A 230,686-nucleotide genomic window follows, 5' to 3' on the forward strand; every position below is an offset into this window, starting at 1 on the left:
GCAATGCTGGCATTGGGTGCACGGTCAAGTGCGCCTTCGCACATGGCGCGTGCAACCGGTTCGGAAACTGCGCCATATTGTTCAAGTAACGCTGTTTTTACGCCAATCAGTTCATGTTTGGCTTCGTTGGAATAGGTCACGAACCCGCAATCGACAACGGACGAGCTGCCATCCACCCCGGTCAGCGCCCCGGTAATCAAACCACCGGTACAGGATTCGGCCGTGGCAATCATTTCGCCATTTGCAGTGCATTTCGCAATCAGCGCGCTTGCCGCTGCAAGAATGTCCTCATCGATTTGCATAACTCATCCACCCGTCAGGTAAACCACGCCCGCCAGCACGATCATGGCAAAGATACCGGCCAGAACATCGTCAAGCATGATGCCGAAACCGCCACCGACCCGACGGTCGACCCAGCGGATCGGCCAGGGCTTGGCCACATCGAATGCACGGAACGCCACAAAGGCCACGAGAAGCCACACAATGTCCATCCAGTCGGCTGCCAATGGCACGACAAGCAGGCACATCCACTGACCAACGACTTCGTCAATTACAATTTCACCGGCATCATGAATGCCAAGCAAGTGACTGTATTGATGGGCAACCCAGATACCGATCGCAAAAATAATGATGCTGGCGATAATCAGCGCCTCATTGCCGCCGTAAATCCAGATCATCCAACCAAAGGGTAGGGCGGCAAACGATCCGGCTGTTCCCGGTGCCTTGGGGCTTTTGCCGCTATAGAACCAGGTTGCCAAACATGTGATCAGAAAACGGGAAAAAGCCATGGATCAGATACGTATGAGCTGTGAAAGATGGCCATAGGTAACACACCAAACAGCCCGCACGGTGAAATTTTTACCCTTAAGGGTGTGTTAACACACTTGCCTGCGTGCAAAGTTACAGGTAGCGTAAAGAAAAAGATTAATAAGTCGCAGGCGGGGTCAAAGAAACTCTACGCAACCGGGATACCCGGGCGTGAATACGGGCAACTAGGGGTTAGACACTGAATATGTCGGCGTTTCAAGGCATGCGTCGCTTGGTGGATAAATGGTTTCCTGACCGGCAAATTCTTGTTCGGTCCAATGATTCTGTTTACCAGCTTCGTCTTGGAAAATATGGACAGCTTGCGCTGGCTTCGTTCGGAGCCGCGGCCATTATCTGGTCGGTGGGTGTAACTGGTTATAGTTGGTACCTTGATCAGCGTCTTGCAACGCGTGAGGAACAGCTTTTCCGCAGCGAGCTTTCCTATAATCGTCTGATTGCGCGTGTGACCGAAAGTCAAAGACGTTTCGGCGAAATCACCGCACAGATGGAAGATACCCATCGCAATTTGCTGTCGATGGCTGAAAAGAACCTGCAGCTTCAGGCGCGGGTACAGGATTACACTTCCAAACTCGCCAGCAGCGAGAAGGAAAAGGTCCGGATTTCGGCCCTTCGCACATCGATGGATAACCAGATGAATGCGCTTCAGGGGCAGATTGACGGGATCACCAACCGTAACCTTGCGCTGCGCGATGAACTCGAAACCGTTGAAACCGTCATGTCGCGTGTGATGCGTGAACGTGATCAGGCCCTGCAACGGTCCAAAAAACTTCAAAGTGAACTCAGCGATGCGCGCCAACGCATTGCCGATTTGCACACGGTCCAGCAACAGGCCATGCAGCGTGTCGCCGAAACGGCCGACAACACGATCCTTGAGCTGGAAAACGTTCTGGAAATGACCGGTTTGCAGCCGGAAACCTTTATTCTTCCGCCGATGAAACCCCAGGAGCCGGGGGTCGGTGGTCCGTTCGTGGCGTTCGAACCTGAACATCCCAAGGACGAGGAATTTGTAAATGTGGCGATGGCGCTCAGTGATCGTATGGATCAACTCGCCAATCTGCATGACAGACTGAAAAAGACGCCAATTGGGGAACCTGCCGCGTCTTACTATCTTTCGAGCTCGTTCGGTAAACGAAAAGACCCGATCAATGGTCGCTGGGCTTTTCATTCCGGTGTTGATCTTGCCGGGCCGATCAGAACACCAATTCTGGCAACTGCACCGGGTAAGGTGGTGCATGCAGGATGGAGTGGAAAATACGGGAAGATGGTCGAACTCGATCACGGGAACGGCATTAGAACCCGTTATGGACACTTATTTAAGGTCCTCGTCAAGAAGGGCGACGAAGTGCGTTACCAGGATCAAATAGCGTTAATGGGAAGTACCGGACGAAGCACGGGCAGCCATGTACACTACGAGGTTTTGGTCCATGACAAGCCGGTCAATCCCCTAAAGTTTATTGAGGCGGGACGTTATGTTTTCAAAAACGAGCAAGACGACACAAACAACTAAAAGCGGCAACCCGGTTGCAGAAAAAAAGGGTGGCCTTTCCATTATCAATGCGGATCTCCGGGTTACCGGTGATCTGATCTCGGAATCGGATGTTCAGGTCGACGGTTCTGTGAATGGTGACATTCGCACCCGTACCCTTACCATCGGTCAGCATGGCGAAGTACGCGGCGAAATTGTCGCTGACAAGATCCGGATTTGCGGGGCCGTTATCGGCCAGGTCCGTGCACGCGATGTTTCGCTGTCTGAAACCGCACGTATGATTGGTGATATTCTTCACGAAAGCCTTTCAATCGAACCGGGCGCCCATATCGAAGGGCATTGCCGTCGTATTGAAGGTGTGTCTGAAGAAGGCGGTCTTACCGTCATTCAGGCCGGCCAGGTCGTTGCGGCCAACGTGAAAAAAGAACACAAATAATCATCAAAAAGATGGTGCTGATGGTGCCGCGATGACGGGTCCGGTTATCGCAAAGCCACACAGATACACAAAAAGGCAGGTCTGATTGGACCTGCCTTTTTCAATTGTGTTTGCAAAACTTGCCCGGTTACCGGGCCGCATCACATGATCTATGCCTTTTCCGGGCTGGACAGCAGCGGCAACAATTCATCAAGGCCACCCAAAACCACGTCGGCCTCGTGCGACAGCCGTTCTTTGGGTTGTTTGCTTCTGTTGATCCACGCTGTGCGGAAACCGAAATGACCGGCCCCGGCAATATCCCAGCCATTTGACGACTGGAACGAAATTTCGGCCGGTTCCAGTTCAAGCTTGTCTGCGGCCAGCTGGTATACATCGGGATGGGGTTTATAGGTCTTCAGGTCGTCAACGCAGATGATCTGGTCAAACAGCGACAGAATTCCTGACGATTTGGCAGCTGAAATCAGCATATGTTTTGCGCCGTTTGACAGAATGGCAAGCTTGTGTCCCTGCGCCTTAAGGGTGTTGAGCGTTTCGACCACCTCGGGGAAGGTATCAAGCGACAGGTATGTTTCCATCAGTTTGGCGCGCAGAACCGGATCTTTCTTGCCGGTTTGGTCCATCGCGTAATCAAGCGCATCGCCTGTCACGGTCCAGAAATCGGCAAAATCCCCCATCAGGGATCGAAGCCAGGTATATTCAAGTTGTTTCTGACGCCATAAAGCGGAAAGGCGGTCTGCCTCGTCACCGACGGCATCGCGCAGTTTCGCAACCGCCGAACCGACATCAAACAACGTTCCATATGCATCGAAAACAAATGCGCGGCAGGAAGACAGTACATTCTCGGACATATTGCTGACCTTTTCTGACAAGCAGTATTGATCAAATATGGGCAATCAGGCAAAAAGCGCAAATGAAGTCCCGGGCAGGTCAATCCCGCCCGGGTGTCTCATTCTGACCCATTGCAATCTCATCGCGGGCAAAACGCCGACGATAGACATAGGTTCCCTCCATTACGCGCTGTACGTAATTGCGGGTTTCGCTATAGGGAATCATTTCGATCCAGTCGACCAGATCAACTTCCGGATCACGGGGATCACCATATTCGTTGATCCATTGGCGGACACGGGTCGGACCGGCATTGTAGCTGGCAATTGTAAGGGCCTCTGCGCCATCCCAACGATCAAGAAGCCTGCTGAGATAGGCGCGTCCCAATGTGATGTTGAAGGACGGGTCATCGGTCAACCGGTCGGTTTCATAATCAAGGTCAAGCGACTTTGCCATGCGTTTGGCCGTGGCCGGCATCAGTTGCATCAAACCACGCGCACCGGCGGATGACACGGCCTGAGGGTTGAACAGGCTTTCCTGACGCATGATGGCATGAACCAGTGCCGGGTCCGGCGCATGGCCAAGCGGCACCTGTTCATGGATCGGGTAGGCGGCATCAAGATAACCGCTGCCGGTGCGAATGCTGCGCTTGGCGGCAATGATGCCAAGGTCGGCACGGCCATATTCGCGGGCAAGGTCAGTCGCCATCGCAAGGTATTCCGGCTCGTCATGTTCATAGACCAGCGCCATGATGAATGGCCGGATAATGTTGCCAAGACCGATGGCGCCAAGTTTGCGCACGACCTGAACAAGTTCCTGGTTTTCAAATGCGGCGCGCTGTTCCGCCGTCGGCACCGGCTGTTCAACCGAATAGGACGGTTTCAGGCCAAGCGCATCAATGGCAAGCTGCCCATAGAATGTGTGCGCATGCTGGGCGGCGAGTTCATACCATTCCTTGGCCCGTTTTTCATCGCCAAGGGCCGCATTGGCGCGACCGGCCCAATAAGCCCCGCGCGACAGGCTGATCGGGTACTGGACAACGTCATACAGATTTTGGAAGTGGGTCAGTGCAATGTCGGCATCGCCCAGAAATTCCAGCGCGATCCAGCCCGCATACCATTCGGCTTCCGCAATATCGCCCGGATCGGTTTGCCCGTGATTGGCAACCAGACGATAGGCGTCGGTGATATGACCCTTTTGCAAGGCACGCCGCGCCAGAATGGCCTTTTCAAGCCACCAGTATTGCGGGCGGATCGAGATATAAGCAAGGTCGTTTGCCTGCGACAAAAGCAGATCGCGGGCTTCCTGATCGCGGTCCTTGACCCGGCGCCAGCGCACGCGTTCATAAATCAGACCCGGATCATTCTGATATTTCTTCGGGACCCGATTGATGGCCGCATCGACACCGCCGGTCATCGCGCGCAGGGCTGCGCGGGCTTCTGCCAGCAGGCGATAGTCATTGCTGACATATTTCATCGTGCGTGACGCGGTAGTCAGGCGACCTTCCCACAACAGACGGTCAAGACGCTGCTGGTGGGTTTCCTGATCGATATATTTGCCATATCGGTCCAGAAATCTTTTTTCCTGCCCGCGACCGAAATTCTCGTTGATCCAGCTGGTCCGGACAAGGGCAATGGCCGCCGATTCCTGACCAGCGCCCAAAAGCGCCTTGATCTGGCGGGTTGCACCATCGGCCGTAACCGGGGCAGACCGTTTGAACCATGCCAGAATTTCATCATCGGGCACGGCGTCATTCATTGCCTCTTCGGCACGCTGACGCAACAGAGCCTGACTTGGCCAGGTCGGGTGGGTATCGATGAAATTGGTAATTTCTTCAAAGCTGCGGCCGGAATTCGGCGACGTCAGCAACATCCATTCGGCTGCCTTTTGCAGCAACGGATCGTCGAAATTGGGCAGAAGCTTTTCAAAGCTTTCGGTACGACCATCTTCGACGGCATCAAGGAATGCGTTCAAACGTGCGCGACTGACAGCCGAATAGGTCGGCGAGGGCGGCTGCATCAGAAGAATGCTATCTTCGTTTGCTGCGGCCTGTGCCAGATGACCTGTTGGCATCAATATCGAAAAGCCCAGTGCCAATGCGCAGACTGAAACTCTGCGGAAAGACGCTTGCGCCATGTAATTGTCCCCTTTGCCTGACGGCAGCGAATGCACTCTAGACCGGCGCATTATGACAGTGAAATCCGGAAAAGCCAAACAGTCCTGAAGGGAAATTGCAACCCCGATTACAGTTCCTTTCGATTAATGTATACAGTGCTTGCGGGATTGGCGAACAGCCGCTATTTTCGCGACCGCTTTCAATATATCCAATGTTTGGAGATCTCCATGTTTAAGGGTTCAATCACAGCTTTGATCACACCGTTCACGCAAGATGGTGCGATTGATGAAAAGGCGTTCCAGTCTTTTGTGGATTGGCAGCTTAAACAGGGCACGACAGGTGTGGTGCCTGTCGGAACCACTGGTGAATCCCCGACGCTGAGCCATGCTGAACATCATCGTGTTGTTGAACTGGCACTCGAAGTTGCCAAGGGCCGTGGCCCGGTAATTGCCGGAACCGGTTCCAACTCGACCGCAGAAGCCGTTTCGCTGACGCGCCATGCGCAGAATGCCGGTGCGGATGCAGCACTTGTTGTTACGCCTTATTATAACAAGCCGACCCAAAAGGGCCTGTATGCGCATTACAAGGCCGTTCATGATGCAACCGATATCCCGATTGTCATCTATAACATTCCGGGTCGCTCGATTGTTGATATGAGCGTCGCGACCATGGCCGAACTGGCAAAACTGCCGCGTATCGTTGGTGTCAAGGATGCGACCAGCGATCTGGAACGTCCGGCACTGACCCGTTTGGCGGCCGGTGCTGATTTCTGCCAGCTGTCGGGCGAAGACGGGACCATCGTTCCGTTCCTGGCACAGGGTGGGCATGGCTGCATTTCGGTAACGTCGAACATTGCGCCGAAACTGTGTGCAGAACTGCATGCGGCCTGGGCAGCCGGGAACATTGCCAAGGTTCAGGAGTTGAACTACCGTCTGATGCCGGTTCACAAGGCAATGTTCTGCGAAGCAAGCCCGGGACCGGTCAAGTACGCGGCTGAGTTGCTTGGCCTTTGTGGCAGCCACATGCGCCTGCCGATGGTCGAGATCGCCGATGAATCCAAACGCAAGGTCGAAGCCGCGCTTAAGGGTGCCGGACTGCTCGGCCACTAAGCGATAATTAGCGTCTTATGGCACCGAAGAAAGAAACAGATAACAATAAGGTCGTTGCGCAAAACCGACGCGCGCGCTTTGATTATTTCCTGACGGAAACATTCGAAGCCGGGATCGTTTTGCGCGGGACCGAGGTCAAATCGCTCCGCGATGGCAAGGGCAATATTCAGGAATCCTATGCCGAAGCCAAGAATGACGAAGTCTGGCTGATCAACGCATATATTCCCGAATATCAAAGCAAGATGCCGTTCGGTCACGAAGAACGCCGTCCGCGCAAATTGCTGTTGCACAAACGCGAAATCGCCAAAATGCATGATGCCTTGAACAAAAAGGGTTTTACCCTTGTTCCGGTCAAATTGTATTTCAATGAACGCGGGATCGCGAAGCTGGAACTCGCCATTGCCGAGGGCAAGAAAAAGGCCGACAAACGCGAGGCGGTCAAGGAACGTGACTGGCAACGTGACAAGGCGCGTATTATGCGCGACTTCGGCTAATTGCCGAACAAGGCCCGGTTTATCGCGGGGAAGTGAATTGCCTTTTCTGGCCGGTTTTATGATTAAATGGCGTTGTCATGGTGAACATGTCAGCGCCATTTTTCGTATCAGCTTGTGACAAGGGAGAAAGCGGTGACGCAAAGTTTTTCTGGAAAAATCAAAGACAAGCTGATCGAGGCCAAGCGCAAATGGGCCAAAGATGGTCGTTTACTGACCGGGACATCCGATGCCGCACGCGCAAACCGCCTGCCGCCCGGGCAGCGGCTGGTAAAGGATTGGCCGGTGCTTGATCTGGGCATCACGCCCCATGTCAGTGCAGATGACTTCAGGCTTGATATTACCGGACTGGTTGAAAATCCTCTGTCGCTGAGTTTTGTGGATCTTCTTGATCTACCAAATGTCCGGGCACGCAATGACATTCATTGTGTGACCAGCTGGTCGCGATATGACAATGACTGGCAGGGCGTGTTAGCGCTAACATTGGCGGAAATGGTCAAGCCGCATCCCGATGCCAAACATGTATTGTTTACCGCACATGACGGTTACACCACCAATGTGAGGATTGATCAGTTTCTTGATGAAGACGTCCTGATTGCCCATCACTGGAACGACGAACCGTTAAGCGAAGAACATGGTGGTCCGGTCCGAGTTGTCATTCCCAAGCTGTATTTCTGGAAAAGCACCAAATGGGTGCGCGAAATCCGGTTTGTCAAAGAAGATGCACCGGGATTCTGGGAAGAACGCGGATATCACAATAATGCCGATCCCTGGACCGAGGAACGATATGGCTAGGTGTTTTCCTCAAATTGAAAAGGGTCGGCATTTCACTGTATTATTCGTGCTTGCAGTGATTACGGTCATTTTTTCCTGGAGAGGAACCATGGCATCGGAAGATGCAAAAACGGCGTATGACTTTTCATTCCCGTCCATCATTGGCGGGGAACTTCATCTTGCCGATTATCAGGGCAAGGCCATCCTGTTGGTGAATACGGCATCGATGTGCGGGTTCACCCCGCAATATACCGGCCTGCAAAAATTGTGGGATGATTACCGCGATAACGGGCTGGTCGTGATCGGTGTGCCGTCAGGCGATTTCGGCGGTCAGGAATATGCTGATGATGCCGCCATTCAGGAATTCTGCGAAGTCAATTTTGATGTCGATTTCCCGATGACATCAAAAACCACAGTGTCCGGGGCCGATGCACATCCGTTTTACAAATGGGCGATCGATGTATTGGGCGCGGATAAGGCGCCAAACTGGAACTTTCACAAATATCTGATCGGGCGAAACGGGCAGTTGGTGGCCAGTTTTGATACACGCGTGAAACCGGGCGATGATGTGATTGTTGACGCCATCAAAGCACAGCTGTCAGGGCACTAGGGCCTGATGCCAAATTTTCGGGCGGCTGTTAGCGCCGCCCGTCCATCACATCAAGAAACGCCAGCCCATACTGATCTAGTTTCTTCACCCCAACCCCGTTAATGGACGCCATGTCTTCGAGTGTGCGGGGTTTGAAACGCACCATTTCCCAAAGTGTCCGGTCGCTGAAAATGACATAGGGCGGGACATTCTGGCTGGTGGCCAATTCGCGGCGCATGGTACGCAACCGTTCCCAAAGATCGCGGTCTTCCTCGTTTTCAAATTCGGTATCGAAATCGCGCAGGCGCCGCGTCATGGCGCGTTTGCTTTCGCCCGGGTCCTTGCGCATTTCGACAACTTTTTCACCGCGCAGGACCGGTCGCGATTCCTCGGTCAGGTAAACACCGCCATGCCCTTCGACATCGACCTGCAAATATCCCATGGCAAGAAGCTGACGGAAAACCGATCGCCATTGCGGTTGTGGGATATCCTTGCCAATTGCATAAACCGAAAGTTGATCATGGCCGTTCTGGCGGATTTTTTCGGTTTTGCGGCCCATCAGAACTTCGATCACATGGGCCGGGCCAAACCGTTGACCTGTCCGATAGACCGCCGAAAGCGCCTTGCGAGACGCATCGGTGGCATCCCAGGTATCGACCGGCTCAAGACAGGTGTCGCAATTGCCACAGGGCTGATGTTGATCTTCGCCAAAATAGGACAGAATGACCTGGCGGCGGCATTTGGTGGTTTCTGCAAGTCCGACCAGCGCATCAAGCTTGCGCGATTCAATGCGTTTCTGGGCTTCTGGCGCGTCGGAACTTGCCACCATGCTGCGGATCGAAACGATGTCTGATAGGTCGTAATTCATCCAGGCATTGGCCGGAAGTCCGTCACGGCCCGCACGCCCGGTTTCTTGATAATAGGCTTCCATGCTTTTGGGCAGGTTCAAATGCGCAACAAAGCGGACATTGGGTTTGTCGATGCCCATGCCAAAGGCCACAGTCGCACAAATGATCATGCCATCTTCACGCAGGAAGCGATCCTGATGGAGTTGGCGTGTTTCCTGTGTCAGGCCCGCATGATAGGGCAAGGCAGGGCGACCATTATCGGTCAGCCATTGCGCGACATCTTCGGTCTTGCGGCGTGACAGGCAATAGACAATCCCGGCATCTTCGGCATGTTCACGATTGAGGAACGACAGCAGGCGCTGCTTGGCGTTGCCCTTGGTTTCAATGCGATAGGTGATATTGGGGCGGTCAAAGCCGGTAATGAAGCATTTGGCATCGGTCAGATGCAGGTTTTCGGCAATGTCCTTGCGGGTCGGTGTATCGGCAGTCGCGGTAAGGGCGATGCGCGGCACATGGGCAAAGCGCGTCGGCAAAAGATCAAGCCGACGGTATTCCGGGCGGAAATCATGGCCCCATTGCGAAACGCAGTGTGCTTCGTCAATCGCAAACAAGGATATGCTGATACGATCAAGCAGATTAAGGAACCGGTCGGTCGCAAAACGTTCCGGTGCGACATAAAGAAGATCAATATCGCCATCAACGGCCCGTGCCTCGATCTCGCGGGCGGCTTCGGGGGCCAGTGTCGAATTGATAAAGGCCGCCTTGACGCCAAGCTGATTAAGGGCGTCGACCTGATCTTTCATAAGTGCGATCAGTGGTGACACCACAACAGCAGTACCCGAGCGGCACAGGGCAGGGACCTGATAGCATAATGATTTGCCGCCACCGGTGGGCATCAGTACCAGCGCATCATTGCCAGCAATCACATGGTCAATGATTTCAGCCTGTTGGCCTCGAAAACTGTCATATCCGAACACCTCGCGCAGGACGTCTATCGGCAGACGTTGTACGGGTCGGTCGAGCAGGTCGTTCATGGGCGATGTATCAGGCAAGTTAACCGTCCAGATGTGCGCGGATGTCGGCAAAGACGTTTTCAAACATCTCTGGCGTCAGGCGATAAGTCTGGGTGTTGTAGCGCGAACAGTGATAGCTATCAAACAATGTGATGCCATTTTCCATTTTATGCGATGCGCCATGGCCAAATTTAAGCGATGAAAGCTTAAGGCCAAATGTCCTGAGCATCGCCTGATGGGCAACCTGACCCAGGCACAAAATGGCCGAAAGGTTTTCCATCGCATCAAATTCGCTGATCAGAAAAGGCCGACAGGCATTGGCTTCCGGTCCGGTCGGTTTGTTTTCCGGCGGGACGCATTTCACCGCATTGGTGATGCGACAATCAAGCAATTCAAGCCCGTCGTCAGGTCGCTTGTCATAGGTACCCCTGGCAAAGCCGAACTTTTTAAGCGTGTCATACAAAAGGTCCCCGGCATAGTCGCCGGTAAACGGACGCCCGGTGGCATTGGCGCCCTTAAGGCCGGGTGCTAGTCCGACAATCAGCAATCGCGCATTCAGGGGGCCGAACGGGCGGACCGGGCCATTATAGAAATGCGGAAACTTTTCCTGATTGGCGCGCCGGAATTCGACCAGTCGCGGACAAAGCTGACAATCAATGTCGGGTTGCTGATAGGTGGTCATGGCAAGTCTGACATGCTTGCCGGTTACGGTTGGGACCGTAACCGGTCGTGATCACGTTGGGCGTATTCCGGGTGTATTTCCGGGCGAATTCGGGTTTTCTTACTCGAAATCGAAATCGTCAAGTTCCGGGTGATCGGGGTGATCGTCGATATCGGGATGATCGTCATCGCGGCGTTGCTGAACCTTGCGCGCGATCGTTCCTTCGAGTTCGGTCAGCTCGATAAAGTTGTCGGCCTGGCGGCGCAGCTCGTCTGCGACCATCGGCGGATTGGATTTGACCGTCGATACGACCGTTACGCGAACGCCTTTGCGCTGTACGGCATCAACCAGACGCCGGAAATCACCATCGCCCGAGAAAATGACAACATGATCAAGATGTTGTGCCATTTCCATGACGTCAATTGCCAGCTCGATATCCATGTTGCCCTTGATCTTGCGGCGACCGGCAGCATCGGTGAACTCCTTGGTCGGTTTGGTGACCATGGTGTAGCCGTTATAATCAAGCCAGTCGACAAGCGGACGGATCGGGGAATATTCCTGATCTTCGATAAGGGCGGTATAATAGAAGGCCCGGATCAGTTGACCTTTTTGGGCAAAAAGATCGAGTAAGCGTTTGTAATCAATATCAAAACCAAGAGACCGCGCCGCGGCATAAAGGTTCGAGCCGTCAATGAACAGCCCGATGCGTTCCTGCGGGTAAAAAATCATCCTGAAATTCCTCAAACATCAAATTTAATTATGCAGTTCCAAAAATACGGAACTCTCAATATCTACCGTGGGCAGAGGGACAAAGAAAGGCGAAAATATCGTAGACAGAGTATGATGGCTCCCTTAGATATGCCGTCTTTCGCGCAGCTGGCGAACAAGCCGTTGCTCGTTGAACCAACAAATATCCACCGAACTGAAAGTCTGCCTTGTGAGCACGCTGTCACCATCGACCACCAGCACACCGTCGGATGACGCCATTCTGATTGCGTTTGGTGCCAATCTGCCTACGGAAGAATATGGTGCGCCTGCACAAACATTGAAAGCCGCGTTGCAGCGTTTAATGCAGAATGGTGATATTTTGATCGATGCGGTGTCGTCCTTTTACGAGACGGCACCCGTTCCGATCTCTGATCAGCCCTGGTATGTGAACGGGGTGGCAAGAATTTCGACAAAGCTTTCTGCCCATGATCTGCTGGCGCGTCTTCATGAAGTCGAAGCCGAATTCGGTCGGGTGCGCCGCGAACGCAATGCGGCGCGTGTGATTGATCTTGATCTAATTGCCTATGGCCGCGAGCAGGTTCGTGAGGAGGGCGGCATTCAGGTTCCCCATCCCCGGATGGCTGAGCGCGCCTTTGTTCTGTTGCCTTTGCGCGACGTCGCGGGTGACTGGGTACATCCGGTCATCGGGCGAACGGTAGAAGATCTGATTTCGGAACTGCCCGAAGATCAGCAGATCAGAAAGCAGGCGGACTGACGAAAAAAGCGCGCGAAAACCTGCGCCAATAAGCGGTTTCGCTGTTGCAACACAGAAGATCCGGCGTTATATAGGTCGGTCTGGACACCCCAAAAGTATTTCTGGAGACATTTATGGCGCGCGTTACCGTCGAAGATTGCGTTGACAAGATTCCGAACCGCTTTGAGCTTGTTATGCTTGCAGCTCAGCGTGCACGCAACATCTCGGCCGGTGCAGAACTGACCATTGATCGTGATAACGACAAGAACCCGGTTGTTGCGCTGCGTGAAATCGCCGAAGAAAAAGTCGATTTCGACGATCTGCGCAACGGCATGGTGCAGGGTCTGCAGCGGCATGTTGAAACTGACGAGCCGGAAGAAGCCGAAGACGATTTCGGTCCGAAACTGGTCGCAGAAGCTGTCGAAGACGCATCGGCTGGTGTTGTGCTTCCGTCAGAAGATGAATAAGGCCAGATTGATATTGATCTGAGCCCGTTTGAAAAGAAAAGCCACGGTATTCATCTTCCGTGGCTTTTTTTTGTCTAAATCGTACTATCTTATGTAAGGGCTCGGTCATGAGCCCTGCTTGGACTATACGGAGATGCCCCTGAATGATGCGCCAATACGAACTTGTTGAACGGGTGAAAGCCTATGATCCGGACGCGTGTGAAACAACGCTGAACCGGGCATATGTTTATGCAACCCAAAAACACGGTTCGCAGAAGCGTGCGTCCGGCGACCCGTATTTTTCCCACCCGATCGAAGTCGCGGGCATTCTGACCAATTACAAGCTCGACTGTGACACGATCATCACAGCATTGCTGCACGACACCATCGAAGATACCGATGCCACCCCCGAAGAAATCACCAAGCTTTTCGGGACCAACATCATGAAGCTGGTCGATGGTGTGACCAAGCTGACCCAGATCGAGCTGAAATCGGCAGATTCCAAACAGGCAGAGAACTTCCGCAAGTTGCTGCTTGCGATGTCGGAAGATATCCGTGTTCTTCTTGTGAAGCTGGCGGACCGTCTGCATAACATGCGGACCCTGCATTATATCTCGAAGCCGGAAAAACGCGTGCGTATTGCGGCTGAAACGCTTGAGATTTATGCACCGCTTGCCGAACGTATCGGTATGCATGACATCAAGGAAGAGCTCGAAGATCTTGCCTTCCAGCATATCAACCCCGAGGCCCGTGATTCCATTCTGGCGCGTTTGGAATTCCTGCGCGAAAAGGATGACAATGTTGTCAGCCGCATTGTCTCGGAGCTCAAGGAAGTCATTTCGCGGCAGGGATTGAAGGTCGATATTTACGGGCGTGAAAAACGTCCATATTCGATCTGGCAAAAAATGCAGCGCAAGAACATTACGTTTGGCGAGCTGTCCGACATCATGGCATTCCGTGTTCTGGTTGATGACATGCCCGAATGTTACGAAGTTCTTGGCTATATGCATGCCAATTACAAGGTGGTGCCGGGTCGGTTCAAGGATTACATATCGACACCAAAGCCCAACGGGTATCGTTCGATCCACACCACGGTTCTCGGACCGGAAAACCATCGGATCGAGGTGCAAATTCGTACCCGCCAGATGCACGAGGTCAACGAAAACGGTGTGGCCGCGCACTGGGCCTATAAACAGGAAGCCCCGACAGGACAGCAAAAAGAAGGTGTTCAGTATCGCTGGCTGCGCGATCTTCTGGATATTCTTGAACATGCGTCGGAACCCGAAGAATTCCTTGAACATACCAAGCTTGCGATGTTCCAGGATCAGGTCTTCTGTTTCAGTCCGAAGGGCGACGTGATCGCCCTGCCGGCACGCGCGACCCCGGTTGATTTCGCTTATATGATCCATACCCATATCGGGGACACCTGTGTGGGGGCCAAGGTCAATGGCGCGATGGTGCCGTTGCGCACCGTGCTCAATAACGGTGACCAGGTCGAAATCGTCACTTCAAAGGCGCAAACGCCGAATCCGACCTGGGAACGGTTTGTTGTTACCGGGAAAGCACGGGCGCGTATTCGCCGCTTCATCCGTCAGCAGCAGGAAGACCAGTACAAGGATCTTGGCAAGGCGATCCTGCAAAAGGCATTCCGTCAGGAAGGGTATGATTATTCCGACAAGGCGATTGAAGGCGTTCTCAAGATTTTCAAGCAGCCATCTGTCGATGCGCTTCTGACGCTGGTTGGTGCGGGCCACCATACCGGGCGCGAAGTTGTTCATGCGGTCTTCCCGGGCTCCAAGGACAAGGAAACCGCACGCAAGGTTGTCCCGCTTGAAAAGGTCCGGGCGCGCAAACATGACCACGCCATTCCGATCAAGGGCCTTATTCCCGGGATGGCTGTGCATTATGCCGGCTGCTGTCATCCGTTGCCTGGGGACCGCATTGTCGGGATTGTTACAACCGGCAAGGGTGTAACAATCCATACGATTGATTGCGATACGCTTGAAACATTTACCGAGCAGCCGGAACGCTGGCTTGATGTTGGTTGGGACAATGATGGTGAACCCGAACATTTCATCGGACGTCTGGGCTTGACGGTCGGGCACGAGCAGGGGGCGCTCAGCTCGATTACCAGTGTGATTGCCAAGAACCATGGCAACATTACCAATCTTCGCTTTACCAATCGCACGACGGACTTCTTCGAAATGCTGATTGATATCGACGTTGTCGATGTCAAACACCTGACCAACATCATCGCAGCCCTGCGGGCGACACCGGTGGTAAATGCTGTTGAGCGCGCGCGCGGATAATGGCGGGCTGTGAACCCAATCATCTTTTAGGTGAGAAACGCGTAAAAACCTTGCCAAGCGCGCAGTCAGCACTTACCCATATGCCTCGACTTTTTATTGCGTTACCTGATTTGTTCCAGAACTGACCCGCATGTTTCGGCGCCGCATTAAACCATCATCTTTGCAACGAGTACGTAACGTAGTCTGGCCGCGTGGCGGGTGGCGTCGTTCTTCACAGTATTTTGCACATCGTGTCGCACGTTTGCCCGGAACGCCTTACAGCATTGCGTCGGGCTTTGCGATTGGTGCGGCTGTGTCCTTTACGCCGTTTATCGGGTTCCATTTTGTTGTTTCAGCCCTGATCAGCCTGTTGACGCGCAGCAATGTGGTTGCGTCCCTTCTGGGGACGGTAGTCGGGAACCCCTGGACATTTCCGTTTATCTGGTTGTGGTTGTATACCTGCGGCAACTGGATGCTCGGTGTTGATGAATCGAGTGTCGCTGTTCATTTCGACATGGCCGTTCTGTGGGACTTTGTGGTTCTGGGACTTAGCTATGTCGGGGGCGGGCTGATCTTCGGGCATTGGGATCCTGCGGATCACCAGACGCTTGGCCAGCTTTGGAGCAGCATCGTTGATATCATCTGGCCGATGCTGGTGGGATGTGTGCCGACTTCAATCGTGGTCTGGGCGCTGTTCTATTTCCCGGTGCGTCGGGCGGTTATCATTTACCGGCACAACCGGATCTTGCGCCGGATGAAAAAATCGGAGCGGCACGGGATTGGTCCCATGCTTGAAAGTGCCAAGGAAAAAATTGGCAGTGCTGCAAAGAATGCCACCAAAAAGCAGGATGAAACCCCATGAGTTCGAAACTTCGGCTCGGCGTTAATATCGATCATGTTGCGACCATTCGAAATGCGCGTGGTGGCAATAGTCCTGATCCCGTGCGGGCCGCCGCCCTTGCAAAGGCTGCTGGTGCCGATGGCATTACCGCGCATTTGCGCGAAGACCGTCGCCATATCCGTGACGAGGATATGAAGCGACTGCGCAATGAAATTGACCTGCCCCTTAATTTCGAGATGGCAGCAACTGACGAAATGTTGGCGATTGCGCTGGCGACCAAGCCGCATGCTGTGTGTCTTGTGCCGGAAAAGCGTGAAGAACGGACCACAGAAGGCGGTCTGGATGTTGTCGGCGGCCACAATCACCTTAAACGGTTTGTGTCGGAACTGGGCGATGCAGGTATCCGTGTGTCGCTGTTTATCGAAGCTTCCAAAGATCAGCTTGATGCTGCCAAAAGTCTTGGCGCGCCGGTTGTCGAAATCCATACCGGCGCCTATTGCGATGCTGAAAATGACGCAGACCGTGCTCATGAACTTGAACGTATCCGCAATGCCGTGACATACGGGGCAGGGATCGGGCTTGAAATTCATGCCGGGCATGGGCTTAACTTCGAAACGGTCGAACCGATTGCTGCAATGCCCGAAATTGCCGAACTGAATATCGGGCATTTCCTGATTGGCGAAGCAGTGTTTGTCGGGCTTGAAGCGGCGATTGCCGAAATGCGTCGTTTGATGGATGCCGCACGCGGTCAGACGGGTAATGTGAAATGATCATTGGGATCGGCACGGATTTGTGTGATATCCGTCGAATTGAAACCGCGCTGGAACGCCATGGGGAGCGTTTCATGAAGCGTGTTTTCACCGACGTTGAAATTGCCCGCGCAATTCGAAAGCCGCATCGGACCGCATCATCGTTTGCGATGGCGTTTGCTGCAAAGGAAGCCTGTTCAAAGGCACTTGGTACCGGGTTTCGCCGGGGTGTTTATCACAACACGATGGGTGTGGTACATCAACCAAGCGGCAAGCCGGACATGGTCCTTGTTGATGGGGCGCTGGCGCGATTGAACGAATTAACCCCGGACGGGAAAACTGCTTCGGTGTATGTGACCTTGACGGACGAATATCCCCTGGCGAATGCCGTTGTGGTAATTTCGGCCGACTGACAGATAAATTGATTGGTTAAAAACGGAATGGAAAAGCTTGTGCAGAAAAAGAAAACGGGTGGCCTTTTTGACACCTTGAAGACCGTTTTCTGGGCCATTGTCATTGCACTTTTGGTTCGGACATTTGCCTTCGAACCGTTCAATATTCCGTCTGGTTCTATGATCCCGACCCTGCTGGTGGGGGACTATCTGTTTGTGTCGAAATTCTCCTACGGGTATTCGAAACACAGCATGCCGTTCAGCCTGCCGGTCATTCCGGGCCGTGTGTTTGAAACCGAACCGGAACGTGGTGATGTGGTGGTTTTCAAACTGCCGTCCGACACCACCCAGGATTATATCAAACGCGTGATCGGCTTGCCCGGTGATACCGTTCAGGTCACTGACGGGCGCCTGTATATCAACAACAAGCTTGTTGAACGCGAACGGATCGAAGATTACATCCTGACCGATGGTACGGGTCGTTCCGCGGCGGTTCCGCAATATCTTGAAACACTTCCGAATGGCAAGGTGCATCGTATTCTGGAACTGTTTGGTGATCAGGGTCCAAGTGACAATACCGAAGCCTTTACCGTGCCCGAAGGCCATTACTTCATGATGGGTGACAACCGCGATAATTCGGCAGACAGCCGTGCCTTCCCGTCGCGCTTCCGTTTTGTGCCGATCGAAAATCTGGTCGGCCGTGCCGAATTCCTGTTCTATTCCAAGGACAGCTCGCAGCCGGTCTATGATCTGGGCAGCATCCGGTTTGATCGCCTGTTCCAGGGGGTTAACTGATGAGCGACGGCATACCGGTGATCGCCGAGATTGATCACGGTTTTTCCAATCCGGACCTGCTGCGTGTGGCGCTGACTCATCGCAGTGCGGCAAAGGGCAAGGATGCGCTAAGCGGTGGGAACGAGCGCCTTGAATTCCTGGGCGACCGGGTTTTGGGGCTTGTTGTGGCCGAAATGCTTTACACCCGGTTCGGACGTGAGCGCGAAGGTGCGATGGCCAAGCGTTTCGTTGCGCTGGTGCGTCGTGAAACTCTTGCGCGTGTGGCCAACCAGATCAATCTGGGTGACCATATCCAGATGGCAAAGGGTGAACGCGCTGCCGGGGCGGACGCCAATCCGGCAATTTTATCTGATTGCATGGAAGCCGTGATTGCCGCACTCTATCTTGATGGTGGACTTGAACCGGCGCGCCGCTTTATTGAAAAGCTCTGGACGCCGCTGCTTGATGAAGACAACAAGCCGCCGCAAGATGCGAAAACGCAATTGCAGGAATGGCTTCAGGGGCGGGGCAAGCCGCTTCCGAAATATGAAATGGTCGGACGTGAAGGTCCGGCACATGCACCGATCTTTACGATCGAACTGACCACCAGTGATGGCGATCGTGTCAGTGCAGAAGGAAAATCGAAACGTGAGGCGGAACAACTCGCCGCCCGCATGATGTTGGACAAACTAAGCGATGAATGAGGTTCCCACACCGGTGGCCGAAGACAGATTACCTTATCAGCAGCGTTGCGGCTTTGTTGCGCTTGTTGGCGCGCCAAATGCTGGCAAGTCGACGCTTCTGAACCAGCTTGTCGGCACCAAAGTGTCGATCGTCTCGCCCAAGGTCCAGACGACGCGTACGCGCGTGCGCGGCATCGTCATGACCGAAGATGCGCAGATTGTTTTCATTGATACCCCGGGTATTTTCGCACCCAAACGCCGTCTGGACCGCGCGATGGTCAAGGCCGCCTGGAATGGTGCGGATGATGCGGACCTGGTGGTTCTTGTCATTGATGCCGGTACCGGCATTACCGACGAGGACCTTGCCATCATCAATCAGCTCAAGGATCAGAACCGCAAGGCTATTCTGGCCCTGAACAAGGTCGACAAGGTCGCAGACAAGGAAAAGCTCCTGCGTCTGTCGCAGGATCTGTTTGCCCACGATGTCTTTACCGATGTCTTTATGATTTCGGCCAAAAAAGGTGCCGGCACGCAGGATCTTGTGAACTTCCTGGCTGCAAAAATGCCGGACGGTCCCTGGATGTTCCCCGAAGATGACGTTTCGGACATGCCGTTGCGTCTTCTGGCGGCCGAAATCACCCGCGAAAAGCTTTATTATCAGCTTCAGCAGGAACTGCCGTATTCCGCAACGGTCGAAACCGAGTTGTGGGAAGAACGCAAGGACGGATCGGTCAAGCTTGAACAGACGATCTTTGTCGAGCGCGAAGGCCAGAAGGCCATCATTCTTGGCAAGGGCGGAAAACGGATCAAGGCGCTTGGCAGCGAAGCCCGCAAGGAGCTCGAAGCCATTTTCGAACGCCGGGTGCATCTGTTCCTGTTCGTCAAGGTTCGTGAAAACTGGGGTGATGATCCCAACCGCTTTGCCATGTGGGGCCTTGATCCCAACGCATAACCGTGCGCGTTGCGCAGACAGATTATCAATTGCCGGGTAGATAATGGAAATCGGATCATTCTGGGGTGTCGTGATGATTGTTGTTGGCGCTGCTGCCGCAATGATTGTTGCCCGTGTGGCCAGACGCCCGTTCCGTAACCGCCGCGATTATAACGCTGTGCAACGCGAAAAATCCTTTTTGCATCGCCCGCTTAATCTGATTGCACTTCTGGTTGCGCTTGGCATCTTTGTGCTTGGCCTGTTCTGGAAAATGACGGGCGGAGGACCAAACTGATGACGCCAAATTCAATCGATCCGATCGATCAGGCCATAGACGAGGTCGAAAACCGTTCATGGCTGCGGAAAGTGGTGTTCGGTATTGCGATCTTTGCACTTTTTTCCTGTCTGTTGGGCATGTTCTTTCTGGTGACCCGTCTGATCGTGCCCAGCGGTTATTTCTAAGAGACCGCGATGGATTGGCGTGATGATGGCATCGTTCTTTCGACACGCAAACTGGGCGAAAGTTCGGTCCGGTTATCCGTCCTGACACGGGATTATGGTCGCCATGCCGGCATGGTCCGTGGCGCCATGAGCAAATCAATGCGCGGCACCCTGGAGCCGGGCAATGAAATCAGGGTAGGGTGGTCGGCCCGCCTTGCCGAACATCTCGGGCAGTTTCGCTGTGAACTGACCGGCGCACATGCCGCGGATCTGTTATTGCAGCCCGGCCCGCTGATGGCGATGAGTTCTGCCTGTGCGATGCTGGATGCAACATTGCCCGAACGCGAAGCCCATCCCGATCTTTATCATGGCACGGTGGCCCTGATGGCTGCCCTTAAGCTTGACCAGTGGTTGCCGGCCTATATCCGCTGGGAAGTCGGGCTTTTGGAAGAACTTGGCTATGGCCTTGATCTTCAAAGATGTGCCGCGACCGATCTTGCCAGTGACCTTGCCTATGTTTCCCCGAAAAGCGGCCGAGCAGTTAGCGAGGCCGCCGGGCAGGCCTATCGCGATCGTCTTTTGCCGTTGCCGGCGTTTCTTGCCCTTGGGCGGGCGTCGGGACCACGCGCGGATGCCGATATGCTTGAACAGTTGCGTGACGGGTTGAAGTTGACCGGTTTTTTCATTCACCGCGATATTTTCGAAGCCAAGGGCATAAAACCGGTGGCCGCGCGCGACCGGCTGGTCAGCCATGTCTGGCGGCTGTCAGGGGATGATGAAAAATAAATTGGTCAATTTGGTTCGCATCTGTTGACCAAGCCTATGCCCGGCGTAGTATGTTGCCAATATCGCAAGACATTCGGGGTTAGAATGCCCTTGCACCTGTCCATTCTGCCAAGCAACAAGAAAAATCGTTCATGAGCACCAAGACTTCCGAACCGGCCGGCGCCGGTCAAATCAGGGAAACCCGACTTGCTGATGCGCTAAGCGAACGGTATCTCGCATATGCGATGTCGACAATCATGTCGCGTTCCCTGCCTGATGTACGTGATGGCCTTAAGCCCGTGCATCGTCGTCTTCTTTATGCCATGCGCCAGCTCAAGCTGAACCCGGAACAGGGGTTCAAGAAATGTGCGCGTGTGGTTGGTGACGTGATTGGTAAATATCACCCGCATGGTGACCAGTCGGTCTATGACGCACTTGTCCGTCTGGCCCAGGATTTTGCGGTACGCTATCCGCTGGTCGATGGTCAGGGCAACTTCGGCAACATTGACGGCGATAACGCCGCGGCAATGCGTTACACCGAAGCCCGCATGACCGCCGTTGCCGCCGCCCTGATGGACGGTCTGGACGAGGATGCAGTCGATTTCCGCCCGACCTATGACGGGGAGGAGCAGGAACCCGTTGTCATGCCGGCAGCCTTCCCGAACCTTCTGGCAAACGGGGCCGCGGGTATTGCGGTTGGTATGGCGACCAATATTCCGCCGCACAATGTCGGTGAAATCTGTGCCGGCCTGATCAAGCTGATCGACAAGCCTGAAACATCGATTGCCGAACTGGTGCGTTGTGTGCCGGGGCCGGACTTCCCGACAGGCGGGGTTCTGGTCGAGCCGCATGAAAATATTCTCGAAGCCTATGCCACCGGGCGCGGATCGTTCCGACTGCGCGCGAAATGGGAAGTCGAAAAACTCAGCCACGGTCTGTATCAGATCGTCGTGACCGAGGTTCCCTATCAGGTGCAGAAGGCCAAGCTGGTTGAACGTATCGCCGATTTGATGGTGGCCAAAAAGCTGCCATTGCTTAATGACGTGCGCGATGAGTCAACCGATGTCATCCGTCTGGTTCTTGAACCGCGTACCCGTGCGGTCGAGCCGGAACATCTGATGGAAATGCTGTTCAAGAATACCGAACTGGAAATCCGGTTTGGCTTGAACATGAACGTTCTGGATGCCGACAATACGCCGCGGGTGATGAACCTGCGCGAAGTGTTGCGTGCGTTCCTTGCCCATCGTCAGGATGTGCTGATCCGTCGTTCAAACCATCGTCTGGCAAAGATCAATCATCGTCTTGAAGTTTTGGAAGGCTATCTTGTTGCCTATCTGAACCTTGACGAAGTGATCCGCATCATCCGGTTCGAGGATGAACCGAAAAACGCGCTGATGGCGGCATTCAACCTGACGGAAGTTCAGGCTGATGCGATCCTGAACATGCGTCTGCGGTCGTTGCGCAAGCTCGAAGAGATGGAAATCAAGAACGAGCACGCCAAGCTGACCGAAGAAAAGCAGGGTCTTGAAGCACTTCTTGCCAGCGAAACGCTGCGCTGGGAGAAAATCCGCGATGAAATCGAAGTCATGCGCGAGAATTTCGGCAAGAAAACCGCGCTTGGCAAACGTCGCACCGAAATTGGTGATGCTCCAGAAGAAATCGAAGTGCCGCTTGAAGCACTGATCGAACGTGAACCGATTACGGTGATCTGTTCGAAAATGGGCTGGATCCGCGCCCTCAAAGGGCACACTGCCGATATCAGTGATCTGAAATTCAAGGATGGTGACGAACATCGCTTTGCCATCAAGGCCTTTACGACAGACAAGCTTCTGATCCTGTCGACGGCGGGGCGTTGCTACACCATGTCTTGCGACAAGCTTCCGGGCGGTCGTGGTCATGGCGAACCGATCCGTCTTTCCATCGATCTGCCCCAGGAACATGACATTGTTTCGATGGTGGTTCACAAGGAAGGCCGCAATCTTCTGGTGGCAAGTTCTGCTGGACGCGGCTTCCAGGTCGCGGAAAAAGACGTTGTTGCCCAGACCAAGAACGGCAAGCAGGTCCTGAACCTTGGAACCGGGGAAGTGGCCAAAATCTTCATCCCGGTTGAAAAGGACCATGTTGCGGTTCTTGGTGATAACCGCAAATTGCTGATCTATCCGGTTGATGAAGTGCCGGAAATGACCCGTGGCCGCGGCGTCATCTTGCAGAAATACCGTCAGGGCGGTCTTTCAGACCTGATCCTGTTTAATCTGGAAGATGGTCTGAGCTGGGCAATGGGCGGCAGCGAAGGGCGGACCCGAACCGTCACCGAACTTGCCGAATGGACCGGCAAACGCGCCGGTGCCGGGCGACTGCCGCCAAATGGTTTCCCGCGTTCGAACAAGTTCGAATGACGAAAACAGACCTGAATTAATGCATCAAAAGCCGGATGGAATATCACCATCCGGCTCTTTTTATGCCTGAAACCGGCCCGCGAAGATGCAAACAACATCATATGCTGAGAATTTGGCGAGAAATGGCGGAATTGCGTGCCAAAAGATATGGCGTTTTGGGTGGTTAAAATGTAACTTCGCAACCTGATTAACAGGAAGCCCGCAATATTCCTGTGTGATTCAATAAGGGCTTGGGAGTGAAAAGTGAGATTTCTGGGAAATTTCGTCCACGCGATAGACGGTCTGAATGACTGGATCGGTCGCGGGATAGCCTGGCTGGTAATCCCGATGGTCGTGATCACGTTTCTGGTTGCGACATTGCGTTACGGCTTTGCGGTTGGCTGGGTATCGATGCAGGAAAGCTATATGTGGCTTTACGGCATCATGTTCATGGTAGGGGCGGGATACACGCTTTTGCACGGTGGCCATGTTCGGGTGGACGTTTTCTATCGTCCGGCTTCGGCACGATACAAGGCATGGGTTGATCTTTTCGGATCCCTGTTCCTGATGACCCCGGTACTGGTCATGATCCTGATGTACAGCTATCCGTATGTCGCGACGAGCTGGCACCGTCTTGAAGGATCTCACGAGACGGGCGGTCTTCCGGGGCTGTTCCTGTATAAATCGGTGATTTTGGTGTTTTGTGTGCTGATGCTGCTTCAGGGGCTTTCGCTTGCTGCGCGCAGTATTCTGGTACTTGCCGGTCACAAAGAATTTGAAATCAAAGAAGAAGAACACGAGGGCGTTTGATGACGGGTGAAATTCTTAGCCTGGTGATGTTCGCCGTGGCCTGCGGCGTGCTTCTTCTTGGTTTTCCGGTTGCTTTCTCGCTTGCGGGCACCGGTCTTGCTTTTGCCCTTATCGGCAATGCGATGGGTACATTCGACATGCCGCTTCTGGGGTCGTTGCCGTCGCGCTATTTCGGTGTGATGACCAACGAACTCTATGTGGCAATTCCGCTGTTCGTGTTCATGGGGGTTATGCTTGAACGCGCGCGGATCGCCGAAAAGCTTCTGACCACCATGGGTATGCTGTTTGGCACCATGCGCGGCGGTCTTGGCATTTCGGTGGTGATTGTCGGCATGTTGCTGGCAGCATCGACCGGTATTGTCGGTGCGACTGTTGTGACGATGGGCCTGCTCAGCCTGCCTGCGATGCAGAAGGCCGGTTATGATCCGAAACTGTCGACCGGTGTGATCTGTGCGTCCGGTACGCTTGGTCAGATCATTCCGCCGTCAATCGTTCTGGTTCTTCTGGGCGATATCCTTCAGGGCGCTTATGCCGAAGCACAGCGTGCGATTGGCAACTGGGCACCGGAACCGATTTCGGTGATGGACCTGTTTGCAGGTGCCTTCATTCCGGGATTGTTGCTGGTTGCGCTTTATATCACCTGGATCATTATCAAGTCGCTGATTGATCCCAAGGCGGCCCCGGCACTGGTCGAAGGCAAACGTCCGGAAGGCCTGTGGGGGGAAGTTCTTCGTGCCTTGCTGCCTCCGGGACTTCTGATTGTTGCTGTTCTTGGCTCGATCCTGACCGGTATTGCAACGCCGACTGAATCCGCTGCATTCGGCTCGATCGGTGCGATTGTCCTGGCGGCATTCTACAAGCGCCTCGATATGGCGGTTCTGCGCCATGTTGTGCGCCAGACCGTCCAGGTCAGCGCGATGGTGTTTGTCATTCTGCTTGGCGCGTCGGTGTTCTCGCTGGTGTTCCGCGGTCTTGGCGGGGATCATCTGGTTGAAGAATTGCTGCATAACCTTCCGGGTGGCGTTTTCAGTGCCATGCTGGTGGTCATGCTGCTGATGTTCTTCATGGGCTTCTTCCTCGACTTTATCGAGATCGTGTTTGTCGTGATCCCGATTGTCGGCCCGATCCTGCTTAAGATGGATATCGATCCGGTCTGGCTGGGTGTGATGATCGCCATCAACCTTCAGACCAGCTTCCTGACACCGCCATTCGGCTTTGCGCTGTTCTATCTGCGCGGTGTGGCACCGGCAGCGATCAAGACGCTTGATATCTATCGGGGTATCATTCCGTTCGTGATGATCCAGATGCTGGGCCTTTGCCTTGTCGCGGCGTTCCCGTGGCTGGCAACCTGGCTGCCAAGTGTTCTGTTCTGATCAGACATCAGATGACCATTTCAAAAAAGGCACCCGAACGGGTGCCTTTTTTTATTGCGCAATCCGAGGATCGAGGAGGGGGCTCGTCTGGGAATTCCAGCCGTCTTCTCATGTGCAAGAGGCAAAGAAAAAGGGCCGGCAAATTGCCGGCCCTTGATCGTTTCCAGAAATGGAAGATTTAGTATTTGAACGGCAGGACACGTGCCTGGGCAAATGCCGATTCCGAGAATTTCGACCATGCGATCGACTGGGTACGGAAGGCGATCAGGCTTTCGAAGACTTCCTGCGACAGCGGGTTCGAAGAAACCAGGTCACGCAGAACCTCACCCGAAAGTTTGCCAAGGCCGGTCAGAATGTCGTCAGAGAACGGACGAACATCGACATTGTGCTTGTTGCGCAGGGTATCGAGTGCCTGAACGTTACGGGCGGTGAATTCGGACAGAACCATCTGGTTAACAGCGCGGTTTGCCTGCTCGACAATGGCCTTCAGATCATCCGGAAGCGCATTCCATGCATCCAGGTTGATGAAGTTGTCAAGAACGGTCGCCGGCTCGTGCCAGCCCGGGTAGTAGTAATACTTCGCCGATTTATAAAGACCGAATGCCAGGTCGTTATACGGGCCAACCCACTCGGTCGCGTCAATCGCACCGGACTGAAGTGCCGGCGGGATTTCACCACCCGGAAGGTTCACAACGTTTGCGCCAGCCGCTTTGACAACTTCGCCACCAAGGCCCGGAATACGCATTTTCAGACCCTGATAGTCTGCAATGGTGTTCATTTCCTTGTTGAACCAGCCACCCATCTGCGTGCCGGTGTTCCCCGACGGGAAGAACTTACAGTTCAGTTCGGCATAGACCTTGTCAGCAAGTTCCTGACCGCCACCCCACTGGAACCACGCATTCTGTTCCTGAGCGTTCAGACCGAACGGCATTGCTGCGATATACTGGGTCGCGTCAACTTTGCCTTTCCAGTAGTAAGGCGCACCGTGGCCCATTTCGACGGTGCCGTTGCCAACAGCGTCAATGGCTTCGAATGCCGGGACGATTTCGCCCGCACCGAAAACGGTAACTTTCAGGCGACCATCAGATGCCTTGGTGATGTATTCAGCAAGAAGGTTCGCACCGGTACCAAGACCCGGGAAGTTTTTCGGCCAGGTGGTGACCATACGCCATTCACGGACGTCCTGGGCAAGTGCCGGTTTGGCAAAAGTGGATGCGGCAGCAGTCGCACCTGCTACGGCAGCGCCAGAAAGAAATTGGCGACGTTTCATTAGTTACAGCCTCCCAAAGATGCAAGCTCATGATTTATATGTATCAAAGCCGGTTAACCGGCTTTGTAAGGAGCTTATATGCGTCTTTGGATGCAGGCAACCGGGGATCGAGCTGATTTCTAGGACTTTAGTCTAATGTAGAATGATACGAAAGAAGGGTAGCCCATCCTATGCACAGGTATCGGGTCCGGTGTCGCTCATCGAGATCCATTGCCCGTCCCGGAACCCTTCAAGCGGCTGAAAGCGCATCTTGTAAGACATCTTGCGACAGTCACCGATCCAGTAACCCAGATAGATATGGGGCAAATCAAGAAGTTGTGCTTCTTCGATCAGGTCAAGGATGATGTAGGTCCCAAGGCCGCGCTTGTGTTCTGCCGGGTCAAAAAAGCTGTAAACCGCAGATAATCCGTCGGCAAGATTATCCACCAGTGCAACGGCAATCAAACTGTTGTCGGCGCGACGATATTCATAGATCGACGTATCAATCGTGCTGTCTTCAATCATGGCGCGATAGTCGCGCGCATCCATCCGGGCCATATCGCCATTGCCATGGCGGGCATCCTGATAGGTGCTGAACAGCTGGTATTGTTCCTGTGTGGCTGTTGGCGGCAGGATGGAACGCGTAAGGTCACTATTCTTGTTCTGGATACGGCGGGATGACCGACTATGTTCAAAGTCCGGGCATCTTACCCGCACGGGAACACAGGCATTACAATCGCTGCACGCCGGAAGATAGGCAATGGAATGGCTGCGGCGGAAACCGGCGCGCGACAGCAGATCGTGAATATTGTTGGCCTCGGGGCCACGCAATTCGGTCACCAGCTTACGTTCAAATCGTCCGGGCAAATAGGGACACGGCATCGGGGCCGTCATGAAGTAATGCTGCGTAAGGCGGCGCTGGTTGACTGTCATCTGGTATTCTCAATCCCGATCACACGCGATCATCTATATTATGAGATTAAGTGCTGTTTGTGACAGTTTAAAGGTCATGCAGCCAAAAGGGCATTCAAATCTGTGACATCGCCATATGTTTATGGTTGTGACGGCACGCCGAATGTCGGACGACGCGGGGCAGCACCATTGGCCGGTGTCTCTGATTGCTGGACCGGGGATGCACCGTTGGCAGGGGCGCCTGTGCCATTGCCATTCTGTCCATCTGATCCCAGTTCTGCGCGTTCACCTGTACCACGTAAAAGCGTGATGCTGATGCGACGGTTTCTTTCATTTTTGGGATCATCAGGTACCAGTGGATCGGTATCCGAAAGACCAGCGACCTTGGCAAAGCGGGCGGTTTCCAGACCCAGGTCCTGAAGGGCGCGGCGCGTGGCCAGTGCACGGTCTGTCGACAGTTCCCAGTTTGAATAACCGTCAAGGCGGTTGAACGGTACCGCGTCGGTATGGCCTTCGATCGAGATATCCTGGGGCATTTTTTCAATGACCTCGGTAACCTTTTCGAGAAGAAGCCGCGTATGTTCAGCCATATCGGCACTGCCGCTCGGGAACATGGCAGTTCCGTCTTCATCAAGGATCTGGATCCGAAGACCTTCGTCGGTTTCCTCGATCCGGATGTTCTTCTCAAGACCCTGAAGTTCCGGGCTTTCATCAATGGCCTTAAGGAGTTCTTCCTTGGCCTCGTTGAATTCCTGTTCTTCCATCTGGGCAACACGGATGGCTTCGCGTTCGTCGGGGGACTGCTGAGGCGGGATGTCCATGCTGACAGTTGGCATGCCGAATTCGGAGCGCAATGCGCCTTCTTCTGCAAGGCTGGTCCCGCCGAGCAAACCGCCCGAACCCGAATCATTCTGTGATATGGTTTCAGGTGTGAAATACATCGACACACCCTGAAGCTGTTCTTCGGTCGCGCTTGAAAGCAGCCACAGCAACAGGAAGAATGCCATCATTGCCGTCACAAAGTCGGCATAGGCAACTTTCCAGGCACCGCCATGGTGCCCGTGCCCACCTTTTTTGATCTTTTTTATAACGATATCGGGCATGTGCTGCGTTGTCCTCTAAACCAAAGCTCCCGGCTCAAGATCAAGCTGTGGGCGCATCTTGCAGCGCTTCGTCAAGTTCCTTGAAGCTGGGTCGAAGGTTATGGGGAAGGGTCTTGCGCGCGAATTCCACCGAAACCTGTGGGGCGTAACCCTGCATGTGACCGATCAGTGCTGCTTTGATACAGCCATAATATTTGCCGTCAGAATCAACCGTGTTCTTGATGATCGATGCGGTCGGGCCAACAAAGCCGTATGCACCAAGAATACCAAGGAACGTACCGACAAGGGCGGCTGCGATCAGGCCGCCGAGAATTTCAGGCGGTTCGGTCACCGAGCTCATGGTGACAATCACGCCAAGAACCGCGGCAACAATACCAAGTGCCGGAAGGCCATCGCCCGCGGTCTGAACGGCTGATGCAACGGCATGTTCTTCTTCGTGATGGGTATCGAGTTCCTGATCCATCACCGCTTCGAGTTCATAGGCGTTGGTGGTTCCCAAAGTCAGCAGGCGCAGATAATCACACATGAATTCCATCGCGTGATGATCTTTCATCAGATTCGGGAAGTTGGAAAACAGGCTGGAACTTTCCGGGTTCTCGACATGGCTTTCAAGCGCCAGATCACCCTTGGATTTGGCCAGACGGAAAATGGCATAAAGGCATATCAGGAGTTCCAGATATGCAGCCTTTTTCTTGGGGCCCTTCATGGCGCGCAGGGTATAGGTGAATGATTTTTTGACGATGCCAAGCGGGTTGGCGGTCAAATATGCACCGAATGCTGCGCCGAAGATGATCAAGACTTCAAGCGGTTGTACGAGAATGCCAAAGTCGCCATGCGGCAGATAGCCACCCAGGACAGAGCCGATTACGACGATATAGCCAATGATCAAGAACATTCTTTTTTCTTCTCCGCTAGCCCAAGCCAGATACCTGAACGATCAACCCCGAGTTCATTGAAACATCTGTCATCTGCGGCACTGCAAAACATGTTTCTGATATCTGTATGCTCTTATTAAGTTTTAATCTTATTAACATCGCGTTTAAATTAGCTGCGAGTTAGGTTTGACAGCGGGATGATTAGACGCCATTTTCCCCAAGCTCCATTCAGCGTGCGTCAACCATCCATATTTGTATACGAGAGCTGCCTTCAATATGTCTTTCTCTGCGCGCGATTTTCGCGATTGCCTTGGTCAATTCACAACCGGTGTTGCTGTGGTAACCACCCGCGCTGCAGACGGTGCAAAAGCCGGCATTACCATCAACAGCTTTGCTTCGGTCTCACTGGATCCGGCACTGGTTCTGTTTTCGGTTGATCACCGTGCGGCAACGCATGCGCTGTTTACCGGGGACGCAAAGAGGTTTTGCATCAATATCCTGAGCCAAAGCCAACAGCAGGTCTCCGAGCTGTTTTCCGCGCCGGGGCAGGATGGCTGGGATCGCGTGGCCTATGAAGATGACAGTCTCGGCATGCCGCGCCTGACAGGAAGTGTTGCGGCACTGACCTGCGAACGTCATGCCCTGCATGAAGGCGGCGATCACAGCATCATCGTCGGTCATGTCCGCGAACTGGTGATGGGCGAAACCGGTGCGCCGTTACTTTATTATGGCGGTCGGTATCGCAGCCTGGGTGACTGATCTGCTGGCGATCATGTGATCGGGTTTACACAGAAAAAGGGCCGCGGTGACATACCGGCGGCCCTTTGTCGTTTGGCAGTCGATCAGGTCAGGCCTGATCAATCGAGTGATGTGTTGCCAAGCAGGCGCCCGCCAAATCCCGCCTTGATCAGGCGTTCGATAACCTGCTGGGCATGGACGGTATCGCGGACTTCCAAAACCATATCGACGTCGGTCTGTTTTGCCGGCACGTCATAGAAATGACGCTGGTGATAGACTTCGATGATGTTGGCTTCTTCTTCGCCGATCAGCGAACTGATGGTTGCCAGCGCACCCGGCACATCGGGAATTTCAATACGAACGCGGACAAGACGTCCCTGACGGGCCATGCCGCGCATCAGCACCTGGGCAAGAAGGCGGGTATCGATATTGCCGCCGCTGACAATCAGGCAAACTTTCTTGCCCTTGAATTTCTCGGGATGGTCAAGCAGGGCCGCAAGCGGCGCCGCACCGGCACCTTCGACCACGCTTTTTTCGATCTCGATCAGCATCTGGATAGACCGTTCGATACTGCTTTCATCAACCAGTACGACGTCGTCGAGCTTTTCCTTGCAGATTTCCAGCGTCAGGCCACCGGGCTGTTTGACCGCAATGCCTTCGGCAATGGTGACACCGCCGCCGGTATATTCTTCGCCGCGAATGCCCTCATACATGCTGGGATAAAGCTTGGTCTCGACACCGATAATCTCGATATCGGGGCGGCGTGATTTGACTGCCGTTGCCACCCCTGATGCCAGTCCGCCACCGCCAATTGGCACGACGATGGTGTCGATATCGACATTTTCGTTCAGGATTTCGAGCCCGACCGTACCTTGGCCGGCAATGATATGGGCATCGTCAAACGGGTGGACAAAGGTCAGGCCGCGCTCTTTCTGAATGCGTCCGGCAGCCTCAAGGCTTTCGGCGAACACATTCCCGGTCAGGACAACTTCCGCCCCGTGGGATCGCGTATGATGGACCTTGGTAAAGGGCGTGTTTTTGGGCATGACGATGGTAGCCGGAATGCCAAGCCGCTTGGCGTTATAGGCAACGCCCTGGGCATGGTTTCCGGCCGAAACGGCGATAACGCCGTTTTCGCGTTCTTCGGGCGTCAGGCTGGCAAGTTTGACATAGGCGCCACGTTCCTTGAACGAGGCGGTATATTGCTGGTTTTCAAGTTTAAGATAAACTTCTGCCTGGCAAATGCTTGAAAGCGTAAGTGATTTTACCAGTGGTGTTTTGGCGACAATACCATCAAGCAAGCCGGATGCGCGTACAATATCGTGATAGGAAACAGTCATAATTTCCATGCTCCTGCGGCCACCATCGGTGTGATGTGGTGGCAATAATATCATGTGGTGGGTGAAAAACGGTAGTTAACCGGACCTGTCATCCGCAGATGACAGGGATCACATTCGCAGGTCGGAAATCCCCATAATCATGGCCATCGCACCGGCACGAAGCGTCGGACGGGAATGCGATGAAAGGATGTCAGTATATGCAGACATAGCCATGTTCTTTCTGGGTTAAAGATGTGTTTTCAAGCGGCAGCTTTGCGGATAAGTCGCCCAAGGTCAAGTGCCGCAATAGAAAAACCGGGTTGCGTGTACCGCAACCCGGCCAAGTGGAACGCCTAGTTTGGGGATCGGGCGTTATTCCATATTCAGAATGACGGTTTTCTTGTAGGTGAAATGTTCAAGCATGCTTTCAAGCGATGCTTCCTTGCCAAGTCCCGACAACTTGATGCCGCCATAGGACAGGTTCGGCTGAACAACAAGGTTCTGGTTGACCTGAACAAAGCCCGCTTCAAGGCGCTTGGTGGCGACAAGGGCGGTTTTCAGATCCGTGGTCCAGACCGTTGCCGCAAGGCCAAAGTCGCTGTCATTTGCCAGTTCAAGGGCTTCTTCAAAGGTCTTGAATTTGAAGACACAGGCAACCGGGCCAAAGATTTCTTCGCGGGCGATCCGGGCATTCGGGTCAACATTGGTGAAAATTACCGGACGGACAAAAAGGCCGTCGGAAAGTTCGGCGTCCGTGGGAAGGGCGCTGAGCTCGTGCTTGGTTGCACCCTCTTTTTCCCCGATATCGATATAGCCGCATACCTTGTCGAACTGTTTGCGGTTGATGATGGTGCCGATATCGGTTTCTTCATCAAGCGGGTTGCCCATTTTCAGGGTATTAACTTTGTCAATCAGTCGCTTGACGAACTCATCATGAAGTTTTTCATGAACCAGCATGCGTGACGATGCGGTGCAGCTCTGACCCTGACGGGTGAAGCGCATGCCGCCGATTGCACCGGCAACCGCCTTGTCGAGGTCGGCGTCATCCATCACGATCATCGGCGACTTGCCACCAAGTTCAAGGGTGACCGGGATCAGCTTTTCGGCGGCGGCCTTGTAAACCGTGCGACCGGTTTCAACCGATCCGGTGAACGAAACCTTTTTGACATCCTTGTGTTCCACAAGCGGGCCACCGCAAGACGGGCCAAAGCCCGACAGGATGTTCAAAACGCCAGCCGGAAGAATTTCCTGCATGATCTGGCAGACGCGCAGCACGGTAAGCGGCGTGTCTTCGGCGGATTTCACGACAACCGTGTTGCCGGCAACCAGAGCCGGGGCAACCTTGATCGCCATCAGAAGCAGCGGGACGTTCCAGGGAATGATGGCGCCGACCACACCAACGGCTTCGCGGGTGGTCAGGGTCATCATGTTGGGGTTAAAGGGAACGGTTTCACCTTTCAGTTCCGAGGCAAGCCCGCCAAAGAAGACGAACATGTCGGCCAGAACCGATGCTTCGACACGGCTTTCAGTGCGCAGCGCCTTGCCCGATTCAAGGGCGACCAGTCGTCCGAGTTCCTCTGTATGGGCCATCAGGACGCGACCGCATTCGGCAACCAGCTTGCCACGTTCACGGGCAGGGCGTTCTGCCCAGTCTTTCTGCGCCTTCTTGGCAATATCAACTGCAATTGCCACATCGTCAGCATCGCCGTCGGCTGCCTGACCGATAACCTTGCCGGTGGCCGGGTTGATGACGTCAAAGGTCTTGCCGTTTTTGGGGGCAACAAGTTTGCCATCAATCAGGTGGTGGCCGGAGAGTTCCGTCGCCAAAGACATCGGATCAAGGTTCGGTTCGAAAGGCATTTCAGGCTCCCTGTGGGTTGTGTGTGGTTGCGCTTTTTTGCGTGGGGCACACGATATTGGTTATTCGGTATTGGTTTACCAAATTATCGACAGGATGCCGCAATATCAAGATCAATTCGTGTTTACAGGCATGACAGTTTCGCAAAGGGCTGATAACCTTGTCGTGCAAAAAAGGCCAGCCCGGCGGCGGTACGTGTCTGGGCGCCAGCATTTCGCAAACGATGGAGTATTTATGCCACGTCATTTCGATACGACGTTCGATGTTGTTAAGGAACTCAAGCCTTCCTATCCGGTTTATTGTCTCAGACCCAATATTCTTCGAGAAACAGCGCAGCGCTTTGTCGAAATGTTCCCGGGCGACGTCCTTTATGCCGTGAAATGTAATCCGCATCCCGAAGTGATGCGCTATCTCCATGAAGGGGGTGTTCGACATTTCGACACGGCATCGCCAGAAGAAATTTCGCTGGTGCGTCGCCAGTTTCCGGGCATGAAGGCCTATTTCATGCATCCGGTCAAAAGCCGCGATGCCATCCGGAATGCGCACCGTGTGTATGGCATTGATCACTATGTCATCGACACGATCGAAGAACTCGAAAAAATCCGCGAAGAAACCGAAGGCGACAAGAACCTTGTCATTCATGTGCGCCTGGCAACGCCCCCGGCCGGGGCGACCTATAACCTGTCGGCGAAGTTTGGCGCGCGTCCGATGGTCGCAGCAGAGCTTCTTAAGAAGGTTGATGAATACGGATATGAAGCCGGTCTTTGTTTCCATGTCGGGTCGCAATGCACCACGCCGAACGGCTATCGGATCGCGGTTGAACTGATCCGTCAGGTTGTCGATTTCTCCGGTGTTCAGGTCAAACACATCGACGTCGGTGGCGGTTTCCCGGGCCAGTATATGAACCAGCGCGGTGCCAGCCTTGAAGAATTCATGGACGAGATCAAGGATTGCATTCGCTGGCTTGATATGCCCGAAACGACCTTTATGTGCGAACCGGGTCGGGCACTTGTTTCAAGTGGCATTTCCCTGATTACCCAGGTTCACCTGCGCAAGGAAGATACCCTGTTTATCAATGACGGTGTTTATGGAAGCCTGTCGGAAACCGTGACTGGTCAGCTGCGCTATCCGGTGCGGCCCATGCGGATCAATGGTGAATTCATCGAAGATGAAACGCTTGATTTCACCATTTATGGCCCGACCTGCGATAATATGGATGTGTTGCCAGCGGCTGTTTCCCTGCCGGCGGACATCCGTGAAGGGGACTGGATCGAATTTGGCCATATCGGGGCCTATAGCAATGCACTTGCGACCCATTTCAACGGGTTCTTCCCGGAAATGCAGGTCACCGTTGGCGAAGCATTCCCGTTCGTGGATGGCGAATTCCCCTATGTGGCCTGATCGCGCACCGAGTTGCGACGTTTGATTGATTACCGTGCGGGTAAGCAGTTTTTTCTGCTTACCCGTTTTTTTGTCGTGTCGCGCTTGGAAAATATCATTATCGGTAAAAAGGTACTTGTTTACCAATAATGATTGATTGCACTATGTTGCCCGCATTCGGAACCGACAGGTGGCCTGTCGGCCAAAAGACCAATCTTCGGGGAAGCAATACAGTGACCAACAGCCTTTTCATGCGTATCCGTGACCGGTTTCCAAAAGACCTTTCGTCGGTTCTGATCGAAACACCGACCGGCAAGACATACAGCTATGCCGACGCGGATACGGCATCGGCGCGGATTGCCGGTTTGTTGACGTCACTTGGTGCTCGCAAAGGGGATCGGGTGGCTGTTCAGGTTGATAAATCCCCCGAGGCACTTTTTCTGTATCTGGGGTGCATCCGGGCTGGCTTGGTTTACTTGCCGCTAAACACCGCCTACCAGGCCGGGGAACTTTCATATTTCATGGGCAATGCATCACCGGTGGTGTTTGTTTGTCAGCCCCATCGATTGGAAGAAGTCACAGCAATCGCCAAGGAGCAGGGCGTGACCCATGTTCTGACACTTGGCACCAAGGGTGATGGCAGTCTTATGGATGGTGCCGCCGGACAATCCGGGCAGTTCACGCCTGTGGCCTGTGCCGATGATGATCTTGCCGCGATCCTTTATACGTCGGGCACCACAGGAAAACCCAAAGGCGCAATGATGACCCAGATGAACCTGTGGTCCAATGCGGCAACGCTTGAAAAGCTGTGGGGCTTTAACGGGGATGATACCCTTTTGCATGCCTTGCCGATTTTCCACACCCACGGGCTTTTCATCGCCTGTCACTGTGTGATGTTGTCGGGCTCAAAGATGTTCTTCCTGCCGAAATTTGACCGTGACGAGGTCATGGCGCTTTTGCCGCGCAGTACGGTGATGATGGGTGTTCCAACATTCTATGTGCGATTGCTGGCAGAAGATGACTTTGATGCGGATGTTACCGCTAACATGCGTTTGTTTATATCGGGATCAGCCCCGTTGTTGCCAGAAACTTTCACTGCGTTCAAGCAACGCACCGGCAAGGCTTTGCTGGAACGTTATGGCATGACGGAAATGGGGATGGCGACGTCGAACCCGCTGGACGGGGAGCGTATTGTTCATACTGTTGGCCCGGCACTGCCCGATGTTGAAGTCCGTGTCTGTGATGGGGACGGTAACGTTCTGGGAACCGACGAGATCGGCGTTCTTGAAGCGCGCGGACCGAATGTTTTTGCCGGTTACTGGCAGATGCCGGAAAAAACCGCAGAAGAGTTTCGCAAGGACGGCTTTTTCATTACCGGCGATATCGCCAAGATCGACGCCAAGGGCTATGTCCATATTGTCGGACGGGCCAAGGATCTTGTGATTTCTGGCGGCTTTAACGTGTATCCGAAAGAAATCGAAACCCTGATCGATAAAATGGAAGGGGTTGTTGAAAGTGCCGTGATCGGTGTTCAGCATCCCGACTTTGGCGAGGCGGTTGTCGCCATAATCGTTCCGACCCACAAGGACGCCCTGTCAGAGGATGGGGTAATCGGCGCCATCAAATCGCAGCTTGCGAACTTCAAGGTGCCCAAGCGGGTGTTCTTTGTCGAAGAGCTGCCACGCAATGCGATGGGCAAAGTCCAGAAGAATGTCCTGCGCGATGACTATAAGGGCCTGTTTGCCAACTAGTTGCCAACTAGGCCGTTGCACAGCCACGATGTTGAGGCCGCATGAGTGCGGACGTGGCTGGATACTGGCGATCCTGAAATGCGGACAAAGAAAAACCCCGGCAGATGATCTGCCGGGGTTTTTCTCAAGGACGCTACGGTCGTGGCTTAGCGACCGAAAGCAACACGGTGTGCTACATCGTCGATCATGTCGCGGTTCAGACCGATGTCAGCCAGTTCGCGCGTATCAAGTTTACGCAGCGCAACCTGGGTCTGGTACTGAACGCGAAGAGCGCGAAGGAAAGCGAAGATTTTAGTTACGATCATTTCATCACCTATTTCAAACCGGCCGTTTAACACGGCGTCTATTCAGATAACCGGCATGTTCTCACCGAAGGTATTCCGTGAAGGAATAGTTAACTGGTTTGACGTGTCGGTTTGTTTACAATGTATCGAATGATCATCTGCTTGATGGCGCATTTACCAGTCGATACGTCCTATTCATTTGGTGAAGGCAATCTACGTCTGATTGTTGTCTTAATCCAATGCGTTTTTTGCATGGCAGCGGCTTGGAAAGCGCAGAAAGTCACCAAATTGCAATGAATTGGCGATAATACGGTTACATGAGGCTTCTTTTGCAACTTTAATTGCTATGCTAATGGTGCATGGCTAATGAAATTGCGTGACGCGTATCGGTTGATTTTGGCAGTTGCGCGCATTTAACAGGAATTGGGATGTATTTGGGGTCGCAATCAGCCGGAAAAGACCGTAACTTGCGCGACCAAATGCACGAACAGGAGAACTGACCATGAGCATCAATCGGCCGCGTTTGAATTTTACGCAGGCAATCGACGCATATTTGCAATATGCGCCGCGATTGCCGCAAGTGCAGGCTGATGCTGTTCCGGCAAAAACCGACTATGTCGAAAATCTTCTGGCGATTGCCGATCAGTTTGAACTGATTGTGTTTGACGCGTTTGGCGTTCTCAATAGCGGCCCGACGGCCATTCCCGGTGCTGTAAAAACCATCGCCACGCTTCAGGAAGCGGGCAAGAAGATTGCCGTTGTCACCAACGATGCGTCCAGTTCGGCAGAGGCCATCCTTGCCCGCCATCGCAAGCGCGGGTTTGATTTTGACAACAGCAACCTGATCAGCAGCCAGCAATTCATTGCACCACTGATGCATGAACATGCCGACATTACCCATTGGGGCGCAATGGCCCCGGCGGACTGGCCGTTTCATGTCTTGCCTGACACTGTCGAGCCGCTTGGCGCGGACCGCGCACTCTATGACCGCGTTGATGGTTTTCTGTTGATTGATTCGGAAAACTGGTCAGATCAGCAGCAGGAAATGCTGGAACAAAGCCTTGCGGCCAATCCGCGGCCAATTTTGGTCGGTAATCCGGATATCTGTGCGCCAATGGGGGACTTCCTGTCCGTGGAATCGGGCTATTTTGCCCATCTGGCGGCGGATGCATGCGGGGTGATTCCCCAATGTGTCGGCAAACCGTATCATCACGTGTTTGAAGAAGTTCTGCGCCGCCACCCGGATGTCAGCCGTGATCGCGTCCTGATGGTTGGCGATACGGTGCATACGGATGTCCTGGGCGGTCTTGCATCGGGGATCAAGACGCTTCTGGTGCATCAGGGGGGATTCCTTGATGGTCAGGATATCGAAAGTGTCTTTGCCAAATCCGGTCTGCGGCCGCATTTCTGCGCGCGTGCAATCGGTCATGGTATCGCCGATCCGGTCAGCGAAGCGGCCTGTTGTGCCTGATCTTCTGGCTTTATGATCCCGGGAAATGCAAAAGGGCCTCGGTTGAGGCCCTTTTTTGTGTTCTGGATCGGGGTTGCGTGCCGTGGTTTATCCTTCAAGCGCCTCGGCGACTTCAATGGCGCTATAGGTCAAAACCCCGGATGCGCCCGCACGTTTGAAGCATGAAAGCGTTTCAATCGCGCAGCCGATATAATCCAGCCAGCCATTCTGGCCCGCAGCCCGCAACATCGCATATTCCCCCGATACCTGATAGGCAAAGACCGGTACGCCAAATTCCTGACGCACGCGATAGAGAACATCGAGATACGGAAGACCCGGTTTGACGATGACCGAGTCTGCACCTTCTTCGAGGTCATAGGCAACTTCACGCATCGCTTCGTCGCTATTGGCAGGGTCAAGCTGATAGGTTTTCTTATCTGCCTTGCCCAACGCGCTTGCGGAACCGATGGCGTCACGGAACGGTCCATAGAAAGAGGACGCGTATTTCGCGGAATAGGCCATGATCTGAACGTTCTTGAGACTTTCGCCTTCAAGGGTTTTGCGGATCGCACCAATGCGGCCATCCATCATGTCGGATGGCGCGACAACGTCACAACCTGCCTGGGCCTGGACAAGAGCCTGACGGACCAATGCTTCGGTGGTTTCGTCGTTCAAAATCTGACCATCGACGACGATCCCGTCCTGACCATCGGAATTGAACGGATCAAGGGCAACATCGGTGATGATGCCGATATTGGGGCAGGCATCCTTGATCGCCTTGGTCGCACGGCAGACGACATTGTCGGGGTTATAGGCTTCGCGCGCGTCCTTGGTTTTAAGGTTCGCTTCGATATAGGGGAACAGTGCCAGGGCAGGGATACCGAGTTTTTCTGCATGTTTGGCGGTTTCGACCAATACATCGACAGACTGGCGTTCAACGCCGGGCATGGATGGGATCGGGGTTCGCTGGTTGGTGCCATCAATCACAAAGACCGGCAAAATCAGATCATGTGCGGTCAAGCGGCTTTCCGCGACCATGCGACGGGACCAATCGGACATGCGGTTACGACGCTGCCGGGTGCTGGGAAATGTGCCATAGGCGAATTTGTTGGCCATGATCTGTACTCTGTTCTGTGAGGCGGGGCGAACCTTGGATCCTGCCCGAGGAGTGGACAGGCCAATTTATGGGACAGATTTCATGCGCAATCAACCATTGCTGGCGAATTGCAGCCGTGCACGCATGGTCAGAAGGTAAACCGGGATAATCAGGGCAAGGAAGCTGGCGGTGATGGCAAATGCTGTGACAAGGCCGGCCACCTGGCCGATTGCGCCAATAATCGGCGGTCCTGCCATGATTGCCGAATAACCGGTGGCCGCGATGATCGACACCACCGCACCGCCACCTTTGCCCGTGGCCTTTGATGCTGCCGACAGCAAAAGCGGAAGAATAACCGCAAGCCCGGTGCCGGCAATGCCGCACCCGATCCAGGCCACGATATAATGCGGTGACAGGGCGATGATAAAGGTGCCAAGGGATGCCAGAACAGAACTTGTCAAAAGAACCGGTGCACGGCCGAATTTCATCACCAACGCATCACCCGACAGCCGGGTTGCAGCCATTGCGCAGGAATAAATGGCAAAGCCGACAGCGGCCATGGTCGCACCCGATGACAGTTCGCTATTCATAAAGACTGTCGCCCAATCGGTAATGACGCCTTCGCCGAATTGCCCGATAAAGGCACAAACACCGAACGGAAGCAGCATCAGGAACATCGGGCGGTCCTTTTGCGCGCCGGATGTTCCCGCATTGCCGGTAGCAGCATGGTCTGCCGTTTCCTGATTGTCCTGCAAGATGGCGATTGCATCCCGGTCGGGCAAAAGTTTGGTTTGGGCAATGATATGGGCGATCAGAAAGACCGAAAGAATGACGGGCAGGTGGTAGCTGTTGTCAAAGGGCAGGGCGAACCATGCCGCGGCAATCCCGGCACCGGCAAAGCCGCCAAGGCTCCAACAGCCATGAAGTCCTGACATGATGCTGCGTCCTTTGACCCGTTCGACATTCAGGCCATTGGCATTCATTGCCACATCAAGAAACGCACCGGAAAATCCAAGGGCAAACATCGCAACAGAGATGCTGACATAGGATTGCATGAAAACTGGAATGCCAACCGCGATGAAATAGGCCAGCCCGGAATAGCGCACGACCAGCTCGCTTCCGATGCGATCGGAAAGGCGGCCGGCGATCGGCATCACGGCAAGCACCCCAATGGCAGCAGCCAGCAGAATACCACCCAGTTCGTCATGACCAAGGCCAAGCCGTTCCTGCACCAGGGGGATATGCGGCACCCAGCTTGAAAAGGCAGCGCCATGCAAAAAGAAGATGGTGCGTACCCGGTTATGGGGCTGGGAATAATTTTGCATCTTTGGTGGCTCCGGTCACTGGGCGTTTGGGCAATCAGGCCTGAACAACGTTCATTCCGCGCTTGGCATAGTTTTTGAGATATCCGGCCGAAAGTTTGCGACCTGTTACAAGGTGGGATATCGCATCAATATCACACACCCGGAATGGCAGGCTGGTTTCAAGTTTGTCGGCGGTGGTGACAGCGATGATTTCGGCTGATTGGCTGATCATTGCGGCCTTTGATGTGCGTTCATCGGGGTGGCTGGTGGACAGTCCCGACTCAGGATGCAGGGCACAGGTCCCGAGCAATGCCAGATCTGCATTATATTTGCGGATTTCATCAATTGTGGTCGGTCCACAGACGACCATGTCATTTTTCAGAAGCGTACCGCCCAGCATGATAACCCGGGCGTTCGGGTGGGCGGCCAGCTCGACGGCAATCATCGGGTTGACGGTAATAACCGTACCACGAAAGGACGGTTTGAGGTGCCGTGCCACTTCGCAAATGGTGGTGCCGCTGTCAAAAAAGACCACGGCGTCATCCGGGATCAAATCGCGGGCTGTTTTCTGGGCAATGGCCGTGCGTTCAGGCTGAAGATCGCGTGCGCGTTCTTCATAGGTTTCGCTCGGCTTGTTGGGAAGCACCGCGCCACCATGGATGCGGCGCAGCTGTCCTTCGTCTTCAAGCTGGCGCAAATCGCGGCGGATGGTATCAAGGGATGCATGAAACAGGGCGGCCAGGTCATGAATATGAACTGTTCCCATGTTTCGCAGCAGTTTCAGGATTTCATCCTGACGGGTGATGACGCTCGACATTGCGGTGCCTGTTTTGCATGTTGTGCATGTTTTGCCGATTTCATCTAGGCCTGTTTGCGAATTTGGTCAATGAAAAACCGGTCGAACGTTGGTTCGACCGGTTGCAGATGACGTCGCAAAGTTTTGCAAGATCAGGCTTTATCAAGGGCCTGTGTCAGATCGGCCAGAATATCGTCAATATGTTCAATGCCGATGGACAGCCGGACATAACCGTCAGTCACGCCCGATGACAGACGATCCTGTTCCGACAGCTGGCTGTGAGTCGTCGTAGCCGGATGGATGGCAAGTGATCGCGTATCGCCGATATTGGCGACGTGATAGAACAGCTCAAGCGCGTTGATGAATTTCTCACCGGCGTCTTTGCCACCCGCCAGTTCAAAGCCCATCAGTGACCCGTACCCACCTTTGAGATAGCTGTCTGCACGACGGCGGCTTTCACCGTCCTGTTTGCTGGGATGGATGACCTCGGTGACTTTGGGGTGTGATGCCAGGAAGTCGGCAACCTTGTTGGCATTCTCGCAATGACGTTCCATGCGCAGCGGCAGTGTTTCCATGCCCTGGATGGTCTGGAATGAATTGAACGGGGATGCAGCGGCACCGATGTCACGCAACAGCGTGCAGCGCAATTTGATCGCATAGGCAACCGGGCCAATCGGTTTGACAGCCTGCGTCCAGACCGCACCGTGATAGCTGGGATCAGGTTCGTTCAAAAGCGGGAAGCGTTTGGAATGTTTTTCCCAGTCAAATTTGCCGGAATCGACCACAACACCACCAACCGACGTGCCGTGACCAGCAATGAATTTGGTGGTCGAATACATCACGATGCTTGCACCATGTTCGATCGGTTTGCAGATGACCGGGGCGGCCGTGTTGTCGACAATCAGCGGAATGCCAAGCGCGTCACCGATGGTGGCAACTTCGCGGATCGGGAAGACCTGCAATTTCGGGTTCGGCAGGGTTTCTGCATAAAAGGCACGGGTCTTGTCATCAGCGAGTTTGCGGAAGCTTTCCGGGTCAGCCGGATCTGCAAAGCGCACTTCGATGCCCATTTGCTTGAATGTATTGGCAAACAGGTTCCAGGTCCCGCCATACAAATCTGTCGAGCTGACAATATTGTCGCCGGCCTGTGCGATATTCAGCACGGCAAAAGTCGATGCCGCCTGACCCGAACCAAGTGCAACCGCAGCAGCGCCGCCTTCAAGGGCGGCAATGCGCTGTTCAAGCACATCATTGGTCGGGTTCATCAGGCGCGTATAGATATTGCCAAGTTCCTTAAGCGCGAAAAGGTCGGCGGCATGCTGGGTGTCGCGGAACTGATAACTGGTGGTCTGATACAGCGGAACCGCAACAGACCCGGTGGTTGGGTCGGCGCGATAGCCTGCATGAAGAACAATGGTTTCCGGTTTCGTGGACGACATGATGTGTTTCCCTGATTTATTGTTGTTCCTGACGCGGAGAAGGTAAGCCGACAGCACCATCATCAGCAAGAAACATTTGGTGAAAACGACTACGTGAATGCACGTAAACGGTGTGATTTTTTAATATTGTGATAATTCGGTACTGTTATACCGAATGAATTGACAAGAGGGTGTTTTCACGTTTACGTAAAGGGAAAACAGATAAACTTCAGAGGCGGCGATCCAATGGAATTCAACCTGTCTGACGATCAGCAGGCATTTGCCCAGGCTGCGCGTGATTTTGCCCAGAACGAAATGGCACCTCATGCGGGTGAATGGGACGCAAAGCACATTTTCCCCGAAGAAACCCTGCGCAAGGCGGCAGAGCTTGGCTTTGCCGCGATCTATACGCGTGAAGAGTTCGGCGGAACTGGGCTTGGCCGTCTGGATGCGGCTGTCATCTTTGAAGAACTTGCGGCGGCATGCCCGTCTACTGCGGCTTATATCTCGATCCATAATATGGCGTGCTGGATGATCGATAGTTTCGGATCGGACGCGCAGCGCAAAACATATCTGCCCAAACTTGTGTCGATGGAACATTTCGCAAGTTACTGCCTGACGGAGCCGGGCGCGGGGTCAGATGCCGGATCGCTTCGGACCCGCGCGGTGCGTGATGGCGATCATTATGTCCTTAATGGTGAAAAGGCGTTCATTTCCGGCGGATCACGCAGCGATATATATGTTGTGATGGCGCGTAGCGGCGATGACGGCCCGAATGGCATTTCGACATTTATCATTCCCAAGGACACTGACGGGCTTTCATTTGGCAAGCTTGAAGAAAAAATGGGCTGGAACAGTCAGCCGACATCCGCCGTTATCTTCAGCAATTGCAAGGTGCCGGTCGAAAACCGTCTGGGCGAAGAGGGCGAAGGTTTCAAATTTGCCATGAAGGGGCTGGATGGCGGGCGGTTGAATATTGCGGCCTGTTCGATTGGCGGCGCCCGTGCTGCAATGGAACATGCCCGCGATCACATGAAAGTCCGCAAGCAGTTTGGCAAGAGCCTTGATCAGTTTCAGGCGTTGCAATTCAAGTTCGCCGATATGGTAACCGAGCTCGAAGCAGCGCGCCTTATGCTGCATAAGGGGGCGTGGAAGCTTGATCACAAGACCGATGATGCAACGCAGTTCTGTGCCATGGCAAAACGTTTTGCCACCGATATCGGGTTCGAGGTCTGTAACCAGGCGCTGCAATTGCATGGCGGGTATGGCTATATTCGCGAATATCCGATCGAACGGCTGTTGCGCGACCTTCGTGTTCACCAGATCCTTGAAGGAACCAACGAAATCATGCGGCTGATCATTTCCCGCGCCGCTTTGAAAGACTAGGCCATGAATAACACGTCTGATACCCAAACCACTGTTGCCGACGCGTCCGTGCTTTTTTCCCAACAAGGTGCAATCGGGCAGATCGTTCTTAATCGCCCGCGCGCGCTTAATGCGCTTGATCTTGTGATGGTCGATATGATGATGGGGCAACTCAAATCATGGGAAACCGATCCGTCGATCAAGGCTGTTGTGATTGAAGGTGCCGGTGAAAAGGCCTTTTGTGCCGGCGGCGATATTCGCGGTCTTTATGATGCGCGCAAGACTGATGACGAAGATCTGCTTGATGCCTTTTACCGGCGCGAATATCACCTTAATCATTACATCGCCAGTTATCCCAAACCCTATGTCGCCTTGATGGACGGTATCACGATGGGCGGCGGGGTCGGTGTTTCGATACACGGCATGTTCAGGGTGGCGACAGAGCGGACCCTGTTTGCAATGCCTGAAACCGGAATCGGGTTTTTCCCCGATGTCGGGGGGGGCTATTTCCTGCCACGATGCCCGGGGCAGATCGGCATGTATCTCGGCCTGACCGGTGCGCGGATAAAGGCCGCGGACTGTCTTTATACTGGTCTTGCAACTCACGGCGTTGCAACCGACAAGCTTGACAGTCTTAAAGCCGATCTTGCGGCGGCGTCCTATGAGGGTGATGCAAAGGCGGTGGTTGCAGATATTCTCAAGCGCTATGAAACGGCTTTTGGTGATGCGCCGCTTACGACCATTCGCGATGATATTGATCGGACGTTTGCCGGTGACAGCGTTGTTGCAATCTTCGAGGCGCTTGAACGTGAAGAAACCGCGTTTGGCAAGGAGACCCTAGATATTCTGGCGGCAAAGTCACCGACGGCACTGTGCGTCAGCTTTGACCAGATCCGTCAGGGGCGTGAGATGACGCTGGCTTCGGTTCTGAATATGGAATACCGCATGTCACAACGAATGGTGCGCAAGCCCGACCTGTTTGAAGGAGTGCGGGCCGTGATCGTTGATAAGGATCATGCCCCGAAATGGCAGCATGGCGATATAGGTCAGGTCGATCCGCGTGAAATTGCCGAGTATTTCGAGCCGCTTCCGGCGGAAAAGGAACTTAATCTTTAAAATGATCCGGGCCATTCTATGGTCCTGAAAAATCAAAACAAAAGTCCCGAGCGGGATGTCAGAGGAGACTTCAAATGGCGACTATCGGTTTTATCGGTCTTGGCAATATGGGCGGCCCGATGGCGGCAAACCTTGTCAAGGCAGGGCACGACGTCAAAGTATTCGATCTGTCTGCAGATGCGGTGGCCAAGGCAGTTGATGGCGGTGCGGGCAAGGCCGCAACCGTGGCCGAAGCAGCAAGCAATGTTGAATTTGTTGTAACCGTTCTTCCGGCCGGTAAGCATGTTCTTTCGGTATATGACGGCCCGGACGGTGTGATTGCCAATGCCAAGGCCGGTACTGTTCTGATTGACAGTTCCACGATCGAGGTCGATGCCGCGCGCAAGGCATCTGAGCTTGCCCGTGCGGCGGGCCTTGGCGCGGTGGATGCACCGATTTCCGGCGGAACCGCAGGGGCCGCAGCCGGGACCCTGACCTTCATGGTTGGTGGTTCGGATGCGGATTTTGCCCGCGCAAAGCCGATCCTCGAAGGAATGGGCAGCAACATTATCCATGCAGGTGACAGTGGTGCCGGGCAGGCGGCAAAGATCTGCAACAACATGGTACTGGGTGTCAGCATGATTGCTGTTTCCGAGGCCTTCATGCTGGCCAAGCGTCTTGGCCTTGATGCCCAGAAGCTTTTTGATATCTCGTCAAAGGCATCTGGGCAGTGCTGGTCGCTGACCAGCTATTGTCCGGTTCCGGGGCCGGTGCCGACATCCCCGGCAAACCGCGATTATCAAGCGGGATTTGCAGTTGATATGATGCTTAAGGACCTGAAATTGGCCCAGCAGGCCTCGGCGGCATCGGGGGCGACCACGCCGATGGGGGCGCTGGCTGAAAGCCTTTATGCGCTTTATTCCAATAGCGGCCATGGGGGCATGGATTTCTCGGCCATTGTAAAAATGCTGGACGGGGAAAAGTGATCTCGTTCTCAGATGCTATGTCAAAGCGGGTCCGGATTTCCGGGCCCGTTTTTGTTATCTATTGCGTTGTCCGAGAATGGGCGCACAATAGGGGGCGGTTACATTCCCAAGGATCATCAGCATTACAATGACCACGCGACACAATACGTCAAACGAGATTTACTTTGAACTTCGTCAGGTGGGAACCTATCTGCGTTGTACGGCGATTGATGGCAAAACCGGGGTGGAGGTAACCGTTGCGGGACCTGTGAGTCGGAATCCTGAACAGTTGAAAAGGGTCGCCGCACAAAAACTTGAATACGTCCTGAAAAAGGGATAATGTATACAATATAAAGAGCGGGTGGCTTATCGGATCAGTGTTTTATTCCAATATCAATTCCTGATTTGGTGATTTTCACTAAAATCTCAAAGCCGCTTGCAGCCTTTGAACACATGTGTCTAAGGTTCACGCTCTAATCGCGCTTTCGGAAGTAAGAACCACAAACAGAATGGTCGGCTCCGAAGGCTAAAACCGGGTCATACCCGATAACAATAAGACGGAGGCTTCGCGGGTTTGCAAGGGGGCAATGGGGAGACTATGTCTCATCCAATCAATACATATATATGTGGCTTGATGCCTTCTGCCGAGCTGGCGAGGACCTTGTTTGTCTGTGCCAAATCTAAGGTTGTGCAATGGATTGGGCTTATTTCCTACAACAATTGATCAACGGTCTGACGCTGGGAGCCATTTATGGTTTGATCGCCATCGGTTACACGATGGTCTACGGCATCATCGGCATGATCAACTTTGCGCACGGCGAGATTTATATGCTCGGTGCGTTTCATTCCCTGATTACCTTCCTGATCTGTCAGGCGGCAGGGATCAGCGGCATTCTTCCGCTCACACTTCTTTTGATGCTGTTCGTTTCAATGGTTCTGACCTCGATTTACGGTTGGGGCGTGGAACGTGTGGCATATCGGCCCTTGCGCGGATCCTTCCGATTGGCAGCCCTGATTTCTGCCATCGGTATGTCGATCTTCCTGCAGAACTTTGTTCAGATTTCGCAGGGCGCGCGCGTTAAGCCGATGCAGCCGCTTGTTGAGGGCGGCATTACCCTTATGGAAAGCGCGAATTTCGACGTCCAGCTCAGCTACATGCAGATCGTGATCATCGTTCTGACCTTCGTGCTGATGGTTGTCTTCTCGCTGCTGATCGCGAAAACCTCGCTTGGCCGTGCACAGCGCGCTTGTGAACAGGACCGCACCATGGCGGGCCTTCTGGGCGTGAATGTGGACCGCACGATTTCGACCACCTTTGTCATGGGGGCCGCACTGGCATCTGTCGCCGGGATGATGGTGACCCTGTATTACGGTGTGATCGACTTCTATATCGGCTTCCTGGCCGGTGTGAAGGCCTTCACCGCCGCCGTTCTTGGCGGTATCGGGTCGCTGCCCGGCGCCATGCTTGGTGGGTTGCTGATTGGTCTGATCGAAGCATTCTGGTCGGGGTATCTCACGATTGAATACAAGGACGTTGCAACGTTCGGTATTCTGGTTCTTGTGCTGATCTTCCGCCCGTGGGGTCTGCTTGGCAAGCCGGAGGTTGAGAAAGTCTGATGTCATCTGCATTTGCATCAACTCGTACCAACGGCTCGGAAGTTGTTAAGGAACTCGCGTTCTTTGCAGTTGTCGCGCTGCTGATGTCGGTCATGATCCTTGGTGTTGAAACGGTTGACCGTCCGACCGGTCTGGAACTGGCCGTTCGCTGGGATCTTGTTCTGATTGCCATCGGATCAACCGTGGTCGGGCGTTTTGCCCTTATCATGCGCCGCGAAGGCATGTCCCGAATTGTCCAGGCATTGCTGATTACGGTGACTGCGGTTGCCGTATTCGAAATGTTTGTCCGTTTCCGTGACATGGATGATCGCTGGGCATCGCCGGTGGTTCTGGACATGGCATTTGGCAGTGTGCTTAGCACCGTTGTCGCCATTGCCTTTGTCGCCATCGTTTTTGCCATCGCCTATTTCTCGATGAAGGAAAAAGGCGCGGTCGAAGTCGATGAAAGCGCAAAGCTGTCGTCCAAGATCCAGCTGGTTTATCGCTCAAACACCAAAAAGATCGGTTTGGTGGGGATTATCTTCTTCATCATCTTCCCGTTCCTGTTCGGGGAAAACCGTTCCGCGATCGACCTTGCGACCCTCGTGATGATTTACATCATGCTGGGGTGGGGGCTTAATATCGTGGTTGGCTTGGCTGGTCTTCTTGATCTTGGTTATGTGGCATTTTATGCAGTGGGGGCCTATTCCTATGCATTGCTGTCACAGAACTTCGATCTGAGCTTCTGGCTCTGCCTGCCGCTTGCCGGGATCTTTGCTGCCAGCTTTGGCATCATTCTCGGCTTCCCGGTTCTGCGTTTGCGTGGTGACTATCTGGCCATCGTGACGCTGGGCTTTGGTGAAATCATCCGTGTTGTTCTGATCAACTGGTATGATCTGACCGGCGGCCCGGATGGCATTTCATCAATCGAACGTCCGAGCTTCTTTGGCCTTGCCGATTTCTCCCGCCGTGTACCTGAGGGCTCCGTTGCCTTTAGCGACCTGTTCGGGATGGACTATTCGTCCATGCATCGCCTGATCTTCCTGTACTACCTGATCCTTGCACTGGCACTTGTGACCAACTTTGTCACCATGCGCCTGCGCAAACTGCCGATCGGTCGTGCGTGGGAAGCGCTGCGTGAAGACGAAATCGCGTGCCGTTCGCTTGGCATCAACCCGACCAACACCAAACTTTCGGCTTTTGCGATTGGTGCAATGTTCGGTGGATTTGCCGGGGCCTTCTTTGCCACCCGTCAGGGCTTTATCAGCCCGGAAAGCTTCACCTTCCTTGAATCTGCCGTGATTCTTGCGATCGTGGTTCTGGGCGGCATGGGCAGTCAGATCGGTGTGGTTCTGGCCGCCATCGTGATGATCGGTTTCCCGGAAATGTTCCGTGAACTTGCCGAATACCGCATGCTGATCTTTGGTGCCGGTATTGTTGCCATCATGTTGTGGCGTCCGCGCGGTCTGTTGTCCTTCCGTGACCCGACCATTCTGCTCAATATGAGCCAGAAAGAAAAAGTTGCCGGAGAGTTGAAATGACCGACAACAAACTGCTCGAAGTCGAACACCTGACCATGCGCTTTGGCGGTCTGGTCGCGATTGATGATCTGTCTTTCACGGCTAATAAAAGTGAAATCACAGCAATCATCGGCCCGAACGGTGCAGGCAAAACCACGGTGTTTAACTGCCTGACCGGGTTCTATGTCCCGACCGAGGGGCGTTTGACCCTGCATGCCAATGATGGCCCCCGTTTGCTGGAGCGGACCGAAGGGTTCCGTATTCCGCGCAATAACGGTGTTGCACGTACATTCCAGAACATTCGCCTGTTTACCGGGATGACGGTTCTGGAAAACCTGATCGTTGCGCAGCATAACCGACTGATGGAAGCATCTGCATTTTCCATTGCCGGGCTGTTCAACCTTGGCCGCTATGCAAAGGCGGAAAAGGAAGCGATCGAAAAGGCGAAGTTCTGGCTGAACAAGGTTGGTCTGTATGATCAGGCCGACTGGAATGCCGGTAACCTGCCATATGGTTCACAGCGTCGTCTGGAAATCGCACGTGCAATGTGTACTGATCCGTCACTTCTTTGCCTGGATGAGCCGGCAGCGGGCCTTAACCCGCGTGAGTCGGCGGAACTGAACATCCTGTTGCAAAGCATCCGTGATGATCAGGGCGTTGGTTGCCTTCTGATCGAACATGACATGAGCGTCGTGATGCAGATTTCCGACCATGTGATCGTTCTTGATTACGGACGAAAGATTGCCGATGGCAATCCCGATGCCGTCAAGAATGATCCGGCCGTTATCCGCGCCTATCTTGGCGAAGAAGAGGATGACGAGCTTCCGCCGGAAGTTGCCGCCGACCTTAATGTTGATCCGAATGCGCACTGAGGGAGTTCATCGATATGTCCATGCTTAAAATCGAAGGTGTTCATACCTTCTATGGCAATATCGAAGCCCTCAAGGGCATTGATATGGAAGTCAACGAAGGTGAAATCGTTACCCTTATCGGCGCCAATGGTGCCGGTAAGACCACGTTGCTGATGACTTGCTGCGGGTCGCCGCAGGCAAGCAAAGGCCGGATTTTGTTCGAAGGTCAGGATATCAGTCGCATGCCGATGCATGAGATCTGCAATCTTGGCATTCAGCAATCGCCGGAAGGTCGTCGCATCTTCCCGCGTATGTCGGTTTATGAAAACCTTCAGATGGGGGCAATTACCCAGGACCCGAAACATTTCGATTCGGATCTTGAAATGGTGTTTGATCTGTTCCCGCGCCTGAAGGAACGCATCAGCCAGCGTGCAGGGACCATGTCCGGTGGCGAGCAGCAGATGCTTGCGATCGGCCGTGCCCTTATGGGGCGTCCGCGTCTTTTGCTGCTGGATGAGCCGTCACTTGGTCTGGCACCGCTTGTGGTGAAGCAGATTTTCGAGACCGTTGAAAAGATTAACCGCGAAAACAAGGTAACTGTCTTCCTTGTCGAGCAGAACGCATTCCATGCTCTCAAGCTCGCTCATCGCGGTTATGTGATGGTCAATGGCAATATTACGCTCTCGGGGACGGGTGCGGAACTTCTGGCAAATCCGGAAGTTCGTGCAGCCTATCTCGAAGGCGGCCACTAAGGAGGTCTGATATGGAATCCATTACGGGGACCAGCATTGGTGTCACCATTGGCATGACCATCATTCTGATGGGCTTCTGTGCCTTTATGACCGGACAGGCCATCGCCAATACCTGGCGGCCGTCATACCAGCTTTTGCCGTATGCGCTGTTGCTCGGTCTTGTTGATCGTTTCATGGTCTATGCGCTGTTCGAAGGCGAACTTCTTTCGCTTTCAGGCTATATTTTTGACACGGTAATCTTGTTTGCAATCATGCTGGGGGCCTTCCGGCTGACCCAGGTGAACAAGATGCTGTCGCAATATCCGTGGCTTTATGAACGCGTTGGTCCGTTTGCATATCGTGCCCGCGAAGGGGCGGATGTGCGCTGATTTTTGTGGTGGCGTTTTGCGCCACCACACCATTGCTAAATAATTGGCAATACACCAGTTTGTACTATTGCACACCAATTCAGGGGTGTTAAAGTACTAGGGAGCTGAAACCGGTAATCGGCGAAGAATATGAGCCGGTTTCGGGTCCGAAAAGATGGTTCTGTCATGGTGATGGAACCAACCTTTGGAACAGGGAGACTTCTCTAATGTCGAAAACCAAGCTCGGCCTTCTTGCCACTGCTTCCGCGCTTGTTCTTTCAATGGGTGCTGCCAAGGCTGACATCGTGATCGCGACCGTTGGTCCGATGACCGGTCCTTATGCGGCGTTCGGCGAACAGATGACCAAGGGCGCAGAGAAAGCGGTTGCTGACCTCAACGCTGCTGGCGGTGTGAATGGCGAAAAAGTCGTTCTCGAGATCGGCGATGACGCTTGCGATCCGAAACAGGCAGTTGCAGTTGCCAACCAGCTCGTCAGCAAAAACGTTGCTCTCGTTGCTGGTCACTTCTGCTCGGGTTCCTCGATCCCGGCATCGGAAGTGTATTTCGAAGAAGGCATCGTTCAGATTTCCCCGGCTTCGACCAACCCGCAGCTGACCGAGCGTGACATGGACAATGTGTTCCGTGTTTGCGGTCGTGATGACCAGCAGGGTGAAGTCGCAGGTAAATACCTGGCGGAAAACTATGGCGACAAGAAAATCGCCATCGTTCACGACAAACAGGCTTATTCCAAAGGTCTGGCTGACGAGACCAAGAAAAACCTGAATGCTGCCGGCGTTACCGAAGCCATGTACGAAGCAATCACCCCGGCTGAGAAAGATTACTCGGCACTGGTGACCAAGCTGAAATCAGAAGGCATCGACGTTCTGTATTATGGTGGTTACCACACCGAGCTTGGCCTGATCGTTCGTCAGATGCGCGCTCAGGGTATGGATACCCTTGCCATTTCGGGTGATGCTCTGAACTCGCTCGAATACTGGTCGATCACTGGCGACGCTGGTAAAGGCACGCTGTTCACCGCTGGTCCGGCTCTTGAAAAAGATCCGCGCAACGCTGAACTCGTCAAATACTTCGAAGGTCAGGGTTACAAGCCGGAAGGTTACACCCTTTACACCTATGGTGCGATCCAGGCTTGGGCACAGGCAGTTGCCAAAGCCGGCACCACTGATTCCGAAGCTGTTATCGAAGCTCTGCACAGCGGTGCAACCTTCGACACCGTTCTTGGTTCGATCTCGTTCGACGCCAAGGGTGATGTTGCGGCTCCGGGTTACGTATTCTACGAGTGGGACAACGGTTCCTACGACTACGCAAACTAATCAAATCATCCGATTTGGAAAAAGCCCGGCACATGCCGGGCTTTTTTTATGACCGGACATAAGAAAACGCCGTTCCTTTTCGGGAACGGCGTTTTCTTGTCAGCAAGACTGCCGGTATTTCTGGGCAGTCTGAAAGGTTACTTCGCCTTGCGACCAAGGCCGATCTTTTTGGCAAACTGCGAACGCTGTTTGGCGTAGTTCGGTGCGACCATCGGGTAGTCGGCCGGCAGGCCCCATTTCGCACGGTATTCTTCCGGCGTCAGGTTGTAGGTCGTGCGCAGGTGGCGTTTGAGCATCTTGAGCTTTTTGCCGTCTTCAAGGCAGATGATGTAGTCATCGCCAATCGATTTACGCACAGGAACAGCGGGTTTGAGCGGTTCTTGTTCAGGTTCTTTTTCAACTTCACGAATGTCGTCAAGCGAAGAAAAGACAGTAGAAATCAGTTCAGGAATCTGCGCAGCAGCAAGTGCATTGTTGCTGACATATGCAGAAACAATATCAACGGTCATCTGCAAGAGTTCGTCGCGGTCAAGCACGCTGTTCTCAGTTTCGGCCATGATTGAAGTAACCCTTCATTTGAAAATTCACATTAAAACTAATGCACTATTCCAAACAGATAGTCAAACAACAGAAAATAACAAGGGTCATTTATCTGATGTTATCATCAGACAAGTATATAGGGGTGCGTATAAGGTTATCGTAATTAGTACTTTTACGCGCATAGTTATGCAGTGAGGGCAGATATTTTGACCAATTGGTTAATATTGTCTTCGTGATTAAATCTCTAATTATTTGCCGGGACAGTAAAGGGACGCTACTTTGTGGTGTTTCTGGATTTTGCTTAATACTATTGCGTGTCAAATCCCGGGGCCGGGCAGGTGACAATATATATGCGTCCATCAATGCGCATATCTGGGTTTCGCAAAACTTGCCATTCTGGCCGAGCTCTGCGTTGGCAGGGGCACCGCTATATGCTACAAGGCGCTCAATTTTACTCTTTGACTTTTGAATAAAGGCGCGCAGATGACCGTCAAAACCCTTGCCATTGCGTCCGACCATGGCGGCGTTGAACTGAAATCAGCCATCATCGAACTTCTGAAAGACCGTGGTGTCGAGGTTTCCGATCTTGGTACCAATGGTTCTGCATCGGTGGATTATCCGGACTTTGCACAGGCCGTTGCCAAATCGATCATCGACGGTTCAGCCGAGGCCGGCATTCTGGTTTGCGGTTCGGGTATTGGCATGAGCATCGCGGCCAACCGGTTCCCGCAGGTCCGTGCCGCCCTTGTTCATGACCGTCTTTCGGCCGAGCTTTGCCGCCAGCATAATAACGCAAATGTTCTGTGCCTTGGCGCACGCCTGCTTGGCGAAGCGACGGCACTTGATTGTGTTGATGCATTCATTTCGACCGAATTCGAAGGCGGTCGTCATGAAGGCCGTATTGCAAAGATGTCCTGAGCAAACATATTTCACCGCCATCTGGCATTAACCAGACCGGGCAGGGTGCGTTTGATTGTTGCCCGTCCTGTGACCTTGCCCTGTAACCTTGCATCGAAAGAGGCCCCAGCATGTCGTTCAAAGGCTTTTTCTCTACCAGCTTGTCCGACGCCGATCCGGCATTGTTCAAATCCGTCACCGACGAACTTGCCCGTCAGCAGAACCAGATCGAAATGATCGCTTCGGAAAACATCGTTTCCAAAGCCGTTATCGAAGCACAGGGTACTGTCCTGACCAACAAATACGCCGAAGGTTACCCGTCGCGTCGTTATTATGGCGGTTGCGAATATGTTGACGTTGCCGAGGCCCTGGCGATCGAACGCGCCAAGGAAATCTTTGGCTGTGAGTATGTCAACGTTCAGCCGCATTCCGGTGCACAGGCAAACGGTGCGGTCATGCTGGCACTTTGCAAGCCGGGCGATACCATTCTGGGCATGTCGCTGGATGCCGGTGGTCACCTGACGCATGGTGCACGTCCGGCACTGTCGGGCAAATGGTTCAATGCGATCCAGTATGGCGTGCGTGAAGACGACCTGACCCTTGATTACGATCAGGTTGAAGCATTGGCCGTTGAACACAAGCCGACCCTGATCATTGCAGGTGGTTCTGCCATTCCGCGCCAGATCGATTTCAAGCGGTTCCGCGAAATCGCTGATAAGGTTGGCGCGCTTCTGATGGTTGATATGGCGCACTTTGCCGGTCTGGTTGCCGGTGGCGTTCATCCGAGCCCGCTTCCCTATGCTGACGTGGTGACCACCACCACGCATAAAACCCTTCGTGGTCCGCGTGGCGGCATGATCCTGTCGAACAATCTCGACATTGGTAAAAAGATCAATTCTGCGGTCTTCCCGGGCTTGCAGGGTGGTCCGCTGATGCATGTGATTGCAGCCAAGGCGGTTGCCTTTGGCGAAGCACTGCGTCCGGAATTCAAGGCATACGCCCAGCAGGTCGTCGACAATGCCAAGGCACTGGCCGAAGTACTGGTCAAGCGCGGCTTTGACATCGTGACCGGTGGCACCGATACGCATCTGATGCTGGTTGACCTGCGTCCCAAGGGTCTTAAGGGCAACACCGCAGAAGTCGCACTTGAGCGTGCGGGCATCACCTGCAACAAGAACGGCATTCCGTTCGATACCGAAAAGCCGACCGTTACTTCGGGTATTCGTCTTGGTACGCCGGCTGGTACGACCCGTGGCTTTGGTGTTGAAGAATTCAAACAGATCGGCGAGCTGATCGGTGATGTTCTTGATGCCATGGTTGACAACCCGGAAGGCAATTCCGAGGTCGAAGCCGCTGTTCGTGCGAAGGTCGAAGACCTTTGCAAACGCTTCCCGATCTATTCCTGATCGCAAGAGCCGAGTATAGATAATGCGTTGCCCGTTTTGCGGACATACTGATACCCAGGTCAAGGATTCCCGCCCGACAGAAGAGCATCATGCCATTCGTCGTCGTCGGTTCTGCCCGGCTTGCGGATCGCGCTTCACAACGTTTGAACGTGTGCAGTTGCGTGAATTGATGGTGGTCAAAACGGACGGGCAACGCGAATTGTTCGACCGCGACAAACTGGCGCGGTCGATCTTTCTTGCCTGCCGCAAGCGTCCGATTGAAGACGAGCGCGTCGAGAAGGCCTTGAATGGCATTCAACGACGCCTTGAAAGCAGCGGAGAAAGCGACATTTCAACCGATACCATTGGTGAAATGGTGATGGAGGCGTTGAATGCCCTCGATCAGGTTGCCTATGTACGCTACGCTTCGGTCTACAAGAATTTCCGCGAAGCACGCGACTTCGAACAATTCGTGGAAAAGATGAATGACGGGGAAGAAGAGGCGGACGCAGAGTAATGGCACCCCCCGCGTTTAGCGAAGACGACCGGCATTTCATGCGGGTCGCATTGAGCCTGTCAAAACGCGGTTTGGGAAATGTCTGGCCGAACCCGTCCGTCGGTTGCGTCCTTGTTTCAGCAGACGGCCTGATTGTCGGCCGTGGCCATACCAAGCCCGGTGGTCGACCCCATGCAGAACGCGTTGCCCTGGATATGGCCGGTGATCTGGCCCGCGGGGCGACGGCCTATGTCACGCTTGAACCCTGTAGCCATTTCGGAAAATCTCCCCCCTGTGCGGCCGGCCTGATTGAAGCCGGTGTTACCCGTGTCGTCAGTGCACTGACCGATCCGGATGATCGTGTATCGGGGCGGGGGCATGCGATGCTCCGTGACGCGGGTATTTCCGTGGATGTTGGTCTGTTTTGCGACCAAGCCAGAAAAATCAATGAAGGTTTCCTGTCGCGGGTGGAGCGCAAAAGGCCATTTGTGACCTTGAAGCTTGCCGCCACCATGGATGCACGATCGTCCACCCGGTCCGGTGAAAGTCAATGGATCACCGGCGACGCGGCACGCGAACACGGACACCTGTTACGGGCCAATCACGATGCCATTCTGGTTGGGGCGAAAACTGTTCTTGCAGATGACCCGACGCTGACCTGTCGATTGCCGGGACGCGCCCACCAATCACCGGTGCGGGTTATTCTGGACTGCCGGGGCGAGGTCCCCGAAACCGCGAAACTGATCCGGACGGCATCCGAGGTTGCCACCTGGGTCGTGACATCCGGCGCAAAATTTGCCGAACTATTGGAAAAGTTTGAAAAAACTTCGGTAAAAGTGATCGAAGCCGGATGCGACGGCGATCATTTGGACCTACATGATGCCATGCAAAAGCTTGGCGATGCCGGACTGACCCGGGTGCTTGTCGAAAGTGGCGGGGCCTTGGCCGCAGGGCTGATCACTGCGCAATGCGTTGATCGTATCGTGCATTTTGTTGCACCAGCCCTGTTGGGGGATGATGGCAAGGCAATGATCGCCGAACTTGGTGTTGAACGGCTTGTTGATATGCCGCGCTTTACCCGTACATCTGTTTGTGTTCTGGGTGAAGATATCGCGGTAACTTACGATTATAAAACGGGATAATTGCATGTTTACTGGCATCATTACCGATATCGCGACGGTGCGCGCAATCAAGAAAACCGGTGATACCCGGTTTGAATTCACGACATCTTTTGATACGTCGAAGATTGTGCTTGGGGCGTCGATCGCATGTAATGGTGCGTGCATGACCGTGATTGAGACCGGTGATGACTGGTTCGCGATCGAGGCATCGGCCGAAAGCCTTGACCGCACCACGTTGGGGGACCTGACGGTCGGAGCAAAGGTGAACCTTGAACAAGCGACCCGTGTCGGTGATGAACTTGGCGGTCATATCGTCTCGGGGCATGTGGACGGTGTCGCAACCCTGACCAAACGCATTCCGGAAGGCGATTCTTTGCGTCTGACCTTTGAGGTGCCCGAAGAATTTTCAAAATATATCGCGTCCAAGGGCTCTGTGACCCTTGAAGGTGTTTCTTTGACCGTCAATGAGGTTGACGGAAACACATTTGGTATCAATCTGATACCACATACGCAAACGCATACGACCCTGGGTTCGAAACAGCCGGGTGACCGGATCAATTTCGAAATCGATATGCTTGCACGCTATGTCGCGCGCATGCTGGGTAAGGATTGATCATACATGTCGCATCAATATCTTTCGCCAATTGAAGAAGTCATTGAAGAAGCCCGCAATGGCCGGATGTTCATTCTGGTCGATGACGAAGATCGTGAAAATGAAGGCGATCTTGTCATTCCGGCACAGATGGCAACACCCGATGCCATCAATTTCATGGCAACCCACGGGCGCGGTCTGATTTGTCTGACCTTGGAATCTGAACGGTGTGACGAGCTTGGCCTGACCATGATGAGTGCCCATAACGGCACCCGCCATGAAACAGCATTTACGGTCTCGATCGAAGCAAAGACCGGGGTTACCACCGGCATTTCGGCACCCGATCGTGCGCGGACGGTTGCAGTTGCCATCGATCCGAATGCCGGGCGCCATGATATCGTGACGCCGGGGCATGTATTTCCGCTGCGTGCGCGTCCGGGAGGTGTTCTGGTTCGCGCCGGCCATACCGAGGCATCGGTTGATATCGCGCGTCTTGCCGGGCTGAACCCGTCAGGCGTGATTTGCGAAATCATGAGCGAAAATGGCGAAATGGCGCGTTTGCCGGAACTGGTGGAATTCGCCAAGAAGCATGGTCTTAAAATCGCGCAGATTGCCGATCTGATCCGCTATCGCCGCAAACATGAAAAAGTTGTTCAGCGCAAGGCGACCACCAAAATACAAAGTGTGAATGGCGGCGAATTTGACATGCATCTTTATGTCAACAATGTCACCTATGCGGAACATATCGCGCTGGTAAAGGGCGACATCAGCGATCCGGCCCCCGTTTTGACCCGTGTGCATGCGCTAAATGTTCTTGAAGATGTTCTTGGCGATACCCAGACCGGGCATCATGGGCAACTGGCCGCTGCCATGCGCCAGATTGGCGAGGAGGGGCGCGGTGTTGTTGTTCTGATCCGTGAACCGCGGCCAAACACCTTGTCATCATCGATTGCCAAACTGATCGAGCTTAATGGCGGTGATGGCGAATCCCTGCGTCAGGAACTTGCCGAGGCAACCGGTGATGCGGATTTGCGTGATTATGGTGTTGGTGCGCAAATCTTGCATGATCTGGGCATTCGCGACATGATTCTGCTTTCAAATACCAAACGCCACATTGTAGGACTTGACGGCTTCGGCCTAAATCTGGTTGATCAGCGTCCGCTTGTCGTCTCGGAGGAATAAAACCATGACCAATGCCCCCCACATTCTGATTGTGGATGCGCCATATTACACGCATATCGTTGAAGACCTTGTCAAAGGGGCTGCTGCGACTCTGGAAGCCGGTGGTGCTACGTGGGACCGTATTTCGGTGTCTGGTGCGTTCGAGGTGCCGATTGCGATCCGCTATGCCGTCCAGTCGATGGAAGAATTGGCAACCGGGCCGCGCTATGACGGGTATCTTGCACTTGGTTGCGTTATCCGCGGCGAGACGACACACTATGATCACATCTGCGAAGAAGCCAACCGTGCACTGATGCAGCTTTGCCTTGATTACAATCTTGCGATTGGCAACGGTATTCTGACCGTTGAAAATGAGGCACAGGCGCTGGCACGGGCCAAGGCGGACGAAAAGAACAAGGGCGGTGAAGCTGCCAATGCTGTTCTGCGCCAGATCGAAGTTCAAAACCATTTTGGAATACATCACAAGTAATGACCGATAAACCAAAGGCATCAGCCGCCCAGCGGCGCAGCGCAGCGCGTTTCGCCGCAATTCAGGCGCTTTATCAGGCCGAATTGTCCCAACTTTCGGCCATCGACATCGTGCGCGAATATTCCGACTTCCGCCTTGATGGTGACGGTGGACGCGACCTTGATGTCAGCAATGAAGACCTGATCGATCCGGATCGTGGTTTCTTTGCCGATCTCGTGCAGGGTGTGGCTGCGCGGATGATCGATATTGACGCGCTGATTGACGGTGCGCTTGAAAAAGGCTGGACCACCAAGCGCCTTGAAACCGTCCTGCGCAGCATTCTGCGTGCGGGCACCTATGAGCTGATGGCGCGTGAAGACGTTCCGATGCGGGTGGTGATCACCGAATATGTCGATGCGGCACATTCGTTCTTTGACGAAAACGAACCCAAGCTCGTGAATGCTGTGCTTGACCGTATTGGCAAGAACCTGCGTCCTGGTGAAGCCGGGCAGAATTGATATGGCGGCGCGATCTGGCGAATTTGATCTGATCGCGCGGCACTTTGCGCCTATTGCGCAACGGGACCCGGCCGCATTGTCGCTTTTGGACGATGCGGCCGTTTTTTCGCCGCCGGCCGGGCACGAAGTCGTTGTGACGACCGACGCGCTGGTGGCCGATGTGCATTTCCGAACCATCGACACCCCGGAAACGATCGCGCAAAAGGTATTGCGTGTGAACCTGTCTGACCTTGCCGCGATGGGGGCGCGACCCGGCGGGGTTGTTTTGACCGCCGGGTATAATCGCGACCTTTCCGAAGACTGGATTTCGCGGTTTGCCAAAAGTTTCGGCCAGGATTGTGCGTCTTATGACGTGTCGTTGCTTGGCGGTGATACCGTTGGCACACCCGGCCCGACATTTTTCAGTTTAACCGCATTTGGCTATGTTCCAGCGGGCAGGGCGCTTCGCCGCGATCAGGCGCGCCCGGGCGATGTTATTGCCGTATCCGGAACCCTTGGCGATGCTGCACTGGGATTGTCGGTCTTAAGCGGTGATTTGACGGGCTTTGCCCCACCTATGGAAGATTTCCTTAAGGACCGTTACTGGGTGCCTCGGCCGCGGCTGGATGTGGCAAAGGCCTGTCTGGGGCTTGAAACCCGTATTGCCGCCATGGACCTGTCTGACGGGCTTGCCGGTGATTGCCGCAAGATTTGCGGCCCGTCAAAGGTCGGCATGGTCTTTGAGATGAAAGATATTCCGCTTTCGGATGCGGCACGCGCTGTCCTGGCATCCGATCCGTCACGCTGGAACCAGGTTCTCGGGGGCGGTGATGACTATGAATTGCTGATTACCGGGGCGGCAAATGACATCGCGGCCCTGGGGGATCAGGTCACGGTTATCGGGTCGGTGACCAATCAGGTCGGCGAGGTTCTTGTGCGGGGACTGGATGGCAAAATGGCCGAACTCGCACCAGGCGGGTTCGACCATTTCAAATAAGGTGGCAACGATCAAACGTTGCTGATCAGCTGTTACTTGTTTTCGCTGAACCGGCCAAGGTTGCCAAACAGCTGCTGAAGGATCGTTATTTCACGACCGGCAGTCGGGGTTACCCGGTCGGTCGGGATGACAGGCTTGCCGTCTTCAAGGTCATACTGGCTCAGGATTTCGACACGGTTGGCGGCGTCAAAGCTGATCAGGATCACTTTCTGTTCGACGGTTTCCGGCTCGAAAAAGGCGACTGTTTCGGTGGTTCTGGAAATATAAAGCCAGACATTTTCGTCAAAGGCGGCAATCGTGGACGGAGAGCCAAGAATATCGGTGACATCACCCTTGGTCGATTCTCCCACCGAGATCTGTTCAAGCAGTTCTGGGTCCGGTGCGTTGCCGCGTGTGGCGATCCGCGGGCTGCATGCCGAGACATAGACAACAGCCAATCCTGCCAGCATGATCAGGGGAAAGCGGGTAATTTTGTTATGCATGAAGCTCACCAGAGCGACCCTCTTGTTGAAACCTAACCGGAATTGCCTTGAGTTTCTGCGCTAGGCGCATGATATTGCCGGGCAATGATCGGGGCAGAGATGACCCGAAAAAGATTTACGGCATTCTGCGTGCCATGACAGGAATGTCAACGAAGGAGTGTTACTGTTGTTTGGATGGCTTAAGAAAAAAGACCGCAAGCAAACTGCTGCCTTTGAACTTTACACCGCAATGGTAACCCAGGCACGCCAGCCGGACTTTTATGCAAAGCTGGGCGTTCCCGACACGATGGAGGGACGGTTTGACCTGATTCTGGTCCATGCATTTGTTCTGTTTCGTCGTTTGAAATCCGACGAAGGGGACAAGGATCTGGCACAGAACATCTTTGATGTGATGTTTGCCGATCTTGATCAGAACATGCGCGAGATGGGCATTGGCGATGTCGGAATCCTCAAAAGGATCCGCAAGATGTCAGAATCCTATCATGGTCGGATCGTTGCCTATGAGGAAGGCGTTCAATCTGGCGCGGCTGAACTCGCCGCCGCATTGAACCGCAACCTTTATGCGGACACCGAGGTGTCCGATGAACAGCTTATGGCGATGGTCGGCTATGTGCATGATGCACTGGCGTCCCTTGCCAAACAGCCTATTTTAGATTTGCAGCGCGGTGTTGTGCATTTTCCCGATGCGCCCAAACTTGCCGTGACTGCCCCGTAATAGAAAGAAAGACCTGATGCCTGATACCTTCGCACCCGAATTTTCGCGTATCGTCAAAACGGACGAACAGGTAAGCGCGAAAGAAAAGCTGGCGATCGAAGCCAATGAAAAGGAACGCGCCGCACTGGCCAAGCGTTTCGAGCTTGTGTCCATTGACAGCCTGAAAGCGGAATTGACGATCAGTACCGCGTCGAATGGCGAAGTCACGGTGCGCGGACCGATGACTGCCGAAATCGTACAGAATTGTGTTGCGACGCTCGAACCGGTTCCTGAACTGGTCGAAGACACCATTGAAGTTCTGTTTTCACCGCATGTATCCGAAGACGATTTGCCGTCTGATCCGGATGATCTGGAAGACCTGTCAGAAGAAGAACTGATGGCGTTGCTTGATCAGCCGGAACCGTTGGTCGATGGCAAAATCGATTTGGGCGAGGTCGTGGCACAGTTTCTGGCCGTTGCCATGAACCCGTATCCGCGCAAGGAAGGTGCGGAACTGCCAGCAGCGGTCAAAACCGAAGAAGAAGCTGACGAAGAAAAACGTCCGAACCCGTTTGCACAGCTTGCCGGTCTTAAAGACAAGCTTGAAAAGAAAAATTGACGGCTGCAAACGGCCAAAAGCCTGAGAATTAGGGTGCTTGAATATGCCGGTATTTACCGGCATTTCACTTTTGGCCGGCACTATGGCGGTGCGCAAAGAGGGGATGGTCTGTATAACTGGCTCGGCTTTACCTTGTATCTGGTCGAGAATTCCGGTAATTACGGGCGTTCCGGCCACCAGTTGACCGTGCTTAGCCATATGGCTGACCTGCCGGATATCCGGTTCAGAAATTTTAGAACAACCATAAGAGAATACGTTGCCTGAACAGGTTTGCATATCACTTGACGCGATGGGAGGAGACCACGCGCCAGAGATGGTCATAGCGGGTGCTGAAATTGCACTTAAACGGCTGCCCCATCTCAAGTTTCTGATGTTTGGTGATGAAGCACGGCTCAAGCCGATGCTTGCGAAATATCCTGCATTGGAAGCCGTAAGCGAGGTTCGCCACGCATCGCAGGAAGTCTCGATGGAAGACAAGCCTTCTGTCGCCCTGCGCCAGCGCCGTGATTCCAGTATGCGTCTTGCCATCAACGCCGTGAAAGAAGGGGACGCGCAAGGTGTCGTGTCTGCCGGAAACACCGGTGCCCTGATGGCCATGGCCAAGTTTGTGCTGAAAACCGTCCGCGGCATCGACCGCCCGGCAATCGCGACATACATGCCGACCCAGCGAGGCGAGACCGTCATGCTGGATCTGGGTGCCAATATTGAATGCGACGAAAACAACCTCGTGCAATTTGCACTGATGGGCGAAGTGTTTACCCGCATTCTGTTCGGCCTTGAAAAACCGTCGGTCGGTTTGCTCAATGTCGGGATCGAAGAACTTAAGGGTAACGAGTCTGTCAAAAAGGCAGCCGCGATCCTGCGTGACATTGATCTGCCAATCCGTTTCGAAGGCTTTGTCGAAGGCGATGACCTTGCCAAGGGCACGGTTGATGTGATTGTCACCGATGGCTTTACCGGTAACGTGGCGCTTAAAACCGCCGAAGGTACCGCCCGTCTTCTGGTGCATTTCCTGCGTGAAACATTCAAAAGCTCTTTCTTTGCGAAGGTCGGCTATTTGTTGGCCCGCCGCTCGTTGCAGCGTTTCCGCGACCGAATGGATCCGCGACGTTATAACGGCGCGATGCTGCTTGGGCTTAACGGTATTGCTGTGAAAAGTCATGGCGGCACCGATGCGCTCGGCTTTTCCAATGCCATTGGCGTTTGTCATGATCTTATCGTCAACAAGCTCAATGACAGCATCAAAGATGAACTTGCAGCTTTTGAACAGGCGATGACCGGACTGGAAAACGTCGAGCAGGAAGTCGCAGTTCCGGCTGGTCAAGCCGACTGATAAACTCACCAAAACATCAAGATAACTGGCGGTCCCCAAATCATGACAGTTCGTTCTCGCATTATTGGTTGCGGCTCATACCTTCCTGCAAATGTTGTAACCAATGATGATCTGGCAAAGCGCGTCGATACGTCTGATGAATGGATTGTGGCGCGTACCGGCATCCGTCAGCGTCACATTGCAGCCGACGGCGAAACCACCAGCGATCTTGCCTATGAAGCAGCCATCAAGGCGATGGATCATGCCGGTGTAACCGCCGAAGACATCGACCTGATCATTGTCGCGACAGCGACCCCGGACAACACATTTCCGGCAACCGCAACCAAGGTTCAGAACCGGCTTGGCGTTACGGGCTTTGCCTTTGACGTGCAGGCAGTATGTTCGGGCTTTGTCTATGGTTTGACGACGGCGGATATGTATGTCCGCAACGGACAGGCCAAAACCGCGCTTGTCATCGGTGCAGAAACGTTTTCGCGCATCCTTGACTGGGAAGACCGCCGGACCTGTGTGTTGTTCGGTGATGGTGCCGGTGCTGTTGTCGTCCAGGCTGTTGAAGGGGCAGGGACCATTGATGATCAGGGGATCCTTGCCAGCCGCCTGCATTCCGATGGCAGCAAATACGAATTGCTTTATGTCGATGGCGGTCCGTCTGCGACGCAGACCGTCGGGCATCTGCGCATGGAAGGCAAGGAAGTCTTCCGTCATGCGGTGACCAATCTTGCCGGTGTTATTCGCGAAGTTCTTGCTGATACCGGAATTGATGCATCCGAAATTGACTGGCTGGTTCCCCATCAGGCCAACCGTCGTATTCTTGACAGTACGGCCAAAAAATTCGGTATTTCGCCTGACAAGGTTGTTGTCACCGTTGACCGGCATGCCAATACATCGGCGGCATCGATCCCGCTTGCGCTGTCCGAGGCCGTCCATGACGGTCGCATCCAGCGCGGTGACATCGTGATCCTTGAAGCAATGGGCGGCGGATTTACCTGGGGGGCTTCGCTGGTCCGCTGGTAAAACCCCGCGATCGGATTGCTGCTTTGGGGCGGAAAAACATGGCATTTCCGCAAAAATCACAACATTCCGCCGCAAAGCAGTGTATCCTGTTGATATTGACTGATTTCGCCACCAGATATAGCCTTGTGTATAAAGTCCCGTAATAAGGAGGCGGCCTGATATGTCGGAAACAACGATTACCCGTGCGGATCTCGCAGAAGCCGTTTACCAGGAAGTAGGTCTGTCGCGGAACGAGTCCGCCCAGCTACTCGAAACCGTTCTTGATGAAATTTCGACGGCGCTGATCAAAGACGAAGTAGTGAAGATTTCCTCGTTCGGGAGCTTCTCTGTACGTCAGAAAGGACAGCGTATCGGTCGGAACCCGAAAACGGGCGAAGAAGTACCGATCCTTCCGCGGAAGGTGCTTGTTTTCCGGCCGTCACAGGTTCTGAAAGCCAGAATTAACGCTTAAGAAAAAGAACTCATGAAAACGAACTTGGGGGCTGCGGCGGGATCAACCCGCCGTTCAGCAAAGTCTGACTCTGCTTTTCGCACAATTAGCGAGGCCGCGAAGGAGCTTGGTCTTCAACAGCACGTGCTGAGATTCTGGGAATCCAAGTTTCCACAGATCCAGCCGATGAAACGTGCTGGTGGGCGTCGTTATTACCGGCCGGAAGATATCGACTTTCTGGCAAATATCCGCTCGCTGCTTCATGATCAGGGTTTCACCATCAAAGGTGTCCAGAAGCTTCTTGATCAGAACAAGGGCAAGTTGCCGTCTGAAATTACGGTCAGTGCATCCGAAGCCGAACAGGAAAGCACATCCGCCCATGTTGCTGGCGGTGCGGTGTCTGGTAAGGCTGACTCATCGATTGATAAATCGGCACTGCAAAGCGTTCTGGGTGAATTGCAAGAGCTGCAAGGCATCCTTCGGGCGAGCCTGCAGGAAGTCAAAAAAAATCCGTAAAAATCATTTGCGTCTTTGGCGTGGCGCCGCTATCTATCGAGCCGCGCCACAGAGCGCATCTATACGGTCGGAGCGTGGCGCAGCCTGGTAGCGCACCTGCATGGGGTGCAGGGGGTCGGAGGTTCGAATCCTCTCGCTCCGACCAATATCTTCCCAACAGAAATTTGATCGCAAATGGTCGCTTGATCCGGTTATGGCATCAGACGGGCAAGTGTTTCTATTTTGCCGTTTTCCGTCGGTCTGATCAGAATGATTTCACCTGATCGGGGATATATCCCGGTCAGGGCCGTGATGTTGACCTGATGTGTTACCAACAGTGTTTTGGTGCCCGGCAGCAGTTCCGACAACAAATCGGTAATTTGGCGGGTTTGCGGGCTTTCTGTGCTGCGATCGCGGAAGAATGAATTTAGTGAGGGCTCCTTGGTGACCGGGCCGAGGTCCAGCAATGTCGCGGTATCGACACAGCGGCACCATTCGCTGCTTAGCACCAAATCAATCCTGATCCCCATTTCCCTGATTTTACGGCCGGTTTCGCGAGCCTGATCGCGACCGGTTTGATCAAGGTTTCGTTGTGTGCTGCAATCGCCAATGCGGAAATTGGCCGGATCACCGGTTCCCGGGGCGACCGCATGGCGCATCAGGGCGTGCACACCATCCCGCTTCCAGATTTCCCACGGGGCGGCGTCATCGGCCTCATTTGCCTGTGACGGGCTGGGCAGGGCGCAACATATCAGGATGGTCAGGAAAACCGGAAGAGTTCTGAGCAAGGTCATGACGAACATGCATGTTGTGAACGGGGTATATATTGATACCCCATGCCCGGATGATCGGATCAGTATGCTTTGGTGATGGGATGCAAATGACCGTGGTCGGTTTAATTGTCGCTGATGGCGCTTGCGACCCGGCGTCCTTCATCGGTCAGTTTGCAAATCAGCCAATCGGGTTTGACGGGGTTGTCAAACCATGGGGCCGCCCAGCCATGTTCAATGCAGCTGCGGACAGTTTTTTCGCTGATTTGTTTGCCGTTGCCATCAAATAGCGGCAATTTACCACCAGGTTGGCTTAAGCCACGGCGAAGCCATTCAAGTTGTACGTCGGTGGGTTTCGAATGTTTTTTCCCCGTCATCGGTACTCCCCGCACCGTTATGATATGATTGGTGTCATAAACATCGTCTGTTATCCAGTGTGACGGATTATCAACCATGGAGCAATCGCAATGACAGAAACCGGATTTCAGGACAGTGAAATGTCGTTTCTTTATGTCACTGTACCGGACATGGAAATCGCACGCGTCATCGCCGGGGGTGCGATCCGTGAAAAGCTTGCTGCTTGCGCAAATGTTTTGCCCCAGATGACGGCGATTTATGAATGGAATGGCGATGTTGAAGAAGAAAGCGAACTGGTCGTGCTTCTGAAAACATCACGAAACAAGGCCCAATTTCTGGCCAAATGGGTTGAAGAACATCACCCCTATGAGGTGCCCTGCATTCTTGAAATTCCGTTGGGACGTGGTAATCACGACTATGTTTCATGGCTACAGGGACAATTGGGCGCCGGATCACGGTTGATGTGATTGCATCGATTGTCTTGGCCCCCTAGGATGGCACAAATTCAATTCATGAAGTGAAGTGCTTTTAATGAACCAGCTTACCAAAATGGCCCTGGAAATGGGGCCGTTGATCCTTTTCTTCGGGGTCAATGCGACGACCAATCTGATGACGGCAACGGCCGTATTTGTGGCGGCAACGGTTGTTGCGCTGATTACGTCCTATGTGATTGCCCGAACCATTCCGGTTATGCCGTTGATCGGCGGGGTTTTTGTGATCGTCTTTGGCGGCTTGACGCTGTATCTCGATGACGATCTGTTCATCAAGATCAAGCCGACAATTGTGAACCTGTTGTTCGCGGCCATCCTGTTTGGCGGTTTGATGGCGCGGAAGCTGTTCCTGAAACTGGTTCTTGAAAGTGCGTTCAAGGCAACCGACGAAGGGTGGCGCATCCTTACCTGGCGTTGGGCGTTCTTTTTTGTGTTTCTTGCCGTGGTGAATGAATTCGTCTGGCGCAATTTTTCGACCGATACCTGGGTGGCCTTCAAGGTCTGGGGAATTATGCCGATCACCATGGTCTTTGGCATGGCGCAGGTGCCGGTTCTGATGAAACATCAATTGCCGGAAGAAGAAGGCGGTTCCGCGGCCTCGTAAAAACGTCGGCCAACTGATGTTCAAATACAAAGGGCAGGATCATGATCCTGCCCTTTGCTGTATCTATCGGATTTATCTCAGATGAATGATCAGCCGATCGGCAGGGCAATGCTTGCCGCGGCCTGGGCGGCAATGCCTTCTTCGCGTCCGGGAAAGCCAAGGCGTTCGGTCGTGGTGGCTTTGACATTGACGCGATCGACATCGATTTCAAGAATTTCGGCCACCTTTTCGCGCATGGCTTTGGTGTGGGGACCGATCTTGGGACGTTCACAAATCAGCGTAAGATCGACATTCACGATGCGGCCACCGCGCTTGCGGACAAGATCGGCTGCATGTTTGAGGAAAATGTCAGATGCGGCACCTTTCCATTGCATGTCGCTGGGCGGAAAGTGCTGACCGATATCGCCGGCCCCGATGGCCCCAAGAATGGCATCGGTCAGGGTGTGCAAGCCAACATCCGCGTCGGAATGGCCGTCAAGACGTGCGGTATGCGGCACTTTGACACCGCACAGGATGCAATGGTCACCGGGTGCAAAACGGTGAACGTCAAAGCCGGTACCGGCACGGTATTCTTCCTGCTGCATAGATGCATTATCCTTGTTGGCGCTGTCGATCCAGTCGTGGGCGCGGTCAAAATCATCGCGTTTTGTGATCTTGTCATTTGCCGATGTGCCTTCGACGCACATCACGTCAAGTCCAAGTTCCTCAAGCAGTGCGGCATCATCTGTGAATTCCTGGCCTTCGAATTTTTCATGTGCGGCCAGAATGTTTTCAAAGACAAAGCCTTGTGGCGTTTGTGCACGTTGCAATGTGTCGCGCGGGATGGTTTTCGTGATCACGCCATCGCGGGATGTCTGTTTGATCGTATCGGCGACCGGCAATGTGGGAATGGCACCGGCATGGGTTTCCAGTGCCTTGATCACGCGGGTAATCACATCATCGGAAATGCCCGGCCGTGCCGCATCATGGATCAGAACAATATCGGGCTTTTGTGCTGACAGTGCACGCAGGCCATTCAGGACCGATTGCTGGCGCGTCACGCCGCCGCCAACCGGTGCGGGCAGGGTGGTGATATCAGCCCCGAGTGCTGCAATCGCGCCATCATACCAGTCCTGATGTGCGGGGTTATATACCACCTGCACAAGTTCAGGCGATGTATGGCGGGCAAAACATTCGATACAATGGCCAAGCAGTGTTTTGCCGCCAAGCGTGTGATATTGTTTTGGTATTGGGTCGCCAAATCTGTTACCGCTGCCAGCTGCAACGATGACAACCCCGATTTTTTTGGTCATAAACGTGATGCCATGGCTTGTCTGAATTGCGCCGCAGGCTATCTTTCTGCGAAGCCTTTGCCAAGTCGCCATTTGGTTTTTCAAGTCTTATCGAAGTCTTGTGACAGAAACGGACCAACACATGCTTGCTGCCTATATTCATATTCTGGCCTTGCTGCCGCTGACAGCCCAGATCATGCGGGCCGAACCCAAGCGTGACATATGGCTGTATGGATCGATTTGCCTGGCGGCGACCGGAACGATGGTCGTACTTGGTCTGAGCGGTGAGGAAGTCCAGTCGCGCGGGTTTGCAGCGGCCCTGCATTGGTCCGAGCTGTCTGTCATCATGATCTTTGGCGGGCTTGTCATTTGCAAAGGCCCCCATCAGGTCTGGCGGCTTGCCGGATATATTGGCGGTTACCTGCTTCTGTTTGCGTTGCTTGCTGCGATCTTCAATCTGTTTGGCAAACATGTGCCGCCGACTGTAACCGGGCCTGCGCTTTATTCCGGATGGCTTTGGGCGCATATCGGAAGTTCGCTTGTGACCTATGCGTTGGTAACATTGGCGGCGATTGCCGCGATGGCCTATATCGTGCAGGAACATGCCCTTAAACACCGCAAACCGACACGCTGGAGCCGCCGGTTGCCGCCACTTCGCGACAGCGAATATATGCTGGTCGGGTTTTTGAAATGGTCCGCCTGGGTTCTGATTATCGGGATCGTATCCGGCTTTGCGCTGCGTTATGTCGAAGGCAGCAGTCTTTGGGCAATTGATCACAAGATGCTTTTGACCTTGCTTGGATTTGCCACGATCTGCGTTTTGATCTTCATTCATGAAAAATCGACGCTGCGCGGGCGCATGGCCGTGCGGTTTGTCCTTGGTGCATGGCTGCTTTTGACGCTGGCCTTTCCGGGTGTGCGGCTTGTTACCGGATATATTGTCGGCTAGGCCCTGAAACCATAAAGCCAATATCATGACCGATAATGGATTGAGGCACTGTCGGCATCAGGGCGGATAGGGTGTCTGTAATCGTCTGGGCTGTGGTCTTTGCATGTGATGGACCCGCGCCAGGCAACGATAATTTCCGCAAGACGCTTAGAGTTGTTGCAACTCGTAGCCAGTTTTATTAATCTGCCCAAGTTTTAGGCAATCGGATTACCTTCATGTCATTGCAGATCGGTTCTGTACATGTGCCAGAGAATGTTATTCTGGCACCAATGTCAGGTGTGACTGACCTTCCATTTCGTCAGCAGGTCCGCCAGTTTGGCGGACATCTTGTTGTGTCTGAAATGATTGCGTCAGATGCCATGACCCGCATCCAGCGACATGAAAAAGAAGTGCGCAAGATGCACGGTGATTGCGCAGCCGAAAGCCCGCTTTCTGTTCAGCTTGCCGGAACCGAGCCCGAAGAAATGGCCGAAGCCGCCCGCATGAACGAAGCGCGCGGGGCAATGATCATCGACATCAATATGGGCTGCCCGGCCAAAAAAGTCACAAAGGGCTATGCCGGTTCGGCATTGATGCGCGATGAAAAACTTGCTGCGGATATCATCAAGGCAACGGTTGATGCCGTTTCTGTGCCGGTGACGTTGAAAATGCGTCTGGGCTGGGATGATGACAACCGCAATGCGCCGTCCCTTGCGAAAATTGCCGAGGATCTCGGCATCAAGATGCTGACCATCCATGGTCGAACCCGCTGCCAGTTCTATAAGGGGGACGCGGACTGGGATGCCATTGCACTGGTCAAGGATGCTGTTTCCATACCGGTGATCGGTAATGGTGACGTTACCAGCGAAGAAGACGCCGAAGAATTGCTGCGTCGATCCGGTGCAGACGGTGTCATGGTCGGGCGCGGGGCACAGGGCCGCCCGTGGTTTTTGGCACAAGTATCGCACTATCTTAAAACCGGGGAAAAGCTGGCAGCACCGAGCCTTGAGGTGCAATTGCAAACAATCTTGCGCCATTACGACGCAATGATTGACCATCATGGCCGTCAGGGTGTGCGCATCGCACGCAAACATCTGGCCTGGTACTGCAACAGTCTGCGCAATGCCACGGAATTTCGGCGTGTTGTCAACGTGTTGGATGATCCTGATCAGGTAAAAGGTGAAATTCGCGCGTTTTATGAACCGCTGATCGAAAACGAAGTCAAATACAGTCAGGAAGCAGCCTGACTGCTCGATAACAATAATATGGCGATATAAAACTAACGTCGTCGGGGAAGAATTGAATGAGACTGGGATTTGGAAAAGGTAACGGGGTTGACCCGACCGGGGTGCTGAACGCAATTGCAAGCGCAGTTGTCGTCGCCAACCGGGATGGGAAGATCCGGTTTGTCAATCAGGCCACCGAACAGCTGTTTAACACCAGCGCCAGCGTTCTGTGCCGCAGCGATCTGAGCGACTTTATACCGTCAGACAGTCCGGTTTTTTCGCTGATCAAGCAGGCAATTGACGAGGCGACGCTGGTTGCCGATCACAATCTGCTGATTGAAAGCCCGAAAATCGGCAAGCATACCGTGAACCTTACCGTTGGTTCGATGCCCGATGACAGCGACTGCGCGGTTCTGACATTCGAGCCGCGCTCGATTGCCCAGAAAATCGATAACCAGCTTCTAAGCCGCAATTCTGCCCGTTCTGTCAGCGCGATGGCCGCCATTCTGGCCCATGAAATCAAAAACCCGCTATCGGGCATTCGCGGGGCGGCCCAGTTGCTTGAGCAAACCAGTAATGAGGACGACCGCGTTCTGACCCGGCTGATTTGTGACGAGGCCGACCGCATTGTCGAGCTTGTCGACCGGATGGAGATTTTCTCCGACAAGCCGATGGAACGCGGGGCTGTCAACATTCATACGGTTCTTGAACATGTGCGCCGTCTGGCCGAAAACGGTTTTGCCAAAAACCTTGCGTTTGAAGAAATCTATGATCCGTCCTTGCCGCCGGTATTTGGCAACCGCGATCAGTTGATCCAGGTATTTCTTAATCTTGTGAAGAACGCCGGCGAAGCCGTTGATCCGCAAGATGGTAAAATCATCATATCAACCCGCTATCAGCATGGCATCCGGCTGGCTGTTGCCGGCGGTGATGCGCGTGTGCATTTGCCGTTGGTGGTATCGGTCCGTGACAATGGTCCGGGCATTCCGCAAGACATGCGCGAAAGCCTGTTTGATCCGTTTGTCACGACGAAACCGACCGGTTCGGGCCTTGGTCTGGCACTGGTTGCGAAAATCATCAATGACCATGGTGGCGTGATCGAAGTGAAAGATGTGCCGGGGGGCGGCGCAGAATTCCAGATCATGCTGCCGATCTATAATCGTGCGCTGGCCGAGGGGGCCAGTGAACAACCGATAATAATCGATAACAGGGAACACACCGCATGAGCACGAGCCCTGCAAGAATTCTGGTCGCTGACGATGACCGGGCCATCCGTACCGTATTGACGCAGGCATTGTCGCGTCAGGGTCACGAAGTCCGCAGCACCGGTCACGGCCGCACGCTTTGGGACTGGATCGCCGATGGGGACGGTGATCTGGTGATTACCGATGTCATGATGCCCGACGAAAACGGTCTGGACATGGTGCCGCGTATTCGAAAATTGCGCCCAGACCTGCGCGTCATTGTCATGAGCGCGCAAAACACGCTGATGACGGCGGTCAAGGCCGCGCAGCGCGGGGCATTCGAATATCTGCCAAAGCCCTTTGATCTTAATGAGTTGATGGGCATTGTTGATCGGGCGCTTGAAACCCCGCAGGAAAGCCAGTCTGGCAAGTCAGCAGATGAAGAGGGTGATGATCGCCTTCCGCTGATCGGACGTTCGGCAGCCATGCAGGAAATCTATCGTGCCTTGGCGCGCCTGATGAATACCGACCTGACTGTTATGGTCACCGGTGAAAGTGGAACCGGTAAGGAACTGGTTGCGCGCGCCCTGCACGAATATGGCGGGCGTCGCCACGGACCGTTTGTTGCGATCAATATGGCGGCAATTCCGCGCGAACTGATTGAAAGCGAACTGTTCGGTCACGAAAAAGGTGCCTTCACCGGCGCGAACGAACGCAAGGTCGGCCGGTTCGAACAGGCCGAAGGCGGCACGCTGTTTCTTGATGAAATCGGCGATATGCCGCTTGAAGCACAAACCCGTTTGCTGCGTGTTCTTCAGGAAGGTGAATATACCCGTGTGGGTGGCCGTACGCCGATCCGGGTCAATGTGCGCATTGTTGCCGCAACTCACCGTGATCTGCGTAAACTGATCCGCGAAGGCACATTCCGCGAAGATTTGTTCTATCGCCTGAATGTCGTGCCGATCCGTTTGCCATCGCTGCGTGAACGTCTTGAAGATATTCCTGAACTGGTCAATCATTTCCTGATGCAGGCCAGCGAAGAAGGATTGCCGCGCAAGACCTTGTCGGCAGAAGCCATGGCGCGTCTCAAGGCGCATCGCTGGCCGGGCAATATTCGTGAACTGGAAAATATGGTGCGGCGTCTGACGGCGCTTTATTCCCATGATGTGATTGGCGTTGATGTCATTGAAACCGAATTTTCGGAAAACAATGTCAGCGAAGCAGCACCCAGTGCCGAGCCGCAATCCTTGTCGGAATCCATTGAACGTCATGTCCGCGAATATTTCGACGCGCATGAAGAAGACTTGCCGTCAAACGGGCTTTACGATCGCATCCTGCGCGAAATGGAACGCCCGCTTTTGAATGTGACGCTTGAGGCAACCCGCGGCAACCAGGTCAAAGCCGCCGAAGTGCTTGGCCTGAACCGCAATACGCTCCGCAAAAAGATCCGTGATCTTGGGCTGGAAGTCGTCAGGGGCACGAAATGAACAATGCGGAAAGTTCGATCTCCAACCGGATATTGAGATCGGGCTTCGTAAGGTTTCTGGGGCGTCTGGGCCAATCGCGACGGTTCGCGTTCGGTCTGGTTGCTGCTGCACTGGTTTCGGTAACGGCGACCTATCTTGCAATGACGGGGACGGCGCCGTTCCGTCCTGACCCGCGCCTGATTTTGCTTTTGCTGAATATCGATCTGGTACTGGTGTTGTTGCTGGCAACTCTTGTGGCCCGCAAGCTGGTTCAGATCTGGGTTGAACGCAGGCGCGGCGTTGCCGGGGCAAAGCTTCATACCCGCATGGTCCTGATGTTTTCGCTGGTGGCTGTAACGCCGGCGATTGTTGTTGCCGTATTTTCCGCGCTCTTCCTGCATTTCGGTATTCAGGGCTGGTTCAGTGACCGCATTCGAACAGCAGTCGAAGAAAGCATGGTTATTGCCGATGCCTATCTTAAGGAGCATCAGGAACTTATCCGTGCCGATGTTTTGGCAACCACGGCCGATTTGCAGCGGTTCGGGGTGAATTTTTCCACCAGTCCTGAACGGATTTCCGATCTTTTGACCGATCAGGCACTTGCCCGTGGTTTGCCCGAAGTCATGATGATTGACGGTTCGGGCCAAATCATTGCCCAGTCGGAATACAGCTTTTCCTATGATACCGATCAGGCGTCCATTCCCGCCGAAGTCTATGACGAAGCACGGGAAAAAGACGTGGTACTGATGATTGGGAACAGCGACAACCGCATTCGGGCGCTGGCCAAAATTCCAAGCTTCATCGATGCGTTTTTGCTGGTCGGGCGGTTTGTCGATCCCAATGTGCTTGATCGTATCGACAAGGCACGGCGGGCCGTTGACGCCTATGAAAGCCTTGAAGGTGAACGATCCGGGATCGTGATTACCTTTGTCATGATCTTTGTACTGATTTCTGTGGTTTTGCTGCTGGCGGCTGTCACACTGGGCCTTATGGTGGCAACAAGACTTGTTCAGCCGGTCTCGCAACTTATCACCGGTGCCGAACGGGTGCGCGATGGCGATTTGTCTTTCCGTGTGCCGCTTGACGGGCAGGGGGATGAACTTGAAGCACTAAGCCGCGCGTTCAACCGCATGACCGCCCAGCTTGAAACCCAGCGCAATGAACTGATTGCCGCCAACCGTCTTAATGACGAACGCCGGCGCTTTACCGAGGCCATTCTGGGCGGTGTGACTGCGGGCGTGATTGGCCTTGATCCGGATCGCAAGATCGATCTGCCCAACCGAAGCGCATCTGATCTGCTGGCTGTCGACCTTGAGGGGCATCTTGGGCAGGAACTGACGGAAGTCATCCCGGAATTTTCCCCGTTATTTGACGATTTCAGCCGTGACGGTGATCGCAGCAAGCCGCGCCAGATCGAAATTCGTCGCGATGGTGTCAATCTGACATTGCTAGCCCGGGTTACCGCCGAGTGGGCCGATGATGGCACGGTGTTCGGGTATGTCGTGACATTTGATGATGTGACCGAACTGCAAACCGCACAGCGCATGGCGGCCTGGGCCGATGTCGCACGCCGTATCGCCCATGAAATCAAGAACCCGCTTACCCCGATCCAGCTTTCGGCAGAGCGCCTTAAACGGCGCTATCTGAAACAGATCGAAGATGACAAGGATGTGTTCCAGACCTGTACTGACACGATCATCCGCCAGGTTTCAGATATCGGACGTATGGTGGACGAGTTTTCCAGTTTTGCCCGGATGCCGTCCCCGAAAATGCGCATGGAAAATCTTAGTGAACTGGTAAAAAGTGCGGTCTTTTTGCAAAAGCAGGCGCACAGCAACATCACCTATGACTTTGACCGGTCCGGGATCGAGGATTTGCAGATTTCGTGTGACGCCCATCAGGTTAATCAATGTCTGATCAATACGCTTAAAAACGCAGCCGAGGCCATCGAAGGGCGGGAAAAACCCGAAGACGGCGAATTGCCGCGCGGCCGCATTGAAATTTCGATTACCGTGTCACCAAACAATCAACATGTCTTTGTGGCTGTTTCTGATAACGGTAAAGGGCTTCCGGCCGAGCATCGCGAACGTTTGACAGAGCCGTATGTCACCACGCGGTCAAAGGGGACGGGGCTTGGTCTTGCGATCGTCAAGAAAATCATGGAAGACCATGGTGGAGAGCTTATACTCTCCGACGGCGTTGAAAGTGGGGCGACCGTGACACTATCTTTCCCGCAACCTACTGATGCCGAAATTGAAACAGGGGCGCAGGGCGCTTCTTCCTCGGGCAATTAATAAATTGCCAAAATCGCAACAATAATAAGATTGATTTGGTTCCGACATGGCGCACGACATTCTGATTGTCGATGATGAACAAGACATTCGAGCGTTGATTTCCGGTATTCTGGAAGACGAAGGCTACACGACCCGACAGGCCGGTTCGAGCCAGGAAGCCCTGGCCGAGGTGTCCGCACGTCGCCCAAGTCTGGTGGTGCTCGATATCTGGATGGATGAAAGCGATCACGACGGGATCGAGACGCTTAAACTGATCAAACGCGAGCATAGCGAAGTTCCCGTTGTCATGATTTCAGGTCATGGCAACATTGAAACCGCGCTCGAAGCGTCTCGTATCGGGGCCTATGATTTCATTGAAAAGCCGTTCAATACCGACCGTCTTTTGATGGTTGTGGAACGCGCAATTGATGATGCACGTCTGCGCCGTGAAAACCGCGAACTGACGTTGCGGGCAGGTGGTGATACAGAACTGCTGGGAAAATCGTCGGTCATCAATAATTTACGCCAGTCTGTTGACCGTGTTGCGCGAACAGGCAGTCGTATTCTGATCCATGGCCCGGCCGGTTCGGGCAAGGAAGTAGTCGCACGACTTATTCATCAGAAATCCGCCCGGGCCGAAGCCCCGTTTGTGGTTCTGAATTGCGCGAATATTTCACCGGAAACCATGGAAGAATCCCTGTTTGGGGCGGTTGCAACTGCGGATCGCGAAGCACGGACCGGTGTGCTTGAACTGGCGCATGGCGGGACTTTGCTGCTTGATGAAGTGGCAGACATGCCCCTTGAGACCCAGGGGAAAATCGTTCGGGTGCTTCAGGATCAGACATTTGAACGTGTCGGCGGATCGGTCCCGGTCAGTGTCGATGTCCGTGTGATTGCAACAACGGCGCGTGATCTTGAACAACGGATTGCCGAACAGACATTCCGTCAGGATCTATACTACCGGCTTAATGTCGTGCCGCTCGAAGTGCCGTCCTTGCAGCAGCGTCGCGACGATATTCCCGAATTGGCGGAACGTTTCCTTGAACGGTATGCGGATGCAACCGGGCTTCCGAAACGCAAATTGTCGCCGGAAGCCATGGCAACCCTTCATGCCTATGACTGGCCGGGCAATGTTCGGCAGTTGCGCAATGTCATCGAAAGATTGATGATCATGGCGCCGGATGACGACAAAACGGATCTGATCAGCGGTAAAATGCTGCCATCCGAACTGTTTTCTGATGTGCCGACGTCGCTAAGTTTTGACAAGACCAGTGAAATCATGGCATTGCCGCTGCGAGAAGCACGCGAGATGTTTGAAAAAGAATATCTCCAAACCCAGATTGACCGGTTTGGGGGAAATATTTCCAAGACGGCGAGTTTTGTCGGCATGGAACGTTCAGCGTTGCATCGCAAGCTGAAAAGCCTTGGTGTGAACAGCTGATCGGGCCATTCCCATCTTGGACTGTTGTGAACGGGAGATAACAAGATGAAGGTCATCATTTGCGGCGCCGGGCAGGTGGGGTTCCACATTGCCAAATATCTGGCTGCGGAAAACAATGATGTCACCGTGATCGACCAGTCGGAAGAACTGGTTCGCAAGATTTCAGACACCCTGGAAGTCAAGGGCATTATCGGGTTCGGATCGCATCCTGATGTGTTGCAGCAGGCAGGGGCCGATGAAGCCGACATGCTGATCGCTGTTACCTTTGCCGATGAAGTCAATATGACGGCCTGTCAGGTCGCCCATTCACTGTTTAACGTGCCAACCAAAATTGCCCGTATCCGAAGCCAGACTTATCTGCAGCCGGAATGGGCAAGCCTGTTCGGGCGCGAAAAGCTTCCGATTGATGTGGTGATTTCACCGGAAATGGAAGTCGCCCGTGCGGTCGCGCGTCGTCTGCAGGCGCCCGGCGCGTTTGACATGATCCCGTTTGCCGATGACAAGGTCAAAATCCTTGGCCTGCGGTGTAACGAAGATTGCCCGGTGATCAACACGCCGCTGCGTCAATTGCATCAGCTGTTCCCGGATCTGAATATTTCGATCCTGGGCATGATTCGCGATGATAAGCCGGTCTATCCCAAGGGCGATGATCAGATGCTGGCCGGGGATCTTGTCTATCTGGCTGTTTCAAGCGATCAGGTATCCCGTGCGATGTCGGCATTCGGGCATGAAGACCCCGAAGCACGCCGCATTGTCATCTTTGGCGGCGGCAATATTGCGCTGTTTCTGGCCGAAGAAATCAACAAGAACTTCCCGGGGGTTACCACCCGCCTGGTTGAAGCCGATCCGGAACGTGCGCGTTATGTCGCCCAGAAGCTCCCGAAGAAAAGCGTTGTCCTGCGCGGCGATGTGCTTGATCCGGAACTGCTCGAAGAGGCGAATGTCGGCAATGCCGAGGCCGTTGTTGCACTGACCAACGATGACGAGACCAATATTCTCGCATCCCTGCTGGCCAAACGGTATGGCTGCCCGCGCGCGCTGACGCTGATTAACAAAAGCACTTATAACTCGCTGGTTTCCGAACTTGGCGTTGATGTGGTGATCAGCCCGCGTATGACGACGGTGTCAACAATCCTGCATCATGTCCGCCGTGGACGTATTCGCGCGGTACACAGCCTATCAGAAGGCTTTGGCGAAGTGCTTGAGGCAGAGGCACTCGAAACCGCGCCGATCGTTGGAAAGGCGATCAAGGATATCGCGATGCCGGCCAGTGTGGTGTTTGGCGCCATTTTGCGTGATGGCGAAGTTGTGATGCCGCGCGCCAATACGGTGATTGAAGCCAACGACCGGATTGTCGTGTTTGCCGGTTCCGAGCAGATCAAAAAGGTCGAGAAAATGTTTGCTGTTCGACTGGAATATTTCTGATCGACGGCGGGGAAAAATATTCCTCATACCAATAAGCGCCCCTCATATCACCGGAAGACCAAATGTCTGACAAATTGCCCCATCCGCCAAAGGCCGTCATTTTTGACTGGGATAACACCCTTGTTGATAGCTGGGGAACCATTCAGGCAGCCCTGAATATGACCTTTGACGATTTCGGCAAGGATCGCTGGACGCTTGATGAAACAAAGCAGCGCGTTGCGCGCTCGTTGCGTGACAGTTTTCCGGTTCTGTTTGGCGAAGATCGCTGGGAAGCAGCCAAAGACAGCTTTTATGCCCATTTCAGGTCAATCCATCTTGAAACGCTGACGCCATTGGTCGGGGCTTATGATTTGTTGTGTGCGCTGCGTGACAACGGCACCTATATCGGTGTTGTCAGCAACAAGAACGGTGATTTTCTTCGTAAAGAAGCCGAGCATCTTGAATGGACGCCGTTTTTCGGAAAGATCGTCGGGGCAACCGATGCGCCAAACGACAAACCGGCACCCGATCCGGTCCATATGGCAATGGGCGACTCTTCGGCGTCGCAATATGAGAATCTCTGGTTTGTTGGGGATAGTGTGGTCGATATTCAATGCGCGCGCAATGTCGGGGCCACGGCAATCCTGATTGGTGATGAATTAACCGGTCACAGTGAGACGCAGAATTCTGCGACTCTTAGCCCTGATTGGCATTTCGCTGATTGCGAGGCGCTTGTAAGGGTTGTAAAAGGCTTCTCGAAAGTCTTATAGTTCAGACTGGTCATTAAAAATGGGGCAGGGGTCGTGACGGACCTTAACGTCGACGGCTCCACATTTTCCTTGACCGCCCGAAACCAAAAAAACGCTCATAAAAGAAGGCTAGGTCTAACCAATGGCGGAAAAATCACAGAATGTTCAGGACGTATTCCTGAATTATTGCCGTAAAAACAAAACGCCGGTTACCGTGTTTCTGGTCAACGGAGTCAAATTGCAGGGCATCATCACCTGGTTTGACAATTTCTCTGTTTTGCTGCGGCGCGATGCTCACACCCAGCTCGTGTACAAACACGCGATTTCGACGGTAATGCCGACGACACCGATTAAACTGTTTGATCCGAGCCAGCCAGCGACGGAAGAAGAAAATAGCTGACGAGTCTCTGACTTCGGGGGGAGGCACGACGCCAGACGCCCCCCGGGTCCTGGTTTTCCATCCAGAACTAAAACGCGCCGACCAGACAGCGTCTTGGCGCGATGCATCTTCGCGACTGGATGAAGCTGTCAGTTTGACTGGCGCACTTGAATTTGATGTGGTGGGCGCGGATATCGTGCCCATTGCTAAAACCCGTCCGGCAACCCTGTTCGGGACCGGTGTTGTTGAACGGCTTGGTCTGCAGATCAAGGCCGAAGAAGCCGATATCGTGATGATCAACGGCCAGCTTTCCCCGATCCAGCAACGTAACCTGGAACGCGAATGGAAGTGCAAGGTTATTGACCGCACCGGCTTGATCCTTGAAATCTTTGCTGATCGCGCGCGCACCCGTGAGGGGCGCTTGCAGGTCCAGTTGGCGTTGCTGAGCTATCAGCGATCCCGCCTTGTCCGGACCTGGACGCACCTTGAACGTCAGCGCGGCGGACGTGGCTTCCTGGCCGGTCCGGGTGAACGTCAGATCGAGATTGACCGCCGTTTGATTGGCGACAAGCTGGCCAAGCTTCGTCGTGAACTTGAAGAAGTCAAACGGACCCGTGAACTTCACCGCGAAGCACGCCGACGGGTTCCATACCCGATCGTTGCGCTTGTCGGCTACACCAACGCCGGAAAATCGACGCTGTTCAACCAGTTGACGGTATCGGAAGTCTTTGCCGAAGACATGTTGTTCGCAACGCTTGATCCGACCATGCGTGGTTTGATCCTGCCAAGCGGGCGCAAGGTCATTCTGTCCGATACGGTGGGGTTTGTTTCCGATTTGCCGCACGATCTTGTTGCGGCGTTCCGGGCCACACTTGAAGAAGTTCTTGAAGCGGATTTGATCGTACATGTCCGTGACGCATCATCGCCGGAAACCGAGGCCCAGAAACTTGACGTGCTTGAAGTTCTCAAGGCGCTGGGACTGCAAAAGGCAATTGATGGCGAAGAACTGGTCGAGGCCCTGAATAAAATCGATCTGCTTGAAGGTGATGATCTTCAAGCGGTGACGGAATATGCAAGCAGGCACGACAATACCATCGCAATTTCAGCGGTTAAGGGTCGGAATTGTGATGCGTTGCTTGAGCTGATTGAAAGCCGTCTGACCGAAGATATGCCGGTTTTCGAACTGTGCGTGCCTTATTCGGATGGCAAGTCACTGGCCCGTCTTTATGAACAGGGCGAAGTGCTTCAGCGCAGCGAAGGTGCCGACGGAATATCAATCCAGGTACGTGTGGATACCACACGTGTCGGGCGGTTTGAGGACTGGTGCGCAAAGGCCGGGCTTCAAATTCATGTGGTTTAGTGCGTAATCAAGTTTACCCGATGGGAGAAGTAGCGTGACGATAACAGTCGATATGGATAAGGTTACCGAAATTATCCGCGAGGTATCGGCAACTGAAATCGCCCCGCGCTTCGGCCAGCTTGACGACGCAGATATTGACACCAAATCTCACGCCCTTGATCTGGTTACCATCGCAGATACCGAAGCCGAACGTGTCTTGACCGCGCGCCTGACCGACTTGCTGCCCGGAAGTCTGGCACTTGGCGAAGAGGCTGCCCATGCCGATGCCAAGTTACAGGATCGGGTCTTTGCCGGTTCTGATCCGTTCTGGATCATTGATCCGGTCGATGGCACCAAGAACTTTGCCCATCATCGTCAGCCATTTCGATGCATGGTCGGGCTTTATCACGGTGGCGAGACGGTAGCAGCCTGGATTATTGATCCGATCGAAGGGCATGCAACTGTTGCTGAAAAGGGATCGGGAACCCGTTATCAGGATCAGCCGGTTTCAGTGCGATCCAACATCAAGAATGCCCGCGATGCGAAGGGTTTCCTGATTTCCTATGCCCGCGACCGCATCCGGAAACATTACGGGCATCTCGATTTCTTTGACGAGGTCGCACATTATTCCTGCTGTGGCGCGGAATATGAAGAAACGGCCCGCGGTGCATATGACTTTTGTGCTTATCGCACGTTGAAACCGTGGGATCACGCACCGGGTACGTTACTTGTGCGGGAGGCCGGCGGCTTTGCACGCTATATCATGACCGACAAGGACAATGAATATAACGCCAATGCCACAGCGCCGGGACTTCTGTGCGCAAGTTCTGAAGAACTGTGGCACGAAATAAACGAGATTCTGTTGCCGCTGTTCTCGTAACTTCACGCGGCCTATTTGTGGGTGTGAGCCAATCGTTGCCGCCATCCGGTGAAGAAGCGCGCGACGGTCCGTGTTCCTGGAATGTCTGAACAGCCCGCGTGACGTTCCACTAATCGGACTTCTGATCGAACTCTATATGCGGCAGGAAAACCAATCGGTTGGCACAAGACCGCATTCAGAGCGGTCTTGGGTAACTATGCCTGACCCCGCTCGACTTTTTTGGCGAGGTTCCAGAGCGCATCCATTTCATCCAGATCTGATTGTGCGGCGGTGCGTCCGTCGCGGGCAAGTTCGTCTTCGATGAAATGAAAGCGCTTGGTGAATTTGTGATTGGCGCCGCGCAGGGCAACTTCGGGATCCACACCGATTTTGCGGGCCAGATTGGCCATCACAAAAAGCATGTCACCCAGTTCATCCTGCAAGCGTGCGGGATCGGGGTTTTCGGTCATCTCGGCTTTGAGTTCGTCGATTTCTTCGTGAAGCTTGTCAAACACTTCGTCGGTGCTGGGCCAATCGAACCCGACACGGGCTGCGCGTTTGGTCAATTTTTCTGCGCGCATCAATGCAGGCAGGGCGCTTGCAACCCCGTCAAGGGCGCTGTGACGTTCATGTCCCTTGGTTTCTGCCTTTTGGGCGCGTTCGGCGGCCTTGATCTTTTCCCAGGTCTGATTGACGCCCTCGGTGGTGGTGGCATCACCATCGGCAAAAACATGTGGATGACGGCTGATCATCTTTGCAACGATGCTTTGTGCGACGTCTTCGAAGTCGAAATGACCGGCTTCTTTGGCCATCTGGGCATGAAAAACGACCTGAAGCAGCAAATCACCCAATTCGTTGCACAGTTCGGGCATGTCATTATCGGCAATCGCATCGGCCACTTCATAGGCTTCTTCGATCGTGTAGGGGGCAATGGTCGAAAAGTCCTGTTCAAGATCCCAGGGGCATCCGCCATCCGGATCGCGGAGCTTTGCCATGACGTCAAGCAACTCGTTGATGGCTGTGCTGTTATGGGTGCTCATGACGGGGTCCTTTTAAGCCGGAACAGAACAATGTTTTAGTCCTATCGCGCTGCATCATGGCTGGCAAGTACGGGATGCGGTCAAAACAAAACCCGCAAGGCAACAGGTGCACTTGCGGGTTCTGGTCTTGGTCGGGACGCGATCAGGATCAGGCAGCTTTAAGCTTTGCCTGCTTGTTAGCGCTATCATCCTCGGTGTTGTCGGTTTTGGCTTTGCCTTCGACCAGGCCGCGATGAAGGGCGATGACGGCCTTGTTGAAGTCGCCTTCGGCAACCACGAACTGAAGATCCACCCGGCGGCTCGGATAATGCGACGCCACCAGTTCAACACCGGCATCATCAAGAACCGACACGGCACGGGCAAACAGGCCCGGCTGGGCGATATTGGCACCGATCACCGATACGATGGCGACTTTCCGGGTCTGAACCGTTGCTTCGGGGTGCTTGGCTTCGATCTCGTCAACGCAACGACGGATCTGCTTGAGCGGTGCCGACACGTAATGGGTGATCGTATTGGCATTGAGGTTCTTGGTGACGGTCGGAACCTTATAGCGTTTCAGAACGCTAAGAATGGATTCCTCACCACCAGGAACGCCAACCATGTCCTGATTGAAAACTTCGATCTCGAACGCGGTCGGAACGCCGGTCACGATTTCAACACGGCTGCTTTCCGGATTCCAGTGGTCATCAATCACCGTGCCCGGATGTTCCGGTTCAAACGTGTTGGCAATACGCAGCGGAATATCATTCTGGCGCAGACCTTTGGCCGCGCGCGGATGAATGGCTTCCATACCCATATTGGAAAGCTGATCGGCAACATCATAACTGGTACGGCCAATCGGGCGAACGGCATCTTCACCAACAATGCGCGGATCTGCGCTTGAAAGGTGGAATTCCTTGTGAATGATGGCTTCCTGCGCCTGGGTCAGGCAGGCAATCCGCGAGAAAGTCACCTCGCTATAGCCGCGGCCATAGATGCTCATCAGACCTTCGCTGCACTGGGCATAGCCGGTTGCAATCGCAAGCTGGCTTGAAATGTCGATATCTTCGAAAACCTTTTCGATCCGGCCATCAAGGGTAGAGGCCTCCGGCTCGCGCCAGCCCGAAAGGTCTGCGAACACAGCATTGACGCCCTTGGCGCGCAGCAGAAGCATCGTGTTATGGGCACTATGTGCTTCGCCAATGGCCGAAAGCATTTCGCGAACGGTCAAAAGATGCTTTTCAAGTTTGAAATGACCAAAGCTGCAGAGGCGATGAAGATCCATCAGACAGCTGCGTGTCCCTTCAATACGTTCCTGAACAAACGCATTGGCCAGTTTCAGTTCCGGTGCGTCACCAAAGATCTGCTCGTTGATTTCGCACATCTTTTCGGAAACGCCGGTCAGGGCATCACCCCAGGCCCAATCGGTTTCCGAGCCGGCATAAAGCTGATAGACACCCGGCTCACCGGTTTTCTTGTTTTCCAGCAAAAGATCGGTAAAACCGCCATATGCCGAAACGACAAAGACCCGGTTATAGAGTTCGTCTTCTTTACGATTGCCGACCAGAATGTTGTCCATGACCGCATCAACCTGGGTCATCGACGTACCACCGATCTTGTGAACGCTATGCCCAGCGTCCGATTTTTTCTGGGCTGAAAGCATGTTGCCTCCTTTGGGGGCGTTTCCTTGAAAGTTTATTGGCTTAAGAAAGCTTGAGGCGGTCGTTGCCGGCCGCCTCAAACAAGAGTCTTAGCTGGCGAGCGCATCACCATCGAGTGGGTAGACGCCGTTTTCGTCATGGACTTCGCGGCCGTTCAAAGGCGGGTTGAACGCGCATGCGACAACCATGTCCTCGGTGCCGCCACGCAGATAGTGACGGTCATGTTTGTTGAGGATGTAAACCGTGCCCGGCTCGATCTTGTATTTCTTGCCATCTTCGATGGTTTCGACTTCGCCATTGCCCGAAATGCAATAAACCGTCTCGAAATGGTTGGCATAGCAGATTTCGGTTTCGGTGCCGGCATAGATGGTGGTGATGTGGAACGAGAAACCCATGCCATCATCGGCAAGCGACAGGCGGGTGCTTTCCCAGTTGTCCGAAACCACGCGACGGCCGGATGCTTCACATTCTTTCAGTGTGCGAACAATCATTTTTAACTCTTTGATTTTATGAAGTTGTGGGGCGCGGGCGACACCCGTGGGTGTCGCCCAACCTGGCTATTATTCAGCAGCTGCTTTGGCCGGTGCGACATCCTTGCCCATGGCTTTGGCGGTTGCCATTTCAAGAATATCAAGACCATGTGCCAAATCCTGCTTGGAGATGATCAGCGGCACAAGGCATTTCACCACTTCGTCTTCCGGTCCACTGGTTTCGATGACCAGGTTATGTTTGAAGCATTCCTTGGTGACTTTCGATGCCATTTCACCGCTTTCAAAGCAGATGCCCTGCATCAGGCCGCGGCCCTTGCGGTACAATTTGCCATCGCCATAGCGCTGCGCAATTTCTTCAAGGCGGTTACCAAGAAATTCGGCCTTGTCGCGGACATCGGCTGCGAATTTGTCATCCGACCAGAAATGGTCCAGAGCGGCGGCGGCCGTAACAAACGCGTGGTTGTTGCCGCGGAAAGTGCCGTTATGTTCGCCCGGATGCCAGATATCGAATTCCGGCTTGATCAGGACAACAGCCAGCGGAAGACCATAAGCCGAAAGCGATTTCGACAGAGTGATCATATCCGGCTTGATACCAGCCGGTTCAAAGCTGAAGAAAGTACCGGTACGACCACAGCCGGCCTGAATGTCATCGACAATCAGAAGGATGTCGTGCTTGCGGCACACAGCTTCGAGGTTTTTCAGCCAGCCGAAATCAGCTGCATTCAGGCCACCTTCACCCTGAAGCGTTTCAACGATGACAGCAGCGGGCAGGGCGACACCACTTGAATTGTCCGACAGGACACGATCAAGGTACTCGGTGGTATCAGCACCATCACCCATGTAGCCGTCAAACGGAACAGCAACAGCATTGTCAAGCGACACGCCCGCAGCGCCCCGGTGATGTTCGTTACCGGTAATGGCGAGCGAACCAAGGGTGCAGCCATGGAAGCCGTTGGTAAACGAGATCACGGTCTCACGACCTTTGACGCGGCGCGCCAGTTTAAGGGCAGCTTCGACCGCATTGGTGCCGGTCGGGCCGGTAAACTGGACCTTGTATTCCATGTCGCGCGGCTTGAGGATTTTGGTTTCAAGTGCCTCAAGGAATGCGGCCTTGGCCTTGGTATGCATATCCAGGCCGTGGGTAACGCCGTTTGATTTGATGTAATCAATCAGCTTTTCCTGCAGGACCGGATGGTTGTGGCCGTAATTCAGGCTGCCGGCACCGGCAAGGAAATCAAGATAGCGATTTCCGTTTTCATCGGTCAGCCAGGCGCCTTCGGCCGTTTCAAAAGTTACCGGGAAGGAGCGTGCGTAGCTCTGAACTTCCGATTCAAGACGATCAAATACAGTCATGGTTCCCTCTTTCAGATTGGGAAAATCAATTCCACTTGTCATGCCAAACGTTCCGGCAGGCCGGTTGTTCCAAAAACGGTGCGATCCGTTTGTTGCATGCGTTGGGTGAATATCGGTTGGGTCGGATCAGGCCGCGACGCGTTCAACGTCCTTGCGTTCAAACGGTCCGATCTGCCACAGGATTTCGCTGGCAGCGGCCCCATCGAAATGGGTTTCGCGTTCGAACTGGACTTTGCGTTTGACGTCAGCGCCAAGCTCACGTGCGACTGAACGGAATACGCCCTGTGACGGGGCATTCGTTGACGTGATCGTCGTGTTCAGTTCCGTCACGTTGTGGCATGCCGGACGATCAAGGATGTCAAGGATCAGACGTTTGGCCAGGCGCAATCCGCGCGCCTTGGGCGAAACGGCGACCTGCCAGATGAAAAGCTGGTCCGGTTTGTTCGGGACAAGATAGCCCGAGACGAAGCCGACGGCTTCGCCATCAAGTTCTGCGATCGCGCAGGTGTCTGCGAAGTGCGAGCATTGCAGCAGATTGCAATACACGGAATTTTCGTCCAGCGGCTTACATTCGGCAATCAGGTTGTTCACCGTCGCGCCGTCAGTGGCCTTGGGTTTTCGGATAATCAGGTTGGCTTTCTGGCCGGTATTGCCCTTTGTGGTGGCAATTTTCATCGGTCTGCCTGTTCTGTTATTTCGATATGCGATCATTCATGTCGCGATAGATGTATAGAATATCGATGGAAAATGATCAAGGGGGCGACTGTTAAAATCCTGTGAAATGCAATAAGTTATTGAAAATAAACGCAAATATAATGGATCGATGGTCGATAATCATTGCGGGGAAATGATGAAATAATCTTTCCTTAAAATAACGAATATCGATGTAATTAAATATCGAAAGTCGATGGAATAATGCCATATATCGTTGCGAATTGCGGTTTTCGGGGCTAAAACAGGTTTTGCAGCAGGACAAAATCAACGCCCGGATATTCATCATGGATAAATTGCACGAAGCACTGATCTCGATCCGCCGAATTTTACGGGCGAGTGATATTCACGCCAAAAAACTTGGTAAGATTACCGGGCTGAAAACGTCCCAATTGCTTGTTTTGCAGTCACTTGAAGAATTCGGCGAGATGACGGTCGGGCAGATTGCCGCGAAGGTCAACCTTGCCCAAGCATCGACGACATCATTGGTCGACAAGCTTCAGGCAATGGGGTTTGTGTCGCGCGAACGCGGCGATACCGACAAGCGCAAAGTCTTTGTCCGTCTGACAGAGCAGGGGCGATCCATCCTTGATCGTGCGCCGATGGCATTGCACGACCGTTTTTCAGACAATTTCAACAGTCTGGAAGAATGGGAGCAAACCTTCCTGATTGCCGCCTTGCAGCGTGTTTCGGGGATGATGGATGCCAGTGACATTGATGTCGCACCGGTTCTTGATCACGACGTGATCGTTGAAAAACGTGACTGATCCATCGGCATATCAAGGGCCGCACGTTCTGATCAAGTGCATCAGGTGGCTTCCATAATACACTGTAAATCAAAAATGTTTTCTATTTGAGTTCGCCGTTTTTGCGGTTGAAATGGCGTTCGAACCATTTTGCCATGATCGGTGCCAGAAGCACGATTTCGAAAATCCGCACGATATGGTGAAAGGCCACAAAGCTTGGTTCGACATTCAGGGCTAGTGCAATCAGCGACATCTCGGCCACGCCACCCGGCGCGAAGGCCAGCAGAACCGCAATGAAGTCAAGGTCGAGCCATTGTGACACGAACCAGGCAACACCGCCGGTAAAGGCCAGCACAACCAAGGTTGCCAGAACCGAATAAATCGCCAGCCGTCCCAGTACTGCAAGCTTCACACCAGAAAAGCGGCTGCCGATGGCAGATCCAAGGATCAACAGACTGCCAGCAAGAAGCCAGTCGGGCAGGTTGCCTTCGACGATGCCGGTGACATGCAAAACCATGCTTGCTGCCATCGCGCCGGTCATATAGGAGGCCGGCACACCGATTTTGCGGAAAATCAGGATGGTGACAAGGGCGCAAATCGCGGTAAGTGCGCCTTCGCCCAAGCTCATGTGGATGGCTTCGCTGTCGCCGTGTCCATTGGCGACGACACCCGTAATCAGCAAAACAATAAGCGGGGCAGACATCACCAGAAGCAGCACCCGCAAACCTTGTGTCAGTGCAATTTCCTGCTCATTCCCGCCGGCCGCAGCCCCGAGAACCACCATCGGGGTAAGTCCGCCCGGTGTTGCTGAAAACAGGGCGGTCGCCGGATCAAGACGGGCGACCTTGCTGTAAAACCAGGTGATGATCACGGTGATCACCGGGACATAAAGCAAAACAGCAATCATGCTGATGGGCCAGCGGGCCGCCTGATCAAAGGTATCGGGCGTAAAGGAAGCGCCAAGAAAAATCCCGATCACGCCCAAAATCACAGACCGGAACTGCATGGGAATACCCATCGGCACGCGCAGAAGGCTTGCAACAAAGGTTGCGAGCATCGGCCCCATCATCCATGCCAGTGGCATATTGATGGAATGGGCGATGAGCCCGCCAACAAGTCCGATCCCAAGGCCAATGGCCAGTTTTTTAAAAAAGCGCGGTGTCAAAACACTGGAAAATCGTGTGATCCAACTGTCTTGTGATGGATCGTCCTGTGTTTTGGTCATTACGCGTCAGCCTTGTTTTTTTCGATTTGTTCGAGGAAGCCGTCAATGGCATCACGCAAGCGCGATGCTTCGGTATTCAGGGTGTTGGTCGCCCGGGTCACATTTTCCGAGCCGTTATGAACCCGTGCGGTTTCGTTATCAAGCGCGCCGACGGCTTCGGCAACGGTACGCATGCCGCCATTCGCATCCTGGATGCTGTCGGAAATGCCGGCTGTGGAGGCCTGCTGTTCTTCGACAGCTGCCGCAATTGCCGCCGCCGACTGATCGACTTCGCCAATCACATCGGCAACAGAATGAAGCGCATTGACCACATTGTCGGTCAGACCACGGATTTCTTCGACCTGGCTTGCGATATCTTCGGTCGCGCGCGCAGTTTGCGAGGCCAGGTTTTTGACCTCGCCGGCAACAACGGCAAAGCCTTTGCCGGCATCGCCAGCACGTGCGGCTTCGATCGTGGCATTCAGGGCCAGAAGGTTAGTCTGGCTGGCAATGTCTTCGATCAGGCTGACGATATCACCAATGCGCTGGGTGGCAGAGGTAAGCTGTTCAAACAGGGCGCGAGAATGTTCGCTTTCCTCGCGGGCGCGCCCGGCGACAGTTGCGGAATTCTGGGCCTGCTGACCGATTTCGGCGATGGCTTCGGAAAGGCTGGCAGTCGTTTGCGATACCGCTTCGATGTGATGGAGAACCTGCTCGGAATGTTGATTGGCATCGGCAGAACGGGCGCTGGCGTGGGTGGCGATTTGTTCCATATCGCTGGCCGAACCGTTCAGAGATCCGAATTCACGGTCAAAGCCCGACAGGGCTTCCTGAACGGTGCGCTGGAAATGTTCGGTCGCCTCGATCAGGTTTTGCTGACGTTGACGTTCAAGGCCGCGCACGCGTTCGCGTTCCTTGCGCAGGTTTTCGGCTTCGCGTGACTGGTCGCGCAAGACGGTTACAGACCGGGCAACAGTGCCGATTTCATCACGGCGCTGAACGCCACGGACCTCGATATCCAGATCACCATTGGAAATCTGTTCGATCAAATGGGCAAGGTCGGTCATCGGCCGTGAAATACGGCGCGATACAAAAATCGATACCGACCCGGCAATCAGGACCACAACAATGGCAACAACAACAAAGACCTGCTGGAGGGCTTCTGCCTGGGATGTTGCTTCGGCAAAGGACGTTGTCGCGATGTCGTGGGATTGCACAAGAATTTCATTAAGCGGCGCTTGCAGGGCCTGGAATGTCTCATCGGCCTGGGCGATGACTTCCAGCGCGCCATAAATGTTCATTTCGCTTTCGACAAGGAACTGGTCAACCTGTTCCATGTATTTTGTGTAGTTGCTGCGGAATTCGTCACCACCAACAGTGGCCAGACGATCGGCAAGCGGTGCCAGTTCTGTCGACAGCTTGCTGACTTTTTCACGCAGGTCGGGGACAACTGCGGCATTAATGCCATTGGAATCCCAGGTCAGAATACGAAACAGCGATCCGTGTGCCTCATTTAACGCACTGCTGAGCGTCAGGGCATCGGATCGCCGTTCATAGGCTTCGACGCGAAGGCTGGTGAGAGTTGCTTTTTCGCTTTGAAGGGTTGCGACGGTGGCAATCCCCATGGCGATGATGACGATCATAAGGAAGACCGGAACCAAAAGGGTCTTGGGGCCGATCGACAGATTATCAATAAAACGCATTCACCAGTTTCCTTCGCGCCGATTAACGTCGGTTTTTAGAGTTCACCGTCATTGGGAACTGTTTTGCGATTACGCATCCATTCCCGAAGGTTCCCGATCAGCGGAGCAGACAGGAACAGAATGCTGATCAACAGAATGACGAGCGTAATCGGGCGTTCCCAAAGGAACGAGATCGACCCGTCACTGATTGCCAGGGCACGACGCAGGTTTTCTTCCATCATCTTGCCCAGAATGAAGCCAAGAAGCATCGGCGCCATCGGATAGTTCAGCAAGCGCAGGCCGATCGCGATTGCCGCTGCAATCACCATCATGTGGATGTCCATGGTGTTAAAGGTCACCAGATAAACACCAACCAGCGAGAAGAACAGAACGAACGGCACCAGAAGCTGCTGGGGCAGGGCAAGCAGACGGGAAATATACGGGATCAGCGGCAGGTTCAGGATCAGCAACACCACATTCCCGATATACATCGAAATGATGACAGACCAGAACACAGCAGGCTGTTCAACAAACAGGCGCGGGCCAGGCTGAACGCCATAGGAAATCAGCGCGCCCATCATGACTGCCGTCGTACCCGACCCCGGGATACCAAGGGTCAGAAGCGGCACGAACGAACCAGAACACGCGGCATTGTTTGCAGTTTCCGGCGCCGCCAGACCACGGATCGAACCTTTGCCGAACTGAAGCTTTTCCTTGGCCGAAGCAAGGTTGCGTTCCATGCCATAGGCCAGGAACGAGGCAATGGTCGCACCCGCACCCGGAAGAACACCGGTGAAGAAACCAAGGATCGACGAACGGCCAATGACCGGAACCATGGTTTTGACTTCATCCTTGGAAAGCTTCATCGAGCCCAGGCTTTTAAGGGCCTTTTCTTCGTCGCTACGTGTGTCCTTGGTCGGACGCAGGATCGACAGTAGTGCCTCGGACAGGGCAAAGGTCGACATCGCCAGCAACAGGAAGCTGATACCGTCGATAAGATCCATGCTGCCAAAGGTAAAGCGTGCAACACCGGCCGCCGGATCGGTGCCGATGGTCGACAGCATGATGCCAAACAGCGTCATGGTGATGGCCTTGAGAACCTGGCCCTTGCCGGCAAAGGCCGATACGGCCGTAAGACCCAGAACCATCAGTGCGAAATAATCGCCAGACTGGAAAGACAGCGAAACAGAGGCCAAGGCAGGTGCCGCCACCAGCAGGAAAATCGCAGCAATCGTACCACCCGAGAACGACGCATAGGCCGCAATTGCCAGCGCCTTGCCAGCCTGGCCTTTCTGGGCCATCGGATAGCCGTCAAAGGCGGTTGCAACTGTACCGGCAACACCCGGTGCGTTAATCAGAATAGAAGAGGTCGACCCACCGAAAATCGCCCCATAATACACACCAGCCATCAAAATCAGGCCGGTCGACGGATCAAACCCGTAGGTGATCGGGATCATCAGTGCAATGGCGGTAATCGGGCCAAGACCGGGGAGCATCCCGATAAAGGTGCCTGCGAAACAGCCAACAGCAACCATCAAAAGGTTGATCGGCATGACAGCGGTCGAAAGACCGGCGAAAATTCCATCAAGCATCGTTCGACATCCAACCGAGATAGTAGAAGAAATCGCCAGGGGTCAGGTAAATACCCATCAGATAAAGCAGGCCCCAGAATGCGAGTGTGACAAGAACAGCCGTCAAAACCAGAACCAGGGGACGTCGTTCGCCAAGGGTATAGAAACCACCCATCAGGAAGAGGGAGGTCGAAATCGGGAAGCCAAGCTGGCGGATCGTCAGGCCGTAAAACACCATCAGACCGGCAAGGATGACAACGCGGCGCCATTTGAGGCCGCGGAAGGCATCCGCAAGGTTGCCGGCCTCCTGGTTGGCCGGCAGGATCAGTTGGATAAAGGAAACCACGCCCAGGATCCAGGCAAGTGCATTAGGGAGGGTTCTGGCGTTAAACGGGGCATCCTCGTCGCCAAACAGCAGCGGGATATCACCGACATAAAAGCCATAAATCAGCGCAAGGCATAGGAATAGCAATGCGCCGAATTTGTCGCGATTGATGGACATGGCGTGGTTTCCTTCGGAGGTCTTTTTACTTGTGTTCTAGTGGCTTATTTCAGGAAGCCGAGTTCGCGCATCAGGTCGCCAACGACCTTTTCCTGGTTTTCCATGAAGGCGGAAAACTCGGCACGCGGCTTGTAGATTTTTTCCCAGCCATTGCGCTTGCGAACGGTTTCCCATTCCGGGGTTGCCTGAACGTCTTTCAGGACCGCTGCATAGGCATCCGCTTTTTCAGCCGAAAGTGCCGGGGAGCCGAAATAACCGCGCCAGTTGACGAATTCGGCATCAATGCCGAGTTCACCGAGCGACGCTACGTCCGGAGCTGCTTCAACGCGTTCTTTCGAGGTCACGGCAAGGATGCGGATCTGGCCAGCTTTGGCCAGTTCAAGCAGTTCACCAAGACCGGTCGACAGAACTTCGGTTTCACCCGACAGAAGGCCTGCAATTGCTTTGCCGCCAGCATCGTAGGGGATGTATTTTACCTGTTTCGCATCGCCGCCAGCTTTCTGGACAGCATAGGCAGCAACAATGTGGTCCATACCGCCACGAACCGAACCGCCGCCGAACTTGACCGAGTTCGGATCCGCTTTGACAGCGTCAACTACATCGGTAAAGGACTGGAATTTGCTGTCTGCCGGAACTGCAAATGCAGCATATTCAGCAACAACAGCAGCAATCGGGGTCAGGTCACGGAAGGACTGCGGGAACACACCGGTCAGCGAACGAACGATGATCGGGGTGGAGTTGACCATAAGGGTGTTGTCAAGACGGTCAGCCGCTTCGATCATGTAGGCAATGGCTTTACCGCCGCCGCCGCCAGACATGTTTTCGTAGGATGCGGTGCCAACCAGACCGGATTTGGTCAGGGCTTCACCGGTACCACGTGCCGTACCGTCCCAGCCGCCGCCAGCGCCGCCCGGAATGACGAAGTGAATTTCATTGATTTCTGCGGCTTTGGCATCCATGGCGCCAAATGCAGCAGTCGAAACAGCAACAGCGGTTGCTGCGGCAATAAATCCGCGACGCGAGAACATCGTCAGCTTATTCATCAGGGTCTCCTCCAGACACTAAAGCATTTTCCCAGACCACCCGTTTGGCGGTCGACCGATCGAAAGGAACAAAACTTCGACAAGGAAGATGGTTGATGTCGCAATGCCGATACAGTTTCCCCATCAGCATACGACCGCTAAAAATGACCTCCCTTGCCGATATTCTTTTTGTTTGTTCCAGGCACATTCAAGACGCACCCGGATCGGCAGTTGGAGGACGTTAGCAGTAGAACCTGTCATCAACCTGTCATTGCGGATAATTGCGTGAAAATTTTTCACATCATTTTTGCGGCAATGGAAAAGGTGGGAGGGAATACGCGGTCAGCCAGACAGTCGGTCGCCACATTCTGTGGCATGGTTTTGCAATGTTTTCAGAATGTTATGGCGTTTTTCGCGTGTGAAGCGGCTGCTTGGGCCGGATAGTGCCAAGGCACCCAAAAGATGCCCTTGACGGGCCAGAACGGGCACCGCGATCGCCGATATGTCCGGGTCACGTTCGCCTTCGCTTTCGGCAAACCTGTCATCAAGAACCTCGATCGCGCGATCATCGACACCATCGCCCCAGGCACGGATAACATGACCGGCCGCCCCGCGATCACAGGGCAAAAGAGCACCTTCTTCAAGATGATGGCGCAAACTGCGCGACGAGTTTTCACGAAACAGACAAAGTCGACTTGATCCTTCGGGCACATAGAAAGATGCCGTTTCCCCGCTTTCTTTGACCAGTGCCGACAGATGGGGGCGCACCACATCATCCATGCGATAAGAACGCCGATAGATCGAACCCAGTCGCCACAAGGCCGGCCCCAACCGATAGCGACCACGTCCCGACAACATCAGAAAACCGTGGGACTCCAGCGTACCCGCCAGTCGCGACAGGGTGCTTTTATACATTCCGGTGCGTTCAGCCAGATCCTTAAGCGACAAGTCGCCGTCCTGATCGGTAAAGACATCCAGAATTTTAAGGGCGCGTTCAACGGCGGTAACGTTTTGGTCTGACATGAAAAATCGTCCTGTTCCAGGCGGGTGATCGGCGATGACGTGCTGTTTGGATTTCGCGATGGTCCAAAATTCTATATAATAGAACATAATTCTACTAGACAGAATTTAAGGAAATTCCATGAACGGATCAAAATCGCTTTCCGGTATCACGGTGCTGGACCTTACCAATGTTCTGGCCGGGCCGTTTTGTTGTCATCAGCTTGCCCATCTTGGCGCGGACGTGATCAAGGTCGAAGCCCCGGGGCGCGGGGATCTTGCGCGGCAACTGGGTGCGGACATGGCCCTGAATGAAAAGCTTATGGGCGTCTCCTTCATGGCGCAAAATGCCGGGAAGAAGTCGATCACCCTTAATCTCAAGGATCCGCGCGGCAAAGAGATTCTTAAAAAACTGGTCGAACGCGCCGATGTGCTGGTCGAGAATTTTCGCCCGGGTGTCATGGACCGTCTCGGGCTTGGGTATGACATCCTGTCACAGGTGAACCCGAAGCTTGTCTATTGCGCGATTTCCGGGTTCGGGCAAACCGGCCCGATGAAAAAGCTTCCGGCCTATGATCAGATTGTTCAGGGTCTTTCGGGAATCATGACGATTACCGGCGAGGAGGGTAAGGGGACCTATCGCGTTGGCTATCCGGTGGCGGATACAATTGGCGGCATGACGGCTGCTTTTGCGATCAGCTCGGCGTTGGCCGGACGTGCGCTTGGCAACAAGGACGGCAAGGGCTGCTTTATTGATATCTCGATGCTGGAATCGGTCATCGCGACCATGGGCTGGGTGGTTTCAAACTATCTGGTTGCAGGCAAGGAACCGACTGCCAATGGCAATGACAATTTCACATCGTCGCCATCGGGAACGTTCCGCACCGCAGACGGCCAAATCAATATTGCCGCAAACAAACAGGAACAGTTCGAGGCATTATGCGGTGTCCTTGGGCTGGACGAGCTGATTGGTGACGACCGCTTTACGTCGCGCAAGGAACGGCTCGAAAACAGGGATGCCTTGACCGGTATCCTTGAAAATGTGCTGAGGACGGGTGTCACGGATCATTGGGTTGAATGTTTTAACGCGGTTGGGGTGCCGGCCGGTGCGGTTCTGACCGTTCCACAGGTGCTAGCGCTGCCACAAATTGCCGATCGGGGAATGTTGGCGTCCTTTGACAATGTCCCGGGAGCCGGGCGCGATATCCGCATTCTCAAGACCGGGATCAAGATGGACGGGGATGCGCCGTCGGTTGATATGCCGCCCCCGGAACTTGGTCAGGACAATACCGATATTCTGACCGGGCTTGGTCTGTCAGCGGACGAAATTTCAACATTGGCCAATGAGGGCGTATTATGAGCGAGAAGACAGCAACCGAAATCGAACAGGAAGTTCGCGACTGGTGGCATACCGGTATCATCGATATGGAGCCCGGAAAAATCCATTATGGTGGCTATGCAATCGAAGAACTTATCGGAAATGTCAGTTTCCCGACGATGATCTGGCTGATGACGCGCGGCGAACTGCCGACTGCTGGTCAGGCGCGATTACTCGAAGCAGCCCTGGTTTCCGCCGTTGATCATGGCCCGCAAGCGCCAAGCATTGCCATTGCCCGAATGGCTGCGACATGCGGGGTCGGGCTTAACAATGCCATGGCAAGTGCCGTGAATGTTCTGGGCGATGTTCATGGCGGTGCGGGCGAGCAGGCCGCAAGCCTTTATCATGATATCGCAAACCGCATGGATCGCGGTGTGGTGTTTGAGGAAGCGGTGTCTGACGGACTGGATCATCAGATTACAGAACACGGCAAACATGTTCCGGGTTTCGGTCACCGGTTCCATCCGGTTGATCCGCGGGCGCCCCGGTTGCTTGAACTGGTCAAGGTCGCCGCTGAGGACGGGCATGTTTCGGGCCGGTTTGGACGGATCGCCAGCGGTATCGAGGATGAATTGCTCAAACGCAAAGGCAAACGCATTCCGATGAATATCGATGGTGCCACAGCGGTGATCTATGCCGAACTCGGCTTTGCACCGGAACTGGCGCGCGGTTTGTTTTGTCTGTCCCGTTCTGTCGGTATCCTTGCCCATGCCTGGGAGCAGACCAGCCAGGGAGGCCGCAACAAGGGCCCAATCCCGCGTCGCATGATCTGGACCTATACGGGGCCTGAACGCCGACCGGTTCCCGAAGGTGCAAAAACGCAAGGCAACAAGGCCTGATGACGGAATGAATGCCGGGCAGGGTGCCTTAGCGACGGTTTAGCAAGGAATCCTGCCAACGGCGAATAAAGCGTTGGCGCTTGGCCTGATCAAGATAGACCAGAAGACCCGGACCAACCGGAAAGGAACGTACCCGTTCGCCGTAACGGTCAAAAATCAGCGACGAGAACGGGCTTTGTGGAACATCGGCGCGGACCGGGTTGAAATTGCCCTCGCTTTGCAGAACGCTTTGGCCCTTGATCGATAACATGAAGTCGAGGAAACGGGCACCAAGGTCGGGGTTCTCTGCGTCGCGCGGAATGATTGCAATCCGCGAATACACGACAATAAAGTCATCGGGCAGGATAACGCCAAGGTTCGGGTTGCGATGGCTGAATGTCTCTGCATAGGAGCCAAGAAGATTGTACCCAAGCACCACCTGCCCGTCGGCGATCTTTTCGAGCATTGGTGACGTGTTGGAATAAAGCTTCACCTTCGACTGGCCAAGTGTGCGCACGAAATCCCAGATACCCGGAAAGAAGCGTTCATCGCGGGCCAGAAACAGAAAACCAACCCCGCTTCGTTCAATGTCATAGGTGGTAACCTTTTCACTGAACAGATCATCATGTTTGGTCAGGAGTTCGATGAAGGCATCGCGGGTTCTGGGCGGTTCAAGATTGTGTTCGCGAAAAAATGCCCGGTTATAGGCTATGACGGCGGGTTCTTGCGTTACGGCAAAGGCTTCGTTGCGCCAGCGCGCCCAATGTGGCAAGGCGCGCGTCTGGCTGCTTTGATGTGAAATGGCATAGCCGTCATTGGCCAGTTTCATCTGCAAGTCCATGGACGAACTGATGATCAGGTCGGCATTTGGTTCGTCATTGGCACGCTGCGCCAGCGTCATGTCATACATTTCAAGGGTTTGAAGTTGATGATATTCAACGCCGACATAGGGGTTTTCTTGCTGAAATGCTTCGATGACCGGGGAAAACGCGCCAATATCGGCAGAACCGTAAATAACCGCGGACGGGGTATCGGGTGATAAAAGTGACTGTTCCGGGTCGGAAATCTGGGATGTTCGCAGCGGGGCAAAGGTAAAGACTTCTGCCAATGCAGAAGATGCTTGCATCGCAACCACGATGGCACATAAACGAATAATGGTACGGCCTAGGGTCATTTCGGATACTCTATGTCACGGTCGGCCAGAGACGACTGGCTGGATACGGGCAAAGCGTTTCAACATAAACGGCCATATCAAAGCCAATACCAAGAACGGCAAAGCATAACAACGCCGTAGAACGGTTTATCAGGGAAGAGTAACACAAACAATGAGAGTCCTTGTCGTCGAAGATCACGCCGCACTGGCTGACGGGATTGCACGGTCTTTAAGGCAATCGGGTTATGCGGTTGATATCATTGCCGATGGCGAGGAAGCCGACGATATCCTGCGGACGCAGGAATACGGACTTGTGGTGCTTGATCTCAACCTTCCGAAGCTTGACGGGCTTGAAATCCTGCGGCGGTTGCGTCATCGGGGGGCTGAAAGTGCTGTTTTGATCCTGACGGCACGTGGCGATATCGAAGACCGGGTGAAGGGACTTGATCTTGGCGCCGACGATTATCTGGCCAAACCGTTTGAGCTTGTCGAGCTTGAAGCACGGGTGAGGGCGCTGATGCGCCGCCATGCGGGTACGCACAACACCCAGATCAAATGCGGCCAACTGACGTTCGATACGGTTGCCCGCCGCGTCATGATTGACGGCAATGACGTCGATATTCCACGTCGCGAGCTCAATATCCTTGAAATCTTGCTGTTGCGGGTCGGTCATGTTCTGAGCAAGGAACAGATTGCAGACCAGTTGGCCGGATTTGAAGACGATATCAGTGCAAATGCGGTCGAACTTTATATCAGCCGGTTGCGCAAACGTGTCGAAACAGCCGACGTCAAAATCCAGACGGTTCGCGGGCTTGGATATTTGTTGAAAAAGACATGAAATGGCGTAACGGATCTCTTAGACGCAGGCTTGTCATCTGGTTGCTGATACCGCTTTTGGTAATCAGTTCATTGATGCTGCTTGAAGTGCGCAGCAACGCTGTAAGATCGACAAACCAGGCATTTGACAGGGCACTTTTAAGTTCTGCATTGGCCATTGCAGATCGCGTGGTCATGATCGGCGGGAAGATCGAGGTTGATGTTCCCTATGTCGCGCTCGAGATGCTGACCAGTGCGGCCGAAGACCGGGTATTTTATCAGGTAAGTACCGGGCAGGGCGAATTCATCACCGGATACGAAGACTTGCCGCCGGTGCCGGAGCGTTTGCTGCCGCTGCGCGAAGAACCGGTATTTTATGATGCGGTCTATAATGGCGAACCGGTGCGCATTGGTGCATTGTCGCGGTATGTTGCAAGTGTTCGAAAAGCAACGCGTTTTCAGGTTCTTGTGGCGGAAACCATGGGTACCAGAACCAGTTTGAGCGAGGATATTCTGGCCAGTGCTGCTGCACGTCAGATTGTGTTGATCATGCTTGCCGCAATCATTGTCTGGTTCGGGATCGGTCAGGGTCTTAAGCCGCTAACACGGCTTGAAGAAGCCTTGAATCGTCGCTCGCCAACCGATTTGCGACCCATCTTGCATGATGTTCCGACCGAAGTGCGGCATCTTGTCGGGGCGATCAATCAGCTGTTCGGACGCCTTGAAAACAGTCTCAAGACCATGCAGCGCTTTACAGCGGATGCAGCCCACCAGCTGCGGACTCCTTTGGCGGCACTGCGAACCCAGGCAGAGCTTGGTCAGCGGGAAGATGATCCGGAAAAAATGCGCCAGATCATGGAAACCATCGCGTCTTCAACCCGGCAAACCTCGCATCTGGCCAATCAGTTATTGGCGTCTGCACGTGCAGCACCCGAAGGCCTGGCCGGACGTCCGTTTGAAAAAATTGATCTCTGTGCCATCACACGTGCGGTAACCAGTGCAAAGGTCCCAGCAGCGATCGAAAACGGCATTGATCTTGGCTATGAAGGCCTGACAGAGCCGGCACTGATTATGGGTGACGCAACCCTGATTGAAGAACTTCTTAAAAACCTGGTGCATAACGCGCTGATCTATTGCCCGGATGGCAGTGCGGTGACGGTGCGTCTTGAAAATGATCGAAAACCGGGGTTCGTGCTGCTAAGCGTCGAGGACAATGGCCCGGGCATTCCGATTGAACATCACAAGGATGTTTTCAAACGGTTCTACCGGATGAGTGAATCTGGTCAGGAAGAGGGTTGCGGCCTTGGTCTGTCGATCGTCAAAGAAATTGCGGCACGTCACGACACCAAAGTGAAATTGACCCAGCCCGAACGCAACAGCGGGTGTGTGTTCAGCATTTCATTCAAACGCAGTTCATAGCAGCAGGTGCATCTGTGCGCAGGTAACAAACTGAATGTATTTTATGAGATAATATAGCGCAGTGAGTTGAAGGTATTATCTATTTTTCCGTAAGCGACATTCATAATTATTTGTCATAATATATATTATAGAACTTAGTGATGCGGAGAATGTACGGTGTACGTCCCGTGGAATTCTTATTCCCCATCGACACTGAAATGCACCTCTTACAGGCTTCTGAGCCGCGATGATCAGTTCACCTCGATGACAAGCCCATCATAAGCCGGTTCAACATGGTTCGGTGTGTCGGCCATCGCCTGCGCGTAATCGAACTGAATACCCATATGGGTCATGTAGACCTTTTTGGGTTTGAATTCTTCAACCCAGCCCAGCAGCTTTTCAAGATGCGCATGCGTGTTGTGTGGTCGGTGGCGCAGACAATCGACGACCCACACATCAAGATCATAAAGATGCTGTTTGGATTGCTCGGGGAAATTCACGACATCCGTCGAATAGGCAAATTTCCCGATCTTGAAGCCAAGTGTTTCGCCATAGCCGTGATCTTGCGAGAAAACGGTTATCGGGACCCCTGCTGCGACCAACGGTCCTGTGATGACGTGCGGTATCAGCACCGGTTTGAAATAGAACTCAACCCCGTTAGGCAGCGGCGTAAAGACATAATTGAAGCGATGGTCGATATCAGAGATCGTCTCGGCCGAGGCATAGATATCTATCGGCTGGTTCATCGCCACATTTAGCCAGCGAACATCATCAATCCCGTGCACGTGATCTGCATGCGAATGCGTGAACAGAATGGCATCAAGATGGTCAATGTTATGGCGGATCGCCTGTTCACGGAAATCCGGGGTGACATCGACAAGGATCTTTTTCCCGCCTTCTTCGATCAGGATCGAACTGCGCAAACGGCGGTTTTTCGGATTATTCGGGTCGCACTTTCCCCATCCAAGGCCAACGGATGGCACGCCATTTGATGATCCGCAGCCAAGAATGGTTATTTTGGTCACTGTGCCGCTTCTCCTGGCAGAAGAAGATTTTTGCGATCGGCCTTGGTAAAGAGCGTAAAGAAGTTGTCCGTGGTGATCCGGGTGATTTCTTCGAGGCTTACACCCTTGATTTCGGCGAGCTTTGCCGCTGTGTGGGCGACATAGCTTGGCTCGTTCGGTTTGCCGCGTTTGGGCACTGGTGCCAGATACGGCGCGTCTGTTTCCACAAGCAACCGGTCCAAGGGCACATCTTCAAGAGCCGCGCGGATTTCTTTGGCGGAATTAAAGGTAATAATGCCCGAGCAAGAGATATAAAACCCGATTTTCAAAGCCCGCTGCGCCAGTGTTGCCGAACTTGAAAAGCAATGGATCACCCCGGTAAAGGGCCCCTTTTCATATTCTTCTTCGAGAATATCCATCGTGTCATCATCCGCATCACGGGTGTGAACGATCAAAGGCAAACCGGTTTCACGGCATGCGGCAATGTGGGCGCGAAAGCTTTGTTGCTGGTCTTCGCGCGGTGCATTGTCGTAAAAATAGTCAAGGCCACTTTCGCCGATGCCAATAATTTTGGGATCGGATGCCTTGGCCAGCAACGGTTCGGGGCTTGAAAGCCCCTCCTCGCCGGCTTCGTGCGGATGCACGCCAATCGTGCAATAGATATGATCGGATTTTTCGGCAATGGCGCGAACCTGATCAAAGGTTGTCAGTTTCACGCCGATGCTGACCATCATGCCAACGCCGGCATTTTTCGCCCGCGCGATGGTGCCCGAAAAATCTTCGGAAAACTGCGGATAATCCAGATGGCAGTGGCTGTCGACCAGGGCGACATTCATGCCTTCTCTCCTTCGTCTTCTTCTACATAGCGCGGGAATACGCCAGCCGGTTTCGGGATTTCCGTTCCCGGCACAAGGGCATGATCAGGGCCAAGATTCTCGAACCCGCGCTGATCATCGGCCAGCACCAGCAAATCGAGAATTTTAGATGCGGAATCCGGCATGATCGGCTGAACCAGAATGCCAACATGGCGAATGACTTCGGCCAGAACATAAAGAACCGTTTCCATCCGTGCCGGATCGGTCTTTTTCAGGCCCCAGGGCGCCATTTCATCGACATAGCGGTTGGCATCGCCCACAAGGCTCCAGATTGCTTCAAGGCCCTTGTTGAACGCCTGTTCATCAAACAGCGGCCGAACGGTGTCCAGCATCCCGTGTGCTTTGCCCAGGATTTCATTATCCGCATCGGTGAGCGCGCCCGGTGTCGGGATCGCGGCGTTGCAGTTTTTGTGGATCATCGACAGAACGCGCTGGCACATATTGCCAAGATCGTTTGCCAATTCACTGTTCATGCGATTGACCATGGCACGATGGGCAAAGTCACCATCATTGCCGAACGGAACTTCGCGCATCAGGAAATAGCGGGTCTGATCCAGACCGTATTTTTCGGTCAGGTCATAGGGATCAATGACATTGCCGATCGATTTGGAAATCTTCTGGCCTTCGTTGGTCCACCAGCCATGGGCAAAGACGCGCTTGGGCGGCGTGATACCGGCGGCAAGCAGGAACGCCGGCCAGTAAACGGCATGGAAGCGCAGAATATCCTTGCCAACCATGTGAAGGTCCGCCGGCCAGTATTTTTCAAGTTTGGCCGGGTCTGCATCGGGATAACCGATCGCCGTCAGATAGTTGGTCAGCGCGTCAAGCCACACATACATGACATGGTCTTCGTCACCCGGAACCGGCACGCCCCATTTGAAGCTGGTGCGCGATACCGAAAGGTCGTGCATGCCGCCTTTGACAAAGCTGATGACTTCGTTGCGGCGTGACTGCGGCGCGATGAAATCCGGGTTCTGTTCATAGAACTCAAGCAGACGATCCCCCCATGCCGACAGCTTGAAGAAATAGCTTGGTTCAGACACCCATTCGACCGGGGCCCCGGTCGGTGCCAGTTTCTCGCCATCCTTGGTGATCAGTTCTTTTTCAGCATAAAACGCCTCGTCGCGAACCGAATACCAGCCATCATAGGAGCCAAGATAAATCTCGCCCTTTTCAAGCAACGTATTCCAAAGCGCCTGACAGGCCTTTTTGTGACGTTCTTCGGTCGTCCGAATGAAATCATCATTCGAATAGTTCATATGCACGGCCAGATCGCGGAAGTTCTGCGATACCTGGTCGGTAAAGGTTTGCGGGTCAATACCCTTGGCCGCGGCCGACTTGTCGACTTTCTGACCATGTTCGTCCGTGCCCGTCAGGAACATCACGTCATACCCGTCCAGGCGCTTGAAGCGTGCCAGAACGTCACAGGCAAGCGTCGTATAGGCATGGCCAATATGGGGCTTGTCATTGACGTAATAGATCGGGGTCGTGATGTAATAGGGCTGTTTGTGCCCGGTCATGGTCGCAAATCCTTCGCGCAAGTCGTGAAACAAAACGGCCCGAAATGGGCCGTGATGGTCAAAATTTCGGTTACTGGGCAGTGATGTCAGGTTCGCATGGTTTCTTCAAGCATGAAGAAGGCATTCAGCAAGGCTTGCTTGCGATCAAGATGCAAACCGCGGGTCGCGCCCATCAATTCGTTGATCTTTTCCCATACCTCCAGCCATTGATCAAGCGGTTGCGCAGCGGCCATGCGTTGCATGGCTGGCAATTCGCCCTCGACCACTTCGCGTGGCGGCTGTCCGGTTGCGGCAAACCGGATCATTCGGGCCAGCCACCAATGCAGAAGTTCGGTCACGGTGGCAAAGGCCGCGTCCTTGTCTGCCGGGGAAAAGCGTTCGGCAAATTTGTGCTGGGCCGCAACATCGGCATTTGGCAAAGATGCGATCAGATTGACCATCTCGGTATATAGCTCAAGCCCGCCGACTTCATGCAGTTGAAGGGCGCGGCCAATGCTGCCTTCGGCCAGACCCGACAGCGCATCACGATCGCCAAGATCCATTTCAGGACAATAGCGTCCCAAAAGATCGACAACCTGATGGTCTTCAAGCGCGCCAAGGTTCAATCGACGGCAACGTGAACGGATGGTTGGCAGCAAGCGGCCCGGATGATGGGCAATAAGGATCATCATCGCATTTGCCGGCGGTTCTTCGAGAACCTTCAGAATGGCGTTGGCCGCGTTACGGTTCAGCTCGTCAGCCGCATCGACGATCACGATCCGCCAGCCACCCTCGGCCGAGGTTTTGGACATGAAATTGCCAACAGTGCGCACATTGGCGACGGTAATTTCGCCCTGAAGCCGTTTTTTCTTATCGTCATACTGGCGCTCGATGACCTTAAGGTCACCATGTCCGCCACCCGCAATCCGTCGGGCGACCGGATCTTCGGGATCAACGTAAAGTCCATCCGGCTGATCACCAAACAGACCTGCCCCAGCGGTCCCGCCACCAGACAGGATAAAGCGCGCCATGCGATAGGCCAGCGTTGCCTTGCCGACGCCACGCGGACCACACAATAGCCACGCGTGATGCATCCGTTTGCTGTTCCATGCATCAAGAATTGTTTTCTCGGCCTCTTCGTGGCCAAGAAGCGCCTCATTACGGCGTGGTTCAAACGGATTGTTGTCTTCTTGAAGATCGTCGTTACGGGCCATCCGGATTTAAGCCCCCTGCCCGACAATACGGTTCTTGACCGTTTCAATAACACGTGCGGTCACGTCATCAATATCGCCCTGGGCATCAACAACGCAGCAACGTTCCGGTTCTGCGGCCGCGATTTTCCGAAAACCGTCACGCAGACGCTGGTGAAATTCCAGCCCCATCCGTTCAAACCGGTCTTCGGCGGCGCTGACATTGGCAAAACGTGCACCAGCGCGTTCCAGTCCTATTTCGATTGGAAGATCAAAAATCAGGGTGATACCGGGTTTGAAACCATCGATGGCAAGTTGCCAAAGATTTCTGATGTAATCTGCCCCAAGCCCGTGGCCATATCCTTGATAGGCAACGGATGAGTCGGCAAAGCGGTCGCAAAGCACAACCTTGCCTTCGGCAAGGGCCGGACGGATCGTGCGTTCGACATGGTCCCGGCGCGATGCAAACATCAAAAGCGCTTCGGTGACCGCATCCCAGCGCCCCGGATCGCCCGTCAGCAGAAGCGTTCGGATTTCCTCTGCGCCGGGCGAACCGCCAGGTTCGCGGGTGACAACGACATCACGGCCCTGATTGCGGAACCATTTCTCAAGGCATCTGATCTGTGTCGATTTTCCGCTGCCTTCCCCGCCTTCAAAGCTGATGAACAAGCCGGGCTTCACATTCACCCGTTTGCCCCCCACAGAAGATATTTGATGGCGGCACCGATACGGCCGACAAAGCCGAGGCGCCCGACATCATGGGCCGCATAAAGCGGGAATTCTTTGGCTTCCTGATCAGGAACTTCCACCTTCAGGGTCGCAATCTGATCGCCTTTGGCAATCGGGGCCGGAACCGGACCGTCATAGACGACAGACACTTTCATATCGCGGCTGGCGCTACGCGGGAGTGTCAGGAGAATGTCCTGATCTGCGACCAGATCAACCTTTGTTTCGGCGCCAAGCCAGACATTGGCGGAACTGACCGTTTCATCCTTGGAAAACAGGTCGTAATTGTCGAATTCGCGGAAACCCCAATCGAGAAGTTTCTGTGATTCCGTACGGCGTTCCCGGACCGAGTTCAGGCCATTGACAACAATGATCAAGCGACGGCCATCACGTTCGGCCGATGCGGTAAGGCCATAACCGGCAGACTCGGTATGCCCGGTTTTAAGGCCGTCGACACCTGCGCTGGTCCCCAAAAGCGGGTTGCGGTTGGGCTGACGGATGCCGTTATAGGTGAATTCCTTGACGGAATAGAGTTCATAAAGATCTGGGAAATTGCGAATGGTATCGCGGGCCAGGATCGCAAGATCATGTACAGTGACAAGATGCCCTTCGGCAGGCCAACCGGTGGCATTCTTGAACACCGATTTGGTCATGCCGATATTGCGCGCTTCCTGGGTCATTTCCTCGGCAAAGGCTTCTTCGGTGCCGGCCAGGCCTTCGGCTACCACAATCGCAGCATCATTGCCGGACTGAACGATAATTCCGTGCAGAAGGTCGGAAACTGAAACGTCGGAATTGACCTCGACGAACATTTTGGATCCGCCCTTGCGCCATGCCTTTTCACTGACATGGAAGGTGTCATCCATCGATACGCTGCCGTCCTTGATGTGCTTGAACAGCATATGGACAGTCATCATCTTGGTCATGGATGCCGGTTCGGTCAGCGTGTCCCCTTCCTTGTTCAGAAGGACAGCACCGGTATCGAAATCCATAATGTAGGCTTCACGGGCGCTGGTCTCGATCGCCTGTGCACTGGTCATCGACATTGCCATGACGGACCCCAATATTGCGGCCCCGGCCACTACCCGGTTCAGACTGTTTTTGAACGGAATTGGCGGCATCAAAGTCATAGCGTCCTAACCCTGTATAATAAAATCTGTTCCCGCCGGTCTTTCGGCGTGTTCATTCTGTTGCTTATGTCGCAAATCCGGCAAAATTGTGCAACAGCAAGCCGGTATGCTCATAAAACAAAAGACTTCATCAGAAAACCGTGCGCATGACAGCAATCAAAGCGGTAGCACAGCGGATTTCTGCAATCAACATCCCGACTTGGCAGCCCCACCGTCAGCGCATTCAACGACCACTTTGGCGCCGTTCTGGCCGGTAGCAATCACCCGTTCGAGTAAAATGTCAGCTTCGGGCACCGTGTTTAACGGTCCAAGACGTACCCGGTAAAAGGTCGTGCCTTTGACTTCAATCGGTTCAATCTTGCTTGGTGCAAGATCATAAAGACGGTTCCGAAGGTTCAAGGCATTGTCATAAACTGAAAATGCACCGGCCTGAACGTAGATTGACGAATTGGCAACAGGCGCAACATTGACAACTGCGGCCTCTTCAACAGTTCCTTCCAGCGGGGACGACGATACGCTTGGTTCGGACGATGGCGGCGTCAGTTTGATCCGGGACGTTGTCGGCTGTCCGCTGTCGGTAATCGGACCATCATCAAGACGTACGGTTTCGACAACATCACGCGGTGCGGCCGATACGGTGTTCTGTTCGGCAACGGTGACCGCCGGTGCTGCTTTGCCCTGCGCGATTGCGGCGATCTGTCGGCTTTCGCTTTCGATCACTTCAACCATCACCTTGGCCGTGCCCTTTTTCTCGAAACCGAGTAACTGGGCCGCGCGGCGCGACATATCAATGATGCGGCCATGTGCAAACGGCCCGCGGTCATTGATGCGAACCTTAAGCGATTTGCCGTTTTCAAGGTTGGTTACACGAACAATACTAGGCAGTGGCAAGGTACGGTGGGCAGCCGATATTTCGTACTGATCAAACACTTCGCCATTGGCTGTCCGTTTGCCGTGGAATTTGGGGCCGTACCAGGATGCGATACCGGTTTCGCTATATTCGTAATCAACGGCCGGGTAATACCACTGACCGGCAATTTCATAGGGATTGCCGATCTTGTAGCTTCCGACCTGAACCGGTTGTGTTTGTCCGCCACCCAGACGTTTGACACCGTGAACGGCCAACTGGGTTTCGGCACAACCTGCCAGTAACATACCAAGTGCAACCACGGACAGTCCGAGGCGGCTTTTTGTCCGCAGGCGTGCGAATGCACTTTTTCTTGGTGATGGCATCAAGGTGTCCCCGCTTAAAGATGCTCTGTATCTGTCGGTGACGGGACTTGCCCGTCACCTGGACATTCAATGGTTACTGCCCCGCAATCGCGTCTGCCAACGTTCCGACAGCAATCGCGAAATAGGTCGAACGGTTCCAATGCATGATGGTGTGGAAATTGTTATAAACCATATATGCCGGACCTTCACCGTCATTTACGGTAACAATTGATGCATCCATGCCGGCCTTTGGCAGATCCGCACCATTAGGCATGCGTACACCGGCTTTCTGCCATTCGGCGATTGGTTTGCGAATGTCGCGGCCAACCAGTGACTTGTCGAAATCTTTCGGGATGCTGACCTTGCGGCCCCAACGCTCGTCGCCCTTCCAGCCTACGGTCGAAAGATAGTTTGCAGCCGACGCAAAGACATCTTCCTTTGCCCCCCACAGATCAATCTTGCCATCCCCATTTCCATCACGTGCATAGTTCAGGAATGTGGAAGGCATGAATTGCGCCTGCCCCATTGCACCGGCCCAGGATCCTGACATGTTTTCAGGTGCAATATGCCCGGCATCGATAATGGTCAGGGCATTCATCAATTCCTTGCGGAAATATTCCGCCCGACGGCCTTCAAAGGCCAGGGTCGCAAGTGAATCAACCACGGAATACCCGCCGGTATGGCGGCCAAATCCGGTCTCAATTCCCCAAAAAGCCGTAAGATACTGACCCGGGACACCATATTTCTTTGCCGCAGCATCAATCACGGCGCGGTTTTCGGCGTATTTCCGGCGTCCTTCATCAATACGGGACTGCGGCACCACACGCTGGATATATTGTTCAAACGTCAGTTTGAATTCCGGCTGGCTGCGATCATATTCGATGACTTTGGGGATCGGTTTGGTATTGGCAAAGGCGACGTCGAGTGTCGGCTGTGAAATGCCTTTGGCTGCTGCTTCTTTTTTGAAGTCAACAAGCCATTCATCAAACCCCTCTGTGGTAAATTCTGGAAGTTTTTCATCGGTCTGTGCGAAGGCAGGTGAATGCGCAGCCAAAACAGTCAACACCGAGGCGGCAGTCAGCAATTTCCAGAATTTCATCAAAAGGCCTCATCCAGGATTTTAGTTGTCAGGGGCGACCGGCATCGGGCCGGGGAACCACTCATTCGTTCGCCCGGTCAGGTAATAAGCGGTCAAACCTACCCATTCACGCAAACCACGGCTTAGAGATTTGATACCGCCTGAGACGTTAAGACTTGCTAAATGGATGTCGTCTGAGGTCAATCTGCCGACCGGATAGGGAATTACAGTCCATCCAACCTGTCGAAAAACACCAACCGCGCGCGGCATATGATCGGCCGAAGTGATTAAAAGCCAAGGTTTTTGTGCCAGTTCCGGCCAGTTGCCGTACACAACCTTGTGGGAGTTTAGCGCATTCTCATATGTGTTGCGTGCTTCGGTCTCGAAATGCATGTTCGGCGTCAGAAGCTTCGAATCGTAAAGCCAGTCACGAAGAACATTGGCCTCGCTGAAACCCCGATCGTTGAAAACACCATCGCCCCCGGTGAATATTACGGGTTTATCGGGGTATTTGTTTGCAACGCGCAACATCGTAAAGACCCGGTCCGGGGCACTGAGAAACTGCACGTCGCCACGCTGAAGGAAGCCGTTTGCATCGATGCTGCCTGACAGTGTGATGACGCCTGCAAATTCGGTTTTGTCCAGATCAGGCTTTTCGAACCGTGTTTCGAGCGTCCGGGACAAAAACGCACCGAGCGGAAATACCGTAATCAACAGTGATAAAACGGTCACGACAACCAGGCCGGCAAGAGCAAAGCGCCGCGTTCGGCGCAGGAAAATCAATGCGGTCAGCGCCAACAAGACAACCCCATGGACCAGCCCGATATTGACGATATAGCCCACTGTTTTAGACAGAAAATAGAACACGTGAATTCAATCCGACTGGTTGTTCGCCCTGTGGTTGCTGGTACCTTACTGAAAACAAATTATTTCGTCAGCATTCGATGCAATATCGGATTGACCTATTGACAGGGCAGCGCACCCAATTTATTGAAAGCGCCCAGAGCGAGATGCTCCGACCATTTTTGCGGAGAGGTGGCAGAGTGGTTGAATGCAACGGTCTTGAAAACCGTCGTGCCTTTACGGGTACCGTGGGTTCGAATCCCACCCTCTCCGCCATTTCCCAAGTCCTTGATTACATTGTAAATTGCCGCTGATTATTGCGAATTGTGAACCAAAACTGGTTTCAGATTTGGCATTCAGCATGGCCTGTGCATGTCTGCACGGGCGGTCGCGGACATTGTTTTATCCGCCCGGCATGGGTTTGCTTTCAGGGCAAATTGCCATGATGACGGCATGGCAGGAATCCCATACGGTGTGATGCATTTAGGTTGTCGTGATCAGTAACTTAATTCTAGGCCGAGTATGCGGCTCAGTAATATGGCGACAAGCCCGACTGCGATCAATGCAACCAGGAAAATAGCGACCATCTTGGCCCCAGAGCGTATCAGGGCGCGGGTCTCGCCCTTTTCTCCCTGGTCGTAATGCCATTTGATGGAAAAGAACATGGCGGTGCATAACGCGACAATCTTGAATGTGCCGAAGATTATTGGGACCCAATCCATTTTATTCACTCATATCTGCATCAGCTGTGTGCGTTATGGCCGTGTTTTCATCAAACGCACACTTCCTATTCTGCAACACAGACATGTATCAGCGGGTGGGAATTGCACCAGCCCATAAGGCGGGTACATTGCGGATACGGACGCCTGCGATTGCCGCGGCAACTTATATCCAAATACGCGCCGGGAAATGACAATTGTCGATTTCGCCGGGATTTCGGGGTTTTAAGCCATGGGATGCTGACTGCGCGGATATTGTTTATCTTGACGTGGTCGTCACTGTTCTGCGAACTGTAGCCTCCATTCGCAAGATTTTGAAACCGTCCTAATGAAAGTCCGCCAATGAGCGCGTTACCGCCCTGCCCCAAATGCCAATCGCCCTATGCCTATGAGGATGGCGAGCTCCTGATTTGTCCGGAATGTGCACATGAATGGTCTGCATCAGCCGATACTTCATCCGAGACAACTGTCAGGGATGCCAACGGAACGCCGCTTTCGGATGGTGATACGGTAAGTGTTATCAAGGATCTGAAAGTCAAAGGGTCATCGGCCGTTGTCAAGGTTGGTACCAAGGTCAAAGGCATTCGCCTGGTCGACGGTGATCACGATATTGATTGCAAAATCCCCGGGATTGGTCAGATGGGACTGAAATCCGAATTTGTGAAAAAAGTATCGGACTGATTTCACAAGGCCTGCATCTCAGACAAGAAAAAGCGCACCGTTTCCGGTGCGCTTTTGTCATTTCGATATGGTTCAGGGCGGTTCTTAGTCCGCACTTCCGGTACGGAAAGTTGCACCGGCTTTTGGTTTGATCACGCGCTGAACAAACCAGATCACCGCAGCCATCCCGACACCGATAAGATCGGTGACAAGACCGCCGGAAATCATGAACAACGCTGCAATGATCAGGGCAATACGCAAGAACCAGACCGCGTTGCGGCCAAGGAACCAGCCCTGAACACCGGCAGACAGCAGGAATACACCGACAACGGCCGTAACCAGCGCCTGCCCGATCTGAAGGTATGTGCCCTCCATCAGGATCGCAGCGTTATAGAAGAACATGAACGGCACGATAAAGGCGGCGATGCCGATCTTGAATGACGCAACCGATGTTTCCATCGGATTGGCCCCTGAAATCCCGGCCGCGGCATAGGATGCCAACGCAACTGGCGGCGTGATTGCCGAAACCACAGCAAAGTAGAACACGAAGAAATGAGCGGTAAGTGGTTCAATTCCAAGCTCAATCAGGCCAGGCGCAACAACGGATGCCGCCACGGCGTAGGCAGCGGTTGTTGGCATGCCCATGCCAAGAAGAATGGCAATCAGCATGGCAAATACCAGTGCCAGAAGCTGGGATGCTTCTGCCAGACCAAGCAACAGGTTTGAGAACCGCGCACCAACACCGGTCAAGGCGATGACGCCAACAATGATCCCGGCACAGGCACAAACAGCAATGATCTGAATTGACATGCCACCGGCCAGCTCAAAGGCCTTGGCAACGGCGCGAACACCGACCCGGTTTGGTGTCAGCCAACTGACCACGACGGCGGCAAGCGTCGCCAGCGTACCGGCACGAATAACCGAATATCCAAGGAACAGTGCAATGATCAATATGATGATCGGCAGGAACAGGTAGACCTGTTTGACCATCGTGTTGAAGCGCGGCAGTTCTTCTTCCTTCATGCCGCGCATGCCGAGTTTTGCGGCTTCGAAATCGACCATGAAATAGATCGACACAAAATAAAGGATGGCAGGAATAACCGCGGCAATCGCAATATCGGTATATGGAATACCGGTAATCTCGGCCATGATGAAGGCGCCCGCCCCCATGATGGGTGGCATGATCTGGCCACCAGTCGATGCTGCGGCCTCAATCGCACCAGCGGTTTTCTTGTGATAGCCGACCTTTTTCATCAGCGGGATGGTCAAGGAACCGGTTGCCACAACGTTACCGGCCGATGTGCCATTGATCATGCCCATCAAACCGGATGCAAAAATCGCGACCTTGGCCGGGCCCCCCCGCGCCCGTCCGGCAACCGAAAAGGCAAAGTTCACAAAATAGTCGCCAACTTTGGATGCCTGAAGAAAGGCTGCGAAAATGATGAACAGGATGATGTAGGTCGATGAAACGGCCGTCGTCGGTCCGAGAATACCGGCATCGGTATAGACCTGGCTAAAGAAGCGCTGCCAGGTGATGGCCGGTGATTGCAGGAAGCCCGGCAGGAATTCACCGACAAAGACGTACACGAGGAAGATCGTTGCGATGATCACAAGCGCAAGCCCGGCGACACGACGGGTCAATTCCATAATCAGCAGCGTCCCGGAAATCGCAGCAATCGAAATTCCGATTGGCGCAAACGGCGTTCCGGTCGAGTTGCGCATCAAGGTGCCATAAATCGTAATCAGATAGATGGCGACTGCAAGCCCGCATACCGTAAGGACAAAGTCCGGCGGCGAATAACGGTTTCTGGTGGTTTTGTGGAACCAGGACAAAACGATACCGCCGACTGTCGCAGCCATAAGCGGCGCGCCAAAGACCCACGTTTCATTGAACTTGATGCGCGCATCAATGCCGTTCCACATCACCCCATTGTTGATTTCAAAGGCGAAACTGATTGCGGTTCCCACGGCAACAAAGGCCGGAACCAGCAGAATATAGGACAGATAACCCAAAAGCGGCGTCTGGCCGGTCGGGGCATCCGCAAATTTGTTGGCCGAATACCAAAGGAAACCAAGTGCCAGCGCACCGGCAACGTGAACAATTCGGAAGTTCCAGGTTTCGAGCGGAAAATCAGGCAGAAACGCAAGATTAACCAAACCACCGGTCATGCCCGACAGCGACACGCCATTAAGTGCCAGCATGTGAAACGCGGCATAAATCGCAGCAGCAATCGTAATGAAAGTAAGGCCGCGCCCTTCAAAAAGGCGTCGGTTTTGTTCAACCGGTTCCTCGTCAACGCCATCGGCGATGAGATGGTCGTCATCAGGTTTGTTGGGTTCGGTCATAAGGTTTCCCCGCACTCTTTGGTCATTTGTTTTTGGCAAGCTTCTTTACGGCGATTGAGCAAAGGCGGGTCACCATTGCGATGACCCGCCTTGCGATATCAGATCGGGCTGACTTAGTGGATCATGTCAGCCGGGATGGATGCGCCATGTTCATTGAACCATTTGGCGGCACCCGGGTGCCATTTCATGACTTTGTTCTTGTTCCAGTTTTCCGGAACCGTCGAACGGGCCGCACGGTGGATCGAAACCATGCGGGCATTGTCCGACATCACAACGTCGGTTGCGGCATAGACGAAGCTTTCAGGAAGATCGCAGTTGGCAATCGCAAAGTTCCACATCGAAACCGAACGTGCCGGTGCGGTCAAAGTGGTGTAGGTGTCAGCTGCGATGTCGAACTCGGATACCGGGAAGGCATCCATGATCTGTTTCTGTTCTGCTTCGGTGAACTCGATGATGTTCACTTTGGTCTGGACTTCCAGCTGGCTGACAGCCGGAACCGGGACGCCGGCGGCGAATGCGATAACGTCAAGCAGGCCATCCTGAAGCTGACCACCAAGATCAGACCAGCCGCCGTTACGGCGTTCGAATTTCACGCCGAGTTCTTCAAGCATCCGCGGGAAATAGGTGTCGGATGTCGACCCGGCCGGGCCGAAACCGATTTTCGCACCTTCCGGAATGTCGGCAACCGATGCGATGCCCGACGATGCCAATGCGGTGATCGAGAACGGCGTCTGATACATCGGGAACATTGCGCAAGCGTTGGTCATCTGGACGCCCGGTGCAATCGGGTTGGTCCCGGCCAGCGATTCTGCAGCCGGTCCCATCGTGGTCATGCCAAATGCGGCTTCACCAGTATGGACCAGGGCCATGTTCTGCATCGGACCACCGGTGACTTCACCACCACCGGAAATGCCGAGTTCTTCAGCGACAAGGTTTGCCCAACCCGAACCATAGGCAAAGTATGTTCCGCCCTGAGAAGCGGTGCCAACGGTAAAGCTATCAGGCCAACCGGTGCGATCCTGCGCGACAGCAGCAGTGCTCCCAAACGCAAACGCGACCGCCATCCCTGCAATTAATGCGCGTTTCATCTATTTCCTCCGTTTATCGGTACTTATGTGACGTTGCCCCCAAGACAGTTCCACATATGGGGAAACCAAAGGTTGAAGGCAATGTGATCTATAATCAATAACTAAAACAAGGCACTTGGAAAGTGATGTTGGTCTCAGAACTTATGCGACTTTCGTTGAATGGTTCTATTGCGTGCATTTGACGCCACTAAAACACGTTATTCTGATTTAAATTTAAAGACCGCGCTACAAACGCTTGTAATGGCATGAAGACGTTACAACGTCTCTAGAAACCATGGTGTCTCGGAGGGCGGCGCAGTGTCATTGAATATCGGCAGTAGAATCTTGCTTGCAGCGGCGATGATTGTTGTTGCGACGTTTGTTGCCTTTATCCTGTATTTTGATTACCAGCAGCGAACGTCGATCCAGAGCGCGTTGCAGTCAAAATTGACCGAAAGCGGATCGCTTGCGACGGCGGGGATTGCCAACTGGCTTGATGGCCGTCGTCTTCTGGTCGAAAGCCTTGCCAACAACATCGCTCGGGACAGCTCGCCTGAAGCCGTACGCGAAGTGGCCAGCGGCCAGGCGCTTGCTGAGTCGTTTATTTATGCCTATTTCGGCAGCGCCGATGGCGTAATGACAATGAACCCGCCAGACGAGCTGCCGCCCGATTACGATCCGCGCAAACGCCCATGGTATGGTGATGCGGTGGCAATCGGTGACAGTACCCTTACCGAACCCTACACCGATGCCTCAACCGGGCAGCTTATTGTTACGGCAACAACCCCGGTATTTGACGGTTCGAAACTGCTTGGCGTGGTGGGTGGTGATATCAACATCTCCATTCTTGGCGAACTGGTTCGCAGTATTGATTTGGGCGGGATCGGATACGGGTTCCTTGTCAATGATCAGGGCACCGTCCTGATCCACCCCAATGCAGATTTCACGCTTAAACCGATTGCCGAAGTTTTCCCGGAAAACACCCCGACCGTCGAAGAAGGCATGCAAAGCGTTCTTGAAGGAAGTGGTCCGCAATTGTTTACCTTCTTCAAGGTTGACGGGTTGCCTTCTGTGAACTGGTATCTTGGCTTTGCCCTTGATCGGGATGCGGCATATGCATCACTGACCGAGTTTCGCTATACCGCCATAATCACCGCGATCATTGCCGTACTGGCGATCATGGGGCTGATGGGTGTTCTGGTACGCACCTGGGTTTCGCGTCCGGTGCTAAGCATGACATCCGCCATGACCCGCCTGGCCAAGGGGGAAAAGGATGTCGATGTACCCGGAACGGAGCTGAAAGATGAAATCGGGGCGATGGCGGCCGCGGTCCTTGTGTTTAAAAACAATGCGGCCGAGGTCGAACGCCTCGCACATGAAAACGAACAGGCCACACAGCGGGCTGCGCTGGAACGCAAACGTGCACTCGATCAGATGGCCGACAATTTCGAAAAAAGTGTGCTTTCGATCGTTGAAACGGTTGCCGATGCGGCTGAACGAACCCAATCGGTAGCAACCCAGCTTTCAGCCAATGCCGAAGAATCCACCAGCCGTGCTGCCGCGGTTTCAAATGCAGCAAATATCACGACCGAAAACGTTCAGGCCGTTGCCTCTGCGACAGAGGAACTGTCAGCAGCCATTCGTGAAATCGGCGCGCAGGTGACCCAATCGATTGATGTTGCAACCGAGGCCGTGAATGGTATCAACAATACCACGGCAACCGTCACAGAACTGGCAGAGGCCGCCGAACGCATCGGTCAGGTTGTCGGGCTTATTCAGGACATTGCTGGACAAACCAACCTTCTTGCTCTGAACGCAACAATCGAAGCCGCACGTGCTCGTGACGCGGGTAAAGGCTTTGCCGTGGTCGCCGGCGAGGTCAAGTCACTGGCCAATCAGACAGACAAGGCAACGGGCGACATTCAAACCCAGATTGACGGCATTCAGGGATCGACTAACCGCTCGGTGACAGAAATCGGGTCAATTTCCACGACGATTGAAAGGATCAACGAGTTCTGCAATGCCATTGCAGCCGCTGTTGAGCAACAAGGTGCAGCAACCCGTGAAATCGCCGACAGTGTCCAGCGGGCGGCATCGGGTACACAGGAAGTTTCGCAAAACGTTTCAGCGGTATCGGATGCATCCAATATGGTCAGCACAGAGGCCAACTCCCTTCTGACATCATCGCGCGAGATGCGTGAGCTGGCCCAGCGGCTTCGCGAGGAGGTCCTTGGCTTCCTGAAATCTGTTCGGGAAAACAAATAGGATCCGGACAGAAGTCCCCTGCCCGTGCATCAAATTGACGCCATCGTTCCTGATCGAGAACGGTGGCGTTTTTTGTGTGATCCGGTTGCCGTTCCTTGGGATTTTGTCGGGATACATCCCAAGAGTCTGGTGCAGGTGGACAAATGGTAAAATCGAACGTGGTGTTTTGTTGCGTGAAATGCGGGTGCAGCGCACGATGTTTGCGGGTGTTTGTCCAATTGGAATGGCTAAGCGTTTGAAATATTGCCTTTATTCATAAAACTGCAAAAAATCAGTGGAAATACGCAGCGCCGATAGGCAATTATTGTCGCGATGAGAGGCGCATTTATGGCGTGTCTTGTGGGGGAGCATCGTTTCGATGATGCTAAGACGAACAAAATTCAGACTCTCAACAGGGAAACTTTTCACTCGCTATGAGCAAAAACATACCCGCCCTGCAGGTCGAAGGGATGATCAAAAGCTTTGGGGATCACGAAGTCCTCAAGGGAATTGACCTGACGGCGCATACTGGGGACGTGATTTCGATTATCGGTTCCTCTGGCTCGGGCAAAAGTACGTTCCTGCGGTGCATCAATCTGCTTGAAACCCCGAATGCGGGTAAAGTCCATGTCCATGGCGAACTTATTCGCATGAAGACATTGAAGGACGGTTCGCAGGAAGCCGCGGACAAAAAACAACTTCAGCGCATCCGTACCAAACTGGCAATGGTGTTTCAGAGCTTCAATCTCTGGAGCCATTTGACCATTCTTGAAAATGTTATCGAAGCACCGGTGCATGTTTTGGGTGTGCCGAAAAAGGAAGCGATTGAGCGCGCAGACGCGCTGCTTCAGAAAGTCGGCATGTATGAGCGGCGTGACTATTACCCGGGGCATGTTTCAGGTGGTCAGCAACAGCGTGCGGCGATTGCCCGCGCCCTTGCGATCGAACCTGAAGTCCTGCTGTTTGATGAACCGACTTCCGCACTTGATCCCGAACTGGTCGGGGAAGTGCTTAAGGTAATGACAGATTTGGCCGAAGAAGGCCGCACGATGCTGGTGGTGACCCATGAAATGGGCTTCGCTAAAGGGGTATCCAGCCACGTGATGTATTTGCATCAGGGCCGGGTTGAAGAATTCGGAAACCCGACTGATGTGTTCGAGAACCCCAAATCAGAACGTATGAAGCAATTCCTTCAACGCGATTTCTGATATGGGCAGGCTGCCTCTGTTGGGGGCGGTCGCGTGAATGGGTGCAAGAGGTTGTGCGCCATTCCAATTTACAAGGGAGAATTTGAATGAAAAACTGGATCAAGGTTGCTTCGGCTGCCGCTATTGGTATTGCACTGAGCGCATCTGCAGCAAATGCGGCGTGGGAAAAGGTTGTGATTGCAACCGAAGGTGCCTACCCCCCGTTCAACATGGTTGACGAGAACGGCAAACTCATCGGTTTTGACGTTGATTTCGCCAACAAGCTTTGCGAAACCGCAAAAATCGAATGCGAAATCGTTGCCCAGGACTGGGATGGCATGATCCCGGGTCTTCTGGCGAAAAAATATGACGCGATCATTGCTCAGATGTCGATCACCGAAGAGCGCAAACGCTCTATCGACTTCTCCGATTATTACAGCAACACTCCGGCTGTCTTCGTTGGTAAAGACGGCATGAGCATCGAAGCGTACAAAGATGGTGAAGTCGTCGACGACGCACTTGACGGTCTTGTCGTTGGCGTACAGCGTTCGACGACCCACGCAAACTTCCTGGAAGACAACTTCCCGTCTGTCGAAATTCGTATGTACGGCACCCAGGACGAAGCACTTCTTGACCTGACTGCCGGTCGTGTTGATGCCACCCTGGCTGACTCCGGTACGCTTGAAGACTGGCTGAAATCCGACGAAGGCAAAGGCTACGGCTTTGTTTCCAACCAGTTCGCACCGAGCGAATGGTTCGGCGATGGCGCTGGTATCGGTATCCGCAAGGAAGACCAGGATCTCAAAGAGATCTTCAACAAGGCACTGGCTGAAATGCTTGAAAACGGCTCCTATGCCGAGCTGAACAAAAAGTATTTCCCGACGATCAATCTGCACCCGAATTGATCTGTTGATTTTTCCGGGGCGGCATCACTGTGCCGCCCCGCCCTTATTGTTGTCTGGTGTTTCTTTTTAGGGGATTGAAACGCCTGCGACATCAAGGAAAGCTGGAGACACCATGCTCGATTTATACGGCCGCGGCTGGCAGATGCTTGAAGGGGGACTGGTTACAGTTCAGCTTTGCCTTACCGTTTTGCCATTCATGATCATTATTGGTCTGCTGGGCGCATCGGCGAAACTTTCACGCTATCGCTCGTTGCGCATTATCGGGGAAAGCTACACCGTTCTTATTCGCGGTATCCCTGAACTTCTTGTTATTTTATTGATCTATTTTGGCGGCACGATTGCCGTTCAGAACATTGCCGAACTGATTTCCGGTGAAGAAACCCGTGTCGATATTCCGGCATTCTGGTCCGGTGTTGCCGCCCTTGCACTGGTACAGGGCGCATTCGCATCCGAAGTTTTCCGTGCTGCCATGCAATCCATCCCGATTGGCCAGATCGAGGCCGCCACGGCATGTGGCATGACACCACGGCAAATCTTTATGCGCATCAAGTTGCCACAGCTTTGGCGTTTTGCGCTTCCGGGGCTTAACAACCTGTTCCAGGTGCTGATCAAGGACACCGCCCTTATTTCGGTTGTTGGTGTCGAAGAAATCATGCGCAAGGCGGCCATCGGGGCTGGAACGGACAAGGCACCCTTTACATTCTATCTTGTGGCGATGCTGATGTTTCTTTCATTTACAACAGTTTCGCTTATTGCCTTCAACTATCTTGAAAAGCGGGCTGCCCGCGGTATCGCGAGGGCCTAAGATATGTTTGAAGATCTGATTTACGTTCTTGGCAAATATGATACCTGGCTTTGGCGTGGCTTTTTGCTGACGATTGAGCTGCTGGTAATCTCGGTTACCTTTGGAACGATTTTGGCCATTCCGCTTGCGGTGGCGCGCGTGTCCAAAAAAGTCTGGGTCCAGGCCGTTCCTTTTGCCTTCATCTATGTGTTTCGCGGTACACCCCTGATCGGGCAGCTGTTCATGATGTATTATGGCGTCGGACAGCTGATTTCGAACATTGACGGCATTCAGGATCATTGGAGCTGGGTCTATCTTCGCAATCCCTATTGGTACTGCCTGCTGACCTTTGTGCTCAATACGTCGGCCTATGTTGCAGAAATCATGCGCGGTGGCATTCAGAACGTCCCAAGTGGCGAACTCGAAGCTGCGCGTGCATGCGGAATGACACCCTGGACCACCTATCGGCGGATTATCTTCCCGCGGATGTGGCAAATGATCTGGCCGGCTTACACCAATGACGTGATCTTTACCCTTAAGGCGACGTCACTGGCATCAACCGTCACCATGATGGAGCTTACCGGTGCCGCGCGTAAAATCGTTGCGCGAACCGCCCTTCCCTATGAAGCGTTTATTTCGGCTGGCGTGATTTATCTGATCATTGTTTATACGCTGACCTTCGGCTTCAAGGGCATGGAGCGATACCTGCGCCGGAACGAACGCCGCAAAGAGAAGCATTCAGCAAATACCAAGGCACTACCTACCTGACCTTGACTGAATTTGAATACTCAAACGGCCCGGAAGCCGGTAACAATCATATGCCAGAACTTTGGTGATGATTTGTTTCCGTCCGGGCTGTTTTGCCCCACGCCACCATTTTTCAGGAAACCAAAATGCAAGAAGAACGCATTGAACTCGTTCGCCCGCAAATGGGCACGTCACGCGCCCTTACCGTGCGCCGCTATGGCAAGGCCGGAGCCGGTCCGAAAGCCTATTTTCAGGCAGCATTGCATGCAGACGAGTTGCCCGGTGTCATAACCCTTCATCATCTTGAAGCATTGCTGAAAGAAGCCGATGCCAAGGGTGAAATCACCGGTGAGATTGTTGTTGTTCCGTTTGCCAACCCGATCGGTCTTACCCAATATGTCGATATGAAGCCGCTTGGCCGGTTTGAACTGCGCAGCGGCCAGAATTTCAATCGCCATTACCCGGATCTTAGCCCTGCGCTTATTGCGGCTGTTGACGGCAAACTCGGTCAGGATGCCGATGCGAACGTCAAACTGATCCGGGCCGAACTTCGCAAACTGATTGCGCAACACCGCAAGGATGTAAGTCCGCTTACCGATTTGCAGGATTTGCGCCTTACGCTTGCCGAACTGGCGATCGATGCGGACTATGTTCTGGATTTGCATTGCGACTGGGAAGCGCCGATGCATCTTTATATCAGTGACCATAACTGGCCCGATGCCGCCGACCTTTCCGCACAGATCGGATCGGAATGTTCCCTGATTGCCGAGATCAGCGGTGACAACCCTTTTGATGAAGCATTCAGCCGCCCGTGGGTCGAGTTGCGCCGTGCCTATGGCGACAAGTTCCCGATCCCGATGGCGACCCTGGCAACAACAATCGAATTGCGCGGTGACCGGGATGTTTATGATGAATATGCCATCCCCGATGCCCTGAACATGTTCAAGTTCCTGCAGCGCCGCGGTCTTGTTGTCGGGGATCCGGGGCCCCTGCCCGAACCGAAATGTGATGCGACGCCGCTTTCCGGTGTTGATCGTGTTGCTGCGGTTCACGGTGGCATGGTTGTCTTTTCTGTCGAAGCCGGCGCACAGGTTAAGGCCGGTCAGGAACTGGGTTACGTTCTCGATTGTGAAACCGGTCAGAAAACGCCGTTCTCAAGCCGCACGGACGGAATCCTGTATTCCCGCCTTGGTATCCGCCTTGTAGTGCCGGGGGGGTATTTGTGTTCGGTCGCCGGTGAAAAGCCGCTGCCTGGCCGCGAAGGACAATTGCTGCTGTCGAAATAGGGTTTTTGACGGCAGTTGTCAGGCAGTTCTGCTGTTTTGATTGAAACTGTGTTTTGGACGGATCGATTGATTGCCGGGGTAAGGTTGGATACCTTCTTGGCGATTGGACGATCCGTCTTTATCTTTAATGCCAGATGCATTAAGTGAACCGACTTTTGCCACCATTCGATGCCAGATTGTCTGGTGTGCACACCTAAAACCGACAAGTCGCGCGATGCGCGTTGCAAGGATATTCCGATGTTCGACCCGAAAACTGTTTCCGACGTGATTGCCGCTGCCCGCAAAAAAGCAGTAGCTGACGCCGATACTGCACGTCGTGCCATTTCCGTTCTTGACCTGACCAGTCTGAATGATGATGACACGCCAGAGGTCATCGAAGCCCTGTGCAAGCGCGCCCAAACACCCGAGGGCAATACAGCCGCGGTTTGTGTCTATGCGCCCTTTATCGAAACGTCCTGGCGGGCGCTGGGGCAGTCCGGGGTCAAGACCGCCACTGTTGTCAACTTCCCCGAAGGTGGCACCAATGCCCAGCGCGTCGGCGATGAAACAGCCGATTGCGTTGCCAAGGGTGCGGATGAAGTCGATCTTGTTTTCCCTTATAAGGCCTTTATTGGCGGGGATGCCGCGATTGCCGCCGATGTTGTTGATGCGACCCGGATGGCGTGCGGCACGATGACCACCATGAAGGTCATTCTTGAAAGCGGCGAGTTTGACGACCTTGCCAAGGTCTATGATGCCGCCCGCCTTGCGATCAGGCACGGGGCCAATTTCGTCAAAACCTCAACCGGGAAGGTTCCCGTCGGTGCCACGCCAGAAGCGGCTGTGGCAATGCTGACGGCCATCCGGGATGCCAAAGAAGAAGACGGCATTGACGCCGGTTTCAAGGCATCTGGCGGGGTCAAGACAACCGATGACGCCGCACTGTATATCGCAATCGCCGACCACATCATGGGGGACGGATGGGCAAAACCCGAAACGTTCCGTTTTGGTGCCAGCGGGGTTTTGACCGCCCTGCTTGAAACCTGCGGGTCGAAACCGTCGGACGCGCCCGCGGCGACTGGCAATTACTAAGACGACTGACTATCTGCGACACAGGTTTTCGCAGATTCTGGTTTGAAGGAAAATATCCATGGCACGTGCCATTATCATCGTAGCGGACAGTTTCGGTATCGGTTCTGCACCGGATGCATCGAAGTTCGGGGATCAGGGATCTGATACGCTCGGACATATCGCCGAACATTGTGCCAAGGGGCTGGCTGATAACGATCAGCGCAGCGGTCCGCTCAAGGTCCCGAACATGGTTGCACTTGGCCTTGGCGAAGCTGCACGCGATGCAACCGGTCGTGTGCCGCCGGGACTTGATCATGGCGGGGCGATGATTGGTGCGTTTGGCCATGCCAAGGAACTGTCGCGCGGTAAAGATACGCCAAGCGGTCACTGGGAAATCGCCGGTGTGCCGGTCGATTTTGACTGGGGTTATTTTCCGATGACGGTTCCGACCTTCCCGTCCGAACTGACCGATGCCCTGATTGAACAGGCCAATCTGCCGGGGATTTTGGGCAATTGTCACGCATCTGGCACGACGATCATTGCCGAATTGGGCGAAGAACACATCAGGACCGGAAAGCCGATTTGCTATACCTCGGCCGATAGTGTGTTTCAGATTGCCGCACATGAAGAACATTTTGGGCTTGAACGACTTTATGAAGTTTGCGAAATCGCCTTCAAACTGGTCGAGCCGTATAATATCGGTCGCGTGATTGCCCGTCCGTTTGTCGGCGAAAGCCCGGCTGATTTCAAACGGACTGCAAACCGCCGTGATCTTGCCGTTCCCCCGCACAAACCAACCCTTCTTGACCGGTTCAGCGATGCCGGTGGCAAGGTCATTTCAGTTGGCAAGATCGCCGATATCTATGCCCATCGCGGTATTGCCAAGAAGGTCAAGGCATCGGGCAATATGGCCCTGTTTGACGCCATGATGACCGAAATTGCCGACGCACCTGATAACAGCATTGTGTTCACCAACTTGGTGGACTTCGATATGGAATTCGGTCACCGTCGCGATGTTGCGGGCTATGCCAACGCGCTTGAGGAGTTCGATAAACGAATTCCTGAATTGCGCGCGGCCCTCAAACCCGGTGATTTGGTGATTATCACCGCCGATCATGGATGTGACCCCACGTGGCGCGGAAATGATCATACCCGCGAATTTGTGCCGATCATGGCATTTGGTCCGGCGATCGCACCGGGGCCGTTCGGTTTGCGGGAAACGTTTGCCGATATCGGACAAACGGTTGCCGATCACCTTGGTATCGCGCCGCTTGCTGCGGGAACATCGTTTTTGAATGGATAGCATCATGAACTGGCAAATCGGACAAAGTGAAACAACAACGGCACCGATCCGGATCGAGGCCATTGTCGATACGATTTGCCCATGGTGTTACATCGGTAAAAAACGATTGGAAAAGGCGCTGGCACGCGAAAAGCTTGATCAGTTGATGATCACGTGGCGCCCTTTCCTTCTAAACCCGGACATGCCCAGTGGCGGCATCGACCGCAAACTGTATTTGTCGGCAAAGTTCGGCGGATCAGAAAGTGCTGCACGGGTCTATAAGGCAATCGAAGATGCCGGGGCAGCTGTCGGCATTGACTTCAAGTTTGACCAGATCAAGGTCACACCCGATTCAACAGATTCCCATCGCCTGATTTACAAGATGTGTGCGGAACGCCCGGCTGTTGGCAATGCGCTGGTCGAAGATCTGTTTGTTGCCTATTTCCTGGAAGGCCAGGACATTGGCGATCATGAGCTTTTGGCCGATATCGCGGTCCGCCATGGCGAAGACCGAAATGAAATTCTTGAATATCTTGCCGGTGATATGGATCGGGAATTTGTCGGACAGGAAAATCGTGTGGCCCATCAAATGGGTGTGACCGGTGTCCCCTGCTTCCTGTTTAACAGCCGTCATGCTTTGTCTGGGGCACAGGAACCCGACATTTTGCAACGGATGATCCGTCTTGCGCGACAGGAAGAAATACCGGCCTGATCAGCCAAAGAAAATCAAAAAGGCGGGATAACAATTTGTTACCTGCCTTTTCTTTAAGTTGCGACTGCAATATCGGAAAGCCGCTTCATCAGTCTCTTCAGGCCTTCCAGACGATCTGTCGGTCCATCCCAGCCAGCTGAATAGACAATCTTGTGGTCAGGACGCAGGCGGGCAACGCCGACCTGCTGCTGGATAAAGCCGATCAATCCGGCGGGGTTCGGGAATTCGTTATTGCGCAACGTGATCAGTGCGCCTTTGGGGCCCGCATCAAGCTTTTCGATATTGGCGACACGGCACCATTGCTTGATCGTGACAACATCCAGAAGGTTTTCGACTTCTTTGGGCAATTTGCCAAACCGGTCGATCATCTCGGCCGCGAACTGGTCGACTTCTTCGCGTGATCGCAATTCGGAAATCCGACGATAAAGACCCAATCGCACGCCAAGATCAGGCACGTAGCGATCCGGGATCAGAACCGGCATACCGATATTGATCTGCGGGACAAAGCTTGCATCTTCGGAAGCATCAATTTCGCCCTTGGCCTCGGCCACGGCTTCTTCGATCATTTGCTGATACAGCTCAATCCCGACCTCCTTGATATGACCGGATTGTTCTTCGCCAAGCAGGTTCCCTGCCCCGCGAATGTCAAGGTCATGGCTGGCAAGGTTGAACCCGGCGCCAAGGCTGTCGAGTGTCTGCATGACTTCAAGACGTTTTAGCGCCGTTGCTGTCAGCTTCTTGCCGTTCGGAAGCGTGAGATAGGCATAGGCACGCTGTTTTGAACGGCCAATCCGCCCGCGCAACTGATAAAGCTGTGCCAGACCAAACATATCCGCACGATGGATGATCATGGTATTGGCGTTGGGAACGTCGATACCCGATTCAATGATGTTGGTCGCAAGCAAAAGATCAAATTTGCGATCGGTGAAATCAGTCATCACCTGTTCAAGATCGCGGGCGCCCATCTGACCGTGGGCAACATCGAACTTGATTTCCGGCACCAGGTTTTCGAGTTCCTTGGCTACCCGGCCAAGTTCGTTCACGCGCGGACAGACATAGAAAATCTGACCACCACGATGACGTTCGCGAAGGATGGCCTCGCGAACAACCACCGGGTCATAGGGCGTAATGTATGTACGAACCGCCAGGCGGTCGACCGGCGGCGTGGCGATAATCGACAGTTCTTTGACCCCGGTCAGCGCCAATTGCAGCGTCCGCGGGATCGGTGTCGCGGTAAGGGTCAGAACATGCACGTCTGATTTCAGTTCTTTCAGGCGTTCCTTGTGTTTCACACCGAAATGCTGTTCTTCATCAATGATCAGAAGGCCCAGATCCTTGAAATGCACGCCATTGCCCAACAACGCGTGGGTGCCACAGACGATATCAACATGGCCGCTTTCAAGGTTGTCTTTGACCAGTTTGGCATTCTTGCCGGTGACCAGGCGCGAAAGCTGTTCGACCCGAACCGGAAGCCCGTCAAAGCGTTGCTTGAAATTCAGGTAATGCTGGCGGCACAACAAGGTGGTCGGTGCGACAATGGCGACCTGTTTACCAGACATCACCGCGGCAAAGGCAGCACGCATGGCAACCTCGGTTTTGCCAAATCCGACATCGCCACAGACAAGGCGGTCCATCGGCTTGCCAGCGGCAAGGTCATCAAGTGTATCGCGGATGGCACGTGCCTGGTCTTCGGTTTCGGCAAACGGGAAGCTTGCGCAGAATTCGTCGTAACTTCCTTCGGGTGCCTGCAATTGCGCGCCTTTGCGCAGATGACGTTCGGCGGCAACCTTGATCAGCTTGCCGGCCATGTCGCGGATACGTTCGCGCAGCTTGGCCTTGCGGGCCTGCCAGGCAACGCCGCCCAGTTTATCAAGGATTGATATGCCTTCGTCCGAGCCGTAACGCGACAGGACTTCGATATTCTCGACCGGGACAAACAGCTTGTCACCGCCATCATATTCAAGCTCAAGACAATCATGCGGTGCGCCGCCCGCTGTCACGGTTTTAAGGCCAAGATAACGGCCGATACCGTGTTCAAGGTGAACAACAAGATCACCTTCGGAAATTTCGGATGCTTCGCGCAGGAAGTTGTCCGCCTTGCGGCGACGACCGCCCGGACGGCTCATGCGATCCCCGAGGATGTCCTGTTCGGTTACAAACCACAGGCCCTGACGACGGAAACCGCGTTCAATATCAAGGATGACGACCGCAACATGTTCATGGGTCAAATCATCAGTGATATCTTCCCAGCATTCACATGTGACAACCTTGCCAACCCCATGTTCGCGCAGAAGCGATACCATACGATCACGTGACCCGTCGGAATAGGCCGCAATTACAACCTGATTTTCCTTGCCGCGCTGGGTCGTGATGAAATCGCGTAGTTCGTCATAAAGGTTGGTATCAGCACGCGCACGCACGTCACCAAAATCACGCCCCGCCCGTGCACCAAGGTCAAAGATGCCGCGATCCGGGTTTTCATCGTCATAATATGGCGAATATTCAAGAACGACGCGATCTGCCAGCATGCGGTCAAATTCGGCCTGATCAAGATAAAGCCGTTCGGTCGGAACCGGCTTATAGACATTATCACCCGAAAGACCGCCGCCTTTGATATTCAGACGTGCCTGATAATAATCGTCAATCATTTCAAGGCGGTTCTCGATGACCTCGCCATACTGGTAATCCAGTGTGACGATGGTATCTGGCAGATAGGCAAAGATCGTATCAAGTCCGTCATGGAACAGTGGCAACCAGTGTTCCATGCCACCATATTTCAGGCCGTTTGAAATTGACTCATATAGCGGATCTGTTTGCGAAACCGCGCCGAACAATTCGCGATAACCGCTTCGGAACCGTGAAATGCTGTCGGGATCAAGGAATACCTCGCCCACCGGCAACAGGGCGATTTCCTTGACCTTGCCAACGGTGCGCTGTGTTTCAACGTCAAAGCGGCGGATGCTTTCAATTTCATCCCCAAAGAAATCAAGGCGCACAGGTTCTTTCATGCCCGGTGCAAAGATATCGACAATGTCGCCGCGCACGGCATAGTCGCCCGGTTCCATCACCTGCTCGGCGCGGTTATATCCCATGCGTTCGAAATAGGCGGTCAGTTCAGACCGGTCATATTCCGATCCGGCCTTGAAGGCGAGTTTACCCTTGCGCATTACTTCAAGCCGCGGGACACGCTGGATGGCGGCGGCTGCGGTTGTAAGCACAATGCGACCCTGCCCGGCGGCCGGCTTTGTGCCCTCTGCCAGGGTGGTCAGGGTCTCGATACGCCGTGCGGTTACTTCCGCGATCGGGGATACCCGGTCATAGGGAAGGCAATCCCAGGCCGGAAGCGTCAATATGTCGACTTCGCCAGCAAAAAACCGAAGCGCTTCTGCCAATTGCGACATGCGTTTGTCATCGCGCGCAATATGAAGAACCGTCTGGTTGGTTCCGGCAGCGTCAAGCAACTCACGCAGGATCAGGGCGTCGGCCCCTTCCGGGACACCACCAACACGTTTCCGACCTTTGGTCGATATGATTTCTTTGATTTTACTCAATGCTTTATCAGGCGTTACTAAGTTCCCGGATCATCCGCAGAACATCTGTGTCATATTGGGCTGGCGCTTGTTCCTTGCCGGTTGCCCATTTGAAGAAATCTGCATCCGGTACTTCGTTGATCAGTGCCTCGAACGTATCAAGCTGTTCTTCGGTCAGGGTGCTCAGGTGCTTGTCCATGAAACGCCCCATCAGGATATCGTTTTCCTTGGTGCCGCGATGGCCGCCCCGGAATAACAGTTTCTTGCGACGCATTTCGAGTTCCGAAATGTTGTCAGTCATAGTCGATCTCCTGATTTAACTCTTTGATAGCCGCCCGGCGGGAGGGCCGACTGTCTGCAATTCTGTGGCATGGTTTTTACGGTAAAATACGATCCGGGTCCATGGTGCCGATCACCTGATTTTGCATCAATTGGTGACTTGCCGGTTGTCCCGCGATAATTTTGTTGTATACCCGTGCCATAAACGCAATTGTTCTATTAACGTTCTCATCAAAAGTTGCAACCAAAACCGTCATGCGCCCGGAAATTCTGTTCCCGCTTTTTGCTGAAATCGACACCCTGCCGGGCATTGGTCCACGGTTAAAGCCGCTTGTTGCCCGGTTGATTGGCGGAGAACATGTAGCCGATCTGTTATGGCACTTGCCATCCGGGATCATTGATCGCCGCTTATCCCCGCCGTTAAGCGAAACAATTGACGGGTCTGTCGTAACAATGGATGTCTGGGTCGAGCGGCATGATCCTTCGCCCAACCGCCGCCGTCCTTACCGTGTGATTTGCAAAACTCAAAGCGGCACGCTGGTTCTGGCGTTTTTCAATGCACGCGCAAAGTACCTGAATGACGTTTTGCCGGTGGGCGAAAAACGCATTGTTTCGGGAAAGATTGATCATTATCGCGGCGAATATCAGATTACCCATCCTGACCGGATCGGGACAGAGGCCGAACGTGACGAAATTCAAACGGTGGAGCCGGTCTATCCAATGTCTGCTGGCGTTACCGGCAAAACATTGACCAAAGCCGCACGCGCAGCACTTGGCACCCTGCCCGACTTGCCGGAATGGCATGATCCGGCACTTGTTGCGCGTCATAAATGGCCGGACCTTAAAACGGCCCTGAATATTGTTCATAATCCGCAAGATGATACAGATCTGTCGCCCGATCATCCGGCGCGCAAACGGCTGGCCTATGATGAATTGCTGGCAAATCAGCTGGCCCTTGCGCTTATTCGCGCCAAGATGCGCAAGCTTGGCGGACGTGTGACTAGGGGGGATGGCGGGCTTCGTGATGCGTTGGCGGGCCACCTGCCATTTGCCATGACAGGCGCACAGCAACGCGCGTTGAAGGACATCTATGCCGATATGGCAAGCGAAGGTCGCATGTTGCGTCTTTTGCAGGGGGATGTTGGTTCGGGCAAGACGGTGGTTGCTCTGATGGCAATGCTGAACGCGGTCGAATGCGGGCGTCAGGCAGCATTGATGGCCCCGACTGAAATTCTGGCCCGGCAACATTTTGAAACGATTGCCCCCTTGCTTGAAAAGATCGGGGTCAGCTGCGCAATCCTGACCGGACGGGACAAGGGAAAATCCCGCAAGGCATCGCTGGAAGGTTTCGCAAGTGGCGAAGTCCAGATTGCGGTCGGAACACATGCACTGTTTCAGGATGACGTGGTGTTCCGGGACCTTGCCTTTGCCGTGGTGGACGAACAGCACCGGTTTGGTGTGCATCAACGATTGATGCTGGCGGGCAAAGGTCAGGCCGTGGATGTGCTGGTGATGACGGCAACTCCGATCCCAAGGACACTGACCCTGACCGCGTTTGGCGATATGGAAGTTTCGCGTCTTGATGAAAAACCACCCGGTCGCAAGCCGGTGGATACGCGCGTTCTTCCGATCGACAAGGTCGATGATGTGATTTCTGGTATTGGGCGCGCGATCCGGACCGGCACAAAGATCTATTGGGTGTGTCCGCTGGTGGAGGATTCAGAAGTGCTGGATCTGCAAGCAGCGGAAGAACGCTATCGTGTTTTGGTTGAGCTTTTTGGTGCAAGCCGCGTCGGCCTTGTTCATGGCAAGATGAAGGGCAAGGAAAAGGACGAGGTCATGGAGCGTTTTGCCCATGGCGAGACGTCAATTCTGGTTGCAACAACGGTGATCGAAGTCGGGGTGAACGTCCCCGAGGCGACCATCATGGTGATCGAGCATTCAGAACGTTTTGGTCTGGCACAGCTGCATCAGCTGCGTGGCCGCATCGGGCGTGGCGATGCGGCGTCCACCTGTTTGCTGCTATATGGCAGTCCTCTTGGTCAGGTGTCGAAGTCACGCCTTAAAATCATGCGCGAAACCGAAGACGGTTTTGTAATTGCCGAGGAAGACTTGAAATTGCGCGGCGCCGGCGAGGTTCTGGGGACGCGGCAAAGCGGTCTTCAGGAATACCGCCTTGCAAATCTGGAGCTTCATGGGGATTTGCTGGCGATTGCACGCGATGATGCAAGGCTGATTGTTGATCGCGATCCGGATTTGCAAAAGGCGCGCGGCGAAGCGTTGCGCTTGTTGCTGTATCTGTTTGAACGTGACGAAGCCGTGCGCTATTTTCGGTCGGGCTAGAAATGACAAAGGGCGCCCGATATCTGGCGCCCTTTGATTTGTGCTGCAAGCTTTAACAGGCTATGCGTCTTCGCCTGTTTTACCATCCTTTGGAGATGTATCCGCATCCGGATCGATGCGCGCGGGAATATCGCGCGAAACCAAAATCGGGACATTTTCCTTTTCACGAAGCACATCCACATCTTCATAGGTCTTTGCCGCGACCTTTGGCTGGCTTTGTTCTTCGGGCGGACGGCGGTCCGGCGGGGTAACGATACCCCCGGACATGACCATTTTGATCGCCTCTTCCACCGTCATGTCGAGAATGATGATATCGCGACGCGGCACGAACAACAAAAATCCCGATGTCGGGTTCGGGGTCGTCGGCAAGAAGATGTTGATGACCGTGTCTTCGGTAAGGTTTTGCACCTCGCCCTTGGTCTGGCCGGTAATAAAACCGATCGCCCACATCCCGCGACGCGGATATTCCAGCAATACCGCCTGCCGGAACGCATTGGACTGGTTGGCCAACACGGTTTCAAGAATCTGTTTTACCGCGCTATAGATGCTGCGCACGGCCGGAATGCGGCCGAGAATGCGCTCATAAAGCTTGATCAGTGCGCGACCGGCAAAGTTGGTCGTAAACCAGCCGACAATGGTGATGAAGACCAGAACGACCAGAAGTCCCAGGCCGGGAATGCCGTAATCCTGATAGCCCGCAGGCAGATATGTTTCGGGATTGTAGTGTGACGGGATTAGTGGGATGACTTTGCTATCGACAAACTCGATAAACCACCAGGCCAGACCGAACGTGATTGCAAGCGGCGCGCTTACAAGAATACCTGTCAGAAAATATGCCCGCATCCGGGCGAAAAAGCCCGGGCTGGGAAGAACATGACCGGAACCCTGATTTTCCGTATCATTTGTGTCGTCGCGCTTGGCGTTCATTGATCACCTGTGCTGAAGTGCCGCAACCAGACAGCTATTGGTAAGAATAGCCTTTGGTATTTAGTATTTGTAAGTAAGAATATGGCATTGCTGCGACATCGGATCGGGTTTCCCCGTTCCTTGAAGTGATAGCAGTATTCAAGTTTGCGGCGCAACCAAACAAACCGCAAATAGGCAAACAGAACCGTTGTGGAGACGTTTTGAAGGTCTGGATAGTCGAATATATTTACGACAATGATGGCTCGGTCGGGGTGAAAACGGCCAAGGTACGGGCCCCGGATTATGAAACCGCACGGCAATTCGCCCTTGGCGACGCGCCTGCGCGGGATTTCGTGATGTCCTTGCATCCGGAATCCGAAGACCAGTTTCTTGGTACAACCGGCATTCGTGCGCGCGAAATGACCGGTCAGGTAGTTCACGAAGTCCCTGATCCGGACGATGATTTGGAAGAAGATGATGACGATTTCCGAGCTTGACGAAAGAACGTTTTTACCGCGGCCGATGATCGGTGTTGGTGCGGTTGTCTGGCATCAGGATCATGTCCTGCTTATTCAGCGTGGCAAGGAACCCAATATCGGCAGCTGGAGCATTCCCGGTGGCGCGCAAGAGATCGGCGAAACCGTTCGCGACGCAGTATGCCGCGAGGTCATGGAAGAAACCGGTGTTAAAATTTCAAGTCCGATCCTGGTCGATACGGTTGATCTGATTTCACGAACCGAAGACGACAAGGTGGAATATCACTATACCCTGATTGATTTCGTTGCGGTTGCCCTTAACCCCGACATCAGTCTGGGGGGTGATGCGGCCGATGCAAAATGGGTGAAGGTTGGCGATGTCACGAAATACGGTTTGTGGAGCAAAACCGTCGACGTGATCGCGAAATCCCGCGCGGTTCTTGAAGGCCGTTAATTGCCCAAGTTCCCGAGCCCCCAAGCCTCCAAGCCCCCAAGCCCCGAAACGGGGCTGCTGGCAGATACAAAAAAGGCGGCACATCAAGGTGCCGCCCTTTGATTATTTGCTTCCTGCCCGATCAGGCTTGTGCATGCTGCATCAGAACGCTTTCCTGTAGCTTTTTGAAAGCACGGGCTTCCAACTGACGGACACGTTCGCGGCTGACACCGAAACGTTCACCAAGCTTTTCAAGCGTGATCGGATCATCGCTCAGGAAACGGGCCTTTATGATTTCCTGTTCGCGTTCAGGCAATTCACCAAGTGCGTTTTTCAGCATGCCGTTATGAAGAACGCGTTCCTCGGCATCAGCAACGATTGCTTCCGGACTTGGTGCATCCGACGACAGGGTATCGAGATATTCCATACCCTCGTCTTTTGGCATCGGCGTATTCAGCGAGAAATCACGCGCCGCCAGGCGACGGTTCATTTCAAGTGCTTCACGGCCGGTTACACCAAGCTTTTCGGCAACCTGATCAGCTTCATCCGGGGACAATTCGCCATTGTCATAGATATTGAGCTGACGTTTTGCCTTGCGCAGGCTGAAGAACAGTTTCTTCTGCGCGGCCATGGTGCCGAGTTTGACCATGGACCAGCTTTGCAGAATATATTCGGTTACCGCAGCGCGGATCCACCACATCGCATAGGTCGACAGACGGAAACCACGTTCCGGATCAAATTTCTGGACGGCACGCATCAGGCCGGTATTGCCTTCGGCAACCAGGTCGGCCATCGGCAAGCCATAGCCGCGATACCCGAATGCAATTTTGGCAACAAGACGCAAGTGGCTGGTCACAAGTTTGTGGGCGGCCGCGGTGTCATCATGGTCCTGATAACGATGGGCCAGCATGTATTCTTCGTCCGCGGTAAGCATCGGAAACTTCCAAACTTCGCGGAGATAACCCGAAAATCCCTCATCCTGGGGAACGGCTGGTAATTTAATGGCGCTCATTCTATGTCCTCCTGAGAGGTTTACGCGTCGACATCTGTATTGAATACGGAGTCCGTCAAAGATTAGATGACGCGCAAACACTGTCGGTTGTGAATTTATTCACTTGGACGACCGGAATTTAATGGGAGATATCGCAAGTCCGGTCGCAATTTCATTCCATAGGTGTCTATGGAAGAGGACAGCAGACGCTAATAAGAAGTTCATTCATGGTGTCTCATCCTTACATGAAGCAAATCGACAAGTTACATGTCCGCCAATAGGCCGGACTTTGATCCGGCGGTGCCTTTGGGCCCCCACCCGCAATTCTTAATATATCTAAACCTGACCAAATCAGTCAAGAACTTCTGACCAGTATTTCAGTTATATTAATCATCCAATATCAGCATTTTACGATCGATAGCCGACAAACCCTGTCGGGTACTCGGAATGCCAATAATTCACGGTAAAATCGATATGAGGCGAAACAAAGGCAAGCTGTCCAAATTCGGTGTCACTGATGACCCTTAGTCAAATAAACGGTTCCAAGGTGACCAAAAGGTAACCGTCGAAATCAAAGGAACTGGTATCCGCGAACCGCCTGATATAGGGTCGCGCACCATGCTTGATTACCGGGAATATCGTATGTCTGCTTTTCCATCGACAAATCCGTGCCCCTGCGGCAATCGGGAAACCTATGGCGATTGTTGTGGCCGGTTCCATGCGGGCAACAGCATGCCGGAAACAGCCGAAAAGCTGATGCGATCACGTTATAGTGCTTTTGTGGTTCGCAATGGTGACTACCTTGCGGCAACTCTTGCCCCGGAAAAACGGGCGGATTTCGATGCCGATGGGATCAAGGATGATCAAACCCAGTGGACCGGACTTGAAATCATTGACCGCGCAAAGGGCGGCCTCCTCGATCAGACGGGGATAGTCGAATTTGTCGCAAGCTTCATTGAAAACGGACAAACATATCGGTTGCATGAACGATCAAATTTCGTCCGGCGCGACGGCAAGTGGTTCTATGTTGACGGCGTCTTTCCATCAGAAGGCCAGTCGGCAACTATTGCCACCCAGGGCACAAGTGCCGTTGCCGGCGCCAAAGCGGGCCGTAATGATCCCTGCCCGTGCGGATCAGGGAAAAAGTTCAAGAAGTGCTGCGGCTAGCAGAGCTGACAAATTCCAGTGCCCAGCGATGAAACGGTCTGATTAGACTGTCATGGGCTTCCTGATACGCCATCCAGATCAGTTCGTGGTCGTCTTCAAGCGGCGGGCCGAGTTTTTCTGTCAGTTCGCATTCAAAAAAGGTACCGCGTTTAAGCCGGTATCTGCCTTTGGCGAAATTGTTCACATATTGTGATGCAAATCCCAGACGCGAAATAATCCGGATGCGATATCCGGACTCTTCATAGGCTTCGCGATAAAGCGCATCCTGCTCGCTTTCACCCGGCTCAACCCCGCCCCCCAGAAGAACGATCCCCTTGGGTGTGCGCGCAACAGCAACCTTGCCCTCGCCATTTCGAATAACGGCATAGGAGCAGTCCTGAACAACATAGCTTTGCCCCATGCGCGGGGTTCCAAAAACTGGGCCTACCAAATCGGATCTACTTGCCTTCTGAAATGATTGCCGTTGCCAGCAAATATCCGGGTTTCTATTTGATTTTTAACGCGATAGCACGATCAAGCAATGCTTGGCAACGCGTAGAGTCAAACCTCAGCTTGCTCTGCCTTGCTGCTTCAAATTTTGATCTTAGCACATCATCACTGACAGCTTCGGGTTCGGCATCAAAGCTGTCGACAAGTTTTTGCAGATAGCTTTCCGGAATGTGATTATTCCGGCGCCTGTTTTTAAATAAAAATCGTTCAGACAACGAAAAGTCGAACTGCATATTCCTGTAAAGAATAGTCTGATAGTTTGAGTGAAGCTCTATCCGTTCATCCGAAGTAACAAGAAACATCGGAAACATTACAGCCAGATCAGGGAAAACACGGTTCGGATAGACTTGGCCTTTCCAATATTTTTCGGCGAGATCAGCATATCCGTCATAATCATTGATCGGGAACATGCGCGCCTTGGAAATCGGCAGGATTTCTACCTTTGGCTTGGTTACAACGACCGTGTCATTTGCCACATCGACATAGAGACTCCCGAACTGGAACGCGTTTTGGAAATACTGATTACGCAAATTTCCCCAGATGCGTTTGGCCAAACCGCCTTGGGCAATGAAATTACGCATCGCTTGCATGCCCGGTGTTTTTGCGGTCTTGAGTTCCTGCTGCAACAGATTTTTGACACCAAGCGTGATTTCCTGACAGAACCCTTCCGGGTATGGCTTGCCACCTTTTGTTTGGGTCCGGTCAAATGACAGATCAAAAGACTGACGAAGCCGCAACATATCAGCTTCAATTTCTTTGAGCCATGGCAGCAGATGCAGCTTGGTCAGTTTAACCTGCTTGAAATTCACCTGCGCAATCTGTTCGTCCTCTGCGCGCGCCTTTAGAAAATCGAGAGTAAGTGGTGATGTTGATGTCATGAAAAAGACCGTTGATGGAACAGCTTACCGGATGAACTTACTGCTTTATGAAAACACCCCGAAACAGCTTTGTTCCGGGGTGTTTTGAAAATCGTGTCAGTAATGAATTCTTAGAACGGAATTTCGTCATCCAGGTCCGGTGCGCCGGCCGGTGCGGAACCGCCGCCCGACGATCCACCGTTACCCCAGCCCGCGTCAGACCCGCCGCCGAAGCCGCCATTGTCAGAACCGCCATAACCGCCGCCGGATGATGAACCGCCACCCATGCTGCCGCCACCTTCGCCGCGGTTATCAAGCATGGTCAGGTTGGAGTTAAAACCTTCAAGCACGACTTCGGTCGTATAGTTGTCCTTGCCGTCCTGTCCCTGCCATTTGCGGGTGCGCAGCTGGCCTTCGATATAAAGCTTGCTGCCTTTTTTTACGAAGCGTTCGACAACGTCTGCGAGGCCTTCGTTGAAGACTACAATGCGATGCCATTCGGTACGCTCGCGGCGCTCTCCAGACTGACGGTCGCGCCACTGTTCGGAGGTCGCAATGCTGAAATTGGCGATTTTCTTACCGGCCTGGGTGAACCGGATTTCAGGATCGCGCCCGAGGTTCCCGACGAGAATGACTTTATTGACACTACCAGCCATGGGTTATCTTCCAAGTTTGTGTTGTCCGCTGTCCCGAATGATCAGGACTTGTGAATTATCATTGCGCAAAAATGCGCTGCATTAAAGTTTCAAGTGAAACGCGATCCGTTTCATCAAACGAGCCATACTCGACACTATCCACGTCAAGCACCGCAATCAACTGTCCATCACGATTGATGACCGGAACGACGATTTCGGAATTGGAACGGCTGTCGCACGCGATATGTCCCGGAAATGCGTGGACATCGGCAACAAGCTGGGTCTCGCGGGTGGCAGCAGCTGTTCCGCATACGCCACGACCGAATGGAATGCGCAAGCAGCCCAGCGTGCCCTGATAAGGTCCGACGACCAGTTCATTTTCCTTTTTGGGATCAACCACGTAAAAGCCGGTCCAGAAGTAATAATCAAACTTCTCCGACAGGATGCAAGATACTGTCGCCATCAATGCGGTGACGTTCGTTTCGCCCTCTGTGATGCTGATCAGTTCTTTTTCTGCTTCGGCATACAGGGATTTTTTAGTGTCTGGCTGCACGGTGATCTCCATGTTCTTTGACGATACGAACTACCCCGTTCGCACCCTGCGAGACAAGGGCAAATTGACCGATAGACGAAACAAAAATACCCCCGGCACAGGATATATGCCGGAGGTATCTGAAATCAGATTGTAAACAGCGATTAAAGACGCTTGCCACTTTCCGTATCGAACAGATGAATTTTGTCTGCCGGCACTGTTAGACCAAGGGCATCAGTTCTGGAAAAGTTGTGCGTCCCTTGTAGGCGAAGCGTGACATTGTCGGCCTTGCTTCCGAAATCCAGATAAACAAGGGTTTCTGCCCCAAGGGATTCCACCATGCGGACAGTTGCATTGATCGTTCCCTGCCCGGCTGGCGCGATGCTGAGATGTTCCGGGCGGATGCCCGCTACAACAGCCCGTCCACCAGCAATGTTATGGTCGATATCAAGCATCACTCCGTCGCCGACAGTCACATGTTTACCATCGTCGGAAATAACACCATCGAGGAAGTTCATCGCCGGGGATCCGATGAACCCTGCCACGAACCGGGTTGCCGGCTTTTCATAGATGTCAATCGGCGTTCCGATCTGTTCGGCAATGCCGCCGTTCATGACAATCAGACGATCGGCAAGGGTCATGGCTTCGACCTGGTCATGGGTGACATACACAGATGTAATGCCAAGACGCTGTTGAAGGTTCTTGATTTCCAGGCGCATATCAACGCGCAGCTTGGCATCAAGGTTAGAAAGCGGCTCGTCAAACAGGAAGACTTTGGGTTGGCGAACAATCGCGCGGCCCATGGCAACGCGTTGACGCTGCCCACCGGAAAGCTGACGAGGTTTGCGATCAAGGTGATCTTCAAGCTGAAGAATTCGGGCTGCTTCGCGAACCTTGCTTTCGATATCGGCCTTGCTATAGCCGCGATTGCGAAGGCCATAAGCCATATTGTCAAAATTGTTCATGTGCGGATAAAGCGCATAGTTCTGAAACACCATCGCAATATCGCGATCAGCCGGTGCCACTTTGTTGACGACCTTGCCATCGATGCTGATTTCACCGCTTGAAATGCTTTCAAGGCCGGCGATCATGCGCAGCAAGGTTGATTTTCCGCATCCGGACGGTCCGACAAGGACGGTAAACTCGCCATCTTCAATGGCAAGATCAATGCCATGAATGGCCTTGAAGCCGTTCGGATAGGTCTTTTCAGCCTGATTAAGGGTAACTGTTGCCATCGTGGTATCCTGTATTCGGATCAGTTGTTGTCAGCTCAGCAAGTGTCGGGAGACAGAGTTATTTCTCTGTCTCGACCAGACCCTTGATGAACATGCGCTGGAAGATGACCACCACCAGAACCGGCGGAATGGTAGCCATGATTGTCAGGGCAAATGCCTTGGGGAACTGCGGGATTTGTCCGCCTTCATATAGCGAGTTATAGACCTGCTTGATGCCGATCACGATGGTATAAAGCTGATCATCGGTGGTCATCAGAAGCGGCCAGAGATACTGGTTCCAGCCAACGACAAACATGATGATAAAGATCGCAGCAATCATGGTGACCGAAAGCGGCACAAGAATATCGATAAAGAACCGAATGGGCCCTGCCCCGTCCAAACGGGCGGCTTCAAGTAGTTCATCCGGGACCGAGCGGTAAAACTGCCGGAAAAAGAAAGTCCCGGTCGCCGATGCAATCAGCGGCAGGATCAACCCGGTATAGGTGTTTAACAATCCAAGGTTTGCCACCACCTCGTATGAGGGCACAATACGTACCTCAAGGGGAAGCAACAGGGTCGAAAAGATCACCCAGAAAAGCGGCACCGCCAGTTTGAAGCGGAAATAGACAATCGCATAGGCCGCCATCATCGAGATAATGACTTTGCCAATTGCAAAGCCAAGCCCCAGCACCATGCTGTTAAACAGCATTTCAAGAGCGGTGACCCTGCCCTTTGTGGCCGACGGATCAAACAGGATTGCCCCGTAATTATCGATCATATGTCCACCCGGCCAGAATTGCAGACCGTTCTGGAAAATGAATTCACGGGTATGCGTCGATGACGCAAAGGCAATCCAGACCGGCATGATCATAAAGAGCGCGCCCAAAATCAGAATTGTGTGGTTGGTAAAAATTCGCCATTTCGACTGATACATCTGGGCCCCCTAGTAATGCACTTTGCGTTCGATGAACCGGAACTGGAACACCGTCAGTACGCTGACCATGATCATCAGAAGCACCGACTGGGCCGAACTGCCGCCAAGATCCGCACCGATGAACCCATCGACATAGACCTTGTAAACAAGGGTCGCCGTGGCCCCGCCCGGCGAACCTTTGGTCGATACGTCAATGATGCCAAAGGTTTCAAAGAACGCGTAGGTCAGGTTGATCACCAGCAGGAAGAATGTCGTTGGTGCCAAAAGCGGGAATGTAATCGTCCAGAAACGCCGTTCAGCACTTTTGCAATCAAGTGTGGCTGCTTCCTGAACCGATTTCGGAATTCCCTGAAGGCCGGACAGGAAGAAAATGAAATTGACGCTGACCTGCTTCCAGACCGCAATCAGAATGACGACAAAAGCCGCATCATTGGCATTCTGGATATGATTGAATTCAAAGCCGAAACTGTTGAAGGCCTTGTAAAGATCGCCCATCAACGGGTTAAACATCATATTGCCCAGCAATCCGGCCACCGGCGGCGCAATCGCATATCCCCACATCAGAAGTGTCCGATAGGATTTTGCCCCGCGAATGACCTCGTCTGCACGAACGGCCAGGAAAAGTGAAATTGCGATCGAAATAACCGCAACCAGTACCGAAAAGATCACTGTAAAGATCGCAGACCGGCTCCAGGACGCGCTTGACAGTACATCCTCGAAATTGCGGAACCAGACGAACTGCGACGACATGCCAAAAGCGTCTTCAAGCAGGAAGGACTGGTAAACCGCCTGTGCGGCAGGCCACAGGAAAAATATCGAAATAATCAAAATCTGGGGTGCAATAAAAAGATACGGCACCGCGCTATGTTCAAATTGTACGCGCTTCATCGCTCACGCCACCATTAATCACGTCCGGAAAATGCAAAACAGGGCGACCAGCAATGGGCCGCCCCGCATTTGCGTAAGGCTGTTTAGTTGGAATAGGTGTCGTTGAAGCGCTTCAGAAGGCCGTTGGCTTCTTCTTCGATCGTGTTGAAGGCCGCATCAACGGTTTCTTCGCCGTTCATGATTTTGTCGACTTCACGATAGATGACTTCGCGGATCTGGACATAGAAACCAAGACGGTACCCTTTGGTCCAGTCGCCACCTTCTTCAGACAGCTGCTGAATGCCGACTTCTGCATCCGGGCTTTCTTTGTAATAGCCGTCTTTTTTCGCCAGTTCATATGCCGCATTGGTGATCGGCACATAACCGGTTTCCTTGTGCCAGTAATACTGGGTTTCCGGCTTGGTCAGGAATTGGAAGAATGCAGCAACGCCTGCATCTTCTTCTGCGCTATGACCCGAGAAAGCAAACAGCGAAGCACCACCGATGAAGGTTGATTTCGGGGCATCACCAACGCCTTTCCAGTACGGAAGGGTCGACGTGCCAAAGTCAAACTGGGCCGACTTGCGAAGGCCACCGAAGGAGCCGGAGGAACCGATCCACATGGCAACCTGCTGCTGAACGAAAGCATCCTGGTTCGCGCCCCACGCACGGCCGTAATAGCCATAATAACCGGCGTCTTTCCAATCCTTGACGTGCTGCCAGTGATCTTTCAGCGCCTCGTTGTTATAAAGGATTTCAACGTCAGTGCTGTCATAACCATTATTGGCAGTGGCCATCTGCAGGTTGTGACGGGACATGAAGTTTTCAAAGAAGATCCACGGGCTGTGCGACTGGGCAAGCGCGATATAGCCAGCTTCTTTAAGCTTCGGAGCTGCTTCTTCGAATTCCTGCCAGGTCTTCGGTACATCAACACCGGCTTTGGCAAGGGCTTCCTTGTTGTAATACAGAAGCGGGGTCGAGCTGTTGAACGGCATTCCGATCATCTTGCCGTCAGAATCGGCATAGAAATAACGAACGCCCGGGATGTAATCATTGATGTCAAATTTGACGTTGTTTTCTTCAAGCAGGTCCTGAACCGGCTTAACAGCGCCTTTTGCGTTAATGATCGTTGCAGCACCGGCGTCGAAGATCTGGATGATGTTCGGCTGGTTTTTCGCGCGGAATGCCGCGATACCGGCGGTCATGGTGTCTTCGTAGCCACCCTTGTTTACGGCTACAAGGTGGTAGTCGGACTGGCTCGCATTGAAATCTGCGGTGATCTGATCAACCACACCGCCAAGCGCGCCGTCCATGGCATGCCACCAGGTGATCTCCGTTGCTGCTTCTGCGGTGTTGCCAAGTGCAAACACGGCAGCCGCTGCCATAAGCGTCTTGCGAAACATGATCTGTTAGCTCCCAATTAAAAAGACATCTGCGTCAAACCGCCTGTTGCCCGGTTCGCCACAACGTATTTGTTTTCTGTCGGGAGACCTGTTTCCTCAAGTGACAGTTTTCGGAAATTTACTTTTTGAACGCGCAAATGATCAATATAGCGCCGCGATGCCGTCTAAAAACTCGCAAAATGATGCATGGTTATGTTCACATGAACAGTAGATAATGGTGAAGGGCACGGCCATTTTTCGGCGTGTGGGGGCTCGCTTCATTGCGAAACCAAGTTCGATACTGCCTTAAATGTTAATCTTTTATTGCGATTTAATGACAATTGTTAAAGCGGCGATGATCAAGACTTGGGACTAAAAAACGACCACAACAAAACAAAGGGCGGCATTTCTGCCGCCCTTTCATTTTGTTCGCAACTGAACGGACATGTGCCCGATCAGTTTTTGCTGTCGCGCTGGACAAAGACCGACAGCAACGCCAACCCGCCGGAAACAACCATCAGAAGCAGTGACAACGCATTCAGAACAGGTGTTGACCCCTGTTTCAAGCGGTCAAACATGGCAATGGTCAGCGGCGCGTCGGAACCGACCAGCATCAAGGTCGTATTGAAGTTTTCAAATGACATCAGAAACGCGACGATCCCGGCGCCGATCAATGCCGGCTTCAGGAAGGGAATGGTGATCGTCCACAGTGCGGCCCGCCGTGTCGCCCCAAGGTTCAAGGCGGCTTCTTCAAGACTGACGTCGAATTTGCGAAGGCGTGCGGAAATCACAAGCGTCGTGATGGTCGTGACAAAGGCGAACTGGCCAATAATCACCAAAAACAGCCCCGGACGCAGAAATTCGAGGTCCCAGCCAATCGCTTCTTCGATGCCATTGGCAATCGCGTTCGAGAACACCAGAATGGATATCCCCAGAATAACCCCGGGGATGACCAAAGGCGATAACGAAACAATATAAAGCAGGTTCTTGCCGGGAAACTTGCTGCGTTCGAACAGAAACGCGTTACATGTTCCGACTGTTACGGACAGAACCGTAACCCAGAAGGCAACAAACGCCGAAACGCCGACACTTTCAAGAAGCTTGGTGTCATTGAAGATGCCGATATAGGGATCTTCATTCCCGAAAAACCACGCCAACGTGCCGCCTTCCCACGGCATTGACGGAAACAGACTGTCATTGAAGGCAAATACGCCAACGACAATCAGCGGTGCGCTCAGATAGACAAAGAACAACGCGATATAGGTCGAATACAAGCCCTTGTAGAATTTGGGCTGTGGAATGCTTGGTATCATGTCTTCCCCCTAGCCCACGGTTTCCGAAAGCGTCTGTTTGCTGAGTTTCAGGCCAACCCAGACAATTACGGACGACAATATCAGCAACAGGAACCCAAAAGCCGAGCCGGATTCCCAGTTAAAGCGTGTGATGAACTGGGTATAGATTTGTTCTGTGAACCACAGGCTGTCTTTCCCGCCCAAAAGATTTGGGGTCAAATAATTGCCCAGCGTCAGCATGAAGACCACGATACAACCGGACGCAATACCGGGCATTGCATGCGGGATAATGATATCGCGGGTCACGGTAAATGTATTCCCGCCTAGGTCATAACCGGCCTCAATCAGGCTGTCATCCAAACTGTCGAGAACCGACACAAGGGGGACAACCATGAACAACATGGATGTGTAAACAAGGCCAACCATGATAGCCGCATCGTTATAAAGCATTTCAACCGGACCATCCGCAAGGCCAGCCCATTGCAGGAAGTTGCTGATTACACCGCTTTCACGCAAAAGGATCATCCAGCCGAAGGTCCGCACAAGCTCTGACACCCAGAACGGGATAAGGCACATCAGGAACAGAACGTTCTTGCCTTTGCCTCGCATCACTTTGGCGATGTAATAGGAAACCGGAAAACCGATAATCAGGGTCAAGGCCGTTGCGAAAATCGACATGACCGCAGTGCGGACATAGGTGTTCCAATACAGGGGTTCAGCAAAGAATTCGATATAGTTGATCAAGCTGAATTCATATTTCCCGTACGAAATACGTTCACGCATCGACACCAGAAAAAGATCAACATGCGGAAGAATAACCAGCAGAAACAGCCACAGCAGCAACGGCATTGCCAAAAGCAGCAAGCCGAACCGGAAAGTGCCGCCCGTGGTTATGGACGCGGATTTGTTCATGCCCCTGCTCCGCTTTGGTTCGCAGCAAAGCATCGGGTATTTTCAACGGTCCAGCCAAGTGTGATTTCGTCACCGGCCCTCACCGACGCATACGCACCGGTTTGCGGTAGTGCCACCGTCATCTCTTGACCGGTTGCAACATCACGAACCTGCAGGCTGCTTGCCGCACCATTAAACAGAACGTTCTCCACCTTGGCGGAAATGGTGTTTTCAGCACCACTGGCCCCGTCAATTGCGATGGCTTCGGGGCGGACAAAGATTTCGACATTCTGACCTTCGACCAAGGGCATATGCGCATCGCGTTTGGCCAACACCTTGCCGCCAGTCGGAAGGATGACTTCGACCTTATTGTCATCACCACTACCGATTGTTCCGGTCCACCGGTTGCTTTCTCCAACGAAGCCGGCAACGAATGCTGTTTTCGGGTTGTAATAAAGATCTTGTGGTGCGCCCACCTGCTCAAAACGGCCGGCATTCATGACGGCAACCTGATCCGACATCACCAGCGCTTCGGACTGGTCATGGGTGATATAGACAAAGGTAGTGCCGATCTCGTGCTGAAGCTGTTTGAGTTCGACTTTCATATGTTCGCGTAACTTAAGATCAAGCGCGCCCAATGGCTCGTCGAGAAGAAGCACAGCCGGGTCAAGCACAAGGCAGCGGGCAATGGCGATACGCTGTTTCTGACCGCCGGAAAGCTGATTGACCTGTTTGGGCCCGGCATCGGGCAACCCGACACGGGCCAAGGTTTCGTTGACCTTTTTGGCAATCGTTTGTTTGTCAATGCCGCGCCGCTTCAGACCATAGGCAACGTTTTCCGCGACATTCATCATCGGAAACAGGGCCAAATGCTGAAACACCATATTGACCGGTCGGCGGTTTGGCGGAACGCCCAGCACCGATGATCCCTTGATCAGGATGTCGCCGGATGTCGGCGCCTGAAACCCTGCCAGCATGCGAAGAAGCGTCGTCTTGCCACATCCGCTTGGACCCAGGATCGAGAAAAAAGAACCCTTCGGGATCGCAAGGGAAATGTCATTGACGGCGGTAAAGTCGTCAAAGGTTTTGACCACATTGCGGCATTCAAGGTCAAATTGGTCAGCCATAGGAGCCCTGTTCACGTTATTTTTGTTGGTGGAGCCTGTTGAACGGTTATTGCCGTTCCTGAAAGCACGATATCCCCGGCACATAAATATGCCGGGGACAAAGGTGTTTGGAAACGTGTTCCGTTAGTTCGACTGTGCTGCTTTCACACGGTCAAGGGTCTTGCCTTCGAGCACTTCCAGACCAGCCGGAACCGTCGGATACCACTTGATGTTGTCAAGATCAGCCGGCGGGAAACTGCCCTGGAACTGAGCTTTCAGCTTGTCATCTGCAAACTCGTCGGCACCTTTGGACGCGGTGAAGTTACCCGCACTTGCCGTGATTTTGGCAGCGATTTCCGGCTGCATCACAAAGTTGATCCACTTATAGGCGGCATCTTCGTTTTTGGTCTTGCGCGGCAAGGCAAAGGTATCGATCCAGCCAAGCGCACCAGACTTCGGTGCAACAAAGGTGATGTCGGCATTGTCGTTATTGAGTTTCCAGCCGCCGGTATCCCACGCCATTGCGGCAACAACTTCACCCGAACGCACCAGGTTAAGCAGCGCATCGCCGCCTTCCCAATAGGTTTTCACGTTGGCTTTGCATTCGATCAGCTTGGCTTCGACGGCATCAAGGATTTCCTGATACTTGGCTTCGTCACCATAAGCGGCAAACGGATCCATACCCATTGCATAGGCAAAACCGATCAGCGTCGGGCGTTTCAGACGATAGGAAACCTTGCCGGCCACTTCCGGTGCGCAAAGGTCGGTATAGTCTTTGACAGCCGCGGCTTTTGAAGTGTCAACGATCAGGCCGCTCGTACCCCATACGTGGGGTACACCGTACACTTCGCCGTCAACGGTAGTGTTTGATTTGGTTGCGTCGAGCATCGACGGAATGAATTTGTCGCTGTCAATTTTGCCAAGATCAATCGGCTTGTAGATGCCATATTCAAGTTGTGCACCTGCAATGCGATCCTGGGACGGCTGAGCAAGATCGAAACCGCCGCCGCCAGTAGCGCGCAATTTCGAGATCATGTCTTCGTTGTTCGACAGCGTCACTTCAACATCAATGCCGGTTTCTTTTTCGAACAGCTCGACAACTTCGTCAGGGGCATAGCCGCCCCAGGTCAGCAGACGAAGTTCTTCAGCCTGAGCAGCCGAAACAAGCGAAACCATTCCTGCAAGTGCTGTAAGGCTGAGCAAGGAACCACGCAATGCGCCGTGTTTTTTTGACATTTTGAACCCTCGTAATAAACGTGATGGCATTTCCCTGTAGCCGGACCGCGCATGCCATTTGGCTTTTGTTTCGTTCCGGCACGGAGCAATATCGCAAACATTGTTGTTGATACGAAAGAAAAAAGGTCATTTTTTCTTTCTTTTGAACAAATCACGTTCATTTTTGCGCCGACACCCGCATCAGGGCAAGTTAAAGTTCTGCAACAATTAATCGACCCTGACGGTCGGTGCGCCCCAAAATGCCAAAAGGCGCCGGTTGTGGCGCCTTTTGATCCGAAGTCCTGTGATTGGAAGCTTTGTGAAATCTATTCTTCCGCGCTGAATTCAGCCGGACAATCGATTTTCTGGTACGCTTTACCCTTGTCATTGAAAAGATGCGCGGCACCGGCTGGTGCGGATGCTGTAACGGTTTCACCGATTTTGACACGGCTATGGCCCGGCGCGCGAACTGTGACCCGATCACCATTGGCAAGCTTCAAATACAAATAGGTAGAGTCGCCCAGCTTCTCGACCACATCAACCACGCCATTGACAGTAAGCGCACCTTCGTCGCCAAGTCCAAGATGTTCGGGGCGAATGCCAAGCTCAACCTGTTTGCCGATATCCGCCTGATCAACATTGAACGGCAGGACGGATTGCATGCCCCCGGGGACAGAAACTGTGGCCTGCCCCTGTCCGACGGCATCAATCGTGACCTTGGTGAAGTTCATGGCCGGTGACCCGATAAAACCGGCAACAAAGCGGGTTTCCGGATGATGATAAAGCTGCATCGGCGATCCCACCTGCTCGACATTCCCGCCATTCATCACAACGATCTTGTCCGCCAGTGTCATGGCTTCGACCTGATCGTGCGTGACATAGATGATTGTCGATTTCAGGTCCTGATGCAGCTTGGCAATTTCAATGCGGGTCTGAACACGCAATGCGGCATCAAGGTTGGACAACGGTTCGTCAAACAGGAAGACCTTTGGTTGGCGCACGATCGCACGGCCAATCGCAACGCGCTGGCGCTGACCACCCGAAAGCTCGGACGGACGCCGGTCAAGAAGCTGATCAAGTTGCAGGATGCGGGCGGCTTCACGCACCCGGGTATCGATTGCCGCCTTGTCCTGTTTATCGAGCTTAAGCCCGAAGGCCATGTTTTTGTAAACTGTCATGTGCGGATACAGCGCATAGGACTGGAACACCATGGCAATACCGCGATCACGCGGGCTTTTGGTGTTTACGACCTCTCCATCGATCATCAGATCGCCGCCCGTGATGTCTTCAAGGCCTGCAATAATTCGCAACAAGGTTGATTTGCCGCAGCCCGAAGGGCCAACAAACACGACGAATTCACCATCTTTGACATCCAGATCAATGCCGTGCAGCACATCCACAGCGCCATAGCTTTTGCGGATCTGGTCAAGTTTCAAGTCAGCCATTTATTCAAAGCTCCTATCAGCCAACAGTTACTTCACCGCGCCGGATGTCAGGCCGCGAATGAGTTGTCGGGAGAAAATCAGATAAAGGATAAGGATCGGAATGATCGCAAGGCTCAGCGACGCCAGAACCGCATTCCAGTCTGTCACATACTGGCCAATGAATTGCTGCACACCAAGGGTGATGGTCTGTTTACCGTCACCAGGCGCAAGGATCAGCGGGAACCACAGATCATTCCAGATCGGGATCATTGTAAATACAGCAACCGTCGCAACAGCGGGCCGGATCAAAGGCAAAATGATCGCAAAGAAAATCTTGAACTCCCCGACCCCATCGCATCTTGCGGCTTCTTTCAAATCCTTCGGAATTTGATGCATGAATTCGGTCAGGATAAAGATCGCCAAGGGCAAGCCTTGCGCGACATAGACCAGCACCAGTGCCGTCAGGGTGTTGACCAATCCCATATCAACAATCAGGTTCAGGATAGATACTGACCCCAGACGGATCGGTACCATGATGCCAATCGCAAGATACAAGGCCAATGCGGTGTTACCCGGAAACTTGTATTCCGACAGCGCCCATGCCGCCATTGCTGCCAACAGCAGAACAATAACAATGGTCACGATGGTCACGGTAAAGCTGTTATAGAAAAACAGCTCGAAATTGGATTTCGCCAGAACCTTGGTGAATCCTTCAAGACTGAAGGTCTCCGCATTCGGCAAGCCCATCGGATCGCGAAAGATCCCTTTGCGCGTCTTGAAAGCGTTGATGACCACAAGAAAAATCGGATAAAGCGCAACCAGGGTATAGGTCAGCAAGATCGCGTGCACGATGACTGCGCGGCTGGCGTCTTCTCTGCGGATGTTTGCAAAACTCATATTCGCCCCCGACTACAGCTGATAGCGCGCCAGTCGGCGCTGAATGGCGAACAGATAGAACAGAACGCCTGCCAGAATGATCAGGAACATCAAGGATGCAACGGTGGCGCCCAAATGCGGATCGCCCAGCTGCAACTGATAACCAAAGAATGTGCGATAGAACAAGGTGCCCATGATATCGGTCGAGAAGTTGGGGCCGGCCAACGCACCCTTTACCGCATATATCAAATCGAACGCATTGAAATTACCGACAAAAGTCAAAATCGACACCATCGCGACAGTCGGCAAAACCAATGGCAGTTTGATGTGAATGAAGACTTCGAAATGGGTCGCGCCATCAACAATGGCCGCATCCACCAGATCGTCCGGAATGGCCAGCAAGGCCGCATAGATCAGCATCAAAGGAATGCCGACCCACTGCCAGACCGAAATGAAGGAAAGCGTAATCAGTGCACTGCCTTCTTTGCCAAGCCACGGCCCAAACAGCGACTTCAGGCCAACAATATCAAGCAGGTCCGCGCCAACTCCCCATACCGGGCTCAGGATCAACTGCCAGATGAAGCCGACAATCACGACTGATAACATGGTCGGCATGATCATCATGGTGCGATATGTGTTGCGGAACCGCAATTGCGGCAGGCTCAGAATACCGGCCAGCGCAATACCGATCGGGTTCTGGATCAGCATATGAACCGCAAAGAACTTCATATTGTTCCAGAAGCTGTTCCAGAAGGTCGCAGACCAGTCCGGATCCGCCAAAATCGTGCGGTAATTATCAAGGCCGACAAAAGCCGCCTCACCGCCGCTTGGCGTTGCATAGAAGCTTAACCGGATGGAATCAAGCAGCGGATAGATCATAAACAGTGTGTAAATGATCGTTGCTGGGGCCAGAAAGGCAATCACAGGCAGTTTTGCCTTGCGCCAATCGGTCATGGGGCCGGAATGCGCCATACCCTGTCCTGTTATCCAAGATTTAAAAGAATGAAGACCTGCTTGGGTCTTCTGTAATCAGTGAACCGCAGTTTCGCCCGGCGGTCGGGCTGCTTGCCTGCAATGGCACGGCAAACATCAACGATGAATGAAGGATGGCAGAAACCGGTCGTTCCCGCCATCCTTTCAGTTCTTTACTGGTGCGGTGCGTACCATTTCGCCAGACCAGCTTCCGCAGCGCCGGCTGCTTCTTCCGGGGTCAGCGTACCGTTGATTACCTGGGCCGAAAGGTTCCACAGGTCGTTTTCAAGGTTCGGCGTGCCACGCGAAAGGATCTGGTAAGAGTTACGAATGGTGGACTCGCACTTCTGGCGCCAGCTTACAAACTCGCTGGCGACCGGATCGGTTACTTCGACCGTGTGGTTCGACAAGGAGAAGAAGCCCGGCAGCGCGTTGGAATAAAGCTCGGCAAATTCCGAACCGGTCATCCATTCAAGAAACAGCTTTGCTTCGGCTGCGTTTTTGGAATCCGCATTCAGACCAAGTGCGATATCGGTGTGGTCACTGATATAGCAGGTGTCTGCGCCGGCTGCTGCGGGCGGCGGGAATGCACCGAACTCGAAATCGGCCTGGTTGTTAAACAGCGAAATATCCCAGGAACCTGCCGGATAAACGGCGGCACGGCCAAGCGAGAACAGGTTCTGTGCATCCGGATAGGAAATGGCTTCATAGCCGTCCGGAAGGTAGTTTTTCCAGCTTGCCAGTTCCTTGAAGGTGTCGACATAGGCGGCATCGGTGAATTTTGCGCTGCCATCGATCAATGCCTTGCGGCCTGCTTCACCGTCCCAGTAGTTGGGACCGATGTTCTGGAAGCCCATGGTGGCTGCTTCCCACTGGTCCGCGGTGCCCATCGCCATCGGGATGTAGCTGCCGTCTTCCTTGATCTTATCAAGGGCAGCATAAAACTCTTCGCGGGTTTTCGGGACTTCAACGCCAACTTCTTCAAAGGCTTCCTTGTTATAGATGAAGCCATGAATGACCGATGCCATCGGCAAGCAGAAAGTGACTGCGCCATCGTCGGTCTGCCAGGCAGATTTGGCAACGTCCGAGAAGTTGTCCATGCCTTTAAGGTCATCAAGAGCGGCAAGATTGCCCTGCTTGTAAAGTTCAAGCGATGCATCAAACGGACGGCACGTGATCAGGTCACCCGCGGTACCACCAGCCAGTTTTGCGTTTACCGATGCGTTATATTCGGTCGGCGGGGTCGGCTTGAACGACACCTTGATGTCAGGGTGAACTTCATTAAACGCCGGAATGATTTTTTCATTCCAGATATCAATATCGTCATTGCGCCAGCTTTCGATTACGAGTTCGCCAGCAGACGCCATCAACGGAACCAGGGCGACACTTGCCGCCAGGGCCCCGGCCAGGCCTTTTGCTAAGACTTTATTCGACATTTATGCCTCCTCTGATCAATGTCGGCGGACTGGCACCGTGTTGATGTCAGTTCCTGTACTCAAGTGCCGCCCGGAGATTTCCATTAGACAGCACAAGAATTTCTTTTGCCCGGTCGGGGCTGTGGCCCTTGGTCACCAGCACCGCCACGCGGATATCGAAATCGGATTTTTCAAGGGCGTCTGATGCAAGTTCGGCGTCGCAAGATGCAATATGCGACACGATCCGAACCGCCCGGCCCCGAAGTTTGATGTTCTCGGCGCGCATGCCAACCATCAGGTTGTCGAACAATCGGCCCAACTTGTTCATCACAAGGGTCGACAGAATGTTCAGGGCTGCTTTTTGCGCGGTACCGGCCCCCATGCGGGTGGATCCGGCGACCACTTCCGGCGCGCTATCAAGAAAGATACCGGTTTCTGCGACGCCAAGAATTTTGCCATCCTGGTTGTTACAGATGCCCACCGTAAAGGCCCCGCGACCACGGGCAAGTTCGAGCGCGCGCACCGTGTAAGGGGTCGCGCCGCTGGCAGCGATCGCAATTACGGCATCATTTTCTGAAATGTTGTTCTGGGAAATTTCACGTTCGGCAAGGCTGGTATCATCCTCGGCACCATTGAATTCGTTCGGCGCACTTTGAACCCCGCCAGCCAGCATCACGATGGTATGGCTTTCAGGCCAACCAAAGGTACCGCCAAGTTCCTTGGCATCTTGCCAGGCGACAGTACCCGATGTTCCGGCTCCGACGTAAACGAGACGCCCGCCGCCGCCCAGGCGGCGCGCGATCCCGTTGGCGGCTGTCGCCAAATCCCCCAGGATCGGACCAACCGAGGCCACAGCGCGCATCTGGCCTTCCCACAAGGCCATAAGGAAATCGGCGTCGGACCATTGATCCAACCCGGCAAATCGCGAATCAAAATCTTCTGTGCGTGATGCCATTTTTCCGTCTCCCTCTGCAAATTAAATACCATTGTGATACCAGCAACGCAAGCTGCTTGATGAATAATTTGCGCCACAGCTCGGATATCTGGAGATATCTCTAGTTAAAACAAAGTATTGTGTAGGGATATCAATTTTGCGCAAAAGCTTCTGCGTATATGTACGGACTCCAAACTCAGACCAGTAACAGTGTTAGTGGCGTTATATTGGTATTGCTTTTTAAGATACCACTCTGCTATGCTCGCCCCATGAATGAGAAGGCAGTTGCTTTGAGATGAAAAACGAACAGCTTTATCTTGGTGTTGATGGCGGCGGAACGCAGTGCCGCGTTCGGATTGCAGATGCATCCGGACGGATCCTTGGTGAAGCTGTGCGTGGTGGTGCGAATACGCGACTTGGAGTCGATTACGTATTTGGCGAAATCATCGCAGCGGCGAAAATGGCCCTTTCCAATGCCGGACTTGATGAAAAATACCTTGGCGATCTGCATGCGGGCCTTGGGCTTGCGGGACTTCCACTAACGCGTGATCGTCAGCTTGTGCAGTCCTATAACCACCCGTTCGCCGACATTTGCTTTGCGACAGATGCCTATACAGCATGCCTTGGTGCGCATGATGGCCAGAATGGTGCCATCCTGATTGTCGGGACCGGAACATGTGGTCAGGCAATCATCGGGGATCGCCAGTTGTCTGTTGCCGGTTGGGGGTTCGAGGTTTCCGATCTTGGAAGCGGCGCGAGAATTGGACGCAATGCCATTGAAACCGCCCTGCTCGCCCATGATGGTCTGGCAAAGAAAACGGACCTGACCGCTGCGGTCATGGCCCGGTTTGATAATGACCCCGAAAATATCGTCATATTTGCGGAAACAGCAAAGCCGTCCGACTATGGAAAACTCTGCCCGATGGTGTTTGATGCCGAAGCGGCAGGTGACAGTGTGGCGATTGACCTGATCCAGATCGCCGTCGACGCCAATCTGGCAATCTTGCGCAGGCTGGTTGATTTCGGTGCGCCGCGACTGACCCTTATGGGCGGACTGGCAGAACAGATGGCCCGGCGCATGCCACCCGAAATTGCCGAATTGCTGGTGCCCGAGAAATTTGACGCCATGCATGGGGCTATCTTGATGGCCAAGCAACATGAAAGAGCCGCCGCATGATCGCAACGTCGGACGTCATTGCCAATCTCAGAACCCGCGACATTGAAAATAACGGGAATGGTCCTTTGTACCGTCGGCTGCAATCGGCGTTGAAGGCTGTGATTGATGATGGAATTTTGCAGGTCGAAGATGCCCTGCCCAGCGAGCGCGATTTGGCAACCGAACTTGGCATTTCACGGGTAACGGTTCGCAATGCGATGCGCGCCCTTGTCGAGGAAGGTGTTCTGGTTCAACGCCACGGTGCCGGAACGTTCGTCGCACCGCGTGTCGAGCAGGCCCTGTCACGCCTGACATCCTTTACCGAGGACATGATCACCCGTGGCATGGATCCCGGGGCCGTCTGGATCGAAAAAACACTTGGTCATGCCTCACCCGAAGAAGCCATGGCGCTTAATCTGTCGCCCGGCACCGAAGTTACAAGGCTGCGTCGTCTGCGTACTGCCAATGACAAGCCGATGGCACTTGAATATGCGGTAATTCCGCGCGCTTTCCTGCCCAGCCCGGATGAAGTCGACAAATCACTTTATGACGCGCTGGCGAAATACAACAAAAAGCCTGAACGCGCGCTTCAGCGGCTTCGAGCAGAACTTTTCGATGGCGAAACCGCCAAAATTCTGGGCGTTCCGGAAGGCAGTGCCGCGCTCTATATCGAGCGGCGGTCCTTCCTGGCAAATGGAACCCCGGTTGAGTTCACCCGGTCCTACTACCGCGGTGACAGTTACGACTTTATTGCTGAAATGCAGGTGGACGCCCGTTGACCAGATCAACGCATCCACCGGAAACCAAGGGAATACGGCATATGACAACGAATTGGCGCCCGCAAACACAGATGGGCCGCGAATTGGCAGAGGCCCCGGAAGTCGTTGCAACGCAGCTTGCGGGCAACAAGGACGCAATTGCCAAACTTGCTGATGATCTGCGCGCCAATCCGCCGAAATTTGTTGTGACCTGTGGTCGGGGTAGCTCGGACCACGCGACCCTTTATGCCAAGTACCTTATAGAAAGTCAGTTGGGCATTCCGGTGGTATCGGCCGCACCCTCGATCGTATCGATCTATAACCGGTCGATCGCCTCAAAGGATGCTCTGTTCATTACAGTTTCCCAATCAGGCAAAAGTCCCGACCTTGTCAAAAATGCCGAGGCGGCCCGTGACGCGGGCGCGCGAACCGTCGCACTGGTCAATGTGGTCGATTCCCCGCTTGCCGAAACTGTCGATCATGTCATCCCCCTGATGGCTGGTCCGGAAACAAGTGTCGCGGCAACCAAATCCTATATCGCCACATTGTCGGCAATTGCCCAGATCGTCGGTGCCTGGACACAGGACGACGCATTCAACAAGGGTCTTGGCAATCTTCCGCAATCCCTGCGCGCCGCACTTGAAAAGGATTGGCTGGGGGCCTCGGAAACCATCGCCAAATCAAACGGGCTTTATGTCATTGGCCGCGGACCTGCCTTTGCAATCGCCCAGGAAGCCGCCCTTAAATTCAAAGAAACCAGTAGCTTGCATGCCGAAGCTTTCAGCGCGGCTGAAGTAAAGCATGGCCCGATGGCGCTGGTAACGCCGACCTTCCCGATGTTGGTCTTTTCACAGCAAGACGCATCGCGTGACAGTGTCGAGGACTTCCTGGCGGAAATGCGAGCCAAGACCGACAATCTGTTTGCAGCCGAAACCGGCTATGCGGACGTAAAGGGACACCTTCCGGTGGTCGAGGATATCCATCCGTTGCTTGCCCCGATTACGATGATCCAGACCTTCTATACACTTGCTGAGAGTGTTGCGCTGGCGCGCGGCTGTAATCCGGATGCCCCGCCGCATCTTTCGAAAGTGACGGAGACGCACTAATGACCAGTTTTGCCATTGCCAATGCCCGCATTTTCGACGGGACAGAATTTCTCGACGGAATGGCGGTTGTTATACGCGATGGCAAAATTGATGCCATTTGCCCGGATAACGCCCTGCCCGACGGGATTGATGTTGTCGATGGCAAGGGACAGGTTCTTGCCCCCGGACTGATTGATGTTCAGGTCAATGGTGGTGGCGGCGTTCTTTTGAATGATCACCCGGATGTCGCTGGTATTCGCGCCATCATGGCGGCCCATCGCAAATTTGGCACCACGGCAATGCTACCGACCCTGATCACGGATTATCGTGACAAGATGGAAGCAGCCATTGCGGCGGTGGAGGACGCGATTAACGCAAACGTCCCGGGCATCGTCGGCATTCATCTTGAAGGGCCGTATCTGAACAAGGAACGCAAGGGTGTGCATTCAGCCGACATCATCCGCCCGATGGAAGATGACGCAATCGATCTTCTAAGCCGTCTTCCAAATGGCCGCATACTGGTAACAATGGCACCGGAAAAGGCCACCAGCGGGACCATCAAAAAGCTTTCTGACAAAGGTGTTCTTGTCTGTGCCGGGCACACGGCAGGTACCTATGACGACATTCAAAAGGCGATCAGCGAAGGTTTGCGCGGCTTTACGCATCTGTTCAATGCCATGAGCCCCCTTACCCATCGTGAACCCGGTGTTGCCGGGGCAGCGATGGCCGATGACGTGACATGGTGTGGCCTGATTGTTGACGGTTATCACGTTCATCCGGCCGCGGTGAAGATTGCTGTAAACGCAAAGGCAACCGGCAAGATCATGCTGGTCACTGATGCTATGCCGACTGTCGGGGCTGCGGACAAGCGATTCAATCTTGGCGGGGAAGAAATTATTGCCACGGATGGCCGTTGCGCCCTGGCGGATGGGACGCTGGCGGGTTCCGATCTTGATATGATTGGTGCGGTTCGAAATTGCGTGGAAATGGTCGGGATTGACCTTGGCGAAGCCCTTCGCATGGGGTCACTTTACCCGGCTGCGTTCTTGAAACTGGATCATAAAATGGGGCGTATCGCCCCGGGTTATCAGGCGGACATGATCCTGTTTGATGGCGAATACAACGTGACCAGAAGCTGGATCAATGGTGCTGAATAACAGGCATAATCAATAACTTATCAGGTATTTCAGGAGGCACAAAATGAAGCCGGTTCGCATTCTTGTCATTGGGCTTGGTAATATGGGCATGTCCCATGCAAAGGCCTATCACGCCCTTGTCGGGTACGAGATTGTCGGCATCTGTGCCCGGTCGCCCATTCCTGCTGATAAATTGCCGGATGGTTTTGCAAACTATCCTCAGTTTACCGACTTTCACACTGCCCTTGCCGAAACGAACCCGGATGCAGTTTCGATAAATACCTATACCGAGACCCATGCGGACTTTGCGATTGCAGCCTTTGAAGCCGGTGCGCATGTCTTTATTGAAAAGCCGCTTGCAGCCACTGTCGAAGATGCCGAACGGGTTGTGGCAAGCGCACGCAAACATGACCGCAAGCTCGTGATTGGCTATATCCTGCGCCATCATCCGTCCTGGGAAAAGTTTGTTGAAATTGCCAAGACCCTTGGCAAACCGCTTGTGATGCGCATGAACCTTAACCAGCAAAGCAGTGGCGCATTCTGGGAAACCCACAAACGTCTTCTGAATAGCGTATCGCCCATAGTCGATTGCGGTGTTCATTATCTTGATATCATGTGTCTGATGACCGGGGCCAAACCGGTGTCGGTCAATGCAATCGGTGTTCGCCTGTCTGAGGATGTCGCGCCCGATATGTATAATTACGGGCAGTTGCAAGTTCGCTTTGATGACGGCTCGGTTGGCTGGTACGAGGCCGGCTGGGGCCCGATGATCAGCGAAACCGCCTTCTTTGTGAAAGATGTCATTGGCCCGAAAGGCAGCGTATCAATCACCGATGTCGAAGAAAAAGGCGCTGGTTCGGCTGACATCGATACGCATACCAAGACAAATGCATTGCGCCTGCATCATGCGGAAACAGACAGTGCCGGTGAATTTACCCGCACAGACGAGATTATTCGCACCGATGACGAACCTGATCATGATGGTCTTTGCCTGCGCGAACAGCAATTTTTCCTAAAGTCTATAACAGAAAATCTTGACCTGACGCAGCATATGGAAGATGCATTGGGCTCTCTACGGATTGCCCTTGCCGCGGATCAGTCGGTTCGCACGGGGGCACCTGTTTTACTCTGACCCCCAGGAGGAGTACCCACATGCCTTCCGTTAAACCCGGTGTTGTTACCGGTGCTTCCTATCGTGACCTTGTCGCTGCCTGCAAGCAGGACGGTTACGCCCTTCCCGCTGTGAATATTACATCGTCAAGCACGATGAACGCAGCCCTTGAAGCCGCTGCGAATGCCGGTTCTGACATCATCATTCAGCTTTCGAATGGTGGCGCACAGTTCTTTGCTGGCAAGGGCATCAAGGACGCCGATGCGGCCCGTGTCGTGGGCGCAGTTTCGGCTGCCCGTCATGCGCAGCTTCTTGCTGAATATTATGGTGTTGCTGTTGTCATGCATACGGACCACGCGAACCGCAAGTTCGTTCCGTGGGTCGATGAAATGCTGAAATGGAGCGAAAAGGCCTATGCCGAAACCGGCAAGGCGCTTTACAGCTCCCACATGCTTGATCTGTCCGAAGAATCGCTTGAAGACAACCTGTCGACTTGCGAGACCTTCCTCAAACGCATGTCCGCCATCGAAATGAGCCTGGAAATCGAACTGGGTGTAACCGGTGGCGAAGAAGACGGCATCGGTCACGAACTTGATACTTCAAGTGACGAGATCGACCCGCGTCTTTACACCCGTCCGGAAGAAGTCGAAGAAGCCTATCGTCGCCTTTCGCCGCTTGGCCATTTCTCGGTCGCAGCTGCATTTGGTAACGTCCACGGCGTCTACAAGCCGGGCAACGTCAAACTGCGTCCGGAAATCCTTCTGGAAAGCCAGAAGTTTGTCGCCGAGAAGCATGGGCTTGATGACCGTCCGCTGGACTTCGTGTTCCATGGCGGTTCGGGTTCGGAAAAAGAAAAAATCGAAGAAGCCGTCGGCTATGGCGTCTTCAAGATGAATATCGACACCGATACCCAGTTTGCCTATGCCCGTCCGGTCGGTGAGTATGTTGAAGCAAATGCGCGTGCTTTCAAATACCAGGTCGATCCGGAAACGGACAAACCCTACAAGAAGAATTATGACCCGCGTGTCTGGATCCGCGAAGCTGAACTGTCGATGGCAGCGCGCCTCGAAGAAGCCTTCAAGGATCTTGGTGCCACCGGTCGTTCCGTGACCAAAGGCTAAGCCATCTTTTGCTTTGTCTGACCCGTTGGGTCACAGGATTTATGAAACCCGCCGGACTTGTTCGGCGGGTTTTTTCATGCATTTTGGGGTGCGGTGATTGTGTAATGTCAGTCTCCTGACAAATACTGACAGGAACTGTCAGGGGTGCGCTTGCGTATAGTGTTTGCGTCCTCTATACACTTTCCGAACAATTCAGGAACAAAAGGCCCGACATGCTGACGAAAATTTCGGTTCGCGGTGCGAAAGAACACAATCTTCAGAACATTGATGTTGAATTGCCCCGCGATTCACTGGTGGTCATTACCGGCCTGTCGGGATCGGGTAAAAGTTCGCTTGCCTTCGATACGATCTATGCCGAAGGCCAGCGCCGCTATGTCGAAAGCCTGTCTGCATATGCCCGTCAGTTCCTTGAACTGATGCAAAAGCCGGATGTCGAATATATCGATGGTCTGTCGCCGGCCATTTCCATCGAACAAAAAACCACGTCGCGTAACCCGCGTTCGACCGTGGGGACCGTGACCGAGATTTATGACTATATGCGTTTGCTTTGGGCGCGTATCGGCATCCCCTATTCGCCAGCGACCGGCCTTCCGATTGTCAGTCAGACCGTGTCGCAGATGGTCGACCGCGTGATGGAAATGGAAGAAGGAACACGGTTGTATCTTTTGGCGCCGATCGTCCGTGGTCGTAAGGGTGAATACAAAAAAGAACTGCGTGATTTGCGCTCACGCGGCTTCCAGCGCGTCAAAATTGACGGCGAAATGTATGATATCGATGATGCGCCGGAACTGAATAAAAAGCTGAAGCACGACATTTCTGTTGTTGTTGATCGGTTGATAGTGAAAGACGGCATCGCAACCCGCCTGGCCGACAGTTTTGAAACCGCTCTTGAACTGACTGACGGCATTGTTCTTACCGAAGATGCAAAAACCGGCGAAACAACCGTATTCTCGGCGAAGTTCGCCTGCCCGGTTTCCGGCTTCACGATCGAGGAAATCGAACCGCGTCTGTTTTCATTTAACAACCCGTTTGGCGCCTGCCCGGCCTGTGACGGTTTGGGAACCCAGATGGAGTTTGATCCGATGCTGGTTGTTCCTGATGAAAGCAAGACGCTTGAAGATGGGGCGGTCGCACCATGGGCCAGCACGACGTCGAAATATTACCTGCAGACCCTGAAATCAGTCGCAAAGCATTTCGGCTTTAAAACCAATGTTGCCTGGGAAAAATTGCCCAAAACGGCGCAAGACATCATCCTGCATGGGTCGGGTGACGAAGAAGTCACTGTCACCTATGACGATGGATCGCGCAGTTACAAGGTTTCGCGCCCGTTCGAAGGTGTCATTCCGAACATGGCGCGGCGCTGGCGCGAGACAGACAGTCAGTGGGCCCGCGATGAACTGGCCAAATATCAGATGGTGTCGCATTGCCCAACCTGTGCGGGCAAGCGTCTGAAGCCCGAAGCATTGGCTGTCAAAGTCGATGGTTGCGACATCTCGCAGGTGACGGATCTTTCAATTGCCAAAGCAGGTGACTGGTTCATCGCCCTTGAAGGCAAGCTGAACGAAAAGGAAACCGAAATCGCGCGCCGTATTCTGCGCGAAATTAATGACCGGTTGCGCTTCCTGCGCGATGTCGGGCTTGATTATCTTTCCATGTCGCGCACATCAGGCACCCTTTCGGGTGGTGAAAGCCAACGTATCCGTCTGGCGTCGCAAATCGGGTCGGGTTTGACCGGTGTTCTGTATGTGCTGGATGAACCGTCCATTGGTCTGCATCAGCGCGACAATGACCGCCTGCTCGATACGCTTAAGCGGTTGCGTGATCTCGGGAATACGGTTCTGGTCGTTGAACATGATGAAGACGCCATTCGTGCGGCGGATTATGTGATTGATATGGGCCCGGGTGCCGGTATTCATGGCGGACGCATCGTTGCCCAGGGCACCCCGGAAGAAATCCAGCAAAACCCCGAAAGCCTGACCGGCAAGTATCTCGTTGGTGTTGAACAGATTGCCGTTCCAAAGGAACGTCGCAAAGGCAACGGCAAGTCCATCACGATCAAGGGGGCCAAAGCCAACAACCTTCAGGGCATTGATGTCGACTTCCCGCTGGGCAAGTTCATCTGTGTTACCGGCGTGTCAGGTGGCGGGAAATCCAGTCTTGTCATCGAAACGCTATATAAGGCGCTGGCAAAGCGGATGCATAATGCCCGCCATCATCCCGGGGCACATGATGCAATTACCGGGATCGAGCTGATCGACAAGATCATTGACATCGACCAAAGCCCGATCGGGCGAACCCCGCGGTCGAACCCGGTGACCTATACCGGTGCCTTTACACCGATCCGTGACTGGTTTGCCCAACTGCCAGAAGCCAAGACCCGCGGTTACAAGCCCGGACGTTTTTCATTCAACGTCAAAGGCGGTCGTTGCGAAGCCTGTCAGGGTGACGGTGTCATCAAAATCGAAATGCACTTCCTGCCTGACGTTTATGTCACGTGTGATCAGTGCAAGGGCAAAAGATACAACCGCGAAACGCTGGAAATATCGTTTAAAGGCAAATCGATATCTGATGTTCTTGATATGACAGTGGAAGAAGGCGCGGACTTCTTCAAGGCCGTTCCATCGATCCGTGACAAGATGGAAACCCTTAAACAGGTTGGTCTTTCCTATATCCATCTGGGTCAACAGGCCACAACCCTTTCGGGCGGTGAAGCGCAGCGCGTGAAGCTTGCCAAGGAACTGTCAAAACGGGCGACCGGGCGGACAATCTATATTCTGGATGAACCGACCACCGGTCTTCATTTCCATGATATCCGCAAATTGCTTGAGGTCCTTCATACCCTTGTTGACCAAGGCAACACCGTCGTTGTGATCGAACACAACCTTGATGTCATCAAGACTGCCGACTGGATCATTGATATCGGCCCCGAAGGAGGCGACGGTGGTGGCCAGTTGGTCGGCACCGGCACGCCCGAAACCATTATGGCCAATGAACGAAGCTATACCGGGCGCTATCTTAAACGGCATTTGGGGCTTGAATAACCAAAGGGCTGCTTTCACCAGCCGCCGTTATAAAAGCCGCCACGATACAAAGAGAGGCGCGAACATTTTCTATGATGTTCGTGCCTCTTTTCTTTTGCGCCCTGTATGAGCAGGAATCTTTGTCCTAGCTGTTGCTTGCCACCCGGTTTTCGACCCGCCGCACAAGTGCAGTGCTTAGTCGTTCACTAAACCCGGACAGAAAGGCAAAAACCAGAACGATTGACAGTTGCCGTCCGGCCGGTGACGAACTGCTGATCTGGTCGAGGTCGTCAAGATTATGCAGATCGTCAAGCGGAATGGGCAACATCCCTGCCCGCAGCGCGAAAAGCACAATCAGGGCGAAACAAAATCCCATGCATGGACGGAACAGAAAATTGAAAAAGACCGATGATGGCTCCATCTCGGCCCATGGTGTCTGTTTGCCAAGCCGCATCATCATGCTGGTCAGAGCCCCGATCGCGCCAAAGCTGCCCACAAAAAACAAAAGATCATAGCTGAACCCGAAAAGCTTGCCGTTTCCGGTGCTGATGATGGTGTCAATCTGAACAAACAGCAGCACCGCAAAAATCAATACGATCGGCGACAGGGCAAGTGCCAGTGCGGCAATACGCAAACTTTTGTTGAATGCCTTTTGCAGGGTTGTTTGCGGTGATGACGGTTTCGGGTGTTCTTTGGCCTCGTCTTGCAGATCATGCAAATAGCCATGAACGAACCCGTCACGGCCCTGGTTAAGCGCAAGAAGCATCAAAATGGCGTCTGACTGCTTGCGCTCCCGGCCGGGATCATCAAGGGTTTCGTCTTCATTGCGCCACCAACGCAAAAACGCCCGTGTAACAAGGGATGCGCGCCATCCCTGACGTGTTGCAACCACATATTCGATCATGCTTTCGATGTCGGTGGCAGTGAAATTGCCGTCATTAAAACCGCCGAATGGAAAACCGACCCTGCGTTCACTGTTATCGGGCTTTTCATTATCCTGCGCGTCGCATCTGTCCTTGTCATCAATGATGACGGGGCGCCGCCGCGGCACCAGACCGATAACCGGGCAATGTGTGGGTTCGTATCCATATGGGTGATGCGGGTAGCTCATGTCGGCCCCAGTTTCACATATGTTTGACAGAACGGGTCTGGCATTTATGACGGGGAAGATGTGGCTTTGTGAATTAATCATGCCTGCATGCACAAAGCCAACGGGCACTATGGCGCAAATCACTTGAAATCTTCCCCCATGCACCGCTATGTGTGTGCCAAGCATTCAACACATTCTTCGCGAGGAGTTCGCACACGTGAATACGGTGAAACCTGTTCATATCATTGGCGCCGGTCTGGCGGGCAGTGAAGCCGCCTGGCAACTGGCCGAGGCCGGTGTGCCGGTGGTTCTGCATGAAATGCGCCCGGTTCGCCCGACAGACGCGCACCATACCGACAAATGCGCCGAACTCGTCTGTTCAAACTCGTTCCGGTCCGATGACAAGGAATATAATGCCGTCGGCCTGATCCATGACGAAATGCGCCGTGCGGGTTCGATCATCATGCGGTGTGCCGATCAGCACAAAGTCCCCGCTGGTGGTGCCCTTGCCGTTGATCGCGAAGGTTTTTCGCAGGCGGTCACCGATGCGCTTGAAAACCATCCATTGATAACAATGGAGCGCGGCGAGATTGATGGTCTTCCCCCCGAGGAATGGGAACAGACCATCATTGCCACCGGTCCCCTGACGTCCGGTGCGCTGGCCGACGCCATCCGCAAGGTTACCGGCGAAGAAAGCCTGGCCTTCTTCGATGCGATTGCACCGATTGTCTATAAGGAAAGCATCGATTTCGACAAGGCCTGGTTCCAGTCGCGATATGACAAGGGCGACGGCAAGGATTACATCAACTGCCCGATGGATGCGGACGAATATAACCGCTTTATCGACGCCCTGATCGAAGGCGAGAAAACCGAATTCAAGGAATGGGAAAAAGACACGCCCTATTTTGACGGCTGTCTTCCGATTGAAGTCATGGCCGAACGCGGTCGTGAAACCTTGCGCCATGGGCCGATGAAGCCGGTCGGACTGACCAACCCGCACAACCCGACTGTAAAGCCACGCGCGATTGTTCAGCTTCGTCAGGATAATGCCCTTGGTACGCTTTACAATATGGTCGGTTTCCAGACCAAACTGAAATACGGTGCGCAGATTGACGTTTTCCGCACCATTCCGGGGCTGGAAAATGCCGAGTTTGCCCGCCTGGGCGGCATTCATCGCAATACGTTCCTGAATTCACCGCGTTTGCTTGATGCGACACTGCGTCTTAAAGCCCGTCCTGATCTGCGATTTGCCGGTCAGATTACCGGTTGCGAAGGCTATGTTGAAAGTGCTGCGGTCGGCTTGATGGTTGGTCGGTTCACGGCTGCGGAAAAAGCCGGTGTTGCCATCCCCACACCGCCGCTGGCGACCGCGATGGGCGCCCTTTTGAATCACATTACCGGCGGTGCTGATGAAAGCACCTTCCAGCCGATGAATGTCAATTTCGGTCTGTTCCCTGATCTGGAGCTGACCAAACGGGTCAAGGGCCGCGACCGCAAAAAGCTTTATACCGATCGCGCCATTCCGCTGTTTGATGAATGGCTAAGTGCGATCAATGCCGCCTGATATGACAAAAGCCGCATCTTCGGATGCGGCTTTTTCATTGGCACCAGTGCAATTCGCGACTAGTAGCTTTTCTTCTGACGGGTCAGCTTTCCGGTAACATCGCGAATTTGCTCGCCATCGCGGAACCGCCGGAAAATCAGATCCATATTGCCGTCTTCGTCAAGTTTCCGTTCATAGACCTGCATCTCGTAGCCGCCCTCGTCCGTGATATAAAGGGCGTGTATGGTCAAGGTCTTGTCAACGATACGGGCCCAAAAGAACGGCTCCCCCTTTAACGGGTCATTGGGAATGCGTTTTCCGAACAATCCCGAACGCATGGCACTGCCATAAATGTCGGGACGTTCGGTCGAATAAAACTCGATGCTTAGTGATACATTCTTTTCGCGGCCATCGGCCTTGTGGATGACAGTTGCCCAATCAACGTTGAAACCGCGTTCTGTCTTGGCGATTGTAACGTCAAGATCACGTGCCTGCAGCTCACCTTCGGCGTGTTCAATGGTCACCCCGTGATAGACTCCGACAAACGGATCAATGCTGGCGGCCTGGCCCATTGATGGCAAAAATCCCATCAGGCAAATCACCCCGGCCAGCATCAGCCTGGTCAGCCAGTCACGTCCGGGTCTGGAATGCGGATATGCCATATGAGCCCTCATTCTGGGTGGCTACTGAACGTTACGCCGCGAAATCAACGCGTTAATCACGCTAGCACGGACAGAACAAACCTGTCTTATCCTTTATCGTTAATGTAGATGATATTTTTGCAATATCCAGTCTGTCCGATGAAACCTAATATCGTTTCAACAGACCATTCACCATCAGACGGACACTGGCCGGGCGCGCCAAACCAAATTCGGCCGAGAACGGATCGAATTTCGCCTTGGCAAGTTTGCGCAAATATCCATCGGCCAGCACCATCGGCAGGACTGCGGCATGTGCGCCCTTTGGAACAGCGCGGCGATGTTTGCGTGCTTCTTTGATGCGGCTTTGCGCAAGTTCGGCCAGTTCACGGGTCAGATTGCGAACTTCATCCTTCTTACGAAATTCGAAAATGTCACTTTGGACGACATTGTGGTGTTCCATCCGGTCCTTGGGCAGATAAAGACGTTTGGCGCGCCCGTGAAACACCATGGCGCGCATGATCCCGACCAACCCGTATGCGTTGCCGGCAAGGCGCACGGCCTGCTGGCCCGCTTCATCCGTAACGCCCAGTATACGTGCTGCAAGAACCGCCATCTGACCCGATGTTTGATCAATATATCGGTCAAGTTCTGCCTGATCTGCCGGTTGGCGATCCTCTAGATCGAATTCTCGTGCGGCCACAACGGTTTCCAGATCGTCGACGGACAAAGCCCCGGTTTGCACCAGATCTGCCAGTGGTTCGACGACCTCATGCTTTCGGACCTTGCCTTCGGCGATTTCCGAAAGCGTATCGCGCCACCATTGCAGGCGGATATGGCCCAGCATGATCTCACTGACCATTTCACGGGTTTTCGAAACTTCCTGATTGAAGGCATAAAGGGTGAATAGGTCTTCGCGCTTTTCCGGTGCCGCAAACAGGGCACACAGAAAACGGTCGCGGTCGTGGCGGCGCGTATAGTCCGCGCAATGTGATAATTTTGGCGTATCAGTCATTCTGTTTATCCGATCTGACGTGCGGGTCGCTGATCGTTTTTGGTGTCGACAAGGTTATCAGGAAGGCTTTCGACATAAAGCGATTGGGATGGGAAGGCAAAGGCAGCGTCTTCTTCCTCGACGATGCGCTTGAATGCGATGATGTGGCGGTTGCGAATTTCACGCCATGTAACCCAGTCGGTGGTCTTCGTAAAGTAATACAGATCAATATTGATCGAGCTTGCACCGAAATCGGACAAATGAACCATCTGCGCAACATCCGTCTGTGCGACGTCGTCGTCATTTTTCAGAAAGTCACGCAGCTTTTCGACAATCCGTTCCATCTGTTTGGCTGTTGTGCGGTATTCCAGTCCGATGACCATCTTGATGCGACGATGGGTCATGCGTGACCAGTTGATCACGGGTGAGTCCACAATTTGGGCATTTGGCATGGTGACAAGCGCCTTGGCAAAGGTCCGGACCTTGGTCGCCCTCAGGCCCACCTCCTCCACCGTTCCTTCGAAATGGGGCGTCTCAATCCAGTCACCGCGCTTGTAAAGATTGTCCGCAAAGATCGTCAGGCCGCCAAAGATGTTGGCAACCGAATCTTTGGCCGCCAGCGCCACAGCCATCCCGGCAAGGCCGAGCCCGCCCAGAAAGGCCGAAACATCAATTCCCCACCCTTCAAGGAAGATAACAAAGCCGATCACAACGATCAGCGTTTTGACCCCGCGGATAAAAAATTGCCGCAAGTCGTCACCAAGACCGGCACCAAACCGCCCGATCAGGCTGTTAAGTGACACCGCAACCGGTTCGACAGCCCGAAACAGGGCCCAGAACACGCAAAACATTGCTGCGATATGGATTGCCTCGATCAGGGGCGCATCAATCGCCACCGGCAGGTTCAGAAGCTCTACGGCGAAATACGCGCCCAGCAACATCACCAGCACCTGAAGCGGCAAGGCAAAGGCATCAAGGACATTTGCAATCATGCTGCGTTCGGTTTGATGCGCAATGCGTCTCAACACACCAAGTACGCCGCGCACCAGAACGCGCTTGAACACAAAGAATACGAACAGGACCAAGACCGCACCAACAAGCCGTCCGACTTCGCCGCCGCCAAGCAGATCGACCCAACTGTTCATTTGGTCGATGACTTCGGTGTTCAGGCTGTCCAGTTCGTTTGAAATTTCATCCATGGCTTGTAAGCTGTTCTGCTGTTAAGGTTATTTTGTCAGACCGAATGACACGATAACGTGCAAACCAGTTAATTCTGGCCTTGTATAACAATTAAAGTGGCGCAGGCATATGGCATCCTTCACGTCTGGGAAAGTTCACGTTGTTGGCGGCGGCCTTGCCGGGGCGGCATTGGCAACTCGGATGGCAGAAGATGGTGCAGAAGTCGTCCTTTACGACGAAGGCGAGCCGTTTGAAAGCCGGTGGACGCGCGGCATGCAAACCGCCCCTGAAAACCACAAAACTGCCGAACCCGAGATTTTCTATGACCCCGAAGGCTTGGTCGCCGATTATTTTGCCGGCTTCCCGGAAATTCCCAAAAAGCTGATCCGACCAGCCCATTGCGTGATCGGACTTAAACGAGGCCGGCGCAAGCCAGCCGTTATTTCACTTGATCACGGTATCGCGCGTGCCCTTGTTGCCCGACGACTTGGCTTTATCGCCCGCGCCTATACTGCCCTTGGTTTGTCGCGGCAACGCTTTGCCAGTGAAGAAAGCCGGGTTGATAACGTTCTGTCTTCGGGTGACTTCGATAGTGACGAACAGGCCAACCAGCCCGGCACATACCATCGCGATGCATTGGCGGTGTTGGCTGAAACATTGTTTTCGATCCCTGCGCACCGGTGTTCACGCGCCCTCTTGGCACGTGTTCTCGTTCCGAAAATATCAGCATTGTTTTCAAAGTCACATGAACCGGTATTTTCGGCCATTGATCCGATCATCCTGAATGACATTGCCCTTCCGACCTTGCGCGAACGATTTGTTGCCGCGGGTGGCACAGTGATGGCCCGCACAAAACTTGGTGACATTGACAGTACATCAGAGTTCGCAACAGACTTGCTGTTTAATGACGATATTCAGGTGGTTCTTAAGCCAGGTGACGCCGTTGTGCTGGCGCTGCATCCACGGCCGCTTTGCGATGCGGTGCCTGATATCGGCATTCCACCGGCCCCTGCCCGGCGTCAGACCGTAGCCTTTGAAATGCGGCGGCCTTTTGCCGAACCAAGTTGCCTTCTGGTCAGTGACGACCTTGTCCGGGCAATCTACTGTCATCGCCGCCACGTGCAGGTCAGCCTCAATAGCAGTTTTCACATGCCTGCCGACGGCACCACTGATCAGAATGTTGCCCGGGTCTGGCAAAGATGTCTGTGGTTATGCAATCAATATCTCAATGTCGATCTGCAAGCACGGTCTCGCAATGCTGACGGGATCGACCACCCGAAATTCAGCTTCATCGATGCCGAGGCCCCCTTCCCGGAATTCACCCCGGGCCATGCGGCCTTACGTGATCGTTTGCGATTGCCGTGGAAGAACCTGTTTCTGTGCGGGGAATCGTTCCCGGCCGGCTATGCACCGGGACCTTCTGCAATATTTGCCAGCGTAAAGCAGGTCCGCCATCAGTTGCAGCACTATCTGCGCGGCTAGCCTTGATCAAACCGCAATCAAGGCTGCGGCGACGCGGCGGGCTTCGGCGACAAGAACGTTATAGGTCCGGCATGCCGCACCGGTATCCATCGGTTCGATCACAATGCCATGTTCCTTCAATGCGTGGCGCCACGCCAATGGCACCGGCATCAGGCGGCTGCCCATACCAAGCAGCAGAATTTCAATCTCGTCTGCTTTTTCGATCACGCGGGCGAATGAGTCGACCGTGATATCGTCCATGGATTTGACATTCCAGGAATAGATTGATTCCGGAAACAGCAGGACCGACCCATTGACGGTTTCTTCGCCAAAGCGGAACAGACCGTCACCGTAACTCGACACCAGATTGCGACCTTCGGCAACAAGTGGGCTGACTTCAAGTGACATGGCAATCCTCATATGGTCTGGTGCGCAGTTTTCCACCCGGTTCAGGCAGAATGCCAAAAGAAAAAGGCCGGGGCGTTTTCGCACATCCCCGGCCTTCTTGCAAATTCTAGATCATCCGATCAGCGATCAGGCTTTTGCTTCCTGACCTTCTTCGGCTTCCGGAATTTTCCGTTTGAGACGCAACACAATCAGAAGTGGCGATGCCACACAGATTGATGAATATGTCCCGATCACGATGCCAAAGATCAGCGCCATGGTGAAACCGCGGATCGCCTCGCCGCCAAAGGCAAACAACGCAATCAGCGCCAACAAGGTCGTGAACGACGTCATGGTCGTACGCGACAGTGTCGAGTTGATCGAAAGATCAAGCAGATCCGGGATTTCCATTTTGCGGAACTTGCGCAGATATTCACGGATGCGGTCAAACACAACGACCGTATCGTTGATCGAATAACCTGCAACAGTCAAAACGGCTGCCAGCGTTGCCAGATCAAACTGCACACCAGTGATCACAAAGAAGCCAACCGTGATCACGACGTCATGCAAAAGCGCAACAACGGACGCCACAGCAAACTGCCATTCAAACCGGAACCAGATATAGATCATGATCAGCAGAAGCGAGATCACAACCGAATAGAATCCGGCTTCCTTGAGCTCATCACCGACTTTCGGGCCGACGAGCTCGCTTCGACGGATGGTTACATTTTCGCCAAGGGCTTCTGTAACTTTCGCCAATGCGGCCATCTGGGCCTTTTCGTCACCATCCTGACGCTGGAGCTGGATCAACACATCGTCAGCTGCCCCAAATTCCTGGATCGAGACATCGCCAAGACCAAGGCTGCCCAACTTGTCGCGCAAACCGCTAATATCTGCCGGGCCTTCGGTCTTGATCTCGACCAGGATACCCCCGCGGAAATCGATCCCGAAATTAAGGCCTTTGGTCGCAAACAGTGCCGCAGATGCAAGAACCAGCGCCATCGATACGATGTAAAAGATTTTCCGGAATTTGAGGAACGGGATGTTCACGTCATCCGGGATAAGATGCAAAGGTTTCATATCTTCCCTGTTCCCTTCCTCAAAGTACCAGTTCCGTCGGGCGGCTGCGCTTGACCCAGACGGAAATCATCAAACGGGTCAGCCAGATCGCCGAGAACATCGACGTGATGATCCCGATGGCCAGCGTCACGGCAAAGCCCTTGATCGGGCCAGAGCCGAAGCTGAACAGCACCAGGGCCGCAATCAGTGTCGTGATGTTCGCATCAAGAATGGTCGACATGGCACTGCGATAACCGGCATCAATCGAGTTGATGATCGTTCGGCCGTTACGACGTTCTTCACGAATGCGTTCAAAGATCAGAACGTTGGCATCAACAGCCATACCGACCGTCAGAACGATCCCTGCAATCCCCGGCAGCGTCAGTGTTGCCTGCAAGACAGACATCACCGCCAAAACAAGGATCAGGTTCATCATCAGGGCGATGTCGGCATAGATGCCAAAACGTCCATAACTGATCACCATGAAGGCAATAACAAACACCAGACCAAGAACAGCCGCGATTTCGCCAGCTTCAACTGAATCCTGACCGAGGCCCGGACCGACAGAACGTTCTTCAAGGATCTGCATCGGGGCCGGCAATGCACCAGCGCGCAGCAGCAGTGAAAGATCGTTGGCTTCCTGCACGCTGAATTGTCCGGTGATGATGCCGTTGCCGCCCAGGATCGGTTCATTGATCCGTGGCGCTGAAATCACTTCACCATCCAGAACGATTGCCAGGCCTCGGCCGGCATTCTTGCTGGTGACATCGCCAAAACGGGCACCGCCAGCCGCATCAAAGCGGAACGATACAACAGGACGACCGTCACTGAAGGTGGGCTGGGAATCAACAAGATTGTCCCCGGATACGACAATACGACGATCAATCAGATATTCGCGGATGCCAGCAGCCTTGTCCGACGCATCAGCAGCCGGCAGGATCATGGTTCCCGGCGGAAGACCGGTTGCACGGGCTTCAGCAGCCGTTTTCTCGTTATTCACAAGATGGAAGTTCATCTTGGCGGTACGGCCAAGGATCGCACGCAACCGCGACGGGTCATCAAGACCTGGCACCTGAACAACAATGCGATTTTCGCCCTGACGCTGGATCGACGGTTCAGTCGTGCCAAGTTCGTCAACACGGCGACGCACCACTTCAAGTGACTGCGCAATGGCACGGTCGATCAATTCCTTGCGGGCAACGGCGTTATAGGTAACGTGGATGTTGTTCCCCTCGCCGCTCAGTTCCGTATTGGGTTCTGCTGCGCGGGCGATCTCGCGGGCTTTTTCAACATCTTCAGGTTTGAGGATGGTGATCTCGGCACCGTTTGCGGTTGCTTCGCGCGGGCGGTTGCGGATCTGTTCCTGGCGCAGGTCGGTGCGGATCGTATCGGCGAGTGCGTCATAACGTTCACGCAGGACACTGTCCGTATCGACTTCAAGCAGCATATGCGAGCCGCCACGAAGGTCGAGGCCAAGATTAATCTGCTTGCCGGGCAAATAGCTTGCCTCGGTCGGGAATGTTCCCGACGGCAGGAAGTTTGGCGCGGCGTATATCACGCCCAAAGCACACACCAGAAGGACCAGTGCTGCTTTCCATTTGGTAAAATAAAGCATGTGTTCTTTGACCGGATCTGTCTGGGTCAACCTTGGTCTGGTTCCAAGGTTCTTGGAACAACGGGTATTTTGTACCGCTTCAGGCCACCGGTAAAATGCAAGAAGGCGGAGCCATGTGCCCCGCCTCACTTAGCGCGAAGAGATCAGTCTTTTTTGATCTCTTCTTCTTTTTCTTCTTCTTTGGCGTCGTTCTTGGCCGGTTCGGTTTTCGACAGAACTGTCGAAACCATGCCGCGTGCCACTTTGACTTTTACGCCTTCGGCAATCTCGACGGACAACTCGTCATCACCAACAACTTTGGCAACGGTGCCGATCAGGCCACCTGCGGTGACGATTTTGTCGCCACGGCGGATCGCCTCGAGCATTGCTTTATGTTCTTTCTGTTTTTTCTGCTGAGGACGGATGAGCAGGAAATAGAAAACAACGAAAATCAGGATAAGCGGTGCGAACTGCATCAGTGCGCCTGCACCATCTGCACCACCAGCGGCCTGAGCGTAAGCCGTCGAAATAAACATTAGGAACTCCTAATTCCTCAGAACAAAAAATATCAACTGCCGGAATATAACGGCGTACAACGCCAAAGCAAGGAAGAACCGGATATAAAGGCGGAAAATTGGAAAACATGTGGTTTGGATCACCTCGATCCCGAACCGGTCTGACCGTAACAAGCTGTTCCATTTGGTAGTCGGTATGCTAGTTTTCCCGCCAACAGGGTCTGTTTTAATGCAAGGACTGAAATGATCACCCGTCTTGAACGGGCCATGGCGCGACCTGCCCTACGTAACGTGCGGGCTTGGTGTCGTGTCATTCGTTTCGGCAACCGGTTTTCCGCAGTCCCTTGTGTCACCAAAAACAACAAACATCCAAGAGGCTTCGATGAGTACGGATTTCGATAAGTTGCTGCCAACGCTTGAACGGATTGCAACAGCACTTGAACGCATGGCCCCACCTGCACGAACCGAAAATGACCTGAGCGCGGCGGACGCCTTTGTATGGCAGGCCGAAACCGGCTATTTGCAGCCGGTGCGCAACGTCAACCGTATCGATATCGAGCTGCTGCAAGGCATCGGCCAGCAAAAGGAAATCCTGTATAACAACACGAAACGTTTTGCAGACGGATTGCCAGCCAACAACGCCCTGTTGTGGGGCGCACGCGGCACGGGCAAAAGCTCCATCGTCAAGGCGATGCACGCTAAAATCAACGCAGAACGTCCGGCCGCCTTGGCCCTGGTGGAGATTCACCGTGAAGACATTCCCAGCCTGCCCGACTTGCTTCACATTCTTGAACAAAGTGGCCGCCGCACGATCCTGTTCTGTGATGACCTGTCATTCGATATGCAGGATGAAAGCTACAAGTCGCTGAAAGCAGTGCTTGAAGGCGGAATTGAAGGCCGTCCCAAGAACGTTATTTTCTATGCCACGTCAAACCGCCGTCACCTTATGGCCCGTGACATGATTGAAAATGAACGTTCAACCGCGATCAACCCGTCCGAAGCGGTTGAGGAAAAGGTTTCACTGTCGGACCGCTTTGGTCTGTGGCTTGGCTTCCACAACATTTCCCAGGACGTCTATTTCGAAATCATCGAAGGCTACGCAAAGGAATTCAACCTCGATATGCCGGTTGAAGAACTGCACGCACGGGCCAAGGAATGGACCGTTACCCGCGGCAGCCGTTCGGGCCGCGTTGCATGGCAGTTTATTCAGGAAATTGCCGGTGAACTTGGCAAGTCGCTCGACTAAGCCGGTGCACAAGCGCTTTGGTGCCACATCAAAAAACACCCGGATCTTTGTCCGGGTGTTTTGCTATCTGGAAACCATGACGCTTGGCAGATATTTCAACGGGTCTGATGACTTGCGCCCGTTGCGAACTTCAAAATGAAGCTGCGGGAATGTCACAGCGCCGGTTGTGCCGACACTTGAGATCCGCTGCCCACGTTCAACAACATCGCCGCGCGCCACCAGCGGGTTTTCGGTATGGGCATAGGCCGTGACAAAATTGTCAGCATGCTTGATCAGGATCAGGTTCCCGAAACCGCGCAACTCGTTCCCGACATAGGTCACAACACCATTTTCGGCTGCAAGGATTGGCGTCCCGCGATTGGCCTGAATGTTGATCCCGTCATTAAACAGACCACCCGCGCCAGCCCCGTATTTCAGGACCACCTTCCCTTGCACCGGCCAGATGAATCCTTTGCGATCGGCCGGCTCGGCAATCACCACATTCTTGCGAGTGTCGCTTCCTTCACCGGCAACCGGTGTCGGTCGGGTATCTGTGACCCAACTGCGTGTGGATGCGATTTCGCGCTGTGCATCCGCGGCAAAATCTTGCGGTTTGATCCCGGGTGTTGGAATATTCCCGCCTTCTCTGGGGGCAACACGGGCGACCTGTGTTTGAACAGTCGATCGTGACGCTGAGGACGAAGTGTCTTTTTCAAGCGGGATGCTGACCACCTGTCTTTGACCGCCAATCGTTACTGTTTTCGTCGGCGACGACGTTGATGTGCGTGATGCGACGCTGGTTGGCGGCGAGCTGTCATAATCTGGCGTCCATGGCGGCAATACAAGCCGCTGGCCTGGATAGATGACATAGGGTTTTCTTAGGTTGTTCCGGGCAGCAAACTGGGTAAAGTCCGTGCGATACCGGGTTGCCAGTTCGGATACCGTATCGCCGGGTTCCACAGTAATCACCCGTTCTCCGTTTTGGAGTTTGGGCATGCTATAGGGGCTGTAGCTTGCCCCGTCGCCATAAACCACCGGCACAGGGACGGAATTCAGCAAACAGCCACTCAGCGCCGCGCTTGTCGCACAGACAAGCAGCAGTCGTTTTCCGCTATGAACAGCAAATTTGACACAATTTTCCATCATGTTAACGATTGTCTGCGAACAGCCGTTAACAATCGGTAAGCAAGCTTGTGATTTGACCCGATATTCGGTGAATTTGTTCTAGAATTCTTCTGTGCCGGGCAACATCGGGACAAAGCGCACCGGCATCAATTCGGTGACTTCAACCCCGCTTGGGGTGCGCAACACACGCAACAGCAGTTGCGTATGTGACACTTCACCCACCGGCACCACCATGATCCCGCCAACAGCAAGCTGATCAACCAATACCGGCGGCACATCCTGGGCCGCAGCCGTGACAATGATACGATCAAACGGTGCCTGGTTTTTCCAGCCAAGTCCCCCGTCACCATGAAGAGTGGAAATGGTGTGCAAGCCAAGCGCACGGAACTGTTCTTCTGCCTGACGCAAAAGCGGCTTGTGCCGTTCAAGTGTATAAACACGGCGCGCCAGCTTGGCCAGAATTGCGGCCTGGTATCCGGATCCGGTGCCGACTTCAAGAACCTTCATACGGTCATTAAGCTCAAGCGCCTGCGTCATCAATGCCACGATGTAGGGCTGCGAAATCGTTTGGCCCTTGCTGATCGGAAGAGCCACATTTTCCCAAGCACGATCAACAAACGGCTCGGCAACAAATGACTCGCGCGGGACTTCCGCCAATGCACGCAAAACTGCCTCGTCATGAATGCCGTCATGGCGAAGCATCTGAAGCAAATCGGCTATTTTTGATTCACGTGTAATGACCGGCTCGTTCACGGGAAAGCTTTCGTCAGGTTGTCAAAAGTCTCGTAATGGGTGAAATCAAGGCTGATCGGGGTGACCGAAATATTGCCCTGTTCAATCACGCGCAGATCAGCAGACGGATCTTCCGGCAATTCCGACCGGATGGCACCGATCCAGTAATATGGTTCACCACGCGGATCAAGACGTTCGGCAATATGATCGCCGATCTTGCGCTGTCCCTGCTTGGAAATCTTGACCGAAGCACCGCCGGGTGCCTCGTACTCGGGGAAGTTGACGTTGATCAGAACACCTTTGGGCCAGGTATTTTTGACCAGTGTTGCTGCAACATCCTTCAGATATTTTTCCGCGATGGTCCAGTCGATCATCTCGCCGGAAAAATACTGGGAAAATGCGATGGCCGGAACATTCAGCAATGTTGCTTCCATCGCGGCTGCGACGGTTCCCGAATAGGTCACGTCTTCGCCAAGGTTTCCGCCGCGGTTAATACCGGAAAGAACAATGGCTGGCGGGCTGTCACGCATTACCTGCTGCAAGCCCAGAAGAACGCAGTCTGTCGGCGTGCCATCGACGGCAAAATGGCGTTCATCGCGCTTGTGAATGCGCAAAGGACGGCGCAGGGTCAATGAATGACCTGCGCCGCTTTGTTCGATTGACGGAGCGATGACCCAGACGTCATCGGAGAATTCCCGCGCAAGACGTTCAAGCAGCTTGATCCCCGGTGCATCAATGCCGTCATCATTGCTGATCAGGATACGTGCGTTGGTCAGATCAATCATGCCGGTTTTGCCTTAGCGCGGGGAAATAACCTCGAGACCGCCCATATAGGGCTTGAGCGCGTCCGGAACCCGGATCGAACCGTCTGCCTGCTGATAGTTTTCCATCACTGCAATCAGGCAACGTCCAACCGCAAGCCCAGAACCGTTCAATGTATGGACAAACTGAGTTTTCTTGTCGCCAGCGGCACGATAGCGGGCATTCATGCGGCGCGCCTGGAAGTCACGGGTGTTCGAACATGACGAAATTTCGCGATAACGTCCCTGCCCGGGCAACCAGACTTCGATGTCATAGGTCTTGCATGCCGAGAACCCGATATCGCCGGTGCACAGGATGACCGTACGGTACGGCAGACCAAGGCGTTCAAGGACTGTTTCCGCACAGCGTGTCTTGCGAGTCAGTTCTTCGTCAGACTTTTCTGCCTCGACGATCGACACCATTTCGACCTTTGAAAACTGATGCTGACGGATCATGCCACGGGTATCACGGCCAGCCGACCCTGCTTCGGAACGGAAGCATTGCGTCAGCGCGGTATAGCGCAGCGGCAATTTTGCCTGATCAATGATGTCGCCGGCAACCTGATTGGTCAAGGTGACTTCCGATGTCGGAATCAGCCAGTAATCATTGGTGGTTTTAAACGAATCCTCGGCGAATTTCGGCAACTGTCCGGTGCCGAACATGGCGTCATCACGCACCAGCATCGGCGTTACGGTTTCTTCGTAACCGTGTTCGGTGGTGTGAAGGTCAATCATGAACTGTGCCAAAGCACGTTCAAGCTTTGCCAGACCGCCACGCAAAATGACAAACCGCGACCCCGACAGTTTTGCTGCGGTTTCGAAGTCCATCATGCCAAGCTTTTCGCCAATTTCGAAATGCTCAAGCGGCTTGAAATCGAATTCTGCCGGTGTGCCCCAGCGATTCACTTCGACATTGTCATCTTCGTTATCGCCAACCGGTACTTCCGGATCAAGAATATTGGCAAAGGATGACAGCAACAGATCAAGCTGCTCGTTCAGGGCGGCCTGCCCGTCTTCGGCTTCCTTGATCTTGTCTTTGAGCGTGCCCATTTCGGCCATCAGGTCGTCGGCATTCTCGCCTTTCTTGCGAAGCATGCCGATCTCGCCGGAAATGGCCTTGCGGCGCGCCAGCATTTCCTGATGTTCTGTCATCAGTTTGCGGCGCTCGACGTCGATATTCATCAGACGTTCCGCTGTAATTTCCTGTTTGCGTGCAGCCATTGCTGCGTCAAAAGCCTCGGGATTTTCCCGAATCCATTTAATGTCGTGCATCGAACAGCACCCTGTCAGTCAAATATTTGTGGCTTTATACGATGGGGTGAACACAAGGTCCACCCCACCAAATCAGACGTTTCGGGATCACAATTCCAACTAGCGCGCGTTATTGAAATCGTCTTCACCATCATCACGTTGCGATGGTCCCGCAATTTGAGAGGAAGGCTTTGCTGATGACGTGTCTGTCAAGGATGCCTGACCGTCATCATAAGATGCCGCGGCGGCCGCCTGCTCATCCACACTGTCATCTGTGCCTTCTTGCGCATTTTCGGACGTCTCATCTTCTGACGGATCATCTTCATCGTCGCCGTCATCTTCGGCCGCCTGACGCTTCTTGCGCTCGGAAATCCGCGCCATGACGATCGAAATTTCATAAAGAATAATGATCGGTATGCCGAGACCAACCTGGGAAATCAGATCAGGCGGGGTCAAAATTGCTGCAAACACAAACGCGATCACAACCGCATATTTGCGTCGCCGTGCCAGTCCGTCGGCCGTAACAATGCCCGCGCGTGCCATAAGTGTAAGCAAAACAGGCAACTGGAAGCAAAGTCCGAACGCAAAAATCAGCTTCATGACCAGCGACAGATACTCGCCCACCTTGGCTTCAAGCTGAATGGCAAGTCCCGATCCGTCGCCCGCATGCTCGAAACTCAGGAAGAATTTCCAGGCAAGTGGCATGATGAAGTAATAAACAAGCGCCCCGCCCATCAGGAACAGAACCGGGGTCGCAAACAGGAACGGCAAAAATGCCGACCGTTCGTTTTTATAAAGCCCCGGGGCGACAAAGGCCCACAATTGCCCCAGAAATACCGGTGCAGAAACAAAACAGGCCGCAAAGAAGGACACTTTGACATAGGTGAAGAACACTTCTGTCAGCGCCGTATAGATCATGCGGCGATCCGGGCCCATCTCGTTTGCCAGTGGCCTGACGAGGAAACCGTAAATGTCCTCGACGAAATAATAGCAAACCGCAAAGGTAATAAACAAAGCCAGAACCGCCCAAGTAAGGCGGTTCCGCAGCTCTATCAGATGCTCCATGATTGGCATCTGTTTGTCATGCGATTGCATGTTCACGCCTGGCTCTCCGGGTGGTCGTTCTTTTTGCTCTCTCCAGCCGCAGATTTGGCAACAGGCTTTTCGGCATCCGCTTTGGGTTCAGACTTAGTGTCTGCCTTGGCATCGGCCGGTTTTGCCTTGGTGTCTTTTGCCTTCTCGTCGCCTTTGGGAGCGCCAATGCTTTTTTCCAGGAAGTCGGATCCACTGGTCGGCGCACTGCTGACCTGCTTGCGCAGATCATCGAGTTCGGCCTCGCGGATGATGTCATCAATGCCACTTTGGAACTCGCGCGCCATGCCACGCACTTTTTTCCAGTAGCCCGCCAACTTGTAAAGAAGATGAGGAAGCTCTTTGGGGCCGACGACGAACAACGCGACGACGGCCACAAGAGCCATTTCGGTCCAGCCGATATCAAACATTTGACACGCCTATCTGAAGGAAATCCGACAGACGATCAGGATTTCACGGAATCCTTGTCTTTGCTCTCGGATGAAACCGATGCAGAGGTCGTGTTTTCAATGGTCTTGGCCGATGCGGCTGCATCTTCTTCTTTTTCGTTGATGCCCGCTTTGAAGCTCTTGATGCCTTTGCCCATGTCACCCATCACTTTCGGCAATTTACCAGCACCGAAGATGATCAGGACAATCGCAAGAATCAGAACGATTTGCCAAACGCCAATACCCATAACTTCAATCTCCAAAGATCCATTCTGCCTTCCGGCGATATGCTCGGATAATGGCAGAAAGCCCCCCACTGTGCAATGCGACGGTTGGGTTAATAACCGTGATCACATACACCTGTTAATTATACCTGATCCGACAGCCTGCCTTGATTTTTGTCAACCCGGCAGTTCGTCTTATCACGACATAGGAAACACGAAGGTCATCTCGGGATCAAGCGTTATAGCGACAGATTTCTGATTTAATGTCGAAAAACGCCGCGGCACGCGGGCATGGATATGACCGCCGGAATGCAGGGTAAGGTGCATCAGATTGACCTCGCCCAGGGCGCGCACGGCATCAACATTGGCCAGAATGTCATGACCGTTGACCGCATCACCGATATGAAGCCCTTCGGGCCGGATCAGCACATCAACATCCGTGCCATCCGCAAGGCCGACATCATCAAGCACCCCGACCGGGGTTTTCACACTGCCATTGGCAACAACGGACGGAAAATGGTTCACTTCACCAAAGAAGGACGCGACAAACCTGCTTTCAGGACGGAAATAAAGGGTTTCCGGCGTGCCGTCCTGCATGATCTGGCCTTCATTCATGATGATGATGCGGTCCGCCATATACATGGCTTCCTGCGGATCATGGGTGACCATCACCGTCGCAATACCGGCATTTTTCAAAACGTGTAGTGTCGTATCGCGCAAGTCAGCACGACGCGCGACATCGAGTCCGGAAAACGGTTCATCAAGCAACATGATACGCGGTGTGGGTGCCAATGCCCGCGCCAGCGCAATGCGTTGCTGTTGGCCACCTGACAATTCATGCGGGAAGGCATGTTCGTAGTCGGACATACCGACCTGATCAAGCGCCCTTTTGACAGCAACCGACCGATCCTGTTCGGAAAAATGACGCAGCCCAAAGGCGATGTTTTTCGCAACATTCAAATGGGGAAACAGGGCGTAATCCTGAAAGACCATGCCAACCCCGCGCTTTTCGGGTTCGACATATTCACCGGGGCGTGCAACCACCTGATCACTGACCGAAATCTCGCCGACCTGTAATTTTTCAAGTCCGGCGGCAAGTCGAAGTGCGGTCGTTTTCCCACAGCCCGACGGTCCCAGCAGACAGACTAATTCCCCAGGGGCGACATCGAAACTGATATCCCGCAGCACCCGGTTTTTCCCGAACATGTGCGAGACGTTCGACATCTTAAGGCCGTCGGTCATTCAAATTCTCTTCTTGTTGCAGTGGCCATGCACCCAAAGATGCAAATGATTGGCGAAATCTTTCTGAAATTTAAGGTCCCCGCCCGCAGGATGCAAGCAGATGGATCAATTCAGATCATCATCCGGAGAATCAACATCATCAGCAGGTGACTTGCTGGCTGAACGTTCCGCATCATCAAGCAGGTTGGGATTGTCGGAATAAATCGTTTCATCAAGATCTTCGAGGTTGCGCGTCGTAAGCGCCTCCTCAACGACCGCATCGGTCACTTCGCCATCATCGACCAGATCTGGCAATACATCGTCATCAGAGCTTGCGCCGTAACGCCCCATACCCGGACGACTGTCAAGCAACCCGGCAGCCTTGAGATCGGCAAGCCCTGGCAAATCATCGCGACTTTCCAGACCAAAATGATCAAGAAAATCATCAGTTGTCGCCCACAGAACCGGACGGCCCGGCACACGTTTACGCCCGCGCGGACGGATCCAGCGCGCTTCAAGTAAGATATCAAGCGTGCCCTTGGACAAGGCGACGCCACGAATTTCTTCGATTTCCGAACGGGTTACCGGCTCGTGATAGGCAATGATCGCCAGCGTCTCGAGCGTCGCGCGCGTCATTTTTTTGGCTTTTTCGACTTCAATATGAAGGTCACCGGCAAGATCGACAGCGGTTCGGAATGCCCATTTCTCCCCGACGCGATTGAGGTTAATTCCCCGCGCGGCATAGGTTTCCGACAAGGTCGCCAGAATGGCCGATACGTCCGTACCTTCTGGCAGTCGGGCGGCAATTACGCGTTCGCTGACCGGGTCGGCTGATGCAAACAGGACGGCCTCGACAATACGGACATGTTGGAAATCAATGTCGGGTGCTGTTTCAACGCCCTGGATTTCAAGCTGTGCGTCATTGCTCATCAAATATCCCTGCCCCTCAATCCGGAATCAAATCGTCGTCTGACGCAATTGGTCTGTCCATATCCCCGTCACGGCGCTTTTGCGGCGAGCGCAACAAAATCGGCCCGAAGACTTCTTCTTGCGAAATTTCAAGTTCACCATCGCGACACATTTCAAGGCTGGCGACGAAATGCGCGGCCAGTGCCGATCGCGCCTTCAAAGGTGATCCAAGGCCGCGTGGCATGAATTCAAGCAATTTGGTCCATGTCGGCACGACGCGTCGACCAAACAGATCACGCAGGCGCTGAATGGCATCATCCATCGCATAAAGGTCGAATGCCTCGATTTCCAGCGTCTTGCTTTCGGATGTCAGCATGATGCGTGCATATGACTTCAACAGATCATAAAGCGACGCGTCATAGACAGACGCCGTAGTGACCCGCACTTCTTCCGGGGCGCCGCGCGCGAAAAAGTCACGGCCAAGGTTTGGACGTTCAAGCAACTTTTCGCCCGCGGCCTTCATTGCCTCAAGCCGTTTGAGCTGGAAGGCAAGGAGCTCTGCCATTTCTTCGGCACTGAGCTCTTCGTCGTCATTTTCCTGCTTGGGCAGCAGCAACCGCGATTTCAGATAGGCAAGCCAGGCCGCCATCACCAGATAGTCTGCCGCCAGTTCAAGACGCAAACCCTGTGCGGTTCTGATAAATTCAAGATATTGTTCGGCCAGCGCAAGGATCGAAATCTTGATGATGTCGACTTTCTGGTCGCGCGCAAGTTCAAGCAGAACATCAAGCGGGCCTTCAAACCCGTCAAGATCAAGGATCAGGCGTTCGGCAAGGCTCGGCCCGGCTTCGTCGACGGGCTTCTTGTCAAACACCTCGTCCGGGATTTCCAATTCGAATTGGTCTGCCATCTGTCCCTGACTGTCCCCTGTCCTTCGCTGATCCTGTATCAGGCGAAAATATTTGCCAGAAGCCGCACCAGCGCATTGGCCGGTTCAAGCACCAGCCAATGAAAAATCGGCAGGTCAACCCCAAGCTTGCTGGTCACGTATGGCAGCAAAAAGACCAAGCCGATCAAAATGATCATGCCGGTTTTTTCCATACGCGCCAAGACCCGTGCAACCGGCATCGGGGAAACCGCCGTCAGAACCCGCCCGCCATCAAGCGGCGGGATCGGCAACATATTGAAAACCGCCAGAATGCAGTTCAGCCAAATCGATTGGTTAAGCGTGGTACCAAGCCATTGATTGATTGATGGCGAAAAGTCGGGCAACCACACCAGAAGAAGGATCGAGATAATGGCAAGCAACACATTCGTTGCCGGACCGGCAACCGCAACGCCAATGATGCCCAGCCGTTGTGGATGCAGGCGATGAAATGCCACCGGAACCGGCTTGGCATAGCCAAACAGGAATGGTGCGGCCGTTATCAGTAAAAGCCCCGGGATCAAAATGGTGCCGACCGGATCAATATGCCGGATCGGGTTAAGGCTAAGTCGTCCCATCCGCTGCGCGGTATCATCCCCGAACAGCTTGGCGGCAAACCCGTGTGCGGCCTCGTGCAACGTCACCGCCAGCAAAACCGGAATGACCCAGGTTGATGCCGATACAATCAATTCAACAATGTCGTTCACTTGGCTGTGTCCTCGGCCTGCCAAACCGGTGCAAGCAAGTCCGCCAACCGGACCCGCCAATCCATCACCTGTGTCGATGACGGCACGTCGGGTTTGAATGCGGCAATCTGGTTGGTAAATGTTTGCGCGCGAACCAATCCCGCACCGGACAGCAGCGGTGCCATGGAAACCACTTCTTCCATCTCGGTCCGTTTGCCGTTGCAATGAAGCGCAATATCACATCCGGCATGCAAACATTCATGGGTGCGGCTGGCAATCGACCCGCCAAGGGCCTCCATGGACAAATCATCGCTGATCAACAGATTTTCAAACCCGATTTCGGTTCTGATGACATCATTGATGACCTTCGGGGAAACTGTCCCCAGTCGCTGATCGTCGATCGCTGTAAACAGCAAATGCGCCGACATGGCCGCCAGCACATCTTTCATCTGTACGAACGGCGCGAAATCAAGCTGGCTTAGCGTGTCGTGCGATGCCGATACGACCGGCAGGTCCTTGTGGCTGTCAACAGCGGCCCGACCATGTCCGGGAATATGTTTGATTACGGGCGCGATTGCACCGTCAAGCAAGCCTGCCGCAACCGCACTGGCCAGTGTAACCACCTTTGTGACATCTGCGCCGTATGAACGGTCGCCGACAACGTCACTCATGCCAGGGAACCGCAAATCAAGAACCGGTGCGCAGGTAGTGTTAAAGCCCGCTTCCCGCAGATCCATTGCCATCAGACGTGCATTGATATAGGCCGCCTCGCGCGCGTCTTCGGGGTTTCGATCAAACAGTTCCCCAAACACGCCCGCCGCGGGTATTTTGCGCCAATGTGGCGGCTTCAGACGCATGACGCGCCCGCCTTCCTGATCGACAAAGATCGGAATATTGCTGTTTCCAACCGTATCACGCAATGCAGACGTCAAAGCACGGATCTGGTTGCGATCTTCGACATTGCGGGCAAACAGAATAAAGCCATAGGGATCAGCTTCGCGGAAGAATCCCTTTTCCCAGTTGCTTAACTCGGTTCCGGCAACACCCAGAATACAGGCGCGCGGTTTTTTGACTTCAAGGCCGGACAATGAGGCACCCCACATTGCGTTGTTTCAGATCACCACACAGCTTTTCTGCCGCAGCTGCATCGGCCAATGGCCCTGCCTGCAAGCGATAGAATACGCCCTTGTCACCAAGATCCGTACGCTGCACGAACATCTGAAGACTACCAAGCAAGTCTTTGTTTTTCGATGATAATCTTTTCCATTCGGCAGCCGCGCCATTTTCATCGCGCACCGAAGCCAGTTGAATGCGAAAATCATTCGTCGAAACCGCGTTTGCCGATGCTGGCGTGTCGCCAGACGCTGGTTTGGCAGGTGCTGCTGTGTTTTCGCGCGCGGTCGCTGCGGCGATTGCTTTTTGCGCATCTGTCAATTCCGGCTCGGAAATTTCTGGCGCATTTACGCTTGGCTCTGCCGCGGGGGCGTCATTTGTTTGCGCTACGTCCTTGGACGCAGACACTGCGTTCCCTTCGACAGTCGGGCTATCGCCGCCCTCGCCCGTCTCTGATTGCGCATTGTCGGCGACGGGGTCCTCAACGGTCTCACCGGTCGCAGGCTGGGATCTCGTGACTTCCGGTGCACGCGGCATATCGGGAAGTTCCTGCAAAACCACATTCGCATCGGGATCGACGTCATTGAGTTGATCATAAACCGTGGTGTTGCGATGTGGCACTTCCATCCCCCCGGGATCATCGGGGCGGATTTTGATCGGCGACGGGTCAGGCAAAAGGATTGGCAATTTGCCATCATCCTGGATCGGCTGGCCCTGATGATAGAACCAGTACCCGGCACTGCCAAGCCCGCCTGCCACCACAGCCAGACCGAAGAACACGGTAATCGCCCCTTTTAGCATGCTTTTGCGCGCTGGCTTTTCAGCCCGATAGTGGGGTGCGCGTTCTGCATGAAGGCCACGGCCGTGTTCTTCGTTCATATCTTACATCTCCTCGACAGGCTTGACGCCAAGCACCTCAAGACCCGATGCGATCACGGTCGCAACCGCACGGATCATTGCAAGACGCGCCAGAGTCGCTGCCAGATCATCCGCAACGATGAAGCGCAGCGCCGTGTTGTCACGTCCCTTGTTCCACAATGCATGGAATTCTGCTGCAATTTCTGTCAGGAAAAAGGCAATTCGATGCGGCTCGTGCGCGACGGCAGCCTGTTCAACAATACGCGGCCATTCCGCCATACGACGGACCAGAAGTTTTTCTTCGTCACTGGAAAGCTGGCTCAGATCCGCATTGATCAAGGATTCCGGCGAGAAGTCCTGATCGGGGAATGCTTCGGCAGCCTGACGGAACACCGAATTCACCCGTGCATGGGCATATTGCACATAAAATACCGGGTTGTCTTTTGACTGCTCGGTCACCTTGGCAAAGTCGAACTCAAGTGCTGCGTCGTTTTTACGGGTCAGCATGATGAACCGCACGACATCCTTGCCAACACGTTCGACGACGTCACGCAGGGTGACGAACGTGCCGGCACGTTTGGACATTTTTACCGGCTCGCCATTGTCAAACAGACTGACCAACTGACACAGTTTGACGTCAAGGTCGCCCTCGCCGCCGGTGATCGCCTTGGTTGCGGCCTTCATGCGTTTGACATAGCCACCGTGATCGGCACCGAAAATGTCGATCATCAGGTTGAAGCCGCGCTCATACTTGTCAAAGTGATAGGCAATATCGGATGCAAAATAGGTCCAGCTGCCATCCGACTTTTTAAGCGGACGGTCAACATCATCCCCAAAATCGGTCGCACGGAACAATGTTTGCGGACGCGGTTCCCAATCGTCGGGTTTCTTGCCTTTCGGCGGTTCAAGAACACCGACATAGATGTCGCCTTTTTTCTCAAGATGTTCGAAAGCCGCCTGAACCTTGCCGGCTTTAACCAACCCATCTTCGGATGTGAACACGTCATGAGAAACGCCAAGAAGACGCAGGTCTTCCTTGATCAGGGCCATCATTTCGACGATGGCAAAAGCGCGGAATTCCTCAAGCCATTCTTCTTCGGGTGCATTTACCCACTTGTCGCCATCACGCTTTGCCATTTTCTGGCCCGGCTCGACCAGGTAGTCGCCCGGATACAGACCTTGCGGGATTTCGCCGATATCTTCGCCAAGCGCCTCGCGGTAACGCAGATGCAGGGACCGGGCAAGAACATCAACCTGTGCGCCAGCATCGTTGGTGTAATATTCCTTGGTGACCGCATAGCCGGCCTTGGCCAGCAGGTTTGCCAGAACGTCGCCGACAACAGCGCCACGGCAATGCCCGACATGCATCGGCCCGGTCGGGTTTGCCGAAACATATTCGACATTGATCTTTTCGCCTTTGCCCAGATCACTCTGACCGTACGCGGTCCCGAGTTCGAGCACCTTGGAAACCTGTGACAACCAAAAGCGGTCCGCCATTCGCAGGTTGATAAAGCCCGGCCCGGCGATTTCGACATTTTCGATGTGGTCGATCTCGCGCAATTTTTCAGCAAGCTTTTCAGCAAGATCACGCGGTTTCATACCAGCGGCCTTTGACAGCAACATGGCGGCATTGGTGGCCGCATCCCCATGAGACGCATCGCGCGGCGGTTCCACCGTCACACGAGAAGTGTCGCTTCCGGCGGGAAGAACACCATCTTTTTCAAGGGCGAGAAGCTGGTTCTCGATGTCGCTTTTCAACAGGCTGAAAACATTCATGACTTTGAACTTTGCATTTTCTGGTTTTGACCCAGCGGGCCTTTTGACTGGCGCCTGTTTTGAGCCATTTCGCCCCAAAACGCAAGTCACCCTTGATTAGAGTGATTACAGGTTTTGACATTTCAGCCATGCGCGCTAAATAGTGACTTAAATACTGCGATCTGACCGTGCTATTATAACGCCATAAGATCGGAACTATTCCTGCCCGTTTGCGGGCAGGTCTAAGACCAAGGAGTGTTGAATGACCGAAGCTTCACGGCAAGTTCAAATGACTGAAAGTGCTGCGAAACGTATTCAGGAACTGATCGCATCGGAAGGTGCGGCAAACACCATGCTGCGCTTGCAGGTTTCTGGCGGCGGTTGCAGTGGTTTTCAGTATGAGTTCTCGCTGGACTCTGACACCACGGACGAAGACTGCATCTTCGAAAATTACGGTGCAAAAATGGTGATTGACGAAGTATCGCTTGATCTTCTGGGCGGTGCCGAAATCGATTTCGTCCGTGAAATGGTCGGGTCAGCTTTCCGTGTGAACAACCCGAACGCCACATCGTCTTGCGGCTGCGGATCAAGTTTCTCAATTTGATCCGGATCGAAAAAACGATTTATAAAACGGGGTCCGTTACTTTCGGACCCCGTTTTGTTTGAAAAACAACCTGACACTCAAAAGAACCGAGGCCCGAATGAAAATCGCCACATGGAACGTCAACTCGATCAAGGCCCGTCTGCCCAACATTCTCGAATGGCTGCGCGACGCGAAACCTGATGTGGTTCTGTTGCAAGAAACCAAGACAGTTGATGAAGCCTTTCCGGCGATGGAGATCGAAGATCTTGGTTACAACATCGCGATCCATGGCCAAAAGACCTATAACGGCGTTGCCATTCTGTCGAAATATCCGATCGAGGATGTCGAACGCGGTCTTCCGGGTAATGATGATGACGAACAGGCGCGCTATATCGAAGCCACTGTTTGTGCGCCCCGCCCTGTTCGGGTGGCATCCATTTATGTCCCGATGGGAACCGCGGTCGGGGATGAGAAATTTGATTACAAGCTCAACTTCCTCGATCGACTGATCAAGCGTTTTGAAAAAATCCGCGCCAGTGGCGAAGCCGCCGTCATGGGGGGCGACTACAATATCGCACCGGATGATGCCGACGTTTACGATCCGATCAAATTGCGTGAAACCGTCCTTTGCACCACCGTTGAACGCAAACGGCTGCGCACGATGATGAATATGGGCTTTACCGACGCTTTCCGGACATTCAACCCGAAAGGACACCAGTATAGCTGGTGGGATTACCGTGCGGGAGCCTGGAACAAGGATAATGGTCTTCGCATTGACCACCTGTTGCTGACCCCGGCTGCCGCTGATCGCCTGAGCGCGTCCGATATTGATCGCGACCCGCGTGGCAAGGAAAAGGCATCCGACCACACCCCGGTCTGGTGCATGATTGATGACTGATCGCGGGGAATATACCCCCGAAAAATCAAAGGGCAGCGTATTTCACGCTGCCCTTTTTGTATCTGGCTCAAAGCCCGAAAACGGGCTTTTGTGTCGTTTTATTCTGCAGCCTGCTGCATCGCGGTGCGATAGGCAACAATATCTTCGATGCTGATCACAACCAGGTCATGGGACCGGGCATATTCGATCAGCTCAGGAAGACGCGCCATGGTGCCGTCCGGATTGGTGACTTCGCAAAGAACGCCGGCCGGCTTCAAACCTGCCAGGCGCATCAGATCGACCGTTCCCTCGGTATGGCCGCGCCGTTCCAGAACACCACCGGCACGCGCACGCAGCGGGAAAACATGCCCCGGACGCGCAAGATCAGACGGCTTTGCATCATCGGCAATGGCGGTCTTGACCGTGGTCACGCGATCGGCGGCAGACACACCGGTGGTGACCCCGACTTTGGCTTCGATGGTAACGGTAAAGCCCGTTCCCATGCTTGATGTATTGGTCGCGACCATCGGTGGCAGATCAAGCGCCGTTGCCTTTTCATCGGTCAGGCACAGGCAAACAATGCCGCTGCAATCGCGAATAAGCATCGCCATCTGTTCATTGGTCAGATTTTCTGCGGAAAAGATAAGATCGCCTTCATTTTCGCGATCTTCATCATCAACAACCAGAACGCCCTTTCCTTCACGCAAATCAGCAAGCGCACGTTCCATGCGTTCATGCGGATCGCCAAAGATCGAAAGACCTGATTGTGGTTCAATACTCTGATTCATAACCGTCCTCTACGGATGGGGCTTACGAACCAGGGCAACAAAGAAAGGCCCGCTTTATGGCATATTGCCACATCGCGGTCGCAGGCAGACGCCAAAACAGTCACGCAAATGCGTTCTTGCCCTGTACGTCACGCTTTATCCTCTCCCATCCGGACTATTACCGTCGGCCCCGGAATTTCACCGGATCTGCTGACCCCGAAGATCGTTTGATCGTCGGGCGCTCGCGGGCTTCCCAGAAATCTGGATTACCGCCGGTCGGGATTTACACCCTGCCCTGAGAATAAGCGCCGTGTTTTAACGACATAGCCAATCATGATTGATCAGCTGCGGGCACTTTATGAAAGCACCACGCGGTTGTCAAACATCTAAAAAGCGATGGAAATCTTTGATTTAAACCTCGGCAAGCCGTTTTCCGCTTCGGAAATGGAAGTTGCAGCCATTCTTGCGCGCTTCGCGTGGCGCCCACTGACATACCGCACAACGTTTGTCGGTTGACCGCCGTTTTGATTTGCATTCCCGGTGCAAATAGGATCCCAGCATCGCATCAATATAGCTGCCCTGGAACACTTCAACGCCAAGACTTCGTCCCATGCGCAAGGCCGTTCGGCTGTCACATCGTGTCAGAATAAGACTTCTTTCGACAAACAGGCTCGCAAATTCACGCAGACGTTCGGCGACTTCTGTACGCCGCGATCCGATGATGTTCTGATCCCAGATCACCTTGATGAAATCGACATTCATCTTGCGCGGTGACAGAAACTCCAGCGCAGGCAATGTGATCCGGTCCAGACCGACTTCGATCCCCGACGAATGCAGGAACTCACAGGCATCTTCAAATTCCCACCAGTTGGCAATGGCGTTTTCCATCGAAAATTCGATCGCCATGTTTTTGATCAGCTTGCCATCGTCATGATTGACGAATTCGGCAAAAGTGTCGCTCAAAACAGTTTGCACCCGCATGTTAAGATGCAGCTTGTCGGGCAGGATCGACGGCGCGATCGTCCGTGTCACTTCCATTACTTTTTCGTCAAGCACCCGCGACAGGATTTCAAGTTCGCCCGGCCCTTCAAGTAAAAAGCTGGCAAGGTGGTGCTGGCGCAAATAATCAAGCGAACAATAGATTTCATGACCAAGGATCTGCCGACGGGTGTCATCGAAACTCAGGATCGCTTGACGCCGGCAGGAGTCAAACACAGCTTCTGTGGTGATCGCGCCGCGCAGCATTTCTGACATATCGAAACGCGCCCAGCCATCCCCCATCAGCCGTTCTGATAGCGGAATACCAAGCAATTGGCCCAGTCGTTCGTCATCTTCGGGCCAACGAAAACGGCTCCACAGATTTTTGGGAATCGTGCCAAGGCCTTGCCGTTCGATCACTTCTTCAAGTGTTTCGCGGACATGCTCGACAAAACTGGAATCGTCTTCGGTCCATTTTGTGCCGCGCACACAGGCCACCATCCCGTTTTCAAGACGGTGGATCTGTGTGTTTTCGGGCAAGTGGTGAAAAGCATCACGGCTGATTGCCTGATAATCTTCGGCCCCCAGGCGCAAATCTGGCGGGATGTTCAGAACACCCAAATGCGGCGTTTTACCATTGGCCGCGTTTTTGCGCAGTCCTTCGATAAACCGGTTAAGTGTCAGTGCGGGTTTTGTGGTTTGGGCGGTCATAGGCAATCCTGTAACAGGTCATTGCCCATGATCATGCAGATGCAGGGTTAATTTACCCTAAAGAACTATACTTTCGCATAGCGATGTTTCCACCGTTTGAGCAAGTTCTGCAAAGAATGTCATTGCCGGTACACCGATCACAAGACCGTCCACCATATCAACAACCCGCAATCCCTGAAGGGCATTCGCTGTAAAAATAGCATCGAATTCTTTGAGCATATCGGGTGTTTTGGCTTCAAATTCAACGTCTCGGCCGGTTTCTTCGGCCCATTCCAAAATGAAATCACGCGCCAGCCCGCACAGAATTCCGGTATCCTCATCCGGTGTCCAAAGAGTTTCACCCTTGATCCCGAAAATATTGGCAACCGTTGTTTCGGCAACATTGCCGTCCGAAGACAAAATCAAGGCATCGTCACCGCCATATGATTGCGCTTCCTGTTTGGCTGCAATGTTATCAAGGTAATTGATGCTTTTGATCCCGCCCGCAACCGAATGCGCGTTGCGACGTACCTTCTGGGACGTAAACAGCTTCATCCCGACTGCCGGTTCGACGGGTTCAAACGGTGAAACGGTAATCAGGATGGTCGGGTCCGGATCGGCCGGCGGCAAAAGCCCCCGTTCCCCGGAACCGCGCGACACCGTCAGGCGCACGACCGCATCCTTGCGATGAATCTGTTCAAACAGGGTGGAAACCACATTCGCCACTTCATCGGTTGCCGGCAACAGATCAACCGGAAACTCGATTTGTTCAGCGTGATAGTCCAGGCGCTCCATATGGGCATCGATCCAGGCGATCTTGCCTTCGTGGGCGCGCATGGTTTCAAAAAAGCCGTCACCCAGCAAAAATCCGCGATCCGTTACCGGGATAGATGCCTCGTCAAGGTCACGAAAGCTCCCGTTCATCCATACCTGCATCACGCCGTCCCTTCTGTTTTTGTGCCTTATGAAGAAGCCCGCTTCAGGAAGTTTGCCAACAAATCATGTCCTTGCTCGGTCAATACGGCTTCCGGATGGAACTGTACACCAAACAACGGAAAATCTTTATGTGCAAACGCCATGATCTCACCTTCGGGGCCACGGGCCAGTTCAATCAGACTTCCATCTTCAGGCAATTCAACGATTAAGGAGTGATAACGCGTTACTTGCAAAGGATTCTTTAATCCCGAAAACAATTCCGTACCACTGTGATGGATTTCAGATGTCATTCCGTGCACGGGGCGCTTGGCACGTTTGACCTTGCCGCCAAAAACCTGGGCGATTGACTGATGCCCAAGACAAACCCCCAACATCGGATACTCCGATTTCAGCGTATCAATCAGTGTCAGGCTGTTGCCTGCTTCATCCGGCCCACATGGACCGGGCGAAAAGATGATGGCGTCGGGATGCAGTTTGCGGACCTGGTTTGGACCAATTTCATCGTTACGGACCACAATGACATTGTGACCGAGTTCCTCGATATAGCGGGCCAGATTGAAAACAAATGAATCGTAATTATCAATCAGAAGGATCATGACACGACATCCTGCCCATCGATCCCGAACAGCTCGAACATCTTGGTCGCCTTGACCAGTGTTTCTTCATATTCAAGTGCCGGGTCACTATCAGCAACAATGCCGCCGCCAACATTGAACGCCATGCGCCCGCCATTCACACATAGCGAACGAATGGCGATATTTGTATCCATGCTGCCATCAAACCCGATAAACCCGATCGCACCGCAATAGGCCCCGCGCGTTGTCTGTTCCAGTTCGGTGATGATTTCCATTGCCCGGATTTTCGGGGCACCCGTGATCGATCCGCCCGGGAAACTTGCCTTCAAAAGGTCAACCGCTGTTTTGCCGTCACGCAATTCACCGGTGACCGTCGAAACAAGGTGATGCACGTTCGCATAACTTTCCAAGGCACAGATTGCTGGCGTATGAACGGAATGCGGTTTGCAGACCTTTGACAGATCGTTGCGCAATAGATCAACAATCATAATGTTTTCTGCGCGGTCCTTTGGGGATCGCATTAATTGCTGTGCAAGTTCCGCATCGCTGAGCGGGGTTTCTCCGCGTGGTCGCGTTCCCTTGATCGGTTTGGTTTCAACCTGTCCTTCGGCTACTTTAAGGAACCGTTCCGGCGAGTTCGATAGAACTGCAAATTCACCAAAATTCAAAAAGGCCCCAAATGGCGCGGAACTGATATCGCGCAGGCGCCGATAAAGCCCGAACCGTTCAGGGATGGCATCACGCGGATATTCCGCCCGGATGCTTTGCGACAGGTTTGCCTGGAAAATGTCGCCGGCAAAAATGTAATCAATGACCTGTTGCACACTGGTTTCAAACCCGGCGCGGTCAAAATTTGACGTCCATTTCCGGATCGCTGGCGCATGCGGAACACCCGGGCTTTCATGCAGCGGTCTGGCAAGACGCAAATATTTGCGCAGCAACCCCATGCGTTCTTCTGCACGTTGCGCGCGTGCCGCCCCGATACGTTCCGGCATACCCGTTGAAATCAGCCACATCTTGCGATCTTCCTGATCAAAGGCAATCACAAGATCATAGATGCCGATCGCCATATCAGGCATGCCCAGCCAGTCATCGGCGGCCTTGGGCAGGGTTTCGGTCTGATGGGCCAGCTCGTATCCGAAATATCCGACGGCCCCACCCTGAAACGGTGGCAAATCATCACGTCTGGTTTGCGGATAACGCGCCAGAAGATCCCCCAGCACATCAAACGGATTTCCGGGAAACGGAAACCCGTCCAGGGTGACCTGACCATTTTTCGCCGTCAGCTTATGAAGCGGCGACACAACGATATAGGAAAAGCGATCCCGATCGGCAGAATCAAGGAAATGACTGTCCGCATAAGGCGCAAATGCACCATACGCATCGACAGGCTCAATATAGGGGCATTCTTCAATCAGCATTCAAAACGCATTCGTTCGGGAAATACGATCAATGTCCGGCAAATGGTCGGACATCAATTCCGGCACGTGGCAGGGAATGGAAATTTACGCGATTCGCATCCCGTCCGGTGAAAAATTTGCGTCACTTTCGATTAAACAGCGGTCCCAAATGAAAAAGGCCAACCGCTGTGGCTGGCCTTTGACATTCAACAAAACCGCATGATTACATCGAAGCAATCCGGTCATAGGCCTCTGTCAGTTTTGCCAGAGTATCGCGGGCTTCCTCAAGTTTGGCCTTTTCGGTCGCAACGATATGTTCGGGCGCGCGACTGACGAATTTCTCGTTCGACAGTTTGCCTTCCTGTGCCTTGATGTATTTCGTTTTGTCCTGCATTTCCTTTTCGAGACGCGATTTTTCCGCCGCGACATCGATAAAGTCCGCAACCGAAACGAAGACAGCAACACCATCGACAACGGTCTGGATTGCGCCCTTGGCGATGGCTTCGACATCGCCCTGCCCCTTAAAGGCAATATCGGCGACACGTGCCAGACGTTTGACCTGCGCTTCCTGTGCGGTGACCGCCGCTTTCATCGCGTCGGTCGCATCAACAAGATAGATAGGCACTTCTGCGGCCGGCGGAACATTCATTTCAGAACGAACACCACGAATGTTGCCAATCAGACGAATGGCGAGATCAACCTCGGCTTCGGCCGCGCGATCAATCAAGGATTCATCAAATTGCGGATAGCTTTCCGAAATCAGCATCTTGCTGCGGTTCTCGGAAATCTTTTCCCAAAGTTCCTCGGTGATATAGGGCATTACCGGATGCAAGATCAGAAGGATCTGATCAAGAACCCATGCGGTAACGGCACGGATTTCTGCTTTGGCTTCCTCGTCCTGTCCCATCAGAACCGGCTTTGCCAGTTCCAGATACCAGTCACAGAATGAACCCCAAACGAACTGGTAGGCGCTGCTTGCCGCATCGTTGAAGCGATAGGTCTCGATCCCCGTCCCGACAGCCTTGGCGGCCTCGACGGTTTTTCCGACAATCCAGCGCGCAAGGGTGGATTTGACCGATGCCGGGTCAAAGCCTTCGACCGGCTTGCATTCGTTCATTTCCGCAAAGCGTGCCGCGTTCCAAAGCTTGGTCGCGAAGTTGCGATACCCTTCAACGCGTGATGCCGCAAGCTTGATGTCACGGCCCTGTGCGGCAAGCGCGGTCAGGGTAAAGCGCAGCGCATCACAGCCATACTCGTCGATAATTTCCAGCGGGTCGATCACATTGCCCTTGGATTTTGACATCTTCTGCCCGTTTTCATCACGGACCAGCGCATGGATATAAATATCCTTGAACGGAATTTTACCGTCCATGAAATGCATGCCCATCATGATCATGCGGGCAACCCAGAAGAAGATGATGTCAAACCCGGTAACCAGAACATCACCCGGATAATATTTACCAAGTTCCGGGGTCTTTTCCGGCCATCCAAGGGTCGAAAACGGCCACAAGGCAGATGAGAACCACGTATCAAGAACGTCGGTTTCCTGCGTCAGTTCGACATCCTTGCCGTAATGTGCTTTGGCTGCGGCAATTGCTTCTTCTTCGGTTTCCTCGACGAAAATCTCGCCATCCGGACCGAACCAGGCCGGGATGCGATGCCCCCACCAAAGCTGACGGGAAATGCACCATGGCTGGATGTTGCGCATCCACTCGAAATAGGTGTTTTCCCAGTTTTTCGGAACAAAGCGGATCCGGCCATCTTCGACCGCCTCGGTCGCCGGTTTTGCCAGCACTTCGGCATTCACGAACCACTGATCGGTCAGATACGGCTCGATCACAACGTTGGAACGATCACCATAGGGAACCATGTGAACGGTATCTTCGATCTTCTCAAGAAGACCCAGTTCGTCCATCTTGGCCACGATCTGCTTGCGGGCTTCGAACCGGTCAAGACCCCGGTACTCTTCCGGCGCATTGTCATTGACGCGCGCATGGTCATCCATGATATTGATCTGATCAAGACCACCACGTTTACCGACTTCAAAGTCATTGAAATCGTGCGCCGGGGTGATTTTCACCGCACCCGACCCTTTTTCCGGATCGGCATATTCATCGGCAACGATTTTGATGCGGCGCCCGACGATCGGCAGAATGCAATACTGCCCGATCAGGTCCTTGTAACGCTCATCATCTGGATGAACTGCAACACCGGTATCGCCAAGCATGGTTTCCGGGCGTGTGGTGGCAACGGTGATGAATTCGCCGTCGCGGCCTTCGATCGGATATTTGAAGTGCCAGTAATGGCCTTTGACCTCTTTCTGAACAACTTCAAGATCCGAAATCGCGGTCAGCAGTTTCGGGTCCCAGTTGACCAGACGTTTGTCACGGTAAATCAGACCTTGCTTGTGCAGGGTAACGAACACCTTGCGGACCGCTGCCGAAAGGCCTTCGTCCATGGTAAACCGTTCGCGGTCCCAATCCGGGGATGCGCCAAGGCGACGCAGCTGATTGGTAATGGTCCCGCCTGACTTTTCTTTCCACTCCCACACCTTTTCCACGAATTTTTCGCGGCCAAGGTCATGGCGTGTGACATTCTGTTCACCCAACTGGCGCTCAACGACCATCTGGGTCGCGATGCCGGCATGGTCGGTGCCGGGCTGCCAAAGGGTATCCTTGCCATTCATCCGGTTGTACCGGATCAGGATATCCTGAAGCGTGAAAGTAAGCGCATGCCCCATATGGAGGCTGCCGGTCACGTTGGGCGGCGGCATCATTATGACATAGGGATTGGCGCTTGACGCCGTATCGCAGGCAAAGGCCCCCGATTTTTCCCATTTATCGTAAAGTCTGCCTTCCACTTCGGCCGGGCTGTAGGTCTTCTCCAACATGGTCTTTTGATCCGCTGCGGGTTTAATCAATCATACAAAGAAAAAGCGGCGCACCCCGGGCGCGCCGCTTCAAATCAACTATCGGCTCGCCTACAGGTCTTCGGCGCGGTTCACAATCCGCTCGATTTCCTTCTTCACAAGGCGTTCGATCATATAGGGCAGGTTTTCGTCAAGCCATTCCTTAAGCAACGGACGCAACATATCACGTACCAGATCTTCAAGGGTGGCATGTCCTGCATTGATGCCAAGCGCAACTGCGCGTTTCTTTGCAACAGCTTGCGCCAGTTCCGAGATGGTGCCGGTCGCCGAGGATTCCGTCATGTTCGAAATCAGCGGTTCGTCATCATCATCGTCATAAAGTGCCGGCATCGCCGGTTCAGGCTCGGGTTCCGGTTCCGGCTCGTCGAATTCGTCTTCTAACGGTTCCGGGTCATCCTCAAGCGGAGTCTCATCGAAATCGAGCATGTCATCAAGTTCGAGCTCTTCTTCAGGCTCGTCGAGTTCAAGCTCTTCCGGTTCATCGTCGAACTCAAGTTCTTCGGGTTCATCGTCAAGAACGAGTTCGTCAATTTCTTCTTCCGGTTCCGGCTCGGGTTCTGGCTCGGGCTCAGGTTCCGGCTCGGGTTCTGGCGTCGGTTCGGGTTCAGGAGCGGCTTCCTGTTTTTCTTCGTCCCCCTCATCTGCAAGAATCTTGCGGATGGACTGGAGGATATCCTCCATTGAAGGTTCTTGTTGCCCGTCACTCATAATTAAAATTCCGCACTAGTGTCATTTAACCAGACCGATCCGAAAGCGCGCTCAGGACAGGATGACGACCACCCTGCCCTGAACATTCAAAAGGTCAGTCTGTTCCCCACCACTGGTCCTTGACTTTATTGTAGTTGGACTCAGTGTCGTAAACTTCGACCGGCAGGCCGAGGACCTGCGCATTAAGCGCGCCCATTGCGGCCTTGACCTGGAATTCGGCGACTGCCGCGTCACGGCGCGATCCGACAAGATCGACACGTGCCTGTAACAGTTCCTGTTCCTGATCAAGGACATCAAGAACAGTACGCGAACCGACAGATGCTTCGCGCTGAACACCGTCCAGGGCGACTTCCGCCGAAGATACCTGTGCCTGCTGGGACTCAATGCTTGCACGTGCCGTCACAAGGGTTTCCCAGGCACTGGTTGCATTTTCAATCACAGCACGGCGTGCTTCATCAACCTGGATCCGCGCCTGACCTGCGGTCTGCTTGGCAGCACGAACGCCAGAGAAAACAGCGCCCTTCTGATAAAGCGGCACGGATACCGATGCGATGATATCGGCGCTATCGGCAGTGAAATCTTCGGTCGACCCTTCATGGGCACGTTCGACACCTGCCGACAGGTTTACTTCCGGATAAAGCGACCCTTCATTCAGACGTATGTCCGACTGGGCAGCTTCTTCGGTATAAAGTGCCTGCAATACGTCCGGATGCTGACCCTGCGCGATCGAAAGAACATCAGTCACACTGGTCGGCAGACCTGCAAGCGGGTTCGGAATCTCGAGATCGGTCGGCGGATTGCCAACCAGTCGCTCATACTGTGCACGCGTATTGGCAAGTGCACCCTGGGCTGAAATCAGATCGGCCTTCGCACCGGCAAGGCGCGCCTCGGCCTGCGAGACGTCCGTACGGGTTACTTCACCAACGGCAAAACGGTCGCGGGTTGCTTCAAGCTGACGCTCAAGCACGCGAACGTTGTTCTGGTTCAGTTCGACAACGGCCGTGTCACGCAGAACATTGAAATAGGCTGTCGCGACCTGCAACATCACATCCTGTTCGGTTGAACGAAGTGCCGCACGCGCTGCCTTGATACGGGCTTCTGCGCGTTCGGTCTGGGCTGTCGTACGACCACCACGATACAGCGGCTGGGTAACGTTCAGACCAACAGTATAAGGTGTCAGACTGTTTTCCGTTTCCGATCCGTTGACCTCGGTATTGTATTCACGGAAACCGGCATCACCAGAAAGCGTAACACTCGGACGCCAGTTTGACAGCGCTGCCGAAATCTCTTCGTCAGTCGAACGCAAAGACGCACGACCCGCTTCGAGTGTCGGGTTGCTCTGATATGCCTTGATGAGAGCGTCCTCAAGACTTTCTGCAGATGCGCCACCAGCGACCAATCCGCCGGTCGCCAGAATACTGCAGGTCAGCAAGAACCGTTTTATCATTTATCTACCCTTGTAAAATCCTACACCAAGTCCCGACCCCGGCGCAGTTTCACGTATGGTAACGACGGAAACAAAATTTTCCAAGAAAAGAGGCATTTGGAACCCAAAAAAGTATTCGCCCCGTTTTCCGGTCGTTACGGCAATCAATCGTAGCGTGTCATATCCGGCGCAATTTCAAGCGCCCAGACATCTATACCGCCAGTAACATTAAAAACATCTTTAAATCCATATTCTTCAAGGAAAATTCCCGCATGGCGACTGCGCACCCCGTGGTGGCAGATGATCGCAATTGGTTTATCATCAGGCAATTCCGCCCGTCTCCCCGGCAATTCCGACAAGGGAATATGCAAGGAGTCCCCGATCATACAGATTTCGACTTCCCAGTCTTCACGCACATCCAGAAGTATAGTCGGCTTCTTCTGATCGAGTTGTTCCGCCAAATCGCGGCATGAAAGTTCCTGAACCATGAAACCCTGATCAGTTGGATATGTTCGATATGCGTAAAAAAGAAATGCCCGGCATGAACCGGGCAATTTCAAGAATCAGAATACAAAGCTTTCCGCCGGCTCAAATCCCGGAAGATACGGAATGTTTGCATCGAACAGATCACGATGACCGATAACACCGTTTTCGCGCTCATACAGACGTGCGACACCGACCTTGCCTGCTTCGCGGACAACCGCCAGAAGACGACCACCTTCGGCAACCTGGTCAAGAATGCCTGCCGGCACTTCGCTGACAGCACCATCAAAAATGATCACGTTATACGGCGCCTGCTTGGCGTAGCCTGCTGCAAGATCACCTTCGACGACGATTACGTTGTCATAGTTGACCTTCTGGAACGCGGCTTCGGCGGCTGCAGACATTTCCTTGTTGCTTTCAACGGCAACCACGGTTTCTGCGACGCGCGAAATCAGTGCGCTGCCATATCCGAAACCTGCCCCGATCACGAGAGCCACATCCGTTTCCGCGATTTGTGCGCTCTGCATCAAACGGGCAATGACCATCGGCTCCATGGCAAAGCGACCATCACCAACCGGGATATCTTCATCAACATATGCAATGCCGCGTTTGCCTTCAGGCAGGAACAGTTCGCGCGGAACTTCCTCCATCGCAGCGATGACCAGCGGATCGGTAACCTTGTTGGTCCGAACCTGATTTTCCACCATGTTATGGCGCGCGATTTGGTAATCCATGATTATCTGACCTGAAAATTCTCGCGAGAAAGAAACCGCAACAATCCTTTTTGTCCCCAAAGACGGTTGCGGTAATTGCCCTGTTTATAGTCAGCACATAAGCACCTGACAACATCGGATCAATGTGTGACTTGGATTTTAACGCATTGACCGCGCTAAATGATTGACCATTTCCCCCCGTCATCCACCCGCAGTTCGGTCAAATGCAAAAATCCGGCGCTATTTTAAACCGGCATTTTGCCCGTTCAAAACCTGGCAAAAGTGCAAGCGTCACCTTGTTATTTGATGCATCTCAAACATTTACACGGCATTTTTACAGTACGAATTACGCGAAAATATGCGCAACCGTTACTTGAAAAGCAAAGATCGCACGTAAACATATGCCAAAGCGGGACAAGGATAACCTCAAAGCGCCACTTCGCCGATGAGCTGCCCCTGCCCTCTGATCAAGTGCAACCCGATTTCCAGTCGGACACGACCCAACTGAACTTACTTGTGACATCCAGGGGAATACAATGCGTGACAATGGACCGGTAACCAACCGCGAAGTTCTGATGAAGGACAAGGATATCCTTGTCTCAAAAACCGATTCCGGCGGGAAAATTACCTTTACCAACAAGTCCTTCGTCGAGATCAGCGGCTTTACCGAGGAAGAACTGCTTGGCTCTCCCCATAATATTGTCCGTCATAGCGACATGCCCAAAGAAGCCTTTGCAAATCTGTGGCAGACGATCAAGGCCGGCTTGCCCTGGCAGGGACTTGTCAAAAACCGGGCAAAGAACGGCGACCATTACTGGGTCCGTGCCAATGTCACGCCAACGGTCGAAAACGGCAAAATCGCCGGTTTTATCTCCATCCGGACAAAGCCGACGGATGAAGAAAAGAAAACAGCCGAGCGCGTCTATACCAATATGCGGGCCGGAAAGGCCAAGGATGTCTCGCTTGAATATGGCGAGATCACTCACAAGGCAAAAACACCGGGCTTTATGTCAAGCATCCGGGGCAGCCTGACTGCGGCATTCGCGACAATGATCCTGCTGATGATGTTGCTTAGCGGGTATGGTTTGTACGCCGAATATCAGACCGAAAAAAATCTGGAAAACCTGTATGAAAACCGGGTCAAACCGTTGCGTTTGCTCAAACAGATTTCATCAGACTATTCCATGTCGGTGATTGATGCCTCTCACAAGGTCCGCGCTGGCAGCATGGAATGGCAGCAAGCCATTGAAAGCATCGACACAGCCAAAGCGCGAATCAACGAAAACCTTGAGACCTATGTAAAGCGTGAGCTGGGCCCGCGTGAGGCCCCGGTTGTGCAAGAAATCCAGAAACTTCTCCCCGCTGCCAACGGAGTGATGGATCGCCTGCGTCAGGCCATGGTAGCCAAAGACATGGCCGCACTTGATGCACTGGTCTCCGACGAGCTTTATCAAAATCTTGATCCGGTGATGCAACAGGTCATCACCCTCACGGTTGTTCAGAACGAAGTCGCAAGTCAACGTATCGCCAGTGCCGAGGGTGCCTTCCTGAAGGCCGTGATCTTCGAGATTGCCATTTTCATTGCTGCGGTCGCCTTGACCATTGCCTATGGCGTCTGGATGACACGTCGCCTGACGCAACCGCTCAAACAGATGGAAACCCATTTCAACGCGATTGAAGCCAACGACACCAGCTATGTCATCAACATGCCAAAGGTGACGGACTTCAAACCGGCGATTCAGCAGCTTCGTGGCCTTCATGCAAGGCTCTGTTATGCGAAACTCGAACGTGAAGAAAACGAAGCAAAGGCGAATTCCCAACGTGTTGGCGCCCTGCGCGGATTGGCAGAAACGGTCGAACAGGAACTTCAGAAAGTCGTTCAGTCCATCATTGACCAGACGCATCGCCTGAATTCGGCCGCCGGTGAAATGGCCGGATCCTCGGAACGCGTTTCCGAAAACTCGGAAAGTGTGGCCGCAGCCGCACACGAGGCCCTGGCCAACGCGGAAACCGTGTCGGGCGCATCCGAGGAACTGGCCGCATCGATCCGCGAAATCACCCGTCAGATCGAAGAAGCCACAACACTGACCGCCGAAGCCAACCAGGCCGGTGAAAGTGCTGAACACACGGTTAATTCGCTTCAGGACAGTGTCAGCAAGATTGGCGAGGTCGCCGAGCTTATCAGCGATATCGCAGCCCAGACCAACCTGCTGGCTTTGAACGCGACGATCGAAGCCGCACGTGCCGGTGACGCGGGCAAAGGGTTTGCCGTGGTCGCACAGGAAGTCAAAAACCTTGCAAACCAGACGTCCAAATCGACCGAGGAAATTTCGCGCCAGCTTGGTGAAATCCAGAATGTCACCAGCTCTGTTGTCTCGACAGTTCAGCAAATGACGGCAAGCATCCGCCGCGTTGACGAAGTTGCGTCCAACGTTGCCGTCAATGTCCGCCAGCAGGATGACGCAACCCAGGAAATTGCCCGAAACGTCGTTCAGACAGCAGAGGCATCAAACGAAGTGACCGAAAAAATCGGCCATGTCGCATCCGAGGCACAAGACAACCTCGAACGTGCAGCACAGATGAACAAAATCGCCGAGGAAGTCGACGAAAGCATCGCCGAACTCCGCGCCAGCCTTGTTCGAATCGTTCGTACAGCCACCCCGGAAGTCAACCGTCGCAAAGATCCGCGATATGATGTCCAGCTGGCTGTAACGGTCAAAATCGGCGGCAAATCGGTCCGCGGCCAGACCATCGATCTTTCGGTCGGCGGGGTAAAAGTATCGCTCGCAGAACCGATCCCGGAAGGTGCAAGCGGTGAAATCATGATCGAAGGCCCGAATGCGACCTTGCCGTTCAAGGTCGAACACGTCCTTGATACGATTGCCAACCTTGATTTTGCCCCCAGCAAGATCCGCGAAGAAAAAATCGCCCCGTGGATTGAACGCAAATTTGGCAAGAAGACCGCCGAATAACGTGCCCTTTCAAGATATGTCGCTTACGAACATCAAACCGCCCGGGATCATTTCTCGGGCGGTTCGTCTACTTTCAGGCGGATAATCAAGCCGCTGTTTAAAAAATGTAAAATTGGGTGCTTGACGGGTCGTATTCTATGAGGCTATACACCGCTCCAGCCAACGCGAAGGCGCGATGGCGGAGTGGTTACGCAGAGGACTGCAAATCCTTGCACGCCGGTTCGATTCCGGCTCGCGCCTCCACTGATCCGGCATAGCTCAGTTGGTAGAGCAAATGACTGTTAATCATTGGGTCGCAGGTTCGAGTCCTGCTGCCGGAGCCATAAACCCCTGGAACTCTGTTCCGGGGGTTTTTGCTTTGTACCCTTCCCGATCTTCCTGCGCCGTGGCACCTGCCAAATTACGACCTTAGGTCACCCAGCGCCCTTTGACTATCCATGGATGGTGGACGCGGCTTCCTGCTCGGTATTGATGTGAAATTTCACATATTCAGTCACCGCGTTTTGTGACGGCGCACCAACCTTTTTGCGATTAACTTCGCATGGTGGTTAACCCACAGTCGCACAACGGCATTCCAATTCCAAAAAGACGAAATTTTGGTCTTTTTTTCGTAAAAAAGGTCTTGCGGCGTTCGGGCCGTTTGATTATACACCCTCCACGCGCTTCGGACGGAGCGCAACGCCTGATCCGGCATAGCTCAGTTGGTAGAGCAAATGACTGTTAATCATTGGGTCGCAGGTTCGAGTCCTGCTGCCGGAGCCAATTAAAAAGGGACCGAACATCATGTTCGGTCCCTTTTGTTTTTGATACGTCGCAGATTGAGGCACCGCATCATGAAAACCGTCAAAATTGAATTGCGCGAAGTAAAGCTGGCCACTCTTTCCGGTGAAACACGCGGCTGGCTGATCACCGGTGAAAATGAAGTTATTCACGGTATGGTGCATCCGATTGACGGTGATCTTTTCACCATTTCATCGACCACGGACCCCCGCATTCAGGCATTTGGCTGGTGCCCGATGTTCGATAGTCTGGCCCATGTCCAGAATGATCTGGAAATTGCGCTGGCAATGACATCGGCTGGCGAAGTCGAACAATGGATCGAAGATTCCGAACGCTATGATGATGACGATCACCACGGTCATCTTCATTAATATCAGGCCCCGTCCGGAGCCGATTTGCCGAATTTGAATCGACACAGGGAAAGCGCGCCACGCGTGCCATAAAAACTTCGTGGCCTCAGTGCTTTATTGATGCACAGCAAATCAATATAATCAGTGCTGACTTAACATCGCGCAACTTCATGCGTGGCTATTGACTGCCCTGCCCGCACGGCAATGTGCGGACCGATGACGCTGCCACCATACAAGCCCACATCAAAACGCGGGAATCCGGCGATGAGCACAATTAATCTGGATCATCTGTTCAAACCCAAATCGGTCGCCGTGATTGGTGCATCCAACCGCCCCCATTCGGTTGGCCATGTGCTGATGCGCAACCTGCTTGCAGGGGGATTTGACGGGCCGATCATGCCGGTCAATCCGCGCAGCCAGTCGATCGGTGGTGTACTTGCCTATCCTGACGTCAACAGCCTTCCGGTTGTGCCCGAACTGGCCGTGATCTGCGTTCCGCCCAAGGCAGTTGTCCCGGTCATGGAATGCCTTGCGGAAAAAGGCTGCCTGGCCGCCATTGTTCTGACCGCGGGCCTTGGCGCCGAACAGTACGATGACAAACGCACAGTCAAACAGGCGATGCTCGATATCGCCGCCCAACGCAAGATGCGCCTTCTTGGACCGAACTGTCTTGGATTGATGGTACCGGGCATCGGATTGAATGCCAGTTTCAGCCACCAGAATATCGGCAGTGGCAAAATTGCCTTTGTCTCGCAATCCGGCGCGTTATGTACGGCGGTTCTCGACTGGGCCGCGGCACGCGGAATCGGGTTCTCGCACTTTATATCGCTTGGCGAATGTGATGATGTCGATTTCGGGGATGTGATCGACTATCTCGGGTCTGATCCCAACACCCGCGCGATCATGCTTTATATCGAATCCATCCATGAACGCCGTAGCTTTATTTCGGCTGCCCGCGCAGCATCGCGTAACAAGCCGATCCTGTGCATCAAGTCGGGCCGCTTTGCCGAGGGTGCGGCTGCTGCGGCATCGCATACCGGTGCGCTGGCCGGCGCCGATGACGTATTTGATGCCGCTATCAAACGGGCTGGCGTGCTGCGCGTTTATACCGTCAGTGAAATGTTTTCGGCGGCGGAAACCCTGTCGCGCATGCGTCCGTTCCGTGGTGACAAGCTTGGCATCGTCACCAATGGCGGCGGTATCGGCGTTCTTGCCGTTGATGCCCTGATCGAACGACAGGGCCATCTGGCACAACTTGACGACAGCACGATCGCCGAACTCGACAAGGTCCTGCCCCCGACATGGTCACACGCCAACCCGGTGGACATTATCGGTGATGCCCCCGGTGAACGTTATGCCAAGGCCATCGAAACAGTTCTGACCGACAGCAATATCGATAGCTTGCTTGTCATGCACGCACCAACCGCCATTACCGATCCGGTCGAAGTCGCACGCGGCGTAATTGACAAGATCAAGGACAGCAAAAAGAACATCCTGACCAACTGGGTCGGCGAAGCCACCGTCGCAGAAGCCCGGAACATGTTCTATGCGGCGGGCATTCCAACCTATCGCACGCCGGAAAATGCGGTCGCTGCTTTTCAGCATATGGTCAATTATCGCAAATTGCAGGACCTGTTGATGGAAACACCGCCATCCGTTCCGCGCGATTACACGCCCCAAACCGACAAAGCACGCAGCATCATTCATAGCGCCATTCACGCCGGGCGTGACATGCTGACCGAACCGGAAGCAAAAGCCGTTCTGGAATGCTATGGCATCAATACGGTCAAAACGATTGCGGCAAGTGACGTCGAAGAAGCCGTTCGTACCGCCGACGATATCGGTTATCCGATCGCTCTTAAGATTCTGTCTGATGATATCAGCCACAAGTCAGACGTTGGCGGCGTTGTCCTTAATCTTGACAGCAGCGACGAGGTTCGTGCCGCTGCGACCAAGATGCAGCGCACCATCGCCCAAAAGTTCCCAAAGGCGCGACTACGCGGCTTTACCATTCAGGAAATGGTTACCCGAGCCGGTGCACGCGAACTGATTGTCGGCATGACCACCGATCCGATTTTCGGTCCGGTGATCCTGTTTGGTCATGGCGGTGTCGAGGTCGAAGTGGTCCGTGACCGTGCCATGGCCCTGCCCCCGCTGAACATGAAGCTCGCCCGCGAACTGGTCGAAGGCACCCGCATCTACAAGCTTCTAAAAGGTTATCGGGACGTCCCGCCGGTCAATCTGGAAGACCTTTACATGACGCTGGTGCGGCTGTCGCAGCTGGTGGTGCATCTTGGCGAAGTGGTTGAGCTTGATATGAACCCGCTTCTTGCCGATCAGCACGGTGTCATTGCCCTTGATGCCCGTATCAAGGTAACCCCGAAAGTCGTCAGCGATGACAAACGCCTTGCCATTCATCCTTATCCAAGGCACCTGAAACAAGAACTGGTGATGGATGATGGCACGACCTATCTTCTGCGCCCGATCAAGCCCGAAGACGAGCCGGCCCACTACGAGTTCATGTCACGCCTGACCCCGGAAGATATCCATTTCCGGTTCTTTGGCTCTGTGCGTGAACTTCCCCATTCCGAAATGGCTCGTCAGACCCAGCTTGATTACGACCGGGACATGGCCTTCCTTGCTGTGGTGCCCGATGGCCCCGAACAGGGGCAAATACATGGCATCGTTCAGGTCGTGATTGATCCGAATAATGAACATGCCGAATATGCCATCATGGTCCGCTCCGACATCAAGGGTCGCGGACTGGGGCGGGTTCTGATGGAACAAATGATCGCCTATTGCCGGCGCAAAGGAACCGAAACCTTTATCGGCCAGGTTTTGCCAAGCAACCGGCGCATGCTGACACTTTGTGAAAAGCTTGGATTTAGCCGCAAATACATCCCTGATGAGGATGTATTTGAAGTCACCCTGCCGCTTCAGCGTGATGCGGAATAATGATCTGACCACAAACAAAAAGCCCGGCATTTATGGCCGGGCTTTTTTTTCATCGATAACTGGATTTGTCAGGCGCCCTCGGCAACCAGTTTGGCCTTGATGTCTGCGACCGCCTTTTCCGGATCAATACCCTTTTCACGCAGGCTTTCGACAGCCTCGCCTTCGATTTTACGAAGCTCTGCAAGCGTGGTCTGAACATCTTCAAGTTGCTGTTCGAGTTCCGCAATCCTGCGCCGCCCGACAAGCATCAAATGTGCAAGTTGCTCGGTCCGGGTGCGGTCCGCATCATAGAGATCAATATATTCCTTGATATCTTCCAGCGAGAATCCAAGACGTTTGCCGCGAAGGACAAGCATCAGCCGCGCCCGGTCACGATAATTATAGACACGCGTCGCCCCGGCCCGTTGCGGTGCGAGCAGGTTCTTGGTTTCGTAAAACCGGATGGCGCGTGGCGTAATGTCGAACTCTTCGGCCAGTTCAGTAATGCTGTAAAGCTTGTCGTTCATGGTTTTTCTTGTTTGTTGACTGCAATATGCCAACATCGCAACATTCCGACATTCCAGTCAACATATTTACGCATACGTAAACTCGAAACATGCCATTCCAATGATAACGATGACGTCGTGCGTTATCCAGGGATCGGCAAGGATCGAACATATTCAAGATCCACCGGCACATATTCTGGCCCGAATATCACACGCCCGTTTGTAATCGCTCCGGGCCAATACGCGCGCGGACTATGCCACGTAGTCCCATCCGGCAACGGGATTTCCAACCCGCAGGAATACGGAACCCGATGACATTCCGCCAAATCGAATTGCCCCGCCAAGCTGTTTTCAAATAACGGGCCATCGGCTGCTCTTGGATCATGAAGCACCCCGTCATAGGGATCGAATACTGCTGGATAGGTCGGATGGTTGGCCAGATCACCTTCGAACCGAACCGGCAATGGTGGACTTGCCGACAATTGAAGATCTTCCTGCTTGCCCAGAAAGGACTGATCAAGCGGCATCATCTGATCGGGCAAGGCGGTTGGGTCCGCATGGTCAATCGCGTTGCGCGCATTGATCAAGCCACGTGTGGTGCCCTTTTTGATGTATTTTTGCCGCAGGAAGAAACTATTGTGCAGACAGGCCGAAACATAGTCGGGCTGCGGTACGCTTCCACCTTTGCCCAGCTTGAAAACTGCACCGCCGTTATATTCGTCCCCCTCGGGTCCCGGGCGGCTGTCAAACCAGCAAATATTGCCAAAGTAATACCAGAAACCACCCCTGACCCCGTCCTGGGAAAACAGCTTGTGGCAATTAAAGAACCGGTTTCGGCCAATCCACCACCCGACGGCGATCGCTTCGGGCTCCACGGGATTATCACGTATATAGCTAAACCGGTTATCGAGAATGCGAACATCGCGATTAAACGTGCCGACAGGCGCACCAACATTTTCCGCCGACACATCCATCCTGATGCCGTTATAACAGTCGCGAATGTCGTTATTTGAAATCTCGACATCGCCTGCAATATCATCCGATCCGAAAAATGCACCATTAAGATACCGGTACGGCACCTTGATCACATTGCCGTCTTCATCTTTGCCGTCATGGATTTCGTCCCAGCGAATGGTGCGCCAGATCGCAACATCCTGAACCCATCGACAGGCCCGGATACGGATACGTTCGGTGCGCGGACCATTGGCATAAAAGGCATAGGTCCCATCGGAAATATCAAGGCCGTCAAATGAAAGGTCACAGCTGTTTTCAATATAAACGGCTGATGGCCACGCACGCCGGATCACAATTTCTTCGATGCGGATATGATCAACATTGATCAGTTGGAACACTGCAAACCGCGACGCCCCCGGATTGGTCGCCGAAACGGTCGCATCCGGGCCCCTGTTGCCATCCAGCACCACACCACTATCGCCACGAACAACAATCGGTTGGTCAGCTGTACCACTACGCGGCAAACGCAATGGCTGACTGATATTGTATGTCCCGGCAATTAACCGGATAAGGTGTCCGGGCTGACTTTGACTGATTGCGACCTCAAGCGTTTTGGTTTCTCGCTGCTTTGCATCAATCCAGTGCGTCCCGCCATCGTGCGAAACGTAGATAACTTCCATGCGTTTGCCCCTGTTTTTTTTGTTGTGTCGCTCAACGATACATCAAAAGCGTATTTGTCCAAGTATCTGTTTTGGATCGATGAATTGACGGGGAACCGGGCTGTTCGTGACGCTGGTTCGGCGCCTCGATCTGCGATGCAGGCCTGATGGCGGCAGATAAAACGTCATACGTTTTTGCAATTTCGTATGAAATATTCTAAATCAGTGCATCGCCATGCGTCAGATTGACGACGATATTGATTTTTCCAACAAAGGACTTTGCAATGTCCCTCGCCTCCCGATTGCTTTCAAAGGCATCATTGTCACTGCTTCTCACATCAATCGTCGCATCAACTGCATCGGCACATTTCCAAAAAATGGTTCCGTCAACCAATGTGGTCGATCAGGATACCGGCCGCACAGTAAAGTTTGATCTGACATTTACCCACCCGATGACCAATGGTCCGGCAATGGAAATGGCACCGCCAGTTCAGTTTGGCATGCAATACAACGACCAAAAGATCAATTTGCGCCAAAGTCTTGAAGCCAAAACAGTGGATGGAAAATCGGCTTTCGACGCCGAAGTCACCTTGAAGGCACCGGGTGGATATGCCTTTTATCTTGAACCGGTGCCGTATTTTGAGCCGGCCGAAGGCAAGTTCATTATCCAGTACACCAAAACCATCATTGATGCCTATGATTCCGGTGAAGACTGGGATCAGATGGTCGGATTCCCGGTGGAAATAGAACCCCTTACCCGCCCGTACGGCATCTGGACCGGCAATATCTTTTCCGGGATGGTGCGCCACAATGGCAATCCTGTCCCCTTTGCCGAAGTTGAAGTTGAATATGCCAATGACGGCAGTATCACCCTTCCCAACGCGACTTTTGCCACACAGGTCATCAAAGCTGATGCCAATGGCATCTTCCATTATGCAATGCCCAAGGAAGGTTGGTGGGTGTTTGCAGCCTTGATCGAAGACGGCACCATGACCGCACCTGACAGCGGAACCCAGGTCCCGGTCGAACGCGGCGGCGTTCTGTGGGTCAAAACCGATCAGATGAACTGAACCCAGCGGGCAAGTGGTCCGGGCCACTTACCCGTTCGTAAGTTCTGCTATTGAAATTGCATTCATCCTTAATCGATTGGCCTGCCCCCATGACAAGTCGTTCGCGCAGCTTTGGTTTTTTCATTTTGCTTTTCTGTGCTTTTGGCGTTTCTGCCTCACAGGCCCACAACCTTAATGTCTTTGCCATAAGCACCGGCGACACCATTGAAGGATATGTCTATTTCACTGGCGGGACGCGCGCCCGTACTGCTGAAATTGAACTTCATGCCGATGATGGCGCGGTAGTGGCGGCGGCCCGCACTGATCAAAACGGTGCCTTTGCAATCCGCGTCAGCCACCGGACGCCCTATGTCGTTCAGGCCAATACCGGCGATGGTCATGTCGCCACATTCACCCTGACCGAAGACGAGTTTTCCGAAAACCTTCCACCCGCGAAAAATGCGTCGGACATTACCGCAAGCTTTGTGACCGATAACACCCCCGATGCCGCGGTCGCCCAGACCATGACCACGCCTTCATCTTCGGCAACCGCCCCCATCGGGCTAAAGGCCCTGACGCGCGACGAATTGACCAGCTTGATCAATCATGCCGTCGCACGACAGATCGGCCCGCTTCGCGAGGAAGTAAACGCCTATCGCAATGATGTTCGTATGTCCGATATCATGGGTGGCATCGGTGTGATTATTGGTATTTTCGGAATCTTGGCGTGGGTCCGCGCCCGTAAACAGACATCTGTATAACAACTGCAATCAGACCATTTCACCGCTTTCCACCGGCCAGCGGGTATGGTGACTGTCAATCACGAAACGATGTTTGTGGCTAACCGGCGGATGATAATGGCGGTGCCGGTGTATTGACCGGTCTTCTTCTGCGTGCTGATGACCGTCATCATGATGCTTTGCACGGTTCGATGACATCCTCGACGACGTCGCGGCTGCTTCGGCGGGATGGACATGTCCATGGTGTTGGTCGGCATGATCGTGGGGATGTTCATGCCAGAAACCGGGATGGCTGTGCTGAAGTTCAAGCTGGTCTTGTTTGGGCCAAAGAACGCGCGCCATCACAGCACCGCAAAATGCAAGCCCGCCCGACACCCAGAACGCCACCGAAATATCGGCCAGACTGCCAATCCATCCGATCACCCCATATGCAATCAACCATCCACCGTGGGACAGTGCAAAATTGGCGGCAAAAAATGCGGAACGATCCCCCGCACCGGCAGATCGTTGCACCAACCGTCCACCTGGCGTCTGCGCAAATGTGGTTCCGGCCCCGGCAAACACCCACAGCAATGCAAAGGCGGCAACATCGCGAATGCCTGCCCCCATGATCACGGCACCTGCCACCATCGCCAGCGATGCGGCAACAATTCCGGCCATCATCAATCGGCGCTCGCCCACTGTATCAATGATCTTGGGCATGACGAATGCCGCAACCATTGATCCACCACCGGCACAGGCAAGAAACACCGTGGTCAGAATTTCAGACCCGCCAAGGATCGACCGCGTCAAAACAACCGTATTGACGATGATCATCGCCCCGACGCAGGAAACCGCAAAATGAACGGCCAGAAGTCCGCGTAGCCGTGGCGTTTTGAGATATGCAACCACCCCGAACCGCGTATTGGCGTAAATGCCGCCTTCGCGATCCGTCGCGGCGGCGCGCGGCACTGTTGTTGTCACAATCAGAGCGGCCGAAAGTGCAAATGTCAGGCTGTTGACGATAAACAGACTGTCAAACGACCAGACAAACAACAAGGCGGCTGCAAGTGCCGGACTGATCAGGTTTTCCAGATCATAGGCCAACCGGGCATAGGAAAGGCCCTTGGTATAGGATTTCTCGTCTTCGAGAATTTCCGGGATAATGGCCTGAAAGACCGGTGTGAACGCGGCGGACGCGGCATTGACAACAAAGACCAGAACAAAAATCTGCCAGATCTGATCGACAAAGGGCAAACACAGAACAATTGCAGCACGCAAGATATCAAGCCCGACAAGCCATGTCCGGCGCGGCAACAAATGCGCCATCCCACCGACAATCGGGGCGATCACCAGATACGCGACCATCTTCAAAACCAGAATGGATCCCAATACCCGCCCCGCATCCGCCCCGGCCAGATCAAACGCCAGAAGTGACAGGGCCACCGTGGTTAATCCGGTCCCGATCAGGGACGTGATCTGGGCAGCAAAAAGATGTCGAAAGGCCGAAATGGAAAATGGCGACATGTTGGGGCATCCGGGCTGTGTGTCGCCTTACACCCTATCTTAAACCGTCAAAGGGTTTCAAATGAATGATCATCGGCCTTGGCATTTTGCCTTGCGCGATCGGATGCAGTACATTTTTTGGGTGCAAGTTCCTTGGCCTGCGACATTTTCCCGGCGCGCAATTCCAACGTCCGGGTGGCCAGTTTCCGGCGAAAATGCGGGTCATGCGACACCAGAATCATGGCTTGCGGCAGTTCCAGCAATATCTCCTCAAGCCGGTGAAGATTTTCTTCGTCCAGCGCGTTCGTCGGCTCATCAAGCAAAAGAACATCGGGCTTCATGGCAAGAACCGCCGCCACAGAAACCAGCCGCTTTTCCCCGCCTGAAAGCTCGTGGGTGATGCGTTCGCGCAAATGTCTGAGATGAAGTTGATCAAGTACCTCGTCAACAATCGCCAGTGCCTCTTCGCGGCTGGCCCCAAGATTAAGCGGGCCAAAAGCGATATCTTCGACCACGGTCGGACAAAACAGCTGATCATCGGGGTCCTGAACAATAAACCCGACCCGACAGCGCAGATCATGGAAATCCTTATCCGTTACACGCGGCATTCCAAATGCCCTGATTTCGCCGCCAAACGGTTTGATCAGACCAACCAGAATGCGCAACAGCGTGCTTTTGCCAGCCCCATTTGGACCGGTAATGAACAATCTTTCACTGGCCTCAAGCGACAGGCTGACACGGTCCAGAACATTTTGCCCTGCGCGGTATCCGTATGAAATATCGTTTAGTTCAATAAGAGACGACATAAAAACGATCCAGAATAACAAGCACGGAAACCAGCATCAGAAACCCCGCCCCGAAAAGGGCATCACGTTGCCGGAACACAAGATGATCAATCATCGGGAAATGGCCACTAAATCCGCGGCATTTCATGGCCTCAAGAACCCGTTCGGCACGTTCAAGAGACCTGACAAGCAACATCCCGAAAAGATACCCCAGCGACCGATAGGTATGAATGCTGTTGCGCGCCTTGAAGCCACGCAATTTCATGGCCATGCGCAGTCGATGATATTCATCATGAAGAACCGAAATATAGCGCACCGTAAACATCATGAGATGTACCAAGGCTGCTGGGCAACGCAGCCGGTATAATGTATGCCCAAGTCCCACCGGCGTTAACCCGGCAAGCAGGCTAAGCATCATCAAAACAACCGCATTGGCGCGAATGCCGATCAGGACTGCATGTTGCAATCCTTCCTTGCTGGCCTCGGCACCCAGGACGGTAAACATGGCGGTTCCCGGCGTTGTGAATGGCAACATCACCAGCATCACAATGATGAACCCGTCCATTGCTGCCATACGTTTCAAGGTCAGACGCAAAGGCAAATCAGTCATGAACATCGTCGCCACTGCCACAAAAAAGGCAGCAAGCGCGAATTCGATCTGATGCAGGGAAACGACCATCACCGAAAACAAACCGGCCGCCACCACCCGAACACGCGGATCAAACGATCCGACAAAGGAAGACGGTCGTTGCCCGCCTCCCTGAACACTTAATGGCTGGTCATGCCCGAAAAGATGGCTCATGATTTGGTTGCTTTGGCTCTCAAACGTCTTGCTGCCAGATAATAGGCAATCCCGAAGAACCCGAATATATAACCAATACCGCCCAGAATCGATTGAAGATCGTTCTTTTCCTTGTAGGCGGTAATTTCCCGACGCAATGGCCGCAATTCATCACGAACGATCGCGGCAATGACTTCTTCCTGTTCGCGGGTGATTGCAGTTTTGGTTGCATTATCCCCGACAACTGCCCCATCCACAGTGATGTTAGCGCTATCATCCGAAGAAACTGCGGCAATGCTGCCTGCCCCTGAAATTCCCGTCAGGTCGGCAATATCAAAACTGGCTTCTGCAACATGCCCTGCCCCCAGATCGGCCCGAAAGACAAGGTCAACTTTCCGGCTTGGCGTATAGACAAAGAAGCCGTCAGAATCCGTTCTGATTTCATCGATCTTGTTTCCCTGCCGGTCAAAAATTTCAACCAGCGTGTCCGCAGCCATATCGCCATTGGAAAACCCGATCTCCCCTTCGACAGCTATGCCGCTTGGAAAAACCGATGCAATCACCTTATGGGCCTGGGCGGCCTGCATTCCGAACAGAAGGCCTGCCAGAAACACCCCAGTTGCAAGCTTAGCCATTGTTGGCCTCATTCACCTGTTCGGCCAGGATCGCGGGGTTTTGTGCGTCATATCGGCGGATCTGGGCATCGGCCATCAGCAAGGCCGGTTTGACCTTCATGATCAGATAAACCGCTGCTGCAGACACCAGACCTTCGACCGCCATGATCGGAATATGGGCAAAGAAAACAAGCTTGGCCGCCGGTACAAACCCTTCCCCGCTCAGACCAAGGGAAATAGCTACGAACAAGGTGGTCAGCGCAATTGAAAGCGCACCGGCACACCCGCCCCAGATTGCCGCAAAGGTTGGATTGCTTCGCGACACCAATCCGCGAAACATGAAACCGGCAATCACCGCAGGAAACGCAATATTGACGGTATTGACCCCCAATACAGTCAAACCGCCAAATCCGAAAAAGATGGCCTGCAACAAAAGCCCGACAAAAAGTGCCGGGAATGCGGTCCAGCCAAGCACAAGCCCGGCCAGGCCACTCATAATCAGATGCACGCTCGACGGACCGACCGGCACGTGGATCAGGGAGGCGACGAAGAACGTCGCCGATAACACCCCCGTCGCCGGAATTTTATCGATTGGCAGTTTGCGCAATCCAAGGCCAAGCCCCGCGACTGCAAGCACGCCACCGCCAATCAGCACCTCTGGGGCCAGTGCCCCGTCAACAATATGCATCTATTTTGTCCCCAAGCCTATTGCACATCATAGGCGCGAACCCACAGGACTGCATCCTGTGAAAGCTCTTTTCCCTGAAATTCTTTGTCCGGCCCACTGCCAAGGGCCGCAAAACCCCAAAATCCGGCCTTGGGGATCCCGAACGTAAAATACCCGTTGGCATCGGTAATCGCGACAATCGCCCCACCGGGCATCGGTCCTGCTGTCGGTTCCTTGGGCGCGTTACGGTCCATATCGGGTTCGGCTGCCATATATTCGATTTCAACCTCGACCCCGGATACCGGTTCACCATTGCTCAGCACCCGACCGGTAAAGGTCGAACCTGCGACAATGTTGGTCGGCCGGTTTAACGGCAGAATTTCGGTCACAAGTCCCTGTGCCTCCATCCAGTCGGTCGGGATTTCGTTGCGGTTCACATAGGACTTGGTGATCTGCTGAATGAAGATATCTTCGCTTTCTTCGTAATAGGGTTCGGGCACCACCACCATCACGTAATCGCCACTGCGCTTAAGGGTCAAAGTACCGTCATACGCCTTGGCGGTATTCTCCTTCCCTGTGAAGGTCACCTCAGAAAGCGTTGAAGATAAATCAATTTTATCACCGCGATGGATTGCGTAAAACGCCACCGGCTTTTTCATATCCATGACATGTCCGTTTTCGAACGGATGCCAGAATATCAGTTTCACCGGCAGTTCGCCGGGGGCGGTCACATTGACTTCCGGTGTATAGGCCAATTGAAAATGGGCGTGCGCACTTTGTGACGCGAACGCGAAACAGGCACTTGCAATCGCAAGCTTGCCAAGAGTTTTAAACATGTAATCGTCTCTTTTCACGAACGATGCACGTCAGAAAAGTTTCCCGACGCACAGAGTTAGGATCAAGAACGATAGGATGGCTGGAAGCAAGATACCGGTTTCACGACGAGACCGCCTTTTCCCTGCAACCTGACGCTCACCCCGGCGTCCAACAGTTCAGTACCGGACAAGCCGTGTCCGGCAGTCAAAGGCAGGTCTCCTGGCTCGTGGTTTCAAAAGCATTACGCCTTCCCGGTTTGTCACCAGTGGCATAGGTAATGCTCGGACCACTTACAGTTGCGGGGGCAGCCGTGGCATTGTCGTAACGCACCACGTTCCCTTTTAAGCCGATCCAATGGATCAACACCCAAGACGCGTTCATATTCCATGGGCGGCAAACACCTGTCAACTCTTTGCCCGCATCAGAACGGATTATCTTTTCGCGCCATTGCTTGACCTTCGCCCTTCCCGCGGCAAAGATCAGCAAACACATCGCACAATATTGCGATTGGCCTTACATGGGATGGGTTGGAAATGATGGCTCCTGAAACAGTCCTGGACTTCTGGTTCAAGGAACTCGAACAAAAGCAATGGTTTATCAAGGATACTGCACTTGATACCCACATTGCCGAACGATTTTCCGACATTCATGCCGCGGCGCTTGCCGGTGAACTTTTCACCTGGCGCACCACCGCATCGGGGCGCCTTGCCGAAATCATCGTTCTGGATCAGTTTTCACGCAACATGTATCGCGACACGCCGCAATCATTTGCTGCCGATCCGATCGCGCTTATTCTTGCACAGGAAGCCGTATCCTTGGGCAAGGACAAGGAACTTGGATCACCTGAACAGCGGGCGTTTCTGTATATGCCCTATATGCATTCAGAATCCGAAATGATCCATGAAATTGCCGTGACCCTGTTTGATCAGCCTGGGCTTGAACACAATTACGGTTTTGAAATCAAACACAAGAAAATCATCGACCGGTTCGGGCGTTATCCGCACCGCAATGACATCCTTGGCCGAACATCCACACCAGAAGAAATCGCGTTTCTCAAAGAACCGGGCTCGTCATTCTAGAATGAAAAACGGGACGTCAATCCGTCCCGCTTTCATAAAATCATTCACTGCGAAAACGCGATATCAACCGATATCGCGATCGCGATTATCCCACCACCCCTGCACCAGGGATTCGGCTTCGTCCATATAATCGGCTTTGCCCGCAAGGAATGCCGCCATCGCTGCACTGCCCTTGATCCTGGCTTCGGCCGGGGCATCCTCGACCTCGCCGCGCCAAACAGCCAGGAAGTGTTTGAGGGTCACCGGGCTTTGATCGTCGATTTCTTTTTCGGTTTTTGGCAAAAGTGCCGGCCACCGGACGTCGCAAAGCTCGCCGTTATCAAGCATCCGAAGATCAACATGTTTGAACGGTGTGCGTTCTGCTTCGCCGCCCCCGCCCTTGATCACGCCAATTCGCGGCAGTTCAAGAAGCTTGCCTGTTTCGCGATGCACATCCAGAAACGCCGGATGAAACACCCCCAGGAAAGCAGCCCGCGCCTGTAACGGGTTTAGCAACCGCAACAGGGTATTCACCGGACTGCGCAGCCCCAGAAGCGACCGCAGACCGATCAGTTCCTGCAATTTCGGATGCATATGGCGCAGCGGCAGATAAGCAAACCCCTTTGCGGTAATATCCGAACGGGCTTCTTCGGCTGACATCGCGATCGGCAGCTTAAGCGCTTTGATCGCGGCCTCGGTTCCAAGACCATTGACCAGATGCGAGTTATAACCGTGCATCAGAACCGGAACACCGTTCTGCGATATCAAATGTGCCGACAATACAAACCACGGCAGACCACGGGTTCGACCAGCCGCATATGAAGGCCAATCAAGCATCGGGCGGCCCACCGGGTTGGCGTCCTGTCCATCATCCGCATCAAGCCTTGCGGCTTTGCGCACGGCTTCGATCATGCCTGCGAGTTCTTCCGGCGTTTCCGCCCGATAGCGTAGCATAAGCAAAAATGCGCCAAGCTGGATCGGCTCGACCTCATCGCGCAGGATCATTGAAAAGGCATCGAATGCCTCTTCGCGCGTCAGGCTGCGTGAACGGCCCGGCCCCCGAAAGAATGTTCTCAAATACCCCGAAAACGGATGAGATTCGGGTAAATGATTTTCTTCCTCGAGCTGTTCAAGATGCTCGTCGGTCATACGTACTCACCGAAAAAATTGTCGTTACTGGTCATGGACGCGGGTAAAGACCCACTCCGTCTCGTTTGACAGGTCATCCTGGTAGCAATAACCGTCAACATTGAATTTCTTAAGGTCTTGCGGGTTTTCCAGTCGATTGTCGATCATGTAACGCGCCATCATGCCACGCGCACGCTTTGCTGAGAAGCCGACAACCTTGGCAGCCCCGCCTTTGACTTCCTTAAAGACCGGTGTGATGACCGGTCCATCAAGCAGCTTGGTCTTGACCGACTTGAAATATTCGTTGGATGCCAGATTGATCAGGCTGCGGTCCTTGTGGCCTTCGGTAAGCTTGTTGATCTCTTTGGCGATCTTGTCACCCCAAAACGCATAAAGGTCCTTGCCACGCGGATTTTCAAGCCGTGTGCCCATTTCAAGGCGATAAGGCTGCATCAGATCACGCGGCTTCAACAGACCATAAAGCCCCGACAGCATCCGAAAATGGTCCTCGGCCCAGTCGATATCGGCATCCTTCATGGTGTCGGCATCAAGACCGACATAGGTATCACCACGAAAGGCAAAGATCGCCGGTTTTGCGTTACTGCGATCAAAAGGCCGTGAAAAATGCTGGAAGCGCTGATAATTCAGATCCGCAAGGTTTTCACTGATCCCCATCAGCTTCATCAAATCGCCACGGCTTTTTTTCCGTGCAACTTCAATCAATTCTTCCGTGTCATCGAGAAACGCCGGTTGGGAAACGGCCATTTCCGGCACGTCCGTTTCGAAATCCAGCTTCTTGGCCGGGGACACAACAGCAAGCATCAATCTGCCTCTTCTCTTTCATCTCGGTTCAATTTGTCGTAACAAGCCACAAGGCATGGACAATGTCTAGGGCCCAAGCCCATGTACAGGTGTATACGACTGTGCATGGATTTGGACCCTTGGCTTTATCCATAAACTTCTAATCTTGCAGAAAATCCGTCTGGCGCAAGCCTTGGCGGAAGAAAGGACCAGTTATGAGTGAACAAGTTCGCGCGTCGCACATTCTTCTGATGTATGCCGGTTCGGCACGTTCGACCGCCACCCGCACCAAAGAAGAAGCATTGAACGAAATCAATGCCCTTAAAGACCAGATCGCAAACGGTTCCGATTTTGCAGAACTGGCAAAAGCTAATTCCGATTGCCCGTCCGGCCAGCAGGGCGGCGATCTTGGCTTCTTTGGCCGTGGCATGATGGTTCCGGAATTCGATGCTGCTGCATTCAGCATGGATGTCGGTGCGACCTCTGACGTTGTTGAAACCGATTTCGGTTATCACCTGCTTCAGCGCACCGCCTGATCCCGCGCTGCGATCAGAAAAAGGCTGGCACATTGTTGCCAGCCTTTTTCTTTTGGTGAGCCGGAAATGTGGCGCACCTTTGCCAGGACTGACGATCCGCGTTCTAATAATCAACGACGGGTGCATCAAGTTCGTACTGGCCTTTATGGTCTTCGATTTCGAGAACCCACACATCGCGGTCAAAGTCGATCTGCTTGCGCCAATAGTTATCACAGGAAAATTCGGTTTCACGCCCGCCATCTGGACCGCCTGCAACCAGCATCCAGCCAAGATCGCCGTCCAGTGTCGTAACCCGGGAATAGACGAAACATCCGGCATCGAACCGGTTCAGCTTGAGGAGAACCGCCCCCGCATCCTCGTTGCCCATATGGAGCACCATGGCCGTAATCAGGTTTGACTGGCAAATGGCAATCTGGCCACGAACCCAAAGTCCTGCTTTCAAACGTGGCTGCATCTATTTGCCATCCCGGCTGGCGACAACATTTTCAGGCATCTGCAACATCAGGTTCGGGTCCGGGCAAATGCTTGTCCAGATATCCCATTCCGATGGTTTTGCCGCCCCGAAATAGTCCCCTTCCCGGCCCAGCATGTCAAAAATGATCTGAAAATGCAGATGCGGTATCCAGTCACCATTGATCGGGAAATCGCCAAACCGGCAGAACAGCTCGCCGGCGCGGATTTCCTTGCCTTTATAAAGTCCTTCAAGGGACGGTCTGCTCAGATGACCATACAGGGTGTAAAAGCGCACACCACCCGCCGGTTCATGTTGCAAGATGATGGTCGGCCCATAATCAAGATGCAAATTGTTGTCAGCAAAGCTGTGTACGACGCCATCAAGCGGGGCAAAGACCGGCGTATAGGCGGCTGCAAACAGATCGATGCCCAGATGCTGGCTTCGGGCTTCACCGTCGTTTTTGAACTGTTCGGATTGATAACAGACACGGTCTTCGCGATATCGACCGATCCCGACCGGCGCGTCTGCCGCGGCCAGTTGTTGCCACATGATTTCTGTCTGACGTGCCGGGTCGCTCGTGCCGCCGATCACCACATCACTATTTGCTGAAAAATCATAAACGATCTTCGGGCAACGTTTCAGATCACATTCCACAACAGAATGAAACTGGTCGCCGTGATCGGAAATCCAGTCGCGCAACAATGCGGCATCTTCAAAGGGCTCAAGCCCGCGCGCATGACGGTCGTGATAGGTCTGCAATCGCTTGGTCGCATTGATCGGCATGGTGGCAGGCACAATGATGGCTCCCTAAAAGAAAAAGGCAGGGTTGGTTCCCCGCCTTTTGCCTACATGATTATCTGCCTGATCGGCAAGTACCAGCTTACCAGTTGGTCACTTCATACTCGCACGACACATCATCATCGTCGGTATCGGTCAGCGCAACCGTCAGACGACGCATCTGCGGATTGAACCGTTTGATGAAGTTCAACAGAAGAAGCGCTTCTTCTGAAAGCTCGCCGGCGTCTTCGTCATCTTCATCAAGTTCGCAAAGCTCAACCAGCTCCAGGAACAAGGCACCCAGTGCACGTTTGACGTCTTCGCCGCCTTTAAGGCCACCGGTCAACTCGCCCAGCGGTGACAGATCGATATCAAGCTTGCGCAGGTTCTCGCTCATCTGGTCGATGGCGTCTTCGTCCAGAACCATTTCAGCCGCAATCATATGCGTGCCGACTTCATTGATATTCATAAAGCCGACAAATTCGAACAGATCGTCTTTGGTACGACCTTCTTCCAGCAATTTTTCGGTGTGGGCTTCGAATTCTTCGAAGTCGATATCTTCGCCAAGATCGTTTTCAAGATCGCTCATGTCGGTCTCCAATGAAAATTTGCGCTGCTGATACTCTGGATTGATGGAAAACTCAACCCGCGCTGGCGACAAGATGATCAGCTATGCAGGATCCACATTTCGACGATATAGGGCCATGGAAAGAGGATTGCGAAGAATAACGCAATGTCAGTAGGATATAAAACAATTCCAAACCCGCTTGAACCTTCGGCATAACACGCATGGACCATTCAATGCCCGCATTCAACGTCATCGATATCGTCGCAATTTGCTGGGCTCTTTCATGGTGGATCGGCTACACGATCTTTGCCGATGCCGGGCCGCGTCGACGCAATTCCATATCTGCCCACATGGCACGCAATCGCCATCGCTGGATGGAACAGATGCTTAAACGCAATATCCGGATGGTTGATACATCGATCGCCGGCAACCTGATTACCGGTATCAGTTTCTTTTCATCAACCACCATTCTGGTGCTGATCGGTCTTGTCGCGCTGCTTGGCTATACAGACAAGGCCATCGAAACGGTCGCTGCCCTGCCCTTTGCCGCCATTACCACGCCTGGCGTCTGGGAATGCAAGGTGGTTTTACTGATCGTAATTTTCATCTATGCCTTTTTCAAGTTCACCTGGGCATTCCGACTGTCGAACTATTGTTCGATCCTGATCGGTGCCGCCCCGGATCCAAGCGAACCGGATGCTGCGCGTGCTGCCGCACGTGCATCACGCATGAGCATGATGTCTGCCCACAATTTCAACCGTGGCATTCGCGCATACTTTTTCGCCCTGTCGGCCCTGGCCTGGTTTTATCATCCGGTTGCTTTCATCATTTGTGCGACCTGGGTGACGCTGGTTCTTTACAATCGCGAATTCCGCTCGCATGCGCTGGAAATTCTTACCGGACATCATTGAGCCCAACCGAATTCGTCGCAGAAACCCCGTCACGAAAAAGGGCCGCAATCGCGGCCCTTTTGTCATTGATCGGTGCGTCACACCGTCTGGGTTTTGCGCCGGATGGCATATCCGGCAACAATCACCAGTACCAGTCCAACCGGTACTGCTGCACTGTATAGCAGCGTCACCCAGCCCGATCCCGCATAGATCGATCCGGCTGACAGGGAAGCCACCGCAACTGTACCAAACACCGCGAATTCATTGATTGCCTGAACCCGCGCCTGCTCGGAGGGGCGATAATTTTCGGTCAGGAAGGTCGTTGCCCCGACAAACATGAAGTTCCAGGCAATCCCCAACAGAACCAGCGACACCCAGAAATTCCCCATCAGGTCCTGACCCGACAAACCGACCGCAAGACAGGCAAAGTTCAGAAGTGCGCCCACCTGAATGATTTTCAACGCCCCGAACCGCTTGATCAGATTACCTGTAAAGAAGCCCGGCGCGTACATCCCGACCACGTGCCATTGAATGATGAATGCCGCATCCCCGAACGCATAATCACAATCAAGGATCGCCAGTGGCGTTGCTGTCATCACAAAGCTCATGACGGCATAGCCAAGTGCGCCTGCAAAAATCGCCACCATTACTGCGGGCTGCCCCAAAACGGTTTTCAGCGGCCGGGCCGGTTCATCATGAACACGGCCGCGCATATCGGGAAGACGAAGCTGCCCGATCGCAATCACCAGCAGGATTTGCAAACCAATCAGCGCAACGAACGTTCCGAGAAAAGGTACAGTTTCAAACCAGTTACGCGCGAAACTTGCCAAATTCGGTCCGATAAATGCCGATGCAAGCCCGCCCAGCATGGTATAGGAAATGGCGCGCGCACGGAATTCTGCGGGTGCTGCTTCGGCGGCCGCGAACCGGTATTGCATGGCGATCGCATTGCCTGCCCCGATACAGGCACAGGCCACACATAGCAGCCAGAAATTGCCGTAATAAACGGCCCCCATGCCCGAAACCGCGCCCATCATTGCAATCCCGGCCCCCATCCAGAAGCCGAACCGGCGTCCGAATTTCGCCATCACCATGGCCGATGGTGCTGTCATCGCCATCATGGCGATCATCATGAAGGCCACCGGCAAGGTCGAAAGTGACTTGTCTGTCGCCAGCGAATACCCGATCACCGCGGCAACAGTGAAGATCAGCGACATCGCACTGGCAGAAAGTGCTACGCATAAACTAAGGAACATGATGTTCCGGCGGACTTCCGTGGACATGTGGGGCTCCCGATTTTGGCGATGGTGGCGCCATTATTTTCTAAATTGTGACAAGGCACCCAGATCACGGCAATGAAGTCCGGAATATCGGCCATTGTCATGTGGTTGAGCCTTGCCCTTAAGGTCTCAACTGTTATATTGGCTCTTCACGCAACGGGATAGTATCAATGCACGGCATGGCCGAGAAAAACTTGATCACCAACACAATCTCCGGACACCATCGTGGTGGCACGGTGATTTGTGCTGTCCCGAAAGTCGCTTTTTTCAAAGAGCGAACTTGACCTCATCCTGAAATTCCTTTTCTTGTGCCTTTACCCCGCGTAAACATGCGGGTCGTATATGTGCATTACTGAATTATGCCCGCAGATAAAGCAGAGTTGAGCCAACCATGATTGCCCTGACCCTTCCCGATGGCGCCGTACGCGAATTTGACGGCCCTGTTTCGGGTTTTGATGTCGCAAAAAGCATCAGTTCTTCGCTGGCAAAGAAATCCTTTGCCATCATCGTTAACGGTGAAGTACGCGACCTCTCGCGCGAGATTGACACTGACGCGACTATCGAAATCGTGACCAAGGGCCATGACGAAGTTCTGCCGCTGATCCGTCACGACTGTGCCCATGTGATGGCCGAAGCTGTCCAGGAACTTTATCCTGACACGCAGGTCACCATCGGCCCGTCCATTGAAAACGGTTTCTATTACGACTTTGCACGCGCGACCCCGTTCACGCCCGACGATCTGGTCAAGATCGAAAAGCAGATGCACAAGATCATCGAACGGAACGAACCGATTGTTCGTGAAGTCTGGGATCGTAACGAGGCGATCAAGTTCTTCCTTGATAAGGGCGAGAAGTACAAAGCCGAGATCATCCGTGATCTTCCCGAAACCGAGACGATCACCTGCTATCGCCAGGGTGACTTCATCGATCTGTGCCGTGGTCCGCACGCACCGTCGACCGGCAAAATCGGCAAGGCCTTCAAACTGATGAAGGTTGCTGGTGCCTATTGGCGCGGCAACTCGGATAACGAGATGCTTCAGCGCATCTATGGCACTTGCTGGGAAAGCAAGGAAGACCTTGATGCGTATCTGCACATGCTTGAAGAAGCCGAAAAGCGTGACCACCGTCGCCTTGGCCGCGAAATGGACCTGTTCCACATGCAGGAAGAAGCCCAAGGGTCGGTCTTCTGGCATGACAAGGGGCTGAAGCTTTATCGCAAGGTCGAAAACTATATCCGTGATCGTCTTGACGATGCAGGATATCAGGAAGTGCGCACGCCGCAGCTTGTCGACCGTGTGCTTTGGGAAAAGTCCGGTCACTGGGAAAAGTTCCGCGAGAACATGTTCACCACCACCCCGGATGAAGATGATCCCGAAAAGGTTCTGGCCCTTAAGCCGATGAACTGTCCGTGCCATGTTCAGATTTTCCGTCTGGGTAGCAAGTCTTATCGTGACTTGCCGCTGCGTATGGCAGAATTCGGTTGCTGTCACCGGAACGAGCCGTCCGGTGGCCTGCATGGCATCATGCGTGTACGCCAGTTCATTCAGGATGACGCGCATATCTTCTGCACCGAAGATCAGATTGTCTCGGAAACCAAGATTTTCTGTGACCTTCTGAAGTCCGTTTACAAGGATTTCGGCTTCACCGACATTCTTGTCAAATTCTCGGACCGTCCCGAAGTTCGTGCCGGTTCCGATGAAATCTGGGACAAGGCAGAAGCCGCCCTTCGCGAAGCGGCCGAAGAAGCCGGTCTTGCGCTTGAAATCAACCCGGGCGAAGGCGCGTTCTATGGGCCGAAGCTTGAATTTGTTCTGCGTGATGCCATCGGTCGTGACTGGCAGTGCGGCACGCTTCAGGCCGACTTTGTTCTGCCGGAACGTCTTGATGCGTCTTATATGGGTGAAGACGGCGAAAAGCATCGCCCGGTCATGCTGCACCGTGCGATCCTTGGATCCCTTGAACGCTTCATCGGCATTCTGATCGAAAACTATGCCGGTCGCCTGCCGCTGTGGCTGTCACCGGTTCATGCAGTGATCTGCTCGATCACCAATGAGGCCGATGATTACGCCCACGAGGTCAAAGCCGCCCTTGAAGCAAAGGGCCTTAATGTTGAACTTGATCTTCGTAACGAGAAGATCAACTACAAGGTCCGCGAACACAGCCACGCCAAGGTTCCGATGATCCTGGCGCTTGGCAAACGCGAAGCAGAAGAAAAAACAGCTTCTGTGCGCCGCATCGGCTTCAAACACCAGAAGACCTTTGGGATTGAAGAACTTGCCAACGCGATGGCAACTGAAATCCGTGATCGCGTGATCGAGGCAGAGTTCTAGGAACGGTTTCTACCCGAACGACCAAATATAAAGCCCGCAGGCATATGCTTGCGGGCTTTTTTGGTTCCAGTGATGACGGGCCCCTTATTGTGGTGGCAATTTTGGATCATTCTTGGGCAGTTGGTTGTTTTCACGGGTGCCGGACAAACTGATTTTGCCGAACTGTCCGCTGTTAGCGCCGCCGTGCTGGGCCCGTGCCTGCCCGTATGCGGCGGCCGGGTGGCGCGCATTGCCAAATACGTCGCCAATAAAACGCCAGATTTTTGGCACCAGCCAGATCAACAGCAATACAAAAACCGCCAGCAACACAAAGAACACAACCGGATGGAACACCACGGTATAAAGGGCGCCGAACACGGCAATATCTTCGGTCACAGACGCCACGCTGTTGGTCACTGGTTCGGGTGACGTATTGATCGCCGCACGGCTTCCGGCCTTTGTGAAATGGCTTCCGGCTGCGATGGTTCCACCGACAAGAAGACTGATCACGGTTTGGGCCTCATCCCCCAGTCCAAGATCAAGTCCGCTTACGGCACCGGCGGCCAGCAAGGCACCGGCCGGAATACGGATAAAGGTGTGCAGGGCATCCCAAAGACTGTCAACAACAGGAATTTTGTCGGCGACGAATTCGATCAGATACAGGAAGATCGCAATTGCCAGCACCCACCAGCTGGCCAAAATCTGTAAATCGGGTGGAAGATCGATAAAGCCGAAATTATCCATCATCCCCAGAACAACCACTGTCCCGTACAGATTGACGCCGCTGGCCCAAGCACCGCCCATGCTCAGAGCAAGTGTTTCAACAATTCCCAATGACACGCCCTTTCATTGACATATTCTTCACCAACAAGTGATTACGACAACCCGGTGATTGTGATAAATCACAAGTTGACGCGTCCCAACGCACCTGTTGATGCCATATGTTGATCAATGAAAGGTATGACGATGAACCGCAAGGGTAAAACACCTAAAATCATCTCGTCATGTGCGATGTTTGTATTTTTGACCGGGGCGACAACCACAAGCGCCCTTGCCATGGGAAGCTCAAACACCTGGACGTCTGACGGCACCGATTTGTCTGCTGTTTCCGAACTGGTCGATACCGGCATGTATGATATGGCCGTCGACAAGATCGAAACCATGCTCAAAGACGATCCGGATAATGCCGATCTGTATAATTACCTTGCCTATAGCCAGCGCAATCTGGGCGACTATGACAGCGCCGGGCAAAATTATGAACGCGCGCTTATGATCAACCCGGAACATGTCGGTGCGCTGGAATATCAGGGCGAGCTGTTCCTTAAAACCGGAAAGCCTGAACTCGCACAGGAAAACCTGGCACGACTTGAACAGATTTGCGGAACAGATTGCGCAGAATACAAGGAACTGGCAGGCAAAATCGCCAACTGATCGGATTTCTGTGCCGCCATTTCAACCATCATTCGGAAAAATAGCCCGCCCTATTCGTTAGGATATCTTTTTATTTACGCCTGAAGAGGTCATATGTCGCCGCAAGGCTGATGTTTGAAGAGTGATTAAAGATATGTCTGACGCAATTATGCGCAAAAGCTACACCGTCGTTTGCGTCCGTGCGACCGGACAGCAGATGGATCTGCAGACGGTCTCCGATTATGGGGCGGCGCTTAATTCGGCAAAAGAAGCTCTGACAAACAAGAACAATACCGAAGTACGGATTGTCGAAAGCAAATACGACCAGGCCAGCCGCAAGGACAAAAGACAGGTTATCAAAATCCTGACGGCGGAAAGTGCTTCTGGCAGTTCCGGGGGATCGGGGGCGCGTGCGCGCAAGGCCAATCCCGGCATATCGCGCGAAACAGCAAACCAGGCTTCCAAAAGCGTAATCAACATCGTCATCGCGATTACCGTGCTTGTCCTTTTGATCGGCATCATGGTCCCGCTGATTTCCCGATAGAACCACCACCGGCCTGACGGCAGGCAGATCAGCCCAATCTTACAGATGGGGCGCCATATCCTTCTGATTTTTCTGGATGCTTGACAGCACCGGGGCGGCTTGTAACAGTTGCTCCGGGCCTTCCTGCTGGCTATAACTTACGCTGATAATATGATCATCAGGTGAAGCGTGAAAATCAGAGCTGCGACAAGAAAAAAGAACGCCCCGCTTAAAAAGGGCTGGTTTGCCGCCGCAGCACTATTGCCTCTTCTTGGCGCCTGCAGCACCGATGATTTTTCCGGGCTGTGGTTTGGATCTTCATCAAGCGATGTCTCAGCAATGCAGCCATCATCGGTTGACGGCGCTGCGACAGACAGTCCGCAAACCGGCAATGACTTGAACCGGGCCGCATGCGGATTGTTTTTCGGCAAGACGACCCCCGCCGAAGTATCGCATATCGCTGCTACCGAGATTTCACTTACGCGCACCCCGCAAGAAAACCTGATGCAGGCCATTGCCTATGACATCAATGGCAATTACGAAAATGCGCGTAAATTGTATGTCTGGCTGACAGCATCCCCGCCTGAAAACAAAATCAATCTTGATTGTGGTCAGGGCATCAAGCTGACCGGCAATGTCAACGCCCTCGCCCAGCGTCGATTGGTTGCACTTGATGAAATTGCCCCGCAATTTGCCCGTTCAAGCGAAATTGAATCGGTCGTGGCGGCCGCAACTGTCGCACCGGGCCCTGATCTTCCCGATCCGCCCAAGGTGGAACGTGATCGTCGTTTCTATGAAACCGGTGGCGTTGTAACCGCCGAACCCGAAGACAGCACCAAGCCGATCGAACGCATGGACATGCCGGTCAGTGAAAACACGGCCCAGCTCACCCGCGTTGAACGCCGCGTATCACAACCGCAAACCGCATCAACACCATCGACCGCCATCGCAGGTCCGGGCACCGTGGCGGCACCGGCCACAGCGGCTTCGCAGCCAACGATTATTCCGGTCATCCCCGCGCAACCGGCACCTGCTAAGGAACAGATGCCTGCGGCAAGCCCAAAAACAGTCAAAACCCCGGTGACCGAGGCACCGACAATCGCCGGAACTGCGGCCGATGTCGACCATCAGGGTGCGGTTGTTGTCACCAATTCCCGGCCGGTTGAGCAAGGGGAACTCGAAATCATTGATCGCGAACCATCAAACACGATGATCGAGCTGCCGATGGCATCGCAATCCACGCCGGCGCCCGCGCCGCGCAGCACACCAAGTGTTGCGGAAAAAACCGCACCTGCACCCGCTCCGTCATCTACCCCGGCGGCCTCGTCTGCAACCCGGTCGGGCCCCTATTATGCTGTTCAGTTGGCAGCATACCGGTCGCGCGGTCGTGCCGAAGATGCTTGGCCGAAATTTCAGAATTCATCTCGGGGAATGCTGACAAACGCCGATCATGAGGTCGTCAGTATCGCAATCGAGGGCAAGGGTTTGTTTTTCCGTCTTCTGACCGGAACATATGCGCGTCAGTCAGAGGCCGCCCAAGCCTGTAACCAGCTTAAATCAGCCGGCGTTGATTGCCTGATCCGCCGTGTGGAGCGCTGATATCCCGCGCCTGCTTTGACGATCTGGCTGAGATAGCCGCACGCTTAACAATCAACGGTCCAACCTTGCCTAACGCTTTTTATTGAGTCGCACCAGCACATCTGGCCGCGTCTTGTGGCCGTGACGGCGCAAAAAGCCCGGCAAGCGCGCCAGCAGATATTCGATTTTTGCATTATGTCGATAATACCGCCATCGCAGATGCTGGATCAGGCGGCGGGTTCGTTTTGAACCGGCCGCCAGCAATGGCAGGCCCAGCGCAATGAACACCATGCCGAAAAATGGCGGCGGCAATGGCAAAAACACCAATCCGATCAACAAACAAAGCCCCCCGGTCAGGATCAAAGCCATTGATTTCAAATTCGACAGTCTGCGCACGACGAAACCTTGTTTCCCGACAACCGCTTTGTTGCGCGCATTATCTATGGCCTGTGGTGCCCCACCAAAAGAATGTTCAAAGACATTTGATCAACAGGGGAATTGCTATTGTCGTGCACTGGGTTACATTGCAGTCAGAAATTCCAAACTCATCAGGTGAAAGACATGCTTTCCGCCCTTAAAACAGACAAGGCACAAATGCCATCCGCAGATACCGCATTGCCCGGTCGCGACGATGCCATTGCCGTCGCAGAACGTAACGTTGTGACCGGAAACCCGATGGTGGGTCCCTTCCCCGACAATCTCGAAGTTGCTGTCTTTGGCATGGGATGTTTTTGGGGGGCCGAGCGCCTGTTCTGGAAAGCGGACGGCGTCTGGACCACCACTGTTGGCTATGCCGGCGGCTATACCCGCAATCCGACATACCGCGAAGTTTGCAGCGGCATGACCGGCCATGCCGAAGTTGTGATGGTTGTTTTCGACCCGGCTGTGATTTCCTATCAGAAACTGCTGAAGCTGTTTTGGGAAAATCATGACCCGACCCAGGGCATGCGTCAGGGCAATGACATCGGCACGC

General features: G+C 53.6%; 225 protein-coding genes, 5 tRNA genes and 2 riboswitches (2 of these 232 cut by a window edge). Of the genes, 114 read left to right on the plus strand and 116 right to left on the minus strand.

All coding sequences use genetic code 11. From position 1 onward, the window contains the following. Together SIB88_RS12170 and SIB88_RS12175 are read right to left on the minus strand one after the other, a co-directional pair. Positions 1-302, minus strand: partial view of a CinA family protein gene (locus SIB88_RS12170; protein ID WP_412558166.1) — the 5' portion only. Its footprint begins 214 nt before the window's first position; 302 of the gene's 516 nt are visible here — the first part of the coding sequence; its start codon is at positions 300-302; its stop codon lies beyond the left edge, outside the window. A gap of 3 nt (positions 303-305) precedes the next feature. Continuing rightward, positions 306-788, minus strand: coding sequence for a phosphatidylglycerophosphatase A (locus SIB88_RS12175; RefSeq protein WP_068518970.1), 483 nt, complete (start codon positions 786-788; stop codon positions 306-308). Between the two features lie 242 nt (positions 789-1,030). Here SIB88_RS12175 and SIB88_RS12180 point away from each other — a divergent pair, with 242 nt between their 5' ends. Beyond that, positions 1,031-2,335: a M23 family metallopeptidase gene (locus tag SIB88_RS12180; RefSeq protein WP_250283667.1), complete on the plus strand. Its 1,305-nt coding sequence runs from the start codon at positions 1,031-1,033 to the stop codon at positions 2,333-2,335. After that, on the plus strand, positions 2,298-2,750 hold the full coding sequence (locus SIB88_RS12185) for a bactofilin family protein (protein ID WP_068518973.1): 453 nt from the start codon (positions 2,298-2,300) through the stop codon (positions 2,748-2,750). The genes SIB88_RS12180 and SIB88_RS12185 overlap by 38 nt, the downstream gene beginning before the upstream one ends. Before the next feature lie 149 nt (positions 2,751-2,899). On the opposite strand, the gene SIB88_RS12190 is transcribed toward SIB88_RS12185, so the two are convergent. Both SIB88_RS12190 and SIB88_RS12195 read right to left on the minus strand, forming a co-directional pair. Further along, positions 2,900-3,598 (minus strand): haloacid dehalogenase type II, encoded by a 699-nt coding sequence (locus tag SIB88_RS12190; protein ID WP_114113347.1) that lies wholly within the window; start codon positions 3,596-3,598, stop codon positions 2,900-2,902. Positions 3,599-3,677: 79 nt separating this feature from the next. Beyond that, complete coding sequence (locus SIB88_RS12195; protein WP_068518974.1) at positions 3,678-5,711, minus strand: lytic transglycosylase domain-containing protein; 2,034 nt, start codon at positions 5,709-5,711, stop codon at positions 3,678-3,680. 207 nt (positions 5,712-5,918) lie between these two features. On the opposite strand from SIB88_RS12195, the gene dapA reads away from it, so the two are divergent. From dapA to SIB88_RS12215, 4 genes are all read left to right on the plus strand, one after another. Further along, positions 5,919-6,800: a 4-hydroxy-tetrahydrodipicolinate synthase gene (gene dapA / locus SIB88_RS12200; protein WP_068519201.1), complete on the plus strand. Its 882-nt coding sequence runs from the start codon at positions 5,919-5,921 to the stop codon at positions 6,798-6,800. A gap of 17 nt (positions 6,801-6,817) precedes the next feature. Further along, positions 6,818-7,294, plus strand: a complete 477-nt coding sequence (gene smpB, locus SIB88_RS12205) for an SsrA-binding protein SmpB (protein ID WP_068518975.1) — start codon at positions 6,818-6,820, stop codon at positions 7,292-7,294. Positions 7,295-7,426: 132 nt separating this feature from the next. Beyond that, a complete protein-coding gene (locus tag SIB88_RS12210) occupies positions 7,427-8,086 on the plus strand; it encodes a sulfite oxidase-like oxidoreductase (RefSeq protein WP_412558167.1) in 660 nt (219 codons plus the stop codon). Between the two features lie 88 nt (positions 8,087-8,174). Continuing rightward, positions 8,175-8,675, plus strand: coding sequence for a glutathione peroxidase (locus SIB88_RS12215; protein ID WP_412558168.1), 501 nt, complete (start codon positions 8,175-8,177; stop codon positions 8,673-8,675). Positions 8,676-8,703: 28 nt separating this feature from the next. On the opposite strand, the gene recQ is transcribed toward SIB88_RS12215, so the two are convergent. From recQ to SIB88_RS12230, 3 genes are all read right to left on the minus strand, one after another. Further along, on the minus strand, positions 8,704-10,536 hold the full coding sequence (recQ, locus tag SIB88_RS12220) for a DNA helicase RecQ (protein ID WP_228195551.1): 1,833 nt from the start codon (positions 10,534-10,536) through the stop codon (positions 8,704-8,706). A gap of 19 nt (positions 10,537-10,555) precedes the next feature. After that, positions 10,556-11,197, minus strand: a complete 642-nt coding sequence (locus SIB88_RS12225; protein WP_412558169.1) for a uracil-DNA glycosylase — start codon at positions 11,195-11,197, stop codon at positions 10,556-10,558. A gap of 99 nt (positions 11,198-11,296) precedes the next feature. Next, on the minus strand, positions 11,297-11,905 hold the full coding sequence (locus SIB88_RS12230; protein WP_068518980.1) for an NYN domain-containing protein: 609 nt from the start codon (positions 11,903-11,905) through the stop codon (positions 11,297-11,299). Between the two features lie 208 nt (positions 11,906-12,113). Here SIB88_RS12230 and folK point away from each other — a divergent pair, with 208 nt between their 5' ends. From folK to SIB88_RS12305, 15 genes are all read left to right on the plus strand, one after another. After that, entirely contained in the window at positions 12,114-12,659 is a 546-nt protein-coding gene (gene folK / locus SIB88_RS12235) for a 2-amino-4-hydroxy-6-hydroxymethyldihydropteridine diphosphokinase (protein ID WP_412558170.1), read from the plus strand. A 113-nt stretch (positions 12,660-12,772) separates the two neighbouring features. Next, positions 12,773-13,105 (plus strand): DNA-directed RNA polymerase subunit omega, encoded by a 333-nt coding sequence (rpoZ, locus tag SIB88_RS12240; protein ID WP_068518981.1) that lies wholly within the window; start codon positions 12,773-12,775, stop codon positions 13,103-13,105. Positions 13,106-13,248: 143 nt separating this feature from the next. Then, positions 13,249-15,393 (plus strand): RelA/SpoT family protein, encoded by a 2,145-nt coding sequence (locus tag SIB88_RS12245; RefSeq protein ID WP_068518982.1) that lies wholly within the window; start codon positions 13,249-13,251, stop codon positions 15,391-15,393. A 130-nt stretch (positions 15,394-15,523) separates the two neighbouring features. Continuing rightward, positions 15,524-16,234: a DUF2062 domain-containing protein gene (locus tag SIB88_RS12250; RefSeq protein WP_101246296.1), complete on the plus strand. Its 711-nt coding sequence runs from the start codon at positions 15,524-15,526 to the stop codon at positions 16,232-16,234. Continuing rightward, positions 16,231-16,983 (plus strand): pyridoxine 5'-phosphate synthase, encoded by a 753-nt coding sequence (locus tag SIB88_RS12255; RefSeq protein WP_412558171.1) that lies wholly within the window; start codon positions 16,231-16,233, stop codon positions 16,981-16,983. Before SIB88_RS12250 ends, SIB88_RS12255 begins: the two co-directional genes overlap by 4 nt. Beyond that, positions 16,980-17,375 carry a holo-ACP synthase gene (acpS, locus tag SIB88_RS12260; RefSeq protein WP_068518985.1) on the plus strand — a complete coding sequence of 132 codons (396 nt, stop codon included), beginning with the start codon at positions 16,980-16,982 and terminating at the stop codon, positions 17,373-17,375. Before SIB88_RS12255 ends, acpS begins: the two co-directional genes overlap by 4 nt. A gap of 27 nt (positions 17,376-17,402) precedes the next feature. Beyond that, positions 17,403-18,149 carry a signal peptidase I gene (gene lepB, locus SIB88_RS12265; protein WP_068518986.1) on the plus strand — a complete coding sequence of 249 codons (747 nt, stop codon included), beginning with the start codon at positions 17,403-17,405 and terminating at the stop codon, positions 18,147-18,149. Beyond that, complete coding sequence (rnc, locus tag SIB88_RS12270) at positions 18,149-18,832, plus strand: ribonuclease III (protein WP_101246294.1); 684 nt, start codon at positions 18,149-18,151, stop codon at positions 18,830-18,832. The genes lepB and rnc overlap by 1 nt, the downstream gene beginning before the upstream one ends. After that, positions 18,825-19,763, plus strand: a complete 939-nt coding sequence (gene era, locus SIB88_RS12275; protein WP_101246293.1) for a GTPase Era — start codon at positions 18,825-18,827, stop codon at positions 19,761-19,763. The genes rnc and era overlap by 8 nt, the downstream gene beginning before the upstream one ends. 43 nt (positions 19,764-19,806) lie before the next feature. Next, positions 19,807-20,037 carry a hypothetical protein gene (locus SIB88_RS12280; RefSeq protein ID WP_068518989.1) on the plus strand — a complete coding sequence of 77 codons (231 nt, stop codon included), beginning with the start codon at positions 19,807-19,809 and terminating at the stop codon, positions 20,035-20,037. Next, positions 20,037-20,204: a hypothetical protein gene (locus SIB88_RS12285; RefSeq protein WP_156480870.1), complete on the plus strand. Its 168-nt coding sequence runs from the start codon at positions 20,037-20,039 to the stop codon at positions 20,202-20,204. The genes SIB88_RS12280 and SIB88_RS12285 overlap by 1 nt, the downstream gene beginning before the upstream one ends. A gap of 9 nt (positions 20,205-20,213) precedes the next feature. Beyond that, positions 20,214-20,969 carry a DNA repair protein RecO gene (gene recO, locus SIB88_RS12290; protein ID WP_068518990.1) on the plus strand — a complete coding sequence of 252 codons (756 nt, stop codon included), beginning with the start codon at positions 20,214-20,216 and terminating at the stop codon, positions 20,967-20,969. A 131-nt stretch (positions 20,970-21,100) separates the two neighbouring features. Then, the gene (parC, locus tag SIB88_RS12295) at positions 21,101-23,344 is read left to right on the plus strand and encodes a DNA topoisomerase IV subunit A (protein ID WP_068518991.1); all 2,244 of its coding nucleotides are present in this window, start codon (positions 21,101-21,103) and stop codon (positions 23,342-23,344) included. Between the two features lie 243 nt (positions 23,345-23,587). Then, on the plus strand, positions 23,588-24,133 hold the full coding sequence (locus SIB88_RS12300; RefSeq protein ID WP_068518992.1) for a TRAP transporter small permease subunit: 546 nt from the start codon (positions 23,588-23,590) through the stop codon (positions 24,131-24,133). Continuing rightward, a complete protein-coding gene (locus tag SIB88_RS12305; RefSeq protein WP_068518993.1) occupies positions 24,133-25,506 on the plus strand; it encodes a TRAP transporter large permease in 1,374 nt (457 codons plus the stop codon). The genes SIB88_RS12300 and SIB88_RS12305 overlap by 1 nt, the downstream gene beginning before the upstream one ends. A 178-nt stretch (positions 25,507-25,684) precedes the next feature. On the opposite strand, the gene SIB88_RS12310 is transcribed toward SIB88_RS12305, so the two are convergent. From SIB88_RS12310 to motA, 4 genes are all read right to left on the minus strand, one after another. Continuing rightward, the gene (locus SIB88_RS12310) at positions 25,685-26,776 is read right to left on the minus strand and encodes a TRAP transporter substrate-binding protein (protein ID WP_068518994.1); all 1,092 of its coding nucleotides are present in this window, start codon (positions 26,774-26,776) and stop codon (positions 25,685-25,687) included. Between the two features lie 168 nt (positions 26,777-26,944). Next, on the minus strand, positions 26,945-27,688 hold the full coding sequence (locus tag SIB88_RS12315) for an arginyltransferase (protein ID WP_412558172.1): 744 nt from the start codon (positions 27,686-27,688) through the stop codon (positions 26,945-26,947). 119 nt (positions 27,689-27,807) lie between these two features. Beyond that, positions 27,808-28,770 carry a flagellar motor protein MotB gene (locus SIB88_RS12320; protein WP_412558173.1) on the minus strand — a complete coding sequence of 321 codons (963 nt, stop codon included), beginning with the start codon at positions 28,768-28,770 and terminating at the stop codon, positions 27,808-27,810. A gap of 40 nt (positions 28,771-28,810) precedes the next feature. Beyond that, complete coding sequence (motA, locus tag SIB88_RS12325; protein ID WP_068518997.1) at positions 28,811-29,665, minus strand: flagellar motor stator protein MotA; 855 nt, start codon at positions 29,663-29,665, stop codon at positions 28,811-28,813. Between the two features lie 256 nt (positions 29,666-29,921). On the opposite strand from motA, the gene SIB88_RS12330 reads away from it, so the two are divergent. Then, positions 29,922-30,404, plus strand: coding sequence for a flavin reductase family protein (locus tag SIB88_RS12330; protein WP_068518998.1), 483 nt, complete (start codon positions 29,922-29,924; stop codon positions 30,402-30,404). A gap of 98 nt (positions 30,405-30,502) precedes the next feature. Here SIB88_RS12330 and SIB88_RS12335 read toward each other — a convergent pair whose 3' ends face one another. Next, positions 30,503-31,723 (minus strand): threonine ammonia-lyase, encoded by a 1,221-nt coding sequence (locus SIB88_RS12335; RefSeq protein WP_114113345.1) that lies wholly within the window; start codon positions 31,721-31,723, stop codon positions 30,503-30,505. A gap of 351 nt (positions 31,724-32,074) precedes the next feature. Beyond that, positions 32,075-33,562 (minus strand): aldehyde dehydrogenase family protein, encoded by a 1,488-nt coding sequence (locus SIB88_RS12340; RefSeq protein ID WP_412558174.1) that lies wholly within the window; start codon positions 33,560-33,562, stop codon positions 32,075-32,077. 232 nt (positions 33,563-33,794) lie between these two features. On the opposite strand from SIB88_RS12340, the gene SIB88_RS12345 reads away from it, so the two are divergent. Beyond that, the gene (locus SIB88_RS12345; RefSeq protein WP_068519001.1) at positions 33,795-34,961 is read left to right on the plus strand and encodes a type III PLP-dependent enzyme; all 1,167 of its coding nucleotides are present in this window, start codon (positions 33,795-33,797) and stop codon (positions 34,959-34,961) included. A 212-nt stretch (positions 34,962-35,173) separates the two neighbouring features. Beyond that, the gene (locus tag SIB88_RS12350) at positions 35,174-36,691 is read left to right on the plus strand and encodes a malonate--CoA ligase (RefSeq protein ID WP_412558175.1); all 1,518 of its coding nucleotides are present in this window, start codon (positions 35,174-35,176) and stop codon (positions 36,689-36,691) included. Between the two features lie 146 nt (positions 36,692-36,837). On the opposite strand, the gene SIB88_RS12355 is transcribed toward SIB88_RS12350, so the two are convergent. Then, positions 36,838-36,996, minus strand: a complete 159-nt coding sequence (locus SIB88_RS12355) for a DUF1127 domain-containing protein (protein ID WP_082817820.1) — start codon at positions 36,994-36,996, stop codon at positions 36,838-36,840. A gap of 481 nt (positions 36,997-37,477) precedes the next feature. Between SIB88_RS12355 and SIB88_RS12360 the strand changes: the two genes are divergently transcribed. Continuing rightward, positions 37,478-38,446, plus strand: a complete 969-nt coding sequence (locus tag SIB88_RS12360; protein WP_412558176.1) for an HAD-IIA family hydrolase — start codon at positions 37,478-37,480, stop codon at positions 38,444-38,446. A gap of 87 nt (positions 38,447-38,533) precedes the next feature. Here SIB88_RS12360 and hemB read toward each other — a convergent pair whose 3' ends face one another. The 4 genes from hemB to SIB88_RS12380 form a co-directional block, all read right to left on the minus strand. Next, complete coding sequence (gene hemB / locus SIB88_RS12365; protein WP_068519004.1) at positions 38,534-39,541, minus strand: porphobilinogen synthase; 1,008 nt, start codon at positions 39,539-39,541, stop codon at positions 38,534-38,536. Positions 39,542-39,631: 90 nt separating this feature from the next. Further along, positions 39,632-40,846: an MFS transporter gene (locus SIB88_RS12370; protein ID WP_250283639.1), complete on the minus strand. Its 1,215-nt coding sequence runs from the start codon at positions 40,844-40,846 to the stop codon at positions 39,632-39,634. A 34-nt stretch (positions 40,847-40,880) separates the two neighbouring features. Beyond that, positions 40,881-41,642, minus strand: coding sequence for a DeoR/GlpR family DNA-binding transcription regulator (locus SIB88_RS12375; protein ID WP_412558177.1), 762 nt, complete (start codon positions 41,640-41,642; stop codon positions 40,881-40,883). A gap of 131 nt (positions 41,643-41,773) precedes the next feature. Next, positions 41,774-43,060, minus strand: coding sequence for an O-acetylhomoserine aminocarboxypropyltransferase/cysteine synthase family protein (locus tag SIB88_RS12380; protein WP_412558178.1), 1,287 nt, complete (start codon positions 43,058-43,060; stop codon positions 41,774-41,776). 225 nt (positions 43,061-43,285) lie between these two features. On the opposite strand from SIB88_RS12380, the gene SIB88_RS12385 reads away from it, so the two are divergent. The 10 genes from SIB88_RS12385 (at position 43,286) to SIB88_RS12430 (ending at position 52,864) form a co-directional block, all read left to right on the plus strand. After that, positions 43,286-44,425, plus strand: coding sequence for an acyl-CoA dehydrogenase family protein (locus tag SIB88_RS12385; protein ID WP_412558179.1), 1,140 nt, complete (start codon positions 43,286-43,288; stop codon positions 44,423-44,425). Between the two features lie 3 nt (positions 44,426-44,428). Further along, positions 44,429-45,520: an enoyl-CoA hydratase/isomerase family protein gene (locus SIB88_RS12390; protein WP_412558180.1), complete on the plus strand. Its 1,092-nt coding sequence runs from the start codon at positions 44,429-44,431 to the stop codon at positions 45,518-45,520. A 74-nt stretch (positions 45,521-45,594) separates the two neighbouring features. After that, the gene (gene mmsB / locus SIB88_RS12395) at positions 45,595-46,485 is read left to right on the plus strand and encodes a 3-hydroxyisobutyrate dehydrogenase (protein ID WP_068519010.1); all 891 of its coding nucleotides are present in this window, start codon (positions 45,595-45,597) and stop codon (positions 46,483-46,485) included. Between the two features lie 127 nt (positions 46,486-46,612). Next, complete coding sequence (locus SIB88_RS12400) at positions 46,613-46,804, plus strand: DUF6898 family protein (RefSeq protein WP_101246281.1); 192 nt, start codon at positions 46,613-46,615, stop codon at positions 46,802-46,804. A gap of 353 nt (positions 46,805-47,157) precedes the next feature. Beyond that, complete coding sequence (locus tag SIB88_RS12405; RefSeq protein WP_068519011.1) at positions 47,158-48,081, plus strand: ABC transporter permease subunit; 924 nt, start codon at positions 47,158-47,160, stop codon at positions 48,079-48,081. Next, positions 48,081-49,601: a high-affinity branched-chain amino acid ABC transporter permease LivM gene (gene livM, locus SIB88_RS12410; RefSeq protein ID WP_170310166.1), complete on the plus strand. Its 1,521-nt coding sequence runs from the start codon at positions 48,081-48,083 to the stop codon at positions 49,599-49,601. Before SIB88_RS12405 ends, livM begins: the two co-directional genes overlap by 1 nt. Further along, the gene (locus SIB88_RS12415) at positions 49,598-50,452 is read left to right on the plus strand and encodes an ABC transporter ATP-binding protein (protein ID WP_068519013.1); all 855 of its coding nucleotides are present in this window, start codon (positions 49,598-49,600) and stop codon (positions 50,450-50,452) included. Before livM ends, SIB88_RS12415 begins: the two co-directional genes overlap by 4 nt. A 20-nt stretch (positions 50,453-50,472) precedes the next feature. Next, positions 50,473-51,183, plus strand: a complete 711-nt coding sequence (locus SIB88_RS12420; protein WP_068519204.1) for an ABC transporter ATP-binding protein — start codon at positions 50,473-50,475, stop codon at positions 51,181-51,183. An 11-nt stretch (positions 51,184-51,194) separates the two neighbouring features. Further along, positions 51,195-51,551, plus strand: a complete 357-nt coding sequence (locus tag SIB88_RS12425) for a DUF6867 family protein (protein ID WP_068519014.1) — start codon at positions 51,195-51,197, stop codon at positions 51,549-51,551. A gap of 206 nt (positions 51,552-51,757) precedes the next feature. Continuing rightward, entirely contained in the window at positions 51,758-52,864 is a 1,107-nt protein-coding gene (locus SIB88_RS12430) for a branched-chain amino acid ABC transporter substrate-binding protein (protein ID WP_068519015.1), read from the plus strand. 137 nt (positions 52,865-53,001) lie between these two features. On the opposite strand, the gene SIB88_RS12435 is transcribed toward SIB88_RS12430, so the two are convergent. Continuing rightward, the gene (locus SIB88_RS12435) at positions 53,002-53,421 is read right to left on the minus strand and encodes a MucR family transcriptional regulator (RefSeq protein ID WP_068519016.1); all 420 of its coding nucleotides are present in this window, start codon (positions 53,419-53,421) and stop codon (positions 53,002-53,004) included. A 466-nt stretch (positions 53,422-53,887) separates the two neighbouring features. Here SIB88_RS12435 and rpiB point away from each other — a divergent pair, with 466 nt between their 5' ends. The 9 genes from rpiB (at position 53,888) to thiL (ending at position 61,019) form a co-directional block, all read left to right on the plus strand. Beyond that, positions 53,888-54,322: a ribose 5-phosphate isomerase B gene (rpiB, locus tag SIB88_RS12440; RefSeq protein ID WP_101246278.1), complete on the plus strand. Its 435-nt coding sequence runs from the start codon at positions 53,888-53,890 to the stop codon at positions 54,320-54,322. 110 nt (positions 54,323-54,432) lie between these two features. Continuing rightward, entirely contained in the window at positions 54,433-55,707 is a 1,275-nt protein-coding gene (gene glyA / locus SIB88_RS12445) for a serine hydroxymethyltransferase (protein ID WP_068519018.1), read from the plus strand. Positions 55,708-55,729: 22 nt separating this feature from the next. Continuing rightward, positions 55,730-56,203, plus strand: coding sequence for a transcriptional regulator NrdR (gene nrdR, locus SIB88_RS12450; RefSeq protein WP_068519019.1), 474 nt, complete (start codon positions 55,730-55,732; stop codon positions 56,201-56,203). Beyond that, complete coding sequence (ribD, locus tag SIB88_RS12455; RefSeq protein WP_412558181.1) at positions 56,203-57,324, plus strand: bifunctional diaminohydroxyphosphoribosylaminopyrimidine deaminase/5-amino-6-(5-phosphoribosylamino)uracil reductase RibD; 1,122 nt, start codon at positions 56,203-56,205, stop codon at positions 57,322-57,324. The genes nrdR and ribD overlap by 1 nt, the downstream gene beginning before the upstream one ends. Before the next feature lie 4 nt (positions 57,325-57,328). After that, positions 57,329-57,916 (plus strand): riboflavin synthase, encoded by a 588-nt coding sequence (locus SIB88_RS12460; RefSeq protein WP_114113288.1) that lies wholly within the window; start codon positions 57,329-57,331, stop codon positions 57,914-57,916. 6 nt (positions 57,917-57,922) lie between these two features. After that, positions 57,923-59,077, plus strand: a complete 1,155-nt coding sequence (gene ribB / locus SIB88_RS12465) for a 3,4-dihydroxy-2-butanone-4-phosphate synthase (RefSeq protein ID WP_068519022.1) — start codon at positions 57,923-57,925, stop codon at positions 59,075-59,077. A 4-nt stretch (positions 59,078-59,081) separates the two neighbouring features. Beyond that, positions 59,082-59,546: a 6,7-dimethyl-8-ribityllumazine synthase gene (gene ribH / locus SIB88_RS12470; RefSeq protein WP_068519023.1), complete on the plus strand. Its 465-nt coding sequence runs from the start codon at positions 59,082-59,084 to the stop codon at positions 59,544-59,546. Continuing rightward, entirely contained in the window at positions 59,546-60,043 is a 498-nt protein-coding gene (nusB, locus tag SIB88_RS12475) for a transcription antitermination factor NusB (RefSeq protein WP_068519024.1), read from the plus strand. Before ribH ends, nusB begins: the two co-directional genes overlap by 1 nt. 1 nt (position 60,044) lies before the next feature. Beyond that, positions 60,045-61,019 carry a thiamine-phosphate kinase gene (thiL, locus tag SIB88_RS12480; protein WP_412558182.1) on the plus strand — a complete coding sequence of 325 codons (975 nt, stop codon included), beginning with the start codon at positions 60,045-60,047 and terminating at the stop codon, positions 61,017-61,019. A 32-nt stretch (positions 61,020-61,051) separates the two neighbouring features. Here the strand turns inward: thiL and SIB88_RS12485 are convergent, their stop codons facing one another. Then, entirely contained in the window at positions 61,052-61,501 is a 450-nt protein-coding gene (locus tag SIB88_RS12485; RefSeq protein WP_068519026.1) for an outer membrane protein assembly factor BamE, read from the minus strand. 166 nt (positions 61,502-61,667) lie between these two features. Here SIB88_RS12485 and SIB88_RS12490 point away from each other — a divergent pair, with 166 nt between their 5' ends. From SIB88_RS12490 to SIB88_RS12525, 8 genes are all read left to right on the plus strand, one after another. Next, complete coding sequence (locus tag SIB88_RS12490) at positions 61,668-62,216, plus strand: ubiquinol-cytochrome C chaperone family protein (RefSeq protein WP_068519027.1); 549 nt, start codon at positions 61,668-61,670, stop codon at positions 62,214-62,216. Between the two features lie 16 nt (positions 62,217-62,232). Continuing rightward, entirely contained in the window at positions 62,233-62,814 is a 582-nt protein-coding gene (locus SIB88_RS12495) for a YceD family protein (protein WP_068519028.1), read from the plus strand. Between the two features lie 33 nt (positions 62,815-62,847). Then, positions 62,848-63,078, plus strand: coding sequence for a hypothetical protein (locus tag SIB88_RS12500; protein ID WP_147250622.1), 231 nt, complete (start codon positions 62,848-62,850; stop codon positions 63,076-63,078). Next, on the plus strand, positions 63,071-64,147 hold the full coding sequence (gene plsX / locus SIB88_RS12505) for a phosphate acyltransferase PlsX (protein ID WP_206927638.1): 1,077 nt from the start codon (positions 63,071-63,073) through the stop codon (positions 64,145-64,147). The genes SIB88_RS12500 and plsX overlap by 8 nt, the downstream gene beginning before the upstream one ends. Positions 64,148-64,189: 42 nt before the next feature. Then, positions 64,190-65,161: a beta-ketoacyl-ACP synthase III gene (locus SIB88_RS12510; protein ID WP_412558183.1), complete on the plus strand. Its 972-nt coding sequence runs from the start codon at positions 64,190-64,192 to the stop codon at positions 65,159-65,161. A gap of 160 nt (positions 65,162-65,321) precedes the next feature. Then, positions 65,322-65,612: an integration host factor subunit alpha gene (locus tag SIB88_RS12515; RefSeq protein WP_033069712.1), complete on the plus strand. Its 291-nt coding sequence runs from the start codon at positions 65,322-65,324 to the stop codon at positions 65,610-65,612. Positions 65,613-65,624: 12 nt separating this feature from the next. Then, positions 65,625-66,107: a MerR family transcriptional regulator gene (locus SIB88_RS12520; RefSeq protein ID WP_412558184.1), complete on the plus strand. Its 483-nt coding sequence runs from the start codon at positions 65,625-65,627 to the stop codon at positions 66,105-66,107. Positions 66,108-66,175: 68 nt separating this feature from the next. Then, positions 66,176-66,252: transfer RNA gene (locus SIB88_RS12525), tRNA-Pro, on the plus strand. Positions 66,253-66,298: 46 nt separating this feature from the next. Here SIB88_RS12525 and SIB88_RS12530 read toward each other — a convergent pair. Further along, positions 66,299-66,880 (minus strand): histidine phosphatase family protein, encoded by a 582-nt coding sequence (locus SIB88_RS12530; RefSeq protein ID WP_412558185.1) that lies wholly within the window; start codon positions 66,878-66,880, stop codon positions 66,299-66,301. Positions 66,881-66,981: 101 nt separating this feature from the next. Beyond that, a complete protein-coding gene (locus tag SIB88_RS12535) occupies positions 66,982-67,311 on the minus strand; it encodes a hypothetical protein (protein ID WP_318271663.1) in 330 nt (109 codons plus the stop codon). A gap of 12 nt (positions 67,312-67,323) precedes the next feature. On the opposite strand from SIB88_RS12535, the gene cutA reads away from it, so the two are divergent. Continuing rightward, complete coding sequence (gene cutA / locus SIB88_RS12540) at positions 67,324-67,680, plus strand: divalent-cation tolerance protein CutA (protein WP_068519032.1); 357 nt, start codon at positions 67,324-67,326, stop codon at positions 67,678-67,680. 64 nt (positions 67,681-67,744) lie between these two features. Beyond that, positions 67,745-68,308, plus strand: a complete 564-nt coding sequence (locus SIB88_RS12545) for a septation protein A (protein ID WP_068519033.1) — start codon at positions 67,745-67,747, stop codon at positions 68,306-68,308. Positions 68,309-68,397: 89 nt separating this feature from the next. On the opposite strand, the gene SIB88_RS12550 is transcribed toward SIB88_RS12545, so the two are convergent. Continuing rightward, a complete protein-coding gene (locus SIB88_RS12550) occupies positions 68,398-69,600 on the minus strand; it encodes a bifunctional 2-C-methyl-D-erythritol 4-phosphate cytidylyltransferase/2-C-methyl-D-erythritol 2,4-cyclodiphosphate synthase (RefSeq protein WP_412558186.1) in 1,203 nt (400 codons plus the stop codon). A 121-nt stretch (positions 69,601-69,721) separates the two neighbouring features. Between SIB88_RS12550 and ccsA the strand changes: the two genes are divergently transcribed. The 11 genes from ccsA to SIB88_RS12605 all read left to right on the plus strand — a co-directional run bounded on the left by ccsA (position 69,722) and on the right by SIB88_RS12605 (position 82,848). Next, entirely contained in the window at positions 69,722-70,528 is an 807-nt protein-coding gene (gene ccsA, locus SIB88_RS12555; protein WP_412558187.1) for a cytochrome c biogenesis protein CcsA, read from the plus strand. 215 nt (positions 70,529-70,743) lie between these two features. Further along, entirely contained in the window at positions 70,744-71,754 is a 1,011-nt protein-coding gene (gene dusB, locus SIB88_RS12560) for a tRNA dihydrouridine synthase DusB (RefSeq protein ID WP_114113281.1), read from the plus strand. Positions 71,755-71,810: 56 nt separating this feature from the next. Continuing rightward, the gene (locus SIB88_RS12565; protein WP_068519037.1) at positions 71,811-72,959 is read left to right on the plus strand and encodes a two-component system sensor histidine kinase NtrB; all 1,149 of its coding nucleotides are present in this window, start codon (positions 71,811-71,813) and stop codon (positions 72,957-72,959) included. After that, complete coding sequence (gene ntrC, locus SIB88_RS12570) at positions 72,956-74,404, plus strand: nitrogen regulation protein NR(I) (protein WP_068519038.1); 1,449 nt, start codon at positions 72,956-72,958, stop codon at positions 74,402-74,404. Before SIB88_RS12565 ends, ntrC begins: the two co-directional genes overlap by 4 nt. Further along, on the plus strand, positions 74,401-76,677 hold the full coding sequence (locus SIB88_RS12575) for an ATP-binding protein (RefSeq protein WP_412558188.1): 2,277 nt from the start codon (positions 74,401-74,403) through the stop codon (positions 76,675-76,677). The genes ntrC and SIB88_RS12575 overlap by 4 nt, the downstream gene beginning before the upstream one ends. 46 nt (positions 76,678-76,723) lie before the next feature. Beyond that, positions 76,724-78,097, plus strand: a complete 1,374-nt coding sequence (locus SIB88_RS12580; RefSeq protein ID WP_068519040.1) for a sigma-54-dependent transcriptional regulator — start codon at positions 76,724-76,726, stop codon at positions 78,095-78,097. A 45-nt stretch (positions 78,098-78,142) separates the two neighbouring features. Continuing rightward, the gene (gene trkA, locus SIB88_RS12585) at positions 78,143-79,522 is read left to right on the plus strand and encodes a Trk system potassium transporter TrkA (protein ID WP_068519041.1); all 1,380 of its coding nucleotides are present in this window, start codon (positions 78,143-78,145) and stop codon (positions 79,520-79,522) included. 62 nt (positions 79,523-79,584) lie between these two features. Then, positions 79,585-80,271, plus strand: a complete 687-nt coding sequence (locus SIB88_RS12590) for an HAD family hydrolase (RefSeq protein ID WP_288349576.1) — start codon at positions 79,585-79,587, stop codon at positions 80,269-80,271. A gap of 121 nt (positions 80,272-80,392) precedes the next feature. Further along, complete coding sequence (gene hfq, locus SIB88_RS12595) at positions 80,393-80,650, plus strand: RNA chaperone Hfq (protein WP_008891082.1); 258 nt, start codon at positions 80,393-80,395, stop codon at positions 80,648-80,650. A gap of 7 nt (positions 80,651-80,657) precedes the next feature. Next, on the plus strand, positions 80,658-81,989 hold the full coding sequence (gene hflX / locus SIB88_RS12600; RefSeq protein WP_371833739.1) for a GTPase HflX: 1,332 nt from the start codon (positions 80,658-80,660) through the stop codon (positions 81,987-81,989). Between the two features lie 34 nt (positions 81,990-82,023). Continuing rightward, the gene (locus tag SIB88_RS12605) at positions 82,024-82,848 is read left to right on the plus strand and encodes an inositol monophosphatase family protein (RefSeq protein ID WP_412558189.1); all 825 of its coding nucleotides are present in this window, start codon (positions 82,024-82,026) and stop codon (positions 82,846-82,848) included. A 194-nt stretch (positions 82,849-83,042) separates the two neighbouring features. Here SIB88_RS12605 and mazG read toward each other — a convergent pair whose 3' ends face one another. The 5 genes from mazG to ectA form a co-directional block, all read right to left on the minus strand. Continuing rightward, on the minus strand, positions 83,043-83,867 hold the full coding sequence (gene mazG / locus SIB88_RS12610) for a nucleoside triphosphate pyrophosphohydrolase (protein ID WP_412558190.1): 825 nt from the start codon (positions 83,865-83,867) through the stop codon (positions 83,043-83,045). A gap of 148 nt (positions 83,868-84,015) precedes the next feature. Continuing rightward, positions 84,016-85,509, minus strand: coding sequence for an aspartate kinase (locus SIB88_RS12615; protein ID WP_412558191.1), 1,494 nt, complete (start codon positions 85,507-85,509; stop codon positions 84,016-84,018). Positions 85,510-85,596: 87 nt separating this feature from the next. Next, positions 85,597-85,998: an ectoine synthase gene (locus SIB88_RS12620; protein WP_068519046.1), complete on the minus strand. Its 402-nt coding sequence runs from the start codon at positions 85,996-85,998 to the stop codon at positions 85,597-85,599. Positions 85,999-86,067: 69 nt separating this feature from the next. Further along, a complete protein-coding gene (gene ectB / locus SIB88_RS12625; protein WP_233433030.1) occupies positions 86,068-87,393 on the minus strand; it encodes a diaminobutyrate--2-oxoglutarate transaminase in 1,326 nt (441 codons plus the stop codon). Between the two features lie 84 nt (positions 87,394-87,477). After that, positions 87,478-88,026: a diaminobutyrate acetyltransferase gene (ectA, locus tag SIB88_RS12630; protein ID WP_068519047.1), complete on the minus strand. Its 549-nt coding sequence runs from the start codon at positions 88,024-88,026 to the stop codon at positions 87,478-87,480. Positions 88,027-88,349: 323 nt separating this feature from the next. Here ectA and SIB88_RS12635 point away from each other — a divergent pair, with 323 nt between their 5' ends. Next, on the plus strand, positions 88,350-88,829 hold the full coding sequence (locus SIB88_RS12635) for a MarR family winged helix-turn-helix transcriptional regulator (RefSeq protein ID WP_068519209.1): 480 nt from the start codon (positions 88,350-88,352) through the stop codon (positions 88,827-88,829). Between the two features lie 82 nt (positions 88,830-88,911). Here the strand turns inward: SIB88_RS12635 and SIB88_RS12640 are convergent, their stop codons facing one another. The 6 genes from SIB88_RS12640 to SIB88_RS12665 all read right to left on the minus strand — a co-directional run bounded on the left by SIB88_RS12640 (position 88,912) and on the right by SIB88_RS12665 (position 95,812). Further along, positions 88,912-90,033, minus strand: coding sequence for an AbrB family transcriptional regulator (locus tag SIB88_RS12640; protein WP_250283585.1), 1,122 nt, complete (start codon positions 90,031-90,033; stop codon positions 88,912-88,914). After that, positions 90,033-91,715, minus strand: a complete 1,683-nt coding sequence (locus tag SIB88_RS12645) for a methyl-accepting chemotaxis protein (RefSeq protein ID WP_412558192.1) — start codon at positions 91,713-91,715, stop codon at positions 90,033-90,035. The genes SIB88_RS12640 and SIB88_RS12645 overlap by 1 nt, the downstream gene beginning before the upstream one ends. Positions 91,716-91,750: 35 nt before the next feature. Further along, a complete protein-coding gene (locus tag SIB88_RS12650) occupies positions 91,751-93,286 on the minus strand; it encodes a tripartite tricarboxylate transporter permease (protein ID WP_068519050.1) in 1,536 nt (511 codons plus the stop codon). Next, complete coding sequence (locus SIB88_RS12655) at positions 93,279-93,767, minus strand: tripartite tricarboxylate transporter TctB family protein (protein WP_101246259.1); 489 nt, start codon at positions 93,765-93,767, stop codon at positions 93,279-93,281. The genes SIB88_RS12650 and SIB88_RS12655 overlap by 8 nt, the downstream gene beginning before the upstream one ends. A gap of 44 nt (positions 93,768-93,811) precedes the next feature. Further along, positions 93,812-94,810, minus strand: coding sequence for a tripartite tricarboxylate transporter substrate binding protein (locus SIB88_RS12660; protein WP_068519052.1), 999 nt, complete (start codon positions 94,808-94,810; stop codon positions 93,812-93,814). Positions 94,811-95,131: 321 nt separating this feature from the next. Beyond that, the gene (locus SIB88_RS12665) at positions 95,132-95,812 is read right to left on the minus strand and encodes an IclR family transcriptional regulator (protein ID WP_412558193.1); all 681 of its coding nucleotides are present in this window, start codon (positions 95,810-95,812) and stop codon (positions 95,132-95,134) included. Positions 95,813-95,930: 118 nt separating this feature from the next. Between SIB88_RS12665 and SIB88_RS12670 the strand changes: the two genes are divergently transcribed. Next, positions 95,931-97,148 (plus strand): CaiB/BaiF CoA transferase family protein, encoded by a 1,218-nt coding sequence (locus tag SIB88_RS12670; protein WP_412558194.1) that lies wholly within the window; start codon positions 95,931-95,933, stop codon positions 97,146-97,148. Then, positions 97,145-98,005 (plus strand): citryl-CoA lyase, encoded by an 861-nt coding sequence (locus SIB88_RS12675; protein WP_412558195.1) that lies wholly within the window; start codon positions 97,145-97,147, stop codon positions 98,003-98,005. Before SIB88_RS12670 ends, SIB88_RS12675 begins: the two co-directional genes overlap by 4 nt. Before the next feature lie 28 nt (positions 98,006-98,033). Here the strand turns inward: SIB88_RS12675 and SIB88_RS12680 are convergent, their stop codons facing one another. After that, entirely contained in the window at positions 98,034-99,158 is a 1,125-nt protein-coding gene (locus SIB88_RS12680; RefSeq protein ID WP_412558196.1) for an ABC transporter substrate-binding protein, read from the minus strand. Between the two features lie 151 nt (positions 99,159-99,309). On the opposite strand from SIB88_RS12680, the gene SIB88_RS12685 reads away from it, so the two are divergent. Both SIB88_RS12685 and SIB88_RS12690 read left to right on the plus strand, forming a co-directional pair. Next, positions 99,310-99,975: a response regulator transcription factor gene (locus tag SIB88_RS12685; protein WP_068519056.1), complete on the plus strand. Its 666-nt coding sequence runs from the start codon at positions 99,310-99,312 to the stop codon at positions 99,973-99,975. Beyond that, positions 99,972-101,372 (plus strand): sensor histidine kinase, encoded by a 1,401-nt coding sequence (locus tag SIB88_RS12690; protein WP_412558197.1) that lies wholly within the window; start codon positions 99,972-99,974, stop codon positions 101,370-101,372. The genes SIB88_RS12685 and SIB88_RS12690 overlap by 4 nt, the downstream gene beginning before the upstream one ends. 230 nt (positions 101,373-101,602) lie before the next feature. On the opposite strand, the gene SIB88_RS12695 is transcribed toward SIB88_RS12690, so the two are convergent. The 9 genes from SIB88_RS12695 to SIB88_RS12735 form a co-directional block, all read right to left on the minus strand. Next, entirely contained in the window at positions 101,603-102,376 is a 774-nt protein-coding gene (locus SIB88_RS12695) for an MBL fold metallo-hydrolase (RefSeq protein WP_412558198.1), read from the minus strand. Then, positions 102,373-103,191, minus strand: a complete 819-nt coding sequence (locus SIB88_RS12700; RefSeq protein ID WP_412558199.1) for a TatD family hydrolase — start codon at positions 103,189-103,191, stop codon at positions 102,373-102,375. Before SIB88_RS12700 ends, SIB88_RS12695 begins: the two co-directional genes overlap by 4 nt. After that, entirely contained in the window at positions 103,188-104,750 is a 1,563-nt protein-coding gene (gene metG, locus SIB88_RS12705) for a methionine--tRNA ligase (RefSeq protein ID WP_068519211.1), read from the minus strand. Before metG ends, SIB88_RS12700 begins: the two co-directional genes overlap by 4 nt. 86 nt (positions 104,751-104,836) lie before the next feature. Further along, the gene (locus SIB88_RS12710; RefSeq protein ID WP_412558200.1) at positions 104,837-105,943 is read right to left on the minus strand and encodes a DNA polymerase III subunit delta'; all 1,107 of its coding nucleotides are present in this window, start codon (positions 105,941-105,943) and stop codon (positions 104,837-104,839) included. A 6-nt stretch (positions 105,944-105,949) separates the two neighbouring features. Further along, positions 105,950-106,606 carry a dTMP kinase gene (gene tmk, locus SIB88_RS12715; protein ID WP_412558201.1) on the minus strand — a complete coding sequence of 219 codons (657 nt, stop codon included), beginning with the start codon at positions 106,604-106,606 and terminating at the stop codon, positions 105,950-105,952. Next, on the minus strand, positions 106,603-107,697 hold the full coding sequence (locus tag SIB88_RS12720; protein WP_412558202.1) for a D-alanyl-D-alanine carboxypeptidase family protein: 1,095 nt from the start codon (positions 107,695-107,697) through the stop codon (positions 106,603-106,605). The genes tmk and SIB88_RS12720 overlap by 4 nt, the downstream gene beginning before the upstream one ends. Positions 107,698-107,961: 264 nt before the next feature. Further along, the gene (locus tag SIB88_RS12725) at positions 107,962-109,008 is read right to left on the minus strand and encodes a septal ring lytic transglycosylase RlpA family protein (protein WP_206927598.1); all 1,047 of its coding nucleotides are present in this window, start codon (positions 109,006-109,008) and stop codon (positions 107,962-107,964) included. Positions 109,009-109,081: 73 nt separating this feature from the next. Continuing rightward, positions 109,082-110,086 (minus strand): lytic transglycosylase domain-containing protein, encoded by a 1,005-nt coding sequence (locus tag SIB88_RS12730; RefSeq protein ID WP_412558203.1) that lies wholly within the window; start codon positions 110,084-110,086, stop codon positions 109,082-109,084. Positions 110,087-110,107: 21 nt separating this feature from the next. Next, positions 110,108-110,932, minus strand: a complete 825-nt coding sequence (locus SIB88_RS12735) for a YdcF family protein (RefSeq protein WP_412558204.1) — start codon at positions 110,930-110,932, stop codon at positions 110,108-110,110. Between the two features lie 162 nt (positions 110,933-111,094). Here SIB88_RS12735 and SIB88_RS12740 point away from each other — a divergent pair. Beyond that, positions 111,095-111,184 (plus strand) — tRNA-Ser (locus SIB88_RS12740). Between the two features lie 785 nt (positions 111,185-111,969). Then, positions 111,970-112,308, plus strand: a complete 339-nt coding sequence (locus SIB88_RS12745; protein WP_286886083.1) for a zinc ribbon domain-containing protein YjdM — start codon at positions 111,970-111,972, stop codon at positions 112,306-112,308. An 84-nt stretch (positions 112,309-112,392) separates the two neighbouring features. Here SIB88_RS12745 and SIB88_RS12750 read toward each other — a convergent pair whose 3' ends face one another. Together SIB88_RS12750 and SIB88_RS12755 are read right to left on the minus strand one after the other, a co-directional pair. Beyond that, the gene (locus SIB88_RS12750; RefSeq protein WP_412558205.1) at positions 112,393-114,633 is read right to left on the minus strand and encodes a TRAP transporter permease; all 2,241 of its coding nucleotides are present in this window, start codon (positions 114,631-114,633) and stop codon (positions 112,393-112,395) included. Positions 114,634-114,746: 113 nt separating this feature from the next. Next, positions 114,747-115,721 (minus strand): TAXI family TRAP transporter solute-binding subunit, encoded by a 975-nt coding sequence (locus SIB88_RS12755; RefSeq protein WP_206927595.1) that lies wholly within the window; start codon positions 115,719-115,721, stop codon positions 114,747-114,749. Between the two features lie 297 nt (positions 115,722-116,018). On the opposite strand from SIB88_RS12755, the gene SIB88_RS12760 reads away from it, so the two are divergent. The 9 genes from SIB88_RS12760 to SIB88_RS12800 all read left to right on the plus strand — a co-directional run bounded on the left by SIB88_RS12760 (position 116,019) and on the right by SIB88_RS12800 (position 125,897). Continuing rightward, positions 116,019-117,965, plus strand: coding sequence for a methyl-accepting chemotaxis protein (locus tag SIB88_RS12760; RefSeq protein WP_412558206.1), 1,947 nt, complete (start codon positions 116,019-116,021; stop codon positions 117,963-117,965). A 425-nt stretch (positions 117,966-118,390) separates the two neighbouring features. Next, complete coding sequence (locus SIB88_RS12765; protein ID WP_206927795.1) at positions 118,391-119,152, plus strand: ABC transporter ATP-binding protein; 762 nt, start codon at positions 118,391-118,393, stop codon at positions 119,150-119,152. Between the two features lie 86 nt (positions 119,153-119,238). Then, the gene (locus SIB88_RS12770; RefSeq protein WP_287465041.1) at positions 119,239-120,036 is read left to right on the plus strand and encodes a lysine/arginine/ornithine ABC transporter substrate-binding protein; all 798 of its coding nucleotides are present in this window, start codon (positions 119,239-119,241) and stop codon (positions 120,034-120,036) included. Between the two features lie 112 nt (positions 120,037-120,148). Beyond that, positions 120,149-120,841, plus strand: coding sequence for an ABC transporter permease (locus tag SIB88_RS12775; RefSeq protein WP_287465043.1), 693 nt, complete (start codon positions 120,149-120,151; stop codon positions 120,839-120,841). A 3-nt stretch (positions 120,842-120,844) separates the two neighbouring features. Further along, positions 120,845-121,588, plus strand: a complete 744-nt coding sequence (locus SIB88_RS12780) for an ABC transporter permease (RefSeq protein ID WP_412558207.1) — start codon at positions 120,845-120,847, stop codon at positions 121,586-121,588. A gap of 125 nt (positions 121,589-121,713) precedes the next feature. Beyond that, positions 121,714-122,853, plus strand: a complete 1,140-nt coding sequence (locus SIB88_RS12785) for a succinylglutamate desuccinylase/aspartoacylase family protein (RefSeq protein WP_412558208.1) — start codon at positions 121,714-121,716, stop codon at positions 122,851-122,853. Positions 122,854-123,090: 237 nt separating this feature from the next. After that, positions 123,091-123,924 carry a deoxyribose-phosphate aldolase gene (gene deoC, locus SIB88_RS12790; protein ID WP_082817822.1) on the plus strand — a complete coding sequence of 278 codons (834 nt, stop codon included), beginning with the start codon at positions 123,091-123,093 and terminating at the stop codon, positions 123,922-123,924. A 58-nt stretch (positions 123,925-123,982) separates the two neighbouring features. After that, positions 123,983-125,206 (plus strand): phosphopentomutase, encoded by a 1,224-nt coding sequence (locus SIB88_RS12795; RefSeq protein ID WP_412558209.1) that lies wholly within the window; start codon positions 123,983-123,985, stop codon positions 125,204-125,206. A gap of 4 nt (positions 125,207-125,210) precedes the next feature. Next, complete coding sequence (locus tag SIB88_RS12800) at positions 125,211-125,897, plus strand: DsbA family oxidoreductase (protein WP_068519213.1); 687 nt, start codon at positions 125,211-125,213, stop codon at positions 125,895-125,897. 53 nt (positions 125,898-125,950) lie between these two features. Here the strand turns inward: SIB88_RS12800 and mfd are convergent, their stop codons facing one another. From mfd to SIB88_RS12815, 3 genes are all read right to left on the minus strand, one after another. After that, positions 125,951-129,448 carry a transcription-repair coupling factor gene (gene mfd / locus SIB88_RS12805; RefSeq protein WP_412558210.1) on the minus strand — a complete coding sequence of 1,166 codons (3,498 nt, stop codon included), beginning with the start codon at positions 129,446-129,448 and terminating at the stop codon, positions 125,951-125,953. A gap of 7 nt (positions 129,449-129,455) precedes the next feature. Next, the gene (locus SIB88_RS12810) at positions 129,456-129,728 is read right to left on the minus strand and encodes a succinate dehydrogenase assembly factor 2 (RefSeq protein WP_114113260.1); all 273 of its coding nucleotides are present in this window, start codon (positions 129,726-129,728) and stop codon (positions 129,456-129,458) included. A 76-nt stretch (positions 129,729-129,804) separates the two neighbouring features. Continuing rightward, the gene (locus tag SIB88_RS12815) at positions 129,805-129,963 is read right to left on the minus strand and encodes a hypothetical protein (RefSeq protein WP_412558211.1); all 159 of its coding nucleotides are present in this window, start codon (positions 129,961-129,963) and stop codon (positions 129,805-129,807) included. Here SIB88_RS12815 and recG point away from each other — a divergent pair. Beyond that, the gene (gene recG / locus SIB88_RS12820) at positions 129,962-132,049 is read left to right on the plus strand and encodes an ATP-dependent DNA helicase RecG (protein WP_412558212.1); all 2,088 of its coding nucleotides are present in this window, start codon (positions 129,962-129,964) and stop codon (positions 132,047-132,049) included. The two genes, SIB88_RS12815 and recG, sit on opposite strands and share 2 nt — an antisense overlap. 60 nt (positions 132,050-132,109) lie before the next feature. Here recG and SIB88_RS12825 read toward each other — a convergent pair whose 3' ends face one another. Beyond that, positions 132,110-132,976 (minus strand): DUF502 domain-containing protein, encoded by an 867-nt coding sequence (locus SIB88_RS12825; protein WP_412558213.1) that lies wholly within the window; start codon positions 132,974-132,976, stop codon positions 132,110-132,112. Between the two features lie 200 nt (positions 132,977-133,176). Between SIB88_RS12825 and SIB88_RS12830 the strand changes: the two genes are divergently transcribed. Beyond that, complete coding sequence (locus SIB88_RS12830; protein ID WP_114113258.1) at positions 133,177-133,452, plus strand: hypothetical protein; 276 nt, start codon at positions 133,177-133,179, stop codon at positions 133,450-133,452. Then, complete coding sequence (locus SIB88_RS12835; protein ID WP_286886114.1) at positions 133,430-133,885, plus strand: NUDIX hydrolase; 456 nt, start codon at positions 133,430-133,432, stop codon at positions 133,883-133,885. Before SIB88_RS12830 ends, SIB88_RS12835 begins: the two co-directional genes overlap by 23 nt. 121 nt (positions 133,886-134,006) lie before the next feature. Here SIB88_RS12835 and rpoH read toward each other — a convergent pair whose 3' ends face one another. Further along, complete coding sequence (gene rpoH / locus SIB88_RS12840; protein WP_068519083.1) at positions 134,007-134,876, minus strand: RNA polymerase sigma factor RpoH; 870 nt, start codon at positions 134,874-134,876, stop codon at positions 134,007-134,009. 621 nt (positions 134,877-135,497) lie between these two features. Between rpoH and SIB88_RS12845 the strand changes: the two genes are divergently transcribed. After that, complete coding sequence (locus SIB88_RS12845) at positions 135,498-136,022, plus strand: YchJ family protein (RefSeq protein WP_412558214.1); 525 nt, start codon at positions 135,498-135,500, stop codon at positions 136,020-136,022. On the opposite strand, the gene SIB88_RS12850 is transcribed toward SIB88_RS12845, so the two are convergent. The 17 genes from SIB88_RS12850 to SIB88_RS12930 form a co-directional block, all read right to left on the minus strand. Then, complete coding sequence (locus SIB88_RS12850; RefSeq protein WP_412558215.1) at positions 136,003-136,422, minus strand: NUDIX domain-containing protein; 420 nt, start codon at positions 136,420-136,422, stop codon at positions 136,003-136,005. The genes SIB88_RS12845 and SIB88_RS12850 overlap by 20 nt on opposite strands. 85 nt (positions 136,423-136,507) lie before the next feature. Further along, positions 136,508-137,389 (minus strand): hypothetical protein, encoded by an 882-nt coding sequence (locus SIB88_RS12855; protein ID WP_412558216.1) that lies wholly within the window; start codon positions 137,387-137,389, stop codon positions 136,508-136,510. Between the two features lie 110 nt (positions 137,390-137,499). Continuing rightward, on the minus strand, positions 137,500-138,024 hold the full coding sequence (gene ssb / locus SIB88_RS12860; protein ID WP_412558217.1) for a single-stranded DNA-binding protein: 525 nt from the start codon (positions 138,022-138,024) through the stop codon (positions 137,500-137,502). 58 nt (positions 138,025-138,082) lie between these two features. After that, a complete protein-coding gene (locus SIB88_RS12865) occupies positions 138,083-138,556 on the minus strand; it encodes a GAF domain-containing protein (RefSeq protein ID WP_101246450.1) in 474 nt (157 codons plus the stop codon). A 143-nt stretch (positions 138,557-138,699) separates the two neighbouring features. Then, positions 138,700-139,770 carry a sn-glycerol-3-phosphate import ATP-binding protein UgpC gene (locus SIB88_RS12870; RefSeq protein ID WP_412558218.1) on the minus strand — a complete coding sequence of 357 codons (1,071 nt, stop codon included), beginning with the start codon at positions 139,768-139,770 and terminating at the stop codon, positions 138,700-138,702. Between the two features lie 58 nt (positions 139,771-139,828). After that, positions 139,829-140,683, minus strand: a complete 855-nt coding sequence (gene ugpE, locus SIB88_RS12875; RefSeq protein ID WP_068519088.1) for a sn-glycerol-3-phosphate ABC transporter permease UgpE — start codon at positions 140,681-140,683, stop codon at positions 139,829-139,831. Positions 140,684-140,692: 9 nt separating this feature from the next. Beyond that, complete coding sequence (locus tag SIB88_RS12880; protein WP_068519089.1) at positions 140,693-141,571, minus strand: ABC transporter permease subunit; 879 nt, start codon at positions 141,569-141,571, stop codon at positions 140,693-140,695. A gap of 83 nt (positions 141,572-141,654) precedes the next feature. Next, complete coding sequence (locus SIB88_RS12885) at positions 141,655-142,953, minus strand: extracellular solute-binding protein (RefSeq protein ID WP_101246200.1); 1,299 nt, start codon at positions 142,951-142,953, stop codon at positions 141,655-141,657. Positions 142,954-143,387: 434 nt separating this feature from the next. Then, positions 143,388-144,245, minus strand: a complete 858-nt coding sequence (locus SIB88_RS12890) for an ABC transporter permease (RefSeq protein WP_101246199.1) — start codon at positions 144,243-144,245, stop codon at positions 143,388-143,390. A gap of 9 nt (positions 144,246-144,254) precedes the next feature. Beyond that, positions 144,255-145,136: an ABC transporter permease gene (locus SIB88_RS12895; protein WP_412558219.1), complete on the minus strand. Its 882-nt coding sequence runs from the start codon at positions 145,134-145,136 to the stop codon at positions 144,255-144,257. Then, positions 145,133-146,242, minus strand: coding sequence for an ABC transporter ATP-binding protein (locus SIB88_RS12900; protein WP_101246197.1), 1,110 nt, complete (start codon positions 146,240-146,242; stop codon positions 145,133-145,135). Before SIB88_RS12900 ends, SIB88_RS12895 begins: the two co-directional genes overlap by 4 nt. A 123-nt stretch (positions 146,243-146,365) precedes the next feature. After that, positions 146,366-147,457, minus strand: coding sequence for an extracellular solute-binding protein (locus tag SIB88_RS12905; protein ID WP_068519094.1), 1,092 nt, complete (start codon positions 147,455-147,457; stop codon positions 146,366-146,368). A 305-nt stretch (positions 147,458-147,762) separates the two neighbouring features. Next, positions 147,763-148,881: an ABC transporter ATP-binding protein gene (locus tag SIB88_RS12910; RefSeq protein WP_412558220.1), complete on the minus strand. Its 1,119-nt coding sequence runs from the start codon at positions 148,879-148,881 to the stop codon at positions 147,763-147,765. A 27-nt stretch (positions 148,882-148,908) separates the two neighbouring features. After that, positions 148,909-149,757 carry a carbohydrate ABC transporter permease gene (locus tag SIB88_RS12915; protein ID WP_068519097.1) on the minus strand — a complete coding sequence of 283 codons (849 nt, stop codon included), beginning with the start codon at positions 149,755-149,757 and terminating at the stop codon, positions 148,909-148,911. 12 nt (positions 149,758-149,769) lie between these two features. Beyond that, positions 149,770-150,708 (minus strand): carbohydrate ABC transporter permease, encoded by a 939-nt coding sequence (locus SIB88_RS12920; RefSeq protein WP_068519098.1) that lies wholly within the window; start codon positions 150,706-150,708, stop codon positions 149,770-149,772. A gap of 173 nt (positions 150,709-150,881) precedes the next feature. Then, on the minus strand, positions 150,882-152,144 hold the full coding sequence (locus tag SIB88_RS12925) for an ABC transporter substrate-binding protein (RefSeq protein WP_114113248.1): 1,263 nt from the start codon (positions 152,142-152,144) through the stop codon (positions 150,882-150,884). Between the two features lie 46 nt (positions 152,145-152,190). Next, positions 152,191-153,078 (minus strand): N-acetylmuramic acid 6-phosphate etherase, encoded by an 888-nt coding sequence (locus tag SIB88_RS12930; RefSeq protein WP_412558221.1) that lies wholly within the window; start codon positions 153,076-153,078, stop codon positions 152,191-152,193. Between the two features lie 274 nt (positions 153,079-153,352). On the opposite strand from SIB88_RS12930, the gene SIB88_RS12935 reads away from it, so the two are divergent. The 7 genes from SIB88_RS12935 (at position 153,353) to uvrA (ending at position 162,465) form a co-directional block, all read left to right on the plus strand. Then, entirely contained in the window at positions 153,353-154,234 is an 882-nt protein-coding gene (locus SIB88_RS12935; RefSeq protein WP_412558222.1) for a BadF/BadG/BcrA/BcrD ATPase family protein, read from the plus strand. Next, positions 154,231-154,992: a GntR family transcriptional regulator gene (locus tag SIB88_RS12940; protein ID WP_114113245.1), complete on the plus strand. Its 762-nt coding sequence runs from the start codon at positions 154,231-154,233 to the stop codon at positions 154,990-154,992. The genes SIB88_RS12935 and SIB88_RS12940 overlap by 4 nt, the downstream gene beginning before the upstream one ends. A gap of 41 nt (positions 154,993-155,033) precedes the next feature. Then, positions 155,034-156,077 carry an SIS domain-containing protein gene (locus tag SIB88_RS12945; RefSeq protein WP_412558223.1) on the plus strand — a complete coding sequence of 348 codons (1,044 nt, stop codon included), beginning with the start codon at positions 155,034-155,036 and terminating at the stop codon, positions 156,075-156,077. After that, positions 156,077-157,213, plus strand: coding sequence for an N-acetylglucosamine-6-phosphate deacetylase (gene nagA, locus SIB88_RS12950; protein ID WP_412558224.1), 1,137 nt, complete (start codon positions 156,077-156,079; stop codon positions 157,211-157,213). Before SIB88_RS12945 ends, nagA begins: the two co-directional genes overlap by 1 nt. A 43-nt stretch (positions 157,214-157,256) precedes the next feature. Continuing rightward, positions 157,257-158,324: a Gfo/Idh/MocA family protein gene (locus tag SIB88_RS12955; protein WP_412558225.1), complete on the plus strand. Its 1,068-nt coding sequence runs from the start codon at positions 157,257-157,259 to the stop codon at positions 158,322-158,324. 20 nt (positions 158,325-158,344) lie between these two features. Beyond that, a complete protein-coding gene (gene fbaA / locus SIB88_RS12960) occupies positions 158,345-159,424 on the plus strand; it encodes a class II fructose-bisphosphate aldolase (RefSeq protein ID WP_412558226.1) in 1,080 nt (359 codons plus the stop codon). A 212-nt stretch (positions 159,425-159,636) separates the two neighbouring features. Continuing rightward, on the plus strand, positions 159,637-162,465 hold the full coding sequence (gene uvrA, locus SIB88_RS12965) for an excinuclease ABC subunit UvrA (RefSeq protein ID WP_068519107.1): 2,829 nt from the start codon (positions 159,637-159,639) through the stop codon (positions 162,463-162,465). Between the two features lie 124 nt (positions 162,466-162,589). On the opposite strand, the gene SIB88_RS12970 is transcribed toward uvrA, so the two are convergent. Next, complete coding sequence (locus SIB88_RS12970; protein ID WP_287465074.1) at positions 162,590-163,555, minus strand: hypothetical protein; 966 nt, start codon at positions 163,553-163,555, stop codon at positions 162,590-162,592. Positions 163,556-163,751: 196 nt separating this feature from the next. Here SIB88_RS12970 and trmFO point away from each other — a divergent pair, with 196 nt between their 5' ends. After that, the gene (gene trmFO, locus SIB88_RS12975; RefSeq protein ID WP_228195436.1) at positions 163,752-165,098 is read left to right on the plus strand and encodes a methylenetetrahydrofolate--tRNA-(uracil(54)-C(5))-methyltransferase (FADH(2)-oxidizing) TrmFO; all 1,347 of its coding nucleotides are present in this window, start codon (positions 163,752-163,754) and stop codon (positions 165,096-165,098) included. 59 nt (positions 165,099-165,157) lie between these two features. Here the strand turns inward: trmFO and SIB88_RS12980 are convergent, their stop codons facing one another. The 3 genes from SIB88_RS12980 to SIB88_RS12990 all read right to left on the minus strand — a co-directional run bounded on the left by SIB88_RS12980 (position 165,158) and on the right by SIB88_RS12990 (position 167,908). Then, positions 165,158-165,739 (minus strand): hypothetical protein, encoded by a 582-nt coding sequence (locus SIB88_RS12980; protein WP_101246186.1) that lies wholly within the window; start codon positions 165,737-165,739, stop codon positions 165,158-165,160. Positions 165,740-165,884: 145 nt separating this feature from the next. Then, a complete protein-coding gene (locus tag SIB88_RS12985) occupies positions 165,885-166,730 on the minus strand; it encodes a phytoene/squalene synthase family protein (RefSeq protein ID WP_289078463.1) in 846 nt (281 codons plus the stop codon). A 5-nt stretch (positions 166,731-166,735) separates the two neighbouring features. Then, positions 166,736-167,908, minus strand: coding sequence for a mechanosensitive ion channel family protein (locus SIB88_RS12990; protein ID WP_206927571.1), 1,173 nt, complete (start codon positions 167,906-167,908; stop codon positions 166,736-166,738). Positions 167,909-168,017: 109 nt separating this feature from the next. Between SIB88_RS12990 and SIB88_RS12995 the strand changes: the two genes are divergently transcribed. Beyond that, positions 168,018-169,370: an NAD(P)-binding protein gene (locus SIB88_RS12995; protein ID WP_412558227.1), complete on the plus strand. Its 1,353-nt coding sequence runs from the start codon at positions 168,018-168,020 to the stop codon at positions 169,368-169,370. Between the two features lie 6 nt (positions 169,371-169,376). On the opposite strand, the gene SIB88_RS13000 is transcribed toward SIB88_RS12995, so the two are convergent. From SIB88_RS13000 to yajC, 4 genes are all read right to left on the minus strand, one after another. Beyond that, a complete protein-coding gene (locus SIB88_RS13000; protein ID WP_228195429.1) occupies positions 169,377-169,757 on the minus strand; it encodes an Mth938-like domain-containing protein in 381 nt (126 codons plus the stop codon). A gap of 126 nt (positions 169,758-169,883) precedes the next feature. Further along, positions 169,884-170,813: a protein translocase subunit SecF gene (gene secF, locus SIB88_RS13005; RefSeq protein WP_068519113.1), complete on the minus strand. Its 930-nt coding sequence runs from the start codon at positions 170,811-170,813 to the stop codon at positions 169,884-169,886. 19 nt (positions 170,814-170,832) lie between these two features. Beyond that, on the minus strand, positions 170,833-172,407 hold the full coding sequence (gene secD, locus SIB88_RS13010; RefSeq protein ID WP_068519114.1) for a protein translocase subunit SecD: 1,575 nt from the start codon (positions 172,405-172,407) through the stop codon (positions 170,833-170,835). 143 nt (positions 172,408-172,550) lie between these two features. Then, complete coding sequence (gene yajC / locus SIB88_RS13015; RefSeq protein ID WP_412558228.1) at positions 172,551-172,922, minus strand: preprotein translocase subunit YajC; 372 nt, start codon at positions 172,920-172,922, stop codon at positions 172,551-172,553. 361 nt (positions 172,923-173,283) lie between these two features. Here yajC and SIB88_RS13020 point away from each other — a divergent pair, with 361 nt between their 5' ends. Beyond that, entirely contained in the window at positions 173,284-174,147 is an 864-nt protein-coding gene (locus SIB88_RS13020; RefSeq protein ID WP_068519117.1) for an ATP-binding protein, read from the plus strand. A gap of 63 nt (positions 174,148-174,210) precedes the next feature. Here the strand turns inward: SIB88_RS13020 and SIB88_RS13025 are convergent, their stop codons facing one another. From SIB88_RS13025 to argS, 14 genes are all read right to left on the minus strand, one after another. Continuing rightward, the gene (locus SIB88_RS13025) at positions 174,211-175,272 is read right to left on the minus strand and encodes a peptidoglycan DD-metalloendopeptidase family protein (protein WP_412558229.1); all 1,062 of its coding nucleotides are present in this window, start codon (positions 175,270-175,272) and stop codon (positions 174,211-174,213) included. Between the two features lie 78 nt (positions 175,273-175,350). Further along, positions 175,351-175,989 (minus strand): protein-L-isoaspartate(D-aspartate) O-methyltransferase, encoded by a 639-nt coding sequence (locus SIB88_RS13030; RefSeq protein ID WP_412559410.1) that lies wholly within the window; start codon positions 175,987-175,989, stop codon positions 175,351-175,353. Positions 175,990-176,000: 11 nt separating this feature from the next. Further along, positions 176,001-176,768, minus strand: a complete 768-nt coding sequence (gene surE, locus SIB88_RS13035; RefSeq protein ID WP_412558230.1) for a 5'/3'-nucleotidase SurE — start codon at positions 176,766-176,768, stop codon at positions 176,001-176,003. A 12-nt stretch (positions 176,769-176,780) separates the two neighbouring features. After that, positions 176,781-178,055 (minus strand): serine--tRNA ligase, encoded by a 1,275-nt coding sequence (gene serS / locus SIB88_RS13040; RefSeq protein ID WP_412558231.1) that lies wholly within the window; start codon positions 178,053-178,055, stop codon positions 176,781-176,783. Positions 178,056-178,154: 99 nt separating this feature from the next. After that, entirely contained in the window at positions 178,155-179,129 is a 975-nt protein-coding gene (tatC, locus tag SIB88_RS13045; RefSeq protein ID WP_412559411.1) for a twin-arginine translocase subunit TatC, read from the minus strand. A gap of 2 nt (positions 179,130-179,131) precedes the next feature. After that, complete coding sequence (gene tatB, locus SIB88_RS13050; RefSeq protein ID WP_068519122.1) at positions 179,132-179,536, minus strand: Sec-independent protein translocase protein TatB; 405 nt, start codon at positions 179,534-179,536, stop codon at positions 179,132-179,134. Positions 179,537-179,571: 35 nt separating this feature from the next. Beyond that, positions 179,572-179,871, minus strand: a complete 300-nt coding sequence (tatA, locus tag SIB88_RS13055; protein WP_318271661.1) for a twin-arginine translocase TatA/TatE family subunit — start codon at positions 179,869-179,871, stop codon at positions 179,572-179,574. A gap of 105 nt (positions 179,872-179,976) precedes the next feature. Then, positions 179,977-181,020, minus strand: coding sequence for an ABC transporter ATP-binding protein (locus tag SIB88_RS13060; RefSeq protein WP_206927566.1), 1,044 nt, complete (start codon positions 181,018-181,020; stop codon positions 179,977-179,979). A 105-nt stretch (positions 181,021-181,125) separates the two neighbouring features. Further along, positions 181,126-181,929: an SMC-Scp complex subunit ScpB gene (gene scpB, locus SIB88_RS13065; protein WP_228195423.1), complete on the minus strand. Its 804-nt coding sequence runs from the start codon at positions 181,927-181,929 to the stop codon at positions 181,126-181,128. Positions 181,930-181,945: 16 nt separating this feature from the next. Then, complete coding sequence (locus SIB88_RS13070; protein WP_412558232.1) at positions 181,946-182,818, minus strand: segregation and condensation protein A; 873 nt, start codon at positions 182,816-182,818, stop codon at positions 181,946-181,948. A 38-nt stretch (positions 182,819-182,856) separates the two neighbouring features. Next, positions 182,857-183,540, minus strand: coding sequence for a site-2 protease family protein (locus tag SIB88_RS13075; protein WP_412558233.1), 684 nt, complete (start codon positions 183,538-183,540; stop codon positions 182,857-182,859). Then, positions 183,537-184,607, minus strand: a complete 1,071-nt coding sequence (gene nagZ, locus SIB88_RS13080; protein WP_412558234.1) for a beta-N-acetylhexosaminidase — start codon at positions 184,605-184,607, stop codon at positions 183,537-183,539. The genes SIB88_RS13075 and nagZ overlap by 4 nt, the downstream gene beginning before the upstream one ends. After that, positions 184,594-185,511 (minus strand): SPOR domain-containing protein, encoded by a 918-nt coding sequence (locus SIB88_RS13085; protein ID WP_412558235.1) that lies wholly within the window; start codon positions 185,509-185,511, stop codon positions 184,594-184,596. The genes nagZ and SIB88_RS13085 overlap by 14 nt, the downstream gene beginning before the upstream one ends. A 3-nt stretch (positions 185,512-185,514) precedes the next feature. Further along, positions 185,515-187,266, minus strand: a complete 1,752-nt coding sequence (argS, locus tag SIB88_RS13090) for an arginine--tRNA ligase (protein ID WP_068519130.1) — start codon at positions 187,264-187,266, stop codon at positions 185,515-185,517. Between the two features lie 241 nt (positions 187,267-187,507). Here argS and erpA point away from each other — a divergent pair, with 241 nt between their 5' ends. Continuing rightward, positions 187,508-187,849, plus strand: coding sequence for an iron-sulfur cluster insertion protein ErpA (erpA, locus tag SIB88_RS13095; RefSeq protein WP_068519131.1), 342 nt, complete (start codon positions 187,508-187,510; stop codon positions 187,847-187,849). 97 nt (positions 187,850-187,946) lie between these two features. Next, positions 187,947-188,726 (plus strand): exodeoxyribonuclease III, encoded by a 780-nt coding sequence (gene xth, locus SIB88_RS13100; RefSeq protein ID WP_068519132.1) that lies wholly within the window; start codon positions 187,947-187,949, stop codon positions 188,724-188,726. A gap of 98 nt (positions 188,727-188,824) precedes the next feature. Here the strand turns inward: xth and ribB (SIB88_RS13105) are convergent, their stop codons facing one another. The 10 genes from ribB (SIB88_RS13105) to SIB88_RS13150 all read right to left on the minus strand — a co-directional run bounded on the left by ribB (SIB88_RS13105) (position 188,825) and on the right by SIB88_RS13150 (position 200,331). Beyond that, positions 188,825-189,493 (minus strand): 3,4-dihydroxy-2-butanone-4-phosphate synthase, encoded by a 669-nt coding sequence (ribB, locus tag SIB88_RS13105; RefSeq protein ID WP_068519133.1) that lies wholly within the window; start codon positions 189,491-189,493, stop codon positions 188,825-188,827. Between the two features lie 133 nt (positions 189,494-189,626). After that, a riboswitch (FMN riboswitch) is annotated at positions 189,627-189,779 on the minus strand. Positions 189,780-189,883: 104 nt separating this feature from the next. Further along, complete coding sequence (locus SIB88_RS13110; RefSeq protein WP_068519134.1) at positions 189,884-191,161, minus strand: EAL domain-containing protein; 1,278 nt, start codon at positions 191,159-191,161, stop codon at positions 189,884-189,886. A gap of 57 nt (positions 191,162-191,218) precedes the next feature. Next, positions 191,219-192,064 (minus strand): aminotransferase class IV, encoded by an 846-nt coding sequence (locus SIB88_RS13115; RefSeq protein WP_233433027.1) that lies wholly within the window; start codon positions 192,062-192,064, stop codon positions 191,219-191,221. Between the two features lie 38 nt (positions 192,065-192,102). Then, entirely contained in the window at positions 192,103-192,672 is a 570-nt protein-coding gene (locus SIB88_RS13120) for an anthranilate synthase component II (protein WP_068519136.1), read from the minus strand. After that, positions 192,669-194,072 carry an aminodeoxychorismate synthase component I gene (gene pabB / locus SIB88_RS13125; RefSeq protein WP_412558236.1) on the minus strand — a complete coding sequence of 468 codons (1,404 nt, stop codon included), beginning with the start codon at positions 194,070-194,072 and terminating at the stop codon, positions 192,669-192,671. The genes SIB88_RS13120 and pabB overlap by 4 nt, the downstream gene beginning before the upstream one ends. A 202-nt stretch (positions 194,073-194,274) precedes the next feature. Further along, entirely contained in the window at positions 194,275-196,941 is a 2,667-nt protein-coding gene (locus SIB88_RS13130) for a valine--tRNA ligase (RefSeq protein ID WP_412558237.1), read from the minus strand. A 90-nt stretch (positions 196,942-197,031) separates the two neighbouring features. Continuing rightward, positions 197,032-197,661: a DUF2497 domain-containing protein gene (locus tag SIB88_RS13135; protein WP_068519139.1), complete on the minus strand. Its 630-nt coding sequence runs from the start codon at positions 197,659-197,661 to the stop codon at positions 197,032-197,034. A 121-nt stretch (positions 197,662-197,782) separates the two neighbouring features. Beyond that, positions 197,783-199,135 carry a TolC family outer membrane protein gene (locus SIB88_RS13140; RefSeq protein WP_068519140.1) on the minus strand — a complete coding sequence of 451 codons (1,353 nt, stop codon included), beginning with the start codon at positions 199,133-199,135 and terminating at the stop codon, positions 197,783-197,785. 143 nt (positions 199,136-199,278) lie between these two features. Continuing rightward, positions 199,279-199,602, minus strand: a complete 324-nt coding sequence (locus SIB88_RS13145; protein WP_412558238.1) for a rhodanese-like domain-containing protein — start codon at positions 199,600-199,602, stop codon at positions 199,279-199,281. 75 nt (positions 199,603-199,677) lie between these two features. Beyond that, positions 199,678-200,331 carry a protein-L-isoaspartate O-methyltransferase family protein gene (locus tag SIB88_RS13150; RefSeq protein WP_068519142.1) on the minus strand — a complete coding sequence of 218 codons (654 nt, stop codon included), beginning with the start codon at positions 200,329-200,331 and terminating at the stop codon, positions 199,678-199,680. Positions 200,332-200,846: 515 nt separating this feature from the next. On the opposite strand from SIB88_RS13150, the gene SIB88_RS13155 reads away from it, so the two are divergent. The 6 genes from SIB88_RS13155 to SIB88_RS13180 all read left to right on the plus strand — a co-directional run bounded on the left by SIB88_RS13155 (position 200,847) and on the right by SIB88_RS13180 (position 207,367). Continuing rightward, complete coding sequence (locus SIB88_RS13155) at positions 200,847-203,282, plus strand: methyl-accepting chemotaxis protein (RefSeq protein WP_412558239.1); 2,436 nt, start codon at positions 200,847-200,849, stop codon at positions 203,280-203,282. A 169-nt stretch (positions 203,283-203,451) separates the two neighbouring features. Further along, positions 203,452-203,525, plus strand: a tRNA-Cys gene (locus tag SIB88_RS13160). A gap of 4 nt (positions 203,526-203,529) precedes the next feature. After that, positions 203,530-203,605 (plus strand) — tRNA-Asn (locus SIB88_RS13165). Between the two features lie 363 nt (positions 203,606-203,968). Beyond that, positions 203,969-204,044: transfer RNA gene (locus SIB88_RS13170), tRNA-Asn, on the plus strand. Positions 204,045-204,115: 71 nt separating this feature from the next. Further along, positions 204,116-204,433, plus strand: coding sequence for a hypothetical protein (locus SIB88_RS13175; RefSeq protein ID WP_068519144.1), 318 nt, complete (start codon positions 204,116-204,118; stop codon positions 204,431-204,433). Positions 204,434-204,676: 243 nt separating this feature from the next. Next, positions 204,677-207,367 carry a bifunctional acetate--CoA ligase family protein/GNAT family N-acetyltransferase gene (locus tag SIB88_RS13180; protein ID WP_412558240.1) on the plus strand — a complete coding sequence of 897 codons (2,691 nt, stop codon included), beginning with the start codon at positions 204,677-204,679 and terminating at the stop codon, positions 207,365-207,367. A gap of 68 nt (positions 207,368-207,435) precedes the next feature. Here the strand turns inward: SIB88_RS13180 and SIB88_RS13185 are convergent, their stop codons facing one another. Both SIB88_RS13185 and SIB88_RS13190 read right to left on the minus strand, forming a co-directional pair. Next, the gene (locus SIB88_RS13185; protein ID WP_068519147.1) at positions 207,436-207,873 is read right to left on the minus strand and encodes a MerR family transcriptional regulator; all 438 of its coding nucleotides are present in this window, start codon (positions 207,871-207,873) and stop codon (positions 207,436-207,438) included. Positions 207,874-207,995: 122 nt separating this feature from the next. Beyond that, positions 207,996-209,486: a hypothetical protein gene (locus tag SIB88_RS13190; protein ID WP_412558241.1), complete on the minus strand. Its 1,491-nt coding sequence runs from the start codon at positions 209,484-209,486 to the stop codon at positions 207,996-207,998. Between the two features lie 263 nt (positions 209,487-209,749). Between SIB88_RS13190 and SIB88_RS13195 the strand changes: the two genes are divergently transcribed. Together SIB88_RS13195 and SIB88_RS13200 are read left to right on the plus strand one after the other, a co-directional pair. Further along, positions 209,750-210,535 carry a DUF4198 domain-containing protein gene (locus tag SIB88_RS13195; protein WP_412558242.1) on the plus strand — a complete coding sequence of 262 codons (786 nt, stop codon included), beginning with the start codon at positions 209,750-209,752 and terminating at the stop codon, positions 210,533-210,535. Between the two features lie 89 nt (positions 210,536-210,624). Beyond that, a complete protein-coding gene (locus tag SIB88_RS13200) occupies positions 210,625-211,275 on the plus strand; it encodes a hypothetical protein (RefSeq protein ID WP_412558243.1) in 651 nt (216 codons plus the stop codon). A gap of 9 nt (positions 211,276-211,284) precedes the next feature. On the opposite strand, the gene SIB88_RS13205 is transcribed toward SIB88_RS13200, so the two are convergent. From SIB88_RS13205 to SIB88_RS13230, 6 genes are read right to left on the minus strand one after another with little or no spacing between them, the layout of a single operon-like run. After that, a complete protein-coding gene (locus SIB88_RS13205) occupies positions 211,285-212,760 on the minus strand; it encodes an MFS transporter (protein WP_206927551.1) in 1,476 nt (491 codons plus the stop codon). Between the two features lie 47 nt (positions 212,761-212,807). Continuing rightward, complete coding sequence (locus SIB88_RS13210) at positions 212,808-213,545, minus strand: energy-coupling factor ABC transporter ATP-binding protein (protein ID WP_206927550.1); 738 nt, start codon at positions 213,543-213,545, stop codon at positions 212,808-212,810. Beyond that, positions 213,529-214,326 (minus strand): cobalt ECF transporter T component CbiQ, encoded by a 798-nt coding sequence (gene cbiQ / locus SIB88_RS13215; protein WP_206927549.1) that lies wholly within the window; start codon positions 214,324-214,326, stop codon positions 213,529-213,531. Before cbiQ ends, SIB88_RS13210 begins: the two co-directional genes overlap by 17 nt. Further along, a complete protein-coding gene (locus tag SIB88_RS13220; protein WP_206927548.1) occupies positions 214,323-214,940 on the minus strand; it encodes a cobalt ABC transporter permease in 618 nt (205 codons plus the stop codon). The genes cbiQ and SIB88_RS13220 overlap by 4 nt, the downstream gene beginning before the upstream one ends. Next, positions 214,933-215,607: a cobalt transporter CbiM gene (gene cbiM / locus SIB88_RS13225; protein ID WP_206927547.1), complete on the minus strand. Its 675-nt coding sequence runs from the start codon at positions 215,605-215,607 to the stop codon at positions 214,933-214,935. Before cbiM ends, SIB88_RS13220 begins: the two co-directional genes overlap by 8 nt. Before the next feature lie 17 nt (positions 215,608-215,624). After that, positions 215,625-216,422, minus strand: a complete 798-nt coding sequence (locus SIB88_RS13230; protein ID WP_101246154.1) for a DUF4198 domain-containing protein — start codon at positions 216,420-216,422, stop codon at positions 215,625-215,627. Between the two features lie 171 nt (positions 216,423-216,593). Beyond that, positions 216,594-216,787, minus strand: a riboswitch (cobalamin riboswitch). Between the two features lie 148 nt (positions 216,788-216,935). On the opposite strand from SIB88_RS13230, the gene SIB88_RS13235 reads away from it, so the two are divergent. After that, the gene (locus SIB88_RS13235; protein ID WP_242512856.1) at positions 216,936-217,481 is read left to right on the plus strand and encodes a DUF924 family protein; all 546 of its coding nucleotides are present in this window, start codon (positions 216,936-216,938) and stop codon (positions 217,479-217,481) included. 63 nt (positions 217,482-217,544) lie between these two features. On the opposite strand, the gene SIB88_RS13240 is transcribed toward SIB88_RS13235, so the two are convergent. Continuing rightward, the gene (locus tag SIB88_RS13240) at positions 217,545-218,609 is read right to left on the minus strand and encodes a glycosyl transferase family protein (RefSeq protein ID WP_206927546.1); all 1,065 of its coding nucleotides are present in this window, start codon (positions 218,607-218,609) and stop codon (positions 217,545-217,547) included. 24 nt (positions 218,610-218,633) lie between these two features. Next, complete coding sequence (gene yaaA / locus SIB88_RS13245) at positions 218,634-219,410, minus strand: peroxide stress protein YaaA (protein ID WP_101246152.1); 777 nt, start codon at positions 219,408-219,410, stop codon at positions 218,634-218,636. Between the two features lie 194 nt (positions 219,411-219,604). Between yaaA and SIB88_RS13250 the strand changes: the two genes are divergently transcribed. Beyond that, positions 219,605-219,925: a peptidylprolyl isomerase gene (locus SIB88_RS13250; RefSeq protein ID WP_068519158.1), complete on the plus strand. Its 321-nt coding sequence runs from the start codon at positions 219,605-219,607 to the stop codon at positions 219,923-219,925. A 103-nt stretch (positions 219,926-220,028) separates the two neighbouring features. Here SIB88_RS13250 and SIB88_RS13255 read toward each other — a convergent pair whose 3' ends face one another. The 3 genes from SIB88_RS13255 to SIB88_RS13265 form a co-directional block, all read right to left on the minus strand. Beyond that, positions 220,029-220,379, minus strand: a complete 351-nt coding sequence (locus SIB88_RS13255) for a DUF1491 family protein (protein ID WP_412558244.1) — start codon at positions 220,377-220,379, stop codon at positions 220,029-220,031. Beyond that, on the minus strand, positions 220,380-221,174 hold the full coding sequence (locus SIB88_RS13260; protein WP_340642994.1) for a peptidoglycan DD-metalloendopeptidase family protein: 795 nt from the start codon (positions 221,172-221,174) through the stop codon (positions 220,380-220,382). It lies immediately after the preceding gene. Positions 221,175-221,259: 85 nt separating this feature from the next. After that, positions 221,260-221,745, minus strand: a complete 486-nt coding sequence (locus tag SIB88_RS13265) for a hypothetical protein (RefSeq protein ID WP_068519161.1) — start codon at positions 221,743-221,745, stop codon at positions 221,260-221,262. Positions 221,746-221,957: 212 nt separating this feature from the next. Between SIB88_RS13265 and SIB88_RS13270 the strand changes: the two genes are divergently transcribed. Then, complete coding sequence (locus SIB88_RS13270; RefSeq protein WP_228195396.1) at positions 221,958-222,635, plus strand: DUF599 domain-containing protein; 678 nt, start codon at positions 221,958-221,960, stop codon at positions 222,633-222,635. Between the two features lie 77 nt (positions 222,636-222,712). Here SIB88_RS13270 and SIB88_RS13275 read toward each other — a convergent pair whose 3' ends face one another. Continuing rightward, entirely contained in the window at positions 222,713-223,897 is a 1,185-nt protein-coding gene (locus tag SIB88_RS13275; protein ID WP_286887597.1) for an MFS transporter, read from the minus strand. 388 nt (positions 223,898-224,285) lie between these two features. On the opposite strand from SIB88_RS13275, the gene thrS reads away from it, so the two are divergent. Continuing rightward, positions 224,286-226,223 carry a threonine--tRNA ligase gene (thrS, locus tag SIB88_RS13280; RefSeq protein ID WP_068519164.1) on the plus strand — a complete coding sequence of 646 codons (1,938 nt, stop codon included), beginning with the start codon at positions 224,286-224,288 and terminating at the stop codon, positions 226,221-226,223. Positions 226,224-226,307: 84 nt separating this feature from the next. On the opposite strand, the gene SIB88_RS13285 is transcribed toward thrS, so the two are convergent. Then, the gene (locus tag SIB88_RS13285) at positions 226,308-227,042 is read right to left on the minus strand and encodes a DUF4126 domain-containing protein (protein ID WP_412558245.1); all 735 of its coding nucleotides are present in this window, start codon (positions 227,040-227,042) and stop codon (positions 226,308-226,310) included. A 126-nt stretch (positions 227,043-227,168) separates the two neighbouring features. Between SIB88_RS13285 and SIB88_RS13290 the strand changes: the two genes are divergently transcribed. From SIB88_RS13290 to SIB88_RS13300, 3 genes are all read left to right on the plus strand, one after another. Next, positions 227,169-227,633, plus strand: a complete 465-nt coding sequence (locus tag SIB88_RS13290) for a tetratricopeptide repeat protein (protein WP_068519220.1) — start codon at positions 227,169-227,171, stop codon at positions 227,631-227,633. Positions 227,634-227,766: 133 nt separating this feature from the next. Continuing rightward, entirely contained in the window at positions 227,767-228,156 is a 390-nt protein-coding gene (locus tag SIB88_RS13295) for a hypothetical protein (RefSeq protein WP_412558246.1), read from the plus strand. 318 nt (positions 228,157-228,474) lie between these two features. Then, positions 228,475-229,734 (plus strand): SPOR domain-containing protein, encoded by a 1,260-nt coding sequence (locus SIB88_RS13300; protein ID WP_412558247.1) that lies wholly within the window; start codon positions 228,475-228,477, stop codon positions 229,732-229,734. A 69-nt stretch (positions 229,735-229,803) separates the two neighbouring features. Here SIB88_RS13300 and SIB88_RS13305 read toward each other — a convergent pair whose 3' ends face one another. Then, a complete protein-coding gene (locus SIB88_RS13305) occupies positions 229,804-230,004 on the minus strand; it encodes a hypothetical protein (protein WP_412565915.1) in 201 nt (66 codons plus the stop codon). Here SIB88_RS13305 and SIB88_RS13310 point away from each other — a divergent pair. Both SIB88_RS13310 and msrA read left to right on the plus strand, forming a co-directional pair. After that, positions 229,994-230,269, plus strand: coding sequence for a hypothetical protein (locus tag SIB88_RS13310; protein ID WP_412565916.1), 276 nt, complete (start codon positions 229,994-229,996; stop codon positions 230,267-230,269). The genes SIB88_RS13305 and SIB88_RS13310 overlap by 11 nt on opposite strands. A gap of 5 nt (positions 230,270-230,274) precedes the next feature. Beyond that, positions 230,275-230,686, plus strand: partial view of a peptide-methionine (S)-S-oxide reductase MsrA gene (msrA, locus tag SIB88_RS13315; protein ID WP_114112413.1) — the 5' portion only. 233 nt of this gene lie beyond the right edge of the window; only the first 412 of its 645 coding nucleotides appear in the window; its start codon is at positions 230,275-230,277; its stop codon lies beyond the right edge, outside the window.

The sequence above is a fragment of the Thalassospira sp. MIT121401 genome, from assembly GCF_047125595.1.
Taxonomy (GTDB): Bacteria; Pseudomonadota; Alphaproteobacteria; order Rhodospirillales; family Thalassospiraceae; genus Thalassospira; species Thalassospira povalilytica.

What these genes read in the sequence shown, in the direction of transcription:
- SIB88_RS12175 (WP_068518970.1), bottom strand. Translation starts at nt 788, where the DNA reads ATGGCTTTTTCCCGTTTTCTGATCACATGTTTGGCAACCTGGTTCTAT.
- SIB88_RS12180 (WP_250283667.1), top strand. Translation starts at nt 1,031, where the DNA reads ATGCGTCGCTTGGTGGATAAATGGTTTCCTGACCGGCAAATTCTTGTT.
- SIB88_RS12185 (WP_068518973.1), top strand. Translation starts at nt 2,298, where the DNA reads ATGTTTTCAAAAACGAGCAAGACGACACAAACAACTAAAAGCGGCAAC.
- SIB88_RS12190 (WP_114113347.1), bottom strand. Translation starts at nt 3,598, where the DNA reads ATGTCCGAGAATGTACTGTCTTCCTGCCGCGCATTTGTTTTCGATGCA.
- SIB88_RS12195 (WP_068518974.1), bottom strand. Translation starts at nt 5,711, where the DNA reads ATGGCGCAAGCGTCTTTCCGCAGAGTTTCAGTCTGCGCATTGGCACTG.
- dapA (WP_068519201.1), top strand. Translation starts at nt 5,919, where the DNA reads ATGTTTAAGGGTTCAATCACAGCTTTGATCACACCGTTCACGCAAGAT.
- smpB (WP_068518975.1), top strand. Translation starts at nt 6,818, where the DNA reads ATGGCACCGAAGAAAGAAACAGATAACAATAAGGTCGTTGCGCAAAAC.
- SIB88_RS12215 (WP_412558168.1), top strand. Translation starts at nt 8,175, where the DNA reads ATGGCATCGGAAGATGCAAAAACGGCGTATGACTTTTCATTCCCGTCC.
- recQ (WP_228195551.1), bottom strand. Translation starts at nt 10,536, where the DNA reads ATGAACGACCTGCTCGACCGACCCGTACAACGTCTGCCGATAGACGTC.
- SIB88_RS12225 (WP_412558169.1), bottom strand. Translation starts at nt 11,197, where the DNA reads ATGACCACCTATCAGCAACCCGACATTGATTGTCAGCTTTGTCCGCGA.
- SIB88_RS12230 (WP_068518980.1), bottom strand. Translation starts at nt 11,905, where the DNA reads ATGATTTTTTACCCGCAGGAACGCATCGGGCTGTTCATTGACGGCTCG.
- rpoZ (WP_068518981.1), top strand. Translation starts at nt 12,773, where the DNA reads ATGGCGCGCGTTACCGTCGAAGATTGCGTTGACAAGATTCCGAACCGC.
- SIB88_RS12245 (WP_068518982.1), top strand. Translation starts at nt 13,249, where the DNA reads ATGATGCGCCAATACGAACTTGTTGAACGGGTGAAAGCCTATGATCCG.
- SIB88_RS12250 (WP_101246296.1), top strand. Translation starts at nt 15,524, where the DNA reads ATGTTTCGGCGCCGCATTAAACCATCATCTTTGCAACGAGTACGTAAC.
- SIB88_RS12255 (WP_412558171.1), top strand. Translation starts at nt 16,231, where the DNA reads ATGAGTTCGAAACTTCGGCTCGGCGTTAATATCGATCATGTTGCGACC.
- acpS (WP_068518985.1), top strand. Translation starts at nt 16,980, where the DNA reads ATGATCATTGGGATCGGCACGGATTTGTGTGATATCCGTCGAATTGAA.
- lepB (WP_068518986.1), top strand. Translation starts at nt 17,403, where the DNA reads ATGGAAAAGCTTGTGCAGAAAAAGAAAACGGGTGGCCTTTTTGACACC.
- rnc (WP_101246294.1), top strand. Translation starts at nt 18,149, where the DNA reads ATGAGCGACGGCATACCGGTGATCGCCGAGATTGATCACGGTTTTTCC.
- era (WP_101246293.1), top strand. Translation starts at nt 18,825, where the DNA reads ATGAATGAGGTTCCCACACCGGTGGCCGAAGACAGATTACCTTATCAG.
- SIB88_RS12280 (WP_068518989.1), top strand. Translation starts at nt 19,807, where the DNA reads ATGGAAATCGGATCATTCTGGGGTGTCGTGATGATTGTTGTTGGCGCT.
- SIB88_RS12285 (WP_156480870.1), top strand. Translation starts at nt 20,037, where the DNA reads ATGACGCCAAATTCAATCGATCCGATCGATCAGGCCATAGACGAGGTC.
- recO (WP_068518990.1), top strand. Translation starts at nt 20,214, where the DNA reads ATGGATTGGCGTGATGATGGCATCGTTCTTTCGACACGCAAACTGGGC.
- parC (WP_068518991.1), top strand. Translation starts at nt 21,101, where the DNA reads ATGAGCACCAAGACTTCCGAACCGGCCGGCGCCGGTCAAATCAGGGAA.
- SIB88_RS12305 (WP_068518993.1), top strand. Translation starts at nt 24,133, where the DNA reads ATGACGGGTGAAATTCTTAGCCTGGTGATGTTCGCCGTGGCCTGCGGC.
- SIB88_RS12310 (WP_068518994.1), bottom strand. Translation starts at nt 26,776, where the DNA reads ATGAAACGTCGCCAATTTCTTTCTGGCGCTGCCGTAGCAGGTGCGACT.
- SIB88_RS12315 (WP_412558172.1), bottom strand. Translation starts at nt 27,688, where the DNA reads ATGACAGTCAACCAGCGCCGCCTTACGCAGCATTACTTCATGACGGCC.
- SIB88_RS12320 (WP_412558173.1), bottom strand. Translation starts at nt 28,770, where the DNA reads ATGCCCGATATCGTTATAAAAAAGATCAAAAAAGGTGGGCACGGGCAC.
- motA (WP_068518997.1), bottom strand. Translation starts at nt 29,665, where the DNA reads ATGTTCTTGATCATTGGCTATATCGTCGTAATCGGCTCTGTCCTGGGT.
- SIB88_RS12330 (WP_068518998.1), top strand. Translation starts at nt 29,922, where the DNA reads ATGTCTTTCTCTGCGCGCGATTTTCGCGATTGCCTTGGTCAATTCACA.
- SIB88_RS12335 (WP_114113345.1), bottom strand. Translation starts at nt 31,723, where the DNA reads ATGACTGTTTCCTATCACGATATTGTACGCGCATCCGGCTTGCTTGAT.
- SIB88_RS12340 (WP_412558174.1), bottom strand. Translation starts at nt 33,562, where the DNA reads ATGCCTTTCGAACCGAACCTTGATCCGATGTCTTTGGCGACGGAACTC.
- SIB88_RS12345 (WP_068519001.1), top strand. Translation starts at nt 33,795, where the DNA reads ATGCCACGTCATTTCGATACGACGTTCGATGTTGTTAAGGAACTCAAG.
- SIB88_RS12355 (WP_082817820.1), bottom strand. Translation starts at nt 36,996, where the DNA reads ATGATCGTAACTAAAATCTTCGCTTTCCTTCGCGCTCTTCGCGTTCAG.
- SIB88_RS12360 (WP_412558176.1), top strand. Translation starts at nt 37,478, where the DNA reads ATGAGCATCAATCGGCCGCGTTTGAATTTTACGCAGGCAATCGACGCA.
- hemB (WP_068519004.1), bottom strand. Translation starts at nt 39,541, where the DNA reads ATGGCCAACAAATTCGCCTATGGCACATTTCCCAGCACCCGGCAGCGT.
- SIB88_RS12370 (WP_250283639.1), bottom strand. Translation starts at nt 40,846, where the DNA reads ATGCAAAATTATTCCCAGCCCCATAACCGGGTACGCACCATCTTCTTT.
- SIB88_RS12375 (WP_412558177.1), bottom strand. Translation starts at nt 41,642, where the DNA reads ATGTCGAGCGTCATCACCCGTCAGGATGAAATCCTGAAACTGCTGCGA.
- SIB88_RS12380 (WP_412558178.1), bottom strand. Translation starts at nt 43,060, where the DNA reads ATGTCGTCCACGAAACCGGAAACCATTGTTCTTCATGCAGGCTATCGC.
- SIB88_RS12385 (WP_412558179.1), top strand. Translation starts at nt 43,286, where the DNA reads ATGGAATTCAACCTGTCTGACGATCAGCAGGCATTTGCCCAGGCTGCG.
- SIB88_RS12390 (WP_412558180.1), top strand. Translation starts at nt 44,429, where the DNA reads ATGAATAACACGTCTGATACCCAAACCACTGTTGCCGACGCGTCCGTG.
- mmsB (WP_068519010.1), top strand. Translation starts at nt 45,595, where the DNA reads ATGGCGACTATCGGTTTTATCGGTCTTGGCAATATGGGCGGCCCGATG.
- SIB88_RS12400 (WP_101246281.1), top strand. Translation starts at nt 46,613, where the DNA reads ATGACCACGCGACACAATACGTCAAACGAGATTTACTTTGAACTTCGT.
- SIB88_RS12405 (WP_068519011.1), top strand. Translation starts at nt 47,158, where the DNA reads ATGGATTGGGCTTATTTCCTACAACAATTGATCAACGGTCTGACGCTG.
- livM (WP_170310166.1), top strand. Translation starts at nt 48,081, where the DNA reads ATGTCATCTGCATTTGCATCAACTCGTACCAACGGCTCGGAAGTTGTT.
- SIB88_RS12415 (WP_068519013.1), top strand. Translation starts at nt 49,598, where the DNA reads ATGACCGACAACAAACTGCTCGAAGTCGAACACCTGACCATGCGCTTT.
- SIB88_RS12420 (WP_068519204.1), top strand. Translation starts at nt 50,473, where the DNA reads ATGCTTAAAATCGAAGGTGTTCATACCTTCTATGGCAATATCGAAGCC.
- SIB88_RS12425 (WP_068519014.1), top strand. Translation starts at nt 51,195, where the DNA reads ATGGAATCCATTACGGGGACCAGCATTGGTGTCACCATTGGCATGACC.
- SIB88_RS12430 (WP_068519015.1), top strand. Translation starts at nt 51,758, where the DNA reads ATGTCGAAAACCAAGCTCGGCCTTCTTGCCACTGCTTCCGCGCTTGTT.
- SIB88_RS12435 (WP_068519016.1), bottom strand. Translation starts at nt 53,421, where the DNA reads ATGGCCGAAACTGAGAACAGCGTGCTTGACCGCGACGAACTCTTGCAG.
- rpiB (WP_101246278.1), top strand. Translation starts at nt 53,888, where the DNA reads ATGACCGTCAAAACCCTTGCCATTGCGTCCGACCATGGCGGCGTTGAA.
- glyA (WP_068519018.1), top strand. Translation starts at nt 54,433, where the DNA reads ATGTCGTTCAAAGGCTTTTTCTCTACCAGCTTGTCCGACGCCGATCCG.
- nrdR (WP_068519019.1), top strand. Translation starts at nt 55,730, where the DNA reads ATGCGTTGCCCGTTTTGCGGACATACTGATACCCAGGTCAAGGATTCC.
- ribD (WP_412558181.1), top strand. Translation starts at nt 56,203, where the DNA reads ATGGCACCCCCCGCGTTTAGCGAAGACGACCGGCATTTCATGCGGGTC.
- SIB88_RS12460 (WP_114113288.1), top strand. Translation starts at nt 57,329, where the DNA reads ATGTTTACTGGCATCATTACCGATATCGCGACGGTGCGCGCAATCAAG.
- ribB (WP_068519022.1), top strand. Translation starts at nt 57,923, where the DNA reads ATGTCGCATCAATATCTTTCGCCAATTGAAGAAGTCATTGAAGAAGCC.
- ribH (WP_068519023.1), top strand. Translation starts at nt 59,082, where the DNA reads ATGACCAATGCCCCCCACATTCTGATTGTGGATGCGCCATATTACACG.
- nusB (WP_068519024.1), top strand. Translation starts at nt 59,546, where the DNA reads ATGACCGATAAACCAAAGGCATCAGCCGCCCAGCGGCGCAGCGCAGCG.
- thiL (WP_412558182.1), top strand. Translation starts at nt 60,045, where the DNA reads ATGGCGGCGCGATCTGGCGAATTTGATCTGATCGCGCGGCACTTTGCG.
- SIB88_RS12485 (WP_068519026.1), bottom strand. Translation starts at nt 61,501, where the DNA reads ATGCATAACAAAATTACCCGCTTTCCCCTGATCATGCTGGCAGGATTG.
- SIB88_RS12495 (WP_068519028.1), top strand. Translation starts at nt 62,233, where the DNA reads ATGCCTGATACCTTCGCACCCGAATTTTCGCGTATCGTCAAAACGGAC.
- SIB88_RS12510 (WP_412558183.1), top strand. Translation starts at nt 64,190, where the DNA reads ATGACAGTTCGTTCTCGCATTATTGGTTGCGGCTCATACCTTCCTGCA.
- SIB88_RS12515 (WP_033069712.1), top strand. Translation starts at nt 65,322, where the DNA reads ATGTCGGAAACAACGATTACCCGTGCGGATCTCGCAGAAGCCGTTTAC.
- SIB88_RS12520 (WP_412558184.1), top strand. Translation starts at nt 65,625, where the DNA reads ATGAAAACGAACTTGGGGGCTGCGGCGGGATCAACCCGCCGTTCAGCA.
- SIB88_RS12530 (WP_412558185.1), bottom strand. Translation starts at nt 66,880, where the DNA reads ATGACCTTGCTCAGAACTCTTCCGGTTTTCCTGACCATCCTGATATGT.
- SIB88_RS12535 (WP_318271663.1), bottom strand. Translation starts at nt 67,311, where the DNA reads ATGGTTGATAATCCGTCACACTGGATAACAGACGATGTTTATGACACC.
- cutA (WP_068519032.1), top strand. Translation starts at nt 67,324, where the DNA reads ATGACAGAAACCGGATTTCAGGACAGTGAAATGTCGTTTCTTTATGTC.
- SIB88_RS12545 (WP_068519033.1), top strand. Translation starts at nt 67,745, where the DNA reads ATGAACCAGCTTACCAAAATGGCCCTGGAAATGGGGCCGTTGATCCTT.
- SIB88_RS12550 (WP_412558186.1), bottom strand. Translation starts at nt 69,600, where the DNA reads ATGACCAAAAAAATCGGGGTTGTCATCGTTGCAGCTGGCAGCGGTAAC.
- ccsA (WP_412558187.1), top strand. Translation starts at nt 69,722, where the DNA reads ATGCTTGCTGCCTATATTCATATTCTGGCCTTGCTGCCGCTGACAGCC.
- dusB (WP_114113281.1), top strand. Translation starts at nt 70,744, where the DNA reads ATGTCATTGCAGATCGGTTCTGTACATGTGCCAGAGAATGTTATTCTG.
- SIB88_RS12565 (WP_068519037.1), top strand. Translation starts at nt 71,811, where the DNA reads ATGAGACTGGGATTTGGAAAAGGTAACGGGGTTGACCCGACCGGGGTG.
- ntrC (WP_068519038.1), top strand. Translation starts at nt 72,956, where the DNA reads ATGAGCACGAGCCCTGCAAGAATTCTGGTCGCTGACGATGACCGGGCC.
- SIB88_RS12575 (WP_412558188.1), top strand. Translation starts at nt 74,401, where the DNA reads ATGAACAATGCGGAAAGTTCGATCTCCAACCGGATATTGAGATCGGGC.
- SIB88_RS12580 (WP_068519040.1), top strand. Translation starts at nt 76,724, where the DNA reads ATGGCGCACGACATTCTGATTGTCGATGATGAACAAGACATTCGAGCG.
- trkA (WP_068519041.1), top strand. Translation starts at nt 78,143, where the DNA reads ATGAAGGTCATCATTTGCGGCGCCGGGCAGGTGGGGTTCCACATTGCC.
- SIB88_RS12590 (WP_288349576.1), top strand. Translation starts at nt 79,585, where the DNA reads ATGTCTGACAAATTGCCCCATCCGCCAAAGGCCGTCATTTTTGACTGG.
- hfq (WP_008891082.1), top strand. Translation starts at nt 80,393, where the DNA reads ATGGCGGAAAAATCACAGAATGTTCAGGACGTATTCCTGAATTATTGC.
- mazG (WP_412558190.1), bottom strand. Translation starts at nt 83,867, where the DNA reads ATGAGCACCCATAACAGCACAGCCATCAACGAGTTGCTTGACGTCATG.
- SIB88_RS12615 (WP_412558191.1), bottom strand. Translation starts at nt 85,509, where the DNA reads ATGCTTTCAGCCCAGAAAAAATCGGACGCTGGGCATAGCGTTCACAAG.
- SIB88_RS12620 (WP_068519046.1), bottom strand. Translation starts at nt 85,998, where the DNA reads ATGATTGTTCGCACACTGAAAGAATGTGAAGCATCCGGCCGTCGCGTG.
- ectB (WP_233433030.1), bottom strand. Translation starts at nt 87,393, where the DNA reads ATGACAAGTGGAATTGATTTTCCCAATCTGAAAGAGGGAACCATGACT.
- ectA (WP_068519047.1), bottom strand. Translation starts at nt 88,026, where the DNA reads ATGAAAATTGCCACCACAAAGGGCAATACCGGCCAGAAAGCCAACCTG.
- SIB88_RS12635 (WP_068519209.1), top strand. Translation starts at nt 88,350, where the DNA reads ATGGATAAATTGCACGAAGCACTGATCTCGATCCGCCGAATTTTACGG.
- SIB88_RS12640 (WP_250283585.1), bottom strand. Translation starts at nt 90,033, where the DNA reads ATGACCAAAACACAGGACGATCCATCACAAGACAGTTGGATCACACGA.
- SIB88_RS12645 (WP_412558192.1), bottom strand. Translation starts at nt 91,715, where the DNA reads ATGCGTTTTATTGATAATCTGTCGATCGGCCCCAAGACCCTTTTGGTT.
- SIB88_RS12650 (WP_068519050.1), bottom strand. Translation starts at nt 93,286, where the DNA reads ATGCTTGATGGAATTTTCGCCGGTCTTTCGACCGCTGTCATGCCGATC.
- SIB88_RS12655 (WP_101246259.1), bottom strand. Translation starts at nt 93,767, where the DNA reads ATGTCCATCAATCGCGACAAATTCGGCGCATTGCTATTCCTATGCCTT.
- SIB88_RS12660 (WP_068519052.1), bottom strand. Translation starts at nt 94,810, where the DNA reads ATGAATAAGCTGACGATGTTCTCGCGTCGCGGATTTATTGCCGCAGCA.
- SIB88_RS12665 (WP_412558193.1), bottom strand. Translation starts at nt 95,812, where the DNA reads ATGTCAGACCAAAACGTTACCGCCGTTGAACGCGCCCTTAAAATTCTG.
- SIB88_RS12670 (WP_412558194.1), top strand. Translation starts at nt 95,931, where the DNA reads ATGAACGGATCAAAATCGCTTTCCGGTATCACGGTGCTGGACCTTACC.
- SIB88_RS12675 (WP_412558195.1), top strand. Translation starts at nt 97,145, where the DNA reads ATGAGCGAGAAGACAGCAACCGAAATCGAACAGGAAGTTCGCGACTGG.
- SIB88_RS12680 (WP_412558196.1), bottom strand. Translation starts at nt 99,158, where the DNA reads ATGACCCTAGGCCGTACCATTATTCGTTTATGTGCCATCGTGGTTGCG.
- SIB88_RS12685 (WP_068519056.1), top strand. Translation starts at nt 99,310, where the DNA reads ATGAGAGTCCTTGTCGTCGAAGATCACGCCGCACTGGCTGACGGGATT.
- SIB88_RS12690 (WP_412558197.1), top strand. Translation starts at nt 99,972, where the DNA reads ATGAAATGGCGTAACGGATCTCTTAGACGCAGGCTTGTCATCTGGTTG.
- SIB88_RS12700 (WP_412558199.1), bottom strand. Translation starts at nt 103,191, where the DNA reads ATGAATGTCGCCCTGGTCGACAGCCACTGCCATCTGGATTATCCGCAG.
- metG (WP_068519211.1), bottom strand. Translation starts at nt 104,750, where the DNA reads ATGACCGGGCACAAACAGCCCTATTACATCACGACCCCGATCTATTAC.
- SIB88_RS12710 (WP_412558200.1), bottom strand. Translation starts at nt 105,943, where the DNA reads ATGGCCCGTAACGACGATCTTCAAGAAGACAACAATCCGTTTGAACCA.
- SIB88_RS12720 (WP_412558202.1), bottom strand. Translation starts at nt 107,697, where the DNA reads ATGGCAATGTCGATGACCAGTGCACAGGCGATCGAGACCAGCGCCCGT.
- SIB88_RS12725 (WP_206927598.1), bottom strand. Translation starts at nt 109,008, where the DNA reads ATGCCATCACCAAGAAAAAGTGCATTCGCACGCCTGCGGACAAAAAGC.
- SIB88_RS12730 (WP_412558203.1), bottom strand. Translation starts at nt 110,086, where the DNA reads ATGAAATTCTGGAAATTGCTGACTGCCGCCTCGGTGTTGACTGTTTTG.
- SIB88_RS12745 (WP_286886083.1), top strand. Translation starts at nt 111,970, where the DNA reads ATGAGCGCGTTACCGCCCTGCCCCAAATGCCAATCGCCCTATGCCTAT.
- SIB88_RS12750 (WP_412558205.1), bottom strand. Translation starts at nt 114,633, where the DNA reads ATGACCGAACCCAACAAACCTGATGACGACCATCTCATCGCCGATGGC.
- SIB88_RS12755 (WP_206927595.1), bottom strand. Translation starts at nt 115,721, where the DNA reads ATGAAACGCGCATTAATTGCAGGGATGGCGGTCGCGTTTGCGTTTGGG.
- SIB88_RS12770 (WP_287465041.1), top strand. Translation starts at nt 119,239, where the DNA reads ATGAAAAACTGGATCAAGGTTGCTTCGGCTGCCGCTATTGGTATTGCA.
- SIB88_RS12775 (WP_287465043.1), top strand. Translation starts at nt 120,149, where the DNA reads ATGCTCGATTTATACGGCCGCGGCTGGCAGATGCTTGAAGGGGGACTG.
- SIB88_RS12780 (WP_412558207.1), top strand. Translation starts at nt 120,845, where the DNA reads ATGTTTGAAGATCTGATTTACGTTCTTGGCAAATATGATACCTGGCTT.
- SIB88_RS12785 (WP_412558208.1), top strand. Translation starts at nt 121,714, where the DNA reads ATGCAAGAAGAACGCATTGAACTCGTTCGCCCGCAAATGGGCACGTCA.
- deoC (WP_082817822.1), top strand. Translation starts at nt 123,091, where the DNA reads ATGTTCGACCCGAAAACTGTTTCCGACGTGATTGCCGCTGCCCGCAAA.
- SIB88_RS12795 (WP_412558209.1), top strand. Translation starts at nt 123,983, where the DNA reads ATGGCACGTGCCATTATCATCGTAGCGGACAGTTTCGGTATCGGTTCT.
- SIB88_RS12800 (WP_068519213.1), top strand. Translation starts at nt 125,211, where the DNA reads ATGAACTGGCAAATCGGACAAAGTGAAACAACAACGGCACCGATCCGG.
- SIB88_RS12810 (WP_114113260.1), bottom strand. Translation starts at nt 129,728, where the DNA reads ATGACTGACAACATTTCGGAACTCGAAATGCGTCGCAAGAAACTGTTA.
- recG (WP_412558212.1), top strand. Translation starts at nt 129,962, where the DNA reads ATGCGCCCGGAAATTCTGTTCCCGCTTTTTGCTGAAATCGACACCCTG.
- SIB88_RS12815 (WP_412558211.1), bottom strand. Translation starts at nt 129,963, where the DNA reads ATGACGGTTTTGGTTGCAACTTTTGATGAGAACGTTAATAGAACAATT.
- SIB88_RS12825 (WP_412558213.1), bottom strand. Translation starts at nt 132,976, where the DNA reads ATGAACGCCAAGCGCGACGACACAAATGATACGGAAAATCAGGGTTCC.
- SIB88_RS12835 (WP_286886114.1), top strand. Translation starts at nt 133,430, where the DNA reads ATGATGACGATTTCCGAGCTTGACGAAAGAACGTTTTTACCGCGGCCG.
- rpoH (WP_068519083.1), bottom strand. Translation starts at nt 134,876, where the DNA reads ATGAGCGCCATTAAATTACCAGCCGTTCCCCAGGATGAGGGATTTTCG.
- SIB88_RS12845 (WP_412558214.1), top strand. Translation starts at nt 135,498, where the DNA reads ATGTCTGCTTTTCCATCGACAAATCCGTGCCCCTGCGGCAATCGGGAA.
- SIB88_RS12850 (WP_412558215.1), bottom strand. Translation starts at nt 136,422, where the DNA reads ATGGGGCAAAGCTATGTTGTTCAGGACTGCTCCTATGCCGTTATTCGA.
- SIB88_RS12855 (WP_412558216.1), bottom strand. Translation starts at nt 137,389, where the DNA reads ATGACATCAACATCACCACTTACTCTCGATTTTCTAAAGGCGCGCGCA.
- ssb (WP_412558217.1), bottom strand. Translation starts at nt 138,024, where the DNA reads ATGGCTGGTAGTGTCAATAAAGTCATTCTCGTCGGGAACCTCGGGCGC.
- SIB88_RS12870 (WP_412558218.1), bottom strand. Translation starts at nt 139,770, where the DNA reads ATGGCAACAGTTACCCTTAATCAGGCTGAAAAGACCTATCCGAACGGC.
- ugpE (WP_068519088.1), bottom strand. Translation starts at nt 140,683, where the DNA reads ATGTATCAGTCGAAATGGCGAATTTTTACCAACCACACAATTCTGATT.
- SIB88_RS12880 (WP_068519089.1), bottom strand. Translation starts at nt 141,571, where the DNA reads ATGAAGCGCGTACAATTTGAACATAGCGCGGTGCCGTATCTTTTTATT.
- SIB88_RS12885 (WP_101246200.1), bottom strand. Translation starts at nt 142,953, where the DNA reads ATGTTTCGCAAGACGCTTATGGCAGCGGCTGCCGTGTTTGCACTTGGC.
- SIB88_RS12890 (WP_101246199.1), bottom strand. Translation starts at nt 144,245, where the DNA reads ATGATACCAAGCATTCCACAGCCCAAATTCTACAAGGGCTTGTATTCG.
- SIB88_RS12895 (WP_412558219.1), bottom strand. Translation starts at nt 145,136, where the DNA reads ATGAACAAATCCGCGTCCATAACCACGGGCGGCACTTTCCGGTTCGGC.
- SIB88_RS12900 (WP_101246197.1), bottom strand. Translation starts at nt 146,242, where the DNA reads ATGGCTGACCAATTTGACCTTGAATGCCGCAATGTGGTCAAAACCTTT.
- SIB88_RS12905 (WP_068519094.1), bottom strand. Translation starts at nt 147,457, where the DNA reads ATGTCAAAAAAACACGGCGCATTGCGTGGTTCCTTGCTCAGCCTTACA.
- SIB88_RS12910 (WP_412558220.1), bottom strand. Translation starts at nt 148,881, where the DNA reads ATGGCTGACTTGAAACTTGACCAGATCCGCAAAAGCTATGGCGCTGTG.
- SIB88_RS12915 (WP_068519097.1), bottom strand. Translation starts at nt 149,757, where the DNA reads ATGAGTTTTGCAAACATCCGCAGAGAAGACGCCAGCCGCGCAGTCATC.
- SIB88_RS12920 (WP_068519098.1), bottom strand. Translation starts at nt 150,708, where the DNA reads ATGGCGCATTCCGGCCCCATGACCGATTGGCGCAAGGCAAAACTGCCT.
- SIB88_RS12925 (WP_114113248.1), bottom strand. Translation starts at nt 152,144, where the DNA reads ATGTCGAATAAAGTCTTAGCAAAAGGCCTGGCCGGGGCCCTGGCGGCA.
- SIB88_RS12930 (WP_412558221.1), bottom strand. Translation starts at nt 153,078, where the DNA reads ATGGCATCACGCACAGAAGATTTTGATTCGCGATTTGCCGGGTTGGAT.
- SIB88_RS12935 (WP_412558222.1), top strand. Translation starts at nt 153,353, where the DNA reads ATGAAAAACGAACAGCTTTATCTTGGTGTTGATGGCGGCGGAACGCAG.
- SIB88_RS12940 (WP_114113245.1), top strand. Translation starts at nt 154,231, where the DNA reads ATGATCGCAACGTCGGACGTCATTGCCAATCTCAGAACCCGCGACATT.
- SIB88_RS12945 (WP_412558223.1), top strand. Translation starts at nt 155,034, where the DNA reads ATGACAACGAATTGGCGCCCGCAAACACAGATGGGCCGCGAATTGGCA.
- nagA (WP_412558224.1), top strand. Translation starts at nt 156,077, where the DNA reads ATGACCAGTTTTGCCATTGCCAATGCCCGCATTTTCGACGGGACAGAA.
- SIB88_RS12955 (WP_412558225.1), top strand. Translation starts at nt 157,257, where the DNA reads ATGAAGCCGGTTCGCATTCTTGTCATTGGGCTTGGTAATATGGGCATG.
- fbaA (WP_412558226.1), top strand. Translation starts at nt 158,345, where the DNA reads ATGCCTTCCGTTAAACCCGGTGTTGTTACCGGTGCTTCCTATCGTGAC.
- uvrA (WP_068519107.1), top strand. Translation starts at nt 159,637, where the DNA reads ATGCTGACGAAAATTTCGGTTCGCGGTGCGAAAGAACACAATCTTCAG.
- SIB88_RS12970 (WP_287465074.1), bottom strand. Translation starts at nt 163,555, where the DNA reads ATGAGCTACCCGCATCACCCATATGGATACGAACCCACACATTGCCCG.
- SIB88_RS12980 (WP_101246186.1), bottom strand. Translation starts at nt 165,739, where the DNA reads ATGGCATATCCGCATTCCAGACCCGGACGTGACTGGCTGACCAGGCTG.
- SIB88_RS12985 (WP_289078463.1), bottom strand. Translation starts at nt 166,730, where the DNA reads ATGACTGATACGCCAAAATTATCACATTGCGCGGACTATACGCGCCGC.
- SIB88_RS12990 (WP_206927571.1), bottom strand. Translation starts at nt 167,908, where the DNA reads ATGGATGAAATTTCAAACGAACTGGACAGCCTGAACACCGAAGTCATC.
- SIB88_RS12995 (WP_412558227.1), top strand. Translation starts at nt 168,018, where the DNA reads ATGGCATCCTTCACGTCTGGGAAAGTTCACGTTGTTGGCGGCGGCCTT.
- SIB88_RS13000 (WP_228195429.1), bottom strand. Translation starts at nt 169,757, where the DNA reads ATGTCACTTGAAGTCAGCCCACTTGTTGCCGAAGGTCGCAATCTGGTG.
- secF (WP_068519113.1), bottom strand. Translation starts at nt 170,813, where the DNA reads ATGAAACCTTTGCATCTTATCCCGGATGACGTGAACATCCCGTTCCTC.
- secD (WP_068519114.1), bottom strand. Translation starts at nt 172,407, where the DNA reads ATGCTTTATTTTACCAAATGGAAAGCAGCACTGGTCCTTCTGGTGTGT.
- yajC (WP_412558228.1), bottom strand. Translation starts at nt 172,922, where the DNA reads ATGTTTATTTCGACGGCTTACGCTCAGGCCGCTGGTGGTGCAGATGGT.
- SIB88_RS13020 (WP_068519117.1), top strand. Translation starts at nt 173,284, where the DNA reads ATGAGTACGGATTTCGATAAGTTGCTGCCAACGCTTGAACGGATTGCA.
- SIB88_RS13025 (WP_412558229.1), bottom strand. Translation starts at nt 175,272, where the DNA reads ATGATGGAAAATTGTGTCAAATTTGCTGTTCATAGCGGAAAACGACTG.
- surE (WP_412558230.1), bottom strand. Translation starts at nt 176,768, where the DNA reads ATGATTGATCTGACCAACGCACGTATCCTGATCAGCAATGATGACGGC.
- serS (WP_412558231.1), bottom strand. Translation starts at nt 178,055, where the DNA reads ATGCACGACATTAAATGGATTCGGGAAAATCCCGAGGCTTTTGACGCA.
- tatC (WP_412559411.1), bottom strand. Translation starts at nt 179,129, where the DNA reads ATGCAATCGCATGACAAACAGATGCCAATCATGGAGCATCTGATAGAG.
- tatB (WP_068519122.1), bottom strand. Translation starts at nt 179,536, where the DNA reads ATGTTTGATATCGGCTGGACCGAAATGGCTCTTGTGGCCGTCGTCGCG.
- SIB88_RS13060 (WP_206927566.1), bottom strand. Translation starts at nt 181,020, where the DNA reads ATGACCGACGGCCTTAAGATGTCGAACGTCTCGCACATGTTCGGGAAA.
- scpB (WP_228195423.1), bottom strand. Translation starts at nt 181,929, where the DNA reads ATGAGCAATGACGCACAGCTTGAAATCCAGGGCGTTGAAACAGCACCC.
- SIB88_RS13070 (WP_412558232.1), bottom strand. Translation starts at nt 182,818, where the DNA reads ATGGCAGACCAATTCGAATTGGAAATCCCGGACGAGGTGTTTGACAAG.
- SIB88_RS13085 (WP_412558235.1), bottom strand. Translation starts at nt 185,511, where the DNA reads ATGAACGAAGAACACGGCCGTGGCCTTCATGCAGAACGCGCACCCCAC.
- argS (WP_068519130.1), bottom strand. Translation starts at nt 187,266, where the DNA reads ATGAATGTTTTCAGCCTGTTGAAAAGCGACATCGAGAACCAGCTTCTC.
- erpA (WP_068519131.1), top strand. Translation starts at nt 187,508, where the DNA reads ATGACCGAAGCTTCACGGCAAGTTCAAATGACTGAAAGTGCTGCGAAA.
- xth (WP_068519132.1), top strand. Translation starts at nt 187,947, where the DNA reads ATGAAAATCGCCACATGGAACGTCAACTCGATCAAGGCCCGTCTGCCC.
- ribB (WP_068519133.1), bottom strand. Translation starts at nt 189,493, where the DNA reads ATGAATCAGAGTATTGAACCACAATCAGGTCTTTCGATCTTTGGCGAT.
- SIB88_RS13110 (WP_068519134.1), bottom strand. Translation starts at nt 191,161, where the DNA reads ATGACCGCCCAAACCACAAAACCCGCACTGACACTTAACCGGTTTATC.
- SIB88_RS13115 (WP_233433027.1), bottom strand. Translation starts at nt 192,064, where the DNA reads ATGAACGGGAGCTTTCGTGACCTTGACGAGGCATCTATCCCGGTAACG.
- SIB88_RS13120 (WP_068519136.1), bottom strand. Translation starts at nt 192,672, where the DNA reads ATGATCCTTCTGATTGATAATTACGATTCATTTGTTTTCAATCTGGCC.
- pabB (WP_412558236.1), bottom strand. Translation starts at nt 194,072, where the DNA reads ATGCTGATTGAAGAATGCCCCTATATTGAGCCTGTCGATGCGTATGGT.
- SIB88_RS13130 (WP_412558237.1), bottom strand. Translation starts at nt 196,941, where the DNA reads ATGTTGGAGAAGACCTACAGCCCGGCCGAAGTGGAAGGCAGACTTTAC.
- SIB88_RS13135 (WP_068519139.1), bottom strand. Translation starts at nt 197,661, where the DNA reads ATGGAGGATATCCTCCAGTCCATCCGCAAGATTCTTGCAGATGAGGGG.
- SIB88_RS13140 (WP_068519140.1), bottom strand. Translation starts at nt 199,135, where the DNA reads ATGATAAAACGGTTCTTGCTGACCTGCAGTATTCTGGCGACCGGCGGA.
- SIB88_RS13145 (WP_412558238.1), bottom strand. Translation starts at nt 199,602, where the DNA reads ATGGTTCAGGAACTTTCATGCCGCGATTTGGCGGAACAACTCGATCAG.
- SIB88_RS13150 (WP_068519142.1), bottom strand. Translation starts at nt 200,331, where the DNA reads ATGGATTACCAAATCGCGCGCCATAACATGGTGGAAAATCAGGTTCGG.
- SIB88_RS13155 (WP_412558239.1), top strand. Translation starts at nt 200,847, where the DNA reads ATGCGTGACAATGGACCGGTAACCAACCGCGAAGTTCTGATGAAGGAC.
- SIB88_RS13175 (WP_068519144.1), top strand. Translation starts at nt 204,116, where the DNA reads ATGAAAACCGTCAAAATTGAATTGCGCGAAGTAAAGCTGGCCACTCTT.
- SIB88_RS13180 (WP_412558240.1), top strand. Translation starts at nt 204,677, where the DNA reads ATGAGCACAATTAATCTGGATCATCTGTTCAAACCCAAATCGGTCGCC.
- SIB88_RS13185 (WP_068519147.1), bottom strand. Translation starts at nt 207,873, where the DNA reads ATGAACGACAAGCTTTACAGCATTACTGAACTGGCCGAAGAGTTCGAC.
- SIB88_RS13190 (WP_412558241.1), bottom strand. Translation starts at nt 209,486, where the DNA reads ATGGAAGTTATCTACGTTTCGCACGATGGCGGGACGCACTGGATTGAT.
- SIB88_RS13195 (WP_412558242.1), top strand. Translation starts at nt 209,750, where the DNA reads ATGTCCCTCGCCTCCCGATTGCTTTCAAAGGCATCATTGTCACTGCTT.
- SIB88_RS13200 (WP_412558243.1), top strand. Translation starts at nt 210,625, where the DNA reads ATGACAAGTCGTTCGCGCAGCTTTGGTTTTTTCATTTTGCTTTTCTGT.
- SIB88_RS13205 (WP_206927551.1), bottom strand. Translation starts at nt 212,760, where the DNA reads ATGTCGCCATTTTCCATTTCGGCCTTTCGACATCTTTTTGCTGCCCAG.
- SIB88_RS13210 (WP_206927550.1), bottom strand. Translation starts at nt 213,545, where the DNA reads ATGTCGTCTCTTATTGAACTAAACGATATTTCATACGGATACCGCGCA.
- cbiQ (WP_206927549.1), bottom strand. Translation starts at nt 214,326, where the DNA reads ATGAGCCATCTTTTCGGGCATGACCAGCCATTAAGTGTTCAGGGAGGC.
- SIB88_RS13220 (WP_206927548.1), bottom strand. Translation starts at nt 214,940, where the DNA reads ATGGCTAAGCTTGCAACTGGGGTGTTTCTGGCAGGCCTTCTGTTCGGA.
- cbiM (WP_206927547.1), bottom strand. Translation starts at nt 215,607, where the DNA reads ATGCATATTGTTGACGGGGCACTGGCCCCAGAGGTGCTGATTGGCGGT.
- SIB88_RS13230 (WP_101246154.1), bottom strand. Translation starts at nt 216,422, where the DNA reads ATGTTTAAAACTCTTGGCAAGCTTGCGATTGCAAGTGCCTGTTTCGCG.
- SIB88_RS13235 (WP_242512856.1), top strand. Translation starts at nt 216,936, where the DNA reads ATGATGGCTCCTGAAACAGTCCTGGACTTCTGGTTCAAGGAACTCGAA.
- SIB88_RS13240 (WP_206927546.1), bottom strand. Translation starts at nt 218,609, where the DNA reads ATGACCGACGAGCATCTTGAACAGCTCGAGGAAGAAAATCATTTACCC.
- yaaA (WP_101246152.1), bottom strand. Translation starts at nt 219,410, where the DNA reads ATGCTTGCTGTTGTGTCCCCGGCCAAGAAGCTGGATTTCGAAACGGAC.
- SIB88_RS13250 (WP_068519158.1), top strand. Translation starts at nt 219,605, where the DNA reads ATGAGTGAACAAGTTCGCGCGTCGCACATTCTTCTGATGTATGCCGGT.
- SIB88_RS13255 (WP_412558244.1), bottom strand. Translation starts at nt 220,379, where the DNA reads ATGCAGCCACGTTTGAAAGCAGGACTTTGGGTTCGTGGCCAGATTGCC.
- SIB88_RS13265 (WP_068519161.1), bottom strand. Translation starts at nt 221,745, where the DNA reads ATGAGCGATCTTGAAAACGATCTTGGCGAAGATATCGACTTCGAAGAA.
- SIB88_RS13270 (WP_228195396.1), top strand. Translation starts at nt 221,958, where the DNA reads ATGCCCGCATTCAACGTCATCGATATCGTCGCAATTTGCTGGGCTCTT.
- SIB88_RS13275 (WP_286887597.1), bottom strand. Translation starts at nt 223,897, where the DNA reads ATGTCCACGGAAGTCCGCCGGAACATCATGTTCCTTAGTTTATGCGTA.
- thrS (WP_068519164.1), top strand. Translation starts at nt 224,286, where the DNA reads ATGATTGCCCTGACCCTTCCCGATGGCGCCGTACGCGAATTTGACGGC.
- SIB88_RS13290 (WP_068519220.1), top strand. Translation starts at nt 227,169, where the DNA reads ATGAACCGCAAGGGTAAAACACCTAAAATCATCTCGTCATGTGCGATG.
- SIB88_RS13295 (WP_412558246.1), top strand. Translation starts at nt 227,767, where the DNA reads ATGTCTGACGCAATTATGCGCAAAAGCTACACCGTCGTTTGCGTCCGT.
- SIB88_RS13300 (WP_412558247.1), top strand. Translation starts at nt 228,475, where the DNA reads ATGCAGCCATCATCGGTTGACGGCGCTGCGACAGACAGTCCGCAAACC.
- SIB88_RS13310 (WP_412565916.1), top strand. Translation starts at nt 229,994, where the DNA reads ATGAACACCATGCCGAAAAATGGCGGCGGCAATGGCAAAAACACCAAT.
- SIB88_RS13305 (WP_412565915.1), bottom strand. Translation starts at nt 230,004, where the DNA reads ATGGTGTTCATTGCGCTGGGCCTGCCATTGCTGGCGGCCGGTTCAAAA.